Below are 208,327 nucleotides of genomic sequence, written 5' to 3'. Positions count from 1 at the left end.
GGTAGACAGAAAACAGGTAGTCGGCAAGTGATGATGGAACCGCAGCGGATCATTCTGAACTAAGGCAATAACAAACAGCCAAATATCCAATTTTTTTTGGAGAAACACGTCAACTTAATAGGTGTTGCTGTTTTTGCTCAAATGGATAAAGTCCAGATGTAATAATATGTTATTTTTTGTGGATAACCTTTGATCCAATTAAACTATTCTACGATGTTAGGTTTGATGCATGCTTAGTGTATTTTTCATCGTTACAGATGCGAGAGGGAAGTGTAATCTTGTCTCTAACGATGTTTTTCTTGTCCACTCAACCGAAGGCTTCGCTGTTTCTTTTTAAGATGGGATTCTATTTGTATGTTTGATTTACTCCTAACCCACAGAATCAAAAGGTGAACAATTCATACACATCATGTACAATAGAGGGAGCAGGTAAGCGCGCGATGCTGCGGGAGCCTAGTATGATCGGATTGGAGGGGAGCACATGAAGAAAGATGATCTTATAACGGCTGCGGAACTGCATGCACTGCTAGCTGAGAATGGAGAGGACTTTCAGGAGTTTGAAATGGACGAACCCATCGGTACACAGCATCTTCATTCACTGCAAAAAGCCGTTGTGCTCCTCTCCCAGCAAGTGGCGGATCTTCAAACGCAGCTTCATGCGCATTTTGAACTCCAAAACAAACAGCAAGAACAATTGCTTCGGCAGTTTAAATATCAGATTGAACATAAGCTTCATGAGCAGTTGGCAAACGGGATCGTCGTACTGCAGCAGCCGACGGACATGGATGCCGAAGCTTTGCATAAGGAATCCCAACAGCTGACGCTCTATTCAACTGAACGGCCTGAACCGGTTGATGAGGAGCCGACCTATTCCAGGGTGAAAAGCTACAGAAAGATTCGGAAACGAAAGAAGTCGTTACTGGAGAAGCTTTTCGGATAGTTGAAAAAGACAAAAGACCGCATCTTCCTAGTCGAAGAGCGGTCTTTCCTTGTTTTAGTGCAGCTGAAAATCTATAGCATCCCTTCCTCATGCGCCTTCTTGGATGCTTGCACGCGGTCTCGGACGTCCATTTTCGAGTATATGCTGGAAATATAGTTTTTCACGGTGCCTTCGGACAAGAACAGCTTTTCGGCAATTTCCCTGTTATTGAGGCCATCGGCGATACAGTGCAGTACTTGCACTTCGCGCTCGCTGAGTCCATAAGCATCGGCCCGAACCTGCTCTTCTACAGCTTTGACTCCGGCACCCTGCGATGTATGGTCTGCAGCGCCTCTCGCCTCCTGGACGAGCATTCTGGCGATATCTTGCGGGATGAGTGTGCCGCCTTGATGCACCCATTTGATGCCGGCCGCCAGATCCTTCGGATGAATGGCTTTGAGCAGATAGCCTTCGGCACCCGCTCCTAGAGCATCAACGACATAGCTGATTTCCTGGAAGGTAGTCAGGATGATGACGCGAATCTGAGGCCATGCGGCCTTGATTTGGCGGGTGGCTTCGACGCCGTCCATGACAGGCATATGAATGTCCATGAGAACCACGTCAGGCTGCTGTTCTTCGCACTGCTTTAAAGCTATATGACCGTTCTCAGCCAAACCGACAACATGAATGTCCGGATCCATATCAAGTACGATGTGTAGGCTCTCTCTTATTAAATCCTGATCATCGACCAGGAGAAGTTTAAGCGGGGTTGTGTTCATGTTTGGTCCTCCTCAGAGTTTTTCGCCAGAAAAACTGGCTTCGAAAGCGCTACTTGAGTTTTTCGCCAGAAAAACTGGCATCATTAGCGCTGCTTAAGTTTGTATCCACATTGTACCACCCGGTGCTTCCAACGGGAAAGGATTTAGAATGACGGCGAGCGTTTGGCAGGAATGGAACAATGGACGATAGTACCCTGACCTAATGTGGAGCTTACCTGCAGTGTACCCTGCAGAGCAAATATGCGTTCCTGCATGGCGTTGATGCCAAAGCCAACTTTCAGCTGCTCCGTTCCTATGCCATCGTCCTCAATGCGAATGTCGACTAAACTGTCGGAGTAAGTTAGGGTAACTTCTACGGTGGAAGCGCGGCCATGCCGTTTGGCATTGGTCAGTGATTCTTGCAGACAGCGAATGAGCGAAAGTTTGGTTTGTTTCGGAATTTCGAATTCCTCACCGACAGTCGTGAACCGTATTTGGGTCCCGGTATGAAGGGCAAATTCGTTAGCCAATCTCGTCAATTGTTGGGAGAGCAGCATATCGCCCTCGGGTACCATCTGATGAATGCTGCGGCGTACTTCTTCGAGCCCATTGCGGGTTACACTACGCAGGACGTCCAGCTTTTCTTTGGCTTTGTCTGGCGCTGTTTCGATCAGGTAGGACACAGCGTCCATCCCCATGATGACGGAAGTAAACGTATGACCTACTGTATCGTGTAATTCACGAGCCATCCGGTTGCGTTCCTCGAGCAGTGTAAGCTGTTCGATTTGGTTGGCGTACTGCTCTAATGCGTTATTTTGCTCATGGATTAAATGGTACTGACGTTGGTTCTCGGCTAAAAGCTTTTCGGTCTTCTCATTCGAAGTCACAACCCGTTGTAAGCTAAGGCCAATGGCAAAGAATAGCACAGCATTTAAGATAATGCTAAATAATTGACCAACCCCCATCCCGCTATGTAGGATGAAAAAATACTCAACAGGCACTGCGACCATAAATATGGGAGCGGTCCACCAAGCATTTTTTCGGTCGGTGAGGAATCCAATGACCATTAATGGGCAATTAATAGAAAGGTACGCATCCTGCTGCATCCATGAAAGATAGATTTGTAGAGGAATACCTGTCAGCAGCACGGCAATCGGATAGAAAGTTGAGTTGATGTAGTTCGGTCTCCAGAATAGAAATGGAACACCATAGGACAGGAGGATGGCCAATATCGTTTGGATGGTAGTCGTTAGTTCATGCTCATGCATATGCAGCAGCGCATAAAGTAGGCCAAGCAGAGAAGAACCGGTCAAGACGATAAATAGGGACCACTCCACACCGTGCCAAGGTCTTCTTTGAATCATAAAAGGACTCCTTTACACAAGATCTTATATGATCATTGTACATAAAATTAGGAAAAAGCCATAGTGAGCGCAGTCATATGGTATGGTGATGAATTGTGACCTTTCACTATGACTATTCTAAGGAAGTTTACTAGGCAAAGCGGTTCAAGTAGGGTAGCATTGGGTTATATTGGTTAAAGTTAGGGGGAGTGCTAAGGATGACGGCAACAAAAGAGGCCATAACGCCGATTGTAAAAATCGATCAAATTACGAAACGCATCGGTTCTAAGACGATTATTGATAAATTAAGCTTTGAGGTGCCGCGGGGCGAGGTGTTTGGGTTTCTCGGTCCGAACGGAGCGGGAAAAACGACAACCATTCGGATGATGGTCGGACTTATGTCGATCACGGAAGGGGATATACGGATTGGCGGGTATTCGATTCGTACCCATTTTGAGCAAGCGATTCGTCATGTTGGCGCTATTGTAGAAAATCCGGAAATGTACAAGTTTCTAAGCGGTTATCAGAATTTGGTCCATTATGCGAGAATGTTCCCGGGCATTGAGGAAGACCGAATTCAAGAGGTCATTGATCTTGTTGGTATGGAAAATAGAATCCATGACAAGGTCAAAACATACTCCCTCGGCATGCGCCAAAGGCTTGGAATTGCTCAAGCCTTGCTGCATAAGCCGTCAGTACTCATCCTGGACGAGCCTACCAATGGGCTGGATCCAGCAGGTATTCGGGAGCTGCGTGATCATTTGCGGAAGCTTACCCGCGAGGATGGAATCTCTGTCATCGTGTCCAGTCACTTACTATCGGAGATGGAGTTGATGTGCGACCGAGTCGCCATTATTCAGAACGGGAAGCTGGTGGATGTCAGACTGATTAAAGAATTTGTTCAGGCGGATGGCAAGCAGCAGGTGGTTTTTGAGGTGGCGTCGATGAATCAAGCTTTGACATTAGCAGCTGAACACGGAGCAGCAGTGGAAGTAGTTGGGAATGACATTATTATGAATCTCGATAAGCAAGAAACCGCAACGTGGAACAAAAGATTTGTAGAGGCAGGGATTGCGGTCTATGGCATCCGAGCGACAACCAAATCGCTGGAAGATCAATTTTTAGAGATGACGGGAAGTGATCCGATTGCTTAATCTCATTCGAAATGAACAGATGAAAATTTATCGTAGGCTGCGAACTTGGATTCTAGGTGGATTATTGATTGCCATTGTCGTATTAGCAGCACTATTCTCACATTCGGGTTATAAAGCAAATGAAGACTGGAAAATAAGAGCGGCGGAATCGATTGAGCACAATCAGAAAGAGCTGGAAAATCCGGATGTACCGGCCAAATTTCAACAGCAGATGAGGGAGGACATAGCGCTTCAGCAGTACATGTTGGATCATAATTACCCTCCGACAGATAACACGTTGTGGGGTGGCACTCTTAGCGCAGCAGGATTAATCATCATGGTTACGTTATTTACCGTGATTATTGCCGGAGATATGGTCGCTGGTGAGTTTACATGGGGGACGATTAAGCTGCTGCTCATTCGTCCTGCCAGCCGAGCGAAGATTCTCCTGTCTAAGTATCTAACAACGCTGCTGTTTGCAGCTACGCTACTGATTGTGATGTTTATTACTTCTCTGATTGTGAACGGGTTCCTCTACGGATTTCAAAATCTAAACCTGCCACACCTGACTGTAAATGCAGCGGGACAAGTTAAGGAAGGCAGTATGCTGGTATTTGTGTTTGCCACTTATGGACTGAAGCTGATCGAACTCGTCATGATCGTGACGATGGCCTTTATGATCTCGACCGTATTTCGGAGTTCTTCACTAGCCATTGGTCTCAGCATTTTCATCATGTTCGCGGGGCAAGTTATTACGCTATTACTGATGAGATACAGCTGGGGAAAGTATTTCTTGTTCGCCAATACGGATCTCACTCCCTACCTTGAGGGGCAGCCGCTGGCAGAAGGGATGACGCTTGGTTTCTCTATCACCGTGCTCCTCTTCTACTTCTTATTGTTTAATGTACTTTCATGGGAAATATTCCGCAGACGCGATGTAGCTGCTTGATTCTAGGGCGGTCTAGAGAGTAACGGATAACGGATACAAAAAAGGACGACTCCTAGGTTAGGTAACCTTTGGAATCGTCCTTTTCTCATTTTTGAATATACGCGTGGATGGTATCAGGAACTTCCTGCAAGGAGTTCAACTGATAGAACGCCCCTTTAGGAGTGATGTCGATGGTTCCTTTGTTGTACTCCCAGTCCTGCTGTACAGGAATGTGAATCGAGTGAATACCGGCATGCAGCGCAGGCAGTACATCCGTCTTGATCGAGTTGCCGATCATCCATGTGTGGTTGCGATCAAAACGTTGTTCATTCATGATCGTTTCCATGTATTCTCTCGTCTTATGCACAGTAACAAAGATGCGATCATCAAAGTAGGTGTCTAAGCTCAAATCCTTCACTTTTTTCATTTGGATAGTTGCATCGCCACCTGTATATAGGAACAATCGGTGTCCGGCTTGCTGGAGATGATCGAGTGTTTCGTTCATTTGCGGATAAGGCTCTGCCGTGTATTCATAGACAGTATGGCCTAATTGCATTAACCATGCTTCTTCTTTTACATTCGTTGGACGGTTATACTGTGAGGCGAACCATTGGTATGTCTCAACAAATGATTTGGGAAAACGATCCGGCATAAAGCCATGAATGTGGATGCCAGCGAGATCGATTTGGAGCTGCTTCTGCTTGATGTCCTGTGCGCTAAGTCCGTGCCCAGAATACCATGTGAGCATAAGATCGATAAACTGGTCAATCACGAAATCAAAATATTTATTACAATGCACCAACGTATCGTCAAGATCAAAAAGTATCGTTTGTTCTCTCATAGGCCTTGTCTCCTGCATCAGTTAGAAATGAATTTCCAACTATTATATCATGCGCCTAGCCCCAAGCCTAGGCGAGACCCCTACATAGCTACCGTATTCCCTTTAAATGCCCCATTTGCGGATGAGGCAGGTTTATTTCCATTCTCTTGATCACCGTTTTGGATAGGGGCAGTTGTTGAAGCTTTCGAGTCCATTTTACTGTTTCCTTGGAATAGTCCGCCTTCTTCAATGATAAAGGAAGCCGCGCTGATATTGCCTTGAAGGGAACCTGTAGAAGTAATTGTCAGCTTGCCCTTGGTGATAATGTTACCCTGGACACTTCCTGCCAGTACAACGTCTCTTGCAGAAATATTGGATTTTACAACGCCATTTTCCCCAATAATAACATCCCCTGCGCATTCGATATCACCTGTAATGCCGCCTTCAATGCGAATGCTAGCTTCTGATTTAATACGGCCTTCAAAGGTTGTACCTTCTCCAATCAAAGTATCTGTTGTATTTGGATTCATGAAGTCTTTCTTTTTCTTAAACATGGTGGTTATTCATCCTTTCGAGTCGCTTTGAGATAAGGTTTAGGATCGATGCTTTCTCCATTTTTGAGTACTTCATAGTGCAGATGAGGTCCAGTACTGCGTCCCGTGGAGCCGACTAGGCCTATAGAACTACCTTTTTCCACGGAATCTCCCTTATTCACTAAAATTTTATTTAAATGCATGTACCAAGTGCGCAATCCCTTTGAATGCTCGATGACGACATTGTTGCCGTGGAACATATCACTCCCCGTACTGACGACTTTGCCGTCTGCGGTTGCATAGACAGGATCATTCTCACGGGCACCGAAATCAATGCCGGAATGAAAGCTTGGACGATGCGTAAAAGGGTCTGTGCGGTAACCAAACGTCGATGTGACGACCTTGGTGGTAGTCGGCCACAGGGTCGGGGTAATGCGAAGCAATTGCTGCTTATCGGCAACCTTTTGCTTCGTTGCGGTTAAGTTGGTTTGCAGCTCTTTCACTTCGCTGTTAAGTGCTGTGAAGGAAGCTAACGTCTGCTCACCAAGCTTTATAATGTCTTCCTGAGAAGCTGGATTAGGGCTTCCGCCAATACCGCTGTCAAGGGTAGGGAGTTTTCCATCTGCATCCGCAGGTTTATCCTGTGTGCTGGATGAAGTGCTGGCAACTGCTGTGCCGGCTGTGTTTGCAGCGATTCCGGCAATCGATTTGAGATCACTTTCGAATTTCTTCATCTCTTCGACTTGCGTTTTCATTTGTTCGGCTTGTTGAGACAGTTGAATAACTTCATTCTGTAACTGTTCGATGGCCTTGTCTTTGGAATTTAATGCAGCGCTCCATTGCTGGTTAGCTCCAGTTAGCTTAGATTGCAAAGCGCTAGCTTTTTTCAAGGTGCTTGCATGCATCAGATATGTGATTATAGAAATTAGCAGTAGCACGGAGAAGCATGCTGCAGCGATATAGGCGAATAAATGGGGAATACGAAACCTGACGACCGATTGATTGGCATCTGGAATGATGACTAGCGTCAGTTTTTTGGGTTTCCAGTTGAGCTTCATAAAGGCTTAATTGTCTCCTGTCGTGGTTGAATTTGGTAAAGTTCATATTCCTGTACTTCATTCGTCATATTCTGATAAAAACCTTCCTAATACCTACTAGTCCTATATAAAATGAGTCGAAAGTAGGAAGGAATCTTGTCGGATATAATCGAATGTACTTAACAAATACAGGAAGTTGTAGATATGGAGTGTAGCCACTAATGATAAAGCTTGCAGGTATCGATATAGGGAACGATAGTATTAAACTGGTGCTGGATGGTTCTAGAGAACCGTTAGTGATCCCGAATATCATTGCGCCGGGATACGAAAGACATATTTTGCAGGAAGAGGACTCACCATTGAAAGCACTGGATGTGATGATTTACAGCCCATCCCTTTCACAAAGAAATCAACGCTATTTCGTTGGACAACTTGCTTTGGAACATGAAGATAACCTGGAGCTTGAAGACACGGATAATAAAGCGATATCGGATCAATCCCTTATTGTTGCGCTTACTGCCCTAGCTTATCAAGGTCTCACTAACCAAGCCTTTAATGCTGGGTACGGAAATGTAGACGAAGTCGAATATACGCTCGGAACCGGCTTGCCTGTCCGTGCGTTTGCGAAGTTCAATCAGCAATTCGAGCAAAGACTTCTTGGTGAGCATGAAGTGACGTTTCTATCCACTCCACAATTCCAAAACCGTAAGATTAAAGTATCGGTTCGCAAGGTTGCAGTTTCCATTGAAGGGGCGGCAGCTATGTTCCATTTGGCTACGCACGATAGCTTGCAAGTCAAGGACGAAGAGATTTACAACGGCTGCATCGGCGTTTGCGAAATCGGCGCGCTGACAACGGATTTCCCTGTTATCAAACGGATGGCCATTGATAATCACTTCAGCCATGGCGAGCAAATTGGCATCGCTACCTACCTGGATGCCGTCATTCGCGATGTCGAAGATGCTTACGGCTACGTATTCCCAAGCCGCGCGAAGCTGGTTCAGCGAGTGAAGAATCGTGAGTTTACGATTCAACTTCTTGGCGAAGGACAGGTCGATATTCGGCCGATCGTGGACCAGCATTTCCGCCGCGCGGCTTTGCGCATGATCGAGATGATCAAAAAGCGCTGGCGCAAATATCCCGATATTCAATGCTTTTACGTGATTGGCGGAGGCGCATCAGCCCTGAAACCTTATATCCAAGAAGCCGCAGGGTCTTTAAAATTGCGATTCGCGAATGAAAGCGAATATCTAAATATGTATGGCTACTTGAAAGTGGCCAAAAGTCGGTTAAGCCAGTCAGTTCCCGTTTAATCCTCACAAGCACCTGTTTATATGCGGGTGCTTTTTTTATGCATTTTTTTCCACAAAATCAATTACCGGCTTCTGATTGCTTCGAAAGGTTCACCTCCATATAAGTTGTCAGGACCGTAAGGAATAAACAACAAGCAAAACACATTGCGCAGGCCGTGCCCATGATGGGCTTATACTTGCCGAAGGCAAGTCCGATGACGATGCAGACAGTGGAGAAGACGATCAGGATATTACCCAGCCATAACCATTGCTTGTAGGAGAATCGTACACTGGTCTTGGTCATCTGCTCGGGAGGAGTTTTATTAGAATTCCCACTGTCGCTGGGTGAAGCCATTGGATGAGATTGCTTCCGCTGCTTGATCTTCGCGGCAGCGAATAGGATACCGATGACGAAAGGCTGATATCCTAGTACGATGAGCGGCATGCTGAAATTCGCGAAGGCGAGCAGCTCCGTGATACTCTTGAACGATAGAATGGTCGTCAATGCCACCAAGAGGGCGACCTGCTTGTTAATGACGGGATAGTTGCGCTCCTTGATGATCGAGCTAATGCCTAAGAGAATCGCTAAATATATGGCAATCATTTTGCAAGCTAGAACGGGTAACCAGATGGTCAGGAGAACGATATCAAGCCGATCGAGGAAATCCGTCACATGAATCACTTGCACCAAATTGTAAGCGGGATATATGAAATTCGCAGGCATTTTCGGTCCCAAAACGGTAAGTACCAAAAAAATGATCAGCGTGAACAGGCAAATACCGAGCAAGGATCCGTGTCGGATAGCGGAACGGATTTGATTTGCGTTGTACATCGTGTGCAGAAAGGCGCCGAGAATGAAAATATCACCCGCACTTCCGATGGTAAGCAGGTTGCTGAAGGCCAATTGTTGGAACGGCATTGTGAAAACGGGCATAGCGAGCCGAAGATTGAATTCGTTCGAAAGCAAGAGCGGCATCAACAAAGTTACGATGACGAAGAGAGGATAAAACATATCGTTGACGCGAGCGACGATTTCAACGCTGCTTCTCCCAAAAAAAATCAGATACAAACAGGGCACCAAAACTAAGATTTCCACGGGTGTGTTGTGCAGCAACAACGTGGAATTATATTTCGATGCGGAAGACAAATCCTGCACGAGAATTTGCCAGAAGTGGAACAAAATCAACAGATTGACGACAGTACCGCCCCAGCGCCCTAGCAGATATATGGATATTTCGAAAATATTCAGCTTTGGAAACATCTTCACTAAATATCCAAAAAAGGCTGCAATCACAAATATATAGAAAACAGATAGGATATAGCTAAACCACGCATCCATCTCACTTACTCGAATCAATACATTTTGCAACGTAAAGATGCCTCCGCTTGTGATGATGGATGAGGCCAGCCACGCCAGCTGTCTCTGGTTGATTACTTGTTTTTTATCGATGAAAGCCACCGCCTTTTCAATTGCTTCAAGGGCTGATTTCTAAATTATTGATTTTTTGATAGGCTACCTTGCAATCAAATGCCCATTAAATGACTAAACCAAGGGGAAACCGTGTGGATAAAGAAACGCGAAGGCATCGGAATGGGTACGTGTAAATATTTGCTGATGAATAGTACAAGTGTGACAAAGGTAATTAACCCATAAGTCGCCTTTACGTTGCCTTTCTGATGCTTAAGTGTCTTGCGGTCTATCAAAAGACTGGCAATCATAATGAATAGAAAGCTCAGTATAAATATGCTGTTCATCGCTATTTCCCATCCTTGATCACATTCTGATTGATAAGACCGGTTTCGGTGATGGAGGCTTCAACCTTGATGCGGAATTCAGCTTCTTTAAACACGTCTCGCCATTGAGGTTTTAAATCGTTGTTCCACACATTTGGATGACTCCGCCAAACGAGTAAACCCAGTTGAGCGGAATCGGTCCCTTCCTTTTGCATTTGCTTAATGGCGGCTTGGACGCATTTCTTCACTTGCTCTGCGAATTTACGCTCCACCTTGTGGATGGCCGCCGGCTTGTTGAGATCTTGTTCGGATAAATCTTCACCAATGACCCCTTTTGCCTCTAGAGTAAGTTGAAAGATGACCTTGTCCCCTTGCAGTATAGGTTTGATTTCGGTATGTCCTTCCTTAACGAGAATGGAGATATCTTTGCCTGATTCGAGCGGAAAGGTGAGAAGATGTTCTCTAACACGGTTTCTCATCCACATGAGTCCATTCGCCTCCTGGTTCTTGTAAATACCAACCATTCTGTCTCCTTTGAACTGACCATAGCCAACTAGCTGAATTTCTTGAGAGGGCTTTTTAGCTCCTTGGGTTTCCTTGGCTTCGAGGTAACTCAAAATAGGATCACTGTTAAAGCTAAGCGAAATGCCAATATCCTTCGTGGATGTCGCCATCGCGCGGCGCGATTTAGTTATTTCGCGAATGACTTCGGAGGGAAAACGTTCAAACTTGGGCTCCGCATTCAGCAGGTCGTAGCCTTTGCCCTTCGTCACGACGAGAAAGCAGGTCAGCCGACTCTCCGGTGTGCGCGCCGCATCGTCAAACATGATGCCGATTCCTGCCTTGGCAAGCTTTTCGCCTAGGACGATCGTTCGCCGATGTGATAGAAACAGTCTGCGCGACATTCGCATTTGCAGCCTGCTTGTTGCTTCGCGTATCGTTGTTCCGACTTCTGAATCTATATAGTAACTTTTGCCTCCGCTCGTACCGCCTCCTCCCCCGCTGGCGCCGCCCATGGAACCGGGGAGGGGTAACATATAGGTAACGCGATACTTGCCGTCGTCCTCCAGATCAATAGAGGAGGTGAGCACAAAGGCGATATCGTTGGTTTCGGTACGATCCCAACAGCCTGTCAGGAATGTCAGCACGAGGGTGATCATCATCCCAAACACAAAAAGACGCCTACGATGAGTCATTTGATTTGCCCTCCTCACTCGCTTTATGCTCATGCTGAATTCTGCTTCCGTCTACGCCTCCGTCCTCCTTGATTTGCTGAGGCAGCTTGTCATCCATGTGCTGTGTGTCTTGAATGGCCATAAATGCAGGACGTTTCTCCATCGCCCACGAAGGAGAGCGAATCAGCGAATCCTGCAAGTCTCCGGCGGATAACGGTCCTAATGGGGATAAATAAGGCACTCCGAAGGAACGTAAATTCGCCATATGTCCGAACAAAATCATCAAGCAGAAGATGATTCCGTAGAAACCGAAAACTGAGGCAATGATCAGAAAGGGAAAACGCAGCATCCGAATGGCGATAGCGCCGTTAAAGCGTGGGATGGTGAACGATGCAATCCCGGTAATGGATACAACGATGACAATCGGTGCGGATACGATGCCGGCTTGAACAGCGGCTTGTCCAACAACGAGCGCACCCAAAATGGAAACAGCGGAACCGACTGCTTTGGGCAATCGAATACCCGCTTCGCGTAAGGCCTCGAATGTAATTTCCATGATGAACGCCTCAACAACGGCAGGGAACGGAATAGCTTCGCGGGAGGCGGCAACACTTAACATCAGTGTTGTCGGCAGTAGTTCATGGTGGTACGTCGTTATTGCAACATACAAAGCTGGTGCCGTGAGCGACAGAAACAAGAAGATGTAGCGCAGCAAGCGCAACAGTGAACCGATTTGGAATCGTTCATAATAATCCTCACTCGCTTGCATAACCTGTATGAACACGAACGGGACGATTAGTGCAAAAGGTGTGCCATCAACGAGGATGCCCACTCGTCCTTGCAGGAGAGCACTGGCAACAACGTCTGGCCGTTCTGTGTATTGGATCTGTGGAAAGGGCGAATACGCATCATCTTGAATCAGCTCTTCAATCATGCCCGATTCCAAAATGGCATCAATCTTGATTTGCTCAATCCGCTTGATCACTTCCTCGACAAGGGAGGGCATTGCCAAGTCGTCGAGATAGCAGACGACAAGAGCGGTATTGCTCTCTTTGCCTACACTCATGGATTTCATTTTGAGTCTAGGCGTCTTCAATTTGCGGCGGATCATAGAGGTGTTCGTGCGAATGCTCTCCACGAACCCTTCTCTCGGTCCGCGCACGACGGTTTCCGTCTCCGGCTCGCCGACGGAGCGCTTCTCTGTTCCGCGGATGCCGAGCAGGACGGCTTTCGCGTTGCCTTCGACGAGAAGGGCGGCATCCCCGCCGAGAACGGAAACGAGCAGGTCTCCGTAATTATCGGAGATCTGTGTCTGGGACACGGGCAGTATCGTGCCTGCGATGCGGTCAATCGCTGTTTCGCCGCCACCCAGGAGCATTAACGATTTCATCGTTTCGTTGAGCAGTTGGGTGTTGGTGAGTCCATCCACGAAGAGAAGCATGGCGGGAATGTGCGGCTCGATCTCGAATTCACGGACGACAACATCAGAGCAGTCCTGAAACATGGCTTTAATAAATTCATGATTTTCATGTAGAAGAAGTGATATTTTAGTTTGCTTAAGCTCTTCGATGAAGTGATAGTCTAACGAATCACTAAGCCCGGATTGCTCATCATTCTCACCCAGCCTGTCCGATGGGCGTTTACGCAGGATACTTTTCATCAATTGTTTGGATGCTTTAACCATGCGAGGGGCCCTCCTGCCGCAATCTGGATGAAGATTATAGGAATGCGTTTCCTATTTTTCTCGGAATGAAAGGATTTTATTACGAAAGTTGGAAAATTTTATTCGGTCGAGTCCAGATGATAGGATAGGTATAGATGGGAAGCCCTTGGCAAAAGCTATCAGGACAAGAAATTGCGGGGAAATTGGCAGAGGAGCTGGAGCTTTTGTTGTGGGTTATCATACTACTGCTGCTATTCATCTTTCAGACAGCAACGATTCTGATCGGCGAATATAAACGACCTGCTAAAACGGTAGCCTGGCTGCTCGTTTTGTTTATTTTTCCAATCATCGGATTTATCATGTATTATTTCTTAGCTAAGGAATATACCCAAAGGAAAATGGTTCGGCGCAAAGGTCGTCGTAAAATGGATGAAATTAAACATCAATGGATGTATAAAGAATCGGCTGCGATTGCGAACAACGCGGCGAGTTATCAGTTGTTCAATGAGCCTCGTCTTGGTGGACTGCTCCATAACATTCCAGGCTCACCCATTACTCCAAAGAATCGAGTTGAAGTGTTGACCAACGGGGAAGTCACTTACGAGGCTATGTTAAAGGCAATTGAACAAGCGAAAAGTCATATCCATTTTGAATTTTATACCATAAGACATGATGAAACTGGTGTGAGATTTCAAGAAGTTCTGATCCGTAAGGCAAGGGAGGGTGTCAAGGTCAGAGTTATTTATGACGGGGTAGGCAGCTATACGCTTTCTACGGCTTACATAAATAAATTTAAGCAAGCTGGGGTGGAGGTGCATCCTTTTTTGCGGCCGCTTATTGCCTTCTTCGATAAACGGATGAACTATCGCAATCATCGGAAAATTATTGTCGTTGATGGTTTGGTGGGGTTCGTTGGCGGTATTAATATTGCCGATGAATACTTAGGGAAAGATCCGAAGCTTGGTTTCTGGCGGGATACCCATCTCATGCTGCACGGCGATTCGGTGTATTATTTGCAGATGACCTTTATGACTGACTGGATGTTCGTTAGCGGGGAGCGATTGTCTGATGAATCGTTATTTCCTGAGCATAATGAACCGCAAGCCTCGTTGGTCCAGGTTATTTCAAGCGGTCCAGATGCCTACTGGGATGCTATTCAGGAGATGTTCTTCGCAGGTATTATGGCAGCTAAGAAGCGAATATACATGACAACGCCATATTTTATTCCAGATCCCAGTATCACTATGGCACTCAAAACAGCGGTAATCAGCGGTGTCGATGTTCGTATTATTCTCCCTTACAAATCCGATTCCAAAATCGTTCAGTACGCATCACGATCCTATCTGCTTGAGCTGATGCAGGCGGGAGTACAGTTCTATTTATATCGCAAAGGCTTCATGCACGCAAAAGTCATGATCGTCGACCACTTGATGGCTACAGTAGGTACGGCGAACGTGGATATGCGCAGCTTTTTTAGCAACTTTGAATTGAATGCCGTGATGTTTAATAAGGATGAAATTGTGCGCTTAGAGGCTGACTTTTTAATGGATTTGAAGGATAGTGTTGAGCTGAAATTAGCCCAATTTGAGATGAGGTCCCAGATGGAAAAGGGGAAGGAAGTCATTGCCCGATTATTATCCCCTTTATTCTAATGAGGGAGTTCTGTGAAGGCTACTACATTATTTTAGACGGTCTAAAATAGCGTTCAAATTCTGTGGAGGGACCTTCTCAATGAGGTCGCCATACGTTCTCAAACGGTTCATCACCGTATGTAAGTTGAAATCTCGGATACTAGGACGCAGCTCTACCTCTTTCCATAACAGGGGGGTGGAGACAGAGGCGTCCTTTTTGGCGCGTGGTGTATAAGGAGCGGATAATGTTTTTCCATACCAGTGCTGCAGGTAGTCTACATAGATTTTATCGCCGCGATTTTTCTTGAACCTTTCGATGGTAAAAAGATTAGGATACTTCTTCACGACAAAGGCGCCAATAAAATGACCGATACGGCGAAGCTCTTCAAATGTGTAACCAGGCTGAATAGGGATGTAGATCTGAACACCAGTAGCGCCTGAGGTTTTGGGAACCGACTGAATATGCAGGGAATCCAACACTTCTCCAATGATGTGGGCAGCCTCCATAATACGAGGTTCTTCCTCTAGCGAAGGATCGATATCGATCACCCATTCTGCTGGCAGCGTCTCGCCAATTCGGTGAAAGGAAGGATGAAACTCCAAACAAGCCAAATTTCCCAACCATATCAGGGTGGGTAACGAGTCTAGATTGATGTAATTAATGCCATCCAGCGGCGCCAGCTTCACGAAGCTAGGTACCGGATCGGGGGCATTTTTTTGATAAAAGGATTTTTCATTATAACCGTTAGGGAAACGAATCGTTGTTAAGTGACGATTACGGCAATAGCGCAGCAGGAAAGGAGACAACTCGGTTAATTTAGCGAGATAATCGGCCTTGGTAATGCCCATTTCAGGCCATAGAAGCTTGTTCGGGTTCGTAATGGTCAACTCGTGCCCTTCCACGAGCAGTGTTCCTTTGGTTGAGACCGCCATGTGAATCATCCCTCCTGATCTCTTGATTTACATCCGATTATTCCCCGTGGGGAGGGATCTCAAACTTCGATGACCTGTTGAAATGTGATGAAATTAGGCTTGACAAAAAGCTGGATTCGAATGATACTTATGAAAGTTAATAATATTTAGTAAGTAACATATGAAGTGGAAGCTAGTTCTTATTTGTATATTAAAACTTAATTCTATCAGAAGATAGAACCAGAGGAGAGATAAATATGAGTAACTCATTTTTAGCTGCTGTCAAAGAAAGACGTACGTACTATGGACTGAGTAAAGACATGGTCGTTTCGAATGAACGTATCCAAGAGATTGTGAACGAGGCTGTGAAACATACACCGTCTTCTTTTAATTCACAAAGCGCAAGAGTTGTTGTATTATTCGGTGAGCAATCCGATAAATTGTGGAACATTACGAAGGAAACACTGAGAAAGATCGTACCTGCTGACAGCTTCGCGCCAACAGAGGAACGTATCGATAGTTTCAAAAGCGGGTATGGAACTGTTTTGTTCTTTGAAGATGAGACGACAGTAGAGAATCTGCAAAAGCAATTTGCTGCTTACGCTGACAATTTCCCGATCTGGTCCAATCAATCCTCAGGCATGCTGCAATTTGTCGTATGGACGGCACTGGAGCAAGAAGGTTTGGGCGCGTCGCTGCAGCACTACAATCCTTTGATTAACGAGGAAGTTGCACAAACGTGGAACCTTCCAAGCGAGTGGAAGCTGCTTGGCCAAATGCCATTCGGTAAACCAACCTTTATTCCAGGTGATAAAGAGTTCCAACCGCTTGAAAATCGCGTGAAGTTTTTCCAATAAGATATGCAATTCCAGTCATCAAATTCGTCCCTTATAGAAAAGCCATCCCATTCGTCCTATGACGGTGGGGTGGTTTTTTGCGTAGAAGAACGAAACCAGACAGTTATATCATGCATCCACTAAACTTGGAATACAAGCCTAGTGAAGTAAGAAGTGCGGCCCAGGCGCGAAAGCGCGGAAAACGCGCTTTCGCTGAGGAGTGAATGAAATAGGCTCCGAAAACGCGCTTAAATGTAGCGAGAACCGAGGCGAGTTGGGCGCTTGAAGGGTGAGAAGTAGATTTTCGAACCTTCGCAATACGTATCGTTGCTTAAAAAATTCTTTACCTTTTTCACAATTGATAAAACCGCTTGCAGCTCCACATCGTTACCTTAGATAGAAAATTTAAGGAGGAGTAATCGAGCATGGGTAATTTTAAAAGAGTATTCATATCTTCCCTAGTGTTACTAGGTCTTATGGCGGGAGTGACGGCTTTATCGGCTGTCGCGGCTGAGCCTCTGAAGGTCAAATCCGAAACGGATATAGCAGGGGATATTGGTATCCTCCAAGGAGAGGGCAATGGGCTGACAGTTGAATACTTAAACAAGCCAACTACAAGGCTGCAAGCCGCGGTGATGTCCCTAAGATTAAAAGGATTGGAAGCTGAAGCGTTAGCTTTCACCGGAACCACTAGCTTTAAGGATGCCAGCGGCGTTTCCAAAGAGAATCAAGCGATTCTAGGTTATTTGAAAGCGCATCCTGATTTAGGCTGGCAGGGAACCGGCGACGATAAATTCGAACCGCTCGCAGGAATTACAGCTCAGCAATATTATAAGGTTCTGTTGGAATCGCTAGGCTACACACAAGGAACGGATTTCGAGTATGCGAACGTATTTACCTTTGCCGGGAAAAATGGCTTATCGAAGATTGCTAACGTGAAGCAATTCAAAAACTTACATATCGCTACAGCAACCATCGAAGCTCTGAAGGTGCCAATCAAAGGAACTACGAAAACGTTAGCCGCCGATTTGACGGATAAAGGTAAAATCAGTGCGACAAAGTTAGAAGTGCTGGGGAACGCAGAACTCAGCTTGAAGCAAAGCGATACGTTGGGTAGTTATCTAACGGACTCCAAAGGCATGACGCTTTATTATTTTACTAAGGATGCAGCAGATGTGAATTCATGTGTGGGTCAATGTTTGGCCAACTGGCCGATCTTTAACGGCAATAATTTCACGGTTCCTGCGGAGTTTAGCGCAGCGGATTTCAAAGTATTCGTGCGTGCTGACGGCAAAGAACAACTGACCTATAAGGGCTGGCCTTTATATTACTTCGTCAAGGATCAAAAAGCCGGAGATACCACAGGAGACAACGTTGGTAAGGTCTGGTTCGTTATTAAACCCTCGAACGGCGGCGTGGCGCTAGGCACCAAAACCGATCTAGGCAATTATTTGACAGATGCAAACGGCATGGCACTTTACTACTATGATAAAGATACGAAGGGCGTCAGCAATTGCTCCGGCAAATGCTTGGAGAAATGGCCATTATTCTACGCACCGAATATCTCGCCTCCAACAGGAGTTAATTCAGCAGATTTCGGCACGCTCATTCGTGCAGATGGCAAAATGCAAACAACGTACAAAGGTTTCCCTCTATACTATTGGGTAGATGATAAGAAAATGGGAGACACGTTAGGGCAGGATGTTGGTAAAGTCTGGTACGTGATTGATCCTGCGAAATTCAGTGGCACCAAGGCGACGAATACATCTGTAAAAACAAGTAAATCCGACGCACTTGGCACGTATTTAGTGGATGCAAACGGCATGGCTTTGTACTTGTTCACAAAAGATAAAGCGGATCCTAACTCCTGCGTAGGCCAATGTTTGGTTAACTGGCCGATCTTCTATGATGCGAACCTTACGGTTTCCTCGGATCTAACTAGCAGCGATTTCGGTACCCTTACTCGGAACGATGGCACGAAACAAAGCACGTACAAAGGCTGGCCGCTTTACTACTGGATCAAGGATCATAATCCCGGTGATACAACCGGACAAAATGTAGGAAAAGTCTGGTTCGTCCTCGACCCGGCTCAAACCACAGCTAGATAACTCCTAGTCGACCCTGTAGGTTTATTGCGCTCCAACATGCTGGCAGATTCAGCGGCGTTGGGGCGCTATTTTTCTATAAAGCTATTGCCAAGAAGTCTAGCTGGCGATAAGGTAGAAAGATAATAAACTTCATTTCGACTCGGGGTGTACCGAATTATGCGAAATCGAACAGATGGTGAGCTCATGAAGCTGGTGATGGCTAAGCACCATCCTGCCTTAGAGGAGCTTTACGATCGCTATGCGAAGCTAGTGTATTCATTTGCGCTGAAATCCATGAAGGAAGAGCAAGCGGCCAGAGAGATTGTCCAGCTTGTTTTCACACGTCTTTGGACCACAGAAAAGGGCTTTGACGCAAGCAAAGGTGCATTCGTCAACTGGGTGATCACGGTTACCCGTAATATCACGATCGATTGCTTGCGCAAGAAGCGGAGACTCGATCAAGTGATCCAATTTGAGCCCAGAGAGTGGGAACATACGCTTATTTCGAGCGATCCTGATCCAGAATCGGTCATGTCACGTAAATGGATAGGAGAGCAAATTCAAGAGGCATATGTGCATTTGTCGGATAGTCAAATACAATTGATCGACATGATGTACTGGCAAGGCTATTCTCTAAGCGAAATTGCGACTCAAACGAATGAGCCGCTTGGTACGATAAAAAGCCGTTTGCACCAAGGGTTGAAAATACTTCGGAAGCACCTGACATCACTGAGGGAGGGATGACGTAATGAAAGAACAGGAGACTGTGGAATGCAGTCATCTTGTCAATTATTTGACAGGCGACTGCACAGAGTGGGAACGCGCTGCTTTCGAACGGCATCTGCGAACTTGTGTCACATGTCGGGAAGAATTAAGCGAGCTGCAGGAGGTCTGGCAGGCACTTCCTTTTGAGATGGAGGAAGTAGAAGTCCCCTCGGATTTGAAGCAACAGGTTATGCAGTCTATTATCCCGACTGAACTAAAGGCGATCCAGAAAAAGAAGAAAAAACGTTCGTTCAAATGGGTTTATGGTGGGGCTGCAGCCATTATCTTAGGCCTCGTTGTAGGCGTATGGTGGAACAATCAACAACCCAAAAACTTTTCAGCCAATCCCTCTTTAAATCAACCTGCGGAAATCGTTCATACGTTCCAATTGAAATCCGTTGAAAGTACAATGCCAACAGCCTCTGGCACAGCTTATGTGCTGGAAAGTGGCGATATCCACAATGTGGTCATTAATTTGCAAGGCCTAAAGGAGACGCAAGGGGATTGGGCCTATCAGGTTTGGTATAACCGAAGCGGGAAGCGATACAATTGCGGTACGCTCCGTGTAGACGAGAAGGGTACTGGTGTGCTGACATACAGCATCCCTGTAAAGGTGAAGGATTTCCAAATCGACTCCTTTGGCGTTACGTTAGAGCCAGATCCGAATGGTTTGCAGCCGCGCGGGAAGAAGATACTGGGTACATCATAGCTCATACTACGAGTAGGTTAAGGTTAAACTACCAGTTGTGTTTGATCAGAGGTCTGAGCATGTTTAGAGAGGACGGATAGATTTGAACGTAAAAGGTATTCATCATGTAACCGCGATGACAGGGGACGCAGCAGCGAACTTCCAGTTCTATACCGAGGTGCTTGGCATGCGGCTTGTCAAAAAAACAGTCAATCAAGACGATACAACGGCTTATCATTTGTTTTATGGAGATGAAAAGGGGAATCCGGGAACAGAGCTTACTTTCTTTGATTTTCCCGGGGTTGGACCTAATGCTGCAGGGGTAAGCAGTATCTCAGGTACATCTCTTCGTGTTGCGAATGACGACGCGCTTTCGTATTGGATAGAGCGATTCAAGGAACATGGTGTGAAGTACTCCCCTGTGGAGGATTTTGCGGGACGTAAAGTCATTTTTTTCGAAGATCCGGAAGGTCAGCAGCTAGCCATCGTTTCCGATGAAAATAATACAGGTGTTAAGGGCGGGAAGCCGTGGGAAAAAAGTGCGGTTCCCGTTTCGTACGGCATCACCGGACTAGGTCCAGTGAAGCTTACCGTACGGAAGCCGGAATCCACGCTGGCAGCGCTTCGCTTACTAGGCTTCGCGGAGAAAGAACGCATTCCCTCGCTGGCTAAAGGAGAAGAAGATATCATTGTCATGCAAGTAGGCGAAGGTGGGTCAGGGGCCGAAGTCCAGGTCGAGCCGCGCAGCGATCTGCCGGTTTCACGTCAAGGCGGCGGCGGCGTTCATCACGTTGCTTTCCGTATTGAAGACAAGGAAGAACTGCTGGCTTGGGCTGAAATCCTTAACAAAGCTGGTTTGCCTAACTCAGGTTTCGTAGATCGATTCTATTTCCGGTCCTTATACTTCCGCGAGCCGAATGGCATTCTGTTTGAGCTAGCGACCGATGGTCCGGGTTTTGCTACGGATGAACCCCTTGAGACGCTGGGCGAATCGCTTTCCCTCCCGCCATTCTTAGAAAACCAACGTGTTTCCATTGAAGCAAACTTAAAGTCGCTGCATACGAAACGTTAAAGACCAAAAACGAACATTCTGCTCTGTGATTCAGCTCACGGATAAGAGATGTTCGTTTTTATTTTTGCGGTCAATCGGTTATCATGGATACATACATAGTGTGAAAATGAAGGGATAGAAGCCAAATGACGACTGGGGATAAAATCAAACTAACCTCCTACTCCACAAAAGGTGGATGCGGATGCAAGATCGGTCCGGGAGATCTTTCTCAAGTGATAAAATCTTTGCCGCCTACAGTTGCTAACCCAAATCTTCTGGTTGGGATAGATACGAGCGATGATGCAGGTGTTTATAAACTAAGTGAAGAGCTTGCGCTCGTTCAAACCGTAGATTTCTTCACTCCGATCGTTGATGATCCCTATTCATTCGGACAAGTAGCTGCGGCGAATGCTATCAGTGATATTTATGCGATGGGCGGTAAGCCATTAACGGCATTAAACATTGTGGCTTTTCCGATTAAAACGCTTCCCAAGCAAGTGCTTGCCGATATTTTACGCGGTGCTGGGGATAAAATGATAGAGGCGGGAATTACACTAGTAGGTGGTCATTCCATCGATGATAACGAGCCGAAGTTTGGACTCGCCGTCACGGGATTGGTGCACCCAGGGAAAATTCGTACGAATGCAGGAGCTAAGCCCGGAGATAAATTGATCTTAACGAAGCCGATTGGCGTTGGTATTCTGACGACCTCGATCAAAAAGGATCGATTGAATGAGGAAGAAATTCAGCGAGTCACGCAGGTGATGGCAACGCTGAATAAGACGGCGGCGGAAACGATGGAGCCTTATAACGTTCATGCCTGCACGGATGTGACGGGCTTTGGTTTAATGGGACATTCTCTAGAAATGGCCAAAGGCAGCGGCGTGGGTATTCGCATAACTGCGCAAGATGTACCTGTATTGCCGCGAGTGCGAGAGCTTGCCGAAGAGGGATTCGTTCCTGGAGGCACAAAGAACAACTTTGCTCATGTACAGGAATCGATCACATTTGCTGAAACGTTGGATCAAATTAGCCAATGGATTTTGTGCGACGCGGTCACCTCGGGCGGTCTCCTCATCTCTGTTGATGGAGAGCAGGCGGATGAATTGTATCGCAAACTGAAGGATGCCGGCGTAGAAGCGAGCTTGATTGGCGAAATTACGGCAGAACATCCTGGACGCATTGTTGTAAGTTAAAGGAGCGAAAATCCATTGTTTCAAGATATCACCATCGAAGAATTACTTACCCTGCAAAATAAAAAAGAGATCATTCCGATCGACGTTCGTTCCTCTTCCGAATTTGAAGATGGCACTTTCCCAGGCAGCCTGAATATACCCATATTTGAGGATGCAGAGCGTGCCGAGATCGGTACGCTTTATAAGCAAGTGAGCGTACAAGCAGCTAAAGATAGAGGGCTGGAGATCGTTTCTGCGAAGCTGCCTGCTTTCGTGAAGTCTTTCGAGCAAATCAAGGAACCGAAGGTCGTTTTCTGCTGGCGCGGCGGAATGAGGAGTAAAACAACAGCAACTGTTTTGTCGCTGATGGGTATTCGGGTTTACCGGTTGACAGGAGGTATTCGGGCCTATCGGAAGTGGGTTGTAAGTACACTAGAGCAGCTTGGAGATTTTAAGCCCCCTGCCCACGTTATTCTGGGAAACACGGGAACCGGAAAAACGGCAATTTTGCGCAGTCTTCTGGAAGAGGGCTATCCTGTCTTGGATTTTGAAGGGATGGCGGGTCATAGAGGTTCCATATTTGGAGAAATTGGCCTGAAATCGCATAACCAAAAGACGTTCGAATCCTTACTCGTCGGACAACTATTGAAGCTTGAATCAGCGCCTTACGTTTTAATAGAGGGAGAAAGCAAACGAATAGGCAAAGTCGTTCTTCCCCAGTTTCTCGTTCAAAAAAAAGAAGCTGCCAAGCAGATTTTTATCGAAATGCCGATCGAAGAACGTGTTCAGCATATTATCGAGGATTACAGACCTTTCGAAAATCAGCCGGATATTTTATTTGCGTTTAAGCATATTAAGAATCGCATCCATACACCAATTGCCAAAGAAATTGAGACAAATCTTCAAGAACAGCACTATGGGAACGCCGTCAGGCTGCTTCTGATGCATTACTATGATCCGCGCTATGAGCATGCGATGAAGCAATATGAACAAGACCGAGTGGTTATCAAGGCTGGAAATAGGAAAGAAGCTGTAGAGGCTGTAAAAAAGTATTTGTCGGAGCTTTAGAAGACGGCTATGGCTGAAAAAGAAGTGCTAACTGCAATCAGTTAGCACTTTTTTATATTTGTCTTAAAGTATCATACACATGAGTGGCAGCAGCAGATAGGGGTGTGCTCTTTAATTTAATAATACCAACTTTTCTGGCGGGGATAGGTGTTGTTAATTGAATTTCATACAACGTTCCGTCCAAAAGTTCTTGAGTGACAAACTCTCTGATCCCGCAAGCTATACCGAAGCCATTTCTAGCAAATTCGATAAGTAAATCAACACTGCCAAGCTCAATCTCTGGCTTCATGGACAAACCGTGCCCTTCAGCAAAATGATCTAAGTAGGCGCGGGTGCTGCTCCCTTTCTCTAGCAGGATAACCGGATGCTCAAGCAACTTCTCGAGAGAAATGGGGGTCACTGTAAGATGCTTGTACGCTTCCCCTGCCAAGAAACAGTCATGAATGACAATGCTTTCTTGAATGGAGATATGAGGATCAGAAATAGGGAGATTGACGATGCCTAGGTCGATTTTCCCCTCTTTTAGCAGAGTAATCGTCTCCGTTGTGGTTCTGTTCGTTACTTGTATCTTTACTTTGGGAAACGCTTCGTGAAATTGCTTAAGATGCGGCAAAAGAAAATGTTTACAGAGCGTATCACCGGCTCCAATTTTCACCTCTCCGTGCGTAAGCTGATGCATCTCCGTAATTTTTCTTTCACCATTAAGAATAAAGTGGTAAGCCTGCTCAATATAGGTGAATAGCTCGCGCCCCTCCGTTGTTAATGTTACTCCTCTGGATGTGCGGAAAAATAATTGCCCACCCAGTTTTGCCTCTAATTGTTTAATCGAATGCGTAACAGCTGGTTGTGTAACAAATAATTCATCAGCTGCCTTGGATAGACTTCCCGCTTTTGCCGTGATATAGAAGACTTGATATAGCTCCATATTGTGAATCATCGTTCGTTCATCTCCCTAATATCAATACGGTTAATATTAAGTATTAGTAATATTAATTTTTGTAATAATAATATTGTCATTATACTTAGTTGTATGGAGTTATTTCAATAGGAGGGTGATCTTAAGATGACTGTTACAGCTATTGTGGGAGCGAATTGGGGCGACGAGGGCAAGGGGAAATTAACAGATGTGCTTGCCGTTCATTCCCAGTTTGTAGTTAGGTACCAAGGTGGGAGCAATGCAGGGCATACGATTATTAACGACTATGGCAAATTTGCGCTGCATATGCTTCCCTCTGGAGTGTTTTATCCTGGAACCACGAATGTTATAGGGCCTGGTGTTGCCTTAAATATGAGTAAGCTCCAAAGTGAATTTCAGGAATTAGTGAAGCGAGGCGTACCTGAGCCTAAGTTATGTATTTCTGAACGCGCGCAAGTCGTGCTTCCTTATCACATTCTTTTCGATGAGTTGGAGGAGGAACGTTTAGGGGATAGGAAGTTTGGGTCCACCAAGCAAGGGATTTCGCCATTCTATGCGGATAAATATGCGAAGCTTGGCCTACAAGTATCCGAATTATTTGATGAAAGTCATTTAAGGTCAAAGTTAACTAGGGCATTGGAGTCCAAAAATATACTTCTCACTCATTTATATAAAAAGGCTCCTCTGGATGTAGATCAGCTTGTTGATGAAGTGCAGCAGCAAGCGGCATTCATTCAGCCATTTGTGTGCAATACGACAACATTGCTGCAAGATGCATTAGCAAAAGGACAATCGGTATTAGTTGAGGGGCAGTTGGGAGCTTTACGAGATCCTGATCATGGTATTTATCCTTATACGACATCTTCATCCACTTTGGCTGGATACGCTGCTGTTGGGGCAGGCATTCCTCCCTATGCCATCAAGAAAGTTGTCGCTGTAACGAAGGCTTATTCAAGCTGTGTTGGCGAAGGGCCATTTATATCCGAAATTCATGCAGAGGCTGCCCATGAGTTACGTACGCGTGGCGGGGATGCCGGAGAATTCGGGGCAACAACCGGCAGGCCAAGGCGCGTAGGATGGTTCGATGCCGTTGCGACCAAGTATGGCTGTGGGCTGCAGGGCGCAACCGAGGTTGCCTTAACCAATCTAGATGTGCTGGGCTATCTGGAGGAAATACCAATATGTAACGCTTATCGGATTCAAAATGAGATTAGCATGGATTTCCCGCATACCTCACAATTACAGCAAGCAGAGCCAGTCTATGAAAAAATGCCGGGATGGAAGTGTGATATCTCACATATCCGTTTGTTTAACGATCTCCCAATTGAAGCTCAGAATTATGTGCTTCACATTGAGAAATTGATTGGTGTGCCTATTCGTTGGGTCTCCATTGGACCGAAACGTGAGCAAATTATTGAAAGATAGAGCCAGTCCATTGATTCATTATGGTTCCTCACACTGGTATTCAAAACTCTAAAGTTCGATTATAGAGTCATTCAGTTTCGTGAGGGCAAGTGGACTATAGTGATTAACAATGTTGTATTTTTTACAACAATTCACACGCCAAAAGTCTATTTCCCAACTCGATGTTGCAGTTTGTACAACATGGTGAACCCATTTATTACGAAATGACCAATATTGGACCAAATTGTTGTACATAATGCAACAACGAAGGGGAAAAGGCGAGATTTAGGTTAAAATTGTTGCACTTTTTACAACATCATTCGACTGAGAATATGGAGTCATTCATTAGGCAACCTCAAATGAGCAAATTTGACGTTGGTTTCCGATTTAAGACCCTCGATGTAGAACTAGATTGGATGAATAAATCGATGATTTTAGATAAGCAGCGTTAAAAAATAGCAAAAAAATAGGCCTCTAAGAAAATTTGCTCAGGGGTCTAGTTTTTATGGTTTATTTATTAAATAGTTTTTCAAGAGCCTCACGTTGAGGGGGTCTAACATTCACGACTGGACGAATGCTTTGAGCTATTTTCTCCGCTTCTTCGATGGTCTGGCTTTTGCCCAATGTGATCAAAGTCCCGATAGCTACAGCTCCGGTACGACCTTTGCCTCCGCCACAGTGAAAGCCAACCTTTTTACCACTGTTATAAGCCTCTATAACGTGATCGATTGCTTGCTGAAAGAGCTGATCCTGTGGTACTTCGGCGTTGTCTCCAAGGGGGACTTGAATCCATTCGACGTTACCGGCTGGGAAAGCACACTCCGTGGCTTCTCCGCGTAGATCAACAATCACTTCAACGTTCTCGTTCTTGACCATGTCCTCAACGTCAGAGGCACCGCCAAAGAAGATTTTATCTTCGATTAAGGCTTGGTAATTTTTTGGCATGGATATGCCCTCCTTATTTTTTCTTAAATGGCATGAATTCTATAGTTGCCTTTACAGGTGCGGACGGTGGTGCACAGCATAATGAGGCATCCAAAGGCTCTCCCGCGGATTCAAATTCGGAATCCTCCTTGTGAAGATCGGAACAATTCACCGCGACGTGCATTCTCTTGATCATCTTAGTTACCTTCTTTTACGAACTGCGCAATCCGAGCTTTAATGGCATCGCGAACCTCGCGGAATTTGGCTGTAATTTCTTCTTCAGTTCCTATTGCTTTGGCCGGGTCATCGAAGCCCCAGTGCCATCTTTCGGCTTTATCATTACGCACTACTGGGCAATTGTCATTGGCATGACCGCACAATGTAATGATGTAATCCGCTTGACTCAAAATGTCGGGGTCAATCACATCAGAGGTATGAGTAGAGATATCAATGCCATCTTCTTTCATCGTGGCAACCGCTCTTGGGTTTAATCCGTGAGCCTCCAGACCGGCACTCTTCACTTCATATTTGTCACTTCCCAAAGCTTTCAAATAACCATCTGCGATTTGGCTGCGGCAAGAATTTCCCGTGCATAGAAAATATACGATTTTTTTGTCCATACGGAACATCTCCTTATAGGTCGATTATGAAACTACGTTTAACCATAGGTACAGACCAATTAACGTGATTAACAAAGTTGGGATCGTAAGGATGACGCCTATTTTAAAATAGTACCCCCAGGTGATTTTCACACCTTTTTTGGATAGGACATGGAGCCATAATAAAGTCGCAAGCGAGCCGATTGGAGTGATTTTAGGCCCTAAATTGGAGCCTATGACATTGGCATAGATGAGAGCTTCACGAATGATTCCCGCTGTTTGAGTGCCCTTGATTGCTAGTGCATCAATCATTACCGTCGGCATGTTATTCATAACCGAGGAAAGTATAGCGGCTAGGAAACCCATCCCTATGGTGGCAAGGAACAATCCTTGACCTGAAATGATTTCAATTAGTTCTCCAAGAGCATTGGTTAAGCCAGCGTTCTTTAATCCATAAACAACTACGTACATGCCGATTGAAAAAATCACGACAGCCCATGGCGCATCTTTGATGATTTTTTTGGTTTCGATCACCTTGCTCGATCGGGCAATCAGAATGAAGTTAAGTGCAGCGACCCCGGCTATAATGGAAACAGGAATTTTAATAAACCCACTGATTAGGTAAGCAGCTACTAGGATCCCAAGAATGACCCAAGATAATCGAAATAGCTGAATATCCTTAATCGCTTCAGAAGGACGCTTAAGCTGAGTGATATCGTAGTTTTGAGGGATGTCTTTTCTAAAATACAGGAACAGCACAAGCAAACTGGCAGCTAATGAGATTAGACTTGTAATAAACATTCGGCTAGCATAAGTGACAAAATCAATACCGAAAAAGTCAGCCGATACGATGTTCACCAAGTTGCTCACAACAAAAGGAAGGGATGTCGTATCCGCTATAAAACCACTGGCCATAATGAATGGCAGAATCATTTTATCCGGGAATTTCAAAGCACGAACCATAGCTAGAACAATTGGCGTTAGAATTAGCGCGGCGCCATCATTAGAGAATAGTGCAGCAACAGCTGACCCGAGCAGGATAACATAGACGAACATGACCTTCCCATTCCCTTTGGCAATTCGTGCCATATGAAGGGCAGACCATTCAAAGAATCCAATGTTGTCCAAGATGAGGGAGATTAGAATAATAGCGACAAAAGTCAAAGTTGCATTCCACACAATGCCTGTCACAGTAACGACGTCATTTAGAGAAACAACCTGAAAGAGGAGTGCCAGAATGGCACCTGCTGATGCGGACCATCCAATATTCAGCCCTCTAGGCTGCCAAATAACGAAGGTCAGTGTAAGTAAAAAGATGATAAGTGCTAAGTAAACCATGTATTACTCTTAAACCTCCTAAGTTGTAAGTATCTGCTAGTCGCAGCAATCCAATTGTTCACAAGATATGATATCTACCTTTTCTTTTTGAGAAGGCAAATATTGAAATAATACATGCAAATAGGGCTTATCGTCAATGTTTAACGAGTAATATACCCATTGCCCCTTCTTGGCTTCCTTAACCAAGCCGCCGTCCTTCAATTTCCGCATATGTTGGCTCACATTAGGCTGGCTGGTATTCATGATTTCCACGATTTCGTACACACAAAGCTCACGTTCCTTAAGAAGCGAAAGAATCGTGAGCCGCATTTTATCCCCCAACAGCTTGCAAACGTCCGCGACTTTATCTATTTCAACCAAAGCTGCACCCCCTTCGTAAGGTGTAAAGTACAAAAAAATTCTTTGTCATTTTCTCAATTTCGTTTTCATTTGTCAATGCTTATATAATTATTTAATTATATAGTGGAAAAAGTGCTGTAGATGTTGCAGTTTGTACAACAATTTAGCCATATTTCATGCTATGGAGCTATTTCTTGGAGTAAATGGTGTATTTTCTGCAACAATTTTGAAAATAGCGCGTATTTGCTTGCTTTTTGTTGTACAAAGTACAACATGTCTAGGGGTAGACACTATTAGCTGATAGCAACTAGTAGATAACGGGCGTAAGGCTGATCATTTTATGATTTTAATTTAAAGGCGGACGTAGTCATAGCTTGGTTTGTTCTATTTTAATAATGGCAACAATGAAAAGAACATATCAAACATGGGAGAACCACATGGAACTTAAGCCCGTATTTCCTTTCGAGCCGATCAGCACGGAAACGATTCCAACATCCGATAATTGGGTGGCACAAATCAAGTGGGACGGCGTCAGAATGCTAACCTATTTTGATGGAAAAGATGTTCGTTTAGTGAATCGCAGATGTAATGACCGAACCAAACAGTACCCCGAGCTGCTAGAAATAAAAACATATTGTTCGGCTTCTTCCGTCATCTTAGACGGGGAAATCATAGCATTTGATCAAAAGAAGCCTGCCTTTCACGAGATTATGAAGAGGGAATCTTTACGGAAAAGCCAAAGCATAGATAGAGCCATCACGCAGACGCCTATTACATATATGATTTTTGATATCCTCATGTACAATGGCAAATGGGTCGTGGATAAGCCATTATCCGAGAGACAGAAGATACTTCATGAAGTGATTACACCTTTGCCTCAATTTCAAATTACGCAAAATATTGCGGATGGAAACAAACTCTTTGATGTTATGAAGGAGCACGGCATGGAGGGGGTTGTATGTAAGGACCTCAACAGTACTTATGCTATTGGGGGAAAAGACAGCCGTTGGGTGAAGAAGAAGATTTTCCGAGACCTATTTGCTGTGATTGGCGGGGTAACGATTAGGGCGGGTGTTGTCAATGCGATAATTCTTGGGTTATACGACAAAGATGGCCATTTTATTTATATAGGTCACGCCGGCACTGGGAAATTAAGCAGGGAAGATTGGCGTCGATTGACGAAGATCGTTGAACCGATGACGAGGTCAAAAAAGCCATTTATTAACGAGCCTGAACGGAGCAAAGAAGCCATTTGGATTGAACCCAAGTTAACGGCGAAAATCCAATTTCTTGAATGGACTCCCCACGGGACGATGAGGCATCCCAGTATCCAAGCCTTCGTTCAAATGGATATAGCGGATTGCACCTTTGCACAGAATATGTAGAGCAATAGAAAAAAGCAAAAGCGCTAATCCTTGAATCTCAAGAATCTGCGCTTTATTTGCGTCCTATTCACCTTCACGTTACTGGTTCTTTGACTTTTTTGGCTCTCGGTTTCGCTTTCGGCTTCTTGACCTCAGTGACACTGGCGTCCTCACCTAAAGTTACTTTTTCGTCCGTCGATTTCGTGGCGTCAAGGCTAGCTTGCAGCGCGGCCATGAGATCAATAACACTCGTTTTCTGCAGCGCAGGCGCCGATTGGACTTCTTCCCCAGCCACCTTATGTTCGATTGCTTCGAGCAAGCGGCCGCGGTATTCATCTTTATACTTCTCAGGCTCAAAAGGTGTCGATAGCTGGCTGATGAGCATCTTCGCCATTTCCATTTCACGCTCGTTCACGGTGACTTTCTCGGGAAGGTTGGGAACTTGAGAAATCGGACGAATCTCATCCGGGTAAAAGATAGTTTCCATAGCGAGGCAGTTCTCGATAACTCGAATGGCGGCTAGTGAGCTCTTGGAGCGGATCGAGACTTTGGCGATGCCGATTTTGCCGGTTTGACGCATGGAATCCAGCAGCAAATGATAGGCGCCAGACCCTGTATCTCCAGGCCCAAGATAGTAAGTCTTTTGAAAATAAACCGGATCAATATCTGTCAAGTTGACGAAATCCAGAATTTTGATCTCTTTATTCGCTTCGCCTGAGATATTTTCCAATTCATCCTTCTCAAAAATAACGAAACGTCCAGGTTCATACTCATATCCCTTGGAAATTTCCTCCCACTCTACTTCCTTCTCACAAGTCTGGCATTTACGTACGTAGGAGAGTGGTGTAATACAAGTTTTATGTATATAACGCATGGAGATATCTTTATCTTCCGTAGCCGAAAACATTTTCACAGGCACATGAACAAGTCCGAAGCTAATCGCGCCTTTCCAAACCGTATGCATCTTATGATTCCTCCCCAATAATCGTGATTGTACTAGTATTCTCTTGATTTAATTCCTTTATACGGTAGGGATTTAAGAGAATGGATTACCTCGATAGTGGGTACTTTAAAAGCGAAAGTTGATCAACATGAGCTAATCTAAAGCTAAGGAGGGATTACGGATGGCACAAGATTCAAATGCATTCCAAGATACGATCAATGAAGGCAAAGATGATCATTTCATGGACATTGATCGCATGATTAATGAAGGCTTGGGAGGCGGTAACGTCACCATGCACAATGGATTAATCGAATCCACGACAACGGATACGATGGATCATCCGGAATCCGTATTGGATGAGCCATGAACATTCATCGCGCTCAAGAAATTTTAGCCGCAGATGAGAAGATTCACGTCGAGTTAAACGGCCTCCCTGTATGGATTGACAGTGTGGATTCTGGCAAAGCAGTTGCCAAAGTTCATGCAGAAGAAAACCCTGCAGATACTCGGGTCGTTGCAGTTCAAGAGTTAGAAGAGGTCCATTAGTGGATATGAAAGAACAGCAAAGCCTGCTCCGAGTCATTTCGGGGCGGGCTTTTTCAATTACAGAGTTGATGTTGCCTACTAGCGAGGACTATAATAGGAGCAGCACGCGCAAACGGAAAGAAAGGGATGAGATCTACTTGCCTCAATCCACATTTATGTATAACTCCCGGCATGAGGAAGATACCGATAAACTGGGGAGATTGCTGGCCGCTTATTTGCAGCCTGGCACCGTCTTTACATTAGATGGCGATCTGGGTGCGGGAAAAACGAGGTTTTCGCAAGGCTTTGCCAGAGCGATGGGAATTACCGAAACCGTCAACTCGCCTACATTTACCATTATCAAAGAATATGAGGGAGCCGAGCTTCCTTTCTACCATATGGATATGTACCGCATTTCCCAAGAGGAAGCGGATGAATTAGGGCTCGGCGATTACTTTTATGGAGCGGGCGTTACGCTGATCGAATGGTCAAGCTTAATTGAAGACCTTCTGCCCACAGAGCGACTAGCTATCACGATTGTCCAAAAGGATGATCAAACCAGAGTATTTCACCTGACTCCGTACGGAGACCCGTATCAGAGCTGGTGTGTACAAATGAAGGAGAACGGACATTTACAATGACAGAACGGACAATGAATTTAGGACGATGCTTAGCCATCGATACCTCAACATCTGCAATGACAGTTGCTATTTTGGAAAATGGTGCCATGCTGGGCGAGGTCAGCTCCCACGCTGAACGGAATCACTCGATCGGGCTTCTTCCCCATATTCAAGATTTGCTTGCGAGTTTACATCTCAAACCCAAGGACCTTCAATCGGTCGCTGTGGGCCAAGGCCCCGGTTCCTATACAGGGGTTCGTATTGCCGTGTCTGTTGCCAAAACATTCGCATGGTCGTTAGGTCTGGATCTTATTGGTGTGTCCAGCTTAGAAGCAATGGCACTTGGCGGTGCTATGAAGGAGCAGAGCGCGACCGGAAATGGGCCAACTTGGGTGGTTCCGCTCATGGATGGCAGGAGAAAGCAGGCTTTTACAGCCGTTTATGCCTATGAGGGTGCTTCCCCCATGACAGCTAATGGAGAGCTAGAAGCAAGCTGGCAAGAAGTACTGCCTGATGGCATTCGCGTTATTGGATCTTGGACGGAGCAAATCGTTAAACAAGCAGCCTCATCTTCGCAAGGACAAAGGCCACAAGAGCTTCTGTTTGTGGGTGAAACCGAGGGCTTCATGGCAGAGCTTGAACAATTCGCGCGGGATTGGGACGGAGTTGTTCGTGTCCTTTCCTATGGCATTGAAGCGGAATATATCGGGAGACTAGCCTATCCGAGGTTGGCCAAAGGGGAGAAGGCCGATGTGCATACATTTGTCCCCAACTACACCAGACTTCCGGAAGCCGAAGCGAATTTACTGGCCGGGATTAAGACGAAGAAAGGGGATCATTGATGATGGAGCAGCGACAACCGCAAACAACCGAAAACTCGTTGGTGTTCCGTTCCATGCGAATGGAAGACATCCCTTATATTTGTGAAATTGAACAAGAAGCGTTCACGACGCCTTGGACAAAAGGTGCATTCGAAAATGAATTAACGAACAATCAGTTCGCTCATTATATGATTATGGATATCGAAGGTGAGGTCGCCGGGTATGGCGGCATGTGGCTTATCATGGAAGAGGCGCATGTCACGAATGTGGCAGTTCGGGATACGTATAGAGGACGTAAGCTAGGGGAACGTTTGCTTCGGGAGCTGATGAAAACAGCTGCTTTTTTAGGGGCTATTCGGATGACACTTGAGGTGCGAGCCTCGAACTACGTTGCGCAAAATTTGTACGAAAAAGTCGGTTTCCGCTCTGTTGGCGTGCGTAGAGGATATTACACGGATAATCGCGAGGATGCTGTCATTATGTGGGCAGACTTGCCTAAGAGAAGAAAGGATAGTCTCGGGGATTGAGGCTTTCGGATAGGTGACGAATTTGACTAGAGAAGTAGGGCAAGAGCAAGAGAGTGAAGCGGGACAACAGCAAATGAGTGAAATAGGTCAACAGCAAATGAGTGGAACGAGGCAACAGATAGATAAGGATGTGCTAAAAGGTAAAACAGGACAAGAGCAAAAGAATGAAACAGGACAACAGCAAACGGAAGCTCGCATCACGAAGCCGGTTTATATTTTGGCGATCGAGACGAGCTGTGACGAAACTTCTGTAGCCATTGTCGAAAATGGTAAAATCATTCGTTCCAATGTGATTTCCAGCCAGATCGAAACGCACCAACGCTATGGCGGTGTGGTGCCGGAGGTGGCTTCCCGTAAGCATGTGGAATCGATCACATGGATGCTGGAGGAAGCCACCCAGAAAGCGGGCGTATCGCTGCAGGAGCTGTCAGCGATTGCCGTAACCGAGGGACCTGGATTAATCGGGGCCTTGTTAGTGGGTGTCGTTGCGGGCAAAGCGCTAGCCTGTGCCTTAGACCTGCCGCTGATTGGTGTTCACCATATTGCGGGACATATTTATGCGAATCAACTTGTACATGAGCTAGAGTATCCGTTGATCTCTCTCGTTGTGTCCGGTGGACACACCGAGTTGATTCTGATGGAGGGGCCGGGCCAATTCCGCATCATCGGACGAACTCGCGATGATGCGGCTGGCGAGGCCTACGACAAAATCGCGCGGGCGATGGGCCTGCCTTACCCGGGCGGACCGCATGTGGATCGGCTTGCGCAGGAAGCCGAGTCCGAGATCAAGATGCCTCGCTCATGGCTCGAGGCAGACTCTTACGACTTCAGCTTCAGCGGATTGAAATCCGCTGTGCTGAACGTCGTCAACCAAAGCAAGATGCGCGGCGAGGCCGTTCAAGTCGCGCAGATTGCCAAGGGCTTCCAAGCCTCCGTCATCGACGTGCTTGTGGAGAAGGCTGATCGCGCCGTGCGTGAATACGGCGCGAAACAGCTGTTGCTCGCGGGCGGTGTCGCCGCGAACAAAGGGCTGCGCAGCAGGCTCGCCGAGCGCTGCGAGCAGCTGAATGTGCCTCTGCTCGTGCCGCCGCTCGGCCTTTGCACGGACAACGCTGCGATGATAGGCGCAGCCGCTTTCCTCAAGTGGGACAAGCAGGAATTCGACTCCATGGAACTGAAGGCAGAGCCTCAGCTCAAGCTTGAAGAGTGGTAAAGGCAATAAAATAAATTTTCTGACAACTGTATTGACTTTGCCAAAGCTGCATATTATAATCACAATCAATACTTTCAAACGCAACGAACGGGATTAGTAAGGAACAGTAGTTTCGCTCAGAGAGCTGTGCGCTTGGTGAAAGCACAGACGAAACGGTACCTGAACTCGCCCGGGAGCGGTAAGACTGATAAGGATGCCAAGGATCCAGCACCCAAGTAGGTCTTGACGGTTGACCCCCGTGATCAGGTACATGAGTGGTTTCGAGTGTAACAGCTCGGATCAATTAGAGTGGTACCGCGGAAGGTTCAAGCCTGTCGTCTCTTTTATAGAGATGGCAGGCTTTTTTGGTTGTTCTGAAACTTGAAGCGAACATGAACAAATGTGAAGAAGGAATATGAACATATAACAAACGCGATGAACAAGAGTAGTAAGGAAAACATAAACAAAAACGCGATGAACAATAGTAGCAAGGAAAACATACAAAAAACGCGATGAACAAGAGTAGTAAGGGCTCACTTGTACGGTACAGAAAGCTGCGGGTTGATGCGACGCAGACCGTGAATGCCCCGAACTCGCTTGGAAGCGGTCATCCTGATCAGCCAGTCAAACGCTGTTAGGGATGAACGGGTGACCTCCGTGAACGGGTGACGTAGAGCAGCAGCTAGTTGGGCTGCACTATGTCTGAGGTGGGCTCCGTGACTTGGAGCCAACAAGAGTGGTACCGCGCTGGGTGAAGACCCGTCGTCTCTTATGTGGAGATGACGGGTCTTTTTGTTGTTTTTTTGAGATGGCATCTCAATTGACTAAAAGCAGCCAACTGGCCTGCTCCCGTCAAGGTGAGCTTCTGTAACGATGAAAAACATCTCTACAGAGACTTTCCGCTCAGCAGTAGCTTCTGTAACGATGAAAAACATCGCTACAGTCACTTTCCGCTCAACAGTAGCTTCTGTAACGATGGAAAACATCGCTACAGTCACAGCCCGCTCAACAGTAGCTTCTGTAAGAATGAAAAACATCAATAAGGTCACACCCCCCAGCCCCATCAGGAGCTGTAGTGATGAAAAACATCACTAACGGGGAATCCAATAAGGAGTCTGCCTCAAATCACCTGGTTTAAGAGTGAAAAACATCCCTAAAGTCACAGAAAAGCCGAAGTTGGTTACGTTAGCGATGAAAAACAGCACTAAAGTAACGAGAAGACACATAAGTCAGTCGTAGCACGATTCATTTTCATTTTCAAACCATAAAAGAACTTTGCCAGCAGATCTGGCACAACCTTGAGGAGGAATAAACATGGAAATCAACAACACAAACACAAATCGACGCATTCGTATTTTTGACACGACACTAAGAGATGGCGAACAGGCGCCAGGAGCCTCACTGTATCCGGAAGAGAAGATTCGTATCGCAAGGCAGCTCGCGAAAATGGGCGTGGATACGATCGAGCCGGGCTTCCCGATTTCAAGCCCAGGTGATTTTCAGGCGGTGCAGCAAATTTCACGGGAACTGCAGAACATAGAGATTTGCGGCTTCGCCCGTGCTGTTAAAGCAGACATTGACTCGGCGATAAAAGCCACACAGGATGCTGCTTCAAGACGGATTCACATGTTCCTGTCCTCATCGGACATCCACCTGGATTTTCAACTTCGTAAATCCCGTCAACAGGTGGTAGAGATGGCTCGCTCCATGGTCGCCTATACGAAGCAATTCGTTGATCGGATCGAATTCTCTCCGATGGATGCAACGCGAACAGGGGACGAATTCCTGTTTGAAGTACTCGAGGCGGTCATTGCTGAGGGAGCAACGATACTGAACATCCCCGATACAGTAGGCTACGCGCTGCCGGAAGAATACGGAGCTATGTTCCGCAGAGTACGCCAAAGTGTAAGGGGCGGCGACACCGTGGAGTACAGCGCACATTGCCATAATGATTTGGGTCTTGCTGTCGCGAATAGCCTAGCAGCTATTGCTGCAGGAGTCACACATGTGGAAGTAACCGTTAACGGTGTAGGGGAACGCGCAGGCAACTGTTCTCTCGAAGAGCTCGTTATGGCTATTGAGACACGTAAGATGACCATGGGTGTGGAAACAGGAATCGTATCTAGTGAAATTTTCAACACATCCAAAATGGTCAGCCGCATCATGGGCTTTCCGATTGCATACAATAAGCCGATTGTCGGCCGTAATGCCTTCCAGCACGAAGCAGGTATCCATCAAGACGGACTGCTGAAAAATCGTAACACGTACGAAATTATGGATCCGGAAAAGCTGGGCATTCCACGGTCCATGATCATCCTTGGCAAGCACTCAGGACGACATGCACTGAAGCATCGCGTCGGGCAATTTGGCATCGAGCTCACAGGAGAAGAACTGGATACACTTTATACCAGATTCAAAGAAAAAGCAGATGATCAGAAAATGGTGACTGACGACCAGCTTATGGAGCTTGTAGGCTCAACCGTTGATGGGCAAATGGAGCCATTTACACTGACACATATGCAAGTTGTTTCTAGCAGTGACCGCAATCGGGTCGCCTCCGTGTCGGTAAAGAACAATCAAACTGGTGTTGAAAATGTGTATTCAGGGACTGGTGAAGGACCGATTGAAGCAATCGTGCAGTGCCTTCGACAAGCGATTCCGATGGCTGTGGATTTCTCCGATCTGGAGCTTCATTCGTTATCCACAGGTGAAAAAGCAACAGGAGAAGCGGAAGTCACCATCTCAGTGGGTGGCCAAACTTACAAAAACACAGGCATTGACCAGGATGTGCTTGTTGCTGTAGCGAAAGCTTTTATCTCAGCCTGCAACCAAGCTATTCGTATGCAAAATAACGCAGCGGCTCCAACCGAAGCCACGACGGCGTGATAAATAACTAAACAATATCAAATTGTAAGAAAACTTAGATATATACACAGCTTGTGTGCAAAGTTATTCACATACCCTGTGTACAATGTGCATAACTAGTGCAAACCCACGGTTACCAACGGTTTTAAAAGAATACGCAGAAGAATAACTTTTTCATAATTTTTTGTGGATAATGTGGATAAGATTGTGGAAAACGAAGGAATATCGCAGAGGGAGGCGGATTTTGCCTCTCTTTTTTTGTGGATAACGATGTGGGTAACTTATTGGGCATAAAATCATCTCACTTTAAATTATCGGAACAATCCGGCAGTGGATAGCTTTTCTCTTGGATGAAAATGCTAAAAGCAAAAACAGTGGGTGAATACACTTGAAATTAAAAATAGCAGGCATTTTTGTGGGTATCTTGACTTTATTGTTAGAGTTGTCCACAAGTGCGGAGGGAACAGCAGCTGGTTTCGACCCATCCATCCACAATGAAGTAAAGTCCAAGCACGTAACGGTGGTTTCAATACCGGGTTTATCGTTCATGGAGCTTCGGCCCGATCAACCTATGGAGCTGCCCCATTTACGGCGGCTGACGGAGATAAGTGCAGTTGGAGCTATGAACATTCGCACATCGAGCCGAACGATGAGAGATGTGTATGTCTCATTGGGAGCAGGAGCACCTTCCGTAGGAATCGCAGAAGTGCAGGCTTTTGCTGCAAAAGAAACAAGGCAAGGTATACGCTTTTCCGAACTTATGAATCGTTACACAGGCTGCTGCCAGGAAGAAAAGTCGGTTGAAGCTGACGCCGTACTGGTGCCTGACATCACATTGCTGCAGAGGGCTAATGAGAACCAAGCTTATGAACCAGGCACCCTAGGGGAATTGTTGAAGGAGTATGGTGTATATCGTTCCGTGCTGGGAAGCAGTGATTTAGGGAAGAGATCAGGCATCGAAGAAAAGAAATTGCGGCGCTACAGTCCGCTCATGCTGATGGATTCCAATGGCTTTGTGGATAAAGGTGCACTCGGAGATGATATCTTAACTGTGGTTGTGGACAGACCATACGGTGTTAGTACCCATTATGCACAACTGCTTTCTTTGTGGGAAAAAAGGAAGCTGCCCAGCATTACACTAATCGAATTAGGTGATTTGTACAGACTTTACATGGATAAAGAGCATTACAACGAGGATCGTTTCACGCAGTTAAAAGGACAAGTATTGAGGGAAATGGATCAATGGTTAGGGCAAGTGGTGGCAGGAATGGCGGAAGATGAAAGCTTGTGGATTTTCTCTCCGGAAGTGAATAGTGAGGCGGCAAGAGCCAAGGCCTATCTATCACCTATCCTTCATTACACGGCCGACAGCAGAGGAGCAATATTAGTTTCTGAATCTACTCGCAGGCAAGGTGTTGTTACGGCTCAAGATTTCACAAGTTCGCTGCTAAAAGAGTTCAGCATCCCGGTACCGAGTGGGCTGGTGGGCATTCCTTTATCCTATATGGGGGGAAATGACGTTCTTGCTGGGCTTGTCAGGGAACAGAGCAGCATGCAGGTGATTTACCGCAGTAGGCCGCTGTTGCTATATCCGTTTGTTACTTATGAAATGCTCGTATTGCTCTTGAGTTTGATGTATGGTCTGTGGATAAAAAAAAGACGGACAGACCCTGGATATCTCGAAGAAAGGACTGTGCCTTGGCTCAAAAGTGTGCGTATGCTGCTCTTCTCGTTGCTAACGGCGCCTGCCGTTATGCTGTTGATGGGCTGGTTGGTTGTTCCTCTGACAACAAAAATAGGGATTGAAGGCACGATGCGGGTGCTGATTGCCATTTTTATTGTGTGCACGCTGCTAATCTCTGCTGTTATGGAAAAATGCCACCTATCCACAGCCATGATCTGGCTTGGTCTTGGAAACGCGTTGATCATAACGCTGGATGGCAGTACAGGGGCCCATGCCATGAAGTATTCCATTCTGGGTTATGATCCGATGATCGGCGCCCGCTACTACGGCATCGGGAATGAGTACATGGGCGTCTTGATCGGCGCCCTCGTTCTTGGCGTGACGGCTGCTTTGCAGCGCCGTCATGGGAAAATACAGCCCGCGCTGCTCGCGTGCGGGGCGTTCTTGCTCGTGACGGCCTGCCTGGCAGCACCGTCACTCGGCGCGAACGCGGGCGGCGCCTTGAGCGCCGCGGTCGCCTTCGGCGTAGCCGGCGCGCATTGCTTCGCCGGCGAACGCTGGCGCGAGCTGCGCCTAGGCAGGGGCGCAGCCCTGCTGTCGGCGCTGCTCGCGCTGGGGCTTGGGGCGCTGTGGCTGCTCAACAGCGCCGATTCTCCCGCGGCATTCGCGCGGGAGAGCCATGTCGGGCGTGCGTTTCACGCGCTGCACGCCGGGCACTTCGATCAGATCGGACAGCTGATCGAGCGCAAGCTGCGGATGAACGTGCACTTGCTTCGTGCATCCGTGTGGAGCAAAGTGCTCATCACCAGCCTCATCGTGATGGCTGTCCTTGTGCTCCGTCCCCGCGGTCGTCTTCGCTTGTGGCAGAACAAATACCCGTATTGGATGTACGGGTTCTCGGCCAATATGATCGGAGCCATCGCAGCGCTGCTGCTTAACGACTCCGGCATTGTTGCAGCTGCGACGTTGATCATTTTCGTCGCTGTACCGATGCAGCTCCTGCGATTGCAGGAGCTTTCATATCCAGAGGCAGCACGTCATACGGCAAAGCAAAAGCAGCTCGAATGAGCTGTAAAGTTTACAAATGATTGTCTGGGACCTTTCGCTTCCATTATACTAATAATAGGAGCAGGCGGCGGCTTTAATAAAAATTGGCCGTTGTAATCGCCGGCGAGCTGCTGTTGGATATTCCACTGTCGCTATTGCAACATCAGCAGGCATCGTTGCCTCGATTGCCCCTTGTCCTTCGTTTCATCTGGCATTGTTTTGCTTCACAGTTTAGTTATGTAAGGGAGGAATTCGGTATCGAAAGAGAACTTGCATTAGAAATCGTGAGGGTCACGGAGCTTGCCGCATTGGCAGCTTCCAAATGGATGGGAAGAGGCGATAAGCATAATGCAGACGGGGCCGCTACTTCGGCAATGAGGGCTATGTTCGACTCTGTGTCTATCAAAGGCACCGTCGTTATCGGAGAAGGGGAGATGGACGAAGCCCCTATGTTGTATATTGGGGAGCAGGTAGGCAATCAAGACGGCCCAGAGGTTGACATTGCAGTCGATCCCTTGGAAGGAACGGAACTAGTGGCGAAGGGAATCAACAACGCTTTGGCTGTTGTCGCTGTTGCGAGCAAGGGGAATTTGCTGCATGCTCCGGATATCTATATGGAGAAACTCGCTTGCGGACCTCTGTTAAAAGGACGTCTGCGATTATCAGAGCCATTAGAAACAACATTGCTCAAGGCTTCCCAAATTTTAAATAAATCAATATCAGAATTAACAGTTTCTATTTTGGATCGGGAAAGGCATGCCGAACATATGGAGACGCTGCGTAGATTAGGGGTACGTATCAAGCTTCTCAGTGACGGAGACGTTGCCGGGGCTATGGCGCCGGCCTTTCCTGAGTCAGGCGTTGATCTATATGTAGGCTCCGGGGGTGCGCCGGAGGGAGTGCTTGCCGCAGCGGCATTATCATGTCTCGGCGGTGAAATTCAAGGCCGATTAATGCCGTCTTCTCCGGTAGAAGAGCAGCGTTGCCGGGAAATGGGGCTGCATGACCCGCTAAAGATATTATCGATGGAAGAAATGGTTGGGGACGGCGATGTCATTTTCGCAGCAACGGGCATAACACCTGGAGATTTTTTAGGCGGGGTGCTGTTTTTACCAGGGCATCGTGCCGAAACGCAATCTATCGTCATGCGGGCAAAAACAAAAACGATTCGCCATATCCGAACCAGTCACTTTTTGCCCAATAAACCGTTTCTAAACCATGTCTGACTGAAGTGAAGTGCTGCATGCTGTCCCAAAAGTACCATTAAAAAAGGAGTTAAGCAGTTTAAATAGGCTTAACTCCTTTTTTTGATGTCTGCGGGTGATTTCTGGAGCTGGTTATTGGCAAGGAAAAGAAGACGGACCCCCTCCTTATGCAATTGGCCCCCGAAGGTCTATTTCGTTGGATAATCGAGACCGTCGATTAATTCATCAAATTTTGCTCTAAATTAAGGTATCCTTCATCGGGATCAATTGTCCTACATGCTGGGTTGCGGTTGCTGGATGAACGAGTTCATATTCGCGGTTGAATGATCCATTAGTTGTTGCATCAAGTACAACAATTTGGTCCAATACAGGCCATTTCGCAACAAATGGGCTCAAAATGTTGTACAAACTGCAACTTCAACTTAAAAAATAACCCTTTGTCGTGTGAATTGTTGTATGAAATACAACATTGGTAGCCACTGTAGCCCATTTGCCCTAACGAAAGCTGATTGACTCTAAAATCGAATTTTGGAGTTTTGTTGAGAGACATAATGAATCAATCGACAAGTCTCTAGTCTCCAATGAAATTACACAATAGGCCCGCAGAGGGTCCATTTCATTGGAATAATCCAATGAAATTACGATTTCTATTGGTTCAAAAGTCTCATAGATGAAAAGGGGCTGCCTTCAAGTAGATCAGTTCACAATCTACTTTTAGGACAGCCTCTGTTTGTATGAACCGATAAATATCTATCTTTCTATGCGAGAAGCGTCTCCCACTCCTCATAACAAGCAGCGAGCGAACTCTTACGCTCATCAACCGCAGCGGTCTTCTCTTGAACGAGCACATAGTTGTTGTACACAGCTGGGTCAGCAAGCTCCGCCTCCAAGGCCAACACTTCGTCTTCCAGCCGAGCGATGTCGAGCTCCAGCTGCTCCAGCTTACGCTGACGGCTGCGTTCTTCGCGTTTCGCCAGCTTGTCCGCTTCGTACCCACCGCCACTCGCGGGTTCACTCTTCCCAGCCGAACCGCTGCCTCCAGCGGCCTTCTTCTCCGCTTCTTTGGCCAGACGCTTCGCTTCCATCTCGGCGAGCTCGGCCTTTTTCTCCACGTAATCGTCGTAGTTGCCAAGATAGCTCGTTAACCCATCCTTCTGCAGATCCAGCATGCTCTCAGCCATCTTGTTCAGGAAGTAACGGTCATGGGAGATGAAGAGGAGAGTACCCTCGTAATCCATCAAGGCCGATTCCAAAACCTCTTTACTATACAAATCCAAATGGTTGGTAGGCTCATCTAGGATCAAAACATTCGCTTTTTGCAGCATCAGCTTGGCTAAGGCTACACGGGCCTTTTCACCGCCGCTTAAGGCAGCAACTTTTTTGAAAACATCTTCGCCGCTAAAAAGAAAGCTCCCGAGTACCGTGCGAATGCGCGCTTCTTCCAGATGCGGATACGTGTTCCACACTTCCTCAAGCACGTTGTTGGTCGGGGTCAGTCCCGTTTGCTCTTGATCGTAATAGCCAATTGTGACGCCCGCTCCCCACTTGAAGGTGCCTGCGTCTTGTTTGTGTTGACCAATTAATGTTTTGAGCAAGGTGGACTTACCCACACCGTTAGGTCCAATGAGCGCAGCGGTTTCCGAACGACGAAGCTGGAAGGACACGCCATCCAGCAATCGGTTCTTTCCATCATAGGAAAGCGCCAAACGATCAACCTGCAGCACTTCCTTGCCGGAGGTCTGCTCGATTTCAAAAGAAAACGAAGCCCGCTTCAGATCCCCCATCGGCTTATCGAGTCGATCCATTTTTTCCAGCTGCTTGCGGCGGCTCTGCGCTCTCTTCGTCGTGGAAGCACGCACAATGTTGCGCTGAACAAAATCCTCCAGCTTCGCAATTTCATCCTGCTGCTTTTCGAACTGCTTCATTTCGATCTCATAATTAGCTTCTTTAATCTCGATGAATCGGGAGTAGTTTCCGGTATATCGCTTGGAAGCATTTCGCTCTATTTCATATATAGAAGTCACCAAAGCATCCAGGAAGAAACGGTCATGAGATACCACCAGTATAGCGCCAGGATAGCCGCGTAAATAACCTTCCAGCCAAGTTAGCGTCGGAATGTCCAAATGGTTTGTCGGCTCATCGAGCATGAGCAGATCGGGTTCTTCGAGAAGCATTTTAGCAAGGGCAAGCCTTGTTTTCTGACCGCCGCTAAGCGTTTTAACTAACGTATCCGGAGGAAATTGACCGAAGCCCATCCCGTGCAAAATGCCGCGGATTTTCGCTTCAATTTCATAGCCGCCATGTTCACGAAACCATTCGGAGCGTTGAGCATAACGATTCATCGTAGTTTCGTACTTTTTTTCGTCCGAGATTAATTCAGGATCTGCCATTAACGCTTCAAGCTCTCGAAGTTCTCGCTCTGTCTCGAGCAAGGAACTAAACACGCTGAGCAGCTCGTTCCAGATAGACTTGTCCGTTTGCAGTCCGCTGTTTTGCTTCAAATAGCCGATTTTCGTTTCCTTCGCTTTGAATAAGTCGCCGCTGTCATAGGACATTTCGCCGGCAATAATTTGGAGCAGTGTCGATTTACCGGCGCCATTCACGCCAACTAAACCGATCCGTTCCCTGTTTTCGATCTGAAGCGTTATATTGGAGAGTACGGAACGTACCCCATAGCTTTTGGAAATGTTAGAAACCTGTAATAGCATCTGCTGCTACCTCCTGCTTATTAATGAAAGGACCTGATCTTGCCCGCCCGTTCGTTGGCTTTTAAATCCCATCAATTCACTAGTATACACCATGCGCGAGGGCATCGTATGCTTAATTTTGCATAGATCAGATTGGGTAGGGGATGGGTAAATGGTACTTTTGAGGCATGCTAAGTATATAGGCTATTCGTTCTTGCCCCTGCTTCTGTTGATATTACTATGTCAAAGAGTAACAAGCTCATCAGACATTGGGAGGCAGGCCATATCTGCAATTCCCGCGTCTAGTTCAACCACTTCCCCAGCAGCATTCACGATTATGACGTTTAATATCCACCACGGTGAAGGTTTAGATGGTAGAGTAAATATACATCGTATTGCTGATCTCATTCAAAATGAAAAAGCCGACGTCATCGCCTTGCAAGAAGTGGATCGGTATCGCTGGCGCAGCGGGTATGTGGATCAAGCGAAGGAATTGGCCGAGCTTCTTGGGATGGATATGCGTTTTGCACCTAGTTTAATCTATACGGCCGGGCAATATGGCAATGCGATTCTGAGCCGTTATCCGATTGAGGACAGCAGCTATACGCTGCTTCCAGGTAATAAGGAAACTAGAAGTCTGTTAGAGGTTAAAATCAAGGTTAATTCTGAATTTGTTCGAATAGCCACCACGCATTTGGGTCTTTCCAAAGAGGATCGAAGCCTTCAACTTGCGCGTATTTCAGAAATGGTAACAAAACACGATGATCCACTTGTTATCGCGGGGGATTTTAATATGGAATTAGACGCCATCCCGTTAAAAATAGATACAGCGAAGCTCACCAATGTGCCATTACGAGATAATGTGAAATCGACATTTGTGGATGGGAAAAGGATTGATTACATCTTTACAAATAGGAAGAATGTCGAATCTTCATGGGCGATTCCGACGATATTCTCGGACCATTTTCCCGTAATAACGCTCATTCGTCTGGGGTCTTCGGTGCGAGTATAGTTTTTTTCCTTGTTTATGTTAAAATGGGGGAAACCACTCCTCGTTAGGGAAGGGCTGAAGCTAGTATGAACATCCGAGAGCGGAAAATCGAATTACGCAAAGAAATGGAAGAACTGCGCTCCTCCATCATGTCTGAAGAACGTGAAGAGAAGCAGCAGCGCATAAATGAAAGATTAAAAAAACTATGCAGCGATAGGCTTCTTGTGCATGGACAGAATGAACCGTCCGCCCCGCCTACGATCATGAGTTATATGCCTTTTCGGTCTGAGCCGGATGTTGCCCCTCTGATGGAATGGTGTTGGCAGCAGGGAATTCGTGTGCTTGTGCCGAAGGTTGTAGCAGATACGAAGACAATGAATTTGCATGTCATAAGCAGCTATGAAGATGTGGAAAGCGGGGCATGGGGCATCAGAGAACCTCGCAGCGAGGTGCCGATTGAGCACGATTTGTCCACCTTATCTATGATCTTAGTGCCAGGGCTTGCTTTTGATTTGGATTTCGGTAGATTAGGTTATGGAGGCGGTTTTTATGATCGCTTCATGCAGCTATTTGGTGCGCGCGGGCTTAAGAGACCATTTGCGGTTGCGGCCGCTTTTGATAATCAATTGATTCCTGCGGTTCCTTCTTCCTGGCATGATTTCCGAGTTGACGGGATCGTTACCGAGAGCAAAATGGTCTTCAAATCAGAATCCTAAAACAGAGGTGAGTGCTTTGCCCGATTCTTCCCCATTAACCCATTTTAATGAGCAGGGACGAGCACGAATGGTCGACATTTCGGACAAAACAGAGACGAAGCGTACGGCTACTGCGCGTTCCACTTTAATTATGAAGAGCGAGACACTTGATTTAATTAGGCAGGGTAAAATGAAAAAAGGCGACGTCCTCGCCGTTGCGCAAGTGGCTGGCATCATGGCCGCCAAAAAAACGTCAGACTGGATTCCGATGTGCCATCCGATTGCGCTGACGGGCATTGATATTCAGTTTGCTGATAATGGCAACAATGAACTTTACATAGAAGCAACTGTCCGGACGACGGGTCCAACTGGCGTTGAGATGGAGGCATTAACTGCCGTATCCGCCGCCGCGTTAACCGTCTACGACATGTGCAAAGCAGTAGAGAAGGATATGATTATCAGCTCCACGCTGCTTGTCCTCAAAACAGGCGGCAAGAACGGGGATTTTCACAGACAAGATAGTTGACAGTGACGCGACTAGACAGATAAAGCAGTTTTTTTCATAGAAATAAAAGTCGACGATCACTCAGGTTAGTGGGGTTATCTCATTCAGTTAACAAGGGAGAGGTGACGAAGGATGCACTGGAAAGTTGCGATTTTGACAGCCAGTGACCGCGGTTACCGAGGAGAACGAGAAGACACTAGCGCTCAGGTAATCCGCGAGCTGATTGAAGAGGAAATTCAAGGCGAGATCATTGAATACCGGGTCGTTCCGGATGAGATGGATGAAATCATGGCTTCATTAATAGAAATGACGGATTATTATCAGGCAGATTTGATTTTAACGACTGGCGGAACGGGACTAGCCCCCCGAGATGTGACACCCGAAGCAACGCTCAATGTGATTGATCGAGTTGCGCCTGGTTTTGCAGAAGCCATGCGGATGATTTCGATGCAAAAAACGCGGAAAGCGATGCTTTCCAGAGCGGTATCCGGCATTCGCGGGCGCACGCTGATCATTAATTTGCCGGGCAGCCCCAAGGGCGTGCAGGAGAATCTGATGGCGATTATCGATCAGCTTCCGCATGCGTTAGGGATTCTGACAGGCAAAGAAGGTGACCATGGGTGAGCGAGTCAAGAGCCTTGTTAGGTGAAGATGCGAGTGTTGAATTATCGCTTATGAAGTGCATTGGGGTCAAGCAAGAAGGTGACCAAGGATGAGCAAACATGAATCCATGCTGCGCGAGGTTAAAGTCGAAGATGCCATCGGCATGATTTTGCCTCATGATCTGACTCAGATTTTGCCTGGCGAGTTCAAAGGGCGCCTGTTTCGCAAAGGCCATCAGGTGACGGAGGCCGATATTCCTGCGCTTCTGAGCATCGGCAAAGAGCATATCTATGTGATGGAGCTGCAGCCTGGCTACCTGCATGAGGATGATGCTGCGCTGCGCATGGCGCGGGCGATTGCTGGGGATGGGCTCACGCTGACGGAGCCGCACGAGGGCAAAGTGAACGTGAAATCGGCGATTCACGGCTTGATCAAGATCGATAAGGCGTTCGTCGACAGCGTGAACGCCATCGATGAGGTTGTGTTGTCGACGATTCGCAGCAACACGGTCGTTCAGGCAGGCGCTTCGCTAGTCGGCACGCGGGTGATCCCGCTGATTGTGGACGAAGCGAAGGTTATGGAGGTCGAGCGTCTGGCTGCCGCTCGACGTGAGGAGGGCTTCACCTTGCTTGAGGTGAAGCCGTTTCGCAAGCTGCGCGTCGGCGTTATTACGACAGGCAGCGAGGTCTTCAAGGGCCGAATCAAGGATAAATTCGGCCCGGTTGTGAAGGAGAAGGTCGCGCAGCTCGGCTCCGAGGTTGTAGACCAGCGGTTCGTGTCGGACGACAGCGAAGCGATTGTGGGTGAGATCCACGCGCTGCTAGCGCTGGGCGTGGATCTGGTTTTGGTCACGGGCGGCATGTCCGTGGACCCGGACGATCGCACACCGGGTGCGATCAAGCAGGCCGGCGCCCGCGTGGTCAGCTACGGCACGCCGATGCTGCCGGGCTCGATGCTGATGATCGCCTATCTGGGCGATGTGCCGATCATGGGCTTGCCGGGTTGCGTGATGCACGACCCGTACACGTCCTTTGATGTGCTGCTCCCGCGGATTTGCGCGGGCGAGACTATCGTGCGCAGCGACATTACGGAGATGGGGTACGGTGGGTTTTATCAGTGCTAGCTAATGCTACAGCTAGCGTCTTCCTTTTTAAAGCACATTCGGACATTTTACTGCATTTTGTGCATGTAATTGGGTGAATTTGTTTCTTATCTAGACTAGAGACTTCGTTGCCGATTTGTCTGTTTGCTAATTTGTTTTACGGTTTATTTGATGTCGCAACAAATGATGGAGATGAAGTCCATGTTTCAAAATATCGGTTTCACCGAGCTCTTATTAATAGCAGTCGTTGCTCTTGTCCTATTTGGACCGCAGAAGCTGCCCGAAATTGGCCGCGTGCTTGGGCGCACGATCAGGGATTTTAAGAAAGGCGCTCACGCCCTGCTGAACGATGAGCCTGAGGAAGCGCCAAAGCCGGCAGCCCAGGTCAAACCTGCTCCGCAGGTTTCGACTCAAGGCGAAGCAGCCTCGTCAAACGCTGTCGAAGCAGGTTCTCCTTCCGAGAGAGCGGCAGTGGCATTTGTAACGGCAGCTCCTTCATTAGTCAAAATGGCTGTCGAACCGAGTACAGCTACACCAGAAGTAGCGGAGTCAGACACTTCCGCGACTTCTGAGTCTGAAGCTGTCCATGCAGCTGTCCAGCCCGAGCAGGCAATGGCAGCAGCACCGGCTCTTACGCCATCGGTTGACGCCTCTTCTGCACAGTCGGGTTCGTCTGCTGCAACGGCAGCATCTGTCCCTACAGTTATCCCAACGGATGTTCCTTCTGCCTCACCGGCAGCAGTCTCCGCTGTGGAAGCACAGTCGGACACATCGGCGGCTCCTGCTCGGACGGATGCACCACCTGCTTCGCCGGCAGCAGTGTCCTCTGTGGACGCAGCACCTGCCTCCTCAGGGGTACCAGCACCGACAAGCACCCCCAGGGCGACGCCTATCACGCCGTCAAGCAACACGCGGCGTCTACCAGACTAGCCGCTTTCTTTTCAGCATAACAAGTGCTTCAGCCGTATAGGTTTGATCCACTAGATCAGGTTGGTGAAATATGACAACGAACGAAGAAATGTCACTCGTAGAGCACCTTGGTGAGCTGCGCAAACGAATCATGTGGGTACTGGTCGTCCTGGTCATAGGGATGGTAGGCGGACTAATCTGCGCGAAGCCGATCATTCGTTACCTCAAAAACATTCCGCCTGCTGACAGCATCAGTTGGAACGTTTTTTCCCCGTGGGATGCCCTGCGTTTGTATATGAATTTTGGATTGGCCGTAGGGATTCTAATTACCCTCCCGGTTATTCTTTATCATGTATGGGCGTTTGTTAAGCCAGGCTTGCGTGAGGCTGAGCAGAAGGCTTCGATCATTTATATTCCTTATGCGTTTTTGCTATTTTTAGTAGGTCTTTCCTTCGGTTATTGGGTTGTTTTTCCGATGGCTTTTTATTTTACTTCCTCCATTAGCCGGAGTCTCGAGATCACAGAGATGTATGGGGCGGCGCAATATTTTACATTCATGTTCAACATCATTCTTCCATTGGCCATTGTGTTTGAGATGCCGATTGTTGTGATGTTCCTCACGAAGATTCGTCTTTTGAACCCGAAGCGTCTGCACAAGTTCAGAAGATATGCTTACATGCTGCTCGTTATTTTAGCTACGGTTATCACGCCGCCGGATGCGATATCGGCTATATTAGTGGCTTTGCCGCTGATTGTTTTGTATGAATTTAGCGTCTTTATGTCTGGATTCATCTATCGCAAACAGTTGGCGAAGGATGCTGAGTGGGAGCGGGAGTTCGGTCCTAAATGATAAAACAGTCTGCGTAACGTGCAGGCTGTTTTTCTTTTTTCGAAGGGAATATTTGTTTTTCATTTGGGTAGAATGAGGGGGGTGTCCAAAAGAATGAAAAATGTGTAAAAGGACTTGCAAATTACTCCCAGAATGAGTATCATAAGAATTGTTGTTAGCACTAAACACATTCGAGTGCTAATAACCGAATACACCCATTACCAATTTTCTAAAGGAGGCTATTTTTCCATGATCAGACCGTTAGGTGATCGAGTAATCATTGAAGCCGTTGCGAAAGAGGAGACTACAGCAAGTGGCATCGTGCTGCCAGATACAGCTAAAGAAAAACCACAAGAAGGTAAAGTTGTAGCCGTAGGCGCAGGCGCGTTGAAAGATGGCGTACGTGTTCCGCTTGAAGTAAGCGAAGGCGACCGCATCATTTTCTCCAAATACGCTGGAACTGAAGTGAAATACGAAGGCCGCGAACTGTTGATCTTGCGCGAAAGCGACATTCTCGCTGTATTAGCCTAAATTTAGCAGGATATAGATCGGCAACACGTATATTTAGTTTTTCCGTATTACTACTTACTATGTACAGGTTCTAAATTAGAGGAGGTTTCCTATCATGGCAAAAGAAATTAAGTTCAGTGAAGACGCACGCCGCGCGATGCTTCGTGGGGTAGATGCTTTAGCTAATGCTGTAAAAGTAACCCTCGGTCCTAAAGGCCGTAACGTTGTTCTTGAGAAAAAATTTGGCAGCCCGTTGATCACGAATGACGGTGTTACGATCGCGAAAGAAATCGAGCTTGAAGATGCTTTCGAAAACATGGGAGCACAACTTGTTAAAGAAGTTGCTACCAAAACAAATGATGTTGCTGGTGACGGTACAACAACTGCAACGGTTCTAGCACAAGCTATGATCCGTGAAGGTCTGAAAAACGTAACTGCAGGCGCTAACCCAATGGTTATCCGCAAAGGTATCGAGAAAGCTGTTAAAGCGGCTGTAGAAGAGCTTCAAGCTATCGCGAAGCCAATCGAAGGCAAACAATCCATCGCACAAGTAGCGGCAATCTCTGCTGCTGACGAAGAAGTAGGCGAATTGATCGCTGAAGCTATGGAAAAAGTAGGTAAAGACGGTGTTATCACAGTTGAAGAATCCAAAGGATTCCTTACTGAACTAGAAGTTGTAGAAGGTATGCAATTCGACCGTGGTTACACTTCCCCATACATGATCACTGATACGGATAAAATGGAAGCTGTCCTCGACAACCCATACATCCTGATCACTGACAAAAAAATCTCGAACATCCAAGAAATCTTGCCTGTTCTTGAAAAAGTGGTTCAATCCGGTAAACAACTTCTGATCATTGCTGAAGATGTTGAAGGCGAAGCTCAAGCAACGCTTGTTGTTAACAGACTTCGTGGCACATTCACTTGCGTAGCTGTTAAAGCTCCAGGTTTCGGTGACCGTCGTAAAGCTATGCTTGGCGATATCGCTGCTCTAACTGGTGGTCAAGTGATTACAGAAGAGCTTGGTTTGGATCTGAAATCCACGACTCCTGACCAACTTGGTAGCGCGCGTCAAATCCGCGTAACTAAAGAGAACACAATCATCGTTGATGGCGCTGGCGACAAAAAAGACATCGGCGCACGTGTTACTCAAATTCGCGCACAATTGGAAGAAACAACTTCCGATTTCGATAAAGAAAAACTGCAAGAGCGTTTGGCTAAACTTTCTGGCGGCGTAGCTGTTATCAAAGTTGGCGCAGCAACTGAAACTGAGCTGAAAGAGCGCAAACTTCGTATCGAAGATGCTCTGAACGCAACTCGTGCAGCTGTTGAAGAAGGTATCGTTTCTGGTGGTGGTACAGCCCTAGTTAACGTGTACAACGCAGTAGCTAAAGTAGTAGCTGTTGGCGACGAGCAAACAGGCGTTAACATCATCCTGCGCTCCCTAGAAGAGCCAGTTCGCACAATCGCAGCTAACGCTGGTCAAGAAGGCTCCGTAATTGTTGAGCGCCTCAAGAACGAAAAAGTAGGCATCGGCTATAACGCAGCAACTGGCCAATGGGTGAACATGTTCGAAGCAGGTATCGTTGACCCTGCTAAAGTAACTCGTTCCGCACTTCAAAACGCAGCTTCCGTTGCAGCTATGTTCCTTACAACAGAAGCTGTTATCGCTGACAAACCAGAAAAAGACAAACCAGGCATGCCTGACATGGGCGGCATGGGTGGAATGGGCGGCATGATGTAATTTTTTACATCAGCCCATTAAATAGCTCTATTGAAAGGCTCCTTCGGGAGTCTTTTTATTTTAGAATCAAAGAAAATCACATTCCCGCGATACACAATAATCTCAACATTTAAATGGGTGACATGATGTAAGATCATTTTGTTGCAGATTACATTGATGTTAATGCTTATGGTACAATTAAATAAAATCCAGACAAGGTGGTGTACCTAAATGGAGCAAACTGAGGTTTTAAAAAAACTGATCAGAATGACAGGAGAACGAGCTAAAATTGATGCCAAAGCGAATGGCACCTATGTAGTATATAAGAATAACCAAAATCAACTCGTTAAAGAACATGCCAACGGAATAACAGAATTTTTAAAAGGTGAGGAATCGGGGCGTGCTTGAACCAGTACCGGTGATGTATGTTTTCGCTGGAAATAATGGAAGCGGAAAAAGCACGATTCGAAATCTAATCATCGATCGCTTAGGTGTTAGTGTCAATATTGACCCTGATTCAATAGCAAGGCGCATCGACGCTGTGAATCCCGAAAATTATAGGGTTTCAGCCGGAAAAGAAAGTATTCGTTTAGCTCGTGACTGCATTCTTCATAAGCGTGATTTCTCCATCGAAACCACTCTATCTGGCGGTCATGTACTTCGTCAAATGCAGGAAGCTAAGCAAAATGGGTTTCTGGTTACAATGTTTTATGTTGGACTGGGTGACCCGAAATTGAACATCGAAAGGGTAGCGGCACGAGTTCGAAATGGTGGACATCACATCCCTTCATCAGATATTTTGAAACGGCACGTTACCTCTATTCAAAATTTGCTAAAGCATCTCGAATTGATTGACCATCTATTTGTGATAGATAACAGTAATTTGGATGGTGAAATGGTGTTAGAAGTGGAGGGTACTATTAAATACAAAAAAGCTCCTCTTCCTAGTTGGGTGAGGCCTATAGAAAAATTAACCGACAAATATCAGTAGGAGCCTCGTAATACACCAAGCTTTCACTAATAGAAAAAAAAGACCCTTCACAAGTTCGCTTGTGAAAGGTCTTTTTTTGCTTGATTTCAATTCAGATCCCAAGCCGCAACAACCTTATTCTTCCCCGTCTGCTTCGCAGTAATCTCCGCCGTATCGGCCTGTTCAATCAGTTCCTCTATCGAAGTTGGACTGCAGAGCTCTAGGGAAGATACGCCCACACTGACGGTGATTTGGTAAGGGCGCCCGAAGGCAAATTCTCTCTCAATTTCGCCTCTCAGCTGATGGGCAATCTTGAGGGCTTCCTTCCCATCCGTTTTAGGTAAAATTAGAATAAGTTCCTCACCACCATAACGTCCAGCGATGTCACTTTTTCTTAGATTAAACCGGAAAATATCCGCGATTTCTCGTAAAACTCGGTCCCCTTCCGGGTGTCCGAACTCATTGACCCTGCGGAAATTATCGACGTCGATCATGATCACGGATAAGTCGAGGTTATAACGTCTAGAGAGATCGAATTCTTCCCTCAGCTTTTCCATGAAATAACCGCGTAAATAAAAGCCGGTCAGGTTATCAATCACCATCTCCCTATGCAAGAGAACGTTGATAATATGCGGTTTGATGAAAGAAAGAAAATGCTCCATATGTTGAAGCTTTGTTTTAGTCATACCATCTACAAAAACCTGGAGCGTAATAGCTTGATCACCTCGTTGAAAGAGAGTGAAAGTATGTGCCCAGCTATCTTCACTTCGGCTTTGATAGGCAATCAATTCATCGTGGTCTCTTAGACCCGAAGCTGTAACGAAAACCTTGTGTTTATAATGCAGCAGTTTGTAAGTGATGGCCAGTTGAATCACTGGGAAGTAGTCAAAAAGTGCCTTGGTTAGCCTCTGCATCGTTGTCATTAGATCCAAAGTTTCGGTAACCTGTTCACTGAGTTCGATAATGATTTGTAAATCCAAGGACAGGAGCAACCATTGCTCGCGGTCCGCAATCATTTTTTGAACAAAATCATCCTGCATAATAGCAGGTGATGCCGGGGCAAAGGTGGGCCGAATAACCCGTTCCATGCAAGCGGTCAAGTAGGGACGCCAAGTTTCCTTTTGAATAATCTGATAACCATTTAACGCCCGTCGCAAGTAAAGCATCGCATTTTGAACATCGCCCTCATACATGGACCTCTCTGCCGAAAGTCGATAATAATCAGGCCAAAAGATGTCAAAAGAGCATCGTTTGAGATAAGCTTCAAAGTTTTCGAACCAAATCCCCATATTCTCCGAGCGAAGTTCTAGGAGGAGCGTAAGCAACTCTCGATAAGCCCAACCAGCATACATGCCTGAGTTATTTTTCGAAATAAATTGTTCAAAAAGCTTGCAGGCTAGCTCCAGATTTCCCTCCCTAGATTGGAAAAGTGCGTCCAAGAAGAACGAGGTGTTCTCATGTTTCAAAAAGCCCGGGATGGTGATTGGTCGATTTTGACGGAAGGCGACATAACCTTGAAAAACGGACAGTAAAGCCAAACTCGACTCTGTGATTTGCTGCTCGAACAGGAGGGTTTCAAGTTCTTGAAACAGTTCCCACTGCTCCCATTCAAGTGCGTATAACAACTGATTCGTTAAATAAGTCTCGGCCAAATCCTTGCGCCGCAATTCGTCAACCTGCAGGACACGTTCTTTGTGATAGTGGTAGCTGGCCAAGTCTCCTTGATTTAATGAAAACTCCATGGCATTCAGATGGCCTACTTGTTCCTTGATCGTGTAGCCAGAGCGCTTGGCACCTTCAATCCCGCGATATACGTATGTATTGATCAGCTTATTGTTGCTCTGATAAGAATATAAATCATAAAGACGGAGCATGAGGTCCGTATGAGGTGACGTTTCCAAAAGCGGTTCTAACTTAGCTGCAATGGATAAAGCCCACTCCTCGGTTTCAGGAAAATGAATCAACATATTTATCGTATAATAGTTCGTGATTTCCGCAAAATGGCGAAGCGAAAGCAAATTTCTCTTTGGATAGACGAAATCGGTATAGAAGTCATGAAGCTTACGCACCTCTTCATCCTGTAGAGGGAAACAGAGATTACTGGTGTTGAGTAGAAATGCAGCCCGTACCCGGTCTTCTAATGCCTGACTTTCATCGAAAATAAAGGGGAACAGCTGCTCACGTAAAATATAAACATCCAAATCATTTTGCAAGATGCGTATATATATCCACCCGAAGCGATCCGTGATTTTACCTGTTCGTTCGTATACGGTTAGTGCCAATTGTTCGGAAAGAGCAAATTGGTTAAGCAGTAAATACATTCTACTTAGCAATCTGTCTAGGAAAATGAGATAAGGTCTTCCCAATTTTTCATATAAATATTTAATGCGTTCTAATAATTCAACCTTTTGCCCATAAGAGAGGAGGGAACGGATTTGTTTATAATATTTTAAAAGCAAATAATACTCTACTTTATACTCACTCGCTTGGCTGGACAGTGTGATAAGTTGAGGTAAACCAAGTGGACGGAATTGCTGCTGGTAGACCAGAGCTTTTTGGTAGTAAGACATTAGTTGAACTGCCGGCAGCTGCTGCAAGACCAATTCGGTAATTTCTGTTGAGATAAATAAGCTATCATTGTGACTGACATGAACAAGTCCAAGCTCTGCCAACTTCGTAACCGATGATAGGATGTTCCCTAAATCCACTTCGTTAGCCTTAAACAGGGAAAACACGCTTATTGGCATAGGCAAACAGCATAGGAGCCGTAATAGCTCTATTTCCTCTTGGTCCAAAAGTGAGATGCGCTTAGAAAACAAGTGAAGAGAGTGAAGCTTTTCATAATCAAGATGGAATGAAGTTGTTTTGTTCCAGCCCTTGTTGGTTAGATGAATACTTCCGGATAGAATAAGCTCCTCCAAAATGATGCGGCAGTGACTGAAGTTGATTTTTTGCTCATAAAACCAATTTTTCAACTCGGATATTAAGGTGGAATCAGCTCGTCCAAATTGTGAAGACAACAGCTGTTCATAGATCGCTAGGTCCGAATGATGGATTTCAAGCGTTTGAAAGGTAAGGCCAGTGAATTGAGAAGGTATCTTGCTGCCGCTGAAAATTACGTGCAATCCGGTCATCTCGTGGCCATGCTCCCGCCAAAAGTTGAGGAGAATAAGCTGGGAATCTTCATCGAAGTGTTCGCAGTTTTCAAGAATATAGAACATGTTTTGAACAGGGAACATCGGGATTACGGAAGATAAAAATTGATACAACCACTCGGTTAGCAAATAAAGGATATCGTCGCCTTCATAGTGCTTTTTAAGAAGCTGGTCAAATTTACGAGAAAGATTCCTCAGCATGGTAATTGATTCAGGAAATAAGCCATAAGCCAGATGTAAGGTTCGGGAGACCACTTCACGCAAGGTTGAGTAAGGAAGTCCTTGTGAGACAATCTTGAAGAAATAGCCTCTTTCTAACATCTCATTGACATTCTGAGTGTAAACATCAAATCGAATAGCCTCATCCTCACAAACGAGCCCTAATAAACGTTTCTTATTTGACTGTAAAAAATAACGAAAAAGCTTTTGATGCTCTTGCGTAATTGGCGCAGCGGCAGGGTGCAGCCATTGTGGGCTGCTATGGTAAATAAGCGGTTGCACCTGCTCAGGCAGTTGAAAGGCTGCTCGAATGATATCGGCAATCTCATCTGCGAATAACATAGTTTCTGGCTCAGTACGCAGACCCTCTGATAATTGCTGCAGGTTATTTGGCACGGAATCGGAGCCATAGATTGTATGAATCAGTAGATGGATAGCTTCAAAATCAGCAGCTCGGGAAAGAAGAAATCGCCGTGCATAACGTGGAAATGAAGTAAATGAAAAGTCCGTCAATAAATGATTAATAAATTCGATAGCGGAAGGGAAGGGCTGGACATCAATGATAATCGTTAACGTATGTGGATTGAAAAAAAGCTGCTCTGGCAGCAAGAAGCCCATATAAAACTGCTCTTCATGCAAAATGGAAAGCGCTCTACAAATGGAGATCAGCAATTTTCCTTTGGATTCATCACTTAAAGCAGCTTTTTCTATATGTGAAAACGGCAAATAGCCTTCTGGTAATGGACAAAGCTGAACGACGAGATTGCCCTCGACAAGCTTCCAATCCAGCGGCTGACGGAAATAATCTCCTTTAGCGGCTTTGGTCCAAGAGCGCAAACGAGTCTCGATTTGTTTTTCGTGGAAATAATTCCAAAGCTTATGATGGAGATACATCTCCGAATAATCAGGAGCATGAGAGTATGTTAAATGACGAAAGTCGGATTTCGTGTTTTGAGTTGTATGATTCATCATACTCCCTCCTCCTTCTAAGGTATGGGGATTCAAGCGCAGGGGATGGGATGATACCATTAAGTATATACCATTGTTCAATTGTACCAAATATATGAAGCAAAGGGGAGAGGCATCATAGTGCTGATAGCCTGCCTTTTTCGGTCCTGATTGGACATTTAACCTGCTTGGCCCACATAATCCGCCTATTTATTGGATAAATAGGCATTTGTACACTCGTTGGACTGGGGATAAACGTATACTAACATAAACCTATAGAGGAGTTGACCCATCCATGGATCATTACAAACCTAACCAACTCGGCCCGCTTAGCCAACCGTTCCAACCTAGCCAACTCAGTCCGCTCAGCCCGCTTAGCCAACCTAGCCAACCTGGCCCAGGCAAACCATATCAATGTCCACCGACTGACCCGATCATGACAAGTCCAGAAAGAATCGTAAGAGACTTCTACCACCCACAAAAAGTTCAAGTTATTCATCCTATTCAAATCGTGAATAGACATCACTGTGTACCTGTCTATGAGCATGTGTACACTTGTGAAGAGACTGATGAATATTGCGGTACACACCCGCATCCGCATCAGGGTATGCTGCGGGACTAGTTTACGCCACCCTAGTCTGAATCTGTAAAGATTCGGCTAGGGTTTTGTTTGTTTATGAGGGCCTTCATTCCTGTATGATAGAGGGATAGGTAATTTTTGATTCATGGAGGGCGACTGATGTCGAAGATAGTGGCCGAGGTCAAACAAAAAGCTGGATTACTAGTATACAGAATGATCTCTAGCCTGCCTTCGAAGTTTTTACGAAGGCAATGAAGAATTGGTATCGTGGTCACTCTTGTTCCTCTTGTATGTTTGCGATTAATGTCATTTCCTTTATTTAGTAATTCTCATAGATTATCCCTATCGTGGTAAGTATTCTATCTTTTCAAGCCCATATCATATGGCGAAGAGGCGTCTATCTGTTATTATTTACTTTATCTTATTATCGCGAAGAGGTCGAAAGAATAATGGACGTGTTCATATTTGGGGATGGTTTATGGCTCCCGTGGGGCATTGTGGCTGCTTCTTTACTATTATTCATGCCTGGATATAGCATACTGCGAGTATGTTTACACAAATTAAGCCTTACGGAGAAAATCGTTTATTCTATACCAATATCTATTACAATCAACTCAATAATTGCCATGGTTTGGAGTTATCTTGGGATTCCTGTTAACGCTTATAGCGCACTAATGCCGTTGTTGGTGATATGTATCATTTCAGCAGTTTGGAGGAAACCCGGAACCTTTCGTATTCCTTCTTTTACCAAAGAATCATTGTATATCTTAATCTCCATTCTTTCGATGGCCGGATTGATCGTTGTATCGTTTCATAACTTTATCGTGCCGTCGCATCTTGGGGACGCTAGCTTTCACGGATTATTGACGCAGCGTATTGCGGATACGGAAAGTGTTCTCCCCCAGGTGACGAATGGCTCTGAGTTCACTCCGCCTATGTTGGGGAAACTTTATCCATTTGCCCTTCACCTTCATGCGGCTCTATGGATGCAATTAACAGGACTTCCTGCTTATAAATCTGTAATATATATAACACTGTTGCTCATGTGTCTTTTCCCGCTATTTATGTATCAATACGTTTACCAGCTAACAAATCAAATATCAACTTCACTGATTTCTGCACTCGTCAGTATTGTGTTTTTTATGTACCAACCTTTACTTTGGGGAGCATATCCGCAAATAACAGCTCTTGTGCTTGTCCCCGCTGTGCTAGCCTTGTTTTTGCGAACGATGGGGCGTGGCCAATCCAACTGCATCACGACATTCAGCATATTGGCTATGTCACTTGCAGCGCTGTATTACATCCATATCAGTGAAGTTTTTACCGTGGTTTTATTAACGGTTCCCTTTATCATTTTCCATGTAAAAAATTGTATATTATCACGAAAATGGTGGCTAGGCGCTTGTATAAGTGCACTAATATTTGTTCTTGCCGTCTCGCCTACTCTACCCTATTTGGTAAATATGTTCTTATCGAGCGAAAAATATATGGCGGACTTTAACCAACTGCCATCCCTTGGGTATGCATTCCTTATGGGCTGTTGGCGGATCTTCGGCAAAAACGGGTTTTATGTAGGAATACCAGCATTTATTGTCGGGTGTGTTGCATTAATCTGTCAAAAATATTACCGATCACTAATTTATTCAATGCTTGCAGTAGGTGCCATCTATTTGGCAGTCGCTGTTTATCCAAATTCGATTATTAAATATATCAGTTTCCCTTACTACAACAATTGGGAACGAATCTTATTTATTACAGAATTTCTTACCGTTCCAACAACTGCTCTAGGACTATCCATGATCTTGCAACGAATCAAACAAATGAGAAAGGCATTGATACAAAATGTCTTGAAACTATTCATTATCGTAAGCTTTTTATTCAGCCTGATACAGATCAAAGATTTTTTGGAATCGTTCCAACGGTATGTCATTCTGACTGCGCAAGGGATCAATGCCATACATTGGATGGAAACCCATATTCCGATCCAAGAAGCTGTATTGAACGATCTTGACGACGGCTCATATTGGATTCCTTCAATAAGCGGACACCTCGTCCTGTTTAATCAGTCTCAGGGAAAGAGCGCAGATTATAACGACAGATTATATCTTGTGCAGCATGTCCACGAATATCCTATGAATCCAAAAGTCACAGAACTTTTGAAAACTTTTCAACTAAAATATATTTTTTATCATGCTCAAGTTCTGGAAGAAGGAAAACACCGACTCGATCGGAATCTACTCGATCAAAACCCGAATCTCGATACCATTTATAGCAACAAAGAGGTTTCCATCTATCAGATAAAGGAAGTAAATCCATGAAATATTCCGTTATAGGTGCATACGGTTGCGGCAACGTCGGAGACGAGGCTATATTGGAAGGCATAATCACCGGAATTCGGAGTCGTGATCCGAATGCTGAAATCGTCGCATTCGCAGCAGACCAAGACTATGTAGAATCTCTTTATGGAATCTCTACTGTCAGTCAACTGTTGGGGAGAGGGCTAACTTTAAATGTCTGGCGAGAATTTGATTTTCTCGGAATCCTTCGAACGATCTTATCCAGCGATAAGGTAATCATTGGTGGAGGGTCAATCATACATGACCATACTTCATATAACTTAATTTATTACTGCTTACTTGCAAGCCTTGCCAAGCTTTCAGGATCAAAAGTCTATTTAATGGGAGTCAGTATAGCCCGTATTCGAACGCGCTTGGGAAAGGTACTTGCGAGAAGGTTATTTCGTATTTCCGAACACATCACGGTACGTGATCAACTAAGTTATCGTCATGCTAAAGAACTCTCGAATAGCTTAAACTTCCAGGTGCAAAAGGACTTTGCATTTATGAACCTGGTCTCTTCATTATCACAGAAGGCATCAACTTTGATCCCATTTCCATTGCCGGACAACTTCATTGCCTTCAATGTGTGCGGTTGGTTTCACTCTAAGCAATATTGGCAGCCTGATTCAGATCTTTTCATGGATCGAGTCAGTTGGACAAGTTCTTTTGTAGATCGATTAATCGAAGAATACAGGACTTCTATTGTATTTATCAACACAGTCGTACATCAGGATGCGGATACATGCCGGAGGATTAAAAAGAAGAGCGCATACCCGGATAAAATCATAATCATTGAACAAATTCTGTCTCCTTATCAAATCAAGGAAATTCTTTCTTGTGCTGATCTGCTTATCGGCATGCGATTGCATGCAATCATATTCGCCGTATTAACCGGAACCCCTTTTGTGCCGATAATATATGATGAGAAGGTTGAAGCGTTCGTCAATGAATTGGATATACCGGATATACATTCTGTTTCAATAGAAGATCTGCCCATTACCGACAAATTGATCGATACGGTTCGATCCGTATTTCATAACAAAAACGAACTTACGCACCGATTAATAGAAAGAGCCAAGGAATACCACAACTCTATACAAAACGGGTTTCATATATGAAGAAATGGGGAGTTTGGTCACTTCTTTTATCATTAGGTCTGGGTATTTTGATCTTCTTAATATTTCAGTTGGATTTGCATGCAGCAAGATTCGCTTTATTTGAGGCTGATTTTGGCTTACTCCTTACGGCTATAGCCATACAATTGTTTTTGATTACTATGCGCGCAGTCAAATGGTATGTGCTTACTATTGCTATCGGCGGAGAGTTATCGCTGCTGTCTTTTGCCGGAAAATACTTGATCTATTTCTCTATTAGCTCACTTACTCCCATGCGAAGCGCGGATGTTTTTGCGCCATTTGCTATTTCTACCGATAGAGAACAGAGAAAGCGGCTTTACATCGCACTGGCGCTTGATAGATTAATAGAGGGTATAGTTCTATTGGTATTATGTCTAGTATGCATAATTTATTTGTTTCCTATTTTATTCTCGCTATCGTTCTCAATTTACATTCCAGTATTTCTAATATTATTAACGCTTGTCGGGTTATGTATAATATGGATTTTGAAACGATTCAAAAGCTGGATTATTGAAGGTGTTGATACCTGGCGCTCATTATCATGGTTCGCCAGAACGAGACAAATTGCTTTGAATCTCATGGTATGGATGCTGGATTTCAGCTATCTGTACTTGATAATACGAGCCATAGGAAAAGTAACAATTCCGTTTCTGCATTCGGTTATATTCCATATCGGTTCAATTGTATTCAGCATCTTAACATTTGTACCTATGGGAATCGGTACGGGAGCTATCAGTTATGTCTATTTGGCTAAGCAGTATGGCTATCCCGAAGAGGTGATCATACTTGCAACTATATCCGCCAAGTTAATTTATCTGTTGCTGCTGATAACTTTATTCATAATCGGGTTAATCATTCAATGGATGAATCAAACCAAACATCGAGGTGCATAGCTTGAAGAAATCCTGTTTAATTATCATCCCTGCATACAATGAAGAAGCGTCTATAGGGAACGTTCTTCTAAAGTTGATATCAACGACTTCTTATATTGCGGATGTCATTGTAGTGAACGACGCTTCCAAGGATCAAACCGCAAAGATTGCCCAACAGCACCATGTACAAGTTATTAGCCATTGCACCAACCTTGGATATAGTAATGCAATATTAACAGGCCTTCAGTATGCAGATAAGCATGGATATCTTTATGTTATCCTTTTTGATGCAGATGGCCAACACGATGCGAATGACATTCCAAAAATTTTTGAAGAGTTGAGAAAATCCGATGCCGATGTAATTATCGGCTCAAGATTTTTGAGGCCGAGTGCGTACAAACACGCTTTTCTGCGAAGAATCGGAACTTCTATATTCACCACTGCCATTAGCTGGATTACTGGGAAACTTATCACAGACCCAACGTCCGGATTTCAGGCTATTCGTAACCACGCCTTTAGATATTACATTCGATCTGGGAATTTCCCTGAATATCCGGATGCCAATATTATTATCCTCATGCTTAAATTAGGGTTCCGAATTCGGGAAATACCCGTTACGATGCACACCCGACTTCACGGCAAAGGTATGCACGATTCATGGATTCGTAATATCAAGTATACGATCAACATGTTTTATTCCATTTTGTTTTCTGCCTTGAAAGCAACCACATTTAGAGATAGGGGAATGTTAGAATGATTGATGATAAGCTGATGCTGATCATTCGGATTATTGCCGTGTTGATAACCGTATATATGATAAACCAAGTTCGCATAAATCGCGTCAATGAAACTGAATCGCTTCTCTGGATGCTGAGTTGTTTCAGTATGGTGATCCTTGCTTTTTTTCCCAAGCTTTTGCACATATTGTCTATATCAATGGGGATAAAATATCCGCCGACAACTTTGTTTCTAATTGCTATCCTGATCATTCTCTTAATTCTTTATCGACAGTTTGTGAAAATTTCCAAACTTATGAATAAATCGAATGAACTCGTACGAACGATTGCGTTTATGCAACAAGAGATAGAATTACTTCATCATGAACATTCCTGGGTGAAGCATGAGGAGGGTAAATCCGAGTGAATATCTCTGTTATAGTGGTTACCTACAATGAAGAGGATAATATTCAGGATTGCCTAGATTCTTTAATCGCTCAGCAATATACTTTGGGGAAATTCGAAATCATTGTCGTGGACGGAGAGTCACAGGATCAAACCGCAGCAATCGTTCAGAAGTACGCAGAAATTCAAGATCAAATTAAACTGGTTAGCAACCCCAAACAAACCATTAGTTCGAATCGGAATGTTGGAGTCTGTGAGGCAGCTTATGATTTCATCGCGTTTACGGATGCGGATTGTATATGCCCGGTTGACTGGTTAGAAATTCTTGCTGGAGCGTTCAATAATCTTGAAGGAAACGTTAAAAATCTGGCAGCTGTTGGCGGAGGAAACACAGCAGGTGCAGATCAAGGTCCAGCCGCGGAAACCATTGCTATCGCTTTTGAATTTCCTTTAGCTTCACTGGGATCCGCACAAACTTGCCGATGGACCACTAACAAAAGAGTAGAAAGCTTGGCTTGTCTAAACGTGTTATACCGAAAGTCAGCCATAAAACAAGTTGGGGGATTCGATGACAACCTTGGAAACATGGGTGAGGATTGGGATCTCAACTATCGGTTACGCAAGAAAGGATACGAGCTGTATTATGTTCCGGGGGCAACTGTCATTCATAAAATGAGACCAACACTCCGTTCCTTCGCCAAGCAAATGTACAACTACGGCCAAGGTCGAGCCAAACTAATGAAAAAGCATAAGGAAATCGTGCAATGGAAATATCTACTTCCAATTGTTTTTTTGTCAGGGCTATTCTTATCCATACTTTTAACGACAGTCTATCCCTTTTTTTTACTGATTCCCCTACTGTATTTATTTATTATTTTTATAATGTCTCTTTCGAAAATTAATAAGATGTTTTTGTTATCGAGAATATTGATATCCATTCATTTTTGTTATAGCACGGGATTATTGAAAGGGCTTTTGAAGAAATAATAAAACACCATGCTGTGAACTATTTTTAAATTACAGATAAGATGCTATTCATATAGCCATGTTGATTCCGTATGGAGTCACGCATGGCTTCGTTTATTCTAGCGAAACAGATTGTATACACATTTTAGTATAAAATGTATAATTATGTATCATATTGGAAAGGGTGTGTGGTTATGTCGAATCGTGTGTTCCCATTGAAACGGGAAAAGCGTGATTTACGCGATTATCATTTTATGAGCACAGCGTTTAAGTCCCCGAGCGAGCTGCCCAAGAAGGTCGACTTGCGTTCAGACATGTCCCCCATTGTCGATCAAGGTGCACTCGGAAGCTGCACCGCCAACGCCATAGCTAGCGGGCTTCGAGAGTATTTACTCGTAAGCGGTCAGGAGAAGTGGACAGCCCTTTCTCGGCTTTTCTTGTATTGGCACGAACGTAAGCTCGAAGGTCATGTGGGTGAAGATTCAGGGGCATATATCCGAGATGGGATGAAAGTGCTCCAGAAGATTGGCGTTTGTCCAGAGGATGATTATCCATATAATATTGCAGATTTCAGAGATATTCCCGGTCCCAAAGCAGAACGGGATGCAGCAAATTACAAAATTAACGACTATCATCGGATCACCGACTTATATGCCCTTAAGGCAGCACTGGCTGAGCAATCACCCGTTGTTATCGGCATGATGTTATACGAGAGCTTCCAATCTCCTGAAACAGCCCAGACAGGTAAAATTCCGGTTCCGAAGAAAAAGAGTGAACGTGTGTTGGGTGGACATGCCATGCTGGCAGTAGGGTATGTGGACCGTGGCCAGTCAGGTCATGTCATCGTGCGCAACAGCTGGGGCGAGGACTGGGGAGATCAAGGTTACTGCTACATTCCTTATAAAATGTTTCAGGATCCGGACAGTGTGATGGATATGTGGACGGGACGATAAATGAAAAGCAAAAGGCACCACATCACTGTGGCGCCTTTTTTCTATTTCAACTGAAAATTAGTAGCTATGATTGCATCAATATTCTGTTTCTCCGCTGGATCCTTGACAATAAGCTTGTTTAATAAATCATTGTCCGCAGTTCCTTGCTTCTGAAGAGCAGCCAGATACCACCTAGCGACGACCCGGTTCGTCTGATCATCGAACTTATCATTAACATACGGTTTAATCGTATTAGCTGCACCAGCATAGTCACCACGCATGTAGTGAACTTGACCAACATTGAGGGACATACTTGGAGTCAAAGCGAACTCGCGTCCTTGTGCTTGCTCTTTAGGCAGATTCTTCAGGGAATCAATGCGAGCCAGAACCTCATTGTAAGTGGCAAGTACATTGTCGAGCTTTTTATTCGTATCTTGTATATTATTCTTTTGAATGTCTTGGTTTGCGAGTTCGATATTTAAAGACATGCTTTTTTCATAGAGATCAATATACCAAGGATAGTTAGGAATTTGAGCGGTGGACCAATCTAACGCTTCTTGGGTTTTGCCTTTAATCAGAAGCATATTGAGCTGCTGCATCGCCACCATGCGGTTATGCGGTTCCTTTTTCAACAATTGATTGAGAAGATCTTGTGCTTGATTGAAAAAGGTTTCTGCTTTCTTCGGGTCTTCCTTCTGCATCTGATTAGAAACTTGAAGAAGAATGCCGATTCTGCTGACCTGTCCTGTTAATAAATAGTCTGGATGAGCAGGATGCAGAGAAATCGCTTTGTCCAAAGGAGCGACGACTTGGTTGTAATCTTTACTTTTTTTGACAACTTCAAGTGTTTGTTTATAAGAACTATTCGCTGAGACTAATTGAGCTGAGATATAAAACATTACGATCGACAAGACTGCCAGGACCGCTGGGAACATTTTGTGAAGCGCAAGTGAATTAGACTTTAATCGTATCGGAGCCGAAGTACTGTTACTCAACATCCCACCTAGAGCAAGGAACAGAATAGCACCCAAATACACATAGCTTAAATCAAAGTCAATCATACTGTGGATCAAGAGAGAAATCGTTACGATGAAAAATAGGAAGTGAAGATCTCTTTTCTCCTGTGAACTTTTAATATAGCTTCGAATATAGAATACCATGACAGCAATCACGAAACCGATAAAAGCAAGGAATCCGAGCGCTCCAGCTTCAACCAAGTATTGAAGAGCGAAGTTATGAGCCTGACGACTTGTATACGGGTTGTTTTGATACTTCTCATATAAAGAAGCCCAAGCGCCACCGCCTGCTCCAATAATCGGATAATCCGACCAGAGCTTCACTGCATCTTTGTAAAAAGTACCGCGCTCAAGAACGCTATGTTGTTGGAAGTTAATATTTTCGATACGCGTTTTCACGTTGTCTGGAAGAATGTTTTTAAAGCCAGTGTCACTTAGGATAAGAATGGCTCCTACTACCCCAATAACAATTGCTGCGATTGGAAGAATGAAAGTAGCAAATTTCTTTGAATCGAATCGAGCCGTTATACGCTCTAACCAAGGAGCAGCGAAGCGTTGAATAACGATAGCTAGGACAGCGAAAACTATTGATGCTATCAGCAAGATTGACCAACCGTGCCAGGATTCTGAAGCACTAGGCTGCTTTTGTAAGCCGATTCCGATATCTGTTACTTTTTCTAGGATAAGCAAAGATGCAGCGAAAGCTAAACCGAATTGAATAAGTGCTAGAATTTGTCTACTAATCGAAAAGAAGAAAAGCATAATTAAGAAAACAACCGGAATAACTACAATCGCACCACGAGAGAGTGTCAACCAGAATGAAACAATGATAGGCACTAACATGATTGCATGTGGGAGAACTACGTACCATTTACGAGACTTCACAATGAAGAACAGTGCCCCAAGAGATAATGTGATTAAAAAGGCAGCATACGTATTTGCATATTGGAAAACTGATGTTAAACGTAAACCGTTAGAGTCCGTCATGATCGCATCACGGTATAAATATGGATTAGCTGCATCCATCAGAGCGAACCATCCTACCAAGTGCCCAGCGAAGTTTCCATTACCTAACCAGTACAAAAGTCCGAAGAGGACAATGAAGTAACCGGAAATAATTAACAAACTGGCAAGAATCGACGTGCCAAGCTTGTTTTTTGTCAGAAATACACCTAAAATGAAGAAGGTTGCATACAGCATTTGGATGTAAACCATATTCGTTGCCAAATAATGAGAGGCCGAATTCGATAGCGAAATCACGTAAGTTAGCGGCATCAGCAAGACCAGAATGGTCAAAACATCTTTCTGTTCTTGAAGTTTAAATACAAAGAATGCGAGGATTGCAATTAGTAGTAATATGATTGAGGACCATACGGAAGCGGAGTAAATTGTTCTCTCAAAATCGTAAGTTCCACCATTGAACAACGCCCGTTGAAACGGCGCCCAGAACATAAACAAGCCTGTAAACACTACTAAAATCCAAAAAATAACAGAGCTCTTCTCTGTCGTAATCGTTCCATTCGCTTTTGCACGCGAAGCCGCGTAGGCATTCTTACTTGCACTCATGACAAAACAGTCTCCTTCTTCGCTAAAGTTCGACTTTATTTTAGCATACTGGAAGAGGGTTTCCAAATGTAAATGTCTTAGGCGCTATTTTTCTATATTAATATTTACAAAATTTCCAATAGACAAAAATCGACAATATTGGTAGACTTTTTGGCGGTGAACTAATGAAATGAATAATGGTATATTTAAATTGCTTTACAAGACAGCAGTATACGGAAAAAGAATTTTAAATCCCCTACTCTCTCCAAAACTAAAGAAATTAGTTAAGAAAACACTGCTTGCAAAAGCATATCCACTTGATGAATTTTCCTTGAAAAAAGAGATGGATTTTAATCAATTGGAAGATATGAAATTAGGAATTAATCTAGTTGGTTATTCAAGAGCTGAGATGGGAATTGGAGAATCTTGTCGTATCGCTGCTAAGAGCTTAAATGCTGTGGGTTTCCCTTTTGGAATTATTAATTTTAAAGGAACGAACTCTTCAAGAATGTCGGATAATACCTGGCAGCATAGAGAGATTAAAGATCCGTTATATAGATTCAATATTTTTCATATAAATGCTGAACAAATGATGGAAGTCTATTCAAGCAAAGGAAATGAAATATTTAAGAGCAGATATAATATTGGTTATTGGCACTGGGAATTACCTGATTTTCCTGATGAATGGGTAGAAAATTTTAAATTTGTTGACGAAGTTTGGGTACCATCCAATTTTGTACTTGAATCTATCTCCATGAAGAGTCCTGTTCCTGTAATTAAAATTCCACATAGTATTGAAGTTATCATTGAAAAAGATCGTGCTAGACAATATTTTGATCTTCCCGAGGGCCCTTTTTTATTTTTGTCCATGTATGATGCGCATAGTTATCAAGAGCGCAAAAACCCCGAAGCTGCAGTTAAAGCATTTAAACATGCTTTTTCTCCTGAAGATGTAAATGTAGGATTAGTTATCAAAGTTAACAATTCAAGATCAACTCCGGTTGAGATGAAGCGTTTAGAAGAAATGATTCAAGGTTATAGCAATATTTATCTACTAAAAGAGACATATGATCGAAATGATGTTAATGCTCTATTAGCAGTAATTGACTGTTTTGTCTCCTTACATCGTTCAGAAGGCTTTGGACTAGGACTAGCAGAAGCTATGTACCTAGAGAAGGCTGTGATAGGTACAAATTGGTCTTCTAATGTTGATTTTATGAAGCATGATAATTCCTGTTTAGTTGACTATGAATTGGTACAACTGGATAAAGATTATGGCCCCTATCAGTCTTATCAGTACTGGGCTGAGCCTGATGTTAATCATGCAGCTTTTTATATGAGGAAACTTGTAGAAGATAAGGAATTTTATTTGAAAACAGCTCGAAATGGAAAAAGAATGATTAAAGAGCAATTTTCGCCTGAAGCGATAGGGACTCTTATTCAAAAAAGATTGAAATATATAATGTAAGATTTAAGTTGCGGAGGTAAAATAATGAAGACGATTACTTCTGTAATCATGGCTGGTGGCAAAGGTGAAAGGTTTTGGCCCAAAAGTAGAACTAATCTACCTAAGCAGTTTTTAAATATATCTGGTAATAAATCAATGATCCAGCAGACAGTTGGAAGGCTTGAATCATTGATTGATATCAGTCAAATATTTATTGTGACGAATGAATTGTATGCTGAATTGATTCGTGGTCAAATACCACATTTACCAGTTGAGAACATTATTATTGAACCTATTGGTAGGAATACAGCACCATGTATTGGTTTGGCATCATTAATAATTGAAGAAAGATTTCCGGATAGTACGATGATTGTATTGCCCTCAGACCATATCATTGAAAATGAAGAGGGATTTATTAAGATCTTGAAGGCAGCTGTGCAAGTGGCTCAAGTAAATGATAATTTAGTAACGTTGGGGATTTCACCTACATATGCGGAAACAGGGTACGGCTATATTGAAAGTACTAGAGAACTACAAGTTATTGATGATTTAGAAGTTTATAAAGTAAATCGATTTGTTGAAAAACCAAATGCAGAAACTGCGGAAGCTTATTTTAATTCAGGGAACTTTTATTGGAACAGCGGTATTTTTATTTGGAAGGTTTCGACAATCAGATACTATATTAAATCATTCATGCCGGAAATGCATGATATCTTAGAGACCATGAAGCAAGGGTTTAACTTACAAAGTCGACAAAAAATAATTAGATCGGAATTTACTAAAATGCCAGATCAGTCAATTGATTATGGCATAATGGAAAAAGCAGAACATATTTATGTCATACCTTGTAAACTTGGATGGGATGATGTGGGTAGTTGGACTGCTTTGGATAGAATTAATGACCGTGACGATGATGGCAACGTTATCCGCGGTAATATACTTAATATAGATACTAAACGATGCATTATAGAAAGTAATAATGGCAAGCTAATAGCGACATTAGGTATTGAAGATTTGATTGTTGTTGATACAGACGATGTTACTTTAATATGTACAAAAGACAAAGCACAAGAAGTAAAATTACTTCTTAAAGCATTAAGAACCCAAAAGTTAGATCAATACTTATAAAACTACTTAGGAGAGATATTAATAATGTCACAAAAAAGCGCATTAATTACAGGGATTACTGGTCAAGATGGTTCATATTTAGCAGAGTTACTTCTTTCGAAAGGTTATAAAGTTTATGGTCTTAGAAGAAGAACAAGTTCTCCTATAATGGAGAACATTGAACATATCGCTAATGAAATTGAGTTTATTGAAGGTGATTTGCAAGATCTTGGCTCACTTATTCAAGCTGTACGGATATCTAATCCAGATGAAGTTTATAACCTTGCAGCACAATCATTTGTAGGGACATCTTGGGTTCAACCAGTTCTAACAGCGCAATCAACTGCAATTGGTGTTACTAATATGCTTGAGGCTGTTCGATTAATTAAACCTGATTCACGTTTCTATCAGGCGTCAAGCAGTGAGATGTTTGGTAAAGTAGTGGAAACACCACAAGTTGAAACAACACCATTTTACCCGCGGAGTCCATACGGAGTAGCTAAAGTGTATGGGCACTGGATAACAGTGAACTATCGTGAAAGTTTTGATATGTATGCTTGCTCTGGAATATTATTTAATCATGAGTCTCCAAGACGTGGGGTTGAATTTGTAACACGTAAGGTAACTGATGCGGCTGCTCGAATTAAACTTGGGTTGCAGAAGGAACTTCGTATGGGTAATTTAGATGCCCAAAGAGATTGGGGATTCGCAGGTGACTATGTAAAAGCGATGCACCTTATGCTTCGGCAAGAATCTCCTGATGATTATGTTATATCCACAGGTGAAACACATACAGTTGAGGAATTAGTGGATATTGCTTTTGGGCACGTAGGATTAAATTGGCAAGATCATGTTGTTATTGATCAAAAATTCGTTCGCCCTGCTGAAGTTGATTTACTGCTGGGGGATCATTCAAAAGCAAAAGCAAAATTAGGCTGGAAACTAGAAGTAGGTTTTAAACAATTGATTACTATGATGGTTGAGAGCGATCTTGAAAAAATCCAAAAAAGTTTGAGATAGAGGGTGGATTTGAGTGAGAGCTTTAATCACTGGAGTAACTGGATTTGTGGGAAAACACCTGTCAGCGTATTTAATAAATCAGGGTTATAAAGTATGGGGGATAACTCGTAAGAGTTCCCCTACTTCTGTTTATATTAATGGAATAAATCTTGTGAGTGTTGATTTAGATAAAGAAGCTGAAATGACGGATTTAATTGACTTGATTAAGCCTGATTATATTTTTCATTTGGCTGGTTGGAGTTCTGTAAGGTTATCTTGGGCGAATGCACATAGTACTTTCGAGTCGAACGTTTTAAATACAATATGCCTTCTTGAAGCTATTCGAAAAAGCACTGTTTCTAAATTGGTAAAGGTTTTAACAGTAGGCTCATCTGAAGAATATGGTCAAGTAGATACTACTGAAATGCCTATTAACGAAAATAGCAACCTGAAGCCAATTAGCCCATACGGAATTTCTAAAGCAACTGTCTCTATGCTTGCAAAGCAATATTTTGATGCTTACAATCTGCAGATTATCCATGTCCGTCCTTTTAATCATATTGGTCCTGGTCAAGGGGAAGGGTTCGTAACTTCAGATTTCGCCAAACAAATTGTACAGATAGAAAACGGGCAAATATCGCCTAATATAAGCGTGGGTAATTTAGAATCGGAACGAGATTTTACAGATGTAAGAGATATTGTGGCTTCTTATGAATTGCTACTGAGGATTGGAGAAATCGGAAAGATATATAACGTATGTTCAGGACGACCAGTGCCAATAAAAGTTATATTGAAAAAATTTATTGAATTAAGTTCATGTAAAGAAATTAAAACTATAGAAGATCCTAATAAAATGAGACTGTCAGATTTTCCATGTTATATTGGAGATCCAACTAAAATTAAAACAAGAACAAATTGGACAAATTCTATAAGATTGGACCAATCACTATTAGACATATTAAATTATTGGAGAAAAGAACTTAGTATTTCTAAGGAACCATTCCTATAATGAAATAATTTGGAGTTTGAACAAAAAGAGCGCCTCCTGTATGCTGGGTCTCGAATGCGTTCACATTCATGCCCTAATTAAAAGGAGGACGTTCAAGATGAAGTATAAAATGAAACAAAAGCAAAATCAACGGATTGAAAGAATTACCGATTCGACATTGGTTGTAGGTGCAGACATTACCCGAGGTGAGTTAAGGAGGGATTGCTAGTTTAACAATGACCGTGAGGGTTGACGAAATTAGCGACATGGATAAAGGAGATGCGGCTGGTTCTTCACAAACAAACATTGTTTTGTGAATTGAACCTACCGGACACTACTGGTTTCCACTAGCCCAATTCCTTTAAGAAGAAGGCGTGTGGTCATTGTCAATTCGCATCATGTGAACAAAAGCAAAGAATCGAAGACATTCGCCAACGAAAAGCGACTGCTAATGGACTGCTAAGGTCATAGCGGATTTTGTGCGAAATGGTAACTACGAAGATAACATAGTCAATGTACTCTGTCCTCAAATGATCACTCAGTTACAAATGGTAGCTTAACAATTTCAACTTCGTTTACTTCCTAAATGCAGCAAAGAAAGCCAAGAGACAATTAAAGCACGGAGAAGCCGTAGTTTATTCACCATAAGAGGCAACGACCCCGTAAAAGAGCAAGAAACGGCCTTCACCCCTTGAGAGGATGAACGAAGGAATGTTAGGGCAATGACCCGGTGCGGTATGGGAAGATAATCCCCTAGGGTGATACGTGGAGATCCAAAGTGCGATCATATTCGCATTCAAGGACTTGGAATTAACTTCCAATCTCTGCTCCCCCATCGGCACCGAGGTAAATTATGGTCCATCATTCCCTCAAAAGATCAATGGCTGAAATCGTTAGATTCAATGAAAAAAGTAGAAAATCTTATTTTATAGTGGGAGTTACCCTATGTTTAAAAAAATTATAGAATTGTACAATTATAGAGAGATGTTGAAGAATCTAATTATAAGAGATTTGCGAACAAGATATAGGGAATCAATATTAGGTTTCTTTTGGACATTGTTAAATCCACTGTTAATGTTAGTTATATATACAATTGCTTTTAAAACAATACTAAGAATGGATATGCCTAACTATAGCGTATTCCTGTTTTCTGGTCTGCTCCCTTGGTTATATCTTCAAACTGTTGTATCCTCGAGCACCACAATTATAGTAAACAATAGCGGTATTATAAAAAAAGTCTATTTCCCCTATGAAATTCTAGCAATAAGCGCAACAGTATCAGGTGCAATAAATTATTTATTGACGCTATGTGCCCTATTTGCTGCAATGATCTTTTTTCAAGTTAGTTTTACATTATCTTTATTGTTTTTTCCCTTGGTTCTTCTAATACAAATGATATTAATTTTAGGATTAAGCTTACTTCTCTCATCAATAAATGTTTATTTTCGAGATGTAGAACATATTGTGAATATTTTTTTTATGGCATTATTTTATCTTACACCTATTTTTTATCCTATTTCAATGGTGCCTGATAAATATCGTTTTCTTTTTCAATTAAACCCTATGACGCGTATTGAGCAAGCCTACCAATCAATATTCTATTATGGTAAGTTTCCTGATCTACAAATTCTCTTTATGTCACTTCTATTTTCTTTGGTAATATTTATAGTTGGCTTTTTTACCTTTACAATATTAAAAAAGAAATTTGCAGAAGAGTTATAAATTTGAAGGGATGTTTATTATGAACCATGCAATAACAGTAGAAGGGTTGAGTAAATCCTTTAAAATATATATAGAGAAACCTACTACATTAAAAGAAAAAGTTTTATTGTTAAGAAAAAATTTATATAAAGAAATACCCATTGTCAATGATGTTTCTTTTGAAATCAATCAAGGCGAGATGGTCGGTTTAATAGGTCAAAATGGTTCAGGTAAAAGTACAATATTAAAATTGCTTACAAGAATTATCTCTCCTGAGAAAGGTTCGATAAAAATCAATGGCCGGGTTTCTAGTCTTTTAGAATTGGGTGCTGGATTTCATCCCGATTTCACAGGTATAGAAAATGTTTACATGAATGCTTCAATATTTGGATTGACAAAAAAAGAAATAAATAAAAAGCTTAAGGAAATAATTGATTTTGCAGAACTCGATGAGTTTATTCATAATCCTGTTCGAACATATTCATCTGGAATGTATATGAGATTGGCATTTGCAACTGCCATTAATGTTGAGCCAGACATTTTACTTGTCGACGAGGTATTAGCAGTTGGAGATGCTTCATTTCAAAGAAAATGTTTAAAGCGTATCACAGAATTAAAAAATAGTGGAAAAACTATAGTTTTAGTTACTCATGACCATTCAATTGTTGAAAGACTTTGTGATCGTGCCATCTGGATCGATTCAGGAAGAATACAATCAGATGGACTTCCAAAAGAAGTGGTAAATAAATACCTTCAATTCCTTGCTGAAGAGGATGCAGCAAAAGAAGATGATTCGATTAATGAAATTTCCAAGGATTTAGTTGGGAATAGTTTAAAAGTAGATATGGTACCTACTGAAGATGGAAATTCCAATAGTAATCGATGGGGAACAAGGGATTTTGAAGTTTTGAGTGCAAGAATATTAAAAGAAAATCAAAATAAAACATTATTTAATCCAGGAGATACTTTAATAGTTGAAATGGATTATAAACAAAATAATCAATCAGTTGCAGAACCTGTATTTGGGATCGCGATTCATACCCTTGATAAAATAAGAGTTTACGGAACGAATACAATAATTGATAACTTAAATTTATCGAAAATTCCCAAAGTAGGTACGATACGTTTTATTATTGAGAACCTTAATTTAGTTGATGGAGATTATGAGATAGATATTGCAGTTCATGATAAGAATGGACTTATGTACGACTATCAAACAGCTATTAAAGAATTCAGAGTTATATCAGATATAAGGGATGTTGGCATTTATAAAATTCCACATATGTGGGATATAGAAGGGGCGTATAAACTGTGAAGGATTTTTTTAATTTAGATGCTGATATTCAAGCGGATGTAATAATGGATATTATAAAAAAGAAAAAAGAAAATAGACAACAGCTTCTAGTGAAAGAGGAAATTAATGAGAATCCTCTTGCAGACTTAGAGTGGAAAATTAAGGAACTTAAAGATAATAGCAACACTATTCCAGTACCACAAAATGTAAGGCATAGATTTATAAAAAGGGTAATAGGGAAGCTAATCAGGACCTATACACGACAACAAGTTCATTTCAATCAATCAATTACTTCTTTAGGTGAACTTGTATTACACCATTTGCAAAATATGTATGCTAGAAATAAACAAGATAGTAATGAAGTACTCAAAAAAATACAATATTTAGAGGAAAAAGTCCGTTTACTACAAAGTAATCAGGAGATGTATATTTCCGAAGCTGAAAAAAGTATTAATTTGCAAGATAAAAAAATGATAAGTTTCGAGGAATTAGAGATTCAGTATTCAAATATAAATGAGTTAGTAATAAGTGAAATTGATTCGAGAATAAGCACAACAATAACTAATGAGTTAGAGAAGTTTCACAATTGGATACATAATCTAAATGAATCTTATCGCAAAATGGACAATTCAATTGATATGTTAAAAGATAGATTCGAAAGGATTGATCAATTAAACTTATGGCTGAAGAGCTTGGATGAGTCTCATAAAAACTTAAATAAATGGGTTGAACTAATCAGTAATAGAGCAGAAAAAACGGAAAATTTCCAAGACCGTATCAGGAAAGAACTATTTGCTGAAATAAAATTCAATGGAACAAAATTGGAAAAAACTAGCAATATTGAATCGAGAATTATTAATAAAACCAAATATCATAATATGGTAAACGCTAAAGATGTAAGAATAAATTTGGGTTCTGGTACTCTTGTTAACGATCAATATCTTAATGTTGACATGCGTGAATTGGAAGGAGTAGATGTAGTTGCAGATGCACGAAACTTGCCTTTCCCACAGAATAGTGTTAATGAATTATTCTTATCACATGTAATTGAACACTTTTCTGAATCAGAAATGAGAAATAATATATTACCTCATTGGTACTCCATTCTAGATGTTGGTGGGAAAATAAAAATTATATGTCCTAACTGGGAGTCAATGCTGAATTCATATGCTTCTGGCGAGATCACATATGATGAATTGAAAGAAGTGACTTTTGGTTCCCAAGAATATGAAGGGAATTTTCATTTTAATATGTTTACTCCTTTGACATTGATTGCTCTTATGGAGGAAATTGGATTTTCAAATATTAATGTTATTTCTGAAAGCAGAAAGAATGGTTTGTGTTTTGAAATGGAAATTGAGGGAGAACGAGTTAAATGAGAGTATTTCAATTACTCGACGCTTTAGATTATGGTGATGCAGTAAGTAATCATGCTATTGAGATAAATAATATGCTTATTGAAATGGGTATTTTTACAAAAATTTATTCTATTTACGCACATCAAAAAGTTGATACTTTTAGAGAATCAATAAATGAGATAAAAGTTAAGAAAGATGACGTAATTATATTTCATTTTTCCGGGAAGTCTTCACTTTTAAATAAAATCAATAGGTTAAGATGTAAAAAAGTTTTAATATATCACAATATAACACCTCATCATTATTTTGAAGGCATGGAACCTCATTATACACAATGTTTAGATGGACGTATGCAATTGGAAGAATTGGTAGGAATGTTCGATTTATATCTAGGGGATTCACAATTCAATGTAAGTGAATTATTAAATTTGGGATGTGAACCTTCTCGTGTTATGCCAATTATTGTAGATTTAAAAATTAAGTCTAGTAAGAGAAAATATACGATATCGAATAACGGTACGAAGTTCTTATTTGTTGGTAGAGTTGCTCCAAATAAAAAACATGAAGATGTCATGCGAATTTTTGACTATTACTGTACTTACATTGATCCGAATGCAATACTTTATTTCGTTGGGAATTATAATGATTACATGCTTTACTATGAAAAATTATTGAATATTAGATCGAACTTAACAAGTGGAAGGAAAATTATTTTTACTGGTAAAGTTTCCAACGATGAATTAGTGCATCATTATAAGACAGCTGATGTTTTCCTTTGTATGAGTGAACATGAGGGGTTTTGTGTTCCTCTGTTAGAAAGTATGTCTTATGGTTTACCTACCTTTGCATTTGATAGTGGGGCAATTAATTCAACAATGGGAGCTTCTGGTGTGCTTATAACAGAAAAAAGGTTTGATGATATAGCTGAATTAATTGATATACTTCTTAACAAACAAGAGATTGCTCGAGAAATTGTCGAAAAACAATATCTTTGGCTAGATAATTTCACGAGGGCTAAATCAATTGGATTGTTAGCAGAAATATTGGAGGAAGTGAGGAACCTTTCATGAATGAGGAAAAACTTTCTTTTTCTATTGTAATATGCACTTATAATAGGGACGAATTTCTTGAAAGAACTTTGGTAAGTTTAAATAATTTAACATATTCGAATTTCGAAGTTATAGTTGTGAATGGACCATCTACAGATCGAACAGATAACATATTAAAAGAGTATAGTAACCGTATTAAAATCGAAAAAAATGATTTCGCCAATTTGTCCATTTCGAGAAATATTGGAATTAAAGCTGCAAATGGAGATATAGTTGCATTTTTAGATGATGATGCTATTCCAGAACCAAACTGGCTGAACCAGATTAAAGAATTATATGATAAATATGATCCTATCGGAGGTGCTGGTGGTCGAGTATATGGACCTGGAGGGGATCATTTCCAATTCCATAATGGTTATATAGATGTATGGGGCGAAGCTGTCACTAAATTAGAAGAACCCGGCATATATGTTCAATCAAACTCGGATAAATATAATATAATGATGGGTGTTAATAGTACATTTGACAGAAATGCTTTAATGCATGTTGGGGGATTCGACGAGTATTATGAATATTTCCACGATGAAAGTGATTTGTGTGCCCGATTAACTAGATCAGGGTATCCGATTTATCACCATCAAGAAGCATTTGTTCACCATGAGTTTGCAAGATCCCATATTAGAAAATCTAATTATAAATTAAATTGGTATCCTATAGTTAAAAACACAGTTTATTTTGGTGTAAAAAACTCAATTGAAATAAAAAGCTTGGGAAAACGATTAATTAAACCATTCCTCACTGCTAGAAAAAGGGCAATTGAGTTTGATCAGTGGCGTCGTCATGGAAATATAACTATCGAAGATTACAGATTATTTATGAAGATGTGGTGGAAGGGCGTTTTCCGTGGGTATATAGATGGGTTTTTAAGAAAAAGAAAAACAAACTATCAACTACAGAATGAACAAGTATTTATGAAATTTAACAAAGTATTTGCAGAACTAGATAGATCTATTATCACTATTGAAAATAGTAAGGAAGCTTTTGATGATAAAAAATTTGGTATTTGTCTTATTAGTAGACACTATCCTCCCTTTGGTAGTGGAGGAGTAGCGACCTATACAAGGGCGTTAGCGGAAGGACTTGTGGAAAAAGGATTTCCTGTCTTTGTTTTGACAACTAGTGTGCCAGCTAAAGAACAAAAAATTAATGGAGTTTGTGTAATACGAGTGGATTCAAATAATGTCAATGAAGAATTAAATTTCCTTGTGGATCAATACCCAATAACAAACCATAACATAAGAAGTTCTTTACAAATCTCGAATAAAATTGAAGAATTATATAATCAAGGTTTAATTAAAATCGTAGAAACTCCTTTATGGGATTATGAGGGGTTAGCAACGACGCAAATTGAAGGTCTGAAAACAATTGTTAGACTTGAAACACCCTTGAGGAAAGCAGCCGAAATGCAGGGTTGGAATTGGAATCATGATATGGAATTATCTGCTCATTTAGAGAAAAAATTAATTGAAACTTGTGATGGGGTTATTAGCATTTCCAATAATGTTAAAACTATTATTTCTCAGTTGTATAATATCGATTGGAGTAATATTAATACGAAAATCGTACCGTTAGGGTTACTTAAGAGCGATTATATTAATACTAAAGTATCACAAAAAAAGAAAGAAGAGATTATTAACATTTTATTTGTTGGAAGACTTGAACCAAGAAAAGGAATAGATCTTCTTTTGAAGGCTTTTCATAATATTGCTCAAAAATATTTACATGTAAAACTTAATATCGTAGGTAATAATAGCATAATTTTTGATAAAAACATGACAATGCAACAAATTTTTGAGAAAGAGGCTTCATCAGAATTATTAAATAGAGTAACTTTTTTTGGGGAAGTATCAAATGAAGAACTTGAAGAGAAGTACCAAGAATGCGATATATTTGTGGCTCCTTCAAGGTATGAGTCATTTGGTTTAGTTTACTTAGAGGCTATGAAATACAAAAAACCTGTTATTGGTTGTAATGTGGGAGGGATTCCAGAAGTCATAACAGATGGAATGACAGGGTTATTAGTTGAGCCATGTAACATAAGTGAACTTGAATTAGCTTTAGTAAAGCTAATATTGAACGAGAATCTACGTAAAGAGCTAGGACAGAATGCTTATGATAATCTATTGAATGTTTTTACTGTTGAGTCAATGGTCAACAATACATTAAAGGCTTATAATAGTTTTTTTCGTTGAAATATCATCTAAAGTCTTTATTGAGAGAATTGAAAATGCATTTATTTATAGTAAACTGAAGTAAATTTCTATGTTGTCCAAACATTTTAACATTTACTGGATTCCTAGTGTATGAGGAGCTATGGTTCATGATTGAAATTAAAAGATTATCGGCACTCGATTCATTAAGGGGAATAGCGGCAATAGGAGTTGCTTTTTTTTGGCATTATCAACACTTTAAACCAGAAGGAGGATATCCTTTTAGTCATATAGGCTATTGGTTTTATCATTTTGGTTGGAACTTAGTTGACTTTTTTTTTGTTTTATCGGGCTTTATTTTTACTTATGTCTATAAACAAAAAATATCTGAAAGAAAATTATTATTTCAAGAATTTAGTGTTTTAAGATTAAGCAGGTTGTATCCTCTTCACATTGTAACTTTATTAGTAGTAGCAATCATTCAATTTATTAGGTATATATCAATACATAATTTTTATATTTATCAGTATAATGATGTGTATCATTTAATATTAAATTTATTGTTTATTCAACATGGTTGGTTTGAATTAGGATTTTCATTTAACGCTCCTACATGGTCTATTTCTTCAGAGGTAGTTGCTTATATATTGTTTTTTTTCATCATATATTATAGTAAATACTATAAGTTATTTTTTATAGCTATGATATTTTTAGGACTTACTATTTATCATGCAAAATTAAATTCCCCCTTTTTTAATGAAGGAATAGCTAGAGTACTCATTGGCTTTTTTATTGGTTGTTTAACATGTGATTTTAACAATTATTTAGGTGAACTTATAAAGAAATATTTAGTATTAATTGGAATTGGAGTAATAATAATATTATCGGTGATAGCATCCATTTTTTATGGTCATAAAGTATTAGGTGATTGGGCATTAGTTTATACTATTATGTATTACCCCATAATAATAATTCTTCTTTTAAATATTGGGCTCTTAAGAGGAATACTTTCTTTAAAGCCTTTTGCATATATTGGTGAGGTATCGTATTCTATATATTTATGGCATTTTCCCTTGCAACTTATGGTAAATACATTGGATAATATACTAGAATTACATATTAATTATTCTTCTAAAAAGGTGTTTATTGGATTTGTATTGTTGACATTAATAGTTTCAATAATATCGTTTGAATTTTTTGAGAAGCCATTTTCAAAGTTCTTAAGAAGGAGATTTATTCCAACTAAAACATAATGTCAAAATGATTAATTAAATAGGGGGGGAGATCGATCTGAAAGGTATAATATTAGCAGGTGGGACGGGATCTCGTTTATTTCCCCTTACTAAAATAACAAACAAACACCTTTTACCAGTAGGTAAATACCCAATGATATTTCATTCTATAAATAAATTAAAAGATGCTGGAATTCATGATTTTCTAGTTGTAACCGGTATAGAACATATGGGAGATGTCGTTAGTCTCTTGGGTAGCGGACGTGAAATAGGAGTTAAATTTACTTTTAAAGTCCAGGATGAAGCCGGAGGCATTGCTCAAGCGCTTGGGTTAGCAGAACAGTTTGTTGGTGATGATCAGATGGTAGTCATTCTTGGGGATAATGTGTTCTCAGATAGTATTGTTCCTTATGTCGAGAATTTTATTTCACAGCAAGAAGGAGCAAAGATCTTAATTCAAGAAGTACATGATCCACAACGATACGGGGTTCCGGAGCTACAAGGTAAACAAATTGTGTCAATCGAAGAAAAGCCACTAGTTCCTAAAAGTCGCTATGCCGTTACCGGAATATACATGTACGATAGCTCGGTTTTTGATATTATTAAGACATTGAGCCCCTCCAGTCGAGGTGAGCTAGAGATAACAGATGTTAATAATGCTTATATCGCAAGGGGGCAATTGACCTATGATATTCTTCAGGGCTGGTGGACGGATGCTGGGACGCATGCTTCTCTTGCTAAAGCCAATGAATTGGCTAAGGACATCATTTTCCCCGATGAGTTTGGTAAATTAAAGCTGTAAGTAGGTGTATCTATGCAAGTAATTGGGACAGTGTTGGATGGAGTTTATATTGTAGAGCCTGATGTTCATGAAGATGAACGTGGCTTTTTTATGGAGAGCTATAGCAGTCGGAAGTTTGAACAATATCACATTGACTACCCTTTCGTTCAAGACAATCATTCACTCTCTGTTGATGCTGGTGTTATTCGTGGGCTTCATTATCAGTTGAATCCGAAGGCGCAAACGAAACTAGTTCGCGTCCTTTCTGGAGCAATTTATGATGTGGTGGTCGATATTAGACTTAGCTCCGCGAGTTATGGTCAATGGGTCGGGTTTATTCTTAGCGATACCAACAAACGGCAATTGCTCGTTCCGAAGGGATTTGCTCATGGATTTTGCACGATAGTACCCAATACTCAAGTGTTTTATAAAGTAGATGAGCATTATGCGCCTGAATGCGATAGGGGCATCCTTTGGAACGATCCTGTGCTTGGGATTGATTGGCCTACGGCGAAGCCTACTCTCTCTGACAAAGATCAAAGGCATCCTTTATTGCAAGATGCAGAAATCAATTTTGATTAGAGGGCGGTGGATTCATCTTGAAGCTACTAGTAACTGGCGGGGCGGGATTTATTGGGAGTAATTTTGTCATTTATATGCTGAATAAGTATCCCGATTATCAAATTGTCAATGTTGATTCTTTAACGTATGCGGGGAACTTGGAGAATCTGAGACAAGTTCAAGAGCATCCTAACTATACTTTTGTTAAAGCGGATATTGCTGACCCTGAGGCAGTGAATGAGCTGTTCCAGCAGGGTATTGATATAGTAGTGAATTTTGCCGCGGAGTCTCATGTGGATCGCAGTATTCTGGATCCGGGTATTTTTGTTAAGACAAATGTGGTGGGTACTCAGGTGCTTTTGGAAGCGGCGAAGGCTCATCAGGTTTCGAAGTTTGTGCAGGTTTCTACCGATGAAGTGTACGGCTCTCTCGGGGAGACGGGGCTTTTTACGGAATCTACTCCGCTTGAGCCGAATAGTCCGTACTCAGCTAGTAAGGCTGGGGGGGATTTGCTTGTTCGGGCTTATCATGAGACGTTCGGGTTGCCTGTGAACATTACACGATGTTCAAATAATTACGGACCGTATCAATTCCCTGAGAAGTTAATTCCTCTGATTATTTCTAATGCTCTGAGCGATAAGCCGTTGCCAGTTTACGGGGATGGGCTCAATATCAGGGATTGGTTGTATGTAGAGGATCACTGCAGCGCAATCGATTTGGTAATTCATATGGGGAAAAATGGAGAAGTTTACAACGTAGGTGGGAACAATGAGAGGACGAATCTGCAGATTGTAAGAACTATTTTACAAGAATTGGGCATGACTGAATCGTTAATCACTTATGTGCAAGATCGTCTTGGACATGATCGCCGTTATGGCATAGATGCGACTAAGATTACTGCTGAATTGGGATGGCAGCCGAAGTATCATTTTGAGACGGGTATTCAAGAGACAATTCGGTGGTACTTGGACAATCAGGAATGGTGGAAGAGAATCCAGTCGGGTACGTACCAAAACTACTACGCGAAGCAGTACGGGTCACGGTTGGGAGTGTAACGATGAAAGTACTAGTAACCGGTGCTAGCGGGCAGTTGGGCATGGATGTTGTTTCTGTACTGAAGTCGAGGTTCGAGATGTATGGGGTCGGAAGAGAACAGTTAGATGTGTCCGATCTTGAGCAATGTAAAGAGGTATTGAACAGTGTGCGGCCGGATGTTATTATTCATTGCGCAGCGTATACATCGGTGGATTTGGCGGAATCAGAGCAGGACAAGGCGTATTTGATTAATGCTTACGGTACAAGAAATATAGCGGTGGCTGCTGAAGAGATCGGAGCGAAGCTGTGCTATATAAGCACGGATTACGTTTTCGATGGTTCGGGTGATTCGGCATACACAGAGTATGACAATACCAATCCCCAGAGTGTTTACGGTAAGTCCAAAAGAGCCGGAGAATGGATGGTACAGAATTTTTCTCGGAACTATTTTATCGTGCGTACCTCGTGGGTTTATGGACTTCATGGAACGAATTTTGTGAAAACGATGCTGAAGTTGGCCCAAGATAGGGATAGGCTTAAGGTTGTCAGCGATCAGGTAGGTTCGCCCACGTATACGGTGGATTTGGCAAATTTCTTGGCAGATTTAGTTGAGACTAATAAGTATGGTATTTATCATGCTTCTAACTCTGGTGTTTGTTCGTGGTTTGATTTTGCCCAAGCAATATTTGAAGAAGCGGGATTGGTCGTTCGTCTAGAGCGGTGTACAACGGAAGAGTTTCCTCGACCGGCTCCGCGGCCTAGGTATTCGGTGATGGACCATATGTCCATTCGGGTTAATGGATTTCAGGATTTAAGGCCCTGGCGAGAAGCGCTGAGGAATTTCCTACAGCAATATCATAGAAGCTAATGATGAATGAGCTAAAGTTTAAACTATCATTAATTCTCATATCAAGTAAAGGGTAGACTGGGGCAATATTAATGAAAATCAAAAAGGCTATTATTCCAGCCGCTGGATTAGGAACAAGATTCCTTCCTGCTACTAAAGCAATGCCAAAAGAAATGCTTCCGATTGTAGACAAGCCAACTATTCAATACATTGTTGAAGAAGCAGTAGCTTCCGGTATCGAAGATATTATTATTGTTACTGGTAGAGGAAAAAGAGCCATTGAGGATCACTTTGATAACTATTTTGAATTAGAACAAAATTTGTTTGATAGGGGAAAATTCGACCTTTTGGATGAAGTTCAAAAACCTTCAAAGCTTGTAGATATCCATTATATCAGACAGAAGGAACCGAAGGGACTTGGACATGCCATATGGTGTGCGCGTAAGTTTATTGGAAATGAGCCTTTTGCAGTACTTCTTGGAGATGATATTGTGGTTTCTGAGACACCTTGTTTAATGCAAATGATAAATCTCTTTCACGATTATAAGTCCTCTGTCATTGGAGTAAAACAAGTTAGTGATGAAGAACGATGCCGATATGGAATTGTTGAAGCTGAGGAAGTTAGTGATCGAGTTTATAGGGCAAATAAACTATTTGAAAAACCTACTTTCGATGTTACTCAATCTAATCTAGCTATTATGGGCAGATATATTCTTACTCCTGAAATTTTCAATATCTTAGAAACTACTAAAATTGGGCGTGGTGGAGAAATCCAGTTAACTGATGCAATATCCGAATTAAACCAAATCGAGACTGTTTACGCTTTTGATTTTGTTGGGACAAGATATGATGTCGGGGAAAAGTTAGGTTTTATAAAAACAACAATTGATTTTGCTTTGGAACGCGAAGAGTTAAAAGAGGATTTGCTTGAATATTTAAAACAGGTTGTATTAACAAAATAGAAAAGAAATATGATGATTGTTTGGTGAATTTTGAGACTACTGGACTGAGGGATCAGTTTGGTGGTTTTTTTTGATAATCGATCTGTTATAATATTAGAGGGTATTATAGGTTTGATGGTGAGTTTAATTGTTAACGGAAGAAAAGATTACATTATTCATTTTTTCTCAAATTTATGTTTATTGGAGGATGTTTCCTCTTCCAATAGCCCCGAACCGTATTTTCATAAATCTTATCGTGCTCACGATTCATGATGGAAGCTATTGTTCGATAACCCATAAACGGATGTTTTGTGTAAAGCTCATTAATCCGGTGTTTGAGTGAGGCGTATTCCTCCGAGGATGGTGGAACCGGCTTGTAATATAGGCTGGAGCGGTTCAAGTTTAGTAGATCCGCTTGTACCAAGATTGCATGTTCGGGGCAGTCCCATTCCAATAGATCTATTCGTTTCTCTCGTGATAGATTTGAGGCTAGAGAGCTGTTAGTATGCCTTTAGGCGTTCTGATAGCTGTTTTGTGCGCGTATCTAATAAAGTCTGTGTAATCCCGGCGTGAGGTTATTCGAAGAACATATTGAGGTAATAGTCTGTAATAGTCATACTGAGGGATCAGTTTGGTGGTCTTTTTTTATATATTCGATGTGCTGTAATATTAGAGAGTATTTTAGGTTGGATGGTGAGTTGTTTGTTAACTGAAGAAAAGGTGAAGGCTTCAAATGAGGGTTTATTAGGATTACGAGGATTCCTTGCCTTGTCTGTAGTTATATATCATATTTATATATCTGGAGTTTTGGAAAAATATATATATGAATACCCGAAAGAAAATTTACTTTATTTTATTAATTATGTAGGACCGATATCAGTAAATATTTTTTTCGTAATTAGCGGTTTCTTAATCATTAAAAGTTTAACAAATAAAAAAACCATAAAGTTTTTTTTCTTAATAGGCTATTAAGGATTTATCCTGTATTTTTAACAATACATTTGTTCATTTTCACGGTAGGTCCTTTGATTGGTTATAAATGGATTTTTGGTATTGGATTTATACAGTATAGTATTCACTTTTTCTCAAATTTTTTTTATTGCCGGGGATGTTTCCTCTTCCGATAGCGCAGATCGTGGCGTGGTCATTGAGTTATGAACTTACATTTTATGTACTATCGGGAATTGTTTTTTTTATTTACAGAAATCAGTACTTGAATAATTATTTGAAATATATTTTTTATGTCTTTCTTGTACTTATTTGCATAGGAATCATTTATATACGACCCAATACTTTATTTTTTATTGTTGGCATAGCACTATTTTTAAGTGAAGACCAGATAAAGAAGTTGTACAAGCCCAAGAAAATATTATATTTTAACGGTAGTATCTTTCTTGTTTTAATTTATTTATCTTATGACAGGGAACCTTTCAATCTAATTCCAGCATTACTAAGTTTTCTGTTTTTCTTATCGATTATTACGGAGCATGGTTTAATATCAAAGTTCCTACAAATCAATTTACTAAAGTATTTGGGGAAAATTAGTTATAGTTTATATATGTGGCATACTTTGATTATGTTCCCCTTAAAAAAGTTAACGCCAAAAATAAGCTTATATGTAAACACCACATCGTTTACGTTTATTATTTTTGCAGTTTTAACTATTGCTTTGTCGATTATTACTTCCCATTTGTCGTATAAATATATTAAAATAAAATTAACCGATTTTATTAAACAGTTGCTGATAAGGAGAAAAAATATAAGCCTGTGAGACCAATTTTTAATAAAAAAAACAAACAGCAGAGTTCCCTAGACCTGCTCCAAGACACGCAAAATTCAGCTATTGAACATGAAGCAATCCATACTGATGGTTTTGAGGTTTACGGTCTTGACGTGAGGTGCTAGGACATTTTTGAAGGAGCTAGGAGAAAGTAAGGATGAAAACGGTTAGTATCCACATTGTTACTTATAATAGTTCAGAACATATTGATGACTGTTTGGAAGCTGTACTTAGGCAATCACAGCCCATTGAACAAATATTAGTAATCGATAATGCCTCAAAAGACAATACGTTAACTAAGTTAGCAAAATGGTCTGAGCAATGTACAATTGTTGAAAACAGAGTTAATAATGGCTTCGCTGGCGGACATAACCAAGCTATTCGGATGACAAACACGGATTATTGTCTAATTTTGAATCCTGATGTGGTTCTTGAGCGAGATTATGTACTTCATACGGTTATATCTTTAACAGATCATTCTCAAGCGGGCAGCGCAACAGGAAAGCTACTATTCAAAGCTGATTCCAATCAAATTGATAGTACTGGTTTAATCATTAACAAAGCACGTAGAGCCTTTGATCGAGGTGCACATCAGACAAGCGATCAGTTCAATCACGCTGAAGAAGTTTTTGGTGTATCTGGCGCTGCGGCTATGTATTCTCGTAAGATGATTAATGACATTAGCTTGAATGGCGAATTTTTTGATGAGGATTTTTTTGCATATAAGGAAGATGTGGATGTTGCTTGGCGGGCGCAGTTACTAGGCTGGAAGGCTTACTATGAGCCATCTGCTGTCGCGTATCACGAACGAGGCTGGAAGGAAGGCGGTAGGAGCAGTAAGCCGCTTTTTGTCAGAAGATTATCATACATTAATCGATATAAAATGATGGTGAAGAATGATCACGCAACGATGATTCTAAAGCATATCATTCCTCTGGCCATATATGAGTGCCTCAGCATTGCTTATGCTTTCGTGCGGGAACCGAAGCTGTTAGGGGCTTGGGATGATTTTTTTCGCAAGTATTCGGAGCTAAGGAAGAAACGAAGCATTATTCAAAGTAAGCAAAAAGTAAAACTTTCTGATATCAATAGATGGTTTATAAAATAACCCAAGTAAGATTAGCTAAATGAAGCTAGTCTTTTTTTAATCTAAAATTTATAAACCCATGTTATAATCAAAGTAACGAAATTAATAAAAATGAGGTTTTCAAGTGGATTTAAGTATTATTGTACTAAATTATAAAACACGCGACCTGACGTTAGCATGTTTACAATCTGTTTTCTCGTCAGCTACATATTACAAGTATGAGGTCATCTTAATCGACAATGCCTCCAATGACGGCATAATCCCTATGGTCAACGAGCAGTATCCACAAGTGGTCTCCATCGCAAACACCAACAACGTTGGCTTCTCCAAAGCCAATAACCAAGGCATCCGCATCGCCAAAGGACGATATGTCCTACTTTTGAACTCCGATACGATCGTTCAAGATGATACATTAGAAGTCATGCTCCGTTTCATGGACGAGAACCCCAACCTGGGAGCCAGCGGCTGCAAAATCGTACTTCCAGACGGTTCATTGGATAAAGCTTGTAAAAGGGGCTTTCCAACGCCCTCAGCGTCTTTTTACTATGCGTTTGGTTTTTCGAAGTTATTCCCTAAGGTCCCGCGCTTCAATCAATATCAGTTGGGCTACTTAAGTCCTGACGAAGAATACCCAATCGATTCACTCGTTGGTGCTTTCATGCTAATCCGCCGAGAGGCTATTGAGCAAGTGGGCATGCTAGATGAGGAATTTTTTATGTATGGTGAAGATATAGATTGGTGTTATAGAATAAAGGAAGCGGGTTGGGTGAATTATTATTACCCTCGCACTCAAATTGTCCATTACAAAGGTGCAAGCAGTCGTAGGAAGCCTTTTAAGATCATATATGAGTTCCACAGGGCTATGATTTTGTTTCATAATAAGCATTATCGTAAAAAGTATTCATGGCTGACGAATGCAATGGTTTACGCCGGAGTAGGCCTAAAGTTTTTACTTTCATTAGCCAAAAATAAACTAAAACCAGCGAGGTGATTTACATTGATTCGACAGAGTCAAGGGTTTTTGACTCAACTATATGCACTGGCCGACTTCATATGTATTCAGCTCGTGTTCCTACTTTCATGGTGGCTGAAATTTAGAAGCGGCTGGATTCCTTTTGATCCACCTCTTCCGTTCAAGCATTACATAATGTGGAGTGTCTGTTACGCAATAATAGCAATTATACTCAGTTATATGATGAACTTTTATACACCTAAGCGAAGGAAGCAATTCTCCTATGAGGTTCTGAAAATTATACAAGTCCATGTATTAAGCTTGCTACTGTTGTTAAGTGTATTGTTCATTTTAAAAGAAGTCGACGTCTCACGTTCTTATCTCTTATTATTCTTAGTCAACAATATCCTTTTCATCAGTTTTTATCGTTATATGATTAAAATCTCGCTAAAGCGTGTCCGGCAAAAAGGCTACAACAAGCAATTCATTCTTATTCTCGGTGCAGGCTCACTCGGCCGTCAGTTCTACACGAAGCTGAGACAGCATCCAGAGTTAGGGTATGAAGTCGTTGGATTCCTTGATGATTATCAGGAGAAACACGAAGTAACTTACCAGAGCTATAAGCCAATTATAGGAAAGATCGACGATCTGGAGTCCATATTGAACGATCTCATCATTGATGAGGTCATTATCGCACTACCTTTAGATGCGCATCGCAAGTTCGGCAGCATTATCAATGTCTGTGAAAAAATAGGCGTTAAAACACTTATCATACCGGATTTTTATGATTTCTTACCGTCCCGTCCTTATTTCGATAATTTTGCCGATATGCCGCTGATTAACGTACGTGATATCCCACTGGATGAGTTCCGAAATCGACTTTTCAAGCGAGCTTTCGATATTATTTTCGCTTCTATGGCTATTCTTATTACTTTGCCCGTTATGATTGCATCCATTATTGCTATTAAGTTAACTTCTCCAGGTCCGATCATTTTTAAGCAAGAGCGCGTAGGTCTAAACCGTAGAAGGTTTATGATGTATAAGTTCCGCAGTATGAATGTATTGGCAGAGAGTGCCTCCAATACGGAGTGGACGGTTGAAAATGACCCGCGGCGAACGAAGGTCGGTACCTTCCTCCGCAAAACGAGTCTTGATGAGCTGCCGCAGTTTTTTAATGTGCTTTTTGGACATATGAGTGTCGTCGGTCCAAGACCGGAACGTCCTTATTTCGTGGAACAATTCAAGGAAGAAGTTCCGAAGTATATGGTGAAGCATCATATTCGTCCTGGGATTACAGGCTGGGCGCAGAGCAATGGCTTGCGAGGAGATACTTCAATCGAAGAACGCATCAAGCACGACATTTTCTATATTGAAAATTGGACTTTTTTATTCGATATTAAAATTATTTGGAGAACGATTATTAACGGTTTTATTAATAAAAATGCGTACTAAAAATTTTTTCGCATCAACCGCATGATTCGTCAACATCTTCCCCATACTATGCATATACTTAGTATGCGGGGAGGTTATTATTATGATCGATCATGAAGACGCTTACCAGGATGATCATTTGTCGGTTGGCAAAGGGTTGATTGTTGGTGTTGTGTTCGGCTCCCTGATCTGGGCGGCCATTATTGCCGGTGTTGTGTATATGTGGTAGACGTATCTCATAAATAAAGAGGCTGCTGAGGCTATTTATAGCTCCTGGCAGTTTCTTTTTTTGTTTTGAAAGTGTCGGAAACTGAAGCACTAGCTAGAGACAATTATAAATAATCATGCATACGTTAGTTACAGAGGTGATCTAGCTGATGAATGTTATTGCCACAAAGCTGCCAGGGTTATTTATTATTGAGCCTGATGTTCATGGGGATCATCGGGGCTTTTTTATGGAAAGTTATCATCGTGCGAAATTGGCGGAGCATGGAATAGATATTCCTTTTGTTCAAGACAATCATTCTTTGTCTGTAGAAGTTGGAGTTTTGCGGGGACTTCATTTTCAGTTGAATCCTAAAGCTCAAACGAAGCTAGTTCGGGTTGTTTCAGGTGCAATTTATGATGTGGCTGTTGATATCCGTAAAAAATCTCCTACCTTCGGTGAATGGGTGGGTATCTTTCTAAGTGCGGCCAATAAGCGCCAGCTGCTTGTTCCTCAAGGTTTTGCTCACGGGTTTTGTACGACTGAGCCCCAAACTCAAGTGTTATACAAGGTGGATGAGTATTACTCTCCTGTACATGATAGGGGAATCTTGTGGAGCGATCCGGCTATTGGAATTGATTGGCCGACAGCTAATCCTATTTTATCGGAGAAGGATCAGAAGCACCCGTTGCTAAAAGATGCGGAGATCAATTTTTAAAAATTAGCTTTTGAAGTCTGTTAATGGATGGTTTTGAAGAAGGAAGAAAGGATATCGTTTGAATTAATTCTCGGGTATAATGAAATGTATATAGCTTCTGGTGTGGAGGTTAATCTTGATGAGTGAAATGATAGACCGTGAATTTCTAAGTGCGATACTCAGGAGATTGAATGAGATAGGCGCTGATGTTACGGCCATTAAAGATCGGGTAGAAAGTATAGACAGGCGATTGGGCAATGTTGAGGATCGGCTCACTGGCGTTGAGAATCATCTCACTGGTGTAGAGGATCGTCTCTCAGGTGTTGAAAATAGCTTGATAAAAATTGAAGAAACTTTACAAGATATCAAACAAGTTCAAATACAACAAGGTGAGCAGATTGCAGGTATTGGTGTTCCAATGATGGAGCATCCGGCAAGCATACGTACACTCAAATTGGTAAAATAAATGAGTAAGATTAGCTAACCTAATCTTGCTTTTTTTTTGCATACGCGTTCGCAAAGGAATTTCAGTTCTCTACTCAACTACAAGACGAGAGCATCTAATTTACTTGGCTTTTTTTAACACATAAAGAGGCTGCATGGGCTAATCAAAGCCAATGCAGCCTTTTTACCTATGAAACAGGATTAGATGCCTTGGAAGGACTTAATTTCATTGTATTTTTGAGCCCAGTAACAAGCGGTTTCTCAGCAAGTCTATAAGCTGCATAGCATAGGGGCACGACCATCGCCACAGTAATGAGATCCGTAACTAGAAATCCAAGCTGGTTAACCAAATGTGTCGCCACACTCAATTTCATTAAGATTGAAATAAACAATAGATGCGTTAGCAAAATCGTATATGAGGCATTTCCTAGCTTGCTCAGGATTTCCACCCAATAAGGCAACTGGAGTTGTTCAGGAACAGATGAAGCGCCTAATAGTACAAATGTAGCTGGTATGATGTAAAGCAGGTAATTGTGATAAGGGGCAAAAAGATATTTGTTGTTCACCCATATTAGCGCAAAGCCAAACAAACCTATACCAATCAACAATTTGTAGTGTTTATTTCTATGATGCTCCACCCATTTGGCCAATAAACAGCCTGTAATAAATTCCAAATTAACATCACTGAAGAGGAAGTTTAAATAGAAATGACGGTCAATATCAGCACCAATCAGAGGTACATGTAGAAAATGGCAAAGGGTTAATGTAACCCATATGGAAAGGAAGAGATAGGCTGGCTTTTTGCCAAGTGCCATGAGAAGGCTGAAAACCAAGTAAAAGAGTACAAAGTAACTTAACGACCAGGCAACTGGGAGTACCGGACCATGAGCTTGAGGCAGCAGTAGGAATGATTTGATGATGGTATCTTTATGTGTCTCATATCCGTAGCCAAAGCTCGGGACCATAAAATAAACGGGCAGTACAACGAGTGTAATTAGCCAGTAGAAAGGGTAGATACGTATTAGCCGATTCGATAGATAGGGAAGAACGCTCATTTTGGTTCCGATCTTATGGCCATATGTATGATACAGCAGAAAACCAGTAAGTACGAAAAAGAAATCTACACCACCCGATCGTCCTATAGCGCTGATCCCCAGTAAGTTGTATTGAAAGTACTTGAAGGACATGGCTGATGTATGAAACAGCAGCACAAAAAATGCTGCCGCTCCTCGTGAAGCTTGAAGCACGATTCTCTGATTGTTATTCAATAAAAACCCTCCGGTTCATGGTATTGATCCTACAAACCATCATGCCAGAAGATTATGAATAAATTATGTATACAATCTGAAAGGCTGCTGAAATGTTTAATAATTCCTTTATAAAACCTTTTTCAGGGCCAAGCCCCAACTCGTCTGCATAATCGGCCAAGTCCCCTCATATGCATGTACTATGTTGATGTTAATCATGAGTGAGGGGATGATCGAATGCGCCGGGTCACATGGGTGGTAGCAGTGGTGATGTGCTTAGCATTGGTTCTCGCGGGATGCGGGATGGGCAAGAAGGATGCAGGATCTATCGTAAAGGATTTGGATCATGTGATCAGCAAGTCGGGCAGTTATCAGGCTTCAGGCAGCATGATTTTGAACACAGGGCAGCAGCCGCAGGAGTATCAGGTGGAGGTGGCTTACTCGCCGGAACATTTCTACCGCATTTCGCTTACGAATGCGGGGAAGGACGTCACGCAGATCGTGCTGCGTAATGAGGAGGGCGTGTTTGTACTTACCCCGCATCTCAAGAAGAGCTTCCGCTTCCAAAGCGATTGGCCGGAGAATCAGGGGCAGGTGTATCTGTTCCAGTCTCTTGCGAAGAGTATAATTGCGGATAAGGATCGCCAATTTACGACGGATAATGATGCCTACGTGTTCGATGTTGCAGCCAATTATCAAAATGAGCAGCTGTCACGCCAAAAAATTTGGCTGAATAAGAAGACACTCGCGCCTAAGCAGGTTCAGGTGTCGGATGCGAATAAGAATGTATTGGTTCAAGTGAATTTTACGAATTTTGAATTCGATGCTAAGTTCGACAAGGACTATTTCCAAATGGAGCGCAATATGACCAGCTGGAATTTGAAGTCTTTACCTACGATGGCTGGTGCAGCGGATGCCAATCACCCAGCAACAGGTGATAAGTCTGTATCAGATAAGAATCTGTCAGCAACAGGCGGTCAATCTGATCAAGCAGCTGGCCAAGCTCAAGATGGGCAAAAGGCTACAGCGACTAAACCTGGAACAGATACGACGAAGTCAACTGCCGCGGCAAGCAAAGCGCAAAGTATTGGTATCATCGAGCCGTCCTATTTGCCAAAAGATGTAGTGAAGCAGGATATCACGGATATGAAGCTTGGTGAGGACGCAGCGGTCCTTTTGAGATACAAAGGGAAGTACAACTTCAGTCTCATCGAGGTGAGACCACAGGCCAAATCAGTGTCCTTACAACCGGGTACGATTGTTGATCTTGGATTCACGATTGGCGTGCTCACGGGGGATGAGAAGAAGACGCTCACTTGGACGAATGACGGCGTAGAGTTCAGATTGTCGACTGGCGATTTGCCTACGAATGAAATGATCAAAGTCGCTATGGCGACTGAGGGGCAGTCCGGGAAATAAGAATATATTGTGTCAATATAAGCTGAAAAAAGGGAAACTCTGTACGATTTGTGTAGGTGTTTCCCCTTTTTTATCCAATTTTTAAGCAAGAAGATTTAACCAACTCCCCATAAAGGGAGTTTTTTTGGTATAATGCAACTTTGGAGTAAATAGTTATTGGAGTGTCTTTGATGAAAACAACTGGTGAGTTAACAATGGACGTGCAACAGCAATATTGGGAAAATGAGATTGCCCTATTCGGCAAGTATCTTGCGGAGGAAGGCAAATTAAAAGCAGATACGATTGACAAACATATGGATCGCATGCAATTTATGACGACGGTTTATTTTAACAATTACGAAATTGATTATGAACAGCTGCAAAGAGAGACGATTGTTGATTTTCTTGGTCGTTTCTACATTAGCAATGTACTGAATAGCTCTAAGTCTGATATAAGTGCTTATTTACCTTCGATAAAAAAATGGGTGCAGTTTCTTCAGCAATCTGAAAAGATTTCGGCTAAACAGTGTGCTGATGTATTAGATGTATGTAAGAATAAAGAATTTTTCGTAGAGCGTTTTGAACAGTATATGGAGGCAAATAGTGACCTAGCCTTGGAAAATTGGCATAATTCAAATGACTTTAAGGCTTATATGGCTCTTCAGGCGTCTGAATCTGCACCTATCGTGGTTGAGATGAGACCTATTTTGGTAGATAAAAGTTTGCTCGAGCAATGGATGGATGAAAAGACAGCTGTGCCTCAAATCGTTGCAGATTTTCAAATGTTTCTGGCTTCCTTGCAGGATGCAAAGAATATTAAACTGACGACTGCAAGACAACATTTGCCGCGGAATTTTTGGAAAGAGCTTGATGAGAAGCTTGGCTTGGCGCTTTTTCGTAAACCGACTTTGAACCAGGATCAGGTGCCTTTGTTTCAATTCTTTTTCTATGCAGCTGAGAATCTTGGATTGATAACAGAGAGCAAGCAACAGTGTGTAGTTACGAACCAAGCAGCACGTTATCTTAATTTAACAAATATGGAACAAGCGGTCGTTCTATTAGATTCGCTTTGGAATAAGGTTACGTGGGAACAGCTGCAGGAAGCTAACGAGGGTGGTTATCCTGAGAGGATTCAGGCCTCAAGAGAGGCAATCGCAAGTGTGCTAGCAAGCTGGCCTGTAGATCAGGCGCAGGATGTTACGATTGAGTGGAAGCGTAACAGGGAATCTGGGAAGCTTCTTGACGAGAGCGCTGATGTGTTTCTGCATTCCGTTGTTGCTCTATTGGGACGTTTTGAACTGGTTAGTGCACAATTTAGGCCGGAGTCTGAAATCAAGTATGCTTTTCAGAGAACGCCAATTAGTATGGCTGTAAAAGCTTCGGGTATGCGCGTATTCCGCTATTTTGCTAATGAAAGTGTTCAAACTCAGCAGAAACCGGCGGTAGCTCGTATGATCCATTCTACGACTGATCTAAAGGCTGTTTCTGGTAAAAGTAAAATCGGACGCAATGATCCTTGCCTATGCGGTAGCGGGAAGAAATATAAGAAATGTTGTTTATAAGTCTGCAAAAGTAGTGTTGACAGTTTTTCGTGATTAGGCTTAACATAGGTTTACTTGTAATGGATAAATGAGGTGAACGCTGGTGGATGCTTTTTATCGTCCCACGTGGGTAGAGATTTCGTTAGATGCACTGCGAAGCAACATTGAAGGTTTTCAGAAGGTACTGCCGGCAGGAATGAAACAGATGGCAGTCGTTAAAGCTGATGCGTACGGACACGGGGCTGTTGAAGTATCCAAAGAGGCTCTCGATGCGGGTGTGGATTACTTGGGTGTTGCGTTTTTTGATGAAGCGCTGGAACTAAGGAATGCAGGGATCACAGCACCTATTCTGGTACTAGGCTATACGCCTCCAGAAGGGGTTGATAGAGCGCGTGAACTCGATGTGACGATTGCTGTCTATAGTAGGGATGTTCTTGAAAAGCTTTGTTTTCAGGGGCAAATGAAAGACGAGGCGCTTCAAAAGAAGCTAAAGATCCATATTAAGCTGGATACTGGCATGGGGCGGCTTGGTTTGCACACGGAAGAGGATGCTATTCCATTCATTGAGGAAGCGTTGACGCTGCCGAATGTGGAAGTTGAGGGTTTATTCACGCATTACGCGAATGCAGATGAAGTAGATAAGAGCTATACAATGGAGCAATATCGCCGTTTTGAGCGAATTGTGAGCTATTTTACGGATAAAGGTGTTACATTTCCATATATACATGCGGGCAATAGTGCAGCGGCCATAGATTTGCCGGGATTGACGTATTCGATGGTGCGTTTGGGGATTTCGATGTATGGTTTGTATCCTTCTGAGGAAGTCGATCAATCGAAAATTGAATTAAAGCCAGTGCTTAGTCTCAAAACAGGGATTGTTCATCTTAAAACGCTGCCGCCAGGCTCTGGAGTTAGCTATGGTACGATTTATCACACCAAGGGCCACGAACAAATTGGGACACTGCCGATTGGCTATGCGGATGGGTATTCTCGGATGCTTTCGGGTAAAGCGGAGGTTCTTGTTCGGGGTAAAAGAGTGCCAATCGTCGGTAAAATCTGTATGGATCAATGTATGATCAATGTCTCGGATGTACCGGATGTCCAGTCTCTGGACGAGGTTGTGGTGATCGGGGAGCAAGACGGAGTACGTATTACGGCTGAAGATGTAGCTCGTCAGCTCGGTACTGTTAACTATGAAATTATTTGTATGATTTCACATCGTGTTGCTCGCGTGTATGTTCGCGACGGCAAACGTATAGATGCAATTAATCCTCTCATGCGGCATCGCTACTAAAAATATCAGATTAAATTACCATTTATTTTTTGTTTTGCATGGAGAGGATTTTCCGAATTGGCCATCGAATACTATGTAAGTAGGATTCTTATATCCAAGTGTGTAACATATTTGATATACTGGATGCATATATCTATTGTATAAATTGGTTTTTGGAATGACATACTGGTAATATTGTCTTTGTATCGTTTCTGGGGGTGCGAAAGTGTGAGCAATGCGCATAATACGAAAAGGATCATGATTAGCTTGCCTGACAATCTGTTGCAAGAAGTGGATGGTATTGTCGAGAAGGAGAATTCTAATCGCAGCGAATTTATTCGCCAGGCAATGAAGCTGTATTTAATTGAACGTAAAAAGCGCAGTCTACGCGAATCCATGCAGCGTGGGTATATGGAGATGGCGAAAATAAATCTCAGCATGGCATCTGAAGCTTTTCAAGCGGAGGAAGAAGCGGACGGTACGCTTGATCGCTTAGTAAGCGGGGTGTAAGCAGTGATTGTCAAACGTGGTGATGTTTTTTTCGCAGATCTTTCGCCGGTTGTAGGGTCGGAGCAGGGAGGGGTTCGTCCTGTTCTAGTGATCCAAAATGATATCGGCAACCGCTTTAGCCCAACCGTGATTGTTGCAGCGATTACCGCTCAAATCCAGAAGGCGAAGCTTCCCACGCATGTGGAAATCGATGCGGAAACGCATGGTTTCGACCGAGATTCGGTGATTCTGCTTGAACAAATCAGAACGATCGATAAGCAACGGCTAACGGACAAAATTACGCATTTGGATGAAGAAACGATGCGCAAGGTGGACGACGCTTTGCAAATTAGTGTGGGACTGATAGAATTTTGAATAAGATCAGGAACGGACGAGGGTGATTGGTTCCCTCGTTTTTTGGTTTGTATACATACATAGGAATAAAAATGAATAGAAGTGGGGGAACTGTTTGTGGCAAATACGGAAGAGTTGAAGATTAAGGCTAATGAAATGGAAGAGCAACAGTTGAGCGAGACTGAGGGAAAGAAGATAAAGGCTAGTGAAGTGGATGAGACAGAGGGAAAAAAGACAAAGGCTAGTGAGTATGAGGAACCAAGGGAGAAAATACAGATCTCTGAAGAAAAGAAAGCAGAGATCCAGGAGCGTATCCTGAAGCAGATCTCTGCTGAGTTGCAGCTGCCCGCAGGCAAAGTGAAGACAACAATGGGGCTGCTTGATGAGGGCAACACGATTCCGTTCATCGCACGTTACCGCAAAGAGATGACAGGCGAGCTGGATGAGAATCAGCTGCGAGATATCGAGGAGCGCTTGCAGTATTTGCGCAACCTAGAGGATCGTAAGATCGAGGTTATTCGTTTGATTGATGAGCAGGGCAAGCTGACGGATGAACTGCGTAAATCGATTGAAGGCGCTGCGAAGCTGCAGGAAATCGAGGACTTGTACAGACCGTTTCGTCAAAAGCGCAAAACGAGAGCGAGCGTTGCCAAAGAGCGCGGTCTCGAGCCGCTAGCGGAATGGATTTGGAAGCAGCCTCGCCAAGGCTCGCTGGATCAAGAAGCTGCGCGTTATATTAACGCGGACAAGCAGGTAGGAAGCGCCGCAGATGCGATTCAAGGCGCAATGGATATTCTTGCGGAGAATATCGCGGATGATGCTAAGATTCGAGCTTGGGTGCGTAGGTATACGCATGATCAGGGGATTTTGCGTACCGAGGCCAAAGATGCTAAGGCTGAATCCGTATATGAGATGTACTATGCCTATCAAGAGCCTGTTAAACGTTTGCCGCCTCACCGCATTCTCGCGATTAATCGCGGGGAGCGGGAGGATGTCTTGAAGGTTGGTTTGGATGTTGCCGTTGATAGAATTCACGATTATATGGCTAGGCAGGTCGTCAAAGGCGATTCTGTTGTTCGCGAAGTGCTTCGCTCCGTTGTAGAGGATGCTTATAAAAGGTTACTCGCACCTTCGATTGAGCGCGAAGTGCGCGGTGAAATGACCGAAATGGGCGAGGAGCAAGCGATTAAGATTTTCGCGGAAAATCTACGGAATCTGCTGCTCCAAGCCCCGGTCAAAGGGCACGTGGTGCTGGGTGTCGATCCAGCTTACCGGACAGGCTGTAAGCTGGCCGTCATTGACGACACCGGTAAAATGCTTGAAATCGCCGTCACCTACCCGACGCCACCGAATAATAAGGTGGCGGAAGCGAAGGCGAAGTTCAAGCAGCTGATCAGCAAGCACGGCGTCGAGCTGATCGTGATCGGTAATGGGACGGCTTCCCGTGAAACGGAGCAGTTTGTTGCGGAGCTGATTGCTGAGATCAAAGAGCAGAAGCTCAAGTACTTGATCGTAAGCGAAGCGGGGGCGAGCGTATACTCCGCGTCGAAGCTGGCGCAGACGGAGTTCCCTGAGCTCGACGTAGCCGAGCGCAGCGCGATCTCGATCGCGCGGAGGCTGCAGGACCCGCTCGCGGAGCTTGTGAAGATCGAGCCGAAGGCGATCGGCGTCGGGCAGTACCAGCATGACGTTTCGCAGAAACGTCTGGACGAGAACTTGAAGGCCGTCGTAGAGTCGGCCGTTAACCATGTCGGCGTGGACTTGAACACGGCGTCCCCGTCCTTGCTCTCGTACGTGTCGGGCGTGAACGCGACACTGGCGAAAAACATCGTCAAGTATCGCGAGGAGAACGGCAAGTTCAGCTCCCGACAGGAGCTGTCGAAGGTTCCGCGCCTTGGCGCGAAAACCTTCGAGCAGTGTGTCGGGTTCATGCGGATTCCGGGCGGTCGGAACCCGCTCGATAACACCCCGATCCATCCGGAGTCTTACGACGTGGTGGATCGGCTGTTCAAGGAGCTGCGCCTGGAACTGGCGCAGCTTGGCTCACAGCAGCTGCTAGCGCTGCTGCAGACGCTGGAGCCAGAGGAACTGGCTCCTAAGCTAGGCGTAGGTGTCCCGACGATGCGGGACATCTTAGACAGCCTGCAGCGGCCTGGGCGAGATCCGCGGGACGAAGTCCCCGCGCCGATCTTCCGCACCGATGTGCTGCAGCTTGAAGACCTTGTGCCGGGCATGGAATTGACCGGCACGGTGCGCAACGTTATCGACTTCGGTGCCTTCGTCGATATCGGCATTAAGAACGATGGGCTGGTGCACATCTCCCAGCTCAAAAACGGCTTCGTGAAACACCCCATGGATGTAGTGTCCGTTGGGGACATCGTCCAAGTCTGGGTGCTTAACGTAGACGAGAAAAAAGGTCGCGTTGGCTTGACCATGAAAAAGCCTCAGTAATAAGAATCAGCAGCAGTTGGTAGCGTTATGCTCCCAGCTGCTTTTTTTGTTGGCCGATCGCTGGCCAATTAGAGCCTCTAAAGGCTGCTATTCCTCCTGTGTTATGCCATATTCGATAAATAGAAGCTCTTAGAGACTCTTATTCTGATATAAATAAGAATTTTAATAATGAAATTTACAAATAAGAGCTTTTAGAGACTTCTATTTCAATATTTTTGATCGAAATTGCTCAAATAACAGCCTTTAGGGACTCCTATTCGGGATCGAGGGGGTTTAGAGTGGGGCGTTACTCGTACGCCTAACCGATACCGTTACCAACATCAGCCAAACTCCACAACATCCTTCCTTGAGTTAATCTCACGCCCAATCAAAAGACGTTACCAAGATCAGTCTAATTCCACAACATCCTTCCTTAAGCTACTAATACGCCCAATCAAAAGACGTTACCAACATCAGCCAAACTCCACATCATCCTTCCTTAAGCTACTCGTACGCCTAACCAAGAGGCGTTACCAACATCAGCCAAACTCCACATCATCCTTCCTTAAGTTACTCTTACGCCAAAACAAAGAGGCGTTACCAACATCACTCAAACTCCACATCATCCTTTCTTAAGTTACTCTCACGCCCAACCAAGAGGCGATACCGACATCAACCAAACTCCACATCATCCTTTCTTAAATTACTCGTACGCCCAACCAAGAGGCGTTACCCGCATCAACCAATCTCCACATCATCCTTCCTTAAGTTACTCATAACGCCCACCTCCGAGCGTCATCTTCATCACCTACCCGACATCATCCTCTCCAACTAGTATCTTCAATACTCCCCAGCATGGGAGGTTAAAGAGTTTATTTATGAACTCGCCCCACATCCTTTAAGGAGTAAACCATCACATTCCGCTGACCAGCGACAAGAGATAGCATCCCCTCCAGGCATAGTCGTTTCAACCATTCTGCAGCGATACGAATATTTACATTGCATTCGGCAGCAACTTCCTGAAGTCGTACTTTGCCGCTGCGACGCTTGGCTATTTGGATGATTAGTTGCTTCCGTAACACCCACTTGTCAGCCTCTAGCAAGGCGATAGGTGAGAGAGGCGGTATTTTAGCAGCAGCCTTTCTCGGTAACAATGGATAAACATTATCTTTCTGAACTACGCTCATCTTGCCTTGCAAAAATCCCAGTTGCTCTTGAACATTATTGTTCTTACCTTGTACTAGTCCTACTTGCTCATGAACTTCACTTATCTTACCTTGCACCAATCCCAAGTGCCCAAGAACAGCGCTGTTCCTGCCCTCCCTCTCCTGAACTACCGCCATCTCTCTTAAATTCCCTCGATGAACCATCCATTCAGAACCACTCATCCAACCACCAAACCCATGACGCCCCAATCCAAGTTCACGCATTTTTCTTAACCAACCTCTTGTTTTACGTGGCATTATTATCGACTCCCCCTTTTTTATGTACGAAAAAAAGCACACCCGAACCGCAGAAATTCTGCAAGATCGAGTGTGCTTCACTCCGATAATCTATTACATTTATTTACAGTATAGAGGGCACATTTCAAATATGCAACCTTTTTTTAACAAACGTTTACTTTTTTCTGATTATAACACTTTACCCTGTTTCACTATATAAATCAGAATTGCAAAAAAGCCAGCACCCGCTCCGCGCAAGTACTAGCTCTTTTATCAAAATTTACGCTTGCCCGGTCCGTCCGTCGATTGGGTATCAGGCCACTCTTCTTGTGAGCGGCGGGTGCGGTAAAAGTACCAGCTATCATTCAGCAATCGGATTTGTCTGCGGTTTTTGTTCTGGAAGGCCCGCATTAATTGATTACAGAGCCATTGCGGCATATGCCCATCCCCTTCTTCGCCATGTAATAATAGCATATGAAGGATTTCTTCGATGGGTGCAGGTCCTTTTGATTTGCGTTACTTTTTGGGTTTGTCTTTCTTTTTTGCTTTGCCTTACTCTTGCTTTGCCTTACTCTTTGCTTTGTCCTACTTTTTGCTTTGTGTTTTTAATCGTACTCTTAAAGATTAACCCTCAAATTCCTCTTCATACCACTGTTCCAGTTGGGCTTGAAGCGCGCGAATTTCAGTCAATAAGGAAATAAGCGGATACGACTTTTCCTGGATGCCAGCGAAGGTCTTTTCCAAATGATTGATGTAATCTAAACCTTGAATGAGGGTATGCGCTGTGCCAACCAATTCCAAGTCGTCGCATTCTGCAATAACACGTGGAAGCTGAGGGACAGAGTCAGCGGTCAATTTCTCTAATTCTTTGTGTAATCTTTGATTCAGAGCTGTCAATTGATAAGAGTAGGAAGATGGCATTTCAACGAATTCTACTTGTTGTTCGAGCTTAAGAATGACATATCGCATTTGCGGCATAAGGGTGTTCAAATCCTTTCTTTAGAAAGCTTTCGATCTTCTTTTCTACTTGACAGTATAGCCGTACATACGGTACAAATTCAAGTGAGAACTTGTCAAAGGAGCGAATGGGGATGGAGGATCGGGAGCTGCAGCAATGGATCGAGCAGATCTCTATGGCATCGTTTGGGAGGCCTTTTGTACATCAGGCGCGATTTAACCGGAGGTTAAGGTCGACGGGCGGGCGTTATTTTACCAAATCCCATGATATCGAAATCAGTTGGATGCAGTGGGAGACGTTTGGACGAGATGAGATTGAGAAGATCATTAAGCACGAACTTTGTCATTATCATTTGCATATATTAAAGCGTGGCTACCAGCATCGCGACAATGATTTCAAAACCTTGCTGGCGCAAGTCGGAGGTACCCGGTTCTGTCGTTCGCTGCCGCGGGCTCCCCAGAAACAGTCCTATAAATATAGGCTGGAATGCGTCAATTGCAAAACCGAATACTTCCGCAAACGCAAAATGGATGTACGGAAATATGCATGTGGAAAATGTAAGGGAAAATTGAAATCGTATACACTTGACTTAGGGACGCCTTCATAATAAAATAAAACTTGTTCATTCCCTGATAGCTCAGTTGGTAGAGCACTCGACTGTTAATCGAGTTGTCACAGGTTCGAGTCCTGTTCGGGGAGCCATATCTTTGGAGAGATACCCAAGTGGCTATAAGGGGACCCTCTGCTAAGGGGTTAGACTGCGTAAGCGGTGCGAGGGTTCGAATCCCTCTCTCTCCGTATCCGAATTAGCTGGAAATAAGCTCAATGGCATTCATGCCGTTGAGCTTATTTTTGTTAGGTAATCACATTCATTTTTAACAGTTTTCTAACATCTATCAAATGATTTTCCGTTATAGTAATCAAAAATAGATGAATGATGGGGGCAAATTTTGTGGCAAAATTGTTATCTATACGTGTACGACTCCTTTTATTGCTAATAGTTCCATCCATGCTGTATTTAGGCACAAGTGTGTTTTTGCTGCAGCAAAGTAAGTCCAATACGAAAGTATTGGCTTCATCCCTTTATGAAACCACGAATAAAAGCACTTCGCTTATCTTGAATGCCGATCGTGATATGTATCAGGCATTGACAGCCTACCAGCTGTTGGTTTCGGGAACGTTAACTGCGGAAGAGAAGACGAAGCAGCTTAAAGCTTTAAAAGACAATATCGATCAAACGAATACAAGGGTTGGACAAGCAGCTGATATTATGAATGCTAAACAGTTATTACAAACAGCACATACAGAGACGAAGCTAACCATTGAGCAGAACATAGCTGGCTTTCATACGTCTTTTGACCAATGGGCGAAAGAAGCGAATGCTGTTGTTCAGTCTTCGAGCACAGGAAAAGGGATTATTAATGACGCTAAATTATTAGCAACTTTCGAAAAAGGCCGCGAGGGCATGAATCAAATTGGTGAAATTTTGGATGCCTATGCGAAATCAAGTATTGAAGAGATTGAGAATCAAAATGATAAAATGGCAAAAACGATCTACATATCTATCGCAATTATTATCATTTTGCTCATGACAGCAGGCTGGATGGTTATTAGTCAAATAATGAAAACGGTCAAAAACATCGTGAAAATTACCGGCCAAGTAGCGGCAGGAGATCTTCGTCATGAGCCTCAGGTTAAGTATACCAAGTGCGAACTAGGGAAAATTACAGAATCAGTAGATATTATGGTTTCGAAAATTAAAGGGTTGATCGGTACGATCGCTCACAATACGCAGTTCGTACATGACGCTTCCATCGAGCTCTCAGATAGTTCTAAGGAATCGGCAACGGCCTCTGAGCATGTCGCTACCAGTATTCAAGAAATGACGCAGGACGTCGAGACGCAGGCAAGAAGCAGCGCAGAAACGAGCCGAGCGATTGAGGAAATGGCAATTGGGATTCAAAGGGTGGCTGAAAATTCAGGCGTTATGGCAGAGCACTCCTCCCTAACTTCACGTCATGCCGAACTTGGCAATGACTTGCTTGGGAAGCTGCAGCAGCAGATCGTGAACATGCTGAAATCGGTCGAGCAGCTCTCACAAACGGTACAATCCTTAACACGTAAATCCGATGAGATTGGTCTTATTGCATCGAGCATTACCACGTTTGCGAATCAAACGAATCTGTTGTCACTGAATGCTTCCATCGAGGCAGCTAGAGCGGGTGAGCACGGCAAAGGGTTCAACGTTGTTGCGAATGAGATTCGTAAGCTTGCCTCGCAATCTATCGAGTCAGCAGAGGGAATTAATCAGTTGATTCATGAGACGAGAGTCGAGATCGCCAGTGTTTCTAATTCCATGAATGCAACCAAGCAGGAGGCTAGTGCCGGATCGAGCATGATGCAGGAAGTGAACCAAAGCTTCCATACTATCATGCAATCGGTGACACACATTGTGACCCAAATTCATGAGACTTCGGCGATCACCCAGCAAATGTCGGCAAGCTCCGAGGAGATTTCTGCGACTATGGACCAAGCGGCAGCGAGTTCCACGCATATTTTGAACAAATCCCAAGGGGTTGCTGCTGCAACTGAGGAGCAGTTAGCGATGATGCAGAATATTGCTGCTGCCTCCGAACAGCTCAGGTCTGTAGTAAATACTTTGAATGAATCTGTTGCTTACTTTAAAATGAAATAGCTGCTAAAAAGGCACTCCCTGTGATTGGTGGTTCACGGTGGAGTGCCTTTTTTCGTTAAAACCAATGCTTACGTTTGAAGTAGTACCACATAATACCGCTTAAGATGAGCATTAGAATCCAGACATACAGATACCCATAATCCCAACTCAGCTCGGGAATATATTTGAAATTCATACCGTACAGTCCGACGATAAAAGTCAGAGGAAGAAAGATCGTACTAAAGATCGTCAAAGTCTTCATAATTTCATTCATCCGGTCGGACTTCATACTCATTTGGAGCTCGAGAAGACCAGTTAGCGATTCCCGGAAAATGTCCAAAGAATCCACGACTCGTGAGATGTGATCCATAATATCCAGGAAATAGACATCATCTTCTTCACGTGTGTAGGGGAAGGAGTGGTGCGCGATAGCGGAAAGGGTAATTCGTTCCTCCACAATGACGCGGCGCAGCTGATGCATAGTTCGTTTGAGTTGGAAAATATCCTGTGCTATGCGAATCCTAGGGTTGCTATACACGGCCTGTTCCATGCTATTCAGGCGATCATCAAAATGATCCGCAACGATGGAATAATCATCGACACAACGATCGAGAATCGCATGAAGAATGGCTCCTGGATGACGTAATCGATCTTCGACTTCTTGGCAGGTATGGTATAGCTGATCTATGAAGGGGAGGTTGTCCTTGTATACGGTTATCACAAAATTTGATCCGATCACGATCCCTATTTCCTGTGGCTCAAGCTGCTTGGATACCGCGAAAAAGGTTAAGAAAACGTGATTCTTATATGTATCCATCTTCGGTCGTTGGTTCAGCTTAATCGCATCCTCAACGAGTAGAGGGTGGCACTTGTATAAGTCGCCTAAGACATGTTTAACCTCGTCAGGAGAGGGGTTCTCCATTCGCACCCAAGCTACTTCGTTCGGACCGGGAACGCGTACCGTTTCCTCATGGACCGTTCCATGGGTAGATTCATAAATTAGCATGAATGACAAGCACCTCGAGTATTTTGAATTGGACTCAGCATACCATATTTGCCCATAAGCATTCCAGATTTTGTACTTGTCAACTGCGACAGAATCTATTATAATTACAATTGTCGTCAAAATGGGCTGCAAAGGCTTACTGACATTCGTGGCCCGTTGGTCAAGTGGTTAAGACACCTCCCTTTCACGGAGGTAACAGGGGTTCGAGTCCCCTACGGGTCATTTTTACTTTACTACCTCGCGGTCGTGGTGGAACGGCAGACACACCATCTTGAGGGGGTGGCGCTCACAAGGCGTGAGGGTTCAAATCCCTCCGACCGCATCCCAGCTTTAAAATCTTAGTTCAATACTCTCACTTGTATTCAAAAGACGATCCAACGCCTTTAATGGCGCTGGGTCGTTTTTTTGTTTTTAACCGCGAATTAAAAAAAGCCCCGAAGGGCTTTACAGTAATAGTTGCAGTCCATATTCATGCTGCTATGTATTCTACTCATGTATCACATACCAAGTTCCGTGAAGCCGAATGTACCCCATTACATTCACTGACTTCGGTTTGAGCCACCAGAAAATCCGTTTCAAGGCTGCACAACCTTTCGTGTGGAGTGTAAGGCTCTTATGTTTAACAATTTAACTAATCAAATAAAGTGATGCGACGCCCAGTATTGGAACCACAATGAGCATGATCCCTAGTCGAACTGAAATTAAATCTTCGTGTGAGTACACGGAAGCCACAACCTTTCTATGTGTAGTACGATATTTATTCAATTTGAGTCTTGTCGAATCCTTTGATGAAAAAACACTACTTTTGTCAGCTCGCTCGATCGTTCAAAATATCCTTTGTCTGCTGCTGCATCCGAGTTTGATTATTTTAAGTTGAAGATCTGTTCCCAAAATTTATGATTCTTTTGTCACACAATTGGGTAAAATGAAATGAACTTAAAAAAACATGGCAGGTGTAAATCATGTTATCTGTAATTAAACGATTTTTAATCGGTCAGCCATTAAAGTCAAACGAACTAGGGGAACAGAAGCTTAATAAAAAGAAAGCTTTAGCTATCCTCTCTTCCGACGCTTTATCATCCGTTGCTTATGGGCCTGAGCAGATTCTACTCGTTTTGATTACTGTAAGTACTGCAGCTTATTGGTACACAATTCCTATCGCAATAGGCGTTCTGTTTCTTTTATTAGCACTTATTTTGTCATATCAACAAATCATATATGCCTATCCGCACGGAGGCGGGGCCTATGTCGTATCGAAAGAAAATCTCGGGATGAACGCGGGTTTATTTGCAGGAGGATCTCTTTTAGTTGATTACATACTAACGGTGGCGGTCAGTATCTCGGCTGGTACGGATGCCATTACTTCTGCCTTTCCGCACTTACACCCTTATAATGTAGTTATTGCCATTGCTTTGGTTATATTCATTACGATCTTAAATCTCAGGGGGATAACGGAGTCGGCTTCTATTTTAGCTTATCCTGTGTATCTATTTGTTCTGGCTTTGTTTATCTTAATTGGTGTCGGATTATATAACATTGTAACTGGGAATGTCTCAGCTGAACTGCATGCACCAATTGGTACGCCTGTTGCAGGAATCTCCCTGTTTCTATTACTAAGAGCATTCTCATCGGGCAGTTCTGCTTTAACAGGGGTTGAAGCTATCTCTAATGCCATTCCAAACTTTGAAGATTCAGCTCCAAAAAATGCATCCAAAACATTGATGGCTATGGGCTTGTTACTTGCCATTTTATTTGCGGGAGTCGTTTATCTAGCATATTACTATGGGATATCTCCTAAAGAAAAGGAAACGGTTGTCTCACAAATTGCTGCTGCAACGTTCGGCAGAAATTTCATGTATTACATCATCCAAGGTACAACCGCTATGATTCTTGTTCTCGCTGCGAATACGGGGTATTCTGCTTTCCCTTTACTAGCTGTTAATCTGGCTAAGGATAAATTTATAGCAAGGATGTTTACGATTAGAGGAGATCGGCTGGGGTATTCAAACGGGATCATTTTCCTGGCGGTTACATCGATCTTGTTAATCATCCTTTTCAAAGGAAAAACAGAGCATTTAATCCCTCTGTATGCTGTCGGGGTGTTCATTCCATTTACCTTAGCTCAGACGGGCATGCTGATGAAATGGATCCGTGAGAAACCGAAAGGCTGGATGGTTAAATTAACGATTAATTTAGTTGGAGCATTCATGAGCTTTACGGTCATGATGATTTTCTTTATTACCAAGTTTGGGCAGGTATGGTCCGTACTCATTTTCTTGCCCCTTATTGTTTTTATTTTTCATCAAATCAAAAAACACTACGAGGCCGTTGGCGAACAATTACGAATTACAACTTGTGAACCAGCGATTCCTATTGAAGGAAATGTGATGATTGTGCCTGTTGCGGGCATTACGCATGTGGTAGAGAACTCCTTGAATTATGCCAAATCCCTTTCGCCTGATCAGATCATCGCCGTTTATGTGGCTTTCGAACGAGACGCCGAGAAACAATTTGAGGAGAAATGGAATACGTGGCAACCCGATATCAGGCTGGTGACCTTGCATTCCCAATATCGGAGCATTGTTCAACCATTGACGAAATTTATTGATACGGTCGAGCATAAGGCGGCTGAATCCAATTTTCGGGTCACCGTCCTAATCCCGCAGTTTATTCCTAAGAAAAGCTGGCAGAATATTCTCCATAATCAATCCAGCTTACTTATTAGGGCTTTCCTGCTTTACAGAAGGAATCTTATCGTAACGACCGTGCCGTATCATTTGAAAAAATAGTAGGGTGACTTCATAGTAGCTACTCAGAGAAATAAGAGTCTTTGGGAGCTTCTATTTGCGTAGAAAGTGGCTAAAGGAGTGGGGTAAGAGCCTTTAGGGGCTCTTATTTGTCGTTGATAGGGCGGGAATGCTAGCTACTCAGAGAAATAAGAGTCTTTGGGAGCTTCTATTTGCGCAGAAAGTGGCTAAAGGAGCGGGATAAGAGCCTTTAGGGGCTCTTATTTGTCGATGATAGGGTGGGAAAGATAGCTACTCAGAGAAATAAGAGCCTTTGGGAGCTTCCATTTGCGCAGAAAGTGGCTAAAGGAGCGGGATAAGAGCCTTCAGAGGCTCCTATTTGTCGTTGATAGGGTGGGAAAGCTAGCTACTCAGAGAAATAAGAGCCTTTGGGAGCTTCTATTTGCGCAGAAAGTGGCTAAAGGAGCGGGATAAGAGCCTTTAGGGGCTCTTATTTGTCGTTGATAGGGCGGGAAAGCTAGCTACTCAGAGAAATAAGAGCCTTTGGGAGCTTCTATTTGCGCAGAAAGTGGCTAAAGTAGCGGAATAAGAGCCTTTAGGGGCTCTTATTTGTCGTTGATAGGGTGGGAAAGATAGCTACTCAGAGAAATAAGAGCCTTTGGGGGCTTCTATTTGCGCAGAAAGTGGCTAAAGGAGCGGGATAAGAGCCTTTAGGGGCTCTTATTTGTCGATGATAGGGTGGGAAAGCTAGCTACTCAGAGAAATAAGAGTCTTTGGGAGCTTCTATTTGCGCAGAAAGTGGCTAAAGTAGCGGGATAAGAGCCTTTAGGGGCTCTTATTTGTCGATGATAGGGTGGGAAAGCTAGCTACTCAGAGAAATAAGAGCCTTTGGGAGCTTCTATTTGCGAAGAAAGTGACTAAAGGAGCGGGATAAGAGTCTTTAGAGGTTCTGAGCTTATCCTTGGTCGTGGATTAAGGTAAGCCCCAAAATGGAGTTGATTGTATGTAAACAATGGGTTCTGCGAGCAAAAAAGAACTTAGCTTCCTTTCGGATCGCACTTACTTATTTGAGCATTCTGTGGCGTATATCTCTTTCTAATTTCAGCATTTTTATGCTTTTTTTATACGGATGCTATAGATTCTTTACCTCATTTTTATACGGTTCGGCGTTACAATGTTTCAGGGAAGCACTTGGTTCTGTCTGACTTCAAGGAGGTGTGTTATGTACAACGATGTAACGATGGTTTTATTAATGGCATTAACATTTCTAGGATTTTGGGGGTTTTCAAACTATTGTGAAAAAGCGTGAGCTCATGTACTGCAACGAGGTTATTGACCAATCCATTTAGGAGGCAAACATATGATTGTTATCGGACTAATTGCATTTGCCATCATGGTGTATCTCGGTTTTGTTCTAGTGAAACCAGAGAAATTTTGAGCGTAGAATATAAGCTTATATAAGCAAGGAGAGAACCTACTATGGGTATGGGATTGTTACAGGTGGTCATTACACTGGGTATTATCATACTTTTGGTGAAGCCTGTGGGGAGTTATTTGGTTAAAGTGTTTGGAAATGAAAAGAGTCGTCTTGATCGTGTTTTTGGTCCTTTTGAACGTGTATCCTATCGTTTGATGGGGGTTAAAGAAGAGGAAGCAATGGGCTGGAAAAAGTATGTAGGAGCCGTCTTATTACTCAATTTGGTCATGATGCTTTCGATATATGCGGTATTTCGACTTCAAAAATACTTGCCTCTGAATCCAGACAGCATTGGTAATATGCCTCCGGCTTTAGCTTTTAATACAGCTGTTTCTTTTATTACAAATACGAACTGGCAAGCATACAGCGGTGAAAATTCATTGTCCTACTTCTCTCAAATGGTGGGGATTACGTTCCCCATGTTTACATCGGCTGCAACTGGATTTGCAGTGGCGGTTGCATTTATTCGCGGTTTAATTGGCCGTCAAAATAATCTGGGTAACTTCTATGTGGATATAACCAGAGCGATTATAAGGGTGTTTCTACCGCTTAGCTTCATTGTTGCCTTAGTCTTAGTATTTCAAGGTATTCCGCAAACATTGCTGGGAGCCGTACAAGCTACAACAATTGAAGGCGCTCAGCAAACAATTACTCGTGGGTTAGTGGCTTCGCTCGAATCCATTAAGCATATTGGTACGAACGGTGGTGGTTGGTTCGGTACGAACGCTGCGCATCCTTTTGAAAATCCAACCCCTGTGTCTAACTTAATCCATATTATTTGTATGATGCTGCTGCCAACATCTCTGGTGTACGCATTCGGGCTAATGATTAAGAACAAAAAGCAAGGCTGGACGATCTTTGCTGCTATGGGGATCATTTTTATCGTGATGTTATCTACGGTATTCTACGCCGAGTATCGCGGTATAACTGCGGTTGATGCGATGGGTGTACACGGCAACATAGAAGGCAAGGAAGTAAGGTTCGGGTTGTCTGAGACTGCCCTATTTACAGCTGTAACCACGGCTGCAACAACAGGCAGTGTAAACGCGATGCATGAATCGCTCACACCGCTCGGAAGTATCGTTCCTTTTGCAGAAATGATGTTGAACAATGTGTTCGGTGGTAAGGGGGTTGGGTTGTTAAACGGCTTGCTTTACCTCATTTTATCGGTTTTCATTTGTGGACTTATGGTTGGGCGAACGCCAGAGTTTTTAGGTAAAAAGATCGAGGGGAAAGAAGTGAAGTTGGCGGCAATCGCTATTCTGATTCATCCGCTTATCATTTTGGCACCGATAGCGTGGGCGCTTATTCGGCCAGAATCCGTTACTTCGATAGCCAATCAGGGGATGCACGGGTTGTCGGAAGTGCTGTATGCTTTCACGTCAGGTGCTGCCAATAACGGCTCCTCTTTTGGTGGATTAAGCGCCAGTACGAACTTTTACAACTTGGGTATCGGTATGGTCATGCTGTTTGGCCGTTACATTTCAATCATCGTGATGTTGGCCATTGCTGGTTCACTTGCTACTAAGCGTGTAGTTCCTGTTACGACAGGCACATTGCGCACAAATACACCCTTATTTATGGGAATTTTAATCATGATTATTCTAGTTATTGGTGCTCTAACGTTCTTCCCGGCGCTAGCATTGGGGCCGATTGCTGAACACTTGGCTGCGCGTTAAAGGATAAACGAGATAGAGAGGAAGGATTTACATGGCTGTGGAACGTAAAAAAACAATGACAAAAGAAATCATGAATCAAGCTATCGTTGATTCGTTTAAAAAATTAAATCCTTGGGTGATGATCAAAAATCCGGTTATGTTTGTGGTTGAAATCGGTACGGTCATTACGCTTCTGCTTTCACTTGCACCAGATCTGTTTGGTTCCACAGAAGTAGGGCGGGGTTATAATATCGCTGTGTTTTTGATCTTGCTTTTCACCTTGCTTTTCGCTAACTTCGCGGAAGCTTTGGCTGAAGGGCGAGGTAAGGCACAGGCCGATTCATTACGGAAGACGAAATCAGATACGATGGCTCGTTTGGTTCAAAAGGATGGTTCTTATAAGGAAGTGTCTTCGACTTCTCTTCGTAAGGGAGACGTGGTCCGCATTGAAATCGGTGAGATCATCCCATCCGACGGTGAAATCATTGAAGGCTTAGCTTCAATTGATGAGTCAGCGATTACGGGCGAATCCGCTCCTGTTATTAAGGAAGCGGGTGGCGACTTCTCATCCGTAACAGGTGGAACACGGGTCGCTTCTGACTTTATCGTTGTCAAAGTGACGACGGATCCCGGTGAATCATTCTTAGATCGCATGATTGCACTCGTGGAAGGCGCCAAACGACAAAAAACACCGAATGAAATTGCGTTAACAACGCTGCTTGCTGTACTGACCTTGATCTTCTTAATTGTCATTGTGACCATGGTGCCGATGGCGAAGTATTTGGACGTGAAATTGGAGATTTCCACACTGATTGCTCTGCTGGTCTGTCTCATTCCTACTACAATCGGAGGTCTCTTGTCAGCTATCGGTATCGCTGGTATGGACCGTGTGACACAGTTTAACGTACTTGCCATGTCAGGTAAAGCGGTTGAAGCTGCAGGCGACATCGATACGATGATCCTAGATAAAACAGGGACGATCACCTTCGGGAATCGGATGGCTTCGGAGTTTGTCCCAGTGAATGGATTAACTGCTAAAGACATCATCTTTACTGCCCTGCAAGCATCAGTGAAAGATGAAACTCCTGAGGGACGCTCCATTGTGGAGCTTGCGAATAAGCTTGGGGAGACGTGGCAAGCAGATAGCTATCAAAATGCTGAAGTGGTGGAGTTTACTGCTGAAACACGAATGTCAGGGCTTAATCTAACGGATGGTAAACAAGTCCGCAAAGGTGCTGTCGACGCAATTAAGAAATATGTAGCAGCTATAGGCGGGAAAATTCCTAGTGATTTAGAAGCCATCACAAACCGAATTGCCAAAGCCGGAGGCACTCCGCTGGCAGTAGCAATTAACGAACGGATTTATGGCGTTATTTACCTCAAGGATACGGTAAAACCTGGCTTGAAGGAACGATTTGCTGAGCTTCGCGCCATGGGAATCAAAACCGTCATGTGTACAGGGGATAACCCGCTAACAGCTGCGACGATTGCGCTTGAAGCGGGTGTTGACGAGTTTATCGCTGAGGCGAAGCCAGAAGATAAAATTGCAGCGATTAAAAAAGAGCAGCAAGAAGGTAAACTGGTAGCGATGACAGGGGACGGAACGAATGACGCTCCTGCGCTTGCTCAAGCCGATGTAGGTTTGGCGATGAATTCAGGTACGATGGCTGCGAAAGAAGCTGCCAACATGATCGATTTGGATTCCGATCCGACCAAGCTGCTTTCTGTCATCTCGATAGGTAAACAGTTGCTGATCACTCGCGGAGCTTTAACAACATTTTCAATTGCCAACGACATTGCCAAGTATTTCGCGATCATTCCTGCAATGTTTATCTTAGCTATGCCGCAGCTGCAGGCCTTGAATATTATGAATCTGGCTTCGCCGGAATCGGCCATTTTATCAGCGCTCATTTTCAATGCAATCATCATCCCACTGCTCATCCCTATTGCCATGAAGGGTGTTAAGTACCAGGCGATGTCAGCAAATAAATTGTTGTCACGTAATATTCTGCTCTATGGTCTAGGCGGTGTGGTCGTGCCCTTCATCGGGATTAAAATCATTGATATGGTACTTCACGGATTAAATATCGTTTAAAGAGAAAGAGAAACGAGGAGATAGCTTTATGAAATCGGTTTTGATAGCTGTTCGTGTGTCTATATTTTTCATGATCGTCTGTGGGCTTATCTATCCACTCGCAACGACAGGTGTTGCTCAGATCCTATTCCCTAAACAAGCGAATGGAAGTCTCATAGAATCAGGCGGTGTCGTGATAGGATCGGAACTGCTGGCTCAAGCCTTTGAGTCTCCAAAGCTTTTCCAACCAAGAGCATCGGCTGCCAAGTATGATCCGACTGCCTCATCGGGCTCCAATACAGCGGTGGCTTCAAGCGATTATGCTGCGGCAATGGCAGAGAAAATTGATGCCTTGAAGCAAGAAAATCCTAATCTAACGGAAATACCAGCCGACTTAGTCACTGTCTCCGGTTCCGGTTTTGATCCGGATTTGTCTCCGGAAGGGGCTAAAGCCCAAGTGCCGAGAATTAGCAAGGAAACGGGGATCTCTGAGAAAAATCTCAATGACCTCGTTGATAAGCTTTCAAAAACGCGCCAACTCGGGGTTTTCGGTGAGCCTAGAGTCAATGTGACCGAATTAAATATGGAACTGCTTAAGCAAGTGAAATTGTGAGGTAAGCAGGCAGCCACTCTCGTTTATAATGAGAGTGGTTTCTGCCCATTTTAGGGATAGGGAGAAGGTTGCCATTTGGATGGTTTCAAAAGAAAAACACCGGAAGAAATTCTATTATCCATCTCTAAACTGCACCGCGGCACCTTGAAAATCTATATCGGCGCAGTCAGTGGCTCAGGTAAAACCTATCACATGCTTCGCGAAGGGCAGAACCTTAAGCAGCAAGGGATCGACGTGGTTATTTGCGCCGTATCGACGCTCCAAAGACCGGAAACCGTAGAACAATTGGGGGATCTGGAAAGGGTCCCCAGTATTCATTGGGTCAAAGATGGGGTCGAGCAAAAAGATCTCAATCTGGATGCATTAATCGAAAGAAACCCGGAGGTCGTCCTTGTAGATGGGTTAGCTCATTGTAATCGAGAAGGCGCACGGTTTCCGTCACGGTTAGACGATATCAAGTTTTTAATTTCAAATGATATTAGTGTAATTACCACGGTAAATGTGTATGAGCTGGAAGAGGCGATGGAGGTTGCTCATAAACTAACAGGTGTTGAGGTGGGACACTGTGTTCCCTCGGATACGTTGGAACTCGCTGATGAGGTTCGGTTAATCGACGCGACGCCGGAAACAATATTAAATCGATTGGAAGAAGGCCATTTAAAGGGGAATAAAGATACGGCTTTATTCAAACGCGGTAATTTAGGCGTGCTGCGAGAACTGGCTCTTCGTCTTGTTGCCGAGGATGTTAATGATTCTTTGGAAGAACATCGCGAACAAATGGGGATTCTGGGTCCATCTGGAGCGACAGAACGCATCCTTGTTACGACGCAGTATCATTGGAACGGTTCTATTTATGTGCGCAGAGGACAACAGATCGCTAAACGATTGAATGGTGATCTTCATGTGGTTACGCTGCGTAATTTCAATAAACCGCTCATCAAAGAAGCGGCCGCTTTTCGCAGGTCCATTATGAAGCTTGTCCAAAAAGTAGGCGGCAAATTTGAAGAACTGCCTTTTCGGAACCGTCGCAGCATCCCTCAAATATTGGTGGACTATGCGATAGCTCATCATGTAACCCGCATTGTGTTAGGTCATTCTAAGCAAACAAAGTGGCAAACTTTTATACAAGGATCGGTCATCAATGGCGTGTTAAAAAGAACTAGAAATATCGATGTGTTCTTGATTGCTGATCGTGCTTCTCAGGAGGGTGAGCGCATTCTGCCTGCCCATATCCACTCGCTGAAGGAACCTTACAAATATAAGCGTTTGAGCAAACAAGAAGTAGAGGAGAAAATCGAAAAAATCAAACGCGGGAGATTTAAAGTCTATATTGGAGCTGCCCCTGGAGTCGGCAAAACGTATACGATGCTGCGGGAAGGCAATGATCTGCTCAAAAAGGGGATTGATGTGAAGATTGGCTTACTTGAAACCCATGGAAGAAAAGAGACAGTCGCACAGATCGGCGAACTTGAAGTCATACCCAGGGCAGAAATTAAGTATCAAGGTGTAAAGCTGGAGGAAATGGATACAGAAGCAATTATACATCTTCGACCTGAAGTGGTTTTGGTTGATGAATTAGCCCATTCGAATGTACCCAGCAGTAAGCATAAAAAACGGTATGAAGATGTGCTGGAAATTCTGGAAGCGGGTATATCGGTCATTGCAACCGTTAATGTACAGCACTTGGAAAGCTTAAATGATGCCGTGGAACAAATTACGGGTATTCGCGTTCGGGAAACGGTTCCCGATAGTATTCTTCGTATGGCGGATGAAGTGCAGTTAGTCGATGTTGCCCCTGGGGCCTTACAGCTTCGGATGAGAGAAGGTAAGATTTATACGATGGTAAAGGTAGATCAAGCGTTGAACAATTTCTTTAAAACGGGGAATCTAATCGCTTTACGGGAACTCGCGCTTCGCGAAATCGCCGATGATGTAGATGAACGTTTGGAATCTATGGAGCGCAAGAGCTCACTTCGCGGCCCATGGCGAAGAAAAGAAGTTATTTACGTGTGTGTCACGGAAATCTCACAAGCCGATCGCTTAATTCGTCGCGGCTTTCGGATTGCGCATCGACTTAAAGCAATATGGCATGTAAGTTTTATTGCGATGGGAGGCGCAGAGGAGTGGAAGCAGAAGCTAGAGTCATTAGAGAGGTTGACGAATAGGCTTGGAGGCGAGTTTTCGTATCAAGAGGTGGCTAACCGCAACCAAATTCCGCAGGTGTTTGCTTCCAGAGCAAGTGAAGCGGGAGCCACTCAAATCATTGTGTGGAAAGACGCTATTGTCAAAAGGCTTGTGCCGCTTGCTAGTACGATGGATGTGCTGATTGTTGCCGATTATGAGATGTGGCAAACTTCTGGAAATAGGGTAAAATGAAAACATGGTAAATAAAACAAATGAATTTGGAAGCTGGAAATCTTATGTTAATACAGCTCTTTTTATTGCTGCTGTAACCTTATTTCTAAAAGCTTTTGGCCCTTTTTTTGGTCTGGTTAACATTGCCCTTCTATATCTATTTCCTGTTCTTTTTAGTGCTGTACGATGGGGGAGGGGACCTTCCTTTTTTGCTGCGGGAATGGGGGTTTTATCGTTTGATTTCTTGTTTGTACCTCCCACTTTTAGTCTAACGGTTTCAGATCTGCGTTATTTGATATCGTTTATTGTTTTTTTATCAGTTGCTGCCCTAACGGCAAACTTAGCTTCTAAACTGCGGAGTCAAATTCATCAAGCTCAGCAGAGAGAAGCAAGTACGGCTGCTCTGTATGCGCTAAGTAGTAAGATTACCGCTATTTCAGACTTAGATGTCCTACTTAATCAAATAGTTCAGCATGTTTCTGATACGCTTGATGCCAAGGCTGCAATCATTTTACCCAACCAGTTGGGTGAACAGGAGTTGGAAGCCTACTCCAAGGATGGCGGAGATTGGGCCTATGATGAATCCCACCTGTCTATAGCCGCATGGGTGAACAAGCATAATTCCATTGCGGGTCGAGGGACTCTTACATTGGGGGAATCATCGGATCTGCATGTCCCTTTAGCTACGGATCAGCAGGTCCATGGCGTGCTTGCTGTTCATGTGGGCGATAGAAATCTGTCAGACATGTCGGAACTTATTCGGATCATCGAAGCACTCTCGGATCTTGCAGCCGTTGCGATATCTCGCGTTAAACTTGCGAATGAAGCCAAGGTGGCGCAGTTAACCGCGGAATCAGAGAAGCTGCGTACCGCGCTGCTGGACTCGCTTTCACATGAACTGCGAACGCCTCTGGCAACCATCATCGGTTCAGTAACCGGACTTCTAGAAGGGGAAGACGTCTTCAGTCCTGAAGATCGACGAGAGTTATTGCTTACGACACGTGAGGGAGCTACCCGGATGAACCGGTTAGTAGGCAATTTACTGGGTATGGTTCGGATTGAGAGCGGCATGCTGCGTTTAAATAAACAGTGGTGCGGGGTAGAGGATATTGTAGGTGTTGCGCTTACGCAATTGAATGACGCTTTGCTGCACAGAAAAGTAAACATACATCTTGCGCCAGATCTTCCATCAGTGCCTATGGATGAGGTTCTTATTGAACAGGTGTTGATTAACGTGATTAGTAATGCCATTAAGTATTCGCCTGATGGAAGTGAAATTGTGATTGAAGCGGATCACAAGCAAGACATGCTTGATTTGACCATCAAAGATGAGGGTGCTGGCATTGCTTCAGGCGATTTGGAACGGGTATTCGAGAAATTTTATAGAGGCCATTTAACCAAACATATCCCAGGAACAGGGCTAGGGCTTGCAATCTGTAAAAGCATTGTCGAAGCACATGGCGGCCATATTGCAGCTATGAATAATGGGGATCGAGGAACGGTTATTCGGATAAGCTTGCCTTTACAATTCGCTGAGAAAGACGGGGATGGGAATGACAACCACAGGGGCGAAGATCTTAATCATTGATGACGAACCGCAAATTCGAAAATTACTGCGCGTCACTCTTACTGCACACGGATTTGAAGCAGCTGAAGCTTCCACCGGTCAAGAAGGCTTGCTGCAGGCTACGATGGTGCGCCCTGATTTAATTGTCTTAGATCTAGGATTGCCTGATATGACGGGCATGGAAGTGCTGGCGCATATCCGTGAGTGGTCGCAGGTGCCCATCATTATTCTTACGGCTCAAGACCAGGAGCAAGATAAAGTTGCTGCATTGGATCGCGGCGCTGACGATTATGTAACGAAGCCGTTTGGCATGGGCGAATTTATGGCCCGCATGCGAGTTGCCTTACGGCATATCGCCAAGACGCAGGATGAACCAGTGTTGAAACTGGGTCATTTAGTTATTGATTTATCTCAGCGTAGTGTAGAGCTAAATGATGAGAAACTCAAATTAACACCGACCGAATACGATTTGTTGAAAGTACTTACTTTGAATGCTGGACGAGTAATGACACATAAACAATTGCTCAAACAAGTTTGGGGCGGTCAGCAGTATGAATCAGACAGCCAATACTTGAGAGTGTATGTCGGTCATCTGAGGAAAAAGATTGAAGAGGACCCGACAAGACCGAAGTATATCCTTACGGAGCCTGGGATCGGATACCGATTTACTTGGCAGGAAGGTTGAAGAAAAGAAGGCTGTCATCCTCTTGATGAGAATGGCAGCCTTCTTTATTTACATATAGGAATTTAGGGTCCATGAAGTGAGTAAGGCAACTGAAGTTGCTTATTTGTCTTAATAGTCCCTGTTATGATTACATAGGCAAGCTAGGTGTGCTTATCTCTGGCTAATACGCTCTGAAATTAACGTTTAACAGCTAATAAGCACGCACTGTGGTCTAATATGACGAGATGCTTCGATATTAGAGTCAATAAGCAAACTAAGTTTGCTTATTTATTTCTAGCTAGCTCGCTACATGAAAAAATGGCACAGGGTTTTCTTTTTGTATTATTTTAACAAGTAAATGAGTCGATGAAGCGCAAATCGATACCGAAAAACATCCAAGAGAACCCAGTCCAACGGAAGCCTGCGATCGAATTGCGTCCGACAAAAGTAGGGAAATACCAGAACTGTTGACCGTTGCTGAGCCAGACATAGGTGAAATTAAACAAGCAGCGGCGAATACCACCCGGGTCTACGGCATAAGCGGAGGCACCTTCCGCTTTAAACGGCTTCTGCGGTGTATAAGCTGGAGGCGCGGAAGTGGGGGCTTGCTCTCCTCCTTGCTGTTGGCCCGGGAAGCCGGGTTGGCCAGGAAAGCCAGGTTGGCCCGGGAAGCCAGGTTGGCCTGGGAAGCCAGGTTGGCCCGGGAAGCCAGGTTGGCCCGGGAAGCCGGGTTGGCCTGGGAAGCCGGATTGACCTGGAAAGCCAGGCTGGCCAGGAAAACCAGGCTGCCCGGGAAATCCAGGAGACATGCCGGATTCGGGAAAGCCAGGCTGACCAGGTTGCCCAGGGAAACCCGGAAGTCCGAACATGCCGCCTAAGCCGCGCGGATCATAAGCTGGTACCCAAGCGTAAGCTTGCGGTACAGCATAGCCGTATGGATAAGGTGCAGTTTGTGGGTAAGAAGCAGGGTAGAACTGTTCAGTAGTTTCAGGCTGTATTAATTCAGTTTCCAATTCACGAAGCTCATCTTTTTTGTTAATTGAAGCCATTGCGCAATTTCCTCCTTAGGTAGAAGCGGATTAGTCGATACTTACTATATGCAGCAGGGTAGACGGATGTCACGATGTGAATATGGCGTCAATTGAACATCAAAAGCAGACCAATAGTCCTACTTTTGATGGTTTATAGGAATGGTGTAGGTGATTTAGCCTACATTCTCCAATAAAATATGGGATTTCGACCCATAGATTGTACTAATTTTGTCGTATATAATTGAAAATGGTTATATTATGAAATAATTGGAGCGAGCTTTATTGAGAGAACTATTGGGTAAGATGTTGAAATACGATGTGACAACAAGCCATGGACTTGTCTTAGTGCCAAGTCAATCGGTTCTCAATCAAGAGCATTTGGATTTGTTTCGGCAGCATCGCATTGACTTTATGGGTATCACTACGACAACCATGCATGAGCATAAGCTTGATTCTGTATCCCCACCAGATTCTTCTCAACTCCTTGTCCAAAAAGCTTCTCAATATGCCAAGGACTTATTCGAGCGTATTCAATCGCAGAAGAAGATCCCGCTGCTGGAAATCAAAAATGATTTGATTCCTATCGTTCTGCAGACTACTGAGAACCCCGATTTATTTCAATTATTTGAAGCTGTCAAAGCGAAAGATGAGTATACGCATCAGCACAATATTGGTGTAGGCATACTCTCAACGCTGATTGGCAAATGGTTAAATTGGGCTGACAATGAAGTGGCGTTATTATCACTGGCAGCTACGATGCATGATGTTGGTAAGATCAAGATTTCACAAGAGATTCTATTGAAGCCGGGGAAATTAACCACCGAAGAGTATGACGAAATAAAGCGGCACACGATTCTAGGATATAACATGCTTAAGGAAACGGTAGGGATTAACTACAGAGTTGCGCTAGTTGCGCTACAGCATCATGAGCGGGCAGATGGCACGGGATACCCCTTGCAATTAAAGGATAGCCAGTTGGATCGAATGAGCCGAATTGTTGCTGTTGCCGATGTTTTTCACGCGATGTCATCGAAGAGGCCTTATCACGAAATGATGCCCTTTTACGAGGTGGTAAGTCGGATGAGGAAAGGCTTTTTCGGAGAGTTGGATCCCCACATCGTATCTGTATTTCTTACCAATATCATACAGAATTTGATCGGCAGGACTGTAAAGCTAACCGACGGACGTTGGGGAGAAGTCATTTATATTAATCCTACGGATGATACGAACCCGCTTGTTAAGATTGACGAATCATTTCTGGACCTAAGTCGAGAAAGACATATCCATATAAGTGAAGTTGTAATATGAGATCGTTTGACAATCAATTAGACATATATATAAAGGAAGTTATCGGATGACAAATAGGTTGATTACGGAACATGAAAGTTACGTAAATGTGGAGCTAACCAAGGAACCAGAGCTGGTTTTTCATCAGTTTTTTGCGAATTACGGCCTTACGCAGCGTGAATCGGAAATTCTATCTCTACTTGTTACCCATGGATACACCAACCGTGAGATAGCTGAAAGTTGTTACATCAGTGAGAAAACTGTGAAAATTCATCTGGCTAATATTATGAGCAAAATTGGTATAGGCTCGATGCGGAAGCTGCTTGCGATGCTTCTGCAGCAGGCTCTAACCCTTTCAAACCGAACGAATGATTCAAGTAGAATTACGACAATAGGGATGAGTTAAAGATCCAAGAGAAGACTCCTGAAACAGGAATTCTTCTCTTTTTTTATGAGGATTTTATCTGATACATTTTGGAACCTAAACAGCAAATATTGTATTGACATGATACAAAAAGTATCTTAAAGTAGTACTATAATCATGATACAAATAGTATCAAAGTATGAATGGTTTGCTACCGAATGCAAAAGTAGACTTCCTACGGAGGGGAATCATGGAGATCAATTTTAAAGAATATTTAATGATTATAAAAAAGCGCTTGTGGCTCATCGTTTTAGTCGTACTGGTGACGACTATTCTAACAGCTATGTATACCTCATCACATTATCAGCCCATTTACCAGGCTTCGACCAAGTTGATCGTCAATAAAACCTTTGAACAGGATCAATCAGGTACGGAGCAAATCGATTACGGAGCGATCGGTGTTAACATGTCCCTCATTAATACCTATAAGGAAATCATTAGAACCCCAGCTATTATGGATAAAGTAGTTCAACGATACCCCGATTTAAATGTATCCACAGACCAACTAATTTCAATCGTCAATGTTTCTAATCTCAATGAAACGCAAGTCATGTCGATCGTTGTACGGCATTTTTCCCAAGAAAGAGCAGCGAGAATAGCGAACGCCGTTTCGGATGTCTTTCAATCCGAAATCCCCAAGATTATGAAAGTTGATAATATCACCATATTAAATAGAGCCAAAGTACAGGACAATCCTACACCTATCAACCAAAAATCAAATCAATACCTCATTTTAAGCTTTGTAGCCTCCTTAGCTGTAATGATAGGGCTTACCTTCCTGCTAGATGCATTAGACGATACGTTAAAATCAGATGAAGACATTCATCAGGTATTTGAAGTGTCGACATTAGGGTACATACCAAAAGTGAAAAACAAAGTATTGCGAACCAAGCAAAAAAATAAATCTAGAAAAAAAGCAGGGGAACCGTCATATGCCAAAACCATCCAATAATTCTGCGATTATGATGCAAATTCATCCGGATTCCTCCACCTCAGAAGCTTATCGTTCTTTAAGATTTAATATCGAATGCTCCGTCTTCGGACGCGAGGCGAAGACGATTACGATTACTTCGTCGGGCCGTGGTGAAGGGAAAACGACGACTGCTGTTAATTTGGCGGTGGCTTATGCTCAGATCGGAAAAAAAGTGATTCTGCTTGATGCGGATTTGCGAAATCCATCCATCCATCTTGCATTTGGTGAAGATAATGGTATTGGATTGACGAATTATTTGGTTAATCGGAACGCATTGGACGGGATCATACGGGAAACAATCATTGAAAATCTGTCTATTTTGACCACAGGACCTGTGCAACAGAATCCGTCCAGTTTATTAGCATCGAAATCTATGGATGATCTCTTAGCAGAATTGAGAACCAGATACGACATGGTCATTGTGGATACACCATCGGTCTTAACGTTAACTGACGCGAAAATAATGGCGACCAAGTGCGATGGGGTGCTACTCATTGTGGAATATGGCAAGGTGAAGCGTGGCGCAGCCAAAAAGGTGAAAGAAGAGCTTATGCTCGCGAAAGCCAAGCTGATTGGGGTGGTTATGAACGAAATAAAAGACCATCATGCGGAAACTTATCTGTAACCTTTGTCTGTAAAAAATTGCAAGTAAGGGGAGCGAGTTTATAGCTAATGAGACAAAAAAGACGAAAGCCGCATCGGCGAGTCGTGAGAACCGCCTGCATCTTGACGCTAAGCATTGGAATTCTGGCCGGATGCTCAGATACAGCTCCGTTAAATCCGGATGCTAATTCTGTATCTCAGGAACAGGCGTTGAAGAATGTTAAAGTATTTAAGGTCATCAATCAAAAAATTGGAGATCCGCTCGAGCGTGCGGCTGAAGTTCAATCCTCCGTTCAATTCGACGTGGTAGCTAAGATGGCTGGGGACGTTGATCAAATCCTGAAAAAGCGCGGGGATATGGTGCAAGAAGGAGACGTCATCGTCAAACTAAAATCAAGCGAGGTCTCAGCTCAGCGAGAAGCAGCGGATGCTGCTGTTAAAGCAGCTCAGGAAGCCATAGAAAAAGCAAAAATTAGAGCAAAAAAAGAAATGGAAAGCCAGAAGCTGGAAATGAGTAACACCATTCAAAAAATGGAGCTAGGCATGACGACCTTGCTGCGGAACTACAATAAAATGAAGAACGACTATGATATCGGTCTGGTTACGAAAGCCCAGTTGTATCAGATGGAAAACCAAATGATGAATGCCCGCATGGATCTGGATCAGCTCAAGCAGAAACTGAGCGCTTTGGAACCGATTGATGCTACTTCTGAGTTGGAATCACAGCTCAAAAATGCTCGAGTTACCTTACAGCAGATTGATCAAACCGTGAAAAACCTTGAAGTAAAAGCCCCTGTGAGCGGCTTGTTATCGGAGATGCCGTTAGAGGGCTGGATGAGCTTGCAGCCGGGCGCTACCATTGGTGTCATTCAGAGATTGGATCCGATTAAAATTAAAGCACAGCTATCGGAAGAAGAAACGAGACACTTAAGTGGTAAGACAGAGCTGTCCTACTACATAGCAGGAACTAAGCAGATGTATCGAGGGAAAATTAGTTATCTTTCCAAAGTGATCGACCCGCAAACGAAAGCTTATGAAATCAACTTAGAAGTGCCTAACAAAGATTTGACCCTGAAGCCTGGCATGAAGCTAAGGATTCAAATGACGGAGGAAAAAGACCAAATCGTTCCTACTGTTCCGACGTATAGTATCGTTAAAGAGGGTGATGATGCCTTCGTATTCGTACTATCGGGCGATATAGTCGAGAAGCGCAGCGTACAACTTGGCAGGCTAAATGAACCTAATCAAGAAGTGCTGTCAGGAGTCAAAGAAGGGGATTTGGTCGTTAAATCCAATCCTAATCAGTTAAGAGACAAAGAAAAAGTCCAAATGACGGCTATTGAAGAGCAATAATGAAAAATGGAGTGACTTGAATTGAAAATAAATTGGAAACATACGATGGTCATGTTCATCTTATCCGTCTCTCTAGTGATTCCATCTGCGTCCTTTCATGCATTGGCAGATGAGAAATACACGCAGTCATCGAGTGCAACTAGCTATCAACTTACCGATGCGATCAAGGTGGAAGTTAAAAGCATTTTAAATGAATCAACCTCAGAAGGAACAAGAATTGCCGCTGTTGTACGCATATTTAACAATGGAGATCGCTTGACTGGGGTCCCGGAATATGAGGTTCGCGTCAAGACACAAGAAGGCTTGGAATATATCATGCGTCCTAGTCAAGCTAATGTCAAAAATATTCAACCCAAAGAAACTGCCGAGCTTAGTTATATGAATGTAGTTGATCGGTATGACGCGTTTTCATTGACCGAACTCTCGTGGTTGGATGTGGATGAATTCGTCTATCCCAAAGAAGAAAAGAGAATCATATCTATTCCTGTATCCGCCATAGAATGGAAAGGGGAGAAGGCCGTCCTTTCTGATCCAGCAACGACGAAGAAATGGGAAGATACGTTTACGATTCCAGTGTTATCGAGCCCGATAGAATACAAACCGGTTAGCCTTAATGAACAGAATACACCAGAGGGACCCATGACGATTGTAGGTTTGCTTGCAACGAATAAGGGGGATAAGAAAACAACGATACCCGATTTTCGAATAAACGGAGTATCAGACAAAAAGGTTTATACCGGCAAAAGGTTGGAACAAGATAAGCTGTTACTTGAACCAGGCGAGCAGCATTATGTCCACTATGCCATTCCAGTTAGGAATACAACGGAACTGAAGAGCTTATCCATCTTGACGCCCGAAGACTTTGCGGTGGATGACAAGACGCACAACAATTATTTAATAGGTAGATTAACGATTGCATTGCCGGGAGCTACCAGTAATCTGCACTTTTTGAATCAATTAGTGGAGTATGAATGGAATAAACCTATTAAGTTTGATCCGTTATACAAGTTGATTCGACCTGAAGTAGATGTATCCATGGTGGATTTGCAATTGCATGAGAGCGCTGGCGGGGGCTTTAAAGCAGCAGTTGCTAAGTTCAAGCTGCTCAATCATAGCGAAAATCCATTACAGGTTCCTCAGTTCCAAGCGGAGTTGTCAAGCAAAAGCGGTAATAAGTACTTAGGCACCAGACAAAGTACGCTGGTAGAAACGCTTATTCCGAATATAAGCTATGTCATTTACTATTCTTTTATCATACCGAGCACGGAAACAGGCGAGCAGCTGGCCATGCAAATTTTGGATACGAAGAGTGTTGAGCCCTACAACATTCCGCTTGCTGCCTTCAAAACAAAGGTTATGGAGGAGACAAGCGATAAGTCCCTTGCCTTCTACCCTTTTCAAGTTACTTTGAATGATTGGTCGACAGGCGCCAACTACAATATGGGATCGGGAAGTTTACCCTATTCGTATAAGCTGAATTTGGATTTCAATATCAAGCTTCAGGATGAAGTCGTCGTAGATCAAAGCTTTTCCAAGATGAGGCTCGAATTGGCCGATGCCAAGAACAGAATTATGGTAACGAAGGTTCTTTCGTTTACGGGAGAGAACAAATTGGTTAGCGGAACACAGACCATTAATTTCGACTTGGATCGGTTTGAAACTACGGTATATCTTCGTATATACGAAATTATTGATACACCCTTTGGGGAAGCAAGACGACTTATCCAAACTTTGAAACGATAGGAGAGTGAAACGATGGAAGAAAATGCGAAGAGGGAACAAAAATTGTATGCGCGCCCCATGGTTTTAAGTCAACAACCGGTTCGTTTTGAGACAGCTCAAAGCTGGAATAAGGGCCACGGTAACCTGAATCACCCGGGTACAGGGAATGGTGGTATTAATTATCCGAACCCTCCGTACACCGGACCGCATAATGGTAACGGAGGCGGCAACGGTAAGAATAAGTAAATTTGTCCAAGGGGGGTCAATGGTAGAATGCCGTTGACCTCGATTTTCAATAAGTCCCGAGGGGATGTATCATGGAACGCATTTATACTACAATTGGCGAGCACTTTATTCAAATACAATGCCATTCAGAAACGATTACGAACTGGATTCAACGGAACTTCCCAGCAGTAGCTCTAACTAAGGTTAAGCCCCATCTCTCTATTCAACTAACAGAGGGATATGGAATTCCTTTTGTTGATTATAACGTGGCGATTACCAAAGAAGCGAATACCATTTCCTTTCGCAGGGCTGATTACTTAATTGAGACAGATTTGGAGTATCGTAATGCTAAAATATCTGTACATAATGAATTGGCATTAAAGCATGCATTGATGAATCTATATAGCTCCTATCTGGTTTACCATCAGTGGGGTCTATTAATTCATTCATCTTGCGCAATCGATAAGGGGAAAGCATACCTGTTTGCAGGTCACTCAGGTGCAGGCAAGTCTACCGCCGCTAAGTTATCGCAGCCCCGAGAACTTTTTTCCGATGAAGCAACAATTGTGAAAATCACCTCTGATCAGATTACGGTTTTTAATTCTCCTTTTCGAAGTGAACTGGACAGAACTGGCGTAGAGGAATCAAGTCCGTTGGCAGGCATTTATTTATTGAATCAGGCAATCGATAATCATATCGTTCCACTTAATAAGTCGAACGGATTTCTTAATCTCATGGATAAAGTCTTTTATTGGTCTCACAGCTCAGATGAAACCGGGAACATACTCCAATTGCTGCAGCATGTGGTCAACGCAGTCCCAGTTTACGAGCTGCATTTTCAAAAAAACAATACATTTTGGGAGTTGATTTTGTAATGACCCAGTACCTTCGGATGAATGATTATGAATCTATTCAACTGGATATGGAATGGATTATTTTGAACACAGATGAGTATAACTTAACGAAGTTAAATGGAGTGGGCGGATTTTGCTGGTCATTGCTTGGCGCAGCTCAGACGGTAAGCTCCATTAGCGAAGCAATTCGGAAGGAGTATGAATCTGTCGACGAAACGGTTGAAGAAGATATTGAAGCGTTCTTGAACGATATGATTGGACGCGGCTTGGTTCAATATGCAGTTTCGTAAGGAATTCCTACAGCTTATTACTCATGCAATGGAAAAGAGAGGATGGATCGAGCTTCCGGCTCGAGGAACGAGTATGTATCCTTGTATAAAAAAAGGGGATATCTGCCGTTTTGTATCCACGGAGGCTGCAAACATAAAGAAAGGCGATATCATCCTATTTCATACACCTCATGGCAACTTAGTCGCCCATCGTTTTTGCCGATTAGTAACTAGGAACGAGCAATTGCATTACCTTTGTAAGGGAGATACCAACTTAGCTCATGATGAAGCTATTGCACCGGAGCAGTTGATTGGTAAGATGACCTGGATTAGGCGGAAAGGGAGAATCATCCAAGTCTCGAGTCTACCCTCTTATGTTTGGGGTCAAACGGTCCTTTCATTCCCCATGATATCGCTATTGTTAAGAGCTTATTTAAATCGAAGAGAAAGCACGCAAGCGTAGACTTTCTATGGAGTGACCTATGACAGGAATAATACGAAGGTACCTATTTGCCGTAAAGGAGTACATAACTTTCAAGGACGTTCAGAGAACCTACACCTTACTGACTCCATATATGCTGCGGCACTGGAAGGCGTATGCCATTCTCTTTTCCTTGTTATTCGTTGATATCACCTTAACGTTGGCCTATTCATGGTTCTTTGGAAACCTGACGGACGCTGCTATTCAAAGTAATTTTGGACGCATGAAGTGGTTAATTCCAATAGGAATTAGCTTTGTTATTCTTAGCATTTCTTCGACTTATTTGAATACCATTTTTGAAACCATTGCAACAAATGCTGTGAAGAGGGATTTTTCCGCACACTTATTTAAACACATATTGCTTTTATCTGGAAAGGATATATCCAAGCACCAATCCGGTGAGTTGATGTCTCATTTTACCAATGATATTCATAGCATTAACGGTGTTATTGGCAGAAGCCTAATTGATCTTATAAGACTTCCCTTTATCTATCTGGCTGTTTTGATATATTTGATGCAGATTAGTGGGAAATTAGCGCTTATATGCGTACTAGTCGCTCCGATTGCTATGCTATTTAGTGTTATATTCGGTTTATTACTCCGTAACAACGGCAGATTAGTTCATAGCCTGATAGGAAATATTAGTACCCTGCTAAATGAGACCTTTCATGGATTGCAAGTCATTCGATCTTTTACCATGGAAAAATCCATATTCGCGAAATATGTTAGTAAAAATCAAGAACTCTATACCCTTGAATTAAGAAATGCAAAGCTGCGTGGATGGTTCTATGTAGGGGGGCACGCTGTATCTACGATAACATTTCTTGTAAGCCTCTGCATGGGTTCATATTACGTCTCATTAGGTTTAATATCAGTAGGTTCCTTGCTAATTTTTGTTAACCTGGTTAACCATTTGGTTTATCCGTTGACAGAGCTCGCAGGACAATGGGCAGGCTTTCAAAGATCATCTTCAGCTATGGAAAGATTATTCAAGATCTTGGAGCAGCCAACTGAATCAACTGATTTACCATTAGCCATCCAATCTAAGCCATTGATGAAGTCTATTCAGTTTCAGGACATCACATTTAGCTATGATGGACATAACAGCATTTTCAATCATTTAAATTTGCACATCCCGGCCGGAAAGGTCGTTGCCATAGTCGGTTTGAGCGGGGCAGGGAAAACGACATTATTTAATCTGCTCTTAGCATTTTACAAACCGCAATTAGGTAGGATTTTCATTGATGATCGTTCTAGTGAAGCATTCTCACCTTCCGAATTAAGGAGTTTATTTGCCCATGTTTCTCAAGATACCTTTCTATTTGGCGGTACGATAAGGGAAAACCTCCTATTAGCCCGAGAGGGCATTACGGATGCGGAGATGATGCAGGCTGCAACAATTGCCAACATCCATCCTTACATCATTTCTCTTCCTCATGGCTATGACACTGAAATTGGGGAAAGAGGGGTAAAGCTGTCCGGTGGACAAAAACAACGTATGGCTATTGCCCGTGCGGTGTTAAAAAATGCTCCGATCCTCCTGCTGGATGAGGCTACCTCCGCCTTGGACAATGAGACAGAACATCAAGTAAAAGAAGCCCTGCATAAATTAATGGTAGGCCGTACAACGCTTGTCATCGCACATCGATTATCGACTGTTCAAAATGCTGATGTAATCATTGTCATGGACAAAGGAAAAATTGTTCAAACCGGACACCATAGCGATTTACTGCTGGAGGATGGATTGTATCGCAGTTTAAATCGGAAAGGGTCTCAGAAAAGGGGAGAGCTCGTTGATCATCACTTTGATACAAGCGTTATATGATTCAAGAGTCCACATGCCCCAGGAAATAGATTTTTTTGAGAAAACACTTGAGGATATTGAGTTTTTTGATATATCACCGCAGATTTATTGGTTATTAAAGCAGCGGGGACAATTGGTGCAAGTACCGTCGTTTTTTCAGGAACGGTTAAAACAAAAATATAATGGTGCCTTATATCAAAATATGTTTATCCGAAGTCAAACGAAATTAGCATTAGAAAAACTTGAAGAAGCGGGAATTCAGACAATCCCCCTTAAAGGCACTTTCTTTGCCGAAAAGTATTTTGGACATTTGGGAGCTAGGTGTACGTCCGATATTGATCTTTTAGTGCATCCTTTTGAACTGGAAAGAGCTATTCATTGTGTGAAATCTTTGGGGTATATAGAGCAGGAACGGATTCCTTCCCATTTCCATTGGAGCTTCAGTAAAGAAATACCTAACAGCACTATTCCTCTGACCATTGAGCTTCACTGGGATTTGCTAAAGGAAAAAACATCTGATTTAAATATAGACGAGTTTTGGGAGCAAGCAACTCCTATGGAATCCTATCGGTATATCAAGGAATTATCGGATTACCATACGTTTTATATGATTTGTCTGCATGGCTGGAGGCATAATTTGTATTCTCTGAAATATTTTTTGGATATTATCCAGATGATCCATTTCCTTCAGGACAATTTAAACTACGCCCGTTTACAGAAGGATACCGCTGCCCACAAAACCCTGAGAAGGATCGTTAGGACACTAGCCATTGTCTACCACCACTTTCCACATCTAACAGGCATTAAAGAGCTGCCCATTAAAAAAGAAATCAGCCTATGGTGGCAATACAACGCAATAAGAGATCGAAATCATAAGACATACATGCAATATGTAAATTGGGTCTATTACGAATTTTTCGATTTTGATTCGATGAAACATACTTGGGCAGCGCTCGTTAATTTCATGTATAGCGTAGGAAATATGAAGTTCACGCATAAGATCAAAAAGATGTAGGAAGTTGTTGACAGCAAAGATAGAAGATGATATTCTGAGGTTGTTCTCAATAAAGAACGACATGAGAGAATGAAAAAGAATTTCTCACAGGTTCATGTAAGTAAATAGAAGTAAATTAATTGAATAGCAACGTTCTTTAATGAGAACGATGAAGGGCGAGATTCCCTTTTATCATATAGAAATATGGAGGAAACGTATGAGTGCAATAGCCGGAATCTTTCACCTAGACCAAGAGCCTGTGAATGCTGAACATAGCCATAAATTGATGCAAGGATTTGCTAAGTATCCTTCAGACGATGTTCAGACATGGCAGCAGGGGAAAGTTTTCCTAGGCTGTCATGCACAGTGGATTACACCCGAATCGGTCGGTGAACGAAATCCTTATTATGATTCCGAAAGACGGCTGGCCATTACAGCGGACGCGATCATTGATAATCGTGATGAATTGTTTCATCTACTTCAAATAGATCGAGACCAGAAAGTAACAATCAAGGATAGTGAGTTGATTTTGCTTGCTTACGTGAAATGGGGATTGGATGCCCCGAAGTATCTAATAGGTGACTTTGCCTTTATGATTTGGGATGAACGTAAGCAATCACTTTTTGGAGCTAGGGACTTTTCGGGAACAAGAACGTTATATTTCCATAAATCTACAGATCGATTTGCCTTTAGCACGATCATTGAACCATTACTTACTTTGCCAGAAATCGCAAAAAAACTTAATGAAAATTGGGTTGCACAATTTCTAGCCATTCCTTTGACAGTTGATGCAATAGATTGCTCAGCTACTGTATATGAGGATATAGAGCAAGTACCGCCATCTCATAGTATATCAGTGATAGATGGAAGGGTAACGTTCTCCAAATACTGCACTTTAGCTGCAGGGGAAACTTTAAGGCTTAAATCAAATGAAGAGTATGAAGAAGCATTTCGTGATGTTTTTCAAAAAGCAGTAACGTCAAGATTGCGTACTCATCGGCAGGTAGGTGCACATCTTAGTGGGGGACTTGATTCTGGTTCTGTTGCAAGCTTTGCCGCTAAAGCCCTGCGGAATGAGAATAAATTATTACATACCTACAGTTATATACCTGTTGACGATTTTAAGGATGATTGGACACCCAGGAGTAGATTTGCTGATGAAAGACCTTATATTCGCTCCACGGTTGAACATGTAGGCAATATAAAGGATAACTATTTGGACTTCAAAGGACTTAGCCCACTATCGGAAATTGATAACTGGCTTGAAACGATGGAGATGCCCTATAAATTTTTTGAGAATTCCTTTTGGCTAAAGGGGATCTATGAGAAAGCCCAAGAACAGGGGATCGGTGTCCTTCTAAATGGTCAGAGAGGGAATTGGACCATATCTTGGGGGCCGGCCATAGACTATCAAGCTATTCTAATGAAAAAATTAAAATGGATTCAGCTGTATAAAGAAGTAAAGCATTTTAGTGCGAATATGGGTGTAGGAAGAAAAAGGATTTTATCCTTGGTTGGAAAGAAAGCATTCCCACATTTGATGCGAAATGCTCCCTCCAAGGACAATGAAGTATTTCCAAAGTTAATTAACCCCCAATTTGCCAAAAAGACAAATATTGATGAATTGATAGAGAAGCATGGGTTTAATCGAACAGATTACTCAAGCCAAAGTGCCTATGATATAAGAAAGAATCAGTTCGAACAGCTTTACTATTGGGGTTTAAACGGTACCATAGGAACCAAATTATCATTACGTTATTCCTTATGGGAACGTGACCCAACGAATGATCTAAGAGTTGCTCGCTTCTGCTTGTCTGTGCCAGACGAACAATTTGTTCAAAACGGTGTAGACAGATCTTTAATAAGAAGGGCAACGGTTAACCATTTACCCGATAAGGTTAGATTAAATCAACAATCCAGAGGCGTTCAAGGCGCTGATGGTGTTCACCGGATGGCTCCTTCATGGCCTGCTTTCATTCATGAAATCGAGCAGAATATCAAGGATCCAAGGATGTCAGAATACATGAATATGGAAGAAATTAAGTCGGCGCTTTCCAAAATTAAGGATGCAGCTAAACCTGAGTATGTTTACGAATTTGGGTTTAGAATATTAATGCGCAGCATTATTTTTTCTCGCTTTATAAAAAACTTTAATTGAGAGGGGGTGAGAAAATGCAAAATCAAGCTAAAAAAGAATGGAATATCCCGACTTTGGAAGTACTTGATGTGAAAATGACAATGGCTGGACCAGGAATTGCACATCCGGATGGCGTTCAACCCGACCCGACTGAGGTCGTTCACTACAGCTAATTTAGATTACATAATTCGGTAAGTATCTATTGCCCTTATACTTTTACAGGTATAAGGGCTTTCATTAAATTTATTCATGTCAACATATGGAGTGAAAATAATGATTCAAACAATAAATAAGGTTATATATCGAGCCTTCGGTTTAAATATTAATAGTGAGTTTGAGCTGTCGGAATTAATGATAAGTAACAATGAGAATGAGAGTATAGATGTTGTAATAAACAAAGCAGACTTATCAGAACGATGGAGCCAATTGGCAAAAGCCGACGATATGTACGTGATTAGTAAGAACTTATTTATGTTCCATATCAAAGATACCGCCATTTTTTGCGTGCAAGACGGGGGAATCATAACCGTTTCACCTGTGATTGGTGCAGATGAGGCAAAGATTCGACTATATGTACTTGGTACTTGTATGGGTACGCTATTAATGCAGCGCAGAGTACTTCCTCTGCATGGCAGCGCTATAGCTATTGATGGGAAAGCCTATGCTTTCGTAGGTCATTCCGGAGCAGGGAAATCGACTCTTGCTTCAGCCTTTATTGGCAGAGACTTTCAACTGCTAAGTGATGACGTCATTGCGGTAACGTTCTCTCCAGATCAAATGCCGATGGTGATGCCTGCCTATCCACAACAAAAGCTGTGGGAGGAAAGCTTAACGGAATTTGGAATGGAGACAAGCCGCTACCAATCCATATTTGACAGAGAAACAAAGTACCTAGTTCCAGTTTCTGATCATTTCGTAACGAAACCGTTACCTCTAGCAGGAGTATTCGAACTTACTAAAACAGATGGAGATGAAACTGAGATTGTTCCTATGAAAGGTCTGGCGCGGCTGCATGCCCTATATTGCCATACATTCCGGAGTTCTCTGTTAGAAAGATTTGAATTAATGGATTGGCACTTTAAAACATCGATAAGCATCTCGGACTGGATTCGAATGTATCAATTACGCCGGCCGAGCTCTGGGTTTACGGCTCCCCAACTCATGTCACTGATTCTGAATACTATAAAAATGGAGGAATAAGCATGATGAAATACACCATTCCGTTAAATGTACAAATTGTTCAAGGTGAAGGGAATATTGTTAGTGATATGGACGGAGAAAAAGTAATGCTGAACATTGCCAATGGGAAGTATTACAATCTCGGTCAGATCGGTGGTCATATATGGGAGTTAATAAGTGCTCCTATCTCTGTAGAGGAGTTGGTGACAGCTTTAACGAAAGAATTTGATGTCGAACAAGAAGTGTGTGAAGAACAGACCAAGGTATTCTTAAATCATTTATTAGAAGAAAAGATTATTCATGTCTGTTAAGCTCCCTAGGGGTTCGAGCTAAGAGTCGTAGGAGGATAGTGAATGCCATGAATAAGTTGAAAGTTTTTTTGACATTAGATATAAGAACTATGTTGTTACTAGTAGAGGCATTGTTCTTCTTAGGATGGGCACGTATTCTTGTCTCTCTGCCATTCTCTAAGGTGGCTCCCTCATTAGGAGCTCCCATGCAAGAAACTTCAATTATGGAGTTAGAGAGGAATCGGATTGTACTAAAGCATATCGCAAGTGCTATTGACATTATGAGTAAATATACGTTGTGGGAAAGCAAATGCCTAGTTAAGGCTATAGCTGGCATGAAGATGCTCAAACGACGCAATATCGAGAGTACGTTGTATCTGGGAACCACTAAAGATGAGTTGGCCAAAATGATTGCACACGCATGGCTACGTAGTGGCCATTTTTATGTTACAGGGAAGGAAGGGATGGATCGATTTACGGTTGTTGCCAAGTTCGCCAAACAAATAAATGCCAATAGATAAGGGAGTTAAGCAATGAATAAAGAACTAAGCTTAGATGCAACCGTCTTGCCCAAAGAATTGAATTTAATACTATCGTTCATCAAAAGCGAGAGTGAAGGCAGCTTAAGTTCTTTTGATGCTGACGCTTTTACCGGAATAAATTGGAATTTATTTCTGGAATTGGTTCGACACCATCGGGTATATCCATACATCTATAAACAAATAAAAAAAATAGAGAAAACCTATATTCCTGACTATGTTTGTGAAGAATTGCGACGCGAGTACCAACAAAATACGTTTCAAATGCTGCGATTAAGCGCAGAGATGGAGCAGCTTTGCAGGTTATTTGCAGATCATAAGATCGAAATGCTGAGCTTAAAAGGACCTGCTCTTGCAGTAGACCTTTATGGTGAAATATCCAAGCGAACCTGCAGTGACTTAGATATACTGATATCTATTGATAACTTAGATAGAGCCCATGATCTCTTGGCAGCACTTGGTTATGTCAAAGATGATTATTTCTCAACCGTAATGAACGACTGGAAATGGAGACATCACCATGTCACCTACACGCATTCTCAGAAAAAAACGAAAATCGAAATACATTGGAAACTAAACCCGGGCCCCTCTTATGAGCCAACTTTTACAGAATTGTGGGAGAGAAGAAAGAAGAGCTCAATAGCCAGCTTTCCCGTGTACATGTTAGGAAATGAGGATTTGTTTATGTTTCTAGCTTCCCACGGTGCGCGCCACGGCTGGTCCAGGCTTCGCTGGTTAATAGATATCGACCGTATCACAAGGCATCAAATAAACTGGGAGAAGCAAATCGCTTGCTTAAAAAAATTTCAAATGGCCCACGTTGGAGGGCAATCTCTAGTCTTAGCCTCTAATTTATTAGCTACTCCATTGACCAAAGAAATGAATACGCTGATCGAGGGGAAACGCCCCGTTCATTTAGCACATGCAGCGTTATTTTATATGAAACAAATGATTCACTTGCACAGAGAGCCTCTACCTGAGGATGTAGCAAGGTATCATAAACATCACTTATTTTCCTTAATGTCTAATCAGTTAAAAGTGTTACATATATTAAGCTTCCTGCATCCTTACCCCATGGATGTAGAGTTACTACCCTTACCAAAGAACCTCCATTTCTTATATTTTCCGTTAAGGCCTTTCATGTGGCTTTGGCGGAAAACTAGGAGGCACTCATGGTCATAGGAGGAATTTAAATGGAGCAAGTTCTGCACTTTACTAAAAAGCTATATGCTTTCTCTGGAAAAATATTGATTATTAACACTCTTGGCATGGTATTTATTAGTTTAATTGAAGGTGTAGGCGTTCTTTTATTACTTCCAATCCTTAATGTGAGCGGCATTGCTAATGTTGAGACAGGAATTCCACTTGTTTCGATGATGATTAAGTATCTTCAAGACTTACCAAAGGCTCTAAGTTTACCGTTAGTTCTATGTTTATTCGTTTTTTTAGTAATAGGTCAAAACTGGTTGCTGCGAACTTTAACGATTCGAGATACCATTATTCAACAGAAATTCGTTCGACACTTACGACTGGAAACCTATACGAATTTGCTGCAGTCAAATTGGAGTTTTTTCGTAAACCATAGAAAATCAGATCTCATTAATTTATTAACTTCCGAACTAACAAGAGTGGGGTTTGGAACAACCTTAGTGCTGCAATTAGTAGCCTCTCTGATTTTCACTTTAATCCAGATAGGTATAGCATTCTGGCTATCCCCAGTCATGACAATCTTTGTGTTAACGTTTGGAGTCATTCTAACCTTATTTTCTCGTAAATTTATTAAAAGAGCGAAATCACTTGGCGGCCAAACTTCACAGTTATCCCAAAACTTTCTTGCAGGTATATCCGATCAAATGGCCGGCATGAAAGATATTAAAAGTAATTCATTGGAAGAATCTTGGCTGCGTTGGTATCGATCGTTAACACAAAATTTAGTGAACGAACAAGTCGAATACATCAAGCTAAGGTCATCTTCCCAACTTTTTTATAAAGTTGCTTCTTCGGTATTAATTGCTGTTTTTGTTTATCTTTCCGTCACCATCTTTCAGACCAAAGTGGAGCAACTGTTACTAATCTTCGTTATATTTTCCCGATTATGGCCTCGCTTTACAGGCATACAGTCGAACATGGAGCAAATCGCTTCAACCATTCCTGCCTTTAAGGCAATCATCAAATTGCAGCAAGAATGTGTGCGTCTGAAGGAATTTTATATGGAGAACAAACCAGAGAACAAGACCTTTCAACCGATTGAAATTAAAACGCACATTGAGTGTAGGAACGTATCCTTTCGTTACAATCAAAATGAACAGACCTATGCGCTTAAAGACATTAATATCTATATACCGTCTAGGAAGATGACAGCTATAGTGGGTCGTTCTGGAGCAGGGAAAAGTACATTAATTGATGTTATTATGGGTCTTATTGAACCCCAAACAGGTCAGATTTGCATTGATGGGCAGCCAATTTCAAACGAAAAGGTATATGCACTAAGGCAATCCATTAGCTATGTCCCTCAAGATCCATTTCTTTTCAATGGAAGTATAAAAGATAATCTTCTGATGATTGATCCTAACGCAACCGAGGAACAAATCTGGGAAGCCCTAGAGTTTGCCGCATCCGCGGAATTCGTTAGCAAGCTGCCTGAGGGTCTCGACACATTGATTGGTGATAGAGGAATCCGGTTATCTGGTGGAGAACGGCAGCGTCTAGTGTTGGCCCGAGCCATATTGCGTAAACCATCTATCCTTATATTGGATGAGGCGACGAGCGCATTAGATAGGGAGAATGAAGCGAAAATTCAAGAAGCGTTGGAGCGATTGCAGGGTAGGTTGACCATGATCGTCATTGCCCATCGCATGTCGACCATTCGCAAGGCTGATCAAGTCATTGTCATCGATCAAGGGCAGATTATTCAAAAGGGAGAATATGACCAGCTAGCTGAAGAGCGCGAGGGACTATTTTCAAACTTATTAGGTAATCAAATAGGTGCTGTAAATTCATAGTTTCTGAAGCTAGCGTGGTGTAAAAGGATATTGATTGTGTAAATGTTCTCTATCGAAGCACATTCACATTGACACGTTCTTTATAAAGAACTATTATTGAGAATAGACAGATGTTCTTAATAAAGAATTTTAATTTACTTGAGATGTGCGTTATCGGGCGAGGGAGATCATGAAATGAAAATTCCTAAGATCATACACTATTGCTGGTTTGGCGGGAAAGAAAAGCCCGACATCGTGAAGCGATGTATAGCAAGTTGGCATAACCATTTAACTGGCTATCAATTTATGGAGTGGAATGAAACCAACTTTGATACCAGCAGTAATTCATATGTAAAAGAAGCTTATGAAGCAGGTAAATTTGCGTTCGTCAGCGATTATGCTAGAGTGTATGCGCTCTATCACTATGGTGGTATTTATTTAGACACAGATGTGGAAGTGTTCAAATCCTTTGATGACCTGTTGCATCACGAATCGTTCTGGGGATTTGAGCAAGAGAACTATATCGCGACCAGTACGATTGGAGCCGCGAAAGAAAATAAGCTGATTCAAGTATTTATGGATTCCTATCATACAAAGAGCTTCATCCTTGCTGATGGTACCTTTGATTCGCTTACCAATGTTGCGATGATAACGAAGATATTAGGCGATTGGGGTGTTACTCCCAATGGTAGCTATCAAGAGATAGAGGGTGTTGGAACCTTTTATCCGCAAACGTATTTCTCCCCTTATGACTACATTAACTGCCGAACATTTAAGTCGGAAAACACGTATGCCATGCATCACTTTTATAAGAGTTGGTTGCCACCTAAGGCGAGATGGAAGGGGCGAATGAAGTTGCTCCTGGCAAGGATTATAGGTGGACATAATATTGCAAGAATAAGAGGGCTTTTGAGATGAATCTATTAAGAAAAGTCATGTCTACGCTTATTGCTGAAAGCCGCGGCAGGGGACTCTATCATACAATAATTATGAATATTTCTCATGTAATAGGAATCTTGAGAGCTTATATGAATAAGCTTATTTACTTTAAAAACATTGAATCCTCGATATTCTCTCTTCAAGCAAACAGCAGAGTAGAAGCATTTAGTAAGCATGCCAAAATCCATATTGGGAAGTTTGTGTTTATCAGGAAAAATGCGAGTATTAGAGTCGATCATTACGGCAAACTCCATATTGGCGATAAAGTATTTATAAATGATAACTGTAACATTAATTGTGTACATAAGATTTCTATTGGTAAATACACCAAAATAGCTCCGAATGTAAGCATTAATGACCATGATCACAATTTTAAACATTCAACAGATGAACACCTTATTAAGGGAGAAGTCATGATAGGGGAAAATGTATGGATCGGCTCTAATGTTGTCATTTTAAGAGATACGTTCATCGGGGATAACGCTGTAATCGCAGCAGGAAGCGTTGTGAAGGGGAATGTTCCCGCTAATACTTTATTCTTAAATAAAAGGGAAAAGAGCTATATTCAATATGCATAAAAATAAAATCTTGATTACGGTTTTCGATATGGAAATTGGCGGGATTGAAAGAAGCTTAATCAACATGCTGGAGAGCTTCGATTATGATAAATATGATGTGGATTTATTCATTTGTCATCATTCTGGTGACTTCTTGAGTTTAATCCCTGAGAAAGTTAACCTTCTTCCACAAATACCTGCGTATACCGTATTCCGTAAATCCATGCGCCAATGTTTACAGGAAGGGCACTACTCGGTATTAATCATTAGATTACTAAGTAAAGTAATTGCAGCTATGAAGGCTAAGCTTAGAAACTTAAAAGAAGGTCCTGGCTACATTCAAATGCAGCTTGATCTCAAATACACATCTTATGTGCTACCTAAATTAAAGAAGAATTATGATCTAGCCATCAGCTATGCATGGCCTCATGATATTGTGGTGAATAAGGTTGAGGCTGCTAAGAAGATTGCATGGATCCATACGGACTATAGTGAATTGGGAATAGATAATAAGCTTGATTTGGCTGTTTGGAATAAGTTTGGTGCTATAGCTTCCATCTCAGATGCATGTACGGAGGCGTTTTTGAAGACTTACCCGTCTTTACAAGGCAAAATTAAATTAATAGAGAATATAACTTCCCCTACTTTCATAAAAAGAATGGCGGATGAACATTGTCAATTAGACGAATGTAAAGAGGGTACCTTTTACATTGTATCTGTTGGGAGATTATCTTATGTAAAAGGATTTGATATGGCCGTTAAAGCACTAAGAATATTACATGATAAAGGGCTTACTCACATAAAGTGGTTCATCGTTGGATATGGCGGATATGAGGCTGAACTGAAGGAGCTAATTGTAGAAAATCGCTTAGAGGACAGCTTTGTACTATTAGGTAAGAAGATAAACCCATACCCCTATATAAGGGGATGTGACTTATATGTTCAGCCTTCCAGGTATGAAGGCAAAGCAGTGACAGTGACGGAAGCACAGATATTAGGGAAGCCTATACTTTTAACTAATTATCCTACGGCGAGAAGTCAGATAGAAGAGGGCGTAGATGGGGTAATTTGTGGGTTAAGTATTGAAGAAATAGCCGAAGAGATAGAACGGTTACATTGGGATAGTGATCTAAGAAGCAACTTAGCCAATAGTTGTTTGCAGACAGATTATAGTAACACTTATGAATTGAATAAAATATATAACATAGTGAATATACCTGAACAGGGCTATGTAATGAAGGAAGTGACAGTATGAAGGTTTGTACAATTACTTGTCATGATGTATATAATCATGGTGCTTCGCTGCAGGCCTATGGATTAATGAAATATCTTAAGAATTGCGGTCATGACGCAGAAATTATTGATTATAAACCTGATTATTTAAGTAATCATTATAATCTATGGAGTGTTGATAACCCTAAATGGGAAAAGAATGTGATAACAAAGTACCTCTATTTAACTCTAAAAATACCAAAAAGATTACGTGAACGCGCTAGGAAAAGAGCATTTGATAAATTCAAAGATGAATTCTTACAAATAACGGATATCAGATATAAGTCAAATGATGACTTAAAGAATGACACACCAAACGCGGATGCCTATCTATGCGGCAGTGACCAAATTTGGAATTGTTTACATAAGAATGGCAAGGACCCTGCGTTCTATTTGGACTTCGTTCCAGATGAAAAAATAAAGGCCTCCTATGCGGCAAGCTTCGCCACAGATACCATTTCTGCTGAATATCAACCGGTTGTGAAACAAAGAGTTGAGAAATTAGATGCTGTTGGTGTGAGAGAAAAAAGTGGCGTTGAAATCTTAAATAAGTTGAATATCAATAAAGCTAATCAAGTTGTGGATCCAGTGTTCCTATTAGATAAAAAGGATTGGAACCATATATCTAAAAAAGAGTTCCAAGAAAAATACATATTAATCTACGATTTCGATAACAGTAATTTAATAAAGAAAATAGCATTGGAAATTGCTAAAATAAAAGGTTATAAGATTTACACGATTCATTCTGGTAAGCTCAAATACGCGGATAAGTATTTTACATTAAATGGACCGGATACATTTGTATCCCTCGTTAGAGATGCACAATTCGTCATATCGAATTCGTTTCATGCGGCTGTCTTTTCAGTCCTTTACGAAAGATCTTTCGTTATTGTGAACAGAAACGAGGCCATAAACACGAGAATGAGAGATCTATTAGATGATCTACAGCTAAAGGACAGACTAGTAGATGAAAACTACAACTTAGAACAATTGTTAACCGCTATTGATTATAGAGAAAGTAAGAAAGTACTGGACGACAAGATTTCACTTTCCAAAAAATATTTACAAAATGTACTTTCCATTCAGAAATGAGATGAGAGGTGTAGCTTTGAAGAAGAAGATTTTATTTGTCATTGATTCTTTACAAAGTGGAGGGGCTGAAAAAAGTTTAGTATCTTTGCTAACTTTGTTTGATTATAAGAACTATGAGGTAGATCTATTAATGTTTTCACCACAAGGTTTATACCTTCCTTTAGTACCAAAAGAAGTTAATGTGTTAGAAGTTCCTACTTTTATTGAAAAACAATTGAGTGGAGTAAAGAATTTATTAAAAAATAGAAGCTTTAAAGAGCTTTACTTGAGATTTAGAATATCTACTTCTCTTAGAAATCCTTATGTTAAGAGAAATATGCATGGAGCACAAATAAACTGGAAATGTATATCTAAGGATATAGATAAAATAAATAAAAATTATGATGTAGCTATAGCATATAGTCAAGGGATGCCGACATACTTTGTTGCAGAAAAAGTTTTTGCAAATAAGAAATTATCCTGGGTTAATATTGACTATAAGATTGCGGGATACAATAAAGAATTCGATAAATATTTTTATGAGAGATTCAATAACGTAATTGCTGTGTCTGAGTTATGCAAGGATGTATTAATTGAAGAGGTGCCTAGTATTAAATCAAAAGTAAGAGTTGTTTACGATATAATATCGCCTAAACTGATTCAATCAATGTCAAAAGAAGAAGGAGGGTTTCCAGAGGAATATAATGGTATACGAATTTTAACTATTGGTAGATTGGTTTATCAAAAAGGATATGAAATGGCCCTAGAGGCATGCCACAAATTAAAAGAAGAAGGTTTAGAATTTAAATGGTATGCAATTGGTGAGGGTGATTTGAAAAAAAAGTTACAGGATAGTATAAGGAAGTTTGGATTAGAGAATACATTTTTCTTATTAGGTACGCATCAAAATCCATATACATATCTAGCACAAAGCGATATATATGTTCAACCATCCAGATTTGAAGGATTTGGTCTAGCCATTGCTGAAGCCAGAATATTAGAAAAGCCTATAGTTGCAACCAATTTTACAGTAATTCATAATCAAATTAAAGATGGAGAGAATGGTTTAATTGTCAACATGAATTCAGAGGACTTGTATATGGGAATTAAAAAAATGTTGGTACAGGACAGTTTAAGGGATCGTATCAAAGGGAATTTAAGAAAGGAAAATATAGGAACGGAACAAGAAATATATAAAGTGTACGATATGATCGAGTCATAACCAAAGATGGTGAGTTGCTAAATGAGAGTCCAAAAGGCAAGTATAAACGTTATCGTAAATTTATTTACTTTTATATTGGGGTTACTTCCATCATTTATTGTGAGAAAAGCGTTCCTAGATATTTTAGGTAATGAATTGTTAGGCTTAACCTCTTTATATACCAATATCATAGGCCTACTCTCCATAGTGGAACTTGGCATAGGGAGTGCTATTATATATTCCCTATATAAGCCCTTTGCAGAAGATGATCAAGTAAAGATCAAGGGCTACTTAAATTTTTATTCCAAATTCTATAATACAGTTGGGTTTATTATTTTAGCGCTAGGCATATTCATGACTTTCTTTTTACAGCTTTTTATAAAAGATCAAATTAACTTACTAGATGCACAGCTATATTTTTTATTGTTTTTGATAAATACAGTGATTACGTACTACTTTTCTTATAAAATTTGTATCTTAAATGTAGCGCAAGAAGGTTATAAAGTATCGATTGGTACTACGGCTAGTAAATTATTAGTATCTATTCTACAGCTTTCAATGCTGAAATTTTACCCAAGTTTATATGTGTTTTTAATTGTTCAAATCATGGTTAGTTTACTCTATTTTTTATTTATGAATATATATATAGACAAGAAATATCCCTGGATTAAGAAGACAAAAGGGCTAATAAACTCTGAGGAAAAAACTTCGTTAATTAAAAATGTCAAAGCATTATTCATGCATAAGATCGGCGGCATTTTAGTATTAGGGACAAGTAATATTGTGATGTCTGCTTTTATAAATCTTACGGTTGTAGGTATATTTAACAGCTATAGTATGATATTAGGTGCAGCTCAGGGGTTAATTTCCAGCTCACTTTCAGGCGTTTCATCTAGTGTTGGTAATTTATTGGTGGATGGAGATAAAGGTACGGCTTATAAAGTCCATAAGAGGCTCTTCTTCTTAAGTTTCTGGCTAGTTTCCTTTGCAACCATTGCATTACTGAATACGATTGAACAATTTGTGTTGTTATGGTTAGGAGACGGTCAAGTGCTGGATCCGTTTACCATTATCCTGTTAGTCATAAATTTCTATTTCTTTTTAATGCGCGGGTCTGTTGAACGCTTTAAAGAGGGGGGAGGAATCTATGTTCAAGATCGATATGCCCCACTGGTTGAGGCAGCTATTAATTTAAGTGCATCAATTGTCTTTGTTAATTTAATAGGGTTGCCTGGCGTGCTGTTAGGAACTTTATTAAGTAATGTGACCGTAATATTTTGGGTGAAACCGAAAATGGTTTATAAACATATTTTTAAAGTCAATTTAGGCGAGTATTTTAAAATGTATGTTAAATACCTTCTAATTGGATTCATTCCATTAACCATAACATACTTGGCAGTTATACCGTTGAAAGATATGAAGAGTATATATGCTTTAACGGGTAACTGTATCATAAATATCATTCTGATTAATTTTATTTATTACATCATATTTAGAAAAAACGAGGAGTTCGCTTATTTCAAAAGTTTGCTTGCTAATCTGATTGAAAAAACCAAAATGCGATTTACCGCAGTTCGCCTGAAACAAAAGGATATCTAATTAGTTTGTATATTTCAATCTTGGGGGGTGCCTGCCATGACAGCGGAGGTAAAAAGAAATAACAGATTTCCAGAATTAGATTTTGTAAGAGCTATTGCTGTAATCGCAGTTATTGCTATCCATGTTACAAGTATAACCTTGACGAAAATGTCTCCAGATGAATTCACATATATTGCAAGTGTAATATTAAATCAATTGAGCCGGTTTTGTGTACCGGCATTTTTATTTGTTTCCGGAGTGTTAGCCTTTCACAGTTACAAGAGGAATAGTTATTCGCAATTAATCAGAGGAAAGATAAAGGATTTAATTGTCCCTTACGTAGCCTGGACTAGCTTGGGCTTATTATTGTTTTTGTCATTTTCCAGTAATTACAAAGGTATCATTATGATCTTCCTAACAGGCAATGGACCCTTCTACCAGCTTTATTATATCCCACTGCTGTTTCAGATGTTTATCATCTTGCCATTGTTAATCAAACTTTCTGGTAATAAAAAAATAGTAATTAGTATACTGATAATAAACATTTTAATGTATGTTGGATATCAAACGTTAGTAGTAGATGCGGTTTTCAGCAAGGATTTAGTTGGATCAGCAAGCTCTATCCTGCAGTCTACCTTTGTTGTTTGGATGAGTTACTTTTGTTTGGGCGTATATGCGGCACAATATTATTCGAAATTACTTGAATTTGTAAAATCAAAGCCAACAGCATTCTTCGTTGCTATATATGCAATGTCTGCAATCGTATTAATTGCGGATGCATATGTAGGCTTTGGAATTGATAAACAAATGGAATTAATGGGTTATTTCAGATTAACTGTTATGTTCTACTCTTTTGCATCTATAGCACTACTCGTAAAATTGGGTATGACATATACATTGAAACCAATAACTTCCCTATACCGAAACTCTTTTGGCATTTATCTTATTCATGTCGCAGCTATAAAGGTTATTTATATGGTCTCATCGATGTTTTTCTCTAATCTATTATTCATAATGTTAAGCACACTGCTGACTCTAATTGTCTCTTACTGGTGCGTTGAACTTATTAAGAGGACTCCTATTTCATTATTGTTACTTGGACAAAAAAATAAAAGCATTAGGAAGCAAGCATCAGTTAAACCACTAAATAACAGATTGGAGCTTTAATGGTAAGACTAGCCCAATGAATAGGAATGCAATAAGTATTAGAAAATTTCTACTTTTCAGGCCAATATATTTTATTGGTAAGACTTTGGTGTAACAAAGTACCGTTCCAGATAACGGCGTTGTTGTTGGGGTTCCAGGTAGAGTGAATTGGAAATACCGATTATGCCCAAAAACATATGTACTAGTTCAATAAAATAGATGAACTTGTTCCTTGACACCCAATCATTTCTCTTAAGCTAGCATAGTATAGAAGAGAAAATAGGAAAGGGTGGGGAGCGATGGCGGAGAACTCATATGTTATTGAATTAACCAGATGGAATATTAAAAATGATGGCAGCGAATCAGTAAATACGACTAAAGGAATAAACAACGCTTTGATTTGGGCTCAAAATAATGGATATAGTGGATGTAAGTTACCTTCTGGTATCTATTTAGTTGATAAAAATAGCCACCTCCAGATGGTGAGTAATATGACCATAGATTTGTACGGTTGCTTGATCAAGAAAGAAACAAATGGGTATGAAAACTACGTAACCATCAGTGTTAACAATAAAGTAAATGTTACTATTCTTGGGGGAGTTATACAGGGTGACAAGGTGACACACGACTATACTTCAGTACAGGGCACGCATGAATGGGGCAAGGGGATTGAAGTAACTGGATCAAGAAATACAACAATAGATAGTGTTGAAGTTAAAGAAACAACAGGATATGGGGTAGCTATAAGTTTCATTTATAACCATTCTTACTGGGTTAACTTATCTGATCTGGAGACAGGTACTATTGATGCAGCCGGGAATACGTTTGTTAACTCCAATTGGGTGAGGACCAACAAATTTTATTCATTGTCAGAGCCTCAAATTCAAAAACAGGGTTACTTTATGGTATGCGGCAACGGATATGGGGGATATGGAAATGGTCTGGATTTATCAAAAAAGATGGTCACAGCCTATTTTTACGATAATAATAGCAATTATTTAGGTCAACTGTCCCGCAGAACATATGAGGAATTTCATTTATCTGTTTTCCCTAATGGGTCTGCAAAATTTAAGCTATCATACATGTCTAACTTTAGTGACATTGTAGACAGCACGACAACAATACGCTCTGATGTATACTCCAAAGGAGTAAATATTGTAAACTGCTTCATTCATGACTGCAGAACATTGGGAATCACCGGTAGTGGTCAATACATTAACATAGAGAACTGTGAGATTTCAAAGAATGGTGGAGCTGCACCAGGGTTTGGAATTGATATCGAAGACGGTTACAACTTAAATCAAAACATAACAATAAGAAACAATTATTTTCATGATAATAAGAATGGTGATGTTGTTGTTCTCAGTGCGAGAAATGTACTGCTTGAACTTAATAAATTTAACGGTACAGTTAGTTTAGGAGGTTCAAGAGGCGAAAATTACGTTTCTCAATATAATGGATATAATGGTGCAACTGGAAGTGGCACTTCATTGTCAGGTAGCGATGGAACTTTCTGTGTATTTCGTTATGATCATTTTACTGGTGGGCAACCATTGTTAACAGGGAATTTATTGTATGAAAATTCAGTGTTTGACGAGGTCTCCTTTCTTTTGCAATCGGATAATTATCTAGTAACAACTTTTAAAGGTTGCAGATTTAATTTCAATAAACCGGATCAAGGTTGGTCTTGGAATATGAGAAAAGGATCCTTAGAATTTTATCAGTGTGAATTTAATGTCAATTGTAAATATTATTATTTCTATAATGAAGCGCATTTTGGGGATTCTACACGAAATAATTTAACTTTAAATAATTGTGTTATTAATGCCAGGATTCCACTTGGTGGGTATAGTGTGAATAAGTTGATTTTAATTGGGAATCGTTTTATTGGTACGAAAGATAATAAGTATCAATATTTAGATATACAATCAAACAATGTAATGCTTTCAGATAATGTAATTGAAGGTATTAATATGAATTTTCAAGGAGGAAATGGAGATAATTCAACTCTGAGAATAAAAGATAATTCAATTAGTATTAATAAAACAGATTTGAATTTTGGTCCCGACAGAAATGAAGGTATTTATATACGAAAATTTGATGTTGTTTTTATCGAATCAAACAAAATAAATGTTGTATACAATGGTAATTCTCAAATAAGAGCTATTTCTATATTTAGTGAAAAACTGGTAAGTCTTAAAGATAATTTCTATAACTCTTCTCCTACTATAAGCAAGATTGAATTAAAAGGTGCATATAGAGCTGCCGGTGATATGGTACCTGTTCCAATGCTAGTAGCTATTATTAAAGATAATATTTCTAGTAAAGTAACAGAATTTAAAGACATTACTTTCATATCACAATTATCGAGAATTGTCGGGAATGAGACAATAAATTTAGATTCAAATTACGGCAATGATATTCTGGGAACATCGTCGTCTGTGCCTACTAATGGAGTTTACTTAACAGGCCAAAAGATAAATAACTCAGTTCTCAAGGCAGGCGGTGCTTTAGGATGGGTGTGTTTAACAGGAGGTTACGCTAATAATCTACTTTGGATGCCGAATAAAGCCTACACAAAGGGCAATAGAATCAACTCAAATGGTCATGTCTATGAAGCATTGAATAATGGTACGTCTGGTGTGAATAGCCCATTATTCCCAAGCAATCCTGGAGCCGCGGTAATAGACAATAATATTACATGGAAAGAAATTGGTCTCTTAGCAATATTCAATACATTTGGAATCATTAATCCCTAATAATTATGGTTATTAGCACCAGTTCACTGGAGACATTCTCAAAAAATAAATTATCATGTCTTTACACAGATTTCCTCAGCATTTTTAAATACCCTCCTGTTCAATACAGGAGGGCGTTTTTTCGATGTCTACTGCGTTAATTCTTTATTATCTATATTAATATCGTTTGACTTTAACTTTAATTTTGCTACTACGAAAATATTGTTGGAAATCGTATAGGCAGGTGCACCTGTTCCTGCGTCAATGGAGTGAATTCCATCTAAATCTATATTTGTTTTTATTGTGCTATTTTTGAATGTAAATGATTTGACCTGGGATGGCTTGGTTGAGCCTCCAATTGATCCTACTTTGATAAAGGGTTTACTTTTAAGTGTAAGATTATTAGCAGTGAAGGTGCTGTTTAGAAATGATAACTGTTTTGCTCCTTGTATATAAATTGCAGCTGCGTAACCAATATCTTTTGAAATAGTAAAGTTAGAATTACTGAAATTGACATCTGGTTCTCCAAACAAACTATCTAGTGTAAATATCTTACTTAAAGCATTAAAAGCACAATTATTAAAAGTATATTTACCCGGTTGATTAAAAACTAACCCAACAGTTTCAGTTGTTGTGGATAAAAAATTGCAATTATTATAAGTTCCTGCGGGGAATACCGTTCCATTGTAAGCATTAAAATCTTGAACAATTAAGTTATCATATATATTTTTATCATTTCCTTTACCTCCAAGTGTCGAAAGTTTTGTCAATCCTTTTATTGTGATATTTGAAAGGTGAACAGGGTTATTGCCAACGTTCAAGGATGTGTAAGAAGTTGTGGTGGTGTTGGAAATTGTAATATTCTCTACTTTTGATCCGAATGGCTCAGTATTGTTCAAATTTAAAGAGCTATTAACTAAAGCTGCATTTGTGAATGTGTTACTTGTTGCAATCAGATTAACTTTCGAGTTATTGAATTTGTTCTGATCTGCAACTCCTGTTCCACCCATTGTAAGGTCACCATTATTAAATGTATTGTTTGTAATTGTTGCATTTGGGAATGCCTTCCAGATATACAAACCCATTTTACTTTCAAATAAATTATCAGTAATAGAAGCAGTGTTCCCATCAGCAAAAACAATATCTCCACCTGTATTATTGTAAAAGTGATTATTTTTTATAATAAGATTATTATTGGGGTAAAATCCTGCAGCTTCTGAGTCAATTCCAAATTGGGGAGCAGTCCCTTTGATATCATGAAATTTACTATTGCTAATTTCGATTCCATCTACTCCGAAAATTGAAATTCCTTGCCTTCTATTGAATGCTGATTCTGAGTTTTTTATTATTACATTTCTAGATACATCATTACTAAAAAGTTTAACGAAAAAATTATTAAGGTCATTAGAACTAAAAACAGGGTAAAATGTATCAGCGCCTACTGGGATTTGAACAAGGTCAAGTCCAAATCTGACTTGTTTAACTGAAGACAAATATTTACCGTTATTATAAAAATAAACATCATATTTATTACTATTAACACTTTGTGGTTGCTCAAAAGCAAAGTATTTTCGTCCTTCATATTTTGGGCTTGTAAAGTCTAGGGCAATCTTACTTCTAATTTTTGATGTGGAATTAATAAAGTTGCCCATGTTATCGATATCTCCATAAACGTAGCTTTTACCATATAAGCCATCGAGTCCAATGCTAGAGCCACTAATTGTAATGCCATCTCCAGTAAAATCGACTGTTTTAACGCCATCTATCGTTAAATTGTATGCACCCTCTGAGATTATTCCCATACCGAATTCATGGGTTCCATAGCTATAAGATTGGTCTTTCCCACTGAAATTATGTAATTGTTTATCCCCTTGATATGTTCCACCTTTTAGAGTTACATTATTTGCTCCATAGCCAATGTAAATTGTATGATAAGCCTCAAACCCATTAGTTTCTTTCTGAATAATCGTTGATTCATCCAGTAAAAATGTCATATTGCTTACCATATTTATTTGCGCTTGAGGATCATTGGGACTATTTCCTTTACTAATTAAATATTTGCCGGTTGGCACTTTAAAGATTCGATAGCCTTGACTATGTGCCCATTGCAATGCTTTGTTTATTCCATTTGTCGTTTCGATTGGATGTGTTCCGTCACTATAAATATTCCAGCGGGAAAGTTCTAAGTTGTAAATTGTGGGCACTGCTGTTTGTGTTGTTTCTTCTAAGGGAGCTGCACCAACATGTAAAGATTGAAAAGAAAGTATGAAAAAAATTAGTATTCCGAATGCTTTCGTAGTCATTTTCTTACCATCCTTATGGAGTTATTTATATTCTTGTAACATTGTACACTAAAAATAGGGAAATATATCGAAAGAAGTCATAAAATGGATTAAAAAGATTGTTGATATTTTCTTTCTTGAGGTTAGGAATATTAATTAGTGTTGACATGTTCTTTATAAAGAACTACAATTAAATTAGCCATTTGGGACCATAAAGTAGTATTTTTTTACTCAAAATGTTCTTTATAAAGAATTATTATGTAAATAACGTTCTTTATAATAGGATTATCGCCAATCTTTATAGTTTTGTTCTTTGTGAAGAACAATAAAATGGATTCCAAAATACGCTCCGGTGATGCCTCCTTATCGTTATCAATGGAAGCACTCGACCATGCTGTGGGTTGAATAGACCTTAGACGCGAGTCGTCAAAAGTATGGTGCGAGGAAGGGTTAGATGCCCTAGATTGTATTAAAGGATTTAATTATATGGTCTTTCTCCAAAGGCCTTATACTTAAGAACTTTAGTGAGAGGGTGGATTTATTTGTCATACCGGCAAAGGTTATCTCTATTAGTCTTCATAGACTCATTCATTGTATTAACGTCCATTTTTTTTAGCCGATTTTTATTGAGCGCAGATCTAAATGTCATAACGCTGCCTTTGGTCGTTAGTTCAATTTCGTTGCTCCTTAGTCATCATGTGTTTTCGTTTGTTTATAAGCTTTATAAGAAAGCCTGGGAACATGCGAGCATCGGGGAATTGTTGTTTATTGTAAAGGCGATTACGTTTTCTATTGTTACTGTGGCGTTCATCCAACAAATCATTGTGCAGGATATTTACTTCCGTTTACTCGCAGTTACATGGATGATCCATATCATGCTGATAGGTGGATCGCGTTTCTGTTGGCGACTCCTTCGGAATCGTTATATCAATAAACAAGCGAATAAAAAGCGTACTTTAATCGTTGGTGCTGGTTCGGCAGGGATGATGGTTGCCAGACAATTAATTAAAAATAATGACGCGGATCTAGAGCCTATTGCATTTATTGATGATAACGTGCGAATGCATAACCTGGACATTCTAGGAATACCCGTTGTTGGCGGCGTTGATCGCATAGAGATGACGGTAAAAGAACTACATATCGACAATATTATTATTGCAATTCCTTCTCTAGGTAAAAGAGACCTCAACTTCATATTCCAAGAATGTGCGAAGACGACAGCCAAAACTCAAACACTGCCAAAACTAGAGGATTTAGTAACGGGTAAGCTTTCAGTTAATCAATTCTTAGACGTTCAGGTTGAAGATTTATTGGGTCGTGAACCGATAGAGCTTGATATTGAGAGCATTTCCGAATTTATCACGGATAAAGTGGTACTTGTAACTGGTGCTGGAGGCTCAATTGGTTCGGAAATTTGTCGACAAGTCACGAAGTTTCATCCTCAAAAGCTGATCCTCTTAGGACATGGGGAGAATAGCATTTATTCGATCGAAATGGAATTGAAGGATATTTGTGTACATACAGAGATTGAATTCATTACGGAAATTGCCGATATTCAGGACTCCTGGAAGATGATGTCGATCATGAACAGACATCGGCCAGATGTTGTGTACCACGCAGCTGCCCATAAACATGTACCTCTCATGGAGCGAAACCCGGAAGAAGCGTTAAAGAACAATGTTATCGGTACGATGAACGTTGCCAAAGCGGCCAGCAAGTTCGAAGTGGGTACATTCGTCATGATATCAACGGATAAAGCGGTGAACCCAACCAGCGTCATGGGGGCCACCAAAAGAATGGCTGAGATGATTATTCAGGATATGGATAAAAGCAGCAACACCAAATTCGTTGCCGTTCGATTCGGTAATGTATTAGGGAGCAGGGGCAGTGTCATTCCTAGGTTTAAGCATCAGATTGAAAAAGGCGGGCCTGTTTCAGTCACTCACCCCGACATGATTCGCTACTTTATGACGATTCCCGAAGCATCCAGATTGGTCATCCAAGCCGGAGCATTAGCGAAAGGCGGAGAAATCTTTATCCTAGACATGGGAGAGCCAGTGAAAATCGTAGATCTGGCGAAAAATCTCATCAAGCTATCCGGCAACTCACTCGAGGACATCGGTATTGAATTTACCGGAATGAGACCGGGTGAGAAGCTTTATGAAGAGCTGCTGAAAGCCGACGAAATCGACGAACAGCAAGTATATCCAAAGATTTACATTGGTAAAACGGCAGATCTTTATGTGGAAGAAATCAAAGAGATGATTTCCATTTACGCCTCTCTTGATAAAGAGAGCCTAAGGGAATATCTCGTAAATTTAGGAAATAGCAATATAATTCCATTACCTAAGAAACTAGTCTCAATTGGCTAAGAAGGAGAAGACATCGATGAAAGTAAGAAAAGCTATCATTCCTGCCGCTGGCCTGGGTACAAGATTCCTACCCGCAACCAAAGCCATGCCCAAAGAAATGCTGCCCATTGTCGATAAACCAACCATTCAATATATCGTTGAAGAAGCCATTGAGTCGGGCATTGAAGATATTATTATCGTGACGGGTAAAGGGAAAAGGGCCATTGAGGATCATTTTGATAATTCCTTTGAACTTGAGCAGAATTTATTGGAAAAGCAAAAGTTTGACTTATTAACTGAAGTTCAGAAGTCGTCCAAAGTAGATATTCATTATATTCGTCAGAAGGAACCCAAGGGGTTGGGACATGCCATCTGGTGTGCGCGCAAGTTCATTGGGGATGAACCCTTCGCTGTGCTATTAGGTGATGATATCGTTCGAGCGGAGAAGCCTTGTCTGAAGCAGATGATGGATCAATACGAAACTCGCTATGCTTCCATCATTGGAGTGAAGCACGTATCCGATGAAGAGGTTTCCAGGTATGGAATTGTCGACGGAAACGAAATTGAGAAGCGTTTATATAGCATCAATCATCTAGTAGAGAAGCCCAAGAAAGAGGAAGCGCCGTCTAATCTTGCGATTATGGGTCGATATATCTTGACACCAAGGATTTTCGACATTCTCAATAATCAAAAGCCGGGAGCCGGTGGTGAAATTCAATTAACCGATGCCATTGCAGAATTAAATCGAATTGAGTCGGTATATGCTTATGAATTTGAAGGCATGCGATTCGATGTGGGCGATAAGTTAGGTTTTATACAGACAACGATTGATTACGCGCTGCAGCGTGAGGATTTAAGATACGAATTACTGAAATACCTTTCTTCCACCTTGGAGAGAGAATTAATTAAGTAGGGGATGCAGATGCCTAAGAAAGTGCTGTTATGTGCCACGGTTGATTACCACTTTAAAGCTTTTCATGTGCCCTACATGAAGTGGTTCAAAGAGCAGGGGTGGGAGGTCCATGTTGCCGCTAACGGGAACATGGACCTTCCTTATGTCGATACGAAGTTTAACGTTCCGATCCAACGGTCACCTTTTAATCGAACCAACATAAAGGCATATGCGGAGCTAAAGTCAATTATTGACGAAAATAAATATGATATCATCCACTGCCATACCCCGATGGGGGGCGTACTGGCTCGTTTAGCGGCGAGAAATGCACGGGAAAATGGGACTAAGGTCATATACACCGCTCATGGTTTTCATTTTTGCCAAGGAGCACCCGTTCTTCATTGGCTGGTTTACTATCCCCTTGAGAAATTTCTTTCTTATTTCACGGATTGCTTGATTACCATTAATGAGGAAGACTACCAACTAGCCGTGAATCGTCGATTTAGAGCTAATCGAATTGAATATGTACATGGCGTAGGCGTGAATACGGAACGCTTCAGACCCGTCCATGAATCACAAAAGCGTGAATCGAAGCTGACAACAGGCTATCACCCGGATGATATCCTCCTGTTCTATGCAGCAGAATTTAATCAGAACAAGAATCAACAATTGCTCCTTCATACACTAGCTTCAGTTAGAGAAGATGTTCCTAATGTCAAACTCCTGCTTGCTGGCGAGGGTCCGTTGAGAAAACAATGTCAAGATCTAGCCAAGGAGCTGGGTATAGAGGATCAGGTTGATTTTCTTGGTTATCGAAATGACATAGATTGCTTATTACCGATGTGTGATATTGCCGTTGCATCCAGTCTTCGTGAAGGGTTGCCGGTGAATATCATGGAAGCTATGGCTTGTGGCCTTCCCATCATTGCTAGTGAGAACAGAGGTCACAGAGAATTGGTTCAGAATGATCATAATGGTTGGATTACAGCTCCTAATGATCAAGCGGCAATGGCTGAGAAGATCATGCTGCTAGCTAATAACAAGGAGTTAAGAGTGAAGCTGGGTATGTGGGGCAGAGAGATAGTTGAAAGAAGATACGCCACCCAGCAGGTGTTAAATGAGAAGAGTACGATATATTCCCTATATATGGGCGAAAAGGTGGAGGTCATGTGGGCGATCCAATAAGAATTTTACACGTAGTAGTCAATATGAATCGAGGTGGAGCGGAAACTCTCATCATGAATTTATATCGCAATGTGGATCGTTCCAAGGTTCAATTCGACTTTCTTACGAGTAAAGTTGGATCTTTTGATGCCGAGATTATGGAGATGGGAGGAACCATCCATCGAATCCCCTATGTATCGGATATTGGTCATGCGAAATACATCCAAGCTTTGGATCAATTCTTTACGGAAAATCCGAATTACAAAATTGTGCATGCTCATATGGATAAAATGAGTGGATTCGTATTGCGTTCTGCAAAAAAAACGGGAGCACCTATACGGATTGCGCACAGTCATAATACGAGCAGTGAAGGCGGTATTGCTGCCAAAATATATAAGTGGGTTGCCGGAACATTTATAACGTCCTGTGCAACTCACTTTTTGGCATGTTCGAATAAAGCAGGCCAATGGTTATTTGCAAACAAGGGAAATAAAGTTGTGATTCTGAAGAATGGGATTGAGAGTGATAAATTTGCATTCTCACCTGAAGTCAGGGAGCAAGTAAGGCGGGAGCTGAAGCTTCCCTCGGCGTGCTATGTCGTAGGGCATGTGGGGAGATTCACTCATCAGAAGAATCATTCCTTCCTTATTGATATTTTCGCGCAGTTGAACCGAGATCAGCCGAATACAGTGCTTGTTTTGGCAGGGGACGGACCGCTGCGTCCAGAGATGGAGAAGAAAGTGAAAGCTTTGCAGCTGCAAGATAAGGTAAAGTTCCTTGGCGTAAGAAGTGACATTACGAGGCTGCTTCAAGCTTTTGATATGTTCGTATTTCCCTCCTTACATGAAGGACTGCCCGTTACGCTTATAGAGGCGCAGGGGGCTGGACTGCCTTGTCTCATTTCGGATGAAATTACTCAAGAAGTGGATATGGGCATCCATTTGGTAGAGCTGTTATCGCTGAGTGATAAATTGCTTTGGGTAGAGCGAATGAAGAGTGTGATAGCAAGGAATTTACCAAGACAGATCCCTGCTTTATCCTTATCGAACAAGGGTTACGATATTAAGAACACAGCGGCGTGGACAGAGGGTTTTTATTTAGGTATATCGAGGTGAATGATGAAGAAGCTTACTGTATTTACACCGACTTATAATAGAGCATATTGTCTTCACGTTTGTTACGAGAGTCTGAAGCGGCAAACATCCAGAGATTTCATTTGGTTAATTATAGATGATGGCTCTACGGACGATACGGGGGAATTGGTAGCGGACTGGATGGCAGAGAATGAAATCGAAATCCGTTATCATCGGCAGGACAATCAAGGTATGCATGGAGCTCATAATACGGCTTACAAGCTAATTGATACGGTGTTGAATGTATGTATTGACTCTGATGACTATATGCCGGATGGCGCCGTGGAACAAATAAACACCTTTTGGGAGTTGCACGGCAGCGAGCATGTGAGTGGCATCATCGGTCTTGACGCTTTTACAGATGGCCGGATCATTGGCTCAAGGTTGCCGGAAGATCTCAAGAGTTCAACACTTTTTGAGTTGTATAGTAAACATCGTGTGACCGGTGATAAGAAGCTGATTTATCGAACTGCATTAACCGAGCAGTATCCTTATCCTATTTTCGAAAATGAAAAGTATGTTGGTTTAGCCTATAAGTACTACATGCTTGACCAGCAGTATGAAATGCTGCTCATGAATGAAGTGCTTTGCTGCGTGGAATATCTACCGGATGGTTCCTCGATGAACATGCTTAAACAATACCGCAAGAATCCGAAAGGCTTTGCCTTTTACCGTAAGGAGCTTATGAAACTGCCCTTTGCTAGCTTACTCTTTAAATTCAGGCAGTCGATCCACTATGTGTCCAGCAGCATGACATCAGGTAATCGTAGGTTTATGCGGGAAACCCCTGCGAAGATCCTCACTTTTCTCGCTATTCCCCTTGGACTCCTGCTCTATTGGTATGTGATTAGAAAAACAAGAATCTCTTAAGTACTCGAAAGGAAATCAATTATGGCCATAATATGGGTTAATCTGGTTGTCGTCTATATCGCATCTTTCTTCTCCAGGTATTTGGCCACACCAGTGACAATCGGCACTGGTCCTCTGTCGTTTAAGTCTAATAAATGGATGGCTGCCATCGTGATGGCAACATTCGTATTGATAGCCGGTCTTCGTAAAAATATTGGTGATACCTTCTTTTATATGCATGCCTACACGATAAGTGATTTTACGTGGGAAGAAGTTAAAGCTGAGAAGGATATTGGCTTTGGAATCTTACAAATGATATTGAAATCTTTTACCGATGATCCGCAGTTGTTAATATTTTTAACGGCGTTAGTGACCAATGTTCTTATCGTCTATGTGTTATACAAGTATTCGGGATTGTTTGAAATGAGCATCTATATCTACATAACTTCTGGCCTTTACATAGTTTCGATGAACGGGGTCAGGCAATTTTTGGCTTCAGCTATTGTCTTCGCTGCGACCAAATACTTATTTGAAGGTAAATGGCAGAAGTATTTTCTCGTGGTTGCCTTTGCCTCTGCTTTTCATGGAAGTGCTCTTATTCTAATCCCAATTTATTTTATAGTGCGAAGGAAGGCATGGACATCCGCGACGTTCGTTCTCCTCTTTCTGGCAGTGATATTAATTCTAGGATATAGCGTACTATCGAATGCTCTATTTGCAGCTATTGCAGATACACACTACGGCGAGTATAAAGAGTTTCAAGAGGGCGGAGCAAACATCATAAGGGTGGCCATTGCGGCCGTTCCTCTGATATTTGCTTACTTGGGTAGAAATAAACTGCGAGAAATATTTCCCTACGGTGACTACGTCGTAAATATGTCGTTACTGAATTTTATCGTTATGGCTGTCGCTACGCAAAATTGGATATTCGCAAGGTTTACGATTTATTTTGGTTTATACAATGTCATCCTCATGTCATGGGTCATCAGCTTATTTGTGAAAAGGCAACAGAAATTCATGTATTATGCAATATTGTTTTTTTATTTGATTTATTTTTACTATGAGAACGTGGTTACTTTACACGTCATTTATCGAAGTGATTACTTGAAATTCTAACCAACAGACAGGGGGGTTCAAATCATGGCAATCCTCGTAACGGGTGGAGCCGGTTATATCGGAAGTCATACTTGCGTGGAGTTATTGAAAACCGGGTATGAGATTGTAGTTGTTGATAATCTGGCCAACAGCAGCTCGGAATCGTTAAGACGTGTTAGAGAAATAACGGGTAAAAACTTCAATTTTTATCAGACAGATCTGTTAAATCGGGAGGATTTGGAGATCGTCTTTAAGCAAAATAGGATTGAAGCTGTGATTCATTTCGCGGGGTTCAAATCCGTAGGCGAATCGGTTCGTTTTCCACTCCGCTATTACCATAATAATATCACGGGGACACTTGTGCTTTGCGAGATCATGCAGGATTACGGGGTAAAAAGAATCGTTTTCAGTTCGTCAGCTACTGTATATGGAATGTCGGAACACGTACCGATTTCGGAGAAGGCTCCACTTGGTGCAACGAACGCCTATGGACGAACGAAGCTAATGATTGAAGAAATCTTGCAGGATATGTACGTTTCCGATCCGTTATGGAGCATCGCGATCTTGCGCTATTTTAACCCTATTGGTGCCCATAGCTCTGGAAGAATTGGCGAGGACCCGAACGGCATTCCGAATAATTTGATGCCCTTTATCACACAGGTGGCGGTAGGGAGTTTAAAAGAATTACAGATTTATGGGAATGACTACCAAACCTTGGATGGCACCGGTGTAAGGGATTATATCCATGTAGTGGATCTAGGAAGAGGGCATTTGAAGGCGCTGGAGAAGGTCATGGCAACTACAGGTGCGGAAGCTTACAACCTTGGAACAGGACGGGGACACAGCGTTGTAGAAATGGTTACAGCTTTCGAAAAAGTAACCGGCAGGCACATTCCGTATAAGATGACGGACCGAAGACCTGGGGACATCGGGATTTGCTTTTCAGACCCGACAAAGGCTGAACGGGATTTGGGATGGATCGCCGAAAAAGGCATTGATGAGATGTGTCAGGATGCCTGGCGATGGCAATCCAATAATCCGCATGGTTACCAAGAAGAGGATAATATCCTGGTTGAATCAAGCATTTCATGACTTGCATGCATAAGAGACAAATAATTAGTTTAATAACCAGCCCAGAACAGTAGGAGTAGATCATTCATGAAGCGATTTTGTGACCTGTTCGTATCCATTCCATTATTCATACTATTTCTTCCAATTATCGGGATTGTGGCTATAATGGTTAGGTTAAAGTTGGGAACTCCCGTCATATTTATGCAGCAAAGACCGGGGTTACACGGGAAACCTATTCACATTTATAAATTTCGGACGATGACGGAGGCTAGGGATCAAGAAGGAAACTTATTGCCTGATTCCATCAGATTAACTCAATTTGGCATGGTTCTTAGAAAATATAGCCTAGATGAATTACTGCAATTGGTGAACGTCATTCAGGGAGACTTGAGTTTAGTGGGACCAAGACCTCTGTTGATGGATTATTTGCCTTTGTACACGGAAGAACAAGCTAAACGCCATCTTGTGCGCCCGGGGATTACGGGATGGGCTCAAGTCAATGGCAGGAATGCAATCTCCTGGGAAGATAAGTTTAAATTGGATGTCTGGTACGTGGAAAACCAAAACATACCCCTCGATTTTAAGATTTTAGCTTTAACTTTTATTAAAGTGTTGAAACCGCAAGGGATTCAAAATGCTAATCATGCAACAATGCCTATATTCGAAGGGAGTATGAAAAATGTTGAACAGTAAGATGAATATTTTATTTACTAGTTCAGGCAGGAGAGTATCGTTATTGCAGCAATTTAGGAAAGTGTTTGTTCAACATAACATTAACGGGAGTATAGTAACCGCAGATCTAAAACAAACAGCTTCCACTGCTTTTTTTAGCGATAAGCATTTTATTGTACCGCGAGTAACTGATCCCAATTTCATATCAGAATTGCTTCGAATATGTCAAAAGGAACAAATTGATATCATCATACCGCTTATTGATACGGAACTGGTTGTTATTTCGGAGAATCGACATGTTTTTGAAGAAATAGGAGTTAAATTATTAGTCTCAAGTAAGGAATTGAACGAAATCGCATGCGATAAAAACATAGCTTATAAGTTTTTCCTAGATAGAAATATACCTACTCCGAAAGTATATAGCGACGATGAAATTGATAATAAACAGTACAAATTTCCTTTATTAATTAAGCCACTCAACGGAAGTTCAAGTGTAGGGGTTACGAAAATAAATAATGAAAAAGAATTGTTCTTTTTTAAGGATTACATTCCCAATGCCATGGTTCAGGAATTTGTTACGGGTACAGAGTATACGGTTGATGTAATGGTTGACTTTAACGGAAATATTAGAACAGTAGTTCCGAGATTACGCATAGAAACTAGAGCGGGAGAAGTCAGTAAAGGGGTTACCAAGAAAGATAATGACATCATTAATGCCGTAAAACAAGTTGTCAAATTTTTACCTGGACCAGTTGGATGTATTACCTTGCAATGCTTTAAAAAAGAAAATGGAGAGATAACTTTTATTGAAATTAATCCTCGTTTTGGCGGAGGAATCCCTCTTTCAATTGAAGCGGGAGCAAATTTTCCATTGTGGGTCCTCCAAATGTGCAGTGGAGAAACCTTTTCAGAAGAGGATTATAATTGGCACGAAAATCTAACGATGCTTAGATATGATGAGGCAGTTTTTACGGAGAGTATCCAACATGACCGTTAATGCGTTGGTTTTCGATATGGACGATACTTTATATGAAGAAAAGGATTATGTGAGAAGCGGCTTTAAAGCAATTGATCGCTGGATAAACAGAGAGTTCAATATCACGGGTTTTTATGAAACAGCATTGGATTTATTTTTCTCAGGAGAAACAAAGTTTATTTTCAATAAAACGCTCGTGAGACTAAATATTACTTATGATGATACATTGATTAAGAACCTGGTAGATCATTATCGATCCCATGAACCAGATATTCATTTATTAGAGGATGCCAAGTGGATTCTTGAAAATTTAAGGGATACTGTCAAAATTGGGTTAATCTCTGATGGATACTTAGTTGCTCAGGAAAAGAAAGTCAATGCGCTAAAGCTCCATGAGAAATTTCACTCAGTTATTCTTACGGATAGATTGGGCAGAGAGTATTGGAAACCGAGTCATATTCCTTACGAGCAAGCAAGCCGGGAATTACAGCTTCCGCATGATCAGTGCGTTTATATCGGTGATAATATAAAAAAAGATTTTTTAGCTGCTAAGAGACTTGGGTGGACAACTATCCAAATAGATCGTAAAGATGGGTTATATTCGGGGATTTCAGCTGAACACGATTATAAAGCTCATTTTACAATCGATAGTTTGAAAGATTTATCGGATTTACCCATTCTAAAGCATATGTTTGCCTATTAGTGCTGAATAGTTTTTTTTATTTTTAATAACCTTTAGAAAGGCAGTGGAATTGTCAAATGACTACGCATAACAAAAGAATTTACCTTTCCCCTCCACACATGAGCGGGAATGAAATGATGTATATCCAGAATGCTTTTGATACAAATTGGATCGCTCCTCTAGGTCCTCATGTGGATGCATTTGAGAAAGAGCTTGCTTCTTATGTCGGGACAAATGCAGCAGCAGCAGTCAGTTCAGGGACCGCGGCAATTCATTTGGCTTTGCAGCTAATAGGTGTAAAGGAAGGAGACACAGTTTTCTGTTCAAGTCTTACTTTTGTGGCCAGTGCTAATCCGATTGTTTATTGTGGAGCGAGGCCGATATTTATTGATTCTGAGCCTGAGACATGGAACATGTCTCCTGGGGCGTTGGAAGCCGCGCTGCAAGATGCTGCTCTAGAGGGGAAATTGCCTAAAGCCATTATTGTTGTTAATCTCTATGGTCAAAGTGCAAAAATGGACGAAATTATGTCATTATGTGAATCCTTTGATGTCCCCGTCATTGAGGACGCAGCGGAATCGCTCGGATCGATTTATAAAGGAAGAGCAAGTGGGTCATTCGGTAAGTATGGCGTATATTCATTCAATGGGAATAAGATTATATCTACTTCAGGCGGGGGAATGCTGGTTTCCGATGATGTAGAGGGATTAAAGCAAGCGCGTTTCTTAGCTACGCAAGCACGGGATCAAGCTATACATTATCAACATAGTCAATTGGGATTTAATTATCGAATGAGCAATGTATTGGCTGGGATCGGAAGAGCTCAGTTAGAGGTTTTGGAAGAAAGAGTAAATGCCAGAAGAACGATTTTTAAACGGTATTATAGAGAGTTATCTCATGTACTAGGTATTCGTTTTATGCCAGAGTTGAATAATACTCGTTCAAATCGTTGGCTTACGGCTTTGACGTTAGAGGAAAATGAAGCTGGGATATCTACCCATGTATTGTTAGAAGCCTTGGCGGAAGAGAGTATCGAAGCCCGACCTGTTTGGAAGCCGCTGCATATGCAGCCTCTTTACGAAGGGGCTAGATATTATCCCCATAGTGACATCGAGAATGTTTCCGAACAATTATTTAAAACTGGGATATGCCTTCCATCTGGATCGAATATGACCGAAGATGATCAGTTAAGGGTTATCGAGTGTATCAAGAGGTGCTTGATCAAGGATCGAAGTATTAGCGCTTAATACTCACTTAAGGTTATAGATCTATTAAAGGGAGTGGTTATTATATGATAAGACCATTAACATCTTTTCGCTTTATAGCAGCTTTAATGGTGTTTTTATATCATGTTGGTATATGGAAAGCCTATCAGACAGGATATATTGGGGTTTCATTTTTTTTCATTCTATCTGGCTTTATTCTATGTATTAATTATCGAGAAAAGTTGGGCAAGTTAGATTTTCATCAGATCAAAACCTTTTACATAGCTAGGTTCGCAAAGATATACCCTACTCATTTATTAACCTTTTTGTTAGCAGTACCTTTTTATTTTTTAATCCCACTTAAACATTCAACTATTCTGTATGTACTACAAGCATTTACAAATATTTTACTAGTGCACAGCTTTCTTCCAGTGGGTAACTTTTCTTTTAATGGTCCTTCGTGGAGTATATCAGACGAATTCTTTTTTTATGCTATTTTTCCCTTTATGATAATACTTATAATAAAATATTTTGGGAGTGGGCGAAAAAAAATACTATCCATATGCTTTTTGTGGCTGATTATGCTGGTAGTAGCTATTCTATTTTCTTACAATAAAAGTGATGCGATAAATAATTGGTTATTTTTTGTTTTTCCAGTAACTCGAGCTTTTGATTTTTTGGTTGGTATTACTTTAGGGTTATTATTTTTAGAAATTAAAGAAATAATAAATTTGAAATTCACAAAATTAACCTTTACTATTTTGGAAATATCATCCATCATTCTGCTGTTGTTAAGTATTTATTTTTCGACCAGTTTGATTCAAAACCTTAGATATGATTTATTCTTTACTCCATTTCTGAGTTTGCTTATCTTTACTTTTGCGTTTCAAAAAGGAATTATATCAGATTTACTATCAAATAAAATATTTGTTTATTTAGGTGAAATAAGCTTCTCATTTTATATGATTCATAACTTGGTATTATCGTATACTTACTGGAGTTTATTAGAATTGAGTATTACACCGCTTACCATAACGGGGTGTTTCATAGTCACCATTGCGTTGAGTTCGATCTTGTACCATTTTTATGAGGAGCCATTGAGGAAGAAAATAAGATACTCGCAAGAGAAATCGAATTTAAAGATGTCAAAGATAGTTGTCCAAAGAGGATGAGTAAAACAATTCTTTCATCTGCTAGTAAAGGCAATCTTTAGAGAATATAGTATTATTAGCTTGTTGTTCTTTATTAAGAACACGCTGAAGGAGGAACGGATCATGTGTGGAATTGTCGGTTATATTGGAAATCAGGAGGCGAAGGATATGGTGATCCCTTTACAATTAATCGCTTATTATTCAGCGGTATATCGAGGTTGTGATGTTGACAAAACAAGAAATCTACCCAAAAGTGTCACTGTGGAGTGATGATAACGATGATCGGTCAAAACATTTCAAGTATACGTAAGCAAAGGGGGTATACGTTGTCCGAGCTTTCAGAGCGGACCGGTATTTCCAAGTCCTATTTAAGTAACATAGAAAGAAATCTCAAACAGAACCCTTCCATTCATGTCATGGAGAAAATAGCTTTGGTTCTAAAAGTAGACTTGAAAACGCTATTAAAAATTGCCGCTGATGTGGAAACAAGCCAACAGCTGGATCAAGAGTGGATGGATTTTATTTCTGATTTGAAGCAGTCAGGCATTGATAAGGAACGGATTCATGAATTTAAAATTTTGATTGAGTTTATGAAGTGGAACAATGAGAAAATTAAGTAGGATGAAGCCGTTATTCTGGTGGAGTCTACTAATTGTTTTCGTAGGAGCCATATTTCTTTTCACTGCACTTCAGACCTTTACAGGCGAGCATACGAAAGAGCAAATCCAGCAGATAACAGGTATGAATGAACATAATGCCTATATTACTAATGCGATTATTCGCAAATCTGCCCATGTCCTTATGTTTGGCTTGCTCAGTATCTTTTTCTATATCGTGATTCGAAGGCAATCGATCTGGTTCGCTTGGGTTTGCACGACTTTGATGGCCGTAGTAGATGAATGGCATCAGTCATACGTACCGGGGAGGTCCGCATTAGTCCAGGATGTGCTGTTGGATTCACTAGCAGCGCTGATATTTCTTAGAATTATCGTTTATATAAGAACACGATAAAATAGTGAGATTACTCAAAATAGCCCCTTTTTGGGGCTATATTGTTCTTTATATGAAACAAATTTGTTCGTTGGAAGAAATTCTGATATAATAACATCAAGAGCAACATTACTCCATTATAAGGGAAGATCCGAAATGATTGGAAAACGAGTTCAAAAATTGAGGAAAGAGAAAGGCCTGTCTCTTACAGAACTGGCCGAACGTGCAGGGGTTGCTAAATCTTATATTAGCAGCTTGGAGCGGGACATTCAGAAGAATCCTTCGATTCAGTTTCTTGAAAAAATTGCAGCTGTTCTGAAAGTACCTGTCGACAGGCTAATTGATGACCAAGAAGAGATGGCTGCTAATGACCGTGAGCTCGATCAGGAATGGTATGAGATCATTAAAGAAGCCATGACTTCTGGTGTTGACAAGCAGCAGTTTCGAGAGTTTTTGGATTTCAATAAATGGAGAATGAAGCGTCCAAACGATGAATAGTCTTATTTAGTTCTAGGAAGATTGTTTAATGAATTCCTTTGAGGACATGAAGCGATCGTTTTCAGTTGAAAGTGATATAGTCGTGGGTTGGAATGGGCTTCTTAGGAATGCGCGGATATCTTCCATCGTAAGACCCATCTTACGCGCGCTCATAATAAGATTGACCCACTCCATATCAAATTCTTCGGTATCCACCTGGTTTATCCGATTCACAAACGACCCCTCCAAATCATCTATCGCGATACAATTTGTATCCGTTGACTTATTATCGCACGTTTTTTCTATGAAATCAATCCCGAAAACATTAAAATTATACAAATTGTATCGCCATTCAAATGGCTCCCCTCGACAAAAAACGCGTAAATAATTAGATATAGACTCAAAACCTAGATGAGGGTAGGGAAACCTAAAGTGAAGAATGATCGCATAAATCGCAGGACGTTTCTCAAAAAAAGTCTGTTTGCGGTTGAATCCTTAGCCATACTAACGGGAGTTAGCGGATTATATGGCATCTTCGGAGAGCGGTATTGGATTCAGTCGACAACGGTTCGTCTTTCGTACCGTCGTTACCCTGCATCTTTTGAGGGCGTGCGTATTGTACAATTCAGTGATACACATATAGGCAAGTATTATAGTTTGGAGCAGATGAACAAAGTGGTTGATTTGCTGCAGCGGCAAGAGCCTGACATTATCTGTTTCACAGGAGATTTATTTGATTCCAAATTCGGTGAAGTGAGTGATGAGGTAATTCCGATCCTATCGCGACTCCGAGCAGGAATGGGTAAATTCGCGGTGCTCGGCAATCATGATATGCGTCTGGATTCTAGTCGAGTAAGGGATGTACTCGAGAGATCTGGCTTTACCGTCTTAGTCAATGAAAGCCGATCTATTGAACGTGGGAAAGGACGCATACAGGTGGTCGGAATAGATGAAATGTTCTACGGGAAACCGGATTTGCCATTAGCTTTAAAAGGTATAAAGCGGGACGATTTCGTGCTGCTGCTTGCGCATGAGCCAGATTTCGCAGATACGTCGTTGGCGAGTCATGTCGATTTGCAGCTCTCTGGTCACAGCCATGGCGGACAGATTAGGATTCCATTGTACGGTAGTATATTTACGCCGGACCTAGGACAAAAGTACCCTATTGGCTTGTACGCCTTTGAAGGAAGCGAGTTCCACGTCTATACAAACCGTGGAATAGGTACGACTTTGTTCCCAATTCGATTCAATTGTCGACCTGAAATCACGGTGTTTGTCCTAGAAAAGAAGCTGCCATAAGCAAGTAAAAACTCCGTTAGCCGAAGCCAACGGAGTATGTGTTCATCAGTAGCAAAACCACTTTTTCCAAATATCAAACGAATCTAAGCAATCAATATCATCCCACTTGATATCGTCCCATTTGATGTCGTCCCAGTGATTGTCATTATTGTTATTGTTATTGTTATTGTTATTGTTATTGTTATTGTAATTGTTATTGTTATTGTTGTTGTTATTGTTATGATTGTTGTTATTGTTATTATTGTTGTTATTGTTATTGCTGTTATTACTGTTATTACTATTATTACTATTCTCTTTATTAACTGTAAAAATTGAAATAAACTTAGAAAGAATACTGTTTTTCTGAGAACTACCTGATTCATTACCTGAGGCGGAAGCATAAGCGGGCAAGATGATTGCGCTAAAGAGTAAAATCAGACAAGATAGTCTAACGATTTTTAACACTGAACATAACCTCCCTTCCGAAGAATTATTTCACGCAATCGTTCTTTATTAAGAATTATACAGCAAAAATTAGGTTTTGAGAACTATAAAAGGCATAGATCATTTTTTTAATTTATGATACAATATGTAACATAATACAAGTAGGGGGGATTGATAGAGTAAAAATGAGAGTTTTCTAGCTGTTATAAGATACAATTTGTAACATACAAACGGAACTGATTAAAATCATGCGAGGTGCAACTCATGCAGGTTGTTCAACCTATTAGAGAACAAGAGAAAATTGAACAGATACAGGCCGTATTGAAAGAACAATCGATTCGGGACTGGCTTCTTTTCACTATTGGGATTAATTCGGGGCTTCATCTGAGCGATCTATTGTCTTTGAAAGTGAGCGATGTGAAGGATCGAAGTGTAGTCAGTATCAAGGAAGAAAAAACGGGTAAAGCAAAGACGTTTCAACTTTCTCCACAGCTTAAAGCTTATATCGAAGAATATATCCAATATATGGATATCGACGCTTATTTATTTCCATCCCAAAGAACGGGCAATCCGATCAAAAGAATTCGAGTTTACCGTATTTTAAATGAAGCAGCTAAGCAAGTTGGACTAAACGACATAGGTACACACACACTTCGAAAAACATACGGCTATCATTATTACCTAAGAACGAAAAATGTTTCGGTTCTCAGAGATTTATTCAATCAATCGGCTCCATCAGTGACTTTAAAGTATATTGGCGTGAAGGAATAGAAAATCAATCTTAATTGATATTGGGTGAAAGTAGTGACTCGAGGTAGATACACAATGTACCGCGGTGGTTAACATAAGTGTAACTCTTTTTAAAGTTAATAGCTGAGCGTTGGGAGTGGAGTTTCTTATGAAACAAGAAGAAAAGATTTCAGTAGAAATTCATCATGTTCTTCAGCAGTTAGGAATCGACCAGCAGAAGTTTCAGAATCAAGTTATGATGTCTTCCTCACAATCTACTCCAAGGAACGCTCAGCTCTTACAAAAGCGATGAATCGTTTTGCTTCCTCTGGGGTCAGTATTCGACCATCCACGGTTAATGAAAACTTTTTCAAAATGCTCTCATCCGTTAAATCGAGATGCTCTACGAACTCTCTAACATCATGATCTAGAACCGTTTGTGGCTGGTCAGTCCGACCAAGTAAATAATCAACGGTAACATTAAAAAAATTGGCGATCTTGTTAATTGTTTCGTAGTCCGGCTCACGTCGATTTGTTTCGTAATGAGAAAGAGCGGCTCTTGAGATTCCAATTTTATTAGATAGTTCTTCTTGCGTTAATCCTCTTTTTTCGCGTAAAAGGGCAATGCGATCTCCATATTTCAGCGTGATCATTCCTCACTGTTTAATTATTCTTTACCATTATTACCATTGTTTTTCCCGCTATATACCAGAGAACTATTATAACAAAGCAGAGATTCATTGACTAGATACAAGATGTAACAAAAAGGAGGGATGAGGCAAATGGCGTTGGAGAAAAAAAGTAAACTATCATTAATCGTACCACTGGATGGTAAGTTGAATATTATTCAAATTCGAAATCAACTCATTAATAGCAAATATGCACTAATCGATATTATAGCACTTGAAAAGTCCCAATTCACATTTGCTAGTCCCCTATGCTTGCCAACCAGCCATCAAGTCACCTACGGTTTTGAATTTACGATTTTCGGTCAATCATTTCGAGTTAATGGTAACATAGAACTAGAAAGTAATAACGATAATGAGTACATCTACAAAGCAGTTATTCAATCTGAAGATCATGTTGATTCCGAAATGCTCTATGCCATCAATCAACTTGCGGTCACACAGAATACGGAATACGTTAAGCTTTCTAAAAGCTACACGCCAGAACCTTCTTCAGCTGTTACAGTTGATTTGACATGTTGAGGGAGAAATAAAGCCGCTCTGCTTGTGCTAATTCGTTTGTTGCTCTCATAAGGTTAGTATAAAAACCAATGAATGTCGAATTAAAATGTGCGAATACATAATTTCTATATCCATACACGAGAAAATGAATTCAACCCCTTGCAATGTTACAAAACGTATCTTATAATCAATATATATACAGAATGTAACAACATACGACATTTTGAGCACTCAAAGGGGAGGAATATCATGAATTCGGATATTGTATATTGTATTCATTGTAGTTCGATTATAGGTAGAGGTAATTCAGATCAGATTTTTAAGACGGGTTTTTATCATACAACGATTCCACTTTGTCTCTGCAAAACGTGCGTTTCGACGGAGGAGAACAGGTTAAGTATAGAAATTATAAGCGATTCCCATAAGTGCTATTCCGATTTTGCCTTGCCCTTGTCTATTTAGCCGAAGGGTGGAGTAAGACCGGTTTTTTTTGTTATAAATTGTAAACGCTTTCAAAACTTATAAAGGAAAAGCCTTCCTCTTACGTAAAAAGCGGGAAGGCTTTTTCATTTTATTGGAGTAAATGCTTATGCGCACTATAGTCAATCTGCTGCTTTTCGAGGAAGCTAGTCAAGCTCTTATAGTCACGCCGCGGTGTTGCGAGAATGTAACCTTGAATACAATGGTCACGCGTTACTTCACTTGCATGCGCCTCCAGGGCAACCTGTCCAATACGAGCTGCGATGGAATGCTTAGCAATATCTCTAAAGGCTGTCGGTACTGGTGATACCAATTGATCGAGAAATGTTTTGGAGTCTTCTGTCCATAAGTGCCGCGAGCTGTCCACGTAGTGATTTTGCCAATCCAGCTTCGACTTACCGTCTTCCTTGGGGAGCACCTTTAGGAACTTCCGAAACATGAAATATCCGCCAATGGACATGAACAAAAGCAGGACACATACCCAGAAAATGATGAACCACATGAAAAAATCATTAGCCATTTATTTGTCACCTCACTAGCCTACATCCATATATCTTTAAGAATTATACCTTATTTCTAGATTTCTTGCGACAATCCTAGTAAAATAGGAAGGTAGTAGACGTAACTACTTTAGTCTTCCATACCTAAGTAGTTGCGTAGTAGACACACAAAAAGGAGTTAACCATTATGCCCAAAATAGGCTCGCACGTTTCGTTCTCAGATAAAGGCTTGTTAAATGCAGCAGAAGAGGCAGTCACATACGGTTCTTCCACATTTATGATATACACAGGCGCTCCGCAAAATACGCGCCGTAAACCGATTGAGGAACAATTTATCGAAGAAGGTAAAGCTGTGATGGAGAAGCATGCGATGAACGAAATCGTCGTACATGCTCCCTACATTATTAATCTAGGTTCTTATAAAGAAGATACCTTTGAGTTAGCCGTGCGTTTCCTTCAGGAAGAAATTCGTCGGACAGACTATATTGGCGTTCGCAATATCGTTCTTCATCCTGGGGCTTACACAGACAAGGATGCGGAGTATGGCATTGCCAGAATCGCGGAAGGTCTGAACGAAGTACTTGCAGGAGTTAAAGATACTAATGTGAACATCGCGTTGGAAACAATGGCTGGCAAAGGGACGGAGATTGGCCGCAGCTTTGAGGAATTAGCTGAAATTATGGAACAAGTAGAGTTTAACAATAAATTATCCGTTTGTTTGGACACTTGCCATATTCATGACGCTGGGTATGATATTGTGAACGACCTTGATGGCGTTCTGCATCATTTTGACAAAGTAATCGGTCTAGAAAAGCTTGGAGTTATTCACTTGAATGATAGTAAAAATCCTCGGGGAGCCAGCAAGGACCGTCACGCTCCGCTTGGCTCAGGTTGGATTGGCTTTGAAGCTATGAATAATGTTGCCAACCATGAAAAACTGCAGCATTTGCCAATGATTCTTGAAACTCCTTGGATCGGTAAAGAAGATAAAACGCAGCGTCCGATGTACGAAGCAGAAATTGCGCTGCTGTCCGGTAACCTTAGTGGACGTTTTGGCGGAGAATTCTTGGATCATGTAGAGCGAATTGACTTTTTGTTAGGTAAAAAAGACATTCATCACCGTGATTTCGTTCTGAACACATGGGAATTATTGAAAAATGATGCCAAGGCTAAGAAAGCGGACGGACGTGAGCCGCTGGAGCGCTTGTATGATATGCTGCATGAAGAGAACCTCTTTTCTGACCTCAGCGAGGAGCAGATTAATCAACGTTTGATCGTTTGGCTCGCAGGTAAAGATATACTCAAGAAAGTTTAATATCGATTACAGAAAACTAAAAAGAAAACTTTCTTACAGAAAGTTAAAGCTATTAGGGGGATTAACATGGAACAGGGAAGTACGAATAACTCATTGCGCAAGGAGAGCGTAATGGTGAATAGGGCAAGAATGTTGATCTCTTGTCCGGATCAACCAGGAATCGTCGCGGCGGTTTCGCAATTTTTGTTTGAGTATGGTGCGAATATCGTGCAATCCGATCAATACACAATGGATCCTGAGGGCGGTATGTTTTTCATCCGGATCGAGTTCGATTTAATGGAGCTTGGTAGCCGAGTTGACCAGTTGAGAAAGGATTTCTCTGTCGTTGCGGACAAGTTCTCCATGGATTGGAGTCTTTCTCTTGCTAGTCAGAAGAAGCGCATCGCTATCTTCGTATCGAAGGAAGATCATGCTTTGCTTGAGCTGCTTTGGCACTGGCGCGCTGGTGATCTTAACGCGGATATCGCGATGGTCATTAGTAACCATCCGGACATGCAATCGCTCGTCGAGCCTTTCGGAATTCCATATCACCATATTCCGGTTACCGCGGATACGAAGGCAGAAGCCGAGCGTCGTCAGCTTGAAGTTGTTGGAGACAATGTTGATGCGATCGTATTAGCTCGTTATATGCAGATCGTCTCGCCATCTTTTATTAAACACTACGCTAACCGCATCATTAATATCCATCACTCCTTCCTGCCTGCCTTTGTCGGCGGGAAGCCTTATGCGCAAGCCCATAACCGTGGGGTGAAAATCATTGGCGCTACAGCACATTATGTGACCGATGAATTGGATGGCGGCCCGATTATTGAGCAGGACGTGCAAAGAGTAAGTCACCGTGATAACGTCGAAGATTTGAAAAGAATCGGTCGACATATTGAACGGATTGTCCTTGCTAGAGCAGTAGCGTGGCATGTAGAAGATCGAATTATTGTGCATAATAACAAGACAGTTGTGTTTAATTAATTATAGATTAGGCTGTGTCCGTTGCTGGATGCAGCCTATTTTACAAGAGACAACTTTGGGTGGCGATGTTTTAGCGGGTTATTGTGGCAAAGCTTTAAAGCAAATGGTACAATAATGCAAGCGATAAAAGTCACTTGTATGTACAAGTCATTGATTGACGAAAATACAGAAATATAGGAGGGAATTTTCGAATGACAGTAACAAACAAAACAATTGAGCAATTAGCAGTAGACACGATCCGTACGTTGGGTATCGACGCCGTTGAGAAAGCCAAATCAGGTCACCCAGGTATGGTCATGGGGGCTGCGCCAATGGCTTACGTGCTGTGGAAACAGCATATGAAGCACAATCCATCTAATCCTAAATGGGTCAATCGCGACCGTTTCGTTCTTTCAGCCGGCCACGGATCCATGCTGCTATACAGCCTGCTTCACTTGTGCGGATATGATCTGCCAATGGAAGAGATCAAAAACTTCCGCCAATGGGGAAGCAAAACGCCAGGGCATCCAGAATACGGTCATACAGCAGGTGTTGACGCAACGACGGGTCCACTTGGACAAGGTATTGGTATGGCAGTTGGTATGGCCATGGCGGAAGCTCATCTGAGAGAGACTTACAATAAAGAGAATTTCCCTGTAATCGATCACTATACATACGCAATCTGTGGTGATGGCGATATGATGGAAGGCGTTTCATCTGAAGCCGTTTCCTTGGCAGCTCACCTTAAATTGGGCAAATTAATCATGCTTTACGATTCCAACGATATCTCGCTGGATGGCGAGCTTAATATGGCATTTTCCGAGAACGTTGAGAAGCGTTTTGAAGCTTACGGCTGGCAAGTGCTGCGCGTAGAAGAGCAAAATGATCTTGCGGCGATTTCCAAAGCAATTGCTGAAGCGAAAGCTGATACAACGCGCCCAACTTTGATTGAAGTGAAAACGACAATCGGTTTCGGCAGCCCGAACAAAGGCGGCAAAGGCGGACACGTTGGACCTCACGGTTCTCCACTTGGCGGCGAAGAAGTGAAGCTGACGAAGCAAGCTTACGGCTGGCCGGAGGAGCCGGACTTCTTAGTTCCGGATGAAGTAAGAGCGCACTACGCTGAAATTCAAAAAGAAGGCGCTGCAGCTGAACAAGCTTGGAGCAACCTGTTGAATGACTACATCAAGGCATATCCAGAACTCGGTAACCAGTTCAGCGCGGCTGTGAATAATGAATTCCCAGCAGGCTGGGACGCAGATCTTCCGGTTTACAGCACATCAGACAAGCCTATGGCGACTCGCGTTGCTTCCGGTAATGCAATCAACGCGATTGCACCTAATTTGCCGCAATTGATCGGCGGTTCCGCGGATCTGGCAAGCTCGAACAACACGATGATCAAAGGCGAATCCAATTATAGTGCCAGCAACTATGCAGGCCGCAATTTATGGTTTGGTGTTCGTGAATTCGGTATGGGTACAGCGATGAACGGTATGGCTCTGCATGGCGGAGTTAAAATATACGGAGCTACATTCTTCGTATTCTCCGATTATCTGCGTGCATCGATTCGTCTTGCTGCTCTTATGCAACTTCCGGTGATCTACGTTCTAACGCATGACAGTATCGCTGTTGGTGAAGATGGACCGACACATGAACCGGTTGAACAATTGCCAGCGCTTCGTGTCATTCCGGGTATCACCGTTATTCGCCCAGCCGATGGTAACGAAACATCAGAAGCATGGCGCTATGCGATTTCCCAAGCTAAGGGGCCAGTTGCACTTGTGTTGACTCGCCAAAACCTACCGATCCTTGAAGGCACAGTCCAAGGCGCAAAGGAAAACCTAAGCAAAGGCGGATACGTTGTATCCGATGCTACAAATGGCAAGCCAGTTGCACAAATTCTGGCAACAGGCTCCGAAGTACAATTGGCTGTCGCGGCGCAAAAGCTTCTTGAAGCCGATGGCATTAACGTTCGTGTCGTAAGCTTGCCAAGCTTGGAACTGTTCGAGAAACAGTCCAAAGAATATAAAGACTCCGTCATTCTGCCGGAAGTGAAGAAGCGTCTAGCTGTTGAGATGGCTTACCCGCTTGGTTGGGAACGTTACGTTGGCGACCAAGGATCCATCCTCGGTATCTCTACATTTGGAGCATCCGCACCAGGGGATTTGGTTCTCAAAGAGTACGGATTCTACCCAGAGAACGTAGCAGCTAGAGTGAAAGCTCTATTGTCTTAGTTATAAGGTAGCCACAGCCCACCACCGCGTGGGCTTGGCTTTATTCTTAGTCATTTTAGAGGGGGAACCAATTACCATGTCTAGCTTTGAAAATGTAACTGTATTAACGAAAGCCAACGTTTATTTCGACGGTAAAGTAACTAGCCGCACCGTTCAATTCGCCGATGGCACTAAAAAAACACTCGGCATTTTGCTCCCGGGTGAGTACGAATTTGGAACAGATGTAAAAGAAATCATGGAAATCCAAGCGGGTGAGCTGAACGTATTGCTTCCAGGCAGCAGCGAATGGATTACCATCAGCGGCCAAGGTGAATTCACAGTTCCCGCCAATGCAAAATTCAAGCTCGAAGTGAAAACAGTTAGCGATTATATTTGCTCTTATATTCATGAGTAATTAAATAGGGAAGAGATATCCCTTCAGATCCCATACTTCTATCGGACATATTGTCCGATAGAAGTATGGTATTTTTTTCCAGAATTGGTTTGGGGTTAGCAAAGCTTACCCCTTTGTATTCGTGTACTATTGAATAAGCGCGGTTTACGAGCTTATTCAGAACGAGCGCGCTGGATGGCCTGCTGAGAAGTAGATTTTCGGCTTCTCGGACTCTCTGTCAGCGAGTTTTGGCTCGCGGAACTCTCGCGGAAAGCGCGGAAAACGCGCTTATTTTCCTTGTGGGGGATTTAATTGGATGACCAGGGATAGAGGGAGCGGGTATCCATCTGCAGCACTTCTTCGATGTCGCTCATGCGTATCCATAGTTGCTGGATGTATTGAAGGTCATTAAGAAGCGTAATATGCCGCAGTTTAATCCTGGAGAGGCTGACGCCGATGCATTGGGGGTGTCCTGGATTAATGACGAGGTCATCCAGCAGGACGGTTATTCCAGCCTCTAAGTCAGGGATTTCTTCCATCTTAAGCTGCTGAAACGGAGCGCCTAATGGAACGTACATCGAAGTTTTGTTCCAATCTAGCTCGTTAGGCCGAAAACGAAGCGCCATGAGAAATGGCTGGATGCGCTCTTCATGGAAGTCATAAAAAACGGTAAGCTTAGCCATCAGAGGGTGCCCCTTTTTGCTTCAGATGCTCCAGCTTGTCCATGATGAGGCGAGTTGCATCGGACCAATTGGCTGGATTATATTTGCTAGCTTGGCTTTGGCTTTGTGTAAATAGCTGGTACTCATGATCCATAATGCCTTGTAGGACACGACGCTGAATTTGCTCTATGCGTGCGGCTGCAAGCCGATGAGTTACTTGAAATTCTTCGGAAAGAAGGGCGATCATTTCGTTCTTTTGCTCGGGCAGCGGGAGTTTCTTAAGCATAGAAATAGGTATTGCCGCGTAGAGCTGGAAGGCCGTTGCGTCCTGCTCTTGCCAATCGACATAGCGATCTGGCATGATCATTTGGTTGCCGGAATGGCGAAGCACATGACAAAGCTCGTGAAGAAAGTCTTCCCACTGCTCCTTGGCAGATAAACGTCGGTCTACGTTAATACTGAATTGTCCATTATTTTCGACAGCCATGCTGTTCATATCCATCGCATAAACCCAAATATGCAGTTTAGCAGCCAAATTGGTCATGCTAAGCTGAGATGGCTCTGTGATCTCATGTTGGAGATATAAAGTCTCGACCCATTGTTCCAGAGGGGTGGTTTGGTAGTGAGTGAACAGGGCAAACACCTCGTTATAGGAATATATGTTCGTTTATTTAAGGCAAAGAAAAGCCCGCTAGGGCTTGGCTATATTGTAGAAGGATAAGTTTACAACTTAACTTGCTTCGTATCAACCATGATGAATTCGTTCATCAAAGGAAACTGTTACTGTTGACTGTCTGGTTTGCGGGTCATCTGCTGCTCTTTGATGAAGTTCCAGAAGCGGAGCATTTCGTCTCGGCGCTCTTTGGGCGCATTTTTGAAATCTTTGAAAAATAAGCTTACTTCAGGATCATCGACTTCCACGGAACTGCTCGGTCCAAGCGGTCCTTCTAGCGCATCTTCTTCCGTCGGAGCAAATCCGGCGAGCAGTAGAAGCTCGTCCTTATTAGCACCTCTAAACGCATCGGCTAAGGCGATAACAGTTTCCCTGGATGGATTGAAGCGGTTATTTTCTATGGAGTTAATAAACGAATAACTGACACCGGATCTTTCTCCGAGTTCTCTAAGAGAGAAATTGTTCTGCTGACGCAAATGCCGGATTCGAATGCCGAATTGCACCATATCTTTCATAGCTTCATCACCTGTTTCTATTGTAAAGGGTTGATGCTACAAAAAACAAGAGGGTTCGGATAGAAAGTTTTGATTTTCAAAACATTTTGTGTTGAATTTTAAAACAAGAAGACGTATGATTTGTTTAGAAATTCAAAACGACAAATTTTAGGAGATGGTCGGAGAATGGTGGAACGTATTTTACACATAGAGCAAGAACAAATTAATCGACGGGCAACGCGCAAGCGGGTGGAAGATGTGCTCGAAACGGTTCGAATGTACCGGTCGATCGGGTATGCGCGGAGAGAGAGAGGAACGATTTCGGACTCGAATCAGGTATTCAAGGTGAAGGAGCAGACAGCTGTGTACCAGGCAGACACGGAGGAACAATTGGTTGTTTTATGCGCTGAGGTAGAGCAAGCGTTGTTACTGCTTGATGAACTTGAACAGGAAATGATCAGCAAACGTTATTTGCAAAGGGACAAGTTGTTCGATTTCTTGCTGTTCCATGAGCTGAATTTGAGTGAGCGTACTTATCGCAGGGTGAAGGCTAAGGCGATAGCTAAGCTTGCTTACATGCTGCGGCTAGAGGTGATACTTTCTAAAGAGTAATGCTGATATGGGGCTTGGGGCTATGGGGTGTAGGAAGAGAATGTATATAAGAGGCATACAAACAACTAAGGGAGTGTGACCATAAGTTGGCCGCTTCTTGGCAGTTCGCTAGATTGACGCCGTGGTATGATCGTTGTGTAGAGTAGTGAGGGAGGTGATTAGGTTGAACAGGACGCAACGGATAATGTCCGGATCGAGCAGATCTTGTAGGGCTGCTTACGGGACAAATGGAAGGAGTGAAACGAGTGGTAGTTAGGTCATTTTTAGGCAGTGACCGTTTTGAAAAGAAAAAAATGTTTTGAATTTCAAAACATTTGCCGCCAACATTCAACTTTCAACACTGAACACTGAACACCGAACACCGAACACCGAACACCGAACACCGAACACCGAACACCGAACACCGAACACCGAACACCGAACACCGAACACCGAACACTAAAAATCTTGTGGTAAGTGAGAACGTTGGAGTGAAGTTATATAACGATGTTTTACATCGTTATGTAGGGCTCTGGCGGAGAGAGCGTCGCTGAGACGATGTAAAACATGCTTACAGATGAGTCAAAGAGGCGGAAACGGCAGGCTGGTGTGCTGTAACGATGCTTCGACAGGAAGGAGGTAAAAGAAGTGAATGATTAACATGGCAAATCAGCTAGCACTTTATCTAAAGTCCGAAGGTGTGGGGAACCTTGGGAACGACTTGTTCGTGGACGGTGTTCCACAGACCCCGGATGAGGCTATTTGGCTCAGTCACGTTGGTGGCAGCGCGGAGTTCAAGTTAGACGCGCCGGGTAGCTGGCGCAAGCTGAGCTTGAACGTGAGAAGCACAACGCCGGTGGGGGCGCAAGATCGCATCTGGAGCGCTATTAACAAGCTGCTCAATCCGGATGACGGTGTCATCGAGGTGGACGGGCTAACCTACACAGTGCAAATTACTGCGTTGCCCGCTGTGCAGGAGAAGGATGGGGCAGGCAGGTGCCTCATGAAATCTGTCCTGATCCTTCGACAAGTAAAGCCTGTGCTAGAAACTTGGCTGAGAGCTATAACCGTATTTACGGAAGCGGCTTTAGGCTCACAGTGGCGCGTATACCGTGGATTCAACGGTACGTGTCGACCTAGCGTCTCATGGCAGTGTTTGAGCTTACAGAGTGCGTCGGAGTCAAGAGGTGCATGCCAGCTTACGAAACAATTCGTTGGGCAGATTGCTGCGAGGTCGGCCAATGAGTATCAGTTGGCCGCTCAAATATTACTGCTGGGATTGGCTGAACAAGCTAAATTGCCAATGGGAGGCGCTGATAGCAGGTGGTTAACGGTGATTAATTCAAGTGCAACGATTCGCTCAGGGGACTTGTCCACAGGGATTCTGACCGTTACTTTAACGGGCGCCGCTGCAACTCCGCAAGGCATGTTACCTCTCATCGCTGGCGTTCAGACAGCAACATAAATTCATATTAAGGTATCTTATTCCAAAGAGGAATTGAATAACGGATGGAACTTGGATTCAAACGGATTGTTCGTAATTTACTGTGCTTTGATATGGATTTTGAGGCTGGCAAAATTGAGTCGGGCAAATAGTATGATGGCTAAGCCAGTGAAGGCGAACTGTCAGTAGGGAAAATATCACATTCAGAAAGGAGCAAAAACGAATGAACCAAATTGGTTTTAATCTGATTTCAGCCGCGCTCGGCGGTTTCGTAACCTATGCCTTTGGCGAGTGGAACGAACTTCTTAGCTTATTTCTCATGGCAATACTAGTCGACTATGTAACGGGCATTGCCGCCTCGATGAAGGAACAGCGAGGACTTAATAGCCAAGTTGGCTACTGGGGTCTTGCCCGCAAAGGGCTGATGCTGCTTGTGATTATGCTGGCGCATCGCATGGATATTCTGATGGATACGGACCTGATGATGACGGGAGCAATTTATTTTTATTTGGCAAATGAGTTTATTTCCATTACTGAAAATTATGGACGATTAGGGCTTCCGCTGCCCAGCTTTATGAAGCAGATGATTCAAGTGCTGCGAGGCAAGGAGGAGGGGTTATGAGCAAAGATGGCTTTATTGATCAATTAGCTTCAGCTGCACAAGAGGATATGCGGGAGTTTGGTATTTTAGAGAGTGTGACCATCGCGCAGGCTATTCTGGAAAGTGGCTGGGGTCGCTCAGCTCCCGGTAATAATTTGTTTGGGATCAAGGGGAGTGGGCAACAGCAAGTAACGCAGGAATTCATAAACGGCAAGTGGATACAAATTGTAGGTGGCTTTCGTGTGTACGACAGCTGGTACGATAGCATACTTGATCATTCGCTGCTGCTTGCAGGCAATCCCAGATACGTGAATGTGCTGCATGAAAGAGATTACAGGTGTGCTAGTCAAGAGCTGCAGCGCGTAGGGTATGCAACGGATCCGCAGTATGCGGACAAGCTGATTCGGATTATTGAAGGGAGCGAGCTAACTCGTTTTGATCAGATAGAGGAGGAAAGGGGGGATATGATGAGTTCTGATGATGCGAATAAGATTATTAATTTCTTATCCGCTGCTTGGATGAGCACAGAGGATGCAGAAGCTAGAGTGGAATTTCACCGTTTGGCTGACGAGTTCCGAAAGCGTCTGGGCAGACGTAAGTTGCTAATACTCAACAGCGATCCAGAAATCACCAGCAAATAGGTGAATTGCTAGTAACACTTCATCTCGCACCTAAAATAAGAGTCCCAAGGGACTCTTATTTTGTCATTTTCTCTTCACTTGAGGTAAATAGAAGCCTCCAAAGACTCTTATTTGCATAGATAATCCAACTTGGTGCCACTTTTTTAACAAATAGAAGTCTCTAGAAGCTTCTATTTTCACTTAAACCCTAGAATTGGCACAAATAGAAGCCTCTAAAGACTTCTATTCTGGGGTTCCGTGGGAGCATCAACCAATTTCAGCCGCCACCCCTCAAAATTAGCCTAAACGAACAATTTCCGCCCTCCAGGATCCAAAATGTAAGAGTGAATCCTTCGTTCCCCACTTGCTGGCTTTATTATCTCTTTCCTGTGCAGGCTGCGAAGCCACTTCCATGCGTGCTCAACTCGGATGCCAAGATGTTCAGCCACTACTTGTGGTTTTAGTGGATCAGTGGTACTCGTTGCCAGCCGAGCGATTTCTTTTTCTCGATGTGTGAGTGATATAAGTTGAGTTTGATCGCCATACCATCGCGCCATGATGTTGAGGACGACTTGTTGGCAGCGTCGCGGATGCTGGGTGATATCATCAAGTGAGAACCGAAAAACCTTCCATTCGTCCAGAACCAACTGATTTTGCCGCATTAAGTTGTCCCCGAAACGAGAGCGGTCAATATCTCGAGCATGCGGACCGTAACCGTCGATCTCGAAACAAATCCGATGCGGCGGACGGAGATATACAAAGTCGACAAATCTGGTGTTGTCCTGAAAATCTCTTACTTCATACTCGGGATGAAGATGGCGAAAATGCCCAATGACCGGCCACCAGATATTCTGTATAAACTGTTTTTCCGCATAGCCATGCCCCTCATTTAACCGGCGCAATCGCTCTCCTGAGCGTTTCTCCTCATGGAATCTTACAAAGTTTTCATGCTCTTTTACAAAGTCCATCATTCCAACCTCCAAATATAAAGTGTTTTTTCTTATTTTCACGCTATGTTCAACTTTAAGTTGAGCTGTGGTGTGGGCTAACCTGGTGTAGTCTAGTGTAGTGTAGTGTAGTGTAGTGTAGTGTAGTGTAGTGTGGTGTGGTGTGGTCTGATCTGGTCTGGTCTGGTCTGTTGTAGTGTAGTTGTAGTGCAGTGCAGTTTGCTATAGTACAATGTGTGCAGTGTGTGCAGTGTGTGCAGTGTGTGCAGTGTGTTAAGTGAAGAGAAGAGAAGAGAAGAGAAGAGAAGAGAAGCCAAGCCCTAACCTCCCCTGCAAAATAAAAATACCGCCTCTCCCAAAAGGGAAAGACGGCATGTTCTTCACGCGTCGCGTAAACCTATATCACTATTTCATTAATGTATAATCACTATTTCTTTTTGCTGGTTGTCGTGGCTTGTCGATTCTAAGGGTTTCTTTAAAAGGGTTTTCCTACATTGCATACGCAATATGATCCTCAATATACTGCTCCAGCTTAATCCGCACATAAGGCGGCAACGCAGACAGCATACAGCCATAACGGAAGTTGCGGCCGTCAGGCTCGATGCGAATCACGCGAGCGGTGATTGGCGGCAGCTCCGCTTCCTGCGGGAAGTGGATGACGATGAACATGTCCGGCGCAAGCGGGGCGGCAGATGTGATCTGCAGTCCGCTCTCGGACAAGTCGAAGAGGGTACCGTCGATGTTTTGGCCGGAGAAGGAACCTTCCTGCTCCCACTGGTAAATGGACAGCTTAAGGCTAATGTCCAGCTTCACGCGCGTGTTCCGGCGGCGTTCGCGGCCAGAAAGCGGCGATGCCGGCTTCTCTGCAGCAACGACAGGCTCGCTAGGTCGAACGACCTGCTGCCCCATCCATTCTTCATAACACTGAATGACGGAGCTCAAATCTTCTTCACCCAGGCCTTTACTTAGGCCGATTTGGAATAAGTTGGTTGCCGATTGCAGCATAGGCGTCGGCAGTTGGAACTTGCCCGTAATTTCCTGCGCAAGCTGCAGATCCTTCAGCATCAGCTTCAGGGAGAATTGATTGCTGAAATCGCGATCGATAATCTTATCGCCTTTCAGCTCAACCATCTTGCTGTTCGCTCCGCCGGAGCGAACAATATCTAAGAATTGAGCAGGGTTCACCCCTGCTTTAACCGCAATGGATAAGCCTTCGGCTAAGCCGGCTAAATTAATGCCCACCATCGTGTTGTGGGCAAGCTTGGCATACGAACCGGAGCCGCTCGGCCCGAGGTAAAGTGCTTTGCTGCCAAGTGCGAGGAATACATCCTGATGCTCATCGAACACTTCTTGGCTGCCGCCGACCATGAAAGTAAGCGTGCCTGCTTCGGCAGCAGGTTTACTGCCAGTGACAGGCGCATCGAGGAAGTCGACGAAATGCGCTGCGAGCTCCTCAGCCAGCTTTTGACTTGTTTGTGGGGCTACGGTACTGGAGTCAATAATCGTCAGAGCGGGATGAATGCCACTCAGAATGCCCTGCTCACTGTAGAACGTTTCAAGTAGTGAAGCGTCATTGCTAAGCATTGTAATCAGAACATCCGAACTGCGAGCTACTTCCGCAGGAGTTAAACTCATTTCAGCACCAAGATGGGCTAGCTCGTCCGCTTTTTCAGCAGTCCGATTATATACAGTTACCATAAAACCTTTTTGAATAAGGTTAGCAGCCATGGGTTTGCCCATAGTGCCAAGTCCAATAAAGCCGATACGTTTCATGATCCTTCACCTCTAGATTCATTTTATCATGGCAATTATAACCTGTGAATTACTTTATAGGGATCTGTGGTCCGAGACCAAAGTCTCTCCGCTTACGTGATCGCTCATCGATGAATATCATTCAATATAGGATCGCTTACTTGCTTTTGGACAGGCAAATAAGTATGCTAGGAAAAGGAAAAAAATAGAGATGGAGGCGAGCATAGTGAGTAAGAAACTACAATTTGATTACAGTAAAGCACTATCCTTTTTATCCCAGCATGAGGTTGATTATTTGGCGGCTCAAGTAGAGCTAGCGCATGAACAGCTGCATAACAAAACGGGTGCAGGCTCCGATTATTTAGGATGGGTTGATCTTCCTGAGAATTATAATCGTGAGGAATTTGCTCGTATTCAGGCTTCTGCTAAACAAATTCAATCCGACTCCGAGGCGCTTGTTGTTATCGGTATCGGCGGTTCCTATTTGGGCGCACGCGCGGCGCTAGAGATGTTGTCTCATTCTTTCTATAATATTTTGCCAAAAGATAAACGTAAGACACCTGAGATTTATTTCGTAGGAAATAACATCAGCTCTACATATGTTACGCATTTGCTTCAATTGCTTGAAGGCAAAGATTTCTCTGTGAACGTGATCTCAAAGTCTGGTACAACGACAGAGCCAGCGATTGCTTTCCGTATTTTCCGTGAGTTGTTAGAGAAGAAATATGGTAAAGAAGCTGCGCGCAAACGTATCTATGCTACAACGGATCAAGAGAAGGGTGCTCTCAAAACTCTCGCTACAGCAGAAGGTTACGAAACCTTTGTCATTCCAGATGATGTAGGCGGACGTTATTCGGTATTAACAGCTGTTGGTTTATTGCCAATCGCGACAGCGGGTATTGATGTGGAAGCGATTATGAAAGGCGCGGCAGATGCGCAGCATGAATTCTCCAATCCGAAGTTGAGCGAGAATCAAGCTTATCAATACGCTGCTGTTCGAAATTCACTTTACCGTAAAGGGAAAACGATCGAAATTCTCGTTAACTACGAGCCTTCCCTGCATTTCGTATCGGAATGGTGGAAGCAGTTGTTCGGTGAAAGCGAAGGCAAAGATTACAAAGGTATTTATCCAGCATCGGTAGACTTCTCGACGGATTTGCACTCCATGGGTCAGTTCGTTCAAGATGGCAACCGGATTCTGTTTGAAACGGTCATTCAAGTTGATCAAGTGGCTGACCATATTACAATTGGCACAGATCCTGATGATTTGGACGGACTCAACTTCCTGAGCGGGAAAACGATGGATTTCGTGAATAAGAAAGCTTTCCAAGGTACGATGCTTGCTCACACAGACGGTAACGTACCGAACCTGATCGTAACGCTGCCGGATATGACGCCTTACTCCTTCGGATATATGGTGTATTTCTTCGAAAAAGCATGCGGGATCAGCGGTTACCTGATGGGTGTGAATCCTTTTGACCAACCAGGCGTTGAAGCTTATAAAAAGAACATGTTTGCCCTCTTAGGCAAACCGGGTTATGAGAAGGAAAAAGCGGAGCTCGAAGCACGCTTGCAGAATTAATTCATAATGCCAAGCAAAAAAACGATCAATCCTATCGGATTGGTCGTTTTTTCCATCGAAAATTTCCATTATTTATGTGGTAAATTTTCTTTCTATATTGTCGAAGTCAAAGGATGTGTGTAGAATATAATGAAACAGATGTTTCCTTCTACCAAGAAAGGTCGGCTATGCTAGCACATTTCAAAACTATCCAATCGTACGGATCGTCGGAAATCATCATCAAGAAGTCGCGTTTCATCGGTCATGCCAAACCGGTAGAGTCAGAAGAAGAAGCTACCCTATTTATTGAAGCTATCAAGAAGGAACACAGGTCGGCCACACATAACTGCAGCGCCTATGTCATCGGAGAAAGGGATCAGATTCAGAAGCAATCTGATGATGGGGAACCGAGCGGTACAGCAGGAAAGCCGATTCTGGAAGTGATTAAGCATCAAGGACTTAAGAATATCGTTATTGTCGTTACCCGTTATTTCGGCGGCATCATGCTTGGCGCGGGCGGACTCATTCGAGCTTATGCGGATGGAGCCGTGGTAGGCATTGAAGCAGGACAGCCAATTTATAAAGTCAATCATCAGCAAGTGCTGATTGAGGTTGACTATACGTGGTATGGCAAACTCGAGAACGAGTTGAGAAGTCAGGGGATGCTCCTAGGAGACATTCAGTTTACGGATAGAGTGACTGTGGCATGTTATCCTTTGGCAGCGGCAGCGGATGCATTTATCAACTGGGCAACTGATTTCACACAAGGTCAAGGCATTGTTATCGCAGGAGAGAACGAATACAGGGTTCATAAGAGCTTGCCGGAATAGGCAGGCTTGGGTTACAAGGCACAACTAATTTCATAGAGAAGCTAAGGATGCGGAGGGATAGGAATGGCTAGGAAAGCAGTCGCGCAAGAGCTTAGCAGAGAACGAATACTTGCGGAAGCGCGGGAATTATTCGCTACTTTCGGCTATCGCGCTTTAACGATGCGCAGCATCGCTAAAGCAATGGGGTACAGCCATGGTGCGTTATATTACCATTTTAATGAGAAAGCTGAACTGTTTTATGCGTTAATTAAGGAAGATTTCTCCGAATTAGTACAGCGTCAGCGGGAAATGATTGTTCGTGAGCAAGGGTTTAGCGTGAATCTGCTTCAAAAGTTGATGATGGAGTTCGTCTGGTTTGGTTTGAACAATCCGCATCATTACGAAATGATGTTCATGATTAACGAGCCAGAGCTGCAGCAATATTCACGAACAGAGCAAGCACAGTCCTTGGAAATGTTTGCTATTGTCATCCGTCAAGTGATGGCCGATCAACCGGGAGCCGAGAGCAGGAAGTTTACTCTTCCGTGGAATTTGTTTATGTCCTTACATGGCCTCATCTCCTACTGCATTCAGTTTAAACAATCCTATGAGGAAGCGCGGAAACTGGCTGAAGAGCATATCCGCCTCATCTGTGTCAGCTTAGATTTAGATTCCTATGAACAGCAGCGTCCGCTAGTGACACTTGTCAACACAGAATCTGCTTAAATCAGCCAATGGATTTCATTTTACAACATCCGATAAGTGCTTTAGAATAACAGAAGGGGAGCTTGCTCCTTAATGTGGCACACGCGCTTAGAGGAAGGAAGAATATAAAGCTATGGATTTGAACATTTGGTCGGAAGAAAACGTGGAATATATGTTTGAAGAAATTAAGAGAAAGCTTCGCATGGCTACCGGTGGGTCGATTAAAGCCTCGAACGTCAAGCAGGAAGTATATGAGGACTTGAAGGACTTATATGACTTGGTCGTCAGCAAAGAAAATTTCAGCATTAGCGAAATTGATGCGATTACCACAGAGCTTGGAAAGATTCGCAAAGCATAAGCAGTTTTTATCCATAAAATTGTCGTTATCTTGGCCTTAGGGCTGGAGAGACGGCAATTTTTTTGCGTAGATAAGGAAGTATAAGTTTTATACTTCGCGTCATCAGTCTTGACAAACGCGCTCGTCCCAGAAGGACGACGGAGTCGTTTATCCTTGGTTGAACAGAAAGAGGGACAACTGCGTATTTATATAGGAGAATGGACAGCTATCCAAGCGATATTACCTACACAGCCGTACACTGTAGAGCAATGTATCTCTGGTAGCTGAAGGAGGTGGACGTTCGTGGCATCCAAAATTCGTAAAGACGACGTTCGGAAATTGGTCGGGAAAAATATCGTGGCTCTTAAGAAAGACGGAACTCAAGTAACTGGTAAATTGGTGAGGATCAGCGGTAACACGTTGATTGTCGCTCCGCAAAAAGGCAAAAAGGTTCAAGTAAAAGCGATTATTCCATTGGTTTTATTTGATCTGTTAGCGATTGGTACTGCACCTTATGCTTATGGTGGATTTGGATATGGCGGTGGCTTTGGTGGTTACCCTTATGGCGGTGGCTTTGGCTTCGGTGGTCCAGGACTCTGGTGGTAAAGGAGGACTCTTTCCCGATATGGGAAAGGGTCTTTTTTTTGGTACCATTTCGGCTCTGGATGAATAGGCTAACATACAAGTCTCCGGCCCAAGTCCCTCAAGCTGGGCAGAAGAAGCTGGAAGTTATCCAAATACAGGGAGTGAGCAGTGTGCCGAGTTCCATCGTTTTTAACATGATTAATATTAACAACCAGAATACGAATGCAACCATCGGGATCGGTGAGAATGCGCAATCCAGCTGGGATTCACACAGCAAAAACAATTACGGAACCGGTCAGTGGATCGGCAATTCTGTCTCCGCCAATATTGTTAATTTCATCTATGACAACGACTTTATTGATTCACCAATTAATGATCAAGATTTTAAACCAGCTGTCACTAACCAAGTATAGTTGAATGGTGGGTGAAACCATGTTGAAATTACCGTGCCCACTAGATCCGCCGCTTATTGAATTTGATTCTATCCATGTTAATTCCATTTCCGATGCATCAGGAATTTTTATTGGCACCAACACACAAGTGAATTGGTCTACAAGTGGGAAAGCGAACAACGGCCTTGGAGAAATAGACGGTGATCATAATTACGTGCTTTATAATATCAACACGGTTTACGATAATGACATCATCGATGCACCTTATACCAAAGGGGATTTGATCATTGGCCGAGTATAAAAAAGAATGCTCCGCAGCTGCTCTAATCAGCAGTTTGCGGAGCATTTGTCGTATGTTCGGCCTGCGGGCTGGCGGGAGCAGGGGTAAAGCCGGACGTCCTAGCCTGGTTGGCAATCATGTCCTGCAGCCAATCGGGCGTTTCGTTATCGCCGATGTTGAGCATATCAAGGAAATCGGAGTCGTTGAGCATAGAACGCGTTCCAACTAACTGATTGTTGTCGCCTTCGACAGCGCCAAAGCCTTGGACCGTTTTCTGATTGCTTTGAAAATCAGTCGGCCAATTATTGCCCATATTGAGACAGGATGCGCTTTGTACCGATCCGATGCGGATTGAGCCGATAATGAATGTTGGGGACATGAAGGAGGACACCTTGTATCACCTCTTTACGATTTGGACTGCGGTGGTGTGTATTTATATCCGGTCGCGGTTCGCTCGGTTTTCGGAGCGGCTGCAGCTTGTGAATCAGCTTCTACACCTTCAGCTGCTGTACGAGAGCCGGCGGTCTTACTTTCTTTTGACACTTGAGCACGTTTAAAAACTTCATCAACCGGGACACTTTTCTCACTTGGCTTGGCGCCGAAATTGTTGCCTAAGTTCAAAGAACCGCTTAGTTCCTTGATATCGAGATGATCCAATCGAAAGGTTAAGTTCTCTAAAACGGGTTGATGAATATGCAGGGTATCTATATGTATCTTCGGGTGTTTGGCAGTAAGATCAGCTAATTCTTCTTCCAATTTACGTAGACGCCGTTCTAATTGCTGTACATGTTGATCATGAACGGGAGACGTGGCTCCAGCTTTAACTTCTGATCTAGCTCCAAGACTAGCGCCAGAACTAGCTCCAGAGCTAGCAGAACTAGCTGGGGTTGATGTTTTCGCTGTAGTTGTTCCTGTAGTTGGCTGCGCTTTAGGCGGGGACGTTTTCTTTTTTTGAAACCACATCATTAATCTCAGCTCTTCCGTGTAGATGGTTTAACATCAAAGGTGTCGCCATCTTGGACAGTATGCTTGCCACCTAGAACAACATTGTGCTCTCCGCTTATTTCCCCGAGCCCCTGGTTAATCTTCTCGGAATGACGCCTTCCAATGATCCGATTTGTACCCCTATTCACACTGGATGTTTCCGCGATTCCATCAATATGAATAGATTGAAATTGTATGCGCACCACAGTAATCCCTCCAATCCTGCGTTTCCGAACGATCTCTTTTATTTATATGGGGACAAAGGGAGATTCATTTCTCTTTTTGTTAAAGATTAATTTATGGATACAAGGATAAACGACTCCGTCGTCCTTCAGGACGAGCGCGTTTGTCAAGGTAGATAAGAAAGTATAATACTTATACTTTCTTATCTACTGAAAAAGATTACCAACCAATCGGCCAGTAAGGCCAGTTAGAGGGTAATCTTTATTAGGTTCACAGTGTACTCATTACGTGAACTGTATCGGAATAACTTTCTCTCCATCCGGAGGAGCAAGCGGGATACGAATGATAAGCAAACCGTTGTGATACTGCGCCCGCATTTGATCGGTCATAGCGTTACCAGGTAGGCGGAAAGCTCTCTCGAATGCGCCAAAGAATCGCTCGGACAACCGCATTTGTTCATCAAGTACTTGGTAGGGCCGAACGAGCATCCCTCGCATGAGCAGCGATTGGTCACGGAAAGAAAGCTGAATCTGCTCCGGCGAAGACAATCCGGGAACTTCAGCCACAACAACGAGTTCCTGCGATGTCTCATACATATCGACTCTTGGCCCGGTTAGCGGGATGATACTGGCAATATCCTGCCAGAATTCGGGGCCCAGCACATCGCCGGCTTGCGCCGACAGCCCTTTCCAATCGGGCTTAGGCGTTCGGTTGCCTGGGGGATTCATCGGCCATCATCACCTGACTTCTACATAGAAAGTAGCGCTGCGAGCAGCTTGCTACTAGTTTATGTACACCCGCGGCGGAATATGGCTGTCTGTCATGAACCTATCGCTGCGGTGGCCGCTGATTCGCCAGCTGCTGCTGCGCCATGCGCACGAGCTCACGCACCATTGCCCCTCCAATCGGACCTCCGACCTTGCCCGCATCCTCCGAGCTAAGCTGCCCGTTGTAGCCTTGCTGAAGGGGAACGCCAAGCGTTCGGGCTACTTCATATTTAACGAGATCAGGTCGTTCTGGGTTGACATTATACCCCTGATTCTTCATGACTTGAGCCTTGAGCAGTCCAAGGCCGTGTTCCGATCCGGGCACGATGGCCCGGTTGCTTCTTCTTCGTGCCATTAGGCATCACCTCTTAATGATTAGGATGCCCTGGGGTTCTCCGTACCATGAGTACGGAATGTAAAATATTTATGTCCCAAATAATTGCCAATCGTATATAGGCCATTCCCAACCAAAATGGCAGCATTGTGCAGCCAATCTGCCTGCATGGATGGCATGACAGACCTTGCCGCTTCAGCAAGCGCCCAACTTAGCCCATAAGAAAGACCATAACAGCTCAAAATAACAACAGCAAATTTCCACCAACTGCTGCCGACGCTGACATTGGAACGAAACGTAAATGTACGATTCAGCGTGTAGCTTACTATCGCGCCTAAGGTATTTCCTGCGAAAGTGGATATCCAATAATTCAGGTGCAGCAGATTAAAGAAAGCAAAGCTGGCTGACAGGCCAACTAACGTATTGAACAGACCGACAAGTAAGAAGCGCGCGAAGCTGCTAGTCAACAAAGCTTTTATCCGGCTCATCATACGATCACCGAGTTGAGCTTACTTGGGTGGATGGAGGATGAACCGCTTCCTGATCCTGTACAGTCGCTGTCAAATCTTTTTCAATTTCCTGATCCTGTCCAGTCGCTGTCAAATCTTTTTCAATGACGAAAAGCGGTCGCTGCTTCACTTCTTTATATATCTTTCCTATGTATTCACCAATTAAGCCGAGAGCGAGAAGCTGAACGCCCCCAATGAACCAAACTGAAAGAATAAGCGATGTCCAACCGGTAACGTTCGCTCCAAGGATTTTGCCTATAATTGCGTATAAACCGGCAACGACACTCAACGCGAATAAGAGGAAACCCATCATAGTGACGAAGCGAATAGGGGTTACGCTGAACGACGTGATGCCATCGAAGGCGAATGCGAGCATTTTGCGAAGCGGATACTTGGATTCTCCGGCAAAACGCTCTTTACGGTCATAATAGACCTGAGTGGATGGGAAGCCGAGTAGAGGCACCATGCCGCGCAGAAATAAATTGACCTCTTGAAATTTCTCCAAATTTTCGAGGGTGCGCTTGCTCATTAAGCGGAAATCCGCATGATTGTAATGAATTTTCACACCGAGCGTTGTCATTAGCTTATAAAAGCCTTGGGCCGTGACTCGTTTGAAAAACGTATCGGCTGAGCGATCCTGTCGTATGCCATAAACGATATCGTAACCTTCATGGAATTTGACGATAAACTCGCGAATGACATTCGTGTCATCCTGTAGATCGGCATCAATGGAAACGACGCAGTCCGAATAGGTCTTGGCTTTCATAAGCCCTGCAAGCAAAGCGCTTTGATGCCCGGCATTTTTCGCAAGCTTAAGCCCAGTCATAAAGGGACTGGAGGCGTGGAACCGCTCAATAAGCGTCCAAGTTGCATCCTTGCTGCCATCGTCGACAAACAGCACTGTGCTTGCGGTGGCAATTAGTTTATCAGAGATGAGAGTTTGTAATACGTTCGTAAGTTGGAATACCGTTTCTGGGAGTACTTCTTCTTCGTTATAACAGGGGACCACAATGGTCAAAACGGGATAAACCACAATTCTCGACTCCATTCTGAAAAGGGGATTAAAAGGATGATATATGGCTTTCATTATATCGTAATGTATGTAAAATATTAATTTTTAACGAAAATTAAACATTTTTTACAAATGAACGTCCATATTAATAAGTGCTTTACGAATCCTTAACTTGGTAAAAGAGGGGAAATCAGGTAAATTTACAGAAAAGATATATGATGTTCGGATAGGAGAGATGGATGATGGAATCACGGTTAGAGAAAGAGCCAAGAAGAGGGAAGGTCAATGTGATACTGTCGATTGCCTTGCTTGTCCTTATTTCTCGGGCACTCATGCTATTTACTGGATATATCGGGATGAATTTATTCAGTAAATCTTCTCAGGTACCCGTATATATGCAGAATGTGCCGGGCACATTGTCCAAGTGGACGCTGAAGTTTCCTGGAGAACTAGCTTCTACGGAGAAGCTGAAGTTAGAGGATTTTATCAAGTTTGATACGTATTCCTATTTAAAAATAGCCACCCAAGGTTATGATAAGTTTCGGATGGATGAACCACATACAGCTGCAAATTGGGTTTTCTTTCCACTATTTCCGTCACTGATTTTTTTACTTGGTAAAATATTTTGGTTCGAACCTGCCATAGTCGGTATGATCGTTTCGAATCTATGCTTGCTTGGAGCTCTTATTTATATTTATTTTATTGCCCTGCAGCGGGGACTCAGTGAGCGTCAGGCGGGAACCGTACTATTACTAATTGTGATTTACCCATCGTCGCTTTACTATACATTACCGTACACAGAGAGTCTATTTCTGATGCTCTCGGCAGCCTCCATCTATTATGCAGGCAATAAAAAGTATGCACTTGCCTTTATAGCGGCCAGTTTATCTACCGTGACAAGGGTGCCTGGGTTTATCAACCTTGCATTGGTCATGGGCACCGTGTTTATGGACGAAGGGTTCAAATGGACCTGGCGTTACCTGAAATGGTCGTTGTATAGTATTTTATCCCTTATCCCAATGGGTATTTATCTCCTACATATGAAAAGCGTCACCGGTGATTTCTTGGCACCTTTCCATGAGCAGAGCTTGCACTGGTTCCGGTATACCACCATACCTTTTGTCAATTATTTTGGTTATTTGAAAAAGCCTTACTTCTCCACGCCTGATGGCTGGGATAACGGCTTCATTGCTTTTACCGTATCAACAGCTGTGTTTATCGTTTTTTTGAGTTACTTCATTGTTCATATGAAAAAGCTTTTGACAAATAAGCATGAGCTGCTATTTTTCGTTTATGGCTTGCTGTTAATCGTCATCCCATTTTCAAGTCAACCCTTATTTCTAGTAAGCGTCGTTCGCTATATGATGGTGAGTATACCGATCTATTTCTACTTAGTAACGTTAACCGAGAAGTGGGAAAATGCCCGAATTTTCTATATGTTGCTGTTTATGATTCTACAGGTTTTCGTGACGATTGGCTTTTTTAATGGGTATTATTTTGTTATCTAAAGAGGGTTGATTAACGAAAAGCGACCAGAACATGAATCATCGTCCCAGCCGCTTATTCCTTTATTACCAACCAAATCCGAAAGTACTAAGAACGATAACCAAAAGGACGTATAATACGAGGACTATAGAAGTGCCTGTATAAGGTACAGCAGGACCGCAACCACAACTCATGTCAATCCCTCCCTTCACAAAATTACTATATGTCATTCAACTAGAGGGCGCATGGATGAATGTCCAGAATCTGAATTAAAATTGGGTAACGTGTCCAACACCTTGTAAATCGTAGCGGGATGAGAGGAGTTGCGGCTGCTGGAGGTAGTATATGTTTCCGGAAGCTGAGATTACGCAGCTGGAAAAGAAGCTTGCGGAGGCAACCTGATTTAAATCAACGAACACAAACAGGGAGGTATCACTCATGATTCAGAAAATAGCAACAGTTGGCATTTATGTTGAGGATCAGCAAAAGGCCAAAACATTTTGGACCGAAAAAGTTGGATTTGAAGTCGTTCGCGAAACGTCAATGGGTCCTAATGCCTTCTGGTTAGAGGTAGCGCCGCAAGGAGCTGAATCCGCACTAGTCATTTATCCGAAAAGCATGATGACAAATTATGCCGAACTGAAGCCTTCTGTGGTCTTTGTTACGGATGATATTCAGACGACCTACGAGAACATGAAGTCCAAAGGCGTTGAATTCGAAGGGGAACTTTCAAAGATGCAGTGGGGAACTTTTGCCACATTTAAGGATGAGGATGGAAATACGTTTCTTTTAAAAGGGTAAGGATTTAAAGGCAAGGACGAGTTCTTAGGTCGTATAATCGACTGGGAACCGTCCTTTTTTTTTATAGATTCAATCTGATTTAGGATAAGTTCTCCCATTTGGCCCACATCTCCACTGGATTGAGTTCGTATATCTCGTTCTCGCGAAACATGAACTGGTGCATAATGAATTCTCTTCGAATCGTTGCGAAATCAGGGTGGTAGTTCTTAATAAATGCATTCAGTTCCTTCTCTGTGTAGGTGCGTCCTTTTTCAAGCTGCTCTACAAGATGTTCTAGGACGATAAGTTTTTTCTTGAGTTGAGCAGGGATATGCTTGAGCTTGCCGTCTAAGGTTATAAAGTTTCGAATGACAGATTGTTTGAGGTTCTGATTACGGTCTTCATCCTTCATAGGTTCAGTTTCTCCTTTCTTATTTTTGAAAATGAGATCAGCCGTCGCGGTGGCATTACTACGAATGAAATACTCATTTAAAGTGAAGTAAATGGTGTTCTTGTCTCTACGCTCATTGATGAGGCTGGCCTCGCGAAGCTTGGCTGCGTGATGGGTAATGGTTGCTGGGGTAACGCCCAGTTTCTCGGCAAGAACTTGACCATTCTGCTCTCCATCCGCTAGTAAAATAAGCAAACGTATTCGCGTTGCGTCTGCGAGAGCCTTGTGATAAGTAATGATTTTATCTAATTGCATGGCGGGTGCACCTCCTTAAAAGAGTATCTAATTTGATTAATGTCTAATTAGATAATAATTAAATTAGTTGAGATTGTCAACACAATGGAATTGATCGAGAAAGTTGGTCATTCCTTGAAAGTTTCCTATTTGACCTTACTCATGTAAAATAATCGTAGATAAGAATGGTTATTGATCATAAAAGGGGATAGGAACAACCATGCGTGTACTTATAATGACAGCTGTAGCTCCTGAAAGAGATGCAGTCCAGCGCGGCCTTGGCCATGATAGCAGGTTTGAATTTGCCTTAGCTGGCGTTGGACTTGCTGCGGCAGCAGTGAACGGAGCGATAGAGCTTGCGAAAGCTGAATATGATTTGGTTGTAATTGCTGGTATTGCCGGCGGATTTGTAGGTCAAGCGGAGGTAGGCTCGCTTGTTGTGGCGAGCGAGATCATCGCAGCTGACCTTGGCGTGGAGCTGCTGGATGGCTTCAGCAGCTTGGACGAGCTGGGCTTCGGCTCGACGCGCGTTGGTGTTGCCGCTGATGTGGCCGAGCGAGTGACAGCGGCGTTGTTAGCCGCTGGTTTGCCGGCGCAGATGGCGCCAGTGCTTACGGTGGCAACGGCCACCGGAACGGCAGCAACAGCGGCCGCGCTGGCTGCTCGCGTGCCTGGAGCTGCTGCCGAAGCCATGGAAGGCTTCGGCATTGCGACAGCTGCGCAGCAGCGCGGCGTGCCTGTGCTGGAGATCCGCGCGATTTCCAACGCGGTTGGTCCTCGTGACCGAGACGCCTGGCGTATCGGTGATGCATTTAAGGCTTTAGAAGCAGCAAGTTCAGTCCTAGCGGAGGTGCTTTAATATGAAGATTGCGTATTCACCTTGTCCAAACGATACATTTGTTTTCCATGCTTGGGCGCATGGGTTAATCCCAGGTGCTCCTGAGCTGGATGTCTTATATGCCGACATCGATATTACGAACAAGTTAGCTGCTGAAGGCACTGGGCCGGATGTCCTTAAGATCTCATACGCAGCACTGCCTTGGGTGCTGAAGGACTACGCCCTGCTGCCCTGCGGCGGCGCTTTGGGCAGAGGCTGCGGACCGCTGGTGCTGACGAAGAATAGCGGTACAGCGGAAACAGCGGGAACAGAGGGGACAACAGGAACAACGGGAACAACGGGAACTAGGGGAACAACAGGGACAACAGGAACAACAGGAACAACAGGGACAACAGGAACAACTGAAACTGAGGGAACAGTGCCTGAGAGAATAGTGCCGGACCCTGCCATGCTCAGCGGCCGCCGGGTCGCTGTGCCGAGCGAGCGCTCGACCGCGTACTTACTGTTCCGCCTCTGGGCGGCACAGAACGTTCCGGGCGGCGTAGGTGAAATCGTGGTCATGCCGTTCCACGAGATCATGCCTGCTGTGCGGGACGGCCTCATAGATGCCGGCCTCGTCATTCATGAAGCGCGCTTCACTTACCCGTCTTACGGGTTAGCGCTTCTCACAGATCTGGGCAGTTGGTGGGAGTCAGACACCAACCTGCCGATCCCGCTGGGCGCCATCATTGCACGGCGCTCCATGGATCTTGAGGCGCTTGCGGGCTGGGCCCGCGCCTCGGTCGAATACGCGTGGGCGCATCCGGAAGCATCGCGCGACTACGTCATGCAGCACGCGCAGGAGATGGACCCGCAGGTCGCTGAGGCGCACATCGACCTGTACGTGAATGAGTTTACCGCTAATCTGGGTGAGAGCGGCTATGGTGCCGTCTTGACCTTGCTCCAGCGGGCTGCAGAAGAAGGGCTTGTGCCGCAGATGGATTATGCGGCATTGCTGAAATAACATCGAAAAACCGCTTAAGTGCGCTAACACTTAAGCGGCCAAAAAACGGGGCAGTGAATACCCGCAGCCCCGCATAGTTTTGAACGTAGAGAAGACCACCGTTTAGGGAGTGAACCCTATGACGGTGGTTTTTTCTTCCCAAAAGCTGATTTCGTTCATGTTTGCGGGGCGTGAAAACATCCTAGCTTAGCTGATTTTTCTAATTCAAGCCTGTAACGATGTTTTTCATCGCTAAAGTGTGCATGAGGAGGAAATGAGCTTCGATAGCGATATAAAACATCCTTAAAACTGCCGTACCCAAGTAAGATAGCCTAATCTGCTCGCTGTAACGATGTTTTTCATCGCTAAAGTGTGCATGAGGAGGAAAAGTACTTCGATAGCGATATAAAGCATCCTTAAAACTGCCGTACCCAAGTAAGATAGCCTAATCTGCTCGCTGTAACGATATTTTTCATCGCTAAAGTGTGCATGAGGAGGAAAAGTACTTCGATAGCGATATAAAACATCCTTAAACCTGCCGTACCCAAGTGAGATAGCCTAATCAGCTCGCTGTAACGATGTTTTTCATCGCTAAAGTGTGCATGAGGAGGAAATGAGCTTCGATAGCGATATAAAACATCCTTAAAACTGCCGNAATCAGCTCGCTGTAACGATGTTTTTCATCGCTAAAGTGTGCATGAGGAGGAAATGAGCTTCGATAGCGATATAAAACATCCTTAAAACTGCCGTACCCAAATGAGATAGCCTAATCTGCTCGCTGTAACGATGTTTTTCATCGCTAAAGTGTGCATGAGGAGGAAAAGAGCTTCGATAGCGATATAAAACATCCTTAAAACTGGCGTACCCAAGTGAGATAGCCTAATGTGCTCGCTGTAACGATGTTTTTCATCGCTAAAGTGTGCATGAGGAGGAAATGAGCTTCGATAGCGATATAAAACATTCTTAAAACTGCCGTACCCAAGTGAGATAGCCTAATCTGCTCGCTGTAACGATGTTTTTCATCGCTAAAGTGTGCATGGGGATGGAATGTGCTCAGTTAGCGCTGTAAAACATCACTAAATCCACCGCACAACAGGGATGCAAGGCACGATTCCCAGAACTCACCACTCACTCACCACTCACTCACTCACTCACTCACTCACTCACTCACTCACTCACTCACTCACTCACTCACTCACTCACTCGCTCACTTGCTCGCTCGTACTGCACACACTACCCAACCACATTCACCGGACGCCCATCTTGATAAGCACGCACGTTACCAACCGCCGTATCCATCAGTCTAGCTCGTGCTTCTTTAGTTGCCCACGCGATATGCGGGGTAATGATCACATTACTCGCATGCAGCAATGGATTATCCGGTCGAGGCGGTTCTACAGTCAGCACATCGAGACCGGCTCCAGCCAATCTGCCTTCGTTGAGCGCATGAGCGACATCCTCCTCATTGAGAAGTCCGCCTCGTGCTGTATTGATTAAAATAGCCGTCGGTTTCATCTGTGCTATCCGATTAGCATCAATCAGTTGATTCGTTTCCGGTGTCAGCGGACAGTGGAGACTAATGACATCAGAGCGCTGCAGCAGCTCGTCAAGCTGCACCCACTCGATACCCTCAATAGGTTGAGGGACATTTCTTCCGCTGCCTGTCGCGATAACCTTCATTCCCATCGCCTGCGCAATCAACGCGGTTTGTTTGCCGATTTGCCCTAAGCCAATCAGTCCCATGGTTTGACCATTTAACTCCACGAGCGGAGATCGGCTGTAGCTGAAATCAATCGACTCTGACCAATCCCCATTAAGCACGCTGTCACTATGCTGCTGCACCCGATGGCAAAACTCCAATAACAAAGCAAACACCAGTTGAGCAACAGAATGCGTGCTGTAAGCAGGAACGTTAGCGACAATGATGCCCTTCTCCTTGGCAGCATGAATATCAACGATATTGTACCCGGTCGCAAGTACGCCGATATAGCGAAGCTTGGGCAGCTGCTGAATCATTTGAGCGGAAAGAGGTGTCTTATTCGTCAGCACAATCTCCGCGTCAGCAGCGCGTTCAATGATCTGCGATTCAGCAGTTCGATCATAGACAACAAGCTCGCCGAGTGAATCTAATCCGCTCCAGTTCAGGTCGCCGGGATTTAGTGTGTAACCATCAAGCACTACGATTTGCATCTCTTATCGCTCCCCAAGCCAATTATTTCTTCGCAGGTAACTCCTTAAAAGGATTCAAAAACAGCTTCGGAATATGCGTCTCAAATCGCAGCAGCTGACCCGTCGTCGGATGCATAAATGCAAGGACACGCGCATGCAGTCCAAGACGGCCGATTTCCTTCGTTTTTGAACCGTATTTCTTATCGCCAACAACGGGGTGACCGATGTCCTGCATATGAACGCGGATTTGATTTTTGCGGCCGGTTTCGAGATTAACTTCTAACAGTGAAAAGTTCCGGTTCGCTTGTAGCGTTTTATAATGAGTAACTGCATGCTGTCCATCATTCGGATACGGCGTCGAAAACATTTTAAGCGACTTCGTATGCTCTTTGAGCCATGAGGAAATGGTCCCTTCAGGCTTCTTCACCATGCCTTCAACCAAGGCAACATAAGTGCGTTCTTTGACACTTTCCTGCCAAGTGTTCTGTAGGTGCTGCTGAGCCTTCTCGTTTTTGGCAAACATCATCACGCCCGATGTATCTCGATCCAGTCTATGTACAACGAAAATCCGAGCCTTCGGATCGTGGTTTCGAACATGTGCCGTAAGCTGTCGATAGGCCGTAATCTCATTTTCTTTCGTATTTGTGGCGATAGATAACAGCCCGGCATCCTTTTGAATGACAATCACATCTTCATCTTCATGCAAAATCGTCATGCCAGCGAGCGGGATATCTTCGATGATTTTATCCTTGTTAATGGTGACCGTTTGCTCTGGCTGCAATGGATAGTTGTATGCTGTTACGGCTTTGCCATTCACTGCGACTTGTCCACGGGCAAGTATGGCTTTAACCGAATTCCGGCCCAAACTCGAAAGCTTTTCTATTAAAAAAGGCAGAAGCTCAGAGGACTCCTTGACGGTGTACTGACGGGTACTCATTTCTTGATTCCCTTTAGACGGAGCAGGATTCTGGCTCTGATTCTTATTTTGCTTGAATTTGGGAGTCTGGTTCTGGTTTTTATTTGGACCTTGAAACTTACCTGGCTTCTTTTGCATAAAAAAGACCTCCTATTGCGATCGCTTACCTTCCGGTCAGATCATTCACCTTACAATATACCACGTTCGGAAAAGCAAAAGAAACGCTATGAGGGAAGATCCTATATAGCGCGCGACTTTCAAGGTGTATATACCAAGGGGAACTATTTATCCGCCACCTTCCCCGGCAGCTTCTGAATCGTGCTCCCCGCGAAAAATTCTCCCTGTAATCGCACATGCTCAAAGGGTAAATGCGGATTCGCTATCCGCCAAAGCATCCGATCCGCTGCGCGATAGCCGGTTTCTCGAATCGGCAGCTGCGGGCGCGAGCACAGTGGGAGCGTGTCACTTTGTTCATTGAGCAGTGCGACTAACGAGCATTGCTGCGGAACAGCAACCCCTAAGTGGCGCAGCGTGTGATACACAGGAGCAGCTTCTTCGTCGATACCGCAAATAACGGCAGTAGGCTTGTACGTCCTATAGAGGACTCCGAAATTATGCAGCCACTGATCTGTGGCGTCTCGCTCCGTCGCATGCTCTTGCGGATCCACCGAAAACCCGGCTTCTTTCATCGCCTCGCGAAACGCCTGCCACCGGATAACGAAGCCACGTTGATCCAACGCATCTCCCACATACATAATTTTCCGATGCCCCATTCGCACAAGTCTTCGAACAGCTTGAAAAATAGCCTCATATACATCCCAAATCACGCTATCTACCTTGGTTTCCTGCGGTGGGAAGTTCAGCAGAATGCGAGGAAGCGGAAGCTCCAACAATTTCTGCTCCAGAAGATCCAAATTCATCCGCGGCGCAATGAACACACCTTCAGCATACAGCAGATCTTGTTCCTCAGCCCATGCCTCAAATTGCGATGGCTTCAGTTGTGGAGGAATGAGGAGAGGCTGCACCGTGTGGCCGAATTCCATGAATCTTTCGTGCAGTCCTTGCAGCAATAGTCGATTGAAGTTTAAAGACTGTTTATTTTGGACCAGCACAAACCGGCGCTTTACAACAGGATAGGGTGAAATATGATCCAGCTGCAGCGTTTGTTTCTGATCTTTGGTCATATAGCCAAGCTCGCGTGCAAGCCGGAACACTTCACTTCTTGTCTGTTCGGACATCCCGGGGAGTCCACGCAGCGCTTTAGACACCGTCTGTATCGTAAGACCGAGTTCAGCAGCCAAATCGTGAAGCGTAATTCGTTTGCGCATATGTCCGTGAATCCCTCATTTCAATTACTTTGTATCTGCAATTTTAAACTAAATTTAAACTAAAAAGAAGGTTAAATTTAAACTACACTAAGGGGGAAGCAAGGAACTCAAAAGTATTTAAACAAAGGGAGCGAATACAGATGAACAAAATAATTGAAGCAGATATCGTCGTTGTAGGCGGAGGTCCAGCTGGTGTGAACGCAGCCATTGCGGCTGGACGGAGCGGGGCCAAGACGGTTTTGATAGAGAAATACGGCTTTATTGGCGGGATGTCAACCGCTGCGCTTGTTTATCCATGGATGACATTTCATACAACAGATGGCAAGCAAGTCATTAAAGGTCTCGCGCAAGAGATTATCGACCGCCTCATGGCAATGAAAGCATCCCCAGGCCATCTTCGGGACACGGTTGGCTTTGTGAATACGATTACGCCATACCACCCTGAGATTTATAAAGTGCTTGCTGTTGATATGTTGAAAGAAGCGGGTGTTAAGCTGCTATTCCATAGCTTTGTTGATCATGTAGAGACCGTGGACAACCGTATCCAGTCCGTACAATTAACGTCCAAGTCGGGTAGAATTGATGTGAAAGGCAAAGTGTTTATTGATACAACAGGAGATGCGGATCTTGCTTATTTATCAGGAGCACCTTGCTTGCAAGGGCGTGACGGCGATAGACTCACACAACCGATGACGATGAAATTCCGGATGCGCGGTGTGAATTTGAAAGTCGTCAAACAGTACATGATTGAACATCCAGATGAATTTTATAAAAAGACACCGATTGCCGAGCTTGCTGATCTGCCTTTGTCCGGCGTTTTGGGTTATTACAAGCACTGGAAGGAAGCGAACCTGCCGATTAATCGAGATCAAGTGCTCTTCTTCACAGGTCCTGAGTCCGACGAAGTACTGGTCAACACTACGCGTGTGCAGGGGCTTGATGGAACTAATGTTGAGGATTTGACAGAAGCTGAAGAGCTGGGGCGTAAGCAGGTGTTGATGGTAGCAGAGTTCATGAAGAACAACCTGCCAGGCTTCGAAAAAGCCTCGATTTCATCGGTAGGCGCTCAAATCGGTATCCGCGAAACGCGCCGGATTGACGGCCAATATGCGCTGCAGGTTGCTGATGTCGTTCAAGGACGCCATTTTGAAGATGTTATCGCACGCAGCGGTTATCCGATCGACATTCACGATCCATCCGGTAAAGGTGTGACCGCTGCTTGGGTCGAAGGCGACGGAGCCTACGACATTCCTTACCGCTGCCTGCTGCCGCAAAAAATTGAGAACCTGCTAACCGCAGGGCGCTGTATCTCAACGACCCATGAGGCACTCGCAACAACGCGCCTTACTCCAAGCTGTATGGCAACTGGGCAAGCAGCCGGTTCAGCAGCAGGACTTGCCGTTAAACATGGTATTCAACCTGCGCAAATTGATATTGTGGAGCTGCAAGCTGTTCTCGTGAAAGACGGGGCAGTGTTGAACTAGCAAAATGCTTCTCAGCGAAAGACCAGTAGATCAGCTGATAGGGCAGAAATGGCCTTCTCAGCCAAAGCTCAATCGCCATCCTCGCCGAATAAGGGCGGAAAACGCGCTTAAAGGCAAACAACTGTATGCCCACCTCCAAAAAAGGGAACACTGCTACTTACATGATGCAACACTACATGTGAGAAAAGGTGGGAATTTCTTATGCTTTTATATCAGTTAACGCAATGGTTCGAAGAACGCACCACCCTGCAAAAGGCTTTGCAAAGTGGACCCGCTGAAAATACCGGTCAATTGCAACAAAGAATGCAAGAAGTCGAAGATCAGCTGTATTCTCATGCCGAACGGTGGAAAAATGCGATTCAGGAAGCCTCCTATTTGCAGTTCCCTTATGAGAATCCTCAGTTGGATGATGATATGGTCCTTTAGTCTTCTTTGGGAGGGCTTACCTTTGTATTTCCTCGGTTTTCGTGTAGAATTAGATTGTACGATAAACGAGAACAGAACGAGGTTTTTTGATAATGAAAGTACTTGTATCCACACTTAATGCCAAATTCATTCATACCTCCTTGGCTTTACGCTATTTGAAAGCGTTCTGCGAGAAGGATTTTGACGTTGAAATTACAGAATATACGATCAAAGACCCTGTTATGAACGTCGTTTCGGACATTTACCAAAAGGCCCCGGATGTATTGGGTTTTTCTTGTTATATTTGGAACATAGAAGAAACGATCACGATTATTAAAATGATCAAAAAGATTCGGCCAGATCTCCTAATCATGCTTGGCGGCCCCGAGGTCTCCTATGATACCGAGTACTGGATGAATCGCATTCCTGAGGTCGATTTCATTGTGATGGGCGAAGGGGAAGAGACCTTCCACCAACTGCTGACGGAAATTTCGACGACTCGCAAATATCATTTTGTTTATGGACTGGCTTATCGCAAAGGCGAGGAAATCGTACTGATGCCAGGCAGACCAAAGCTGAAGCTGGATGATATCCCTTCTCCGCACCGTTTTGCAGAGGATGTACCTAGTCTGGCTAATCGTGTTGTTTACTTCGAGACAAGCCGTGGCTGTCCTTTCTCCTGCCAATTCTGCTTGTCGAGTATTGAGGTCGGTGTGCGGTATTTTGATATGGAACGCACCAAGTCAGACCTGCTGTACTTAATCGACTCCGGCGCGAAGCTGATCAAGTTCGTGGATCGGACGTTTAATATTAAGCGTGATTACGCGATGGAAATCTTTGAATTCCTCATTGCCAATCATCGCGGCACCGTGTTCCAGTTTGAGATTACTGCGGACATTATGCGTCCAGAAGTTCTCGATTACCTAGCAGAGAATGCCCCACCAGGTACATTCCGCTTCGAGATCGGTGTTCAATCTACGAATGACACGACCAACGATTTAGTGCAGCGCAGGCAAAATTTCTTCAAGCTGAGCCGTACAGTATCTAAGGTGAAAAACAGTTTGAAAATCGATCAGCATCTCGATCTTATTGCCGGCTTGCCGGAAGAGGATTATAACTCGTTTCGGAAGACGTTTAACGATGTCTTTGAACTAGGTCCAGAAGAGCTGCAGCTCGGATTCCTGAAAATGCTGCGCGGCACGGGTATGCGCAATGACGCGCATAAATACGGCTACGTTTATATGGACCACGCGCCATATGAGATTCTCGGCAATGACATTCTGCCATTCACTGATTTGATTCGCATCAAACGGGTGGAGGATGTGCTCGAGAAATATTGGAACGCGCACCGCATGGATCATACGGTCAAATATTTAATCGCCAAAGAATTCGCTTCTGCGTTTGATTTCTTTCAAGAGTTCGGTGACTTCTGGGAGAGCCGCGGCTGGCAGAAGATTGGGCATCAGCTCGAGGATCTGTTTACTCGTTTGCGCGACTTCCTGATGCATCGTGAAACGATAAACATGCACGTCATTGAAGGCTTGATGAAATTGGATTATTTCCTGGGCCATAAATATAAGCCGCGCAAAATATGGTGGGACTTCACCTTGGAGAAGTCTGAGCAGAACGCGTACCTGAGGCTGCTGGCTGAGCAGCCTGAGCTCGTAAGCGGCGACTTCCAGAGTCTCCGCATCAATGAAAAAGATCTCCACAAGCATGCAATGCTTGAGGTGCTTCCTTTCGCTTTGCAGACGTATCTGCAGAGCGGAGAGATCGACGAAAGCAGCAATGAGCTGCTTATTGTACACTTTCCGCCGGACGCACAGCAGCCGGCAAGCTATTACACCATGCCGCTTCAGCAAGTGGCAGCCGTATAATCGAAGCCTCGCTCCCCGTGTGAATAGGGAGTGGGGCTTTTTTTGCCCGGCATATATGGTTTAACCATGGCCTCTTGAGGGTAATCTATGGTAGTTGAAACACTTAATCATTGATACTTGAGAGGAGAGAAACTCATGATTGAAACCAAGAATAAACAGCTTGAACATCAGATCGTAAAGGTACTAAATGCTAATCAAGTTTGCTCCTTTGCAACAGTAGACAACGGCAAGCCAAAAGTACGTTACATGGCCTTATTCCACGATGGATTGACCATTAACCTTACGACTAACAAAAAGACGGATAAAGTGGACGAGCTAAAAGACAATCCCCATGTACACATTCTAGTAGGCTATGACGGCAAGACTTCCTCAGAAATTTTGCAGATCCAAGCAACGGCTACGATTACTGCAAATAATGCCCTTCGAGAGAGGCTGTGGAACGACTCCATGAAACAATGGTTCAATGGTCCGCATGATCCAAACTACGTAGTACTCGAAATTACGCCTTCTTATATCGAATATTTGAACGGGAATTCCGAACCGCAGGTTTGGACGACATAGCTTCTTAAACCTTTTTAGATCCCATCGAAGGATTTCCCTAAAAAATCCATTGACCACAGGTAAGGTTCAGTGATAAGATTGAAAAAATTTACCTATGGATCAAAGATAAATGAGAGACTTTGAGCTACGCTCAAAGATCCCTATATTAGGAGGAATCGTAAAGTGGCTACGTATTACTTAGAACCATCCCGTACGTTTAGTGAGTTTTTGTTGATTCCTAATCTTACAACGAAGGAATGTACACCGGCGAATGTGAAGCTTAAGACACCATTAGTTAAATTCAATAAAGGTGAGGAGCCTGCGATCTCGCTCAATATCCCGTTTTCATCTGCTGTCATGCAGGCCGTATCCGATCATGGAATGGCGATTGCTTTGGCGCGGAGTGGCGGGATTTCGTTCATTTTTGGCTCACAATCGATTGAAGAAGAAGCACTTATGGTGCGTAAAGTAAAAGGGTACAAGGCAGGGTTTGTAGTTAGCCGCTCGAACTTAACTCCCCAGCATACGCTAAGTGATGTACTGGCGTTGAAAGAGGAAACAGGTCATTCTACGGTTGCCATTACCGACGATGGTACAGCGAATGGAAAATTGCTTGGTATTGTAACGGGACGTGATTACCGGACAAGTCGTGACCCTTTGGATCGCCAAATCCATCATTTTATGACGCCTTTCGATAAATTAATTTATGGAAAATCAGGAATTACTTTATCGGAAGCAAACAATTTAATTTGGGATCACAAGCTGAATTGTTTACCGATTGTGGATGAGCATCAGAAGCTCGACACTCTCGTTTTCCGCAAGGATTATGATGAGCATAAAGAAAATCCGATGGAGCTGCTGGACGGTAACAAAAGCTATATTGTTGGTGCGGGGATTAATACGAAGGATTATAAAGAAAGAGTGCCTGCGCTTGTTGAAGCGGGAGTAGACATTCTGGTCATCGATTCTTCAGATGGTTACAGCGAATGGCAGCGTGAAACGGTTCAGTATGTGAAAGAGAATTTCAATGTGAAGATCGGCGCAGGTAACGTTGTAGACCGTGAAGGATTCCTTTATCTGGTGGAATCAGGAGCGGACTTCATTAAAGTCGGCATCGGCGGTGGATCTATCTGTATCACTCGGGAGCAAAAAGGGATTGGTCGCGGACAAGCCTCTTCCCTCATGGAAGTTGTTGAAGCCAGAGACCAATACTTCAAAGAAACAGGTACCTACATTCCAATCTGTTCCGATGGTGGTATCGTACATGACTACCATATTACATTAGCCTTAGCGATGGGCGCTGATTTTGTTATGCTGGGCCGATATTTCGCACGTTTCGATGAGAGCCCGACCAGAAAGCTAAAAGTTGGCAACAACTTCGTGAAAGAATACTGGGGTGAAGGCTCCAATCGTGCCCGCAACTGGCAGCGTTATGATACAGGCGGCAAAAACAAGCTCTTGTTTGAAGAAGGCGTCGATTCGTATGTTCCATACGCTGGAGGCCTGCAGGAGAACCTGGACAAGACGCTTGGTAAAATAAAGTCCACGATGTGCAACTGTGGATCATTAAGCTTGGATGAGCTGAAGAGCAAAGCGAGAATTGCACTCGTTTCTGCAACCAGCCTTGTTGAAGGCGGAGCGCATGACGTTATTTTAAAAGAAAGCAGCTTATCCGAAGAATAGCAGCTGGGAAAAGAGTGCTGTCTTGAAAGGGTTGCTTAATACCTGAAAGGGCGTCCCCTAACTAAACAAGCCTCTCAAACCACGATGAAAGTGGTCTGGGAGGCTTGTTTTTGTTTCGAGGATCGCACCCTGCTTTTTGAAAGATACTCAACTCAGCTGAGAGACTGCACTGCTAAACTTTGCAGAGAGAGACTTCCTGTACTCAACTTTGCAGAGAGAGACTTCCTGTAACTCAATTTAGTTAAAAGTGACTTCACTGTAACACAATTTGCAGAGAGAGAGACTTCCTATAACTCAACTTTCCTAGGAGAGTTCTCTTTTTACTCTGAATCAATTAACAAAGTTGTACATCCGGCTAGGCCCCCGAATTCTGGAGTCTTCCCGTTAAAAAAGCCAATTTTCGTAAGATTGCTTCTTTGTGCTAACAGTTACATTGCTTTATAGAATATCGATCGGTCTTCCA

Annotated in this window: 196 protein-coding genes, 4 tRNA genes, 1 pseudogene and 2 other annotated features; of the genes and pseudogenes, 155 read left to right on the top strand and 46 right to left on the bottom strand. The window is 42.8% G+C overall.

The genetic code is table 11. From position 1 onward, the window contains the following. Positions 1-481 precede the first annotated feature (481 nt). Complete coding sequence (locus tag ASG85_RS05895; RefSeq protein ID WP_057304922.1) at positions 482-940, top strand: hypothetical protein; 459 nt, start codon at positions 482-484, stop codon at positions 938-940. Between the two features lie 71 nt (positions 941-1,011). Here ASG85_RS05895 and ASG85_RS05890 read toward each other — a convergent pair whose 3' ends face one another. Next, positions 1,012-1,698, bottom strand: coding sequence for a response regulator (locus ASG85_RS05890; RefSeq protein ID WP_060645633.1), 687 nt, complete (start codon positions 1,696-1,698; stop codon positions 1,012-1,014). Positions 1,699-1,841: 143 nt separating this feature from the next. Continuing rightward, positions 1,842-3,041 (bottom strand): sensor histidine kinase, encoded by a 1,200-nt coding sequence (locus ASG85_RS05885; protein ID WP_060645632.1) that lies wholly within the window; start codon positions 3,039-3,041, stop codon positions 1,842-1,844. A 197-nt stretch (positions 3,042-3,238) separates the two neighbouring features. Between ASG85_RS05885 and ASG85_RS05880 the strand changes: the two genes are divergently transcribed. After that, the gene (locus ASG85_RS05880; RefSeq protein ID WP_060645631.1) at positions 3,239-4,174 is read left to right on the top strand and encodes an ABC transporter ATP-binding protein; all 936 of its coding nucleotides are present in this window, start codon (positions 3,239-3,241) and stop codon (positions 4,172-4,174) included. Further along, positions 4,158-5,102 carry an ABC transporter permease gene (locus ASG85_RS05875; RefSeq protein ID WP_200957440.1) on the top strand — a complete coding sequence of 315 codons (945 nt, stop codon included), beginning with the start codon at positions 4,158-4,160 and terminating at the stop codon, positions 5,100-5,102. The genes ASG85_RS05880 and ASG85_RS05875 overlap by 17 nt, the downstream gene beginning before the upstream one ends. An 85-nt stretch (positions 5,103-5,187) precedes the next feature. Here the strand turns inward: ASG85_RS05875 and ASG85_RS05870 are convergent, their stop codons facing one another. The 3 genes from ASG85_RS05870 to ASG85_RS05860 all read right to left on the bottom strand — a co-directional run bounded on the left by ASG85_RS05870 (position 5,188) and on the right by ASG85_RS05860 (position 7,492). Continuing rightward, on the bottom strand, positions 5,188-5,922 hold the full coding sequence (locus tag ASG85_RS05870) for an HAD family hydrolase (protein WP_057304927.1): 735 nt from the start codon (positions 5,920-5,922) through the stop codon (positions 5,188-5,190). Between the two features lie 80 nt (positions 5,923-6,002). Beyond that, a complete protein-coding gene (locus ASG85_RS05865) occupies positions 6,003-6,455 on the bottom strand; it encodes a bactofilin family protein (RefSeq protein WP_063860170.1) in 453 nt (150 codons plus the stop codon). A gap of 5 nt (positions 6,456-6,460) precedes the next feature. After that, the gene (locus tag ASG85_RS05860; protein WP_060645630.1) at positions 6,461-7,492 is read right to left on the bottom strand and encodes a M23 family metallopeptidase; all 1,032 of its coding nucleotides are present in this window, start codon (positions 7,490-7,492) and stop codon (positions 6,461-6,463) included. Positions 7,493-7,692: 200 nt separating this feature from the next. On the opposite strand from ASG85_RS05860, the gene ASG85_RS05855 reads away from it, so the two are divergent. Beyond that, complete coding sequence (locus ASG85_RS05855; RefSeq protein ID WP_047687212.1) at positions 7,693-8,784, top strand: ParM/StbA family protein; 1,092 nt, start codon at positions 7,693-7,695, stop codon at positions 8,782-8,784. A gap of 58 nt (positions 8,785-8,842) precedes the next feature. Here the strand turns inward: ASG85_RS05855 and ASG85_RS05850 are convergent, their stop codons facing one another. The 4 genes from ASG85_RS05850 to ASG85_RS05835 all read right to left on the bottom strand — a co-directional run bounded on the left by ASG85_RS05850 (position 8,843) and on the right by ASG85_RS05835 (position 13,356). Continuing rightward, a complete protein-coding gene (locus ASG85_RS05850) occupies positions 8,843-10,222 on the bottom strand; it encodes a GerAB/ArcD/ProY family transporter (RefSeq protein WP_060645629.1) in 1,380 nt (459 codons plus the stop codon). 65 nt (positions 10,223-10,287) lie between these two features. Further along, the gene (locus tag ASG85_RS05845; protein ID WP_060645628.1) at positions 10,288-10,518 is read right to left on the bottom strand and encodes a hypothetical protein; all 231 of its coding nucleotides are present in this window, start codon (positions 10,516-10,518) and stop codon (positions 10,288-10,290) included. A 2-nt stretch (positions 10,519-10,520) separates the two neighbouring features. Further along, entirely contained in the window at positions 10,521-11,693 is a 1,173-nt protein-coding gene (locus ASG85_RS05840; protein WP_162257237.1) for a Ger(x)C family spore germination protein, read from the bottom strand. Then, positions 11,680-13,356, bottom strand: a complete 1,677-nt coding sequence (locus ASG85_RS05835) for a spore germination protein (RefSeq protein ID WP_235549318.1) — start codon at positions 13,354-13,356, stop codon at positions 11,680-11,682. The genes ASG85_RS05840 and ASG85_RS05835 overlap by 14 nt, the downstream gene beginning before the upstream one ends. A 203-nt stretch (positions 13,357-13,559) precedes the next feature. Between ASG85_RS05835 and cls the strand changes: the two genes are divergently transcribed. Next, complete coding sequence (gene cls, locus ASG85_RS05830; RefSeq protein WP_057305114.1) at positions 13,560-14,987, top strand: cardiolipin synthase; 1,428 nt, start codon at positions 13,560-13,562, stop codon at positions 14,985-14,987. Between the two features lie 27 nt (positions 14,988-15,014). Here cls and ligD read toward each other — a convergent pair whose 3' ends face one another. Then, positions 15,015-15,899, bottom strand: coding sequence for a non-homologous end-joining DNA ligase (ligD, locus tag ASG85_RS05825; RefSeq protein WP_057304931.1), 885 nt, complete (start codon positions 15,897-15,899; stop codon positions 15,015-15,017). 236 nt (positions 15,900-16,135) lie between these two features. Here ligD and ASG85_RS05820 point away from each other — a divergent pair, with 236 nt between their 5' ends. The 7 genes from ASG85_RS05820 to mnmH all read left to right on the top strand — a co-directional run bounded on the left by ASG85_RS05820 (position 16,136) and on the right by mnmH (position 23,548). After that, a complete protein-coding gene (locus ASG85_RS05820; RefSeq protein ID WP_060645627.1) occupies positions 16,136-16,735 on the top strand; it encodes a nitroreductase family protein in 600 nt (199 codons plus the stop codon). 404 nt (positions 16,736-17,139) lie between these two features. Then, complete coding sequence (locus ASG85_RS05815) at positions 17,140-18,822, top strand: hypothetical protein (RefSeq protein ID WP_060645626.1); 1,683 nt, start codon at positions 17,140-17,142, stop codon at positions 18,820-18,822. Positions 18,823-18,978: 156 nt separating this feature from the next. Continuing rightward, on the top strand, positions 18,979-19,545 hold the full coding sequence (locus ASG85_RS05810) for a sigma-70 family RNA polymerase sigma factor (RefSeq protein WP_057304934.1): 567 nt from the start codon (positions 18,979-18,981) through the stop codon (positions 19,543-19,545). 4 nt (positions 19,546-19,549) lie between these two features. Then, the gene (locus ASG85_RS05805) at positions 19,550-20,275 is read left to right on the top strand and encodes an anti-sigma factor (RefSeq protein WP_060645625.1); all 726 of its coding nucleotides are present in this window, start codon (positions 19,550-19,552) and stop codon (positions 20,273-20,275) included. An 82-nt stretch (positions 20,276-20,357) separates the two neighbouring features. Continuing rightward, entirely contained in the window at positions 20,358-21,326 is a 969-nt protein-coding gene (locus ASG85_RS05800) for a ring-cleaving dioxygenase (RefSeq protein WP_060645624.1), read from the top strand. Between the two features lie 125 nt (positions 21,327-21,451). Beyond that, positions 21,452-22,501 (top strand): selenide, water dikinase SelD, encoded by a 1,050-nt coding sequence (gene selD, locus ASG85_RS05795; RefSeq protein WP_057304937.1) that lies wholly within the window; start codon positions 21,452-21,454, stop codon positions 22,499-22,501. Between the two features lie 15 nt (positions 22,502-22,516). Continuing rightward, positions 22,517-23,548: a tRNA 2-selenouridine(34) synthase MnmH gene (gene mnmH / locus ASG85_RS05790; RefSeq protein ID WP_060645623.1), complete on the top strand. Its 1,032-nt coding sequence runs from the start codon at positions 22,517-22,519 to the stop codon at positions 23,546-23,548. A 52-nt stretch (positions 23,549-23,600) separates the two neighbouring features. On the opposite strand, the gene ASG85_RS05785 is transcribed toward mnmH, so the two are convergent. Next, positions 23,601-24,485: a LysR family transcriptional regulator gene (locus ASG85_RS05785; RefSeq protein ID WP_060645622.1), complete on the bottom strand. Its 885-nt coding sequence runs from the start codon at positions 24,483-24,485 to the stop codon at positions 23,601-23,603. 126 nt (positions 24,486-24,611) lie between these two features. Between ASG85_RS05785 and ASG85_RS05780 the strand changes: the two genes are divergently transcribed. Beyond that, entirely contained in the window at positions 24,612-25,889 is a 1,278-nt protein-coding gene (locus tag ASG85_RS05780) for an adenylosuccinate synthase (protein WP_060645621.1), read from the top strand. Positions 25,890-26,378: 489 nt separating this feature from the next. Here ASG85_RS05780 and ASG85_RS05775 read toward each other — a convergent pair whose 3' ends face one another. From ASG85_RS05775 to ASG85_RS05760, 4 genes are all read right to left on the bottom strand, one after another. Continuing rightward, entirely contained in the window at positions 26,379-26,813 is a 435-nt protein-coding gene (locus tag ASG85_RS05775) for a dual specificity protein phosphatase family protein (RefSeq protein WP_060645620.1), read from the bottom strand. 176 nt (positions 26,814-26,989) lie between these two features. After that, entirely contained in the window at positions 26,990-27,412 is a 423-nt protein-coding gene (arsC, locus tag ASG85_RS05770) for an arsenate reductase (thioredoxin) (protein ID WP_060645619.1), read from the bottom strand. A 24-nt stretch (positions 27,413-27,436) separates the two neighbouring features. Further along, positions 27,437-28,729 carry an arsenic transporter gene (locus ASG85_RS05765; RefSeq protein ID WP_060645618.1) on the bottom strand — a complete coding sequence of 431 codons (1,293 nt, stop codon included), beginning with the start codon at positions 28,727-28,729 and terminating at the stop codon, positions 27,437-27,439. A 36-nt stretch (positions 28,730-28,765) separates the two neighbouring features. Then, positions 28,766-29,038: an ArsR/SmtB family transcription factor gene (locus ASG85_RS05760; RefSeq protein ID WP_057305115.1), complete on the bottom strand. Its 273-nt coding sequence runs from the start codon at positions 29,036-29,038 to the stop codon at positions 28,766-28,768. A gap of 467 nt (positions 29,039-29,505) precedes the next feature. Between ASG85_RS05760 and ASG85_RS05755 the strand changes: the two genes are divergently transcribed. After that, positions 29,506-30,453 carry an RNA ligase family protein gene (locus ASG85_RS05755; RefSeq protein ID WP_060645617.1) on the top strand — a complete coding sequence of 316 codons (948 nt, stop codon included), beginning with the start codon at positions 29,506-29,508 and terminating at the stop codon, positions 30,451-30,453. A gap of 73 nt (positions 30,454-30,526) precedes the next feature. Here the strand turns inward: ASG85_RS05755 and ASG85_RS05750 are convergent, their stop codons facing one another. Further along, entirely contained in the window at positions 30,527-31,396 is an 870-nt protein-coding gene (locus ASG85_RS05750) for a Ku protein (protein WP_057304945.1), read from the bottom strand. Between the two features lie 160 nt (positions 31,397-31,556). Here ASG85_RS05750 and ASG85_RS05745 point away from each other — a divergent pair, with 160 nt between their 5' ends. The 6 genes from ASG85_RS05745 to tsaD all read left to right on the top strand — a co-directional run bounded on the left by ASG85_RS05745 (position 31,557) and on the right by tsaD (position 35,081). Next, on the top strand, positions 31,557-31,742 hold the full coding sequence (locus tag ASG85_RS05745) for a hypothetical protein (RefSeq protein WP_057304946.1): 186 nt from the start codon (positions 31,557-31,559) through the stop codon (positions 31,740-31,742). Beyond that, positions 31,739-31,921 (top strand): H-type small acid-soluble spore protein, encoded by a 183-nt coding sequence (locus ASG85_RS05740; protein ID WP_057304947.1) that lies wholly within the window; start codon positions 31,739-31,741, stop codon positions 31,919-31,921. Before ASG85_RS05745 ends, ASG85_RS05740 begins: the two co-directional genes overlap by 4 nt. 155 nt (positions 31,922-32,076) lie before the next feature. After that, complete coding sequence (gene tsaE / locus ASG85_RS05735) at positions 32,077-32,541, top strand: tRNA (adenosine(37)-N6)-threonylcarbamoyltransferase complex ATPase subunit type 1 TsaE (protein ID WP_060645640.1); 465 nt, start codon at positions 32,077-32,079, stop codon at positions 32,539-32,541. Next, positions 32,538-33,362, top strand: coding sequence for a tRNA (adenosine(37)-N6)-threonylcarbamoyltransferase complex dimerization subunit type 1 TsaB (tsaB, locus tag ASG85_RS05730; RefSeq protein ID WP_060645616.1), 825 nt, complete (start codon positions 32,538-32,540; stop codon positions 33,360-33,362). Before tsaE ends, tsaB begins: the two co-directional genes overlap by 4 nt. After that, positions 33,362-33,868, top strand: coding sequence for a ribosomal protein S18-alanine N-acetyltransferase (gene rimI, locus ASG85_RS05725; RefSeq protein ID WP_174806667.1), 507 nt, complete (start codon positions 33,362-33,364; stop codon positions 33,866-33,868). The genes tsaB and rimI overlap by 1 nt, the downstream gene beginning before the upstream one ends. A gap of 97 nt (positions 33,869-33,965) precedes the next feature. After that, the gene (gene tsaD / locus ASG85_RS05720; protein WP_082587985.1) at positions 33,966-35,081 is read left to right on the top strand and encodes a tRNA (adenosine(37)-N6)-threonylcarbamoyltransferase complex transferase subunit TsaD; all 1,116 of its coding nucleotides are present in this window, start codon (positions 33,966-33,968) and stop codon (positions 35,079-35,081) included. 74 nt (positions 35,082-35,155) lie between these two features. After that, positions 35,156-35,406: a binding site (T-box leader), on the top strand. A gap of 157 nt (positions 35,407-35,563) precedes the next feature. After that, positions 35,564-35,833 (top strand) — a binding site (T-box leader). A 51-nt stretch (positions 35,834-35,884) separates the two neighbouring features. Here the strand turns inward: tsaD and ASG85_RS05715 are convergent. Next, positions 35,885-36,100: a hypothetical protein gene (locus ASG85_RS05715; RefSeq protein WP_156396435.1), complete on the bottom strand. Its 216-nt coding sequence runs from the start codon at positions 36,098-36,100 to the stop codon at positions 35,885-35,887. A 274-nt stretch (positions 36,101-36,374) separates the two neighbouring features. On the opposite strand from ASG85_RS05715, the gene ASG85_RS05710 reads away from it, so the two are divergent. The 3 genes from ASG85_RS05710 to glpX all read left to right on the top strand — a co-directional run bounded on the left by ASG85_RS05710 (position 36,375) and on the right by glpX (position 41,882). After that, positions 36,375-37,946: a 2-isopropylmalate synthase gene (locus ASG85_RS05710; RefSeq protein WP_057304949.1), complete on the top strand. Its 1,572-nt coding sequence runs from the start codon at positions 36,375-36,377 to the stop codon at positions 37,944-37,946. Positions 37,947-38,313: 367 nt separating this feature from the next. Then, positions 38,314-40,677, top strand: a complete 2,364-nt coding sequence (locus ASG85_RS05705; protein ID WP_060645614.1) for a hypothetical protein — start codon at positions 38,314-38,316, stop codon at positions 40,675-40,677. 236 nt (positions 40,678-40,913) lie between these two features. Beyond that, the gene (gene glpX / locus ASG85_RS05700; RefSeq protein ID WP_057305118.1) at positions 40,914-41,882 is read left to right on the top strand and encodes a class II fructose-bisphosphatase; all 969 of its coding nucleotides are present in this window, start codon (positions 40,914-40,916) and stop codon (positions 41,880-41,882) included. 737 nt (positions 41,883-42,619) lie between these two features. Here the strand turns inward: glpX and abc-f are convergent. Beyond that, a complete protein-coding gene (abc-f, locus tag ASG85_RS05695; RefSeq protein WP_060645613.1) occupies positions 42,620-44,569 on the bottom strand; it encodes a ribosomal protection-like ABC-F family protein in 1,950 nt (649 codons plus the stop codon). 151 nt (positions 44,570-44,720) lie between these two features. Here abc-f and ASG85_RS05690 point away from each other — a divergent pair, with 151 nt between their 5' ends. The 11 genes from ASG85_RS05690 (at position 44,721) to ASG85_RS05645 (ending at position 53,406) form a co-directional block, all read left to right on the top strand. Further along, positions 44,721-45,560 (top strand): endonuclease/exonuclease/phosphatase family protein, encoded by an 840-nt coding sequence (locus ASG85_RS05690; protein ID WP_082587980.1) that lies wholly within the window; start codon positions 44,721-44,723, stop codon positions 45,558-45,560. A gap of 65 nt (positions 45,561-45,625) precedes the next feature. Then, complete coding sequence (locus ASG85_RS05685; RefSeq protein WP_060645611.1) at positions 45,626-46,255, top strand: 5-formyltetrahydrofolate cyclo-ligase; 630 nt, start codon at positions 45,626-45,628, stop codon at positions 46,253-46,255. A gap of 16 nt (positions 46,256-46,271) precedes the next feature. Further along, the gene (moaC, locus tag ASG85_RS05680; RefSeq protein ID WP_268796095.1) at positions 46,272-46,760 is read left to right on the top strand and encodes a cyclic pyranopterin monophosphate synthase MoaC; all 489 of its coding nucleotides are present in this window, start codon (positions 46,272-46,274) and stop codon (positions 46,758-46,760) included. Positions 46,761-46,871: 111 nt separating this feature from the next. Further along, positions 46,872-47,363 (top strand): molybdenum cofactor biosynthesis protein B, encoded by a 492-nt coding sequence (locus tag ASG85_RS05675; protein ID WP_029197035.1) that lies wholly within the window; start codon positions 46,872-46,874, stop codon positions 47,361-47,363. Positions 47,364-47,451: 88 nt separating this feature from the next. Further along, positions 47,452-48,465 (top strand): molybdopterin-binding protein, encoded by a 1,014-nt coding sequence (locus tag ASG85_RS05670; protein ID WP_060645609.1) that lies wholly within the window; start codon positions 47,452-47,454, stop codon positions 48,463-48,465. A gap of 180 nt (positions 48,466-48,645) precedes the next feature. Further along, complete coding sequence (tatA, locus tag ASG85_RS39705; RefSeq protein ID WP_063860169.1) at positions 48,646-49,374, top strand: twin-arginine translocase TatA/TatE family subunit; 729 nt, start codon at positions 48,646-48,648, stop codon at positions 49,372-49,374. A gap of 70 nt (positions 49,375-49,444) precedes the next feature. Then, on the top strand, positions 49,445-50,203 hold the full coding sequence (gene tatC / locus ASG85_RS05660; RefSeq protein ID WP_060645608.1) for a twin-arginine translocase subunit TatC: 759 nt from the start codon (positions 49,445-49,447) through the stop codon (positions 50,201-50,203). Positions 50,204-50,431: 228 nt separating this feature from the next. Beyond that, a complete protein-coding gene (gene groES, locus ASG85_RS05655; protein ID WP_028553854.1) occupies positions 50,432-50,713 on the top strand; it encodes a co-chaperone GroES in 282 nt (93 codons plus the stop codon). A gap of 94 nt (positions 50,714-50,807) precedes the next feature. Next, complete coding sequence (gene groL, locus ASG85_RS05650) at positions 50,808-52,436, top strand: chaperonin GroEL (protein ID WP_056830967.1); 1,629 nt, start codon at positions 50,808-50,810, stop codon at positions 52,434-52,436. Positions 52,437-52,646: 210 nt separating this feature from the next. Continuing rightward, positions 52,647-52,823, top strand: a complete 177-nt coding sequence (locus ASG85_RS38715) for a hypothetical protein (RefSeq protein ID WP_164484152.1) — start codon at positions 52,647-52,649, stop codon at positions 52,821-52,823. Positions 52,824-52,836: 13 nt separating this feature from the next. Next, positions 52,837-53,406 (top strand): zeta toxin family protein, encoded by a 570-nt coding sequence (locus tag ASG85_RS05645; protein WP_156396439.1) that lies wholly within the window; start codon positions 52,837-52,839, stop codon positions 53,404-53,406. A gap of 86 nt (positions 53,407-53,492) precedes the next feature. On the opposite strand, the gene ASG85_RS05640 is transcribed toward ASG85_RS05645, so the two are convergent. Next, entirely contained in the window at positions 53,493-57,731 is a 4,239-nt protein-coding gene (locus ASG85_RS05640) for a sensor domain-containing diguanylate cyclase (protein WP_060645606.1), read from the bottom strand. A 271-nt stretch (positions 57,732-58,002) separates the two neighbouring features. Here ASG85_RS05640 and ASG85_RS37630 point away from each other — a divergent pair, with 271 nt between their 5' ends. The 8 genes from ASG85_RS37630 to ASG85_RS05605 all read left to right on the top strand — a co-directional run bounded on the left by ASG85_RS37630 (position 58,003) and on the right by ASG85_RS05605 (position 65,674). Beyond that, positions 58,003-58,329: a hypothetical protein gene (locus ASG85_RS37630; RefSeq protein WP_156396431.1), complete on the top strand. Its 327-nt coding sequence runs from the start codon at positions 58,003-58,005 to the stop codon at positions 58,327-58,329. Between the two features lie 407 nt (positions 58,330-58,736). Next, complete coding sequence (locus ASG85_RS05635; RefSeq protein WP_060645605.1) at positions 58,737-60,605, top strand: DUF6541 family protein; 1,869 nt, start codon at positions 58,737-58,739, stop codon at positions 60,603-60,605. Beyond that, positions 60,602-61,744: a polysaccharide pyruvyl transferase family protein gene (locus tag ASG85_RS05630; protein WP_060645604.1), complete on the top strand. Its 1,143-nt coding sequence runs from the start codon at positions 60,602-60,604 to the stop codon at positions 61,742-61,744. The genes ASG85_RS05635 and ASG85_RS05630 overlap by 4 nt, the downstream gene beginning before the upstream one ends. Then, entirely contained in the window at positions 61,741-62,655 is a 915-nt protein-coding gene (locus tag ASG85_RS05625; RefSeq protein WP_060645603.1) for a lysylphosphatidylglycerol synthase transmembrane domain-containing protein, read from the top strand. Before ASG85_RS05630 ends, ASG85_RS05625 begins: the two co-directional genes overlap by 4 nt. Further along, entirely contained in the window at positions 62,648-63,391 is a 744-nt protein-coding gene (locus ASG85_RS05620; protein ID WP_235550069.1) for a glycosyltransferase family 2 protein, read from the top strand. Before ASG85_RS05625 ends, ASG85_RS05620 begins: the two co-directional genes overlap by 8 nt. Next, entirely contained in the window at positions 63,388-63,777 is a 390-nt protein-coding gene (locus ASG85_RS05615; RefSeq protein WP_060645601.1) for a DUF2304 domain-containing protein, read from the top strand. Before ASG85_RS05620 ends, ASG85_RS05615 begins: the two co-directional genes overlap by 4 nt. Continuing rightward, positions 63,774-64,742 (top strand): glycosyltransferase family 2 protein, encoded by a 969-nt coding sequence (locus tag ASG85_RS05610; protein ID WP_060645600.1) that lies wholly within the window; start codon positions 63,774-63,776, stop codon positions 64,740-64,742. The genes ASG85_RS05615 and ASG85_RS05610 overlap by 4 nt, the downstream gene beginning before the upstream one ends. Positions 64,743-64,915: 173 nt before the next feature. Further along, positions 64,916-65,674 carry a C1 family peptidase gene (locus tag ASG85_RS05605; protein ID WP_063860167.1) on the top strand — a complete coding sequence of 253 codons (759 nt, stop codon included), beginning with the start codon at positions 64,916-64,918 and terminating at the stop codon, positions 65,672-65,674. Between the two features lie 41 nt (positions 65,675-65,715). Here the strand turns inward: ASG85_RS05605 and ASG85_RS05600 are convergent, their stop codons facing one another. Then, a complete protein-coding gene (locus ASG85_RS05600; protein ID WP_060645599.1) occupies positions 65,716-68,235 on the bottom strand; it encodes an O-antigen ligase family protein in 2,520 nt (839 codons plus the stop codon). 169 nt (positions 68,236-68,404) lie between these two features. Here ASG85_RS05600 and ASG85_RS05595 point away from each other — a divergent pair, with 169 nt between their 5' ends. The 23 genes from ASG85_RS05595 to ASG85_RS05490 all read left to right on the top strand — a co-directional run bounded on the left by ASG85_RS05595 (position 68,405) and on the right by ASG85_RS05490 (position 92,382). Then, positions 68,405-69,682, top strand: a complete 1,278-nt coding sequence (locus ASG85_RS05595) for a glycosyltransferase family 4 protein (protein WP_082587975.1) — start codon at positions 68,405-68,407, stop codon at positions 69,680-69,682. Positions 69,683-69,706: 24 nt separating this feature from the next. Continuing rightward, positions 69,707-70,789, top strand: a complete 1,083-nt coding sequence (locus tag ASG85_RS05590; protein ID WP_060645598.1) for a mannose-1-phosphate guanylyltransferase — start codon at positions 69,707-69,709, stop codon at positions 70,787-70,789. A gap of 24 nt (positions 70,790-70,813) precedes the next feature. Then, positions 70,814-71,788, top strand: coding sequence for a GDP-mannose 4,6-dehydratase (gene gmd / locus ASG85_RS05585; protein ID WP_060645597.1), 975 nt, complete (start codon positions 70,814-70,816; stop codon positions 71,786-71,788). 13 nt (positions 71,789-71,801) lie between these two features. Beyond that, positions 71,802-72,776: a GDP-mannose 4,6-dehydratase gene (locus ASG85_RS05580; RefSeq protein WP_060645596.1), complete on the top strand. Its 975-nt coding sequence runs from the start codon at positions 71,802-71,804 to the stop codon at positions 72,774-72,776. Positions 72,777-73,700: 924 nt separating this feature from the next. Continuing rightward, positions 73,701-74,477 carry an ABC transporter permease gene (locus ASG85_RS05575; protein ID WP_060645595.1) on the top strand — a complete coding sequence of 259 codons (777 nt, stop codon included), beginning with the start codon at positions 73,701-73,703 and terminating at the stop codon, positions 74,475-74,477. Positions 74,478-74,496: 19 nt separating this feature from the next. After that, positions 74,497-75,771, top strand: a complete 1,275-nt coding sequence (locus ASG85_RS05570; RefSeq protein WP_060645594.1) for an ABC transporter ATP-binding protein — start codon at positions 74,497-74,499, stop codon at positions 75,769-75,771. Beyond that, a complete protein-coding gene (locus ASG85_RS05565; RefSeq protein WP_060645593.1) occupies positions 75,768-77,129 on the top strand; it encodes a class I SAM-dependent methyltransferase in 1,362 nt (453 codons plus the stop codon). Before ASG85_RS05570 ends, ASG85_RS05565 begins: the two co-directional genes overlap by 4 nt. Next, complete coding sequence (locus ASG85_RS05560) at positions 77,126-78,178, top strand: glycosyltransferase family 4 protein (protein ID WP_060645592.1); 1,053 nt, start codon at positions 77,126-77,128, stop codon at positions 78,176-78,178. Before ASG85_RS05565 ends, ASG85_RS05560 begins: the two co-directional genes overlap by 4 nt. Next, positions 78,175-80,409, top strand: a complete 2,235-nt coding sequence (locus ASG85_RS05555) for a glycosyltransferase (RefSeq protein ID WP_060645591.1) — start codon at positions 78,175-78,177, stop codon at positions 80,407-80,409. Before ASG85_RS05560 ends, ASG85_RS05555 begins: the two co-directional genes overlap by 4 nt. 128 nt (positions 80,410-80,537) lie before the next feature. Beyond that, positions 80,538-81,620, top strand: coding sequence for an acyltransferase family protein (locus ASG85_RS05550; RefSeq protein WP_060645590.1), 1,083 nt, complete (start codon positions 80,538-80,540; stop codon positions 81,618-81,620). 37 nt (positions 81,621-81,657) lie between these two features. Then, a complete protein-coding gene (locus tag ASG85_RS05545; RefSeq protein ID WP_060645589.1) occupies positions 81,658-82,401 on the top strand; it encodes a sugar phosphate nucleotidyltransferase in 744 nt (247 codons plus the stop codon). Positions 82,402-82,413: 12 nt separating this feature from the next. Next, positions 82,414-82,962: a dTDP-4-dehydrorhamnose 3,5-epimerase gene (gene rfbC / locus ASG85_RS05540; protein ID WP_060645588.1), complete on the top strand. Its 549-nt coding sequence runs from the start codon at positions 82,414-82,416 to the stop codon at positions 82,960-82,962. Positions 82,963-82,979: 17 nt separating this feature from the next. Continuing rightward, positions 82,980-83,996 (top strand): dTDP-glucose 4,6-dehydratase, encoded by a 1,017-nt coding sequence (rfbB, locus tag ASG85_RS05535; RefSeq protein WP_060645587.1) that lies wholly within the window; start codon positions 82,980-82,982, stop codon positions 83,994-83,996. Between the two features lie 2 nt (positions 83,997-83,998). Beyond that, positions 83,999-84,844 carry a dTDP-4-dehydrorhamnose reductase gene (gene rfbD, locus ASG85_RS05530; protein ID WP_060645586.1) on the top strand — a complete coding sequence of 282 codons (846 nt, stop codon included), beginning with the start codon at positions 83,999-84,001 and terminating at the stop codon, positions 84,842-84,844. Between the two features lie 71 nt (positions 84,845-84,915). Then, complete coding sequence (galU, locus tag ASG85_RS05525; RefSeq protein ID WP_060645585.1) at positions 84,916-85,785, top strand: UTP--glucose-1-phosphate uridylyltransferase GalU; 870 nt, start codon at positions 84,916-84,918, stop codon at positions 85,783-85,785. Positions 85,786-86,454: 669 nt separating this feature from the next. Beyond that, complete coding sequence (locus ASG85_RS39820; protein ID WP_082587974.1) at positions 86,455-86,736, top strand: acyltransferase family protein; 282 nt, start codon at positions 86,455-86,457, stop codon at positions 86,734-86,736. Positions 86,737-86,872: 136 nt separating this feature from the next. Next, positions 86,873-87,535, top strand: a complete 663-nt coding sequence (locus ASG85_RS39815) for an acyltransferase family protein (protein ID WP_082587973.1) — start codon at positions 86,873-86,875, stop codon at positions 87,533-87,535. A 166-nt stretch (positions 87,536-87,701) separates the two neighbouring features. After that, entirely contained in the window at positions 87,702-88,652 is a 951-nt protein-coding gene (locus ASG85_RS05510; protein WP_060645582.1) for a glycosyltransferase family 2 protein, read from the top strand. A 103-nt stretch (positions 88,653-88,755) separates the two neighbouring features. Next, positions 88,756-89,622 carry a glycosyltransferase family 2 protein gene (locus tag ASG85_RS05505; protein ID WP_060645581.1) on the top strand — a complete coding sequence of 289 codons (867 nt, stop codon included), beginning with the start codon at positions 88,756-88,758 and terminating at the stop codon, positions 89,620-89,622. Positions 89,623-89,628: 6 nt separating this feature from the next. Next, a complete protein-coding gene (locus ASG85_RS05500; protein WP_060645580.1) occupies positions 89,629-91,035 on the top strand; it encodes an undecaprenyl-phosphate glucose phosphotransferase in 1,407 nt (468 codons plus the stop codon). 82 nt (positions 91,036-91,117) lie between these two features. Further along, on the top strand, positions 91,118-91,243 hold the full coding sequence (locus ASG85_RS39540; protein WP_261302619.1) for a hypothetical protein: 126 nt from the start codon (positions 91,118-91,120) through the stop codon (positions 91,241-91,243). 148 nt (positions 91,244-91,391) lie between these two features. Next, the gene (gene rfbC, locus ASG85_RS05495) at positions 91,392-91,937 is read left to right on the top strand and encodes a dTDP-4-dehydrorhamnose 3,5-epimerase (RefSeq protein WP_060645579.1); all 546 of its coding nucleotides are present in this window, start codon (positions 91,392-91,394) and stop codon (positions 91,935-91,937) included. A gap of 118 nt (positions 91,938-92,055) precedes the next feature. Continuing rightward, positions 92,056-92,382 carry a hypothetical protein gene (locus ASG85_RS05490; protein WP_060645578.1) on the top strand — a complete coding sequence of 109 codons (327 nt, stop codon included), beginning with the start codon at positions 92,056-92,058 and terminating at the stop codon, positions 92,380-92,382. A gap of 166 nt (positions 92,383-92,548) precedes the next feature. Here ASG85_RS05490 and ASG85_RS05485 read toward each other — a convergent pair whose 3' ends face one another. Then, positions 92,549-93,628: an acyltransferase family protein gene (locus ASG85_RS05485; protein ID WP_060645577.1), complete on the bottom strand. Its 1,080-nt coding sequence runs from the start codon at positions 93,626-93,628 to the stop codon at positions 92,549-92,551. 216 nt (positions 93,629-93,844) lie between these two features. Here ASG85_RS05485 and ASG85_RS05480 point away from each other — a divergent pair, with 216 nt between their 5' ends. The 6 genes from ASG85_RS05480 to ASG85_RS05455 all read left to right on the top strand — a co-directional run bounded on the left by ASG85_RS05480 (position 93,845) and on the right by ASG85_RS05455 (position 101,113). After that, entirely contained in the window at positions 93,845-95,026 is a 1,182-nt protein-coding gene (locus ASG85_RS05480; RefSeq protein WP_060645576.1) for an outer membrane lipoprotein-sorting protein, read from the top strand. Between the two features lie 170 nt (positions 95,027-95,196). After that, positions 95,197-96,567 (top strand): YecA family protein, encoded by a 1,371-nt coding sequence (locus tag ASG85_RS38980; RefSeq protein ID WP_060645575.1) that lies wholly within the window; start codon positions 95,197-95,199, stop codon positions 96,565-96,567. 82 nt (positions 96,568-96,649) lie between these two features. Further along, a complete protein-coding gene (alr, locus tag ASG85_RS05470) occupies positions 96,650-97,840 on the top strand; it encodes an alanine racemase (protein ID WP_060645574.1) in 1,191 nt (396 codons plus the stop codon). A gap of 207 nt (positions 97,841-98,047) precedes the next feature. Then, a complete protein-coding gene (locus tag ASG85_RS05465) occupies positions 98,048-98,329 on the top strand; it encodes a CopG family ribbon-helix-helix protein (protein WP_028553892.1) in 282 nt (93 codons plus the stop codon). A gap of 3 nt (positions 98,330-98,332) precedes the next feature. Next, entirely contained in the window at positions 98,333-98,683 is a 351-nt protein-coding gene (locus ASG85_RS05460; protein WP_028553893.1) for a type II toxin-antitoxin system PemK/MazF family toxin, read from the top strand. A 135-nt stretch (positions 98,684-98,818) separates the two neighbouring features. Next, positions 98,819-101,113, top strand: a complete 2,295-nt coding sequence (locus tag ASG85_RS05455; RefSeq protein ID WP_082587984.1) for a Tex family protein — start codon at positions 98,819-98,821, stop codon at positions 101,111-101,113. An 851-nt stretch (positions 101,114-101,964) separates the two neighbouring features. On the opposite strand, the gene ASG85_RS05450 is transcribed toward ASG85_RS05455, so the two are convergent. The 3 genes from ASG85_RS05450 to ASG85_RS05445 all read right to left on the bottom strand — a co-directional run bounded on the left by ASG85_RS05450 (position 101,965) and on the right by ASG85_RS05445 (position 103,512). Continuing rightward, entirely contained in the window at positions 101,965-102,555 is a 591-nt protein-coding gene (locus ASG85_RS05450; protein ID WP_060645573.1) for a hypothetical protein, read from the bottom strand. A 252-nt stretch (positions 102,556-102,807) separates the two neighbouring features. Continuing rightward, entirely contained in the window at positions 102,808-102,972 is a 165-nt protein-coding gene (gene cmpA, locus ASG85_RS37620) for a cortex morphogenetic protein CmpA (protein ID WP_090818813.1), read from the bottom strand. Positions 102,973-103,158: 186 nt separating this feature from the next. Continuing rightward, positions 103,159-103,512 (bottom strand): hypothetical protein, encoded by a 354-nt coding sequence (locus ASG85_RS05445; RefSeq protein ID WP_057304982.1) that lies wholly within the window; start codon positions 103,510-103,512, stop codon positions 103,159-103,161. Between the two features lie 113 nt (positions 103,513-103,625). Between ASG85_RS05445 and ASG85_RS05440 the strand changes: the two genes are divergently transcribed. From ASG85_RS05440 to ASG85_RS05425, 4 genes are all read left to right on the top strand, one after another. Then, the gene (locus ASG85_RS05440) at positions 103,626-104,099 is read left to right on the top strand and encodes a SprT family protein (RefSeq protein ID WP_060645572.1); all 474 of its coding nucleotides are present in this window, start codon (positions 103,626-103,628) and stop codon (positions 104,097-104,099) included. A 19-nt stretch (positions 104,100-104,118) separates the two neighbouring features. Next, positions 104,119-104,194 (top strand) — tRNA-Asn (locus tag ASG85_RS05435). Between the two features lie 7 nt (positions 104,195-104,201). Continuing rightward, a tRNA-Ser gene (locus ASG85_RS05430) sits at positions 104,202-104,290 on the top strand. Positions 104,291-104,444: 154 nt separating this feature from the next. After that, a complete protein-coding gene (locus tag ASG85_RS05425; RefSeq protein WP_060645571.1) occupies positions 104,445-106,187 on the top strand; it encodes a methyl-accepting chemotaxis protein in 1,743 nt (580 codons plus the stop codon). A gap of 55 nt (positions 106,188-106,242) precedes the next feature. On the opposite strand, the gene corA is transcribed toward ASG85_RS05425, so the two are convergent. Next, positions 106,243-107,172, bottom strand: a complete 930-nt coding sequence (gene corA / locus ASG85_RS05420) for a magnesium/cobalt transporter CorA (protein WP_060645570.1) — start codon at positions 107,170-107,172, stop codon at positions 106,243-106,245. Between the two features lie 150 nt (positions 107,173-107,322). On the opposite strand from corA, the gene ASG85_RS05415 reads away from it, so the two are divergent. From ASG85_RS05415 to ASG85_RS05375, 10 genes are all read left to right on the top strand, one after another. Next, positions 107,323-107,394: transfer RNA gene (locus tag ASG85_RS05415), tRNA-Glu, on the top strand. Between the two features lie 18 nt (positions 107,395-107,412). Next, positions 107,413-107,494, top strand: a tRNA-Leu gene (locus tag ASG85_RS05410). A 640-nt stretch (positions 107,495-108,134) separates the two neighbouring features. Continuing rightward, positions 108,135-109,961 carry an APC family permease gene (locus ASG85_RS05405; protein WP_060645569.1) on the top strand — a complete coding sequence of 609 codons (1,827 nt, stop codon included), beginning with the start codon at positions 108,135-108,137 and terminating at the stop codon, positions 109,959-109,961. A gap of 1,318 nt (positions 109,962-111,279) precedes the next feature. Then, positions 111,280-111,357 (top strand): potassium-transporting ATPase subunit F, encoded by a 78-nt coding sequence (locus ASG85_RS39810; protein WP_082562338.1) that lies wholly within the window; start codon positions 111,280-111,282, stop codon positions 111,355-111,357. A gap of 47 nt (positions 111,358-111,404) precedes the next feature. Continuing rightward, entirely contained in the window at positions 111,405-113,075 is a 1,671-nt protein-coding gene (gene kdpA, locus ASG85_RS05400) for a potassium-transporting ATPase subunit KdpA (protein WP_060645635.1), read from the top strand. A 31-nt stretch (positions 113,076-113,106) separates the two neighbouring features. Next, positions 113,107-115,149: a potassium-transporting ATPase subunit KdpB gene (gene kdpB, locus ASG85_RS05395; RefSeq protein ID WP_060645568.1), complete on the top strand. Its 2,043-nt coding sequence runs from the start codon at positions 113,107-113,109 to the stop codon at positions 115,147-115,149. Between the two features lie 28 nt (positions 115,150-115,177). Beyond that, positions 115,178-115,741 (top strand): potassium-transporting ATPase subunit KdpC, encoded by a 564-nt coding sequence (gene kdpC / locus ASG85_RS05390; protein WP_060645567.1) that lies wholly within the window; start codon positions 115,178-115,180, stop codon positions 115,739-115,741. Between the two features lie 75 nt (positions 115,742-115,816). Continuing rightward, on the top strand, positions 115,817-118,117 hold the full coding sequence (locus tag ASG85_RS05385; protein WP_060645566.1) for a histidine kinase: 2,301 nt from the start codon (positions 115,817-115,819) through the stop codon (positions 118,115-118,117). Between the two features lie 4 nt (positions 118,118-118,121). Further along, positions 118,122-119,684 (top strand): DUF4118 domain-containing protein, encoded by a 1,563-nt coding sequence (locus ASG85_RS05380; RefSeq protein WP_060645565.1) that lies wholly within the window; start codon positions 118,122-118,124, stop codon positions 119,682-119,684. Beyond that, entirely contained in the window at positions 119,650-120,348 is a 699-nt protein-coding gene (locus ASG85_RS05375) for a response regulator (RefSeq protein WP_060645564.1), read from the top strand. Before ASG85_RS05380 ends, ASG85_RS05375 begins: the two co-directional genes overlap by 35 nt. A 326-nt stretch (positions 120,349-120,674) precedes the next feature. On the opposite strand, the gene ASG85_RS37615 is transcribed toward ASG85_RS05375, so the two are convergent. Next, on the bottom strand, positions 120,675-121,136 hold the full coding sequence (locus ASG85_RS37615; RefSeq protein ID WP_057305124.1) for a collagen-like protein: 462 nt from the start codon (positions 121,134-121,136) through the stop codon (positions 120,675-120,677). 504 nt (positions 121,137-121,640) lie between these two features. On the opposite strand from ASG85_RS37615, the gene ASG85_RS05365 reads away from it, so the two are divergent. The 27 genes from ASG85_RS05365 to ASG85_RS05235 all read left to right on the top strand — a co-directional run bounded on the left by ASG85_RS05365 (position 121,641) and on the right by ASG85_RS05235 (position 149,996). Beyond that, entirely contained in the window at positions 121,641-122,666 is a 1,026-nt protein-coding gene (locus ASG85_RS05365; RefSeq protein WP_057304992.1) for an HD-GYP domain-containing protein, read from the top strand. 46 nt (positions 122,667-122,712) lie between these two features. After that, positions 122,713-123,051, top strand: coding sequence for a helix-turn-helix domain-containing protein (locus ASG85_RS05360; RefSeq protein ID WP_057304993.1), 339 nt, complete (start codon positions 122,713-122,715; stop codon positions 123,049-123,051). 208 nt (positions 123,052-123,259) lie between these two features. Beyond that, positions 123,260-124,021 carry a YveK family protein gene (locus tag ASG85_RS05355; protein WP_060645563.1) on the top strand — a complete coding sequence of 254 codons (762 nt, stop codon included), beginning with the start codon at positions 123,260-123,262 and terminating at the stop codon, positions 124,019-124,021. Continuing rightward, positions 124,002-124,667 (top strand): CpsD/CapB family tyrosine-protein kinase, encoded by a 666-nt coding sequence (locus ASG85_RS05350; RefSeq protein ID WP_057304995.1) that lies wholly within the window; start codon positions 124,002-124,004, stop codon positions 124,665-124,667. The genes ASG85_RS05355 and ASG85_RS05350 overlap by 20 nt, the downstream gene beginning before the upstream one ends. 47 nt (positions 124,668-124,714) lie before the next feature. After that, positions 124,715-125,998 carry an efflux RND transporter periplasmic adaptor subunit gene (locus ASG85_RS05345; protein WP_060645562.1) on the top strand — a complete coding sequence of 428 codons (1,284 nt, stop codon included), beginning with the start codon at positions 124,715-124,717 and terminating at the stop codon, positions 125,996-125,998. A 21-nt stretch (positions 125,999-126,019) separates the two neighbouring features. Further along, a complete protein-coding gene (locus ASG85_RS05340; protein WP_057304997.1) occupies positions 126,020-127,741 on the top strand; it encodes a hypothetical protein in 1,722 nt (573 codons plus the stop codon). Positions 127,742-127,753: 12 nt separating this feature from the next. Further along, positions 127,754-127,966, top strand: a complete 213-nt coding sequence (locus tag ASG85_RS05335; protein ID WP_057304998.1) for a hypothetical protein — start codon at positions 127,754-127,756, stop codon at positions 127,964-127,966. A 71-nt stretch (positions 127,967-128,037) separates the two neighbouring features. Further along, positions 128,038-128,820: a hypothetical protein gene (locus tag ASG85_RS05330; protein ID WP_060645561.1), complete on the top strand. Its 783-nt coding sequence runs from the start codon at positions 128,038-128,040 to the stop codon at positions 128,818-128,820. Then, positions 128,820-129,089, top strand: a complete 270-nt coding sequence (locus ASG85_RS05325) for a PqqD family protein (protein ID WP_057305000.1) — start codon at positions 128,820-128,822, stop codon at positions 129,087-129,089. The genes ASG85_RS05330 and ASG85_RS05325 overlap by 1 nt, the downstream gene beginning before the upstream one ends. Further along, positions 129,076-129,531: a signal peptidase I gene (locus tag ASG85_RS39805; RefSeq protein ID WP_060645560.1), complete on the top strand. Its 456-nt coding sequence runs from the start codon at positions 129,076-129,078 to the stop codon at positions 129,529-129,531. The genes ASG85_RS05325 and ASG85_RS39805 overlap by 14 nt, the downstream gene beginning before the upstream one ends. A gap of 19 nt (positions 129,532-129,550) precedes the next feature. Continuing rightward, positions 129,551-131,374 (top strand): ABC transporter ATP-binding protein, encoded by a 1,824-nt coding sequence (locus tag ASG85_RS05315; RefSeq protein ID WP_060645559.1) that lies wholly within the window; start codon positions 129,551-129,553, stop codon positions 131,372-131,374. Positions 131,375-131,387: 13 nt separating this feature from the next. Continuing rightward, the gene (locus ASG85_RS05310) at positions 131,388-132,368 is read left to right on the top strand and encodes a nucleotidyltransferase family protein (protein ID WP_235550067.1); all 981 of its coding nucleotides are present in this window, start codon (positions 131,388-131,390) and stop codon (positions 132,366-132,368) included. Between the two features lie 196 nt (positions 132,369-132,564). Next, entirely contained in the window at positions 132,565-134,505 is a 1,941-nt protein-coding gene (locus ASG85_RS05305) for an asparagine synthase-related protein (RefSeq protein WP_060645557.1), read from the top strand. Positions 134,506-134,519: 14 nt separating this feature from the next. After that, the gene (locus ASG85_RS37610) at positions 134,520-134,657 is read left to right on the top strand and encodes a paeninodin family lasso peptide (protein ID WP_057305005.1); all 138 of its coding nucleotides are present in this window, start codon (positions 134,520-134,522) and stop codon (positions 134,655-134,657) included. A 100-nt stretch (positions 134,658-134,757) separates the two neighbouring features. Continuing rightward, entirely contained in the window at positions 134,758-135,684 is a 927-nt protein-coding gene (locus ASG85_RS05295) for a hypothetical protein (protein ID WP_060645556.1), read from the top strand. Positions 135,685-135,689: 5 nt separating this feature from the next. After that, positions 135,690-135,974, top strand: coding sequence for a lasso peptide biosynthesis PqqD family chaperone (locus tag ASG85_RS05290; protein WP_057305125.1), 285 nt, complete (start codon positions 135,690-135,692; stop codon positions 135,972-135,974). A 38-nt stretch (positions 135,975-136,012) separates the two neighbouring features. Next, positions 136,013-136,474 carry a lasso peptide biosynthesis B2 protein gene (locus ASG85_RS05285; protein WP_060645555.1) on the top strand — a complete coding sequence of 154 codons (462 nt, stop codon included), beginning with the start codon at positions 136,013-136,015 and terminating at the stop codon, positions 136,472-136,474. A 12-nt stretch (positions 136,475-136,486) separates the two neighbouring features. Then, complete coding sequence (locus ASG85_RS05280; RefSeq protein WP_060645554.1) at positions 136,487-137,674, top strand: nucleotidyltransferase family protein; 1,188 nt, start codon at positions 136,487-136,489, stop codon at positions 137,672-137,674. An 11-nt stretch (positions 137,675-137,685) separates the two neighbouring features. Further along, positions 137,686-139,494: an ABC transporter ATP-binding protein gene (locus tag ASG85_RS05275; RefSeq protein WP_060645553.1), complete on the top strand. Its 1,809-nt coding sequence runs from the start codon at positions 137,686-137,688 to the stop codon at positions 139,492-139,494. Positions 139,495-139,668: 174 nt separating this feature from the next. Further along, positions 139,669-140,391, top strand: a complete 723-nt coding sequence (locus ASG85_RS05270) for a glycosyltransferase family 32 protein (protein WP_057305010.1) — start codon at positions 139,669-139,671, stop codon at positions 140,389-140,391. Beyond that, positions 140,388-140,990, top strand: coding sequence for an acyltransferase (locus ASG85_RS05265; protein ID WP_235549321.1), 603 nt, complete (start codon positions 140,388-140,390; stop codon positions 140,988-140,990). The genes ASG85_RS05270 and ASG85_RS05265 overlap by 4 nt, the downstream gene beginning before the upstream one ends. Continuing rightward, on the top strand, positions 140,983-142,224 hold the full coding sequence (locus ASG85_RS05260; RefSeq protein ID WP_060645552.1) for a glycosyltransferase: 1,242 nt from the start codon (positions 140,983-140,985) through the stop codon (positions 142,222-142,224). The genes ASG85_RS05265 and ASG85_RS05260 overlap by 8 nt, the downstream gene beginning before the upstream one ends. Continuing rightward, positions 142,221-143,333 (top strand): polysaccharide pyruvyl transferase family protein, encoded by a 1,113-nt coding sequence (locus ASG85_RS05255; protein ID WP_060645551.1) that lies wholly within the window; start codon positions 142,221-142,223, stop codon positions 143,331-143,333. The genes ASG85_RS05260 and ASG85_RS05255 overlap by 4 nt, the downstream gene beginning before the upstream one ends. Positions 143,334-143,349: 16 nt before the next feature. Further along, positions 143,350-144,534, top strand: a complete 1,185-nt coding sequence (locus ASG85_RS05250) for a glycosyltransferase (protein WP_060645550.1) — start codon at positions 143,350-143,352, stop codon at positions 144,532-144,534. Positions 144,535-144,555: 21 nt separating this feature from the next. Then, on the top strand, positions 144,556-146,112 hold the full coding sequence (locus ASG85_RS05245) for a lipopolysaccharide biosynthesis protein (protein WP_063860163.1): 1,557 nt from the start codon (positions 144,556-144,558) through the stop codon (positions 146,110-146,112). A 36-nt stretch (positions 146,113-146,148) separates the two neighbouring features. After that, complete coding sequence (locus ASG85_RS05240; protein ID WP_060645549.1) at positions 146,149-147,258, top strand: acyltransferase; 1,110 nt, start codon at positions 146,149-146,151, stop codon at positions 147,256-147,258. Between the two features lie 278 nt (positions 147,259-147,536). Beyond that, positions 147,537-149,996, top strand: a complete 2,460-nt coding sequence (locus tag ASG85_RS05235) for a right-handed parallel beta-helix repeat-containing protein (protein WP_060645548.1) — start codon at positions 147,537-147,539, stop codon at positions 149,994-149,996. 128 nt (positions 149,997-150,124) lie between these two features. Here ASG85_RS05235 and ASG85_RS05230 read toward each other — a convergent pair whose 3' ends face one another. Further along, positions 150,125-152,278 (bottom strand): right-handed parallel beta-helix repeat-containing protein, encoded by a 2,154-nt coding sequence (locus tag ASG85_RS05230; protein ID WP_060645547.1) that lies wholly within the window; start codon positions 152,276-152,278, stop codon positions 150,125-150,127. A 521-nt stretch (positions 152,279-152,799) separates the two neighbouring features. On the opposite strand from ASG85_RS05230, the gene ASG85_RS05225 reads away from it, so the two are divergent. The 16 genes and pseudogenes from ASG85_RS05225 (at position 152,800) to ASG85_RS05155 (ending at position 166,986) form a co-directional block, all read left to right on the top strand. Then, complete coding sequence (locus ASG85_RS05225) at positions 152,800-154,629, top strand: polysaccharide biosynthesis protein (RefSeq protein ID WP_060645546.1); 1,830 nt, start codon at positions 152,800-152,802, stop codon at positions 154,627-154,629. A gap of 16 nt (positions 154,630-154,645) precedes the next feature. Further along, positions 154,646-155,521: a UTP--glucose-1-phosphate uridylyltransferase GalU gene (galU, locus tag ASG85_RS05220; RefSeq protein WP_060645545.1), complete on the top strand. Its 876-nt coding sequence runs from the start codon at positions 154,646-154,648 to the stop codon at positions 155,519-155,521. A gap of 9 nt (positions 155,522-155,530) precedes the next feature. After that, the gene (locus tag ASG85_RS05215) at positions 155,531-156,685 is read left to right on the top strand and encodes a glycosyltransferase family 4 protein (RefSeq protein WP_060645544.1); all 1,155 of its coding nucleotides are present in this window, start codon (positions 155,531-155,533) and stop codon (positions 156,683-156,685) included. After that, on the top strand, positions 156,670-157,779 hold the full coding sequence (locus tag ASG85_RS05210) for a glycosyltransferase family 1 protein (RefSeq protein ID WP_060645543.1): 1,110 nt from the start codon (positions 156,670-156,672) through the stop codon (positions 157,777-157,779). The genes ASG85_RS05215 and ASG85_RS05210 overlap by 16 nt, the downstream gene beginning before the upstream one ends. Before the next feature lie 3 nt (positions 157,780-157,782). Beyond that, positions 157,783-158,667, top strand: coding sequence for a glycosyltransferase family 2 protein (locus ASG85_RS05205; protein WP_060645634.1), 885 nt, complete (start codon positions 157,783-157,785; stop codon positions 158,665-158,667). Positions 158,668-158,688: 21 nt separating this feature from the next. Then, positions 158,689-159,762, top strand: a complete 1,074-nt coding sequence (locus ASG85_RS05200) for an EpsG family protein (RefSeq protein WP_060645542.1) — start codon at positions 158,689-158,691, stop codon at positions 159,760-159,762. Positions 159,763-159,786: 24 nt separating this feature from the next. Next, the gene (galE, locus tag ASG85_RS05195; protein WP_057305024.1) at positions 159,787-160,833 is read left to right on the top strand and encodes a UDP-glucose 4-epimerase GalE; all 1,047 of its coding nucleotides are present in this window, start codon (positions 159,787-159,789) and stop codon (positions 160,831-160,833) included. Positions 160,834-160,899: 66 nt separating this feature from the next. After that, positions 160,900-161,505: a sugar transferase gene (locus tag ASG85_RS05190; RefSeq protein ID WP_057305025.1), complete on the top strand. Its 606-nt coding sequence runs from the start codon at positions 160,900-160,902 to the stop codon at positions 161,503-161,505. Beyond that, positions 161,492-162,481: an ATP-grasp domain-containing protein gene (locus tag ASG85_RS05185; RefSeq protein ID WP_057305026.1), complete on the top strand. Its 990-nt coding sequence runs from the start codon at positions 161,492-161,494 to the stop codon at positions 162,479-162,481. Before ASG85_RS05190 ends, ASG85_RS05185 begins: the two co-directional genes overlap by 14 nt. Next, positions 162,471-163,163 carry an HAD family hydrolase gene (locus ASG85_RS05180; RefSeq protein ID WP_060645541.1) on the top strand — a complete coding sequence of 231 codons (693 nt, stop codon included), beginning with the start codon at positions 162,471-162,473 and terminating at the stop codon, positions 163,161-163,163. The genes ASG85_RS05185 and ASG85_RS05180 overlap by 11 nt, the downstream gene beginning before the upstream one ends. Before the next feature lie 56 nt (positions 163,164-163,219). Beyond that, positions 163,220-164,389: an aminotransferase class I/II-fold pyridoxal phosphate-dependent enzyme gene (locus tag ASG85_RS05175; protein ID WP_057305028.1), complete on the top strand. Its 1,170-nt coding sequence runs from the start codon at positions 163,220-163,222 to the stop codon at positions 164,387-164,389. Between the two features lie 44 nt (positions 164,390-164,433). Next, positions 164,434-165,519 carry an acyltransferase family protein gene (locus ASG85_RS05170; RefSeq protein ID WP_057305029.1) on the top strand — a complete coding sequence of 362 codons (1,086 nt, stop codon included), beginning with the start codon at positions 164,434-164,436 and terminating at the stop codon, positions 165,517-165,519. Between the two features lie 150 nt (positions 165,520-165,669). Further along, positions 165,670-165,768: pseudogene (locus ASG85_RS37605) on the top strand (hypothetical protein); the annotation flags it as partial. Continuing rightward, positions 165,768-166,118: a helix-turn-helix transcriptional regulator gene (locus ASG85_RS05165; protein ID WP_312879993.1), complete on the top strand. Its 351-nt coding sequence runs from the start codon at positions 165,768-165,770 to the stop codon at positions 166,116-166,118. The pseudogene ASG85_RS37605 and the gene ASG85_RS05165, both read left to right, overlap by 1 nt. Continuing rightward, positions 166,102-166,509, top strand: coding sequence for a VanZ family protein (locus ASG85_RS05160; RefSeq protein WP_082562320.1), 408 nt, complete (start codon positions 166,102-166,104; stop codon positions 166,507-166,509). The genes ASG85_RS05165 and ASG85_RS05160 overlap by 17 nt, the downstream gene beginning before the upstream one ends. Positions 166,510-166,644: 135 nt before the next feature. Beyond that, a complete protein-coding gene (locus tag ASG85_RS05155) occupies positions 166,645-166,986 on the top strand; it encodes a helix-turn-helix domain-containing protein (protein WP_057305032.1) in 342 nt (113 codons plus the stop codon). A 12-nt stretch (positions 166,987-166,998) separates the two neighbouring features. On the opposite strand, the gene ASG85_RS05150 is transcribed toward ASG85_RS05155, so the two are convergent. Continuing rightward, positions 166,999-167,199, bottom strand: a complete 201-nt coding sequence (locus ASG85_RS05150; RefSeq protein ID WP_057305033.1) for an anti-repressor SinI family protein — start codon at positions 167,197-167,199, stop codon at positions 166,999-167,001. Between the two features lie 198 nt (positions 167,200-167,397). Between ASG85_RS05150 and ASG85_RS05145 the strand changes: the two genes are divergently transcribed. Continuing rightward, on the top strand, positions 167,398-168,264 hold the full coding sequence (locus tag ASG85_RS05145) for a metallophosphoesterase (protein WP_162251282.1): 867 nt from the start codon (positions 167,398-167,400) through the stop codon (positions 168,262-168,264). A gap of 687 nt (positions 168,265-168,951) precedes the next feature. Continuing rightward, complete coding sequence (locus ASG85_RS05135; RefSeq protein WP_057305036.1) at positions 168,952-169,458, top strand: tyrosine-type recombinase/integrase; 507 nt, start codon at positions 168,952-168,954, stop codon at positions 169,456-169,458. 233 nt (positions 169,459-169,691) lie between these two features. On the opposite strand, the gene ASG85_RS05130 is transcribed toward ASG85_RS05135, so the two are convergent. After that, on the bottom strand, positions 169,692-170,060 hold the full coding sequence (locus tag ASG85_RS05130) for a helix-turn-helix domain-containing protein (RefSeq protein WP_200957449.1): 369 nt from the start codon (positions 170,058-170,060) through the stop codon (positions 169,692-169,694). Between the two features lie 138 nt (positions 170,061-170,198). On the opposite strand from ASG85_RS05130, the gene ASG85_RS05125 reads away from it, so the two are divergent. Further along, positions 170,199-170,624, top strand: coding sequence for a hypothetical protein (locus ASG85_RS05125; RefSeq protein ID WP_057305038.1), 426 nt, complete (start codon positions 170,199-170,201; stop codon positions 170,622-170,624). Positions 170,625-171,174: 550 nt separating this feature from the next. Here the strand turns inward: ASG85_RS05125 and ASG85_RS05120 are convergent. Beyond that, on the bottom strand, positions 171,175-171,603 hold the full coding sequence (locus tag ASG85_RS05120) for a DUF2621 domain-containing protein (protein ID WP_057305039.1): 429 nt from the start codon (positions 171,601-171,603) through the stop codon (positions 171,175-171,177). Positions 171,604-171,770: 167 nt separating this feature from the next. Here ASG85_RS05120 and ASG85_RS05115 point away from each other — a divergent pair, with 167 nt between their 5' ends. From ASG85_RS05115 to ASG85_RS05100, 4 genes are all read left to right on the top strand, one after another. Further along, positions 171,771-172,898 carry a deoxyribonuclease IV gene (locus tag ASG85_RS05115; RefSeq protein ID WP_057305040.1) on the top strand — a complete coding sequence of 376 codons (1,128 nt, stop codon included), beginning with the start codon at positions 171,771-171,773 and terminating at the stop codon, positions 172,896-172,898. Positions 172,899-172,964: 66 nt separating this feature from the next. Further along, positions 172,965-173,864 (top strand): formyltetrahydrofolate deformylase, encoded by a 900-nt coding sequence (purU, locus tag ASG85_RS05110; protein ID WP_057305041.1) that lies wholly within the window; start codon positions 172,965-172,967, stop codon positions 173,862-173,864. A 191-nt stretch (positions 173,865-174,055) separates the two neighbouring features. Continuing rightward, complete coding sequence (tkt, locus tag ASG85_RS05105; protein WP_057305042.1) at positions 174,056-176,077, top strand: transketolase; 2,022 nt, start codon at positions 174,056-174,058, stop codon at positions 176,075-176,077. 76 nt (positions 176,078-176,153) lie between these two features. Further along, entirely contained in the window at positions 176,154-176,471 is a 318-nt protein-coding gene (locus tag ASG85_RS05100) for a pyrimidine/purine nucleoside phosphorylase (protein ID WP_029199427.1), read from the top strand. 287 nt (positions 176,472-176,758) lie between these two features. On the opposite strand, the gene ASG85_RS05095 is transcribed toward ASG85_RS05100, so the two are convergent. The 3 genes from ASG85_RS05095 to ASG85_RS05085 form a co-directional block, all read right to left on the bottom strand. Further along, positions 176,759-177,133 carry a hypothetical protein gene (locus ASG85_RS05095; protein ID WP_057305043.1) on the bottom strand — a complete coding sequence of 125 codons (375 nt, stop codon included), beginning with the start codon at positions 177,131-177,133 and terminating at the stop codon, positions 176,759-176,761. Then, a complete protein-coding gene (locus tag ASG85_RS05090) occupies positions 177,126-177,647 on the bottom strand; it encodes an ImmA/IrrE family metallo-endopeptidase (RefSeq protein WP_162257235.1) in 522 nt (173 codons plus the stop codon). The genes ASG85_RS05095 and ASG85_RS05090 overlap by 8 nt, the downstream gene beginning before the upstream one ends. Before the next feature lie 245 nt (positions 177,648-177,892). Next, positions 177,893-178,300: a helix-turn-helix domain-containing protein gene (locus tag ASG85_RS05085; RefSeq protein ID WP_057305045.1), complete on the bottom strand. Its 408-nt coding sequence runs from the start codon at positions 178,298-178,300 to the stop codon at positions 177,893-177,895. A 165-nt stretch (positions 178,301-178,465) separates the two neighbouring features. Here ASG85_RS05085 and ASG85_RS05080 point away from each other — a divergent pair, with 165 nt between their 5' ends. The 4 genes from ASG85_RS05080 (at position 178,466) to ASG85_RS05065 (ending at position 181,556) form a co-directional block, all read left to right on the top strand. Beyond that, complete coding sequence (locus ASG85_RS05080) at positions 178,466-178,891, top strand: ArpU family phage packaging/lysis transcriptional regulator (RefSeq protein WP_057305046.1); 426 nt, start codon at positions 178,466-178,468, stop codon at positions 178,889-178,891. 631 nt (positions 178,892-179,522) lie between these two features. Beyond that, positions 179,523-180,335: a minor capsid protein gene (locus ASG85_RS05075; RefSeq protein WP_060645539.1), complete on the top strand. Its 813-nt coding sequence runs from the start codon at positions 179,523-179,525 to the stop codon at positions 180,333-180,335. Positions 180,336-180,537: 202 nt separating this feature from the next. Next, entirely contained in the window at positions 180,538-180,936 is a 399-nt protein-coding gene (locus ASG85_RS05070) for a holin family protein (protein WP_057305048.1), read from the top strand. Further along, complete coding sequence (locus tag ASG85_RS05065) at positions 180,933-181,556, top strand: glycoside hydrolase family 73 protein (RefSeq protein WP_057305049.1); 624 nt, start codon at positions 180,933-180,935, stop codon at positions 181,554-181,556. The genes ASG85_RS05070 and ASG85_RS05065 overlap by 4 nt, the downstream gene beginning before the upstream one ends. A 281-nt stretch (positions 181,557-181,837) precedes the next feature. On the opposite strand, the gene ASG85_RS05060 is transcribed toward ASG85_RS05065, so the two are convergent. Both ASG85_RS05060 and ASG85_RS05055 read right to left on the bottom strand, forming a co-directional pair. Then, complete coding sequence (locus ASG85_RS05060) at positions 181,838-182,506, bottom strand: DNA-binding response regulator (protein ID WP_235550066.1); 669 nt, start codon at positions 182,504-182,506, stop codon at positions 181,838-181,840. 465 nt (positions 182,507-182,971) lie between these two features. After that, complete coding sequence (locus ASG85_RS05055; protein WP_057305051.1) at positions 182,972-184,255, bottom strand: NAD(P)-binding domain-containing protein; 1,284 nt, start codon at positions 184,253-184,255, stop codon at positions 182,972-182,974. A gap of 205 nt (positions 184,256-184,460) precedes the next feature. Between ASG85_RS05055 and ASG85_RS05050 the strand changes: the two genes are divergently transcribed. The 7 genes from ASG85_RS05050 to ASG85_RS05020 all read left to right on the top strand — a co-directional run bounded on the left by ASG85_RS05050 (position 184,461) and on the right by ASG85_RS05020 (position 188,924). Next, positions 184,461-185,816 carry a glucose-6-phosphate isomerase gene (locus ASG85_RS05050; RefSeq protein ID WP_057305052.1) on the top strand — a complete coding sequence of 452 codons (1,356 nt, stop codon included), beginning with the start codon at positions 184,461-184,463 and terminating at the stop codon, positions 185,814-185,816. A gap of 167 nt (positions 185,817-185,983) precedes the next feature. Further along, complete coding sequence (locus ASG85_RS05045) at positions 185,984-186,625, top strand: YigZ family protein (protein ID WP_057305053.1); 642 nt, start codon at positions 185,984-185,986, stop codon at positions 186,623-186,625. Positions 186,626-186,688: 63 nt separating this feature from the next. Beyond that, complete coding sequence (locus ASG85_RS05040; protein ID WP_057305054.1) at positions 186,689-187,330, top strand: TetR/AcrR family transcriptional regulator; 642 nt, start codon at positions 186,689-186,691, stop codon at positions 187,328-187,330. A 112-nt stretch (positions 187,331-187,442) separates the two neighbouring features. Beyond that, on the top strand, positions 187,443-187,667 hold the full coding sequence (locus ASG85_RS05035) for a DUF1128 domain-containing protein (RefSeq protein ID WP_057305055.1): 225 nt from the start codon (positions 187,443-187,445) through the stop codon (positions 187,665-187,667). A gap of 282 nt (positions 187,668-187,949) precedes the next feature. Beyond that, positions 187,950-188,252, top strand: coding sequence for a hypothetical protein (locus tag ASG85_RS05030; protein ID WP_057305056.1), 303 nt, complete (start codon positions 187,950-187,952; stop codon positions 188,250-188,252). Between the two features lie 38 nt (positions 188,253-188,290). Continuing rightward, positions 188,291-188,644, top strand: a complete 354-nt coding sequence (locus ASG85_RS05025; RefSeq protein ID WP_057305057.1) for a hypothetical protein — start codon at positions 188,291-188,293, stop codon at positions 188,642-188,644. A 19-nt stretch (positions 188,645-188,663) separates the two neighbouring features. Continuing rightward, on the top strand, positions 188,664-188,924 hold the full coding sequence (locus ASG85_RS05020; RefSeq protein ID WP_057305058.1) for a hypothetical protein: 261 nt from the start codon (positions 188,664-188,666) through the stop codon (positions 188,922-188,924). 22 nt (positions 188,925-188,946) lie between these two features. On the opposite strand, the gene ASG85_RS05015 is transcribed toward ASG85_RS05020, so the two are convergent. The 7 genes from ASG85_RS05015 to ASG85_RS04985 form a co-directional block, all read right to left on the bottom strand. Continuing rightward, complete coding sequence (locus tag ASG85_RS05015; RefSeq protein WP_063860158.1) at positions 188,947-189,282, bottom strand: hypothetical protein; 336 nt, start codon at positions 189,280-189,282, stop codon at positions 188,947-188,949. A 26-nt stretch (positions 189,283-189,308) separates the two neighbouring features. Beyond that, positions 189,309-189,869: a hypothetical protein gene (locus ASG85_RS05010; protein ID WP_057305059.1), complete on the bottom strand. Its 561-nt coding sequence runs from the start codon at positions 189,867-189,869 to the stop codon at positions 189,309-189,311. Positions 189,870-189,874: 5 nt separating this feature from the next. Further along, positions 189,875-190,093, bottom strand: coding sequence for a hypothetical protein (locus tag ASG85_RS05005; protein WP_057305060.1), 219 nt, complete (start codon positions 190,091-190,093; stop codon positions 189,875-189,877). Between the two features lie 261 nt (positions 190,094-190,354). Beyond that, positions 190,355-190,798 carry an Hsp20/alpha crystallin family protein gene (locus ASG85_RS05000; RefSeq protein WP_060645538.1) on the bottom strand — a complete coding sequence of 148 codons (444 nt, stop codon included), beginning with the start codon at positions 190,796-190,798 and terminating at the stop codon, positions 190,355-190,357. 100 nt (positions 190,799-190,898) lie between these two features. After that, positions 190,899-191,192, bottom strand: coding sequence for an alpha/beta-type small acid-soluble spore protein (locus tag ASG85_RS04995; protein ID WP_029199178.1), 294 nt, complete (start codon positions 191,190-191,192; stop codon positions 190,899-190,901). Between the two features lie 20 nt (positions 191,193-191,212). Then, positions 191,213-191,662: a GtrA family protein gene (locus ASG85_RS04990; protein ID WP_063860157.1), complete on the bottom strand. Its 450-nt coding sequence runs from the start codon at positions 191,660-191,662 to the stop codon at positions 191,213-191,215. 4 nt (positions 191,663-191,666) lie between these two features. After that, entirely contained in the window at positions 191,667-192,728 is a 1,062-nt protein-coding gene (locus ASG85_RS04985) for a glycosyltransferase family 2 protein (protein WP_057305063.1), read from the bottom strand. 203 nt (positions 192,729-192,931) lie between these two features. Here ASG85_RS04985 and ASG85_RS04980 point away from each other — a divergent pair, with 203 nt between their 5' ends. Both ASG85_RS04980 and ASG85_RS04975 read left to right on the top strand, forming a co-directional pair. After that, positions 192,932-194,200: a hypothetical protein gene (locus ASG85_RS04980; RefSeq protein ID WP_156390123.1), complete on the top strand. Its 1,269-nt coding sequence runs from the start codon at positions 192,932-192,934 to the stop codon at positions 194,198-194,200. 415 nt (positions 194,201-194,615) lie between these two features. Further along, positions 194,616-194,978 (top strand): VOC family protein, encoded by a 363-nt coding sequence (locus ASG85_RS04975; RefSeq protein ID WP_057305065.1) that lies wholly within the window; start codon positions 194,616-194,618, stop codon positions 194,976-194,978. Between the two features lie 79 nt (positions 194,979-195,057). On the opposite strand, the gene ASG85_RS04970 is transcribed toward ASG85_RS04975, so the two are convergent. After that, positions 195,058-195,663 carry a metalloregulator ArsR/SmtB family transcription factor gene (locus ASG85_RS04970; RefSeq protein WP_057305066.1) on the bottom strand — a complete coding sequence of 202 codons (606 nt, stop codon included), beginning with the start codon at positions 195,661-195,663 and terminating at the stop codon, positions 195,058-195,060. A gap of 199 nt (positions 195,664-195,862) precedes the next feature. Here ASG85_RS04970 and ASG85_RS04965 point away from each other — a divergent pair, with 199 nt between their 5' ends. Together ASG85_RS04965 and ASG85_RS38970 are read left to right on the top strand one after the other, a co-directional pair. Beyond that, positions 195,863-196,501, top strand: a complete 639-nt coding sequence (locus tag ASG85_RS04965) for a futalosine hydrolase (protein ID WP_057305067.1) — start codon at positions 195,863-195,865, stop codon at positions 196,499-196,501. 1 nt (position 196,502) lies between these two features. Further along, entirely contained in the window at positions 196,503-197,483 is a 981-nt protein-coding gene (locus tag ASG85_RS38970; RefSeq protein ID WP_060645537.1) for a 1,4-dihydroxy-6-naphthoate synthase, read from the top strand. A gap of 1,212 nt (positions 197,484-198,695) precedes the next feature. Here the strand turns inward: ASG85_RS38970 and ASG85_RS04955 are convergent. From ASG85_RS04955 to ASG85_RS04945, 3 genes are all read right to left on the bottom strand, one after another. Then, on the bottom strand, positions 198,696-199,652 hold the full coding sequence (locus ASG85_RS04955) for a D-2-hydroxyacid dehydrogenase (protein ID WP_057305069.1): 957 nt from the start codon (positions 199,650-199,652) through the stop codon (positions 198,696-198,698). Between the two features lie 22 nt (positions 199,653-199,674). Further along, complete coding sequence (locus ASG85_RS04950) at positions 199,675-200,568, bottom strand: RluA family pseudouridine synthase (RefSeq protein ID WP_235549328.1); 894 nt, start codon at positions 200,566-200,568, stop codon at positions 199,675-199,677. 260 nt (positions 200,569-200,828) lie between these two features. Beyond that, the gene (locus ASG85_RS04945; protein ID WP_057305071.1) at positions 200,829-201,875 is read right to left on the bottom strand and encodes a LacI family DNA-binding transcriptional regulator; all 1,047 of its coding nucleotides are present in this window, start codon (positions 201,873-201,875) and stop codon (positions 200,829-200,831) included. A 140-nt stretch (positions 201,876-202,015) separates the two neighbouring features. Here ASG85_RS04945 and ASG85_RS04940 point away from each other — a divergent pair, with 140 nt between their 5' ends. From ASG85_RS04940 to ASG85_RS04920, 5 genes are all read left to right on the top strand, one after another. After that, the gene (locus tag ASG85_RS04940) at positions 202,016-203,359 is read left to right on the top strand and encodes an FAD-dependent oxidoreductase (protein WP_057305072.1); all 1,344 of its coding nucleotides are present in this window, start codon (positions 202,016-202,018) and stop codon (positions 203,357-203,359) included. A 201-nt stretch (positions 203,360-203,560) separates the two neighbouring features. Next, positions 203,561-203,785, top strand: coding sequence for a hypothetical protein (locus ASG85_RS04935; protein ID WP_057305073.1), 225 nt, complete (start codon positions 203,561-203,563; stop codon positions 203,783-203,785). A gap of 92 nt (positions 203,786-203,877) precedes the next feature. Continuing rightward, positions 203,878-205,641 carry a B12-binding domain-containing radical SAM protein gene (locus ASG85_RS04930; protein ID WP_057305074.1) on the top strand — a complete coding sequence of 588 codons (1,764 nt, stop codon included), beginning with the start codon at positions 203,878-203,880 and terminating at the stop codon, positions 205,639-205,641. Between the two features lie 135 nt (positions 205,642-205,776). Then, positions 205,777-206,202 (top strand): pyridoxamine 5'-phosphate oxidase family protein, encoded by a 426-nt coding sequence (locus ASG85_RS04925; RefSeq protein ID WP_057305075.1) that lies wholly within the window; start codon positions 205,777-205,779, stop codon positions 206,200-206,202. Between the two features lie 162 nt (positions 206,203-206,364). Beyond that, positions 206,365-207,864, top strand: coding sequence for an IMP dehydrogenase (locus ASG85_RS04920; protein ID WP_057305076.1), 1,500 nt, complete (start codon positions 206,365-206,367; stop codon positions 207,862-207,864). The last annotated feature ends 463 nt before the right edge of the window (positions 207,865-208,327 follow it).

The sequence above is a fragment of the Paenibacillus sp. Soil724D2 genome (assembly GCF_001427935.1).
Classification (GTDB): Bacteria; Bacillota; Bacilli; order Paenibacillales; family NBRC-103111; genus Paenibacillus_E.
The sequence above is the reverse complement of the archived record's forward strand: the minus strand, read 5'-3'. Positions and strand labels throughout refer to the sequence as shown.

What these genes read in the sequence shown, in the direction of transcription:
- galU (WP_060645545.1), top strand. Translation starts at nt 154,646, where the DNA reads ATGAAAGTAAGAAAAGCTATCATTCCTGCCGCTGGCCTGGGTACAAGA.
- ASG85_RS05240 (WP_060645549.1), top strand. Translation starts at nt 146,149, where the DNA reads ATGACAGCGGAGGTAAAAAGAAATAACAGATTTCCAGAATTAGATTTT.
- ASG85_RS05550 (WP_060645590.1), top strand. Translation starts at nt 80,538, where the DNA reads ATGATTGAAATTAAAAGATTATCGGCACTCGATTCATTAAGGGGAATA.
- ASG85_RS05270 (WP_057305010.1), top strand. Translation starts at nt 139,669, where the DNA reads ATGAAAATTCCTAAGATCATACACTATTGCTGGTTTGGCGGGAAAGAA.
- ASG85_RS37630 (WP_156396431.1), top strand. Translation starts at nt 58,003, where the DNA reads ATGGATCATTACAAACCTAACCAACTCGGCCCGCTTAGCCAACCGTTC.
- ASG85_RS05315 (WP_060645559.1), top strand. Translation starts at nt 129,551, where the DNA reads ATGACAGGAATAATACGAAGGTACCTATTTGCCGTAAAGGAGTACATA.
- ASG85_RS39540 (WP_261302619.1), top strand. Translation starts at nt 91,118, where the DNA reads ATGATCGATCATGAAGACGCTTACCAGGATGATCATTTGTCGGTTGGC.
- galE (WP_057305024.1), top strand. Translation starts at nt 159,787, where the DNA reads ATGGCAATCCTCGTAACGGGTGGAGCCGGTTATATCGGAAGTCATACT.
- ASG85_RS05230 (WP_060645547.1), bottom strand. Translation starts at nt 152,278, where the DNA reads ATGACTACGAAAGCATTCGGAATACTAATTTTTTTCATACTTTCTTTT.
- ASG85_RS05360 (WP_057304993.1), top strand. Translation starts at nt 122,713, where the DNA reads ATGACAAATAGGTTGATTACGGAACATGAAAGTTACGTAAATGTGGAG.
- ASG85_RS05880 (WP_060645631.1), top strand. Translation starts at nt 3,239, where the DNA reads ATGACGGCAACAAAAGAGGCCATAACGCCGATTGTAAAAATCGATCAA.
- ASG85_RS05845 (WP_060645628.1), bottom strand. Translation starts at nt 10,518, where the DNA reads ATGAACAGCATATTTATACTGAGCTTTCTATTCATTATGATTGCCAGT.
- ASG85_RS05035 (WP_057305055.1), top strand. Translation starts at nt 187,443, where the DNA reads ATGGATTTGAACATTTGGTCGGAAGAAAACGTGGAATATATGTTTGAA.
- ASG85_RS05405 (WP_060645569.1), top strand. Translation starts at nt 108,135, where the DNA reads ATGTTATCTGTAATTAAACGATTTTTAATCGGTCAGCCATTAAAGTCA.
- ASG85_RS05780 (WP_060645621.1), top strand. Translation starts at nt 24,612, where the DNA reads ATGACTGTTACAGCTATTGTGGGAGCGAATTGGGGCGACGAGGGCAAG.
- ASG85_RS05045 (WP_057305053.1), top strand. Translation starts at nt 185,984, where the DNA reads ATGCTAGCACATTTCAAAACTATCCAATCGTACGGATCGTCGGAAATC.
- ASG85_RS05885 (WP_060645632.1), bottom strand. Translation starts at nt 3,041, where the DNA reads ATGATTCAAAGAAGACCTTGGCACGGTGTGGAGTGGTCCCTATTTATC.
- purU (WP_057305041.1), top strand. Translation starts at nt 172,965, where the DNA reads ATGGAACAGGGAAGTACGAATAACTCATTGCGCAAGGAGAGCGTAATG.
- ASG85_RS05205 (WP_060645634.1), top strand. Translation starts at nt 157,783, where the DNA reads ATGAAGAAGCTTACTGTATTTACACCGACTTATAATAGAGCATATTGT.
- ASG85_RS05185 (WP_057305026.1), top strand. Translation starts at nt 161,492, where the DNA reads ATGTTGAACAGTAAGATGAATATTTTATTTACTAGTTCAGGCAGGAGA.
- ASG85_RS05870 (WP_057304927.1), bottom strand. Translation starts at nt 5,922, where the DNA reads ATGAGAGAACAAACGATACTTTTTGATCTTGACGATACGTTGGTGCAT.
- ASG85_RS05590 (WP_060645598.1), top strand. Translation starts at nt 69,707, where the DNA reads ATGAAGACGATTACTTCTGTAATCATGGCTGGTGGCAAAGGTGAAAGG.
- ASG85_RS05455 (WP_082587984.1), top strand. Translation starts at nt 98,819, where the DNA reads ATGGAAGAGCAACAGTTGAGCGAGACTGAGGGAAAGAAGATAAAGGCT.
- rfbD (WP_060645586.1), top strand. Translation starts at nt 83,999, where the DNA reads ATGAAAGTACTAGTAACCGGTGCTAGCGGGCAGTTGGGCATGGATGTT.
- ASG85_RS04995 (WP_029199178.1), bottom strand. Translation starts at nt 191,192, where the DNA reads ATGGCACGAAGAAGAAGCAACCGGGCCATCGTGCCCGGATCGGAACAC.
- ASG85_RS05835 (WP_235549318.1), bottom strand. Translation starts at nt 13,356, where the DNA reads ATGGTTAAAGCATCCAAACAATTGATGAAAAGTATCCTGCGTAAACGC.
- ASG85_RS05685 (WP_060645611.1), top strand. Translation starts at nt 45,626, where the DNA reads ATGAACATCCGAGAGCGGAAAATCGAATTACGCAAAGAAATGGAAGAA.
- ASG85_RS05165 (WP_312879993.1), top strand. Translation starts at nt 165,768, where the DNA reads ATGATAACGATGATCGGTCAAAACATTTCAAGTATACGTAAGCAAAGG.
- ASG85_RS05295 (WP_060645556.1), top strand. Translation starts at nt 134,758, where the DNA reads ATGATTCAAACAATAAATAAGGTTATATATCGAGCCTTCGGTTTAAAT.
- ASG85_RS05380 (WP_060645565.1), top strand. Translation starts at nt 118,122, where the DNA reads ATGGTAAATAAAACAAATGAATTTGGAAGCTGGAAATCTTATGTTAAT.
- ASG85_RS04990 (WP_063860157.1), bottom strand. Translation starts at nt 191,662, where the DNA reads ATGATGAGCCGGATAAAAGCTTTGTTGACTAGCAGCTTCGCGCGCTTC.
- ASG85_RS05255 (WP_060645551.1), top strand. Translation starts at nt 142,221, where the DNA reads ATGAAGGTTTGTACAATTACTTGTCATGATGTATATAATCATGGTGCT.
- ASG85_RS05600 (WP_060645599.1), bottom strand. Translation starts at nt 68,235, where the DNA reads ATGAGTGCAAGTAAGAATGCCTACGCGGCTTCGCGTGCAAAAGCGAAT.
- ASG85_RS05560 (WP_060645592.1), top strand. Translation starts at nt 77,126, where the DNA reads ATGAGAGTATTTCAATTACTCGACGCTTTAGATTATGGTGATGCAGTA.
- ASG85_RS05765 (WP_060645618.1), bottom strand. Translation starts at nt 28,729, where the DNA reads ATGGTTTACTTAGCACTTATCATCTTTTTACTTACACTGACCTTCGTT.
- ASG85_RS05760 (WP_057305115.1), bottom strand. Translation starts at nt 29,038, where the DNA reads ATGCGGCTCACGATTCTTTCGCTTCTTAAGGAACGTGAGCTTTGTGTG.
- ASG85_RS04985 (WP_057305063.1), bottom strand. Translation starts at nt 192,728, where the DNA reads ATGGAGTCGAGAATTGTGGTTTATCCCGTTTTGACCATTGTGGTCCCC.
- ASG85_RS05265 (WP_235549321.1), top strand. Translation starts at nt 140,388, where the DNA reads ATGAATCTATTAAGAAAAGTCATGTCTACGCTTATTGCTGAAAGCCGC.
- ASG85_RS05060 (WP_235550066.1), bottom strand. Translation starts at nt 182,506, where the DNA reads ATGATGGACTTTGTAAAAGAGCATGAAAACTTTGTAAGATTCCATGAG.
- ASG85_RS05350 (WP_057304995.1), top strand. Translation starts at nt 124,002, where the DNA reads ATGCCAAAACCATCCAATAATTCTGCGATTATGATGCAAATTCATCCG.
- ASG85_RS39820 (WP_082587974.1), top strand. Translation starts at nt 86,455, where the DNA reads ATGGTGAGTTGTTTGTTAACTGAAGAAAAGGTGAAGGCTTCAAATGAG.
- ASG85_RS05570 (WP_060645594.1), top strand. Translation starts at nt 74,497, where the DNA reads ATGAACCATGCAATAACAGTAGAAGGGTTGAGTAAATCCTTTAAAATA.
- ASG85_RS04955 (WP_057305069.1), bottom strand. Translation starts at nt 199,652, where the DNA reads ATGCAAATCGTAGTGCTTGATGGTTACACACTAAATCCCGGCGACCTG.
- kdpC (WP_060645567.1), top strand. Translation starts at nt 115,178, where the DNA reads ATGAAATCGGTTTTGATAGCTGTTCGTGTGTCTATATTTTTCATGATC.
- ASG85_RS04940 (WP_057305072.1), top strand. Translation starts at nt 202,016, where the DNA reads ATGAACAAAATAATTGAAGCAGATATCGTCGTTGTAGGCGGAGGTCCA.
- ASG85_RS05810 (WP_057304934.1), top strand. Translation starts at nt 18,979, where the DNA reads ATGCGAAATCGAACAGATGGTGAGCTCATGAAGCTGGTGATGGCTAAG.
- ASG85_RS04935 (WP_057305073.1), top strand. Translation starts at nt 203,561, where the DNA reads ATGCTTTTATATCAGTTAACGCAATGGTTCGAAGAACGCACCACCCTG.
- ASG85_RS05605 (WP_063860167.1), top strand. Translation starts at nt 64,916, where the DNA reads ATGTCGAATCGTGTGTTCCCATTGAAACGGGAAAAGCGTGATTTACGC.
- ASG85_RS05755 (WP_060645617.1), top strand. Translation starts at nt 29,506, where the DNA reads ATGGAACTTAAGCCCGTATTTCCTTTCGAGCCGATCAGCACGGAAACG.
- ASG85_RS05325 (WP_057305000.1), top strand. Translation starts at nt 128,820, where the DNA reads ATGACCCAGTACCTTCGGATGAATGATTATGAATCTATTCAACTGGAT.
- ASG85_RS05775 (WP_060645620.1), bottom strand. Translation starts at nt 26,813, where the DNA reads ATGCCAAAAAATTACCAAGCCTTAATCGAAGATAAAATCTTCTTTGGC.
- ASG85_RS05890 (WP_060645633.1), bottom strand. Translation starts at nt 1,698, where the DNA reads ATGAACACAACCCCGCTTAAACTTCTCCTGGTCGATGATCAGGATTTA.
- ASG85_RS37615 (WP_057305124.1), bottom strand. Translation starts at nt 121,136, where the DNA reads ATGTCTCCTGGATTTCCCGGGCAGCCTGGTTTTCCTGGCCAGCCTGGC.
- ASG85_RS05330 (WP_060645561.1), top strand. Translation starts at nt 128,038, where the DNA reads ATGGAACGCATTTATACTACAATTGGCGAGCACTTTATTCAAATACAA.
- ASG85_RS05200 (WP_060645542.1), top strand. Translation starts at nt 158,689, where the DNA reads ATGGCCATAATATGGGTTAATCTGGTTGTCGTCTATATCGCATCTTTC.
- ASG85_RS04975 (WP_057305065.1), top strand. Translation starts at nt 194,616, where the DNA reads ATGATTCAGAAAATAGCAACAGTTGGCATTTATGTTGAGGATCAGCAA.
- ASG85_RS38715 (WP_164484152.1), top strand. Translation starts at nt 52,647, where the DNA reads ATGGAGCAAACTGAGGTTTTAAAAAAACTGATCAGAATGACAGGAGAA.
- ASG85_RS05375 (WP_060645564.1), top strand. Translation starts at nt 119,650, where the DNA reads ATGACAACCACAGGGGCGAAGATCTTAATCATTGATGACGAACCGCAA.
- ASG85_RS05740 (WP_057304947.1), top strand. Translation starts at nt 31,739, where the DNA reads ATGAACATTCATCGCGCTCAAGAAATTTTAGCCGCAGATGAGAAGATT.
- tsaD (WP_082587985.1), top strand. Translation starts at nt 33,966, where the DNA reads ATGAGTGGAACGAGGCAACAGATAGATAAGGATGTGCTAAAAGGTAAA.
- ASG85_RS05260 (WP_060645552.1), top strand. Translation starts at nt 140,983, where the DNA reads ATGCATAAAAATAAAATCTTGATTACGGTTTTCGATATGGAAATTGGC.
- rfbC (WP_060645579.1), top strand. Translation starts at nt 91,392, where the DNA reads ATGAATGTTATTGCCACAAAGCTGCCAGGGTTATTTATTATTGAGCCT.
- ASG85_RS04925 (WP_057305075.1), top strand. Translation starts at nt 205,777, where the DNA reads ATGATTGAAACCAAGAATAAACAGCTTGAACATCAGATCGTAAAGGTA.
- ASG85_RS05000 (WP_060645538.1), bottom strand. Translation starts at nt 190,798, where the DNA reads ATGAATCCCCCAGGCAACCGAACGCCTAAGCCCGATTGGAAAGGGCTG.
- ASG85_RS05120 (WP_057305039.1), bottom strand. Translation starts at nt 171,603, where the DNA reads ATGGCTAATGATTTTTTCATGTGGTTCATCATTTTCTGGGTATGTGTC.
- ASG85_RS04950 (WP_235549328.1), bottom strand. Translation starts at nt 200,568, where the DNA reads ATGAGTACCCGTCAGTACACCGTCAAGGAGTCCTCTGAGCTTCTGCCT.
- ASG85_RS05450 (WP_060645573.1), bottom strand. Translation starts at nt 102,555, where the DNA reads ATGCCACGTAAAACAAGAGGTTGGTTAAGAAAAATGCGTGAACTTGGA.
- ASG85_RS05865 (WP_063860170.1), bottom strand. Translation starts at nt 6,455, where the DNA reads ATGTTTAAGAAAAAGAAAGACTTCATGAATCCAAATACAACAGATACT.
- ASG85_RS05155 (WP_057305032.1), top strand. Translation starts at nt 166,645, where the DNA reads ATGATTGGAAAACGAGTTCAAAAATTGAGGAAAGAGAAAGGCCTGTCT.
- ASG85_RS05815 (WP_060645626.1), top strand. Translation starts at nt 17,140, where the DNA reads ATGGGTAATTTTAAAAGAGTATTCATATCTTCCCTAGTGTTACTAGGT.
- ASG85_RS05860 (WP_060645630.1), bottom strand. Translation starts at nt 7,492, where the DNA reads ATGAAGCTCAACTGGAAACCCAAAAAACTGACGCTAGTCATCATTCCA.
- ASG85_RS05555 (WP_060645591.1), top strand. Translation starts at nt 78,175, where the DNA reads ATGAATGAGGAAAAACTTTCTTTTTCTATTGTAATATGCACTTATAAT.
- ASG85_RS05085 (WP_057305045.1), bottom strand. Translation starts at nt 178,300, where the DNA reads ATGAAAGATATGGTGCAATTCGGCATTCGAATCCGGCATTTGCGTCAG.
- ASG85_RS38970 (WP_060645537.1), top strand. Translation starts at nt 196,503, where the DNA reads ATGAAGATTGCGTATTCACCTTGTCCAAACGATACATTTGTTTTCCAT.
- ASG85_RS05310 (WP_235550067.1), top strand. Translation starts at nt 131,388, where the DNA reads ATGCCCCAGGAAATAGATTTTTTTGAGAAAACACTTGAGGATATTGAG.
- ASG85_RS05820 (WP_060645627.1), top strand. Translation starts at nt 16,136, where the DNA reads ATGAGTAACTCATTTTTAGCTGCTGTCAAAGAAAGACGTACGTACTAT.
- ASG85_RS05615 (WP_060645601.1), top strand. Translation starts at nt 63,388, where the DNA reads ATGATTGATGATAAGCTGATGCTGATCATTCGGATTATTGCCGTGTTG.
- ASG85_RS05190 (WP_057305025.1), top strand. Translation starts at nt 160,900, where the DNA reads ATGAAGCGATTTTGTGACCTGTTCGTATCCATTCCATTATTCATACTA.
- ASG85_RS05175 (WP_057305028.1), top strand. Translation starts at nt 163,220, where the DNA reads ATGACTACGCATAACAAAAGAATTTACCTTTCCCCTCCACACATGAGC.
- ASG85_RS05440 (WP_060645572.1), top strand. Translation starts at nt 103,626, where the DNA reads ATGGAGGATCGGGAGCTGCAGCAATGGATCGAGCAGATCTCTATGGCA.
- ASG85_RS37610 (WP_057305005.1), top strand. Translation starts at nt 134,520, where the DNA reads ATGCAAAATCAAGCTAAAAAAGAATGGAATATCCCGACTTTGGAAGTA.
- ASG85_RS05055 (WP_057305051.1), bottom strand. Translation starts at nt 184,255, where the DNA reads ATGAAACGTATCGGCTTTATTGGACTTGGCACTATGGGCAAACCCATG.
- ASG85_RS05115 (WP_057305040.1), top strand. Translation starts at nt 171,771, where the DNA reads ATGCCCAAAATAGGCTCGCACGTTTCGTTCTCAGATAAAGGCTTGTTA.
- tatC (WP_060645608.1), top strand. Translation starts at nt 49,445, where the DNA reads ATGACAACGAACGAAGAAATGTCACTCGTAGAGCACCTTGGTGAGCTG.
- ASG85_RS05595 (WP_082587975.1), top strand. Translation starts at nt 68,405, where the DNA reads ATGAATAATGGTATATTTAAATTGCTTTACAAGACAGCAGTATACGGA.
- ASG85_RS05445 (WP_057304982.1), bottom strand. Translation starts at nt 103,512, where the DNA reads ATGCCGCAAATGCGATATGTCATTCTTAAGCTCGAACAACAAGTAGAA.
- abc-f (WP_060645613.1), bottom strand. Translation starts at nt 44,569, where the DNA reads ATGCTATTACAGGTTTCTAACATTTCCAAAAGCTATGGGGTACGTTCC.
- ASG85_RS05750 (WP_057304945.1), bottom strand. Translation starts at nt 31,396, where the DNA reads ATGCATACGGTTTGGAAAGGCGCGATTAGCTTCGGACTTGTTCATGTG.
- ASG85_RS04945 (WP_057305071.1), bottom strand. Translation starts at nt 201,875, where the DNA reads ATGCGCAAACGAATTACGCTTCACGATTTGGCTGCTGAACTCGGTCTT.
- kdpA (WP_060645635.1), top strand. Translation starts at nt 111,405, where the DNA reads ATGGGATTGTTACAGGTGGTCATTACACTGGGTATTATCATACTTTTG.
- ASG85_RS05895 (WP_057304922.1), top strand. Translation starts at nt 482, where the DNA reads ATGAAGAAAGATGATCTTATAACGGCTGCGGAACTGCATGCACTGCTA.
- ASG85_RS05020 (WP_057305058.1), top strand. Translation starts at nt 188,664, where the DNA reads ATGTTGAAATTACCGTGCCCACTAGATCCGCCGCTTATTGAATTTGAT.
- ASG85_RS04930 (WP_057305074.1), top strand. Translation starts at nt 203,878, where the DNA reads ATGAAAGTACTTGTATCCACACTTAATGCCAAATTCATTCATACCTCC.
- tsaE (WP_060645640.1), top strand. Translation starts at nt 32,077, where the DNA reads ATGTATAACTCCCGGCATGAGGAAGATACCGATAAACTGGGGAGATTG.
- ASG85_RS05645 (WP_156396439.1), top strand. Translation starts at nt 52,837, where the DNA reads ATGTATGTTTTCGCTGGAAATAATGGAAGCGGAAAAAGCACGATTCGA.
- ASG85_RS38980 (WP_060645575.1), top strand. Translation starts at nt 95,197, where the DNA reads ATGAAAACAACTGGTGAGTTAACAATGGACGTGCAACAGCAATATTGG.
- ASG85_RS05640 (WP_060645606.1), bottom strand. Translation starts at nt 57,731, where the DNA reads ATGATGAATCATACAACTCAAAACACGAAATCCGACTTTCGTCATTTA.
- ASG85_RS05345 (WP_060645562.1), top strand. Translation starts at nt 124,715, where the DNA reads ATGAGACAAAAAAGACGAAAGCCGCATCGGCGAGTCGTGAGAACCGCC.
- ASG85_RS05305 (WP_060645557.1), top strand. Translation starts at nt 132,565, where the DNA reads ATGAGTGCAATAGCCGGAATCTTTCACCTAGACCAAGAGCCTGTGAAT.
- ASG85_RS04970 (WP_057305066.1), bottom strand. Translation starts at nt 195,663, where the DNA reads ATGCAATTAGATAAAATCATTACTTATCACAAGGCTCTCGCAGACGCA.
- ASG85_RS05785 (WP_060645622.1), bottom strand. Translation starts at nt 24,485, where the DNA reads ATGATTCACAATATGGAGCTATATCAAGTCTTCTATATCACGGCAAAA.
- ASG85_RS05480 (WP_060645576.1), top strand. Translation starts at nt 93,845, where the DNA reads ATGCGCCGGGTCACATGGGTGGTAGCAGTGGTGATGTGCTTAGCATTG.
- ASG85_RS05215 (WP_060645544.1), top strand. Translation starts at nt 155,531, where the DNA reads ATGCCTAAGAAAGTGCTGTTATGTGCCACGGTTGATTACCACTTTAAA.
- ASG85_RS05160 (WP_082562320.1), top strand. Translation starts at nt 166,102, where the DNA reads ATGAGAAAATTAAGTAGGATGAAGCCGTTATTCTGGTGGAGTCTACTA.
- ASG85_RS05095 (WP_057305043.1), bottom strand. Translation starts at nt 177,133, where the DNA reads ATGGCTAAGCTTACCGTTTTTTATGACTTCCATGAAGAGCGCATCCAG.
- ASG85_RS05490 (WP_060645578.1), top strand. Translation starts at nt 92,056, where the DNA reads ATGAGTGAAATGATAGACCGTGAATTTCTAAGTGCGATACTCAGGAGA.
- ASG85_RS05275 (WP_060645553.1), top strand. Translation starts at nt 137,686, where the DNA reads ATGGAGCAAGTTCTGCACTTTACTAAAAAGCTATATGCTTTCTCTGGA.
- ASG85_RS05335 (WP_057304998.1), top strand. Translation starts at nt 127,754, where the DNA reads ATGGAAGAAAATGCGAAGAGGGAACAAAAATTGTATGCGCGCCCCATG.
- ASG85_RS05855 (WP_047687212.1), top strand. Translation starts at nt 7,693, where the DNA reads ATGATAAAGCTTGCAGGTATCGATATAGGGAACGATAGTATTAAACTG.
- ligD (WP_057304931.1), bottom strand. Translation starts at nt 15,899, where the DNA reads ATGGCGGTCTCAACCAAAGGAACACTGCTCGTGGAAGGGCACGAGTTG.
- cmpA (WP_090818813.1), bottom strand. Translation starts at nt 102,972, where the DNA reads ATGCCGCAATGGCTCTGTAATCAATTAATGCGGGCCTTCCAGAACAAA.
- ASG85_RS05355 (WP_060645563.1), top strand. Translation starts at nt 123,260, where the DNA reads ATGGAGATCAATTTTAAAGAATATTTAATGATTATAAAAAAGCGCTTG.
- ASG85_RS05080 (WP_057305046.1), top strand. Translation starts at nt 178,466, where the DNA reads ATGGTGGAACGTATTTTACACATAGAGCAAGAACAAATTAATCGACGG.
- groL (WP_056830967.1), top strand. Translation starts at nt 50,808, where the DNA reads ATGGCAAAAGAAATTAAGTTCAGTGAAGACGCACGCCGCGCGATGCTT.
- selD (WP_057304937.1), top strand. Translation starts at nt 21,452, where the DNA reads ATGACGACTGGGGATAAAATCAAACTAACCTCCTACTCCACAAAAGGT.
- arsC (WP_060645619.1), bottom strand. Translation starts at nt 27,412, where the DNA reads ATGGACAAAAAAATCGTATATTTTCTATGCACGGGAAATTCTTGCCGC.
- ASG85_RS39815 (WP_082587973.1), top strand. Translation starts at nt 86,873, where the DNA reads ATGTTTCCTCTTCCGATAGCGCAGATCGTGGCGTGGTCATTGAGTTAT.
- ASG85_RS05675 (WP_029197035.1), top strand. Translation starts at nt 46,872, where the DNA reads ATGCACTGGAAAGTTGCGATTTTGACAGCCAGTGACCGCGGTTACCGA.
- tsaB (WP_060645616.1), top strand. Translation starts at nt 32,538, where the DNA reads ATGACAGAACGGACAATGAATTTAGGACGATGCTTAGCCATCGATACC.
- ASG85_RS05235 (WP_060645548.1), top strand. Translation starts at nt 147,537, where the DNA reads ATGGCGGAGAACTCATATGTTATTGAATTAACCAGATGGAATATTAAA.
- ASG85_RS05745 (WP_057304946.1), top strand. Translation starts at nt 31,557, where the DNA reads ATGGCACAAGATTCAAATGCATTCCAAGATACGATCAATGAAGGCAAA.
- ASG85_RS05070 (WP_057305048.1), top strand. Translation starts at nt 180,538, where the DNA reads ATGAACCAAATTGGTTTTAATCTGATTTCAGCCGCGCTCGGCGGTTTC.
- ASG85_RS05625 (WP_060645603.1), top strand. Translation starts at nt 61,741, where the DNA reads ATGAAGAAATGGGGAGTTTGGTCACTTCTTTTATCATTAGGTCTGGGT.
- groES (WP_028553854.1), top strand. Translation starts at nt 50,432, where the DNA reads ATGATCAGACCGTTAGGTGATCGAGTAATCATTGAAGCCGTTGCGAAA.
- rimI (WP_174806667.1), top strand. Translation starts at nt 33,362, where the DNA reads ATGATGGAGCAGCGACAACCGCAAACAACCGAAAACTCGTTGGTGTTC.
- ASG85_RS05170 (WP_057305029.1), top strand. Translation starts at nt 164,434, where the DNA reads ATGATAAGACCATTAACATCTTTTCGCTTTATAGCAGCTTTAATGGTG.
- ASG85_RS05245 (WP_063860163.1), top strand. Translation starts at nt 144,556, where the DNA reads ATGAGAGTCCAAAAGGCAAGTATAAACGTTATCGTAAATTTATTTACT.
- ASG85_RS05065 (WP_057305049.1), top strand. Translation starts at nt 180,933, where the DNA reads ATGAGCAAAGATGGCTTTATTGATCAATTAGCTTCAGCTGCACAAGAG.
- ASG85_RS05015 (WP_063860158.1), bottom strand. Translation starts at nt 189,282, where the DNA reads ATGTCCCCAACATTCATTATCGGCTCAATCCGCATCGGATCGGTACAA.
- ASG85_RS05135 (WP_057305036.1), top strand. Translation starts at nt 168,952, where the DNA reads ATGCAGGTTGTTCAACCTATTAGAGAACAAGAGAAAATTGAACAGATA.
- ASG85_RS05670 (WP_060645609.1), top strand. Translation starts at nt 47,452, where the DNA reads ATGAGCAAACATGAATCCATGCTGCGCGAGGTTAAAGTCGAAGATGCC.
- ASG85_RS05010 (WP_057305059.1), bottom strand. Translation starts at nt 189,869, where the DNA reads ATGATGTGGTTTCAAAAAAAGAAAACGTCCCCGCCTAAAGCGCAGCCA.
- ASG85_RS05710 (WP_057304949.1), top strand. Translation starts at nt 36,375, where the DNA reads ATGGAAATCAACAACACAAACACAAATCGACGCATTCGTATTTTTGAC.
- ASG85_RS04980 (WP_156390123.1), top strand. Translation starts at nt 192,932, where the DNA reads ATGATGGAATCACGGTTAGAGAAAGAGCCAAGAAGAGGGAAGGTCAAT.
- galU (WP_060645585.1), top strand. Translation starts at nt 84,916, where the DNA reads ATGAAAATCAAAAAGGCTATTATTCCAGCCGCTGGATTAGGAACAAGA.
- kdpB (WP_060645568.1), top strand. Translation starts at nt 113,107, where the DNA reads ATGGCTGTGGAACGTAAAAAAACAATGACAAAAGAAATCATGAATCAA.
- rfbC (WP_060645588.1), top strand. Translation starts at nt 82,414, where the DNA reads ATGCAAGTAATTGGGACAGTGTTGGATGGAGTTTATATTGTAGAGCCT.
- ASG85_RS04965 (WP_057305067.1), top strand. Translation starts at nt 195,863, where the DNA reads ATGCGTGTACTTATAATGACAGCTGTAGCTCCTGAAAGAGATGCAGTC.
- ASG85_RS05635 (WP_060645605.1), top strand. Translation starts at nt 58,737, where the DNA reads ATGGACGTGTTCATATTTGGGGATGGTTTATGGCTCCCGTGGGGCATT.
- tkt (WP_057305042.1), top strand. Translation starts at nt 174,056, where the DNA reads ATGACAGTAACAAACAAAACAATTGAGCAATTAGCAGTAGACACGATC.
- ASG85_RS39810 (WP_082562338.1), top strand. Translation starts at nt 111,280, where the DNA reads ATGATTGTTATCGGACTAATTGCATTTGCCATCATGGTGTATCTCGGT.
- ASG85_RS39805 (WP_060645560.1), top strand. Translation starts at nt 129,076, where the DNA reads ATGCAGTTTCGTAAGGAATTCCTACAGCTTATTACTCATGCAATGGAA.
- ASG85_RS05575 (WP_060645595.1), top strand. Translation starts at nt 73,701, where the DNA reads ATGTTTAAAAAAATTATAGAATTGTACAATTATAGAGAGATGTTGAAG.
- tatA (WP_063860169.1), top strand. Translation starts at nt 48,646, where the DNA reads ATGTTTCAAAATATCGGTTTCACCGAGCTCTTATTAATAGCAGTCGTT.
- ASG85_RS05290 (WP_057305125.1), top strand. Translation starts at nt 135,690, where the DNA reads ATGAAATACACCATTCCGTTAAATGTACAAATTGTTCAAGGTGAAGGG.
- ASG85_RS05180 (WP_060645541.1), top strand. Translation starts at nt 162,471, where the DNA reads ATGACCGTTAATGCGTTGGTTTTCGATATGGACGATACTTTATATGAA.
- ASG85_RS05040 (WP_057305054.1), top strand. Translation starts at nt 186,689, where the DNA reads ATGGCTAGGAAAGCAGTCGCGCAAGAGCTTAGCAGAGAACGAATACTT.
- corA (WP_060645570.1), bottom strand. Translation starts at nt 107,172, where the DNA reads ATGCTAATTTATGAATCTACCCATGGAACGGTCCATGAGGAAACGGTA.
- ASG85_RS05075 (WP_060645539.1), top strand. Translation starts at nt 179,523, where the DNA reads ATGATTAACATGGCAAATCAGCTAGCACTTTATCTAAAGTCCGAAGGT.
- ASG85_RS05690 (WP_082587980.1), top strand. Translation starts at nt 44,721, where the DNA reads ATGGTACTTTTGAGGCATGCTAAGTATATAGGCTATTCGTTCTTGCCC.
- ASG85_RS05100 (WP_029199427.1), top strand. Translation starts at nt 176,154, where the DNA reads ATGTCTAGCTTTGAAAATGTAACTGTATTAACGAAAGCCAACGTTTAT.
- ASG85_RS05280 (WP_060645554.1), top strand. Translation starts at nt 136,487, where the DNA reads ATGAATAAAGAACTAAGCTTAGATGCAACCGTCTTGCCCAAAGAATTG.
- ASG85_RS05805 (WP_060645625.1), top strand. Translation starts at nt 19,550, where the DNA reads ATGAAAGAACAGGAGACTGTGGAATGCAGTCATCTTGTCAATTATTTG.
- ASG85_RS05630 (WP_060645604.1), top strand. Translation starts at nt 60,602, where the DNA reads ATGAAATATTCCGTTATAGGTGCATACGGTTGCGGCAACGTCGGAGAC.
- ASG85_RS05125 (WP_057305038.1), top strand. Translation starts at nt 170,199, where the DNA reads ATGGCGTTGGAGAAAAAAAGTAAACTATCATTAATCGTACCACTGGAT.
- ASG85_RS05840 (WP_162257237.1), bottom strand. Translation starts at nt 11,693, where the DNA reads ATGACTCATCGTAGGCGTCTTTTTGTGTTTGGGATGATGATCACCCTC.
- ASG85_RS05510 (WP_060645582.1), top strand. Translation starts at nt 87,702, where the DNA reads ATGAAAACGGTTAGTATCCACATTGTTACTTATAATAGTTCAGAACAT.
- gmd (WP_060645597.1), top strand. Translation starts at nt 70,814, where the DNA reads ATGTCACAAAAAAGCGCATTAATTACAGGGATTACTGGTCAAGATGGT.